The following is a 225,134-nucleotide window of genomic DNA, read 5'->3' as shown; positions in this document are numbered from 1 at the left end:
GCAGGATGCTGAGCGGGGTCTGCAGGACCCAGGTCGCGACGATCATGAGCAGCACCAGGAGCAGGCCCCGCCAGGTGGTCTCGCGGGAGAGCGCCTCGGTCCAGCTCGTGAGGCCCGTGAACTCGATCGCGCCGATCCCGTTCCACGAGGTGAAGGACAGGGCGACGACGCCGAGCAGCGGCAGGATCGCGAAGACGAGGAAGAAGAGCAGCGCCGGGGCGGCGAAGAGCAGGTGCGAGAGCTGCAGGCGCTCGCGGTGCGGGGCGGCGGGGGTCGTCGTCACCTCAGCCCTCCAGGGTCGCGTTCATCGCCTCGGCGAACTGCTCCGGCGTGGCCTTGCCGAGGAACAGCTGCTCGGTGTTGACCAGCAGCTGCTCCGCCGCGGTGGGCTGCAGCGCCTGGTCCCAGGACTGCGTGAAGGAGGGGGCGTCCTGCAGCGAGGTGTAGACCCACTGCAGGTACTCGGCGTCGTCGCTCGCGGCGAGGGCGTCCTCCTGCCCGGTGATGACGGGGGCGGAGCCGGAGGCCACGAAGTCCGCGGCGACGTCGTCCGTCATCATCCCCTCGAGGAAGTAGGCCTTCGCGACGGTCTTCTCCTCCTCGGAGGCGACCGCGGAGAGCGAGACGTAGTTGCACGGGTTGCCCACGAGGTTCGCGAGCTCGCCCTTGCCGCCGTCGATCGTGGGGAAGGGGCCGTAGCCGAGACGGCCGTCCTGGACGAAGCTGCCGCCGCCGGACTTCATGCCGCCGAAGGTCCAGCCGCCGTGGAGCATGAGCGCGGCCTTGTCCGACCACAGCAGCGCCTGGTCGGTGTTGGAGTCCGCGGCCATGGACTCGAAGCCCTCGGCGAAGGCCTTGACCTCGAGCAGCTCGGTGACCTTGTTCCCCATCTCGATGACGGCCGGGTCGAGCCAGGCGTCCTTCTCGCCGGCGGCGATGCGCGCGAAGACCTCGGGGCCGCCGATGCGGTCCAGGAGGTACTCGAGCCACATCATCGACGTCCAGCGGGACTGGCCGGCGAGCGAGATCGGGGCGATCCCCTTCGCGTTCGCCTTGTCGATCACGTCGAGCAGGGCGTCCCAGGTCTCCGGGGCCTCCGCGCCGATCGTCTCGAGCACCGTCTTGTTGTGGAACATGATGATCGGCTGCGTCGCGCCGATGGGGAGGGCGTAGACCTTCTCGTCGACGGTCGCGGCGCCCCACACGGAGTCGATGAAGCGCTTCTGGAAGTCGGCGTTCTCGCCGAGCCAGGGGGTGAGGTCGTCGACCTGCTCCTCCTGGGCGTAGGTGCGCAGGCCGCCGCCGCCCCAGCCGTAGATGATCGTGGGCGCCTCGCCCGCGCCGATGGCGGTGCGGATCTTCTGCTTGTAGGCGTCGTTCTGGAAGAACGTGACTTCGAGGCTGCCCTTGCCGAGCTCGTTGAAGGCGTCGATCGAGTCCTGGTAGATCGTCTCGTTCGGCTGGCCGGAGAGCTGCCAGATCGAGGCGGAGTCGCCGCCGCCCGCGGAGCCGCCGGGGCCGGAGGTGCCGCAGGCCGCGAGGGTCAGGGCGGCGGCGCCGGCGGTGCCGCCGAGGAGGGATCGCCGGGTGAAGGAAAAGTTTCTCATGACCTGCTCCTGGATGTCATCGTTGACGGGTGGTCGAGCGTGAGGGTGCACGCGGGGAACAGCGGTAAGTAAGGGAAAATTACCAACGATCCGCAGCGCCGTCAACCGCGCGGTCGGTGTATCGATACGGGCGTGGCCTGGGGTGATGGCCGGTCGACGTGGATCTCCCCGAGAGCGACAGGCGGGCGAGCGCTTTCCCGCGGTAGTCGGCTGCGGGGCTTGGCGGGCGTGATGGGGGAGAGAGAAACTTTCTCTCGTATGCTTCGGCGAGGACCACGGACGGAGGGGCGATGGGACAGCGCACGGCAGGGACGGAGCCGGCACCGCGGAGGCGCGTGCGGCTCGAGGAGGTCGCGCGGCGCGCGGGGGTGTCCCTCGCGACCGCCTCGAAGGTCATGAACGGGCGCGCCGCGGTGAGCGCCGCGACGCGCGAGGCCGTCGCCGAGGCCGCGCAGGAGCTCGGCTACACGCCGCGCCGCCGCGCCGCGGCGGAGGTGCCGCGATCGGTGGCCGTGCACCTGCAGTCCGTGGACAGCCCCTACGTGATGGGTGTGCTCGCCGGCATCACCCACGCCACGCGGCGGGCCGACGTCGAGCTGCTGCTCAGCAGCTCCGAGGGGGAGGGGCTCGACCGGGCCTGGATGACCGAGGTCGCCGCGCGCGGCGCCGCCGGCCTCATCGCCCTCGTCACCCCGATCGCGCCGCAGCACGCGCGCTGGAGCCGGAGCCTCTCGCTCCCGCTCGTCGCCGTCGACCCGATCGTCGAGGGGGAGCTCGCGCCGGGCGTCGTCTCCGTGACCTCGACGAACTGGGAGGGCGGCGCCTCCGCGGTGCGCCACCTGCTCGAGCTCGGGCACCGCCGGATCGGCATGCTCGCCGGGCCCCGCGACTCGGTCCCCGCCCAGCAGCGGCTCGAGGGCTACGTGAGCGCGCTCGCGAAGGCGGGGCTGCCGGTCTCCGAGGAGCTCATCGTCCACGGCGCCTTCCGGGAGGAGGCGGGGACGCGCGGCACGGCGACGCTGCTGGATCTCGCGGAGCCGCCCACGGCGGTCTTCGGCGCCTCGGACGCGCTCGCCGTCGGCGCGCTGCGCGAGGCCCGCGCGCGCGGGATCGGTGTGCCCGAGGGGCTGAGCGTCGTCGGCTTCGACGACACGATGATCACCGGATGGACGAGCCCGCAGCTCACCGCCGTGCGCCAGCCGCTGTTCGCCATGGGGCAGGTCGCCGTCGAGCGGCTGCTCGCCCTCGCCGCGGATCCGGGCGTGTTCTCGCACCCCTTCAAGCTCGAGACGCAGCTCGTCGCGCGGGAGTCGACGGGTCCGGCGCCGCGGTAGACCGAAAGATTTCGGGGTGGCGTTGTATCGTGACATCGCGCTGGCGCAGGTCGCGGGATGTTGACGGCGGGAAGCGGCGGTCCTAGGGTGAATCGCATCGAAAGTAGTAAGAAAGCTTTCTGCTGGTTCAGATCCGTGCGAAGGAGCACCCCGTGACCGCTGCCCCCTGGAGGGACCCCTCGCTGAGCACCGACGAGCGCGCCGAGGCGCTGCTCGCGGACCTCACCCCGGAGGAGAAGATCGCCCAGCTCGGCAGCTACTGGAAGCGCCCCGAGATCGGCGACGCCGAGGGCTTCGCGCCGATGCAGTCCACCTTCGACGAGGGCCGCGACCCCTTCGAGGCCGCCGCGCAGCACGGGCTCGGCCACCTCACCCGCGCCCTCGGCAGCGCCCCGCTCGACGCGCAGGCCGGGGTCGAGCAGCTCCGCGCGCTCCAGGCCGTCGTCATCGCCGGATCCCGCCAGGGCATCCCCGCGATCGCCCACGAGGAGTGCCTCACCGGGCTCATGGCCCACGGCGCGACCACCTACCCCGCCGCGATCGCCTGGGGCGCGAGCTTCGACCCCGAGCTGATCGGCGAGATGGCCGCGCGCATCGGTGCCGACATGCGCGCCCTCGGCACCCACATGGGCCTCTCCCCGGTGCTCGACGTCGTCCGCGACTACCGCTGGGGCCGCATCGAGGAGACCCTCGGCGAGGACCCCTACCTCGCCGGCATGCTCGCGACCGCCTACGTGCGCGGTCTCCAGGGCGAGGGCGTCGTCGCGACCCTCAAGCACTTCGCCGGCCACGCCGCCTCCCGCGCCGGCCGCAACCACGCCCCCGTCTCCATCGGCCGCCGCGAGCTGCACGAGATCGACCTCGTCCCCTTCGAGATGGCCGTGCGCCTCGGCGGCGCGGGCGCCGTCATGAACTCCTACGCGGACCTCGACGGCGTCGCCCCCGCCGCGAGCCGCTGGCTGCTCACCGACCTGCTCCGCGGCACCTGGGGCTTCGAAGGGACCGTCGTCTCCGACTACTGGGCCGTGAACTTCCTGCAGTCCATGCACCGCGTCGCCGGGACCACCCGCGACGCCGCCGTCGCGACGCTCCGCGCCGGCATGGACGTCGAGCTGCCGGAGACCAGCACCTTCCCCGAGCTGCTCGACGCGATCGCCGCGGGCGAGCTCGAGCAGGAGGTGCTCGACACCGCCGTGCGGCGGGTGCTGCGCCAGAAGATCGCGCTCGGCCTCCTGGACCCGGACCACGACCCGACCACCGCCGGCGAGGCGATCGACCTCGACCCGCCGCAGAGCCGGGCCCTCGCCCGCCGCATGGCCGAGGAGTCCGTCGTGCTGCTGCGCAACGAGGGCGCCCTCCCGCTCGCCCCCGGTGCCCGGATCGCCCTCCTCGGCCCCACCGGCCTCGAGGCGCGCAGCTTCCTCGGCTGCTACAGCTTCACCAACCACGTCCTCTCCCGGCTCGAGGACCACGGCACCTCCGTGCCCGTGCCCACGCTCGCCGAGGCCCTCGCCGCCGAGCTCCCCGGCGCCCAGGTCACCGCCCTGCCCGGCGTCGCGATCAACGACGAGGACACGAGCGGCATCCCGGCCGCCGTCGCCGCGGCGGAGACGGCCGACGTCGCCGTGCTCGCCGTCGGCGACCTCGCCGGCCTCTTCGGCGCCGGCACCTCCGGCGAGGGCTGCGACGTCGCGGACCTCCGCCTGCCCGGTTCGCAGCACGCGCTCGTCGAGGCGGTCCTCGCGACCGGCACCCCCGTGGCCCTCGTGCTCGTCACCGGACGCCCCTACGCGCTCGGCGAGTACGCCGACCGCTGTGCCGCGATCGTGCAGGCCTTCATGCCCGGCGAGGAGGGCGGCGGCGCGATCGCCGGTGTGCTCTCCGGGCGCGTGAACCCCTCCGGCCGGCTCCCCCTCGGGATCCCCCGCGGCATGGGCGGCCAGCCCGGGACCTACCTCGCCCCCGTGCTCGCCTGGGTCAGCGAGGGGATCTCCAACATCGACCCGCAGCCGCTGTACCCCTTCGGCTTCGGCCTCGGCTACACCCGCTTCGCCTACTCTGACCTCACGCTCTCCGCCGAGGAGATCGCGGCCGACGGCGCCGTCGAGATCTCCGCGACGGTCACCAACTCGGGGGACCGCGAGGGCCGCGAGGTCGTCCAGCTCTACCTCTCCGACCCCGTCGCGAGCGTGGTGCGCCCGCTCAAGCGGCTCGTGGGCTTCACGAAGCTCACCCTCGCCGCCGGCGAGAGCGCCCGCGTGACCTTCACGCTCCACGCGGACCGCACGTCCTTCCTCGACGAGGGCTACCGGCGGATCGTCGAGCCCGGGGAGCTGCGCGTGCGCGTGGGTGCCTCGAGCGAGGACGCGACCCTCGAGGGCTCCTTCCGCATCGTCGGCCCCGTGCGCGAGGTGGGCGACGGTCCCCGCGAGCTCGTCACGCCCGTGGCTGTGGAGCGGGTCGTGCCGGCGGGGGCCTGAGGCTCAGGCGACGAAGCGCTCCTCGACGAGCGCCACGACGGGCGCCTCGGAGCGGGAGAGCGCGAGCAGCAGCAGGCTCCCGCACAGGAGCGGCACGAAGGCGCCCACGAGCACCGCCGAGCCGACCGTGAGGATTCCGAGCGAGAGCAGCGCGAGGGTCGCGAGCGGCCGCGCGAGCAGGGTGTGCACCGCGAGGCGCAGCACGTCGACCGTGCGGAAGCGGAACCGCGCGAGGATCGTCAGGCCGCGCGCGAGCAGCAGGGCGAGGACGCCCGCCGCCGCGAGGAGCACCCCGCGCTGCAGGGACGTCGCGGTCGTGGCGACGGTCGTGAGCGCCGCGAGCAGGACCAGGGCGGGGAGGCCGAGGCGGAGGCTGTCCGCCGTGCTCAGGCGGAGGCCGCGCAGGAGGTCGGCGGCGGGGGTGAGGTCCCCGCCGGTGCCGCGCCGGCTCCAGGCGTGGAGGGCGGCGGCGTGCGCGGGCAGCAGCGGCAGCGCGGCGAGGACGAGCAGGGCCGTGCCGAGCGGGCCGGCGGGCAGCAGTGACGAGGCGAGGAGCGCGGGCACGGCGGCGAGGACCAGGAGCGCCTCGATGACGAGCGCCCGGTAGACGCCCTCCGTGATCACGGTGACGGCGGCGAGCGGCCGCCGCGGGCTGGGGGATGCGTCCGGATGCGTCATCGCTGCTCCTGGGTCGGGCCTGCTGGCGGCGACAGTCTGGCACCTGCTGACGAAAAGTTTCGACCTTGGCCCTCGCAATGTTGCGGGATCGTGACATTGCCGGAGGGGTGACTCAGGGGCTCCGCGGCACGTCGGGTCGCTATCGGCGCTGGTCGCGAGCCTGCCCGGCGCATCGACGATCAATGCAGGTCGAGAGGGGTGGGGTCTTGACCGCGCGGTGAGGGCGCATTAGCGTGACGGCAGCGCGAAACTTCTCGAAAGCATGTAGGGCATGACGGGCCACAGCGACGCGGTCCGTCCGGCATCGGGGCACTTCGCGGCAGTGGACCACCATCGGCCGTCACATCCCGTGCGGCTCCGCTCTCGACGAGGAGACACCATGGCAACGGCACATCCCTTCCCCCTCGGTCCCACCCGGCGAGGCTTCGTCGGCCTCACGGCGGCCGGCCTCGGCGCGCTGACCCTCGCCTCCTGCGGCAGCGGCTCCGAGGAGAAGGCCGACGCGAGCACGCAGGACGTGGGCGCCATGGACGACTACGCCGCGGACATGCAGTTCACGGCCACCGAGCCGATCCAGATCAGCATGCTCTGGACCGACTGGCCCGACGTCCCCGTCGAGAAGACCTGGCGGATCTTCGAGCACATCAAGGAGCTCACGAACGTCGAGCTGACCCTCACCCACATCCCCTTCAGCGACGCGATCGAGAAGCGCAGCCTGCTGATCAGCGCGGGCGACGCCCCGACCCTCATCCCGCTCGTCTACACCGGCGAGGAGGCCGCCTTCGTCTCCTCCGGCGCCGTGGTGCCGATGAGCGACTACGTGGACAAGATGCCGAACTTCCAGAAGTACGTGAAGGAGTGGGACCTCGCGGAGATGGTCGAGAAGCTCCGCCAGGCGGACGGCAAGTACTACATGACCCCCGGTCTCCAGGAGGTCTCGGTCCCCGTGTTCAGCCTCGTGCTGCGCAAGGACGTCTTCGAGGAGGTCGCCGGCTCGGTGCCGGAGACCTGGGACGAGGTGCGCGAGGCGCTCGTGCTCATCAAGGAGAAGCACCCCGACTCCGTCCCCCTCGCGGACGGCTTCGAGGGGCAGTCGATGCTCAACTACGCCGCCCACGCCTTCGGCACGAAGGCCGGCTGGGGCTTCGGCGACGGCGCGATCGAGGGTGACGGCGACGACCTCGTCTACGCCGCGACCACCGAGCAGTACCGCCAGCTCGTCGACTTCTTCCGCGGCCTCGTCGCCGACGGCCTGCTCGACAAGGAGTCCTTCACCGCCTCGAACGACGGCAGCGGCGCGGCGAGCGTGAGCGAGAAGTTCGCCGCCGAGACCTGCTTCGCCGCCTCCGGCTCCTCCGGCACCGCGATCGAGTTCGCCCAGGCGCTCGAGGAGACCGTCGGCAAGGGCAACTTCGAGATCACCCTCGTCCCGCCGCCCGGCGGCCCGGCCGGCGACCACGTCGAGCCCCGCAACTTCTGGCACGGCTTCATGCTCAGCTCCGCCGTCACCGAGTCGGAGAACTTCCTCGCGACGCTGCAGTTCGTGGACTGGCTCTACTACAGCCCCCAGGCGCGCGAGATGCTGCGCTGGGGCGAGGAGGGCACCACCTACTCCAAGGCCGGCGACGGCACGATCACGCTCGAGGACGGCTACTCGCTGAACGACTTCGGCATCAACAAGGACGCCGGCGAGGACATCAAGATCGACCTCGGCTACTCGACCTTCCCCGCGGAGTCCACCGAGTCCCGGGCCCTCAAGGAGTCCTACAGCACCCCCGAGTTCGTCCAGTACATCGACGACGTGCTCACCACGCGCACCCCGCGCGATCCGTTCCCGCCCGCCCCGCTCGACGAGGCCGAGCTCGAGCAGGCCTCCCTGCTCGCCACCCCGATCAAGGACGCCGTGGACACCGCGACGCTCCGCTTCATCATGGGGGAGCGGCCGATGGACGAGTGGGACGCCTACGTCGCCGAGCTCGAGGCCGCGGGGCTCCCGCAGTACATGGAGCTGCTCAACGGCGCGCGGGCCCGATTCGTCGAGGCGAACGGATGACCGTCGCCGAGCCGCGCACCGCGGCGCCCCGACGGCGCAGCGGCGCGTGGAGGCGGGCGCTGCGGCGCGACTGGCCGCTCTACACGATGGCGGCGCTCCCGCTGCTGTTCCTGCTGATCTTCCGCTACCTGCCCATGGCCGGGAACGTCATCGCCTTCCGGCGCTTCCGCCCCGGCGGCAGCATCTTCGGCGACGAGTGGGTCGGCATGCGCTACGTCGGCATGTTCATCCAGGACCCCGCCTTCTGGAAGGTCTTCGCGAACACCGCGATCATCGGCGGGACCACCCTCGTGGTCTGCTTCCCGCTGCCCATCATCCTGGCGCTCATGCTCAACGAGGTGCGGCGTCGGCACTTCAAGAAGATCGTGCAGTCGATCAGCTATCTGCCGCACTTCCTCTCCGTCGTCATCGTGGTCGGCATGGTCTACCAGCTGCTCTCGCTGCAGGGCACCGCGAACCAGATCGTCGAGGCCCTCGGCGGGGACCCCATCACCTTCCTGCAGCGCCCCGAGTGGTTCCGCGTGATCTACGTGGTCTCCGAGGCGTGGCAGACGGTGGGCTGGGGGACGATCCTCTACCTCGCGGCCCTCACCGCCGTCGACGACGCCCTCTACGAGGCCGCACGGATCGACGGCGCGAACCGCTGGCAGCAGACCTGGCACGTGACCCTCCCGGGCATCCGGCCGACGATGGTGACGCTGCTGATCCTCAACATCGGCTCCTTCCTCAACGTCGGCTTCGAGAAGGTCCTGCTGCTCTACAACCCCATGACCTACTCGACCGCGGACGTCATCTCCACCTACCTGTACCGGGTGGGCCTGGTGTCCAACAACCTCAGCTATGCGGCGGCCATCGGCCTGTTCCAGGCGATCATCGGCTTCGTCATGGTCATGGCCGCGAACTTCATCTCGAGACGATTGGTGGGGACGAGCCTGTGGTGATCGAGGCGATGGCGCCCGAGGCGGCGCCCACGACGAGCCCGCGCAGCACGACGACCCGGATCCGGGACTCCCGGTCCTACCGGATCTTCAGCACGGTCAACATGATCGCGCTGCTCCTGCTGTGCGCGGTGATGCTCTATCCGTTCGTCATGCTGCTGGCGCAGTCCTTCAGCTCGGCGGGCGCGATCAGCGCGGGCAAGGTGAACCTCCTGCCCGTGGACCCGAACCTGGACACGTACCGCGCGGTCGCGAACAACGACACCTTCTGGCGCAGCTACGGCAACACCGTGCTGTACACGGTGATCGGCACCTCGATCGCGATGGTGCTGACCACGACCTACGCGTACGTGCTCTCCAAGAAGCACCTGCGGGGGCGCGGCCTGCTCATCGGCATCGCGGTGTTCACGATGTTCTTCAACGGCGGCATCGTGCCGAACTACGTGCTCATCTCCTCGCTCGGCATGAAGAACACGATGTGGGCGGTGATCCTGCCGCCGGCGCTCTCGGTGTTCAACCTGCTCGTCATGAAGGCGTTCTTCGAGAACCTGCCCACCGAGCTCGAGGAGGCCGCGCACATCGACGGCCTCGGCTGGTTCGGGATCTTCTTCCGGATCGTGCTGCCGCTGTCGAAGGCGGTCATCGCGACGATGGTGCTCTTCTACTCGGTGCAGTACTGGAACGACTGGTTCGGGGCGTTCCTGTACCTCGACCGGACGGACCTGTTCCCCGTGACGCTCTACCTGAGGAACCTCATCGCGGGCGCCTCCACGGCGGCCTCCGAGGGCGCCGCCGCCTCGGGCTCCGCGGTCGCGGACATCAGCGCGAACATCCAGTCCGTGACGATGATCCTCATCCTCGTGCCGATCCTCTGCGTGTACCCCTTCGTGCAGCGGTACTTCGTCTCGGGCGTCATGCTCGGCTCGGTCAAGGGCTGAGCGACCCCACCACGCAGCACCCCCTCTGCAGCACCCTCATCACCGTCGAAGGAGACACCATGAGACGCCGTCAGATCCTCACCGCCGGAGCCGTCGCCACGACGCTCGCCGCCGCGACCCCCGCCGCGGCGCACGCGGAGCGGAAGCCCACGCCCCCGGGCCTCGCCAAGAAGGACACCCTCGCCTTCGCCGCCGGGGACGTCCTCGAGATCGGCTGCGCCGTCGCCGGCGGAGGCCACCACCTCTCGCAGCCCTACCCCGACCCCTTCACGCACGACGAGCCCTACCGGCAGGTGCTCGCCGCCGAGTTCACCTCGCTCTCGGCGGAGAACCAGATGAAGTGGGACCATCTCCGCCCGGCGGAGGACGTCTACGATTTCACCGACGCGGACGCCATCGCGGACTTCGCCGCCGCGAACGGCCAGGTCATGCGTGGGCACACGCTGCTCTGGCACAACCAGAACCCGGCCTGGCTCGAGCAGGGCGACCACACGCCCGATCAGCTGCGGGAGATCCTCCGGGACCACATCGAGACCGTCGTCGGCCGCTACGCCGGTCGCATGCAGCAGTGGGACGTCGCCAACGAGATCTTCGACGACTCCGCCGCCCTGCGCACCGAGGCCAACATCTGGATCCGCGAGCTGGGGCCGGGGATCATCGCCGACGCCTTCCGCTGGGCCCACGAGGCCGACCCCGAGGCGCAGCTGTTCCTCAACGACTACAACGTCGAGGGGATCAACCCCAAGTCCGACGCGTACCACGCGCTCGTCCAGGAGCTCCTCGCCGACGGCGTCCCCGTGCACGGGTTCTCCACGCAGGGTCACCTCTCGACCCGCTACGGCTTCCCCGACGACCTCGCCGCGAACCTCCGCCGCTTCGCGGACCTCGGCCTGCGGACGGCGATCACCGAGCTCGACGTGCGCATCGACCTGCCCGAGGGCGGCGAGCCGACGGCGGAGCAGCTGGCGACCCAGGCCGAGCACTACCGCCGCGCGACCGAGGCGGCGCTGTCCGTCGAGGGCTGCGGCTCGCTCACCCTGTGGGGCGTCGTGGACAGGTACTCGTGGGTCCCCGTGACCTTCCCGGGGCAGGGGGCCGCGACCGTCCTGCGGGACGACCTCACGCGCAAGCCCGCCTACGACGCCGTCCAGGACGCGCTCGCCGAGGCGAGCGGCCGCTCCGGGCACCCCGCGCTGAGGGACTAGGGCGCCCCGCTTCTCCTAGTAGCCTGAGCCGTCGGTGAGCCACGAGAGGGGAGTGCTGATGGCGCACAGCGCAGCGCGTCAGGACAAGGTGACGCTCAAGGACGTCGCGGAGCGGGCAGGGGTCTCCCTCGCCACCGCCTCCAAGGTGATGAACGGCCGCTCCGACGTGCGCGACTCGACCCGTCAGGAGGTCGCCGCGACCGCCGAGGCCCTCGGCTACCGCCCCCGCCGCCGCGAGGTCGAGCGCCGCCGCGCCGTGATGATCCACTTCGACACGCTCACGAGCCCCTACGCGCTGCAGGTGCTCGAGGGGGCGGAGCAGGCCGCCCGCCGGGCCGAGGTCGACATCATGGTCTCGAGCTCCGACGGCGGCGACGGCGCCGTCCCCGCCGGCCCCACCCGGGCCATGATGGCCGACCTCGCCTCCCGCGGCGTCGAGGGGCTCATCGCCGTGACCTCGCCGATCGGGCCGAAGCACGCCCGCTGGAGCAAGGACCTCTCCCTTCCGCTGATCGCGATCGACCCCGTGACCATCGAGCCGGACACCCGCGGCGTCGTCGCGATCTCGGCGACGAACTGGGAGGGCGGCAGCAGCGCCGTCCAGCACCTCCTCGAGCTCGGCCACCGCCGCATCGGGATCGTCGGCGGGCCGGAGGACTCCGTCCCCGCGCGCCAGCGGGTCCAGGGGTACCTCAGCGCCCTCGCCCAGGCAGGGATCGCCGTGGACCAGGAGCTCATCGAGCACGGCGACTTCGGCTACCGAGCCGGGCAGGACGGCGCCGACAGGCTGCTCGCGCTCGCCGATCCGCCCACCGCGATCTTCGCCGTCGCGGACACCCTCGGCGTCGGCGTCATGCGGGCCGCACGCCAGCGCGGGCTCTCCGTCCCCGAGGACCTCAGCGTCGTCGGCTTCGACGACACGATGATCGCGCAGTGGACGCATCCCCAGCTCACCGCCGTGCGCCAGCCCCTGTTCCAGATGGGGCAGGTCGCGGTGGAGCGTCTGCTCGCGCTCTCCGCGGATCCCGGGCTGTTCGCCCATCCGTTCAAGCTCGAGACCCAGCTGGTCCAGCGGGAGTCGACGGCGCCGGCTCCGTCGCGTGATCGGACTCCTGGGCCATCGCCCGCATGAGGTGAGCCCGGCTGCCGAATCCCGCGCGGCGGGCGGCGGCCGCGGGGGAGGAGCCGCCGCGCAGGCTCTGCGAGGCGAGGCTGAGCAGCCGTCGGCGGCGCCAGCGGCTGAAGGTCATGCCCGTCTGCTGGCGGAAGAGCCGCTGGACGTGGCGGCTGCTGATCCCGTGGCGCTCGCACAGCACCCCGAGGGGCAGCTCGGGCACCGCGCAGGCGTCGAGGCCGATCCGTCGGGCCGCGGGGTGGGTCGGCAGGGGAGCGGGGAAGTCCTCCTGCGCGATCGAGCGGAGGATCGTCTCGAGGGCGTCGGTGAAGAGGTCGCACTGCTCGGGGGTGGAGGGGCCCGCGGCGAGCCGGGCGAGCATGAGGTCGGTGATGGCGGGGACGACGCCGAGCGCCGCGACCGGGCGGTCGGGGGAGACCTCCGGCCCCATGAGGGGGCCCAGGGCGATCGAGTGGTCGGCGAGCTCGAGCGCGTGGGGGACGCCTGCACGGAGCCAGACGGAGCTGCGCGGCTCGAGCACGAGTCGCTGCCCGGGGGCGGTGAGCACGCCGTGCCCCATGACCATGTGCACGAGGTGCGGCACGTCGTGCACATGCTCGTCGTGCCCGAGGAAGCGCATCGCGTTGTGGGGCACGGCATGGGCGAGGGCGGCGTCGAAGCCCATCGGCTCTCCTCTCCGGGGTCCCGTCCCGGGGCATGTCGCATCCGGGTGCGCCCAATGTCGCATTCCGGGACCCCTGCGGGGAAGGGTCCCCTAAGTTAGGTGACACTTACCTCGCTGGGAACGGGCCCGGGGGCGCCGGCACGGTCCGGGACGCCCGACCGGGTCCGCTCCACGACATCCCCCGGGAGAACATCGATGACCGCTCTGCGCCGGCGCACCTTCGCCGCTGCCCTCGCCGCCGCTCCTCTGCTGGGCCTCGCCGCCTGCGCGGACGAGGGGACGGCCTCGTCCTCCTCGTCCGCGGGGTCCGACGCCTCGGACGGCGGCGCCGCCGGCACCCGCACCGTGAGCACCGTGAAGGGCGACGTCGAGGTCCCCGCCGACCCGCAGCGGATCGTCGTGCTCAACTACGCCCTCGCCGGCTACCTGTTCGACCTCGACCTCCCCGTCGCCGCGACGACGACCGAGGCCGCCGAGGTCGACGGCAGCTTCTCCGAGTTCTGGGGCGACGCGCCCACGCAGGCCGGCACGCAGATGCTGTCCTGGAGCTCCGACGGATTCGACCTCGAGGCCGTGCTCGGCATGGAGCCGGACCTCATCGTCGCAGGCGGCTGGGGCTTCCCCTACTTCCAGGCGGACAAGGCCTACGAGGACCTCTCCGCCATCGCGCCCACCGTCCTCGTCGACAAGGCCCTCACCTCCTGGCGGGAGCAGTTCTCCTTCCTCGCCGAGCATGTCTTCGACCGCAAGGAGACCCTCGACGAGCTCGTCGCGGCGTACGAGGACAGGCTCGCCGAGGTGAAGGCGGCGATCACCCTGCCCCCGCAGCCGATCTCCCTCCTCTACGTCACGGGCGAGGGGACCCCGTTCGTCTTCCTCGAGGACTTCGTCCCCGCCGAGTTCGAGGGGCTCGGCTTCGAGATCGACCCGATCGCGAGCACCCACGAGCTCGAGCCCTACACCGCGGGCGGCGACTCCGCGGAGCTCTCCACCGAGAACCTCGGCCAGCTGGTGACCTCGCCGACCGTCTTCGTCTGCGGCTTCAACCAGGACACCTTCACCGTCGAGGAGCTCGGGCGGCGCGCGGTCTGGAAGGACCTCCCCGCCTTCCAGGACGGGCACGCCTACGACCTCCCCTACTGGGCGAGCCGCCACGACTACGACGAGGCCCTCGCCCTCCTGGACCTGCTGCAGGAGACCTTCGCGGGATGAGCCAGCACGAGCTCCTGATCCACCCGCTCGTGCTGCGCACCCTCGAGGTGCTCGAGGTCCGCGAGGTCACCCCGCGCATGCGGCGGGTGCGCCTCGGCGGCCCCGAGCTGAGGCGCTTCCGACGTGACGGGCTGGACCTCGCGGGCTTCACCGCCCCGGGCTTCGACGACCACGTCAAGCTGATCTTCGCCCCCGGGGCCGATCTCGCCGCCGCCCTGCCGCGGCAGCTGGCCGACGGCATCGAGTGGACCGACGCCCCGGAGCGCGAGTGCCGCGACTACACGCCGCGCGCCCTCGACCTCGACGAGGGCTGGATGGACCTCGACGTCGTGCTGCACGGGGACGGCCCCGCGGCGACCTGGGCCGCGCACGCCGCGCCGGGGGAGCAGGTCGCGCTGGTCGGCCCGAAGTCCAGCATGGTGCTGCCTGCGGGGACCACCGGGGTGCTGCTCGTGGGGGACGAGACGGCCCTGCCTGCGATCGGCCGCTACTTCGACGAGCGCCCGCTGCCCGTCCCCGCGCACGCCCTCGTCGTGATCGAGGACCCGGCCGCGCGACAGGAGCTCGCGCTCCGTGAGGGCGACAGCGTGCGCTTCGTGCGGCAGGACCCGGCCGACGGCGAGGCGCTGCTCGACGCCGTCCGCGCCCGGGTCGCGGAGCTCGGCGGGATCGCCGCGCTCGGCGCGCGGCCGTTCGTGTGGGCGGCCGGCGAGTCCCGGGCGCTGCTGCCGCTGCGCCGCTGGGCGACCCGGGAGAACGCCCTGCCGCGCACGCAGCTGGCGATCACCGGCTACTGGACCGTGGGTGCGGACGAGGGGGACGCCGAGGGGACGGGGGCGGCGACGCCCCCGTCCCCGGTGGCGTGGTTCGCCGTGCGCGCCGCCCTCGAGCTGGGGGTGCTCGACGCGCTGCGGGAGCGCCCTGCGCGGGCGGAGGACCTCGCCGCGCAGGTCGGGGCCGACGCCCGGCAGCTGGCCGTGCTGCTCGACGTGCTGCAGGAGCAGGGCCTGGTCGAGGACGGGGCCCTCACGGCCCGAGGTCGCGAGCTCGTCGACGACGAGCACGCCCGAGAGCAGCTCGAGGGCCTCGACGCCGAGCGCCTCGTCGCGCTCGCCGAGCTCCCGCAGGCGCTCCGCGGCGGGGGCACCGCCTGGCGCCGCCGGAACGGCCGCTCCTTCGCGGAGACCCTCCGCGGGACCCCCGCCTGGGAGGAGGAGGTCGCCGAGGAGGCGGGCTCCCTGCGCTACCTCCAGCACGGGCTGCTGCGCGCCCTCGACTCCCTGCCCGGCGCCTCCTCCCCGCAGGGCCGCCTCGCCCTCGTGGGCCGCGGCGCCCCCGTGGTCGCGGACATGCTCGGCGACCGCGCCGCGCTCACGACGGGCCCCGCCGAGGCCGTCGTCTCCGTCCTCGAGCTGCACCTGCTCGAGGACGAGGAGGCCGTCGCTCACCTGCGGGAGCTGCGCGCCGTCGCCCCCGAGGCCCTCGTGGTCGCCGCGGCGCGGCCCGACGCGCTCGGCGGCTCCGCGGCCGCCCGGGCCCTGCTCGACGTCGCCGTGACGGGCGCGGCCCCGCGCGACGGCCGCGCGGTGGAGCTCCTCGCCCGGCGGGCCGGCTGGGGCGGCGTCGGGACGAGCGAGCTCGGCTGGGGGATGTGCGCCTTCCGCCTGCTGCCCGCATGAGCGCCGCGCCCGCCTCGGCCGCCCTGCGGCCCCGCGCCCTCGTCGGCGCGCTCCTGCTGAGCCTGCTCCTGCTCGCGGGCGTCAGCCTCGCGAGCCTGTTCGTCGGCTCCGGCGGGATCGCGCCCGCCGACGTCTGGCACGCCCTCGTCGCCCCCACCGGGACGATCGAGGACAGCACCGTCCGCGAGGTGCGGGTGCCGCGCACCGTGCTCGGCGTCGTGGTCGGCGCGGCGCTCGGGACCGCGGGCGCCCTCGCCCAGGCCGTCACCCGCAACCCCCTCGCGGATCCGGGGATCCTCGGCGTGAACGCGGGGGCAGGCCTCGCGATCGCGCTCGCCGTCGCCGTCCTCCACCTCACGACGATCGACGGCTACCTGTGGTTCGGGCTCGCCGGCGCCCTCGCCACGGCGGTGCTCGTGCACGCCGTCGCCGCCCGCGGACCATCCGGGCCCACCCCGCTGCGGCTGACGATGGTCGGCGTCGCGATCGGCGCCGTCCTCATGGGGATGAGCCGCTCCCTCGCCCTGCTCTCCCCCCACACCTTCGACCGGATGCGCTACTGGGGCGCGGGCTCGCTCGCGGACCGCCCCGCCGGGACCATCACGGCGATCGTCCCCTTCGTCCTCGTGGGCCTCGTGATCGCCCTGGCCTGCGGCCCGGCGCTCAATGCGCTCGCCATGGGGGAGGACCTCGCCCGCAGCCTCGGCGTGCGGGTCCTCCTCGTGCGCACCCTCGCCGTCGCCGCGATCACCCTGCTGTGCGGGGCCGCGACCGCCGCGGCCGGGCCGATCAGCTTCGTGGGCCTCATGGTCCCCCACGCCGTCCGCTTCCTCACCGGGCCGGACCAGCGCCGGCTGCTGGCGCTCTCGCTCGTGCTCGCCCCCGTGCTGCTCGTCGCGGCCGACGTCCTGGGACGGGTCGTCGTCATGCCCGCGGAGCTCCAGGCCGGCGTGATGACCGCCTTCCTCGGCGCGCCCGTGCTGGTGCACCTCGTGCGCCGCTCCTCGCGGGGTGCGCTGTGAGCGCCCCCGCCGGCGCCCGCGTGCTGCGCCTCGGCCCGTTGAGCCGCATCGTCCACCCCCGCCGGCTCGTGCTCTCCCTCGTCCTGCTGCTGCTCGCCCTGGGCCTGCTCGTGCTCGCGCTCTCGCTCGGGGACCGCGTGGTGCCGCCGGGCAGGGTGCTCGCGGCCTTCCTGCCCGACGCGCCCCGCCTGGACCGCATGGTGGTCGTCGAATGGCGCGCCCCGCGGGCCGTCGCCGCCCTCGTGTTCGGCGCCTGCCTGGGCGTGAGCGGGGCGATCTTCCAGTCGCTCACGGACAACCCGCTCGGCAGCCCCGACGTGATCGGCCTGAACACGGGCTCCTTCACCGGGGTGCTCGTGGTCATGGTGCTCGGCGGCGCGGGAGCGGGGGCGCTCGCCGCGGGCGCCGTGGCGGGAGGCCTTCTCACGGCCGCCGTCGTCTACCTGCTCGCCTACCGGGGCGGCCTCCAGGGGTTCCGCCTGGTCGTCGTCGGCATCGCCGTCGGCGCGGTGCTGAGCTCGGCGAACACCTGGTTCTCGGTGAAGGCGAGCCTGGACGTGTCGCTGCGGGCCGCGGTCTGGGGCGCCGGCTCGCTGACCCCTGTGCGCTGGGGCTCCGTCGCCGTGGTCGCCGCGGTCGCGGCCCTGCTGCTCGCCACGGTCCCCCTGCTCGCCCGCTGGATGCGCGCCCTCGAGATCGGGGACGAGGGGGCGACGATGCTGGGCCTGCGCGTCGAGCGCGCGAAGATCCTGCTCGCCGTCGTCGGCGTCGCGCTCACGGCCGTGGTGACCTCGGTCGCCGGGCCGATCGCGTTCATCTCGCTCGCGGCCCCGCAGATCGCGCGTCGGCTGCGCCGCTCGGGCTCCTTCGACCCCGTCGGCTCCGCCCTGACCGGGGCCGTCCTGCTCGCCGCGGCGGATCTGATCGCCGTGCACGTGGTCCCCGGCGCCGTCCTCCCGGTGGGCTCCGTGACCGTCTGCATCGGCGGCCTGTACCTCGTGTGGCTGCTGCTCCGGGAAGGGGGCCGACGATGACCGACGCACGGCTGCGCGGGGAGGGGATCAGCGTCGGCTACGGCGACGGACCCGCCGTGCTCGACCAGGTCACCGTGCGGGTGCGCCGCGGGTCGTTCACCGCGATCATCGGCCCCAACGCCTGCGGCAAGTCGACCCTGCTGCGGACCCTCGCCCGGGTCATGCGGCCCGCCTCCGGGCAGGTCCTCGTCGACGGGGCCGACGTCGCCCGGATGCGGGCGCGGGACCTCGCGACCCGGCTCGGCATGCTGCCCCAGTCGCCCGCCGTCCCGGAGGGCATCACGGTGCTCGACCTCGTCTCCCGCGGCCGCTACCCGCACCAGAGCGTCTTCTCCCAGTGGACCCGGGAGGACGAGCGGGTCGTCGCCGAGGCGATGGAGCGCACGGGCGTGCGCGAGCTCGCGGCCCGCGAGGTGGACACACTCTCCGGCGGGCAGCGTCAGCGGGTCTGGATCGCCATGGCGCTCGCCCAGGACACCGAGCTGCTGCTGCTCGACGAGCCCACGACGTTCCTCGACATCACCCACCAGATCGAGGTGCTGCGCCTGCTCGAGGAGCTCCGGCGCAGCGGCCGCACGATCGTGGCGGTGCTCCACGAGCTCAACCTCGCGGCGCGCTTCGCGACCGACGTCATCGCCCTGCGCGAGGGGAGGGTCGTCGCGACCGGCACCCCCGAGGAGGTCGTCACCCCGGGGACCATGCGCGCGGTGTACGACCTCGACTGCCGCGTGATCCGGGACCCGGGGACGGGCAGCCCCGTCGTCCTGCCGCGCTGATCAGCGGCGGAGGATCGACAGGCTGAGCTCCAGCGGGGAGGTGCTCGTCGCGGGGATGAGGAGAGTCCTTCCGTGCGGCTCGTCCGTGCCGCCCACAAAGGTGAAGCTCTCTCCCGGGTCGTAGAAGGCGGCTCCTCCCAGTGAACCGCGTGCCGAGATCAAGAGCTCCTCGCCACCGTCGCGGGAGCGGAATCGGGCGGTTGCGGACGACTGTCCGTCGATCGGTCGGAGCACTGCCTCACCATCGTCGCCGCCCTCGTCGCGAATGCCTTCGAGAGCGAGCATCAGGCAGAGGGCGGTCGGTGGCCCCTCGACCTCCCATCGAAGATCGACGCCGTCGAGGCGCAGCTGTGCCGTCATCTCGGTGCGGAGGGAGATCAGGTCCGTGCGGCGACGGGAGAAGGCCATCGCTGCTGCGAAGCGCCCGTTGTGTTCCAGCCCGTACTCGCCCGTAGCGGAGAGATCGTCACCGGTCAGGGGCTGGAAGTACTCCGCCTGCAGCTGTTCGGTCAGTGTCCACGAGAGGACTCCGGAGCGCACTGGTGCCGCAGGACGCAGTGGGCCCAGGGAGAAGAAGTCTCGTGAGAGCCGCAGATCAGATACGGCGAGCTGCCGGCCGCTGAGCCGCGCGAAAGTCGGATTCGAAGCGCCGCCGGAGGTCACTCTCCCCAATGCTTGAGTGTCGGTCCCTCCGTGGAGAACGGTCCTTGAGGTGCCGAGATCGACCACCGCCAACCCTGACGTCGCCAGTTCGATGATCTCCGGGTTCTCCGCATCGGGCTCCGCGGCCGGGAGCGGCAGAGCTCCGATGGTGCGCGGGTCTTCCGCGCCCAGCGCGACAAGGGTGAGAGCTGCGTTGCCGTCAGCGCGAGGAAGGACCCGGAGTACAGCCCGTCCGGTGAGCGGGTCCCCGGTCCGCACCGCGTGGGCGTGGAAGAGAGGGAGCATGGCGCCGCCGTCGAAGGGGCGTACCTGGTCCTGCCGGCGAGAGGCGAGCGTCTCGACCGTGCCGTCGGGAGAGGTGAGCTTCGCCTGGACAAGCGTCGCCGTGTCGGCGGCGGTGAGCAGATCCGTGCGATCGAGCTCGCGAGCGAGGATCAACAGGCTCGGGATCGAGACGTGTGCGGCGTAGTTGGCGCTCCGTTCGGAGAACATGCCGTCGGGCTGGAGGTCCACCCCTTCGGCGAGCCACTGCTCGGCTCGGTCGCGGCAGTCCTGCCAGCCGTACAGCGCCGAGAGCCGAGCGAGGGCGGCGCTGATCTCCCATCGATGGTTCGGGGTGTGCACCCCGCCGTGGACGAGCGCGCGTCGGGCAGCGCTGAGGAGGGCGTCGATTCCCGGTTCTCTCTGCAGGGCCTGGGTGAGGGCGAGGTCGTTGACGGTGAACGCCGAATCCGGAGGGGAGTCGACATTGTCCCCGCTGCGGAACGTGCCGCCGGGGGACTGCAGGGACAGCAGGTGGTCGATCGCCGCCTCGCGACCGGCCTCGATCCCCGGCACCGTCATCCCGCACCACTCCAGCAGGGCCGCATCGCGCAGGAACCGTCCGAGCATCCGATGCCGGGTCCCGCGCCCGCGGAGCCCCTCCGCGCGGTCGGGGAGAACTGCTGCCGCCTCGTGGACGAGGTCCTGCAGGGTGGCGGGAAGTGCGGCCAGGGCGCGGGCGCCGGACGTCATCGGATCAGTCCTTCAGGCCGGAGTTGATGTCGGAGTTCATGATCTGCCGGCGGAACACCAGGAACAGCAGCACCATCGGCAGCAGCGAGATCACGGAGGCGCCGAGGAGCACGGACCAGTCGATGTTCTCCGCGCCGACGATCGATCGCAGGGCGAGCTGGAGCGTGTACTTCTTGGGGTCGTTCAGCACGAGCAGCGGCCAGATGTAGTCGTTCCAGCGCCACTGGAACGAGAAGATCGCGAGCACCGCGATGATCGGTCGGGCGATCGGGAGCATGAGGGTGAAGAAGATCCGGAACTCGCCCGCCCCATCGATCCTCGCCGCCTCGAGGAGCTCGTCCGGGACCGTGGAGAAGAACTGCCGGAACATGAAGATCCCGGTCGCGGTGATGATCGACGGGATGATGATGCCTGCGAGGGAGTTGTACAGGCCGAGACCGAGGATGACCGAGAAGGTCGAGGGCATGATGACCTCGGTGGGGAGCATGGTCGTGGCGAGGATGCACAGGAAGAACGCCTGCACCCAGCGATTGCGGTACTTCGCGAGAGCGAAGCCGGTGCAGGCGCTGATGAACACCGTGAAGACCGTCGTCACCACCGCGACGACGGCGGTGTTCACGAAATACTGCTGGAAGTCGTAGCGTTCCCACGCCGTCCGGAACCCGGAGAGGGTCCAGCGCTGGGGCAGGGGGCGCAGCGGCCACGTGAACAGCTCGCTGCCGGGCTTGAACGAGCTCAGGAGGAACCAGAGCACGGGGATCAGGAAGAGCGCGGCGAGGAACCAGACGAGGGTGGTCGGTGCGATCCAGCGCAGGGACTTGGTCATGACAGGTCGCTCCTGTCGAAACGGGTCTGGACCAGGGCGACGATCAGCAGGATCACCATCAGCACCATCGAGGCGGCGCTCGCGAACCCGATCTTGGACTGTTCGAACCCGGTCTTGTAGATGTACTGGACGACGAGCACGTTGCTGGTCCCGGGGCCGCCGCCGTTGAGCGCCTGGATCATGGCGAACTCCTTCATGGCGCCGATCGTGCCCAGCAGGATCACGAGGAACGACGTGGGCCGCAGCAGGGGCCACGTGATCCGGAGGAAGCGGGTCACGGAGCCGGCGCCGTCGAGCGAGGCCGCCTCGAGGTACGACGTCGGGATGTTCCGCATCGCTGCCATGAACAGCAGCATCGAGAAGGCGGTCCCGCCCCAGGAGCCGGCGAGGATCACGACCACGAGGGCGAGGTTCGGGTCCGAGGCCCAGTGCACCGGGGAGACTCCCAGGAGACTCAGCAGGTAGTTGATGAGCCCGAAGTTCTCGCCGAACATCCACCGCCAGATCACACCGGTGACGATGGGCGAGATGAGCCAGGGGAAGAAGAAGATCACCTGGGCGACCGTCGCCCCCTTCGCCTCGCTGCTCACCAGCAGGGCGCTGATGAGCAGCGTGACGAGGTAGCCGAACGGCACCGAGACCGCGGTGTACAGCAGCGTGCGCCAGAGGCTCGAGTAGAAGTCCGTGTCCGTGAACAGCTTCTGATAGTTCTCCAGACCCACGAACTCCGGGGTGCCGTACCCGCGGTAGTCCGTGAACGAGTAGAGCAGGCCGAGGCCGGCCGGACCGAGGAAGAAGAGCACGAAGAGGACGAAGGCGGGGAGCAGGAACGCGGCGGCGACGAGGCCGCGGCGACGACGCTCACGGCGCGCGCTCGTCCGCGGTCTCTTCCGGGCCGGGGCCGAGGGCGGTGCGGCGGTGGCGGCGAGCATGTCAGGACAGGCTCTCGTTGAGCTGCTCGAGGGCGCTGCTGAGCGCCTCGGCGACCGTCGTCTCGCCGTTGATGGCCTTCACGATGCCGTCTCGCAGCGGGTCGCCGTCCACGGGGGCGGCGGTGCCGCTGGCCTGGAGCTTCAGCTCCCGCGCCTTCTGATCCTTGACGAAGGCCGGTGTCGCGGCGATGGCCTCGTTGTACAGGGCGAAGTCCTCCTGCCGGGAGTCGTACTCCACCTCAACGTCCTGGATGGCGGGGAGGAAGCCGGAGATCCGAGAGATCTCGGCGTAGTTCTCCTTGCTGTACAGCCAGCGGACGAAGTCGAGCGCCTTGTCCTCCTGGCCCGTGCCTTCGAAGACCACGACGACCCCGGCGGTGCCGAAGTTCGTGGCCTGCTCGGGCTGCGCAGGCATGGGGACGCTGATCCACTCGAAGTCGGTGATGTTGGCGGCGAAGTCGGCGATCTGCCACGACCCGGAGTAGTAGGCGGCGACCTGGCCGGTCTTGAACATCGCGTTCGGGTCGTCCTCGGAGAGCCAGACGCTGCGGGGCATGAACGTGTCGTCGTTGAGCTTCACGAAGTACTCGAGGGCGGCCTGGGTCTTGTCGTTGGCCGAGTACGAGGTCATGTCCTCGGAGAGCGCGAGGCCTTCGGACCCGAACTGGTAGAGGAACGAGTTGAGCCGATGGGAGCTTCGGTCCATCGCGAGGGAGAACTTCACTCCGCTCTTCTCCCGCACCTGGGTCGCGGCGTCGACGAACTCGTCCCATGTCCAGACCTTGTCGTCGAATGTCGTGGGGTAGGAGACGCCGGCTCCGTCCCAGAGGTCCTTGTTGAGGAACATGCCGACGGCCGTGAGGTCGCTGGGCAGGGAGGGGATCTTCCCGTCGGCGTCGGCTGCGTACATGCCCTCGATGGGCGCGACCTCCTTGACCACGTCCGCGAGGTCGACGGTGCGGTCGAGCCAGGCGGGGTCGAGTGCGGGCATGCGGGCGATAGCGGGGAGGTCGTTCGCCTTGGCGGCGTTGGAGACCTTGGTGGCCAGGTCGTCGTAGGGGACGTCGACGATCTCGATCTCGACCCCGGTCTCCTCCAGGTACTTCTTGACCATGGCGGCATAGCCGCCGCCTTGGTTCGCGTCGCCGGATCCGACGAGCTGGAGGGGGCCGTCCCCGGCGGTGCCGGAGGAGCTCGACCCGCAGGCGGCGAGTCCGGCGGCGGCCGTGGCGGCGGTGCCGGCGGCGAGGAGGGTGCGGCGATTCATGGAGGTCATGGCTGGGGCTCCTGGGATGGGCCTGCGTCATTGGCGTGGCCGTTCCGACCGGGCGGCGTCATCGCGGGCCCGGGCGCTCGGGGGGGGGACCCGAACTGTCTCACATGTTCCCGACATGGAAAGCGCTTTGTCAAGACCTAAGCCCAGGTGGAAGCGTTTGCCGAGGTTGTTCGGGTGCCTTCGTGGCAAGCGCTTGCTGTCGAGCGGCCCGAGCAGAGCCTCAGCCCCGCAGCGTCCCCCGGTCCAGCAGCACGGGCTGGGGGCGGCGCTCGTGGAGCACGCGCAGCGGCTGCTCGACGAGGGCGCTGAGGGCACGGCCCACGGCGGCGCCCGTCGCGCGGGGAGCGGCGCCGAGGGCGGCGAGCGGCGGCTCGTGGAGCTGGCAGGCCATCGAGTCGTCCCAGGAGACGATCGAGAGCGTGCCGGGCACGGCGATGCCGCGCAGCCGCGCCCGCTCGAGCGCGCCGAGGGCCATGGCGTCGTTGTCCGCGAGGAGCACGTCGGGTCCGTCGTCGGCCGCGGTGAGCAGGGCGTCGAGGGCGCGGGCGCCGCTGTCGCCGGTGTAGTCGCCCTCCGCCGTGCGCGGGGTCTCCCCGGCCGCGGCGCACCAGTCGAGGTAGGCGCCGCGACGCAGGGCGGAGTGCACGAGCCCCTGCGGGCCGCCCAGGTGGGCGATCCGCTCGAGGCCGCGGGAGCGCAGGGCGTCGAGCACGCCCCGCATGACGGCGGCGTTGTCCACCGTCACCGAGGGCGCCTCGCCGTCCTGGACCACGTCCCCCTCGAGGACGTGGCCGAGGCCCAGCTCGGCGAGCAGCGCGGGCCGCGGGTCCTCGGGCACGAGGTCCCGCAGCACCACGGCCGCGACCGTGCCGCGCGCCGCCCAGTCGCGGTAGGCGGCCATCTCCTCCTCGCGGGAGGCGACGGCCCGGGTGAGCACCGTGTGGCCCGCTCCGGCGACCGCGTCCTCGATCCCCGCGAGGACCTGGTTGAAGTACTGCTCGGAGCGGGCGGACCAGATGTCCTCGGGGGCGATGAAGCCGAAGGTGCTCATGGGGCCATGGTGGCCCCTGCGAGCGGCTCCGTGCGACGCGAGCGCGCCACGAGCTCGCCCACGTGGCGCACGACGCGCTCGCCGAGCAGCGCCTCGGGGTCCAGTTCCACGCCCTCCGGTGCGCTGACCTGCACGGTCACGGCCTCGCCGGGGAGCAGGTCGATCATCTGGCGATCGGCCACGGCACCCGGGTGCACGCGGTCGGCGACGATCACGACGTCCCGCACGAGGGAGTGGGCGCTGAGGGTCAGGGCGACCCCGTCACCGCGGCGCCGGGCGCTCACCGAGAGGGCGTCCGGGTCGAGCTGGAGGTCCTTGTCCTCCGCGAACCAGTGCAGCGCGCGCAGCACCTCGGCGCCCGGCACCTCGAGCTCGAGGACGAGCGCCTCGAGCGCCGGGTCCCTGGGGGAGACGAGCGCCTCGGACAGCGGGAGCAGGCCCGTGGAGCGCGGGGCGACCTCGGCCTCGAGCGCGGCGGAGGCGAGCACGGTCCCGTCCACGTCGATCCGGCGCAGCCGCAGGGTCCCCGCGAGGGTCCCCTCGGTGTCGTTGCCGATCGCCGCGACCGGCCCGCCCTCGCGCGGCTGCACGGTGAGCAGCACGGGCGCGTACAGGTCCCGCATGGCGTACCAGAGCAGCTTGCGGCGGCCGTCGCCGTCCACCGCGGCCCACGAGGTCACCGGCCAGCAGTCGTTGAGCTGCCAGATGATCGTGCCCCCGCAGTGGGGCCACAGGGCGCGGTAGTGCCCGATCCCCACCCGCAGCGCGCGCGCCTGGTTGAGCGCGGTCGTGAGGTGGAAGTCGACGAAGTCGACCGGGTCGGGGAAGTGCGGCCGGTAGCCGGCGACGAGCTTCCTCTGCCCGTCGATCGCCTTCTGGTGGGCGAGCATCGTGGGGGAGTCGGCGACGAGCGGCCGCTCGCTGATCGCCCGTTCGACGGTCGCCCAGGAGGCGGGGCCCTGGAAGCCGAACTCGGCGGCGAAGCGGGGGGAGGTGTCGCGGTAGTGGGTGTAGTCGTTGTCCTCGTCGCTCGCCCACACGACCCAGTTGTGCACGGTGCCGTGGTCGGGGTCGCGGGGCCGGTCGAGGGCGCCGCGCGAGTAGGGGCTCGAGGGCGTGTAGCTGCGGGTGGGGTCGAGCTCGGCGAGCACGGCCGGCAGGATCTCCGTGTAGTAGGCGTTCCCCCAACCCTTCCCTTCGGGGAGCGTGTCCTTCCAGCCCCAGTGGTGGTAGCCCTCGACGTTCTCGTTCGAGCCGTTCCAGTGCACGAGCGAGGGATGCCAGGCGAGGCGCACGACGTTCTGCCGTGCCTCCGCCTCGATCTCGCCGCGCAGCGGCTGCTCCTCGCTGTAGGCGGCGCAGGCCATGGCGAAGTCCTGCCAGACCAGCACCCCGGCCTCGTCGCACAGGTCGTAGAGGAGGTCCGACTCGTAGAGCCCGCCGCCCCAGATGCGCAGCATGTTCATGCCGGCGTCGAGGGCGTCGGCGAGGCCGCGCGCGTAGTCGTCGCCGGTGAGGCGGGTGGGGAAGCAGTCGTCGGGGATCCAGTTGGCGCCCTTGACGAGCACGGGACGGTCGTTGACGACCATCGTGAAGGAGGTGCCCACCTCGTCGGTGCGCTCGACGAAGCCCGCGGTGCGGAAGGCGACGCGATGCTCCATGCGGTCGAGCTCGGCGCCGGCGGCGTCCTCGAGCACGAGCCGCGCCGTGTACAGGGGCTGCTCGCCGTAGCCGCGCGGCCACCAGCGCTCGACCTCGTCGAGGTGCACGGCGATCGCGGTCTCCTGCGCGTCCGCGTCGACGGCGACCTCCGCGGCGCCGAGCACGGCGCCGTCGGGCCCGGCGACCTCGAGGTGCGCGGTGAGCGCCTCGCCGTCCGCGCTCTCGCGCTCGATCGGCACGGTCAGGGCGACCGTGCCGCCCGGGCCCTCCGCGTCGGGCGTGACCTGCGGGCGCACCTTGTCCAGGCGCGCGCCCGTCCAGCTCTCGAGCCCGATCGGGCCGGCGATCCCGCTCGTGACGAGCACGGGGCCCCAGTCCCAGCCGAGGTTGCAGGCCATCTTCCGGATCGCGTTGTAGGGCAGCAGGTTGCCGATGTACGGCAGGTCCCCCTGCGCGGCCGCGTTCTCGCGGGCCGTGCGCAGCGGGGAGGCGAAGCGGATCTCGAGCACGTTCTCCCCGGCGCGCAGCAGCGGCCCCACGGCCCAGCGCCACGAGCGGTGCTGGTTCTGCACGGTCGCGACCTCGGCGCCGTTCAGCACGACCGTCGCGGCGGTGTCGAGGGAGGCGGCGACGAGGTCCGTGCGGCCCGCGGGCACCTCGTCGAGGGTGAAGGCGGTGCGGTACAGCAGGTCGCACTCGCCGCTCCAGGCGAGCTCCGCCTCGTGGCGGTCCAGGTACGGGTCGGGGATGAGCCCCGCGTCCAGGAGGTCCGTGAGGAAGGTGCCGGGGACGGTCGCGGGCAGGTCCTGCACCGGGAAGGGCGCGGGGCCGTCCACGACGGTCAGGGTCCAGCCGTCGTGGAGATCGGTGCGGGTCATGCGAGGTCCTCCTGGGGGGCGAGGTGGTCGGGCATCGGCACGCCGCGCCGGCGGGCCTCCGCGAGGAAGCGCTGGTTGGTGCCGGGCTCCGGGGCCGCGGCGAGCAGCTGTCGGGTGAACTCCTGCTGCGGGTTCAGGATCACCTCGTCGGCGTCGCCGCGCTCGACGACCTCCCCGCGGTACATCACGAGGATCTCGTCGGAGAAGTGCCGGGCGGTCGCGAGGTCGTGGGTGATGTAGAGCATCGCGAGCTCCTCCTCCCGCTGCAGGCGGGCGAGGAGGTTCAGCACGCCCAGGCGCACGGAGACGTCGAGCATCGAGACGGGCTCGTCGGCCACGAGGACCGTCGGCCCCGGGGCGAGGGCGCGGGCGATCGCGACGCGCTGGCGCTGGCCGCCGGAGAGCTCGTGCGGGCGGCGGGCCATGAAGGCGTCGTCCGCGGGGAGGTTCACGCGGGCCAGCAGCTCCTTCGCCGCCCCGGGCGCGGTGCGGGAGGTCGCCCGGCCGTGCACGATGAGCGGGCGCACGAGGTGGTGGCCGATCGAGTGGTACGGGTTGAGCGAGGCGAAGGGGTCCTGGAAGACCATCTGCACCTGGTGGCGGTAGTCCGCGAGGGCCTTCCCGCGGCGGCCGATCGGCTTCCCGTCCAGCAGCAGGCTGCCGGAGGTGGGCCGCTCGAGCTGCATGAGCAGCTTCGCGATCGTGGACTTGCCGGAGCCGGACTGGCCGACGAGCGCGACCGTGCGGCCGGGGCGCAGCTCGAAGGAGACGCCCTTGACGGCCCGCAGCTGCGAGAAGCGCAGGCCGCTGCGCAGGGTGTAGGTCTTGTCGAGGTCCTGGGCGGTGAGGGTGGTCATCGGGTGCCCTCCGTGGAGTAGCCGGCGCGGAGGAAGTCCCCGGCGTCGCCCGTGAGCGAGGGGAAGGATCCGAGCAGGCGGCGGGTGTAGGGGTGCTGCGGGGCGAAGTAGAGGTTCTCCGCGGTGTCGAGCTCGACGATCCGCCCGGCGCGCATGACGGCGATGCGGTCGGAGATCTCCAGCAGCATCGGCAGGTCGTGGGTGATGAAGACGACCGCGAAGCCGAGCTCGCTGCGCAGGCGCAGGATCTCCTGGAGGATCTCCCGCTGCACGACCACGTCGAGGGCCGTCGTCGGCTCGTCCATGATCATGAGGTCCGGGTCCAGGGCGAGCGCCATGGCGATCATGACGCGCTGGCGCATGCCGCCGGAAAGCTCGTGGGCGAAGGCCGTGATGCGGGAGGGGTCCACGCCCACGAGCCGCAGCAGCTCCTCGCTGCGGGCGCGGCGCGCGGCGGCGTCCATGCCCGGGCGGTGCGTGGTGAAGACGTCCTCGAGCTGCGCCTTGATGCTGATCACGGGGTTCAGGGAGTTCATCGCCCCCTGGAACACCATGGCGATGCGGGACCAGCGGAAGGCGCGCAGGGCCTCGCCCTCGAGGGCGAGCACGTCGACGTCCTCGCCGTCGCGGCCGTGGAAGGTCACGGAGCCGCCGGTGATGCGGGCGGGCGGCCGGTGCAGCTGGTTCAGGCCGTAGGCGAGGGTCGTCTTGCCGCAGCCGGACTCCCCGGCGAGGCCGAGGATCTCGCCGCGGCGCAGCGTGAAGCTCGCGCCCTGGACGGCGTGCACGGGCGTCTCGACCTCGTAGACCACGTCGAGGTCGCGCACGGTGAGCACGGCCTCCTCGGAGACGGGGGAGTCGGCGCCCGCGCGGACCTCCTCGATGTCCGGGGCGATCTCCGCCTCGAGCGGGTTCGCGGGATCGGGGGTGGGGGTGCTCATGCCGCTGCCTCCTCCTTCTTCTCGGCCCGGCGCACGCGCCGCGCGTTGGCGGGCGCGCTGCGCAGCCGGGGGTTGATGATCGCGTCGATGGAGAAGTTGATGAGGGAGAGCCCGCAGCCCAGGGCCGCGATGAGGAAGCCCGGCGGGACGAACCACCACCAGCCGCCCAGGGTGAGCGCCTGCCCGTTCTGCGCGTAGAAGAGCATCGATCCCCAGGTCTGGGTGCCGACGACGCCGAGGCCGATGAAGCTCAGGCCCGCCTCGCCGAGGATCGCGGAGATCAGCGCGAAGACGAATCCGCTGGACATGACCGGCAGCAGGTTCGGCAGGATCTCCACGGAGATGATCCGCCAGGGCTTCTCCCCGGCGATCTTCGCGGCCTGCACGTAGTCGCGGTTGCGGATCGAGAGGGTCTGCGAGCGCAGCACGCGCGCCGAGGCGGCCCATGAGGTGATCGCGAGGACCACGGCGATCAGCAGCAGACCGCGCTGCTCGACGTAGGAGCCGATGACGATCATCAGCGGCAGACCGGGGAGGATCAGCACGACGTTCGTGAAGAGCGAGAAGCCCTCGTCGAGCCAGCCGCCGAGGTAGCCGCCGAGGATCCCGAAGAACGCGGAGAGGAACAGGGCGAGCACGGCGACGAGGACGCCCACGAGGAGCGAGCCGCGGGTCGCGTGGGCGAGCTGGGCGAGCACGTCCTGGCCGGTCTGCGTGGTGCCCAGCAGGTGGGCCGCGCTCGGCGGCTGCATGCCGTCGTTGCCGATCGCGAGCGGGTCCTGGACGAGCAGCGGGCCGATCAGCCCGAAGAGCACGATGACCAGGACGATGCCGACGCCGATGACGAGGGTCGGGGCGGGCCGGCGGCGGGGCGCGCGGGTCGTCGCGATCGCGGCGGTCGTGGTGGGGGGAGCGGCGGTCTCGGTGGTCTCTGTGGTCATGGGGGCCTCCTCAGCCACGGGCCCGGGTGCGGGGGTCGATGATGCCGTACAGGAGGTCCACCGCGAGGTTCGCGGCGAGCACGGACACGGTGATGATGAGGAACAGGCCCTGCATGAGCGAGTAGTCGTTGTTGTTGACGGCCTGCAGCATCGTGTAGCCGATCCCCGGGTAGGAGAAGACGGACTCCACGACGATCGAGCCGGAGACGACGAAGCCGAGCGAGATCGCGAAGCCCGAGACGCTGGGCAGCACCGCGTTGCGGGCCGCATAGGTGAGCATGATCCGGCGCGGGTGCAGGCCCTTGGCCTCCGCGGTGAGGATGTAGTCCTCGCTGAGCGTGGAGACCATCATGTTGCGCATGCCCAGCAGCCAGCCGCCGAGCGAGCTCAGCACGATCGTGAGCGCGGGCAGGAAGGCGTAGTAGATCGCGTTGGAGACGAAGGGGTAGTCCAGCGCGGGCCGCACGAGGGTCACGTCGTAGCCGCCGGAGATCGGGAACAGGTGGAGGTTCACCGAGAGGATGTAGACGAACAGCAGGGCGAGCCAGAAGTAGGGCACCGACTGCATGATCGTGGTCGCGGGGATGAGCGAGTCGAGCCAGGTCCCGCGCTTCCAGCCGGCGATCGTCCCGAGGGCCATGCCGATGAGGAAGGTGATCACGGTCGAGACGCCGACGAGCACGAGGGTCCAGGGGATCGACTGCCCGATCACCTGGCCGACGGGGGTCGGGAAGTAGGTGACGGAGACGCCGAGGTCGCCGCGCAGCAGGTTCCCGAGGTACTGCACGTACTGCTGGGGGAGCGAGCCCTGGGAGTCCGTGCCGAGCATGACCTCGATGGCCTGCCGGGTCTCCGCGGAGACGGGGCCGCGCAGGGCGAGCTTGCCGAGCACGGCGTCCACGGGGCTGCCGGGCAGCGCGCGGGGGATGAAGAAGTTCAGGGTGACGGCGGCCCAGAGGGCGACCAGGTAGAAGCCGAGCTTCCGGAGGATGTGCACCGGGGGTCCTTTCGTCCGCGGTGCCGCCGCCGCCCCGCACGGGGGCGGCGGCAGCGGGCGATCAGGCGGGGGTGACGGTCTTGAGGACCTGGGCGTTGTCCGGGGCGGACCACGACATGGGGTAGCAGTACAGGTCGTCCTGGGTGGGCCAGCCGGTCACCTTGGAGTTGTTGTACTCGGTGAGGCTCGAGCCGATCAGCACGGGGACGTAGGGCATGGCCTCGACGATGATCTTCTGGATCTTCGCGTACTGCTCCTTCTTCACGGCCGGGTCGTCGGTGCCGGCGGCGGCCTCGAGCGCGGCGTCGACGTCGGGATCGGAGAAGCGGGCGGAGTTCTGGTACGGGTTGCCGTTCTCGCCGACCTTCACGGTCGAGTCCGTCGCGTAGAAGGTCTTGTACAGGTAGTACGGGTCCGGGGCGGGGCCCTGGCCGAGGGAGTCGATGACGAGCTGGAACTTCCCGGTGGACTTCGAGTCGTTCCACTCGTTGACGGAGACCTGCTGGGGGACGAGCTCGATGCCGACCTTCTTGTACTGCTCGGCGAGGGTGTCCAGGGCGGTGACGAAGTCGGACCAGCCGGTGGGGCAGCTGATCGTCATCGAGAGCCGCTCGCCGTCCTTCGCGTAGACGCCGTCGGAGCCCTTCTCCCAGCCGGCGTCCTCGAGGACCTTCTGGGCCTTGGCGGTGTCCGCGTTCCAGGGGGCGTCCTCGATCGACGGGTCGATGAAGTCCTTGTCCCGCTCGGGCAGGCCGAAGGAGGGGGAGATCGCGGTGCCCAGGTCGTAGAAGGCGAGCTTGGAGAGCTGCTCGCGGTCCATGCCGTAGTAGAGGGCCTGGCGCACGGCGGGGTCCGTCTGCGGGCCCTCGCTGCCGAGCTCCGGGTTGGACGAGGCGAAGAGGGCGCACTGCGAGGTGGGGGAGTTGGTGTAGCTGAGGTCCGGGTTGGACTTCACGTGCTCGTCGAGGTTCGGCATGGAGGTCGAGGTGTAGTCGATCTCGCCGGCGAGCCACTTGTCGGTCGCGGACTGGTTGCCGGAGAGCGACATGACGCGCACGCCGCCGATCGCGGGCTTGCCCTCCTCCCAGTACGAGCCGTTGGCGCTGAGCAGGTAGGACTCGGGGGTGAAGTCGCCGAGGGTGAAGGGGCCGGTGCCGATCGGCTCCTCGTTCGTGTAGGTGGAGAGGTCCTCGACGTCGGTGAAGAGGTGCTCGGGGATGATCCAGGTGCGGCCCAGGGCCGTCGGCCCCTCGACGAAGGAGGGGATGGCGTAGGTGAGCACGACGGTGGTGTCGTCGCTCGCCTTCGCGGAGGGGGCCGTGCCGGCGGGGTTGAGGGCCTCGGTGTCCTTGATCCGGTTGAAGGTGAAGGCGACGTCCTTCGCGGTGAAGGCGGTGCCGTCGGACCAGGTCACGCCCGCGCGGGTGGTGACGGTGAGCTCGGTGCCGTCCTCGTTCCAGGTGAAGGACTCGGCGAGCTGGGGGACGGGGTCCACGTCGATCGCGGCGAGCGGGTTGTAGTAGAAGAGCGGCTCGAAGATCATGCCCTGGACCATGCTCAGCACGGTCGGGGAGTGGGGGTTGAAGTTCTTCGTGAAGCCGGCGCCGGCCCCGTTGTAGGTCGTGATGATCGGCTTGCTCTCCCCGTCGCCGCTGCCGGTGTCGAGGTTCGACTGGCCGGCGCAGGCGGCGAGGCCGAGCGGCAGGGCGGTGGCGAGGGACAGCTTTCCGAGGGTCCGGCGGCTGAGGTGCATCGTTGCTCTCCTGGGGGACGCGACTGTGCGTGCGGATGGTGCGGCTGCGTGACTTCCCGAGTAACTTCATTGACTAACTTAAGGAAGTACGAGGAAGTATGCGACGATGCTCACGGCTCGTCAAGCGGACACCGCGGCCGCGACCGGTCACGATGACGTCACGACATCCCCGCGCCCTCGAGGAGGCCCGCATGAGCTCGATCCCCGCCCGCAGCGGCGCCCGGACCGACGCCGCGATCCTCGACGCGATCCGCCGCTCCCCGGACACCACCCGCGTCGCGATCGCCCGCGACCTCGGCGTCACCGCCGCGACCGTCACGAACTCCGTCAAGCGCCTCATCGCCGACGGCCTCGTCCTCGAGTCCGGCCGCGCCCGCTCCACGGGCGGCAAGCCCGCCTCCCTGCTCCGCGTCTCGACGACCTCCCGCTGGGCCGTCGGCTGCACCGTCGAGAGCGACCGGCTCTCCCTCGTCGCGATGGGCGTCACCGGGGCGCTGCGCGGCCGCGTCATGCTGCCCCTCGGCGCCCTCGACGAGGCGCGCCTCGCCGAGCCGCTGCGGGCGGCGCTCGCCGAGCTCGGCGCCCTCGACCCCGCTCAGCGTCAGGCCTTCACCGGGATCGGCATCGCGGACCTCCGCGGCCACGGCCTCGGCGTCGAGGAGATCGGCGCCGCGGTCCGGGAGCTCACGGGCGCGCCCGTCGTGATCGGGACCGCCGCCGTCTGCGCGGGGCTCGGCAGCGCCTGGGTGGGCGAGCAGGACCCCGAGCGGCCCTGCCTCACCGTGCACCTCGGGCCCACGATCGGTGTGGCCCTGCTGCGCGACGGCCGCCCCCTGCTGCCCGCGACGGGCTGGCCCGGGGAGCTCGACCACGTCGCCGCGGGCCCCGACGGCACGCCCCTGCACGAGCTCGCCTCCCCCGCGGCGGACGTCCGCCGCGCCCTCGAGCAGGGCCTCGGCGCGGAGCTCGGGCTGGACCCCGCGGGGGAGCGCGTCCTCACCGACCACGCCCGCCTCACCGAGGCCGCCGGCCACGGGGACGAGCGCGCCGCGGGCGTCGTCACGGCGAGCGCGCGGGCGATCGCGGGGGCCGTCGCCGGGATCGCCGGCCCGCTCGGCATCGAGCGCGTCGTGCTCAGCGGCACGAGCGTCTCGATGGCGCCGCGGATCTACCGCGAGGCCTTCGCGGGCGTGCTCCGCTCCCGCACGGGCGCCCTGCCCCCGGCGCTCGAGGTCGCGGTCTCCACCGTCCAGCCGCACCCCTGCTCCGTGGGCGCCGCGGCCCTCGCGCTGACCAGCGCGCTCAGCCCCGAGGCGTGAGCGGCACCGCCTCCGCGAGCCACGCGAGCTGACGCTCCCGCTGCACGGAGCCGCCGCCCTCGTGCCCGTTGTACGGGTAGACCTCGACCTCGGCGAGCGCGCCCGGCTCCCCGTGCAGCCCGCCCCAGTGGTTCGCGGCCGCGAAGACGGTCGACGGCGGCACGATCGTGTCCCGCAGCGCGGCGGAGACCAGCGCCCGGCAGCGGGCCCGCCGCCCCAGGTGCACGCCGTCCACGTAGGAGAGAGTGCGCCAGGCGGCCTCCTCGGCGCCCCGGTTCGCGGCGAGGAAGCGGACGATCTCCTGGTACGGATCCGCGTCCGTGATGTCGATCGCGCGGCGGATGGCGCACAGGAAGGGGACGTCCGGCATTGCCGCGTCGACGTCGGGCACGAGGCCCGCCGCCGCGACGGCGAGGCCGCCGCCCTGGCTGCCGCCCGTGACGACCACGCGGCCGTCGGTCCCCGGCAGCGCCCGCGCGGCGTCGACCGCGCGTGCGGCGTCCGTCTGCAGGCGCACCAGGTAGGAGGTCTCCGGGGAGGTGATGCCGCGGGTCATCGAGCCCGGCGCCGCGGGGCCCGAGCCGACCGGGTCCGGGGTGTCGCCGCCGCTGCCCCAGACCCCGCCCTGGCCGCGCGTGTCCATGACCAGGTGCGCGTAGCCGGCGGCCGCCCAGACGAGATGGTCGATCGGGCGGCCGCGGCCGCCGCCGTAGCCGATGTACTGGACGACGACGGGCAGGGGACCGGTCGCCGCGGCGGGCCGCAGGTACCAGGCGCGCACGGGCGCGCCGTCATGGCCCGCGAAGGTCACGTCGAAGGCGTCGACGAGGTCGAGCCCCGTCTCCACGGGCGTGACGTCCAGGAGCACCTCGTGCTCGCGGGCGCGGGAGAGCGTGCCCTCCCAGAAGGCGTCGAGGTCCGCGGGCTCGTCGAGCTCGGGACGGTGCTCGCGCAGGGCGGGCAGGGGCAGGTCGAACAGGGCCATCAGGGGTCCTCTCAGGGGAGCAGGCGGGCGGCGGTGCCCGGGGGCAGGGAGAGCACGGCGACGCCGCCCGCGGGGACGGCGAGGCCCGGAGCGGCGGACGCGCCGCTCACGAGGTCCGTGCCCTTGGCCTGCACGCGCACCGTACGGTCCCCGTGGTGCAGGAGGAAGAGGTGGTCCACCCCGTGGCCGCGCCGGCGCACCGCCTCGAGGCCGCGCTCCGCTGCGCCGGGCAGGGTCGGGCCGATGCCGAGCTCCTGCGCCGCCGCGCGCAGCCACGTGTCCCGCGACTCCTGGGTCCAGCGGGCGGAGACGTAGGTCGCGGTGCCCGCGCCGCGGCGGGCACGGGTGATCGCGGGCAGCCCCGCGAGGTCCGCGTGCGTGTAGCGGGCGAGCACCTCGGCGTCCGTCGCCGCGAGCAGCTCGGTCCACTCCTCCGCGACGGTGCCGTCGTCGAGGGTGACGACCTCCCGCGCGGGCAGCGGGAGGATCTCCTCGCCGCGCACGCCCAGCAGCTCCCGCAGCCGGCCCGGGTAGCCGCCGGTCGCGACGTGCAGGTGCTCGTCGGCGAGGCCCGAGAGGTAGGTGACCACGAGGTGGCCGCCGCCCTCGACGTACTCCTCGAGCCAGGTGACCTCCGCGTCGGAGAGCGGGTACTGGCAGGTGAGGACCAGCAGGCGGTACCGGGAGACGTCCGCGAGGGGGCGCACGAAGTCCGTCGGGATCCCCGCGCGGTGGAAGGAGCGGTGGGTGGCCCGCTGCTCCTCGCCGTAGCGCAGCTGGGCGCTCGGCAGGTCCGGCGTCTCGAGCGCCCACCAGCCGTCCGCATGCCACAGCAGGCCCACCTCGGCCTCGACGAGGGGGCCCTCCTCGGGCAGCGCGGCCACGGGGGCGAGGGACTCGAGCACCTCGCCGAGCCGCCTCACCCCGCGGAAGGCGCGCGAGTCGCGGCCCGCATGGGGCACGAGCGCGCCGTGCCACTGCTCCGCCCCGCCCGCGCTCTGGCGCCACTGGAAGAACAGGGAGGACTGCGAGCCGCGGGCGATGTAGCCCAGCGAGTGCCGCAGCATCCGCTCGGGGCTCTTCGCGAGGGTGCGGCCGTCGACCTTGATGCCCGTCGCGTTCTGCTCCATGAGCACCCACGGGCCGCCGGACCACGAGCGCGCGAGGTCCGAGCCGTAGGCGACGTGGGCCTCCGCATCGGGGCCCGCCGTGTCGAGGTAGTGGTCCAGGGAGACGACGTCGAGCTCGTCGGCCCAGGACCACTGCTCGAGGTGGTTCCAGGTGGGCAGCATGTAGTTCGTCGTCACCGGCGCCTGCGAGCCCGCGGCCCGGATCTCCTCCCGCTGCTCGCGCAGGGCCGCGCGCATCTCGTCGGAGGAGAAGCGGCGGAAGTCGATCGCCTGGGAGGGATTGGGGAGGTACTGGGTCGCGCGCGGCGGCTCGACCTCCGCGAAGGAGCTGTAGCCCTGGGACCAGAAGGCCGTGCACCAGGCGCGGTTCAGCGCCTCGACCGTGCCGTACCGCGCCCGGAGCCACGCCCGGAAGGCGCGGGCCGCGTGCGGGCCGTGGTCGAGGGTGCCGTACTCGTTGTGCAGGTGCCATCCGCGCAGCCCGGGCCGGTCGCCGTAGCGCTCGCCGAGCAGCCGGGCGATTCGGCGTGACGCCTCCCGGTAGGCGGGGGCGCTCACGGCGTAGGTGTCCCGCGAGCCGTGGGTGAGGCGCACGCCGTCGGGTCGCACGGGCAGGGCGTCGGGATGGGCGAGGGAGAACCAGGGCGGCGGGGAGGCCGTGGGCGTGGACAGGAAGTACCCGATCCCGGCCATGTCGAGGCGGTCCAGGACCTCGTCCAGCCAGGCGGTCTCGAACCGCCCCTCCTCCGGCTCGAGGCTCGACCAGGAGAAGATGCCGAGGCTCACCGTGTTCGCGCGGACCTCACGCAGCAGCTCCACGTCCTCGTCCCAGGTCGCGGGGTCCCACTGCTCGGGGCTCCAGTCCCCGCCCAGGAGCAGCCGGCCCGGGGCGAAGGACCCGCTCATGAGGCACCGCCCACGAGGGCGAGCGGGGCGGAGCCGGCGCGGGCGAACAGGCCCAGCGAGTGCACGTCGTAGGTGCGGCGCAGGAAGCGGCCGCCCGCGCTCGCGTCGACCTCCTCGCCGTCCAGCAGGTGCACCCAGCGGCCCGCGGGCAGGTACACGTCCACGGTCCCGTCCTCCTGCAGGACGGGGGCGACGACGAGGTCCTCGCCGAGCATGTACTGGGCGTCGAGGGTGCGGCAGGCGGGATCCTCGGGGAACTGCATGACCATGGGCCGCATGACCGGGGCGCCGGTGCGGGTCGTCGTCGCGGAGGCCGCGAGCAGGTAGGGCATGAGGGTCTGCTTGAGCTCCGCGAACTCGCGCATGACGTCGACCGCCTCCTCGTCGAACAGCCACGGCACCCGGTAGGAGCTCGAGCCGTGCAGCCGCGAGTGGGAGCTCAGCAGTCCGAAGGCGACCCAGCGCTTGAACAGCGTGGGATCGGGGGTGCCCTCGAAGCCGCCGATGTCGTGGCTCCAGTAGCCGAATCCCGAGGAGACGAGCGAGAGCCCGCCGCGCAGCGACTGCGCCATGGCGACGTAGGTGGACTCGCAGTCCCCGCCCCAGTGGATCGGGAACCGCTGCCCGCCGGCCGTCGCGGAGCGCGCGAAGAGCACGGCCTCGCCCTTCCCGCGGCGCTCCTCGAGCAGGTCGAAGACGACCTGGTTGTACTGCTGGGTGTAGAAGTTGTGCTCGCGCAGGGGGTCGGAGCCGTCCGCCCAGACGACGCCCTCGGTGGGGATCCGCTCGCCGAAGTCCGTCTTGAAGGCGTCCACGCCGTCCTCGAGCAGCGCGTCGAGCTTGCCCGCGAACCACTCCCGCGCGGCGGGGCTCGTCATGTCCACGAGGCCCATGCCCGCCTGCCAGAGGTCCGTCTGCCACACCGAGCCGTCCTCGGTGCGCAGCAGGTGGCCGGCCTCCGCGCCCTCGGCGAACAGCTCCGAGCGCTGGGCGATGTACGGGTTGATCCACACGCAGACCTTGAGGCCACGCTCGTGGAGCTTGGCGATGAGGCCGCGCGGGTCCGGGAAGGTCGCGGGGTCCCAGCGGAAGTCGGACCAGTGGAAGCCGCGCATCCAGAAGCAGTCGAAGTGGAAGACGCTCAGCGGGATGCCGCGCTCCGCCATGCCGTCCACGAAGGAGAGCACCGTCTCCTCGTCGTACTGGGTGGTGAAGGAGGTCGAGAGCCACAGGCCGAAGGACCACTCGGGCAGCGCGGGCGGGCGGCCCGAGCGGGCCGTGTAGCGGTCGATGACCTCGAGCGGGGTGCCGCCGCCCACGACCTCGTAGCGCAGGCGCTCGCCGGGCACGGAGAACTGGGTCGCGGTGACGTTCTCGGAGCCCACCTCGAAGGAGACCGGGCCGGCGTCGTCCACGAGCACGCCGTAGCCGCGCGAGGAGAGGTAGAAGGGCACGTTCTTGTAGGCCTGCTCGGAGGAGGTGCCGCCGTCGGCGTTCCAGATGTCGACGCTCTGGCCGTTCTTCACGAAGGCGCCGAAGCGCTCGCCGAGCCCGTAGATCTGCTCGCCGACGCCGAGCGCGAGCTGCTCGTGCACGAACGGGCCCTTCCCCTCGACCTGCGCGTAGCCGATCGAGCGGGCGGTCGAGGAGGTGAGCAGGACGCCGTCCCACAGGTAGTCCACCTGCCACGGGCCGTGCAGGGCCACGCGCGCCTCGAGCCGGCCGGAGCGGAAGGTCGCCAGCTCCTCGTCCTGGGTGATCACCGGGGTGACGGGGGCGGGGGTGAGGTCGAAGCGGGGCAGGGACTCGCGCCGCCCCGCGAAGTGCTCGATCTGCACGGCGATGACGTCCTCGCGCGGCGCCGTGAAGGTCACCGTGATCGAGGGGGTGTTGAGCGTGTCGCCGCGGCGCTCGATGCGGCGCACGGGCGCGTGGACCCGCAGCGTGTCGCCGAGGTCCTCGACGTCGTGGACCTCGGCAGGGCGCTGCAGGGACACGCCGTCGCGGATCAGCCAGTAGCCGTCGGTGAACTTCATGGGGTGGGTCTCCTGGGGAAGCAGTGGTGGTCAGTCGGTGGTGAGGCGCAGGCCGGTGAGGGCGGCCCGGCCGGTCAGGCGCACGCGGACGGTGCCGGTGGGGCGGTCGCCGTCGGCGACGACGGTGTGGGGGAGCGGGCCCTCGAGCAGCACGGCCTCGCCCTCGCCCTCGGTCCCGACGGCGGCCACGACGGCCCCGGCGGGGAGCACGAAGGCGGCGGTGCCGCCCGCGGCGGTGGCCGCGCGCAGCACGGTCCCCTCGAGCAGGCTCGCGGGGGAGCGGAGCAGGCCGTGCACCTCCTCCGCCCGGTGGGCGGGGACGAGGTCCCCGGTCGCGGCCTCCGGCGGGGCCGACGGCGGCGCCGGGAGCGTGAACGCCTCCGCGGTGCGGGCGGCGGAGCGGGCGATCCGCACGGTGACGGGACCGTCCGGCAGCTCCCACGCCTCGAGGTCCGGGGCGTGGAGGGCGAGGCGCCGCGCGGGGATCCGCAGCGCGACCGTCGCCGCGCCGGAGGCCGGGACCTCCACGGCGGCGCTGCCGACGAGGCGCGTCACGGGCACCTCGTGGCAGCGGCGGGAGAAGGAGGAGGCGGGGACGTCGGCGTAGACCTGGACGACCTCGTGCAGCGGGCCGCCCGTGCGGCGCTCGGCGGGGGCGGTGACCTCGACGTGCACCGCGATCTCGTCCCCGTCCCAGCGGGCGTCGATGCCGTGCCAGTCGCAGGCGTCGAGCGCGAGCCCGTGGCCGAAGCCGAAGCGGGCCTCCTGCCCGTACCGGTAGGTCATGGAGGTGCCGATGGTGTCGTAGTCGAGCACCGAGGGCAGGGGTGCGCTCGTGGGCCAGGTCTGGGCGAGCCGGCCGGAGAAGTCGCGAGCACCGGTGAGGAGGTCCGCGAGCGCCTCGCCCTCCGCCTCACCGGCGTGGGCGGACCACACGACGGCGCCCACCTGCTCCTCGAGCCCCTCGAGGTCGTAGGGATAGGAGGAGGTGATGACGAGGACGGTCGCGACCTCGGCGGGCAGGGCGACGAGGGCGCGCAGGGCCGCGCGGTCCCCCTCGGGCAGGCGCAGGTGCGGGCGGTCCTCCGTCTCGCGGCCGTGGACGTGCGGCTCGTTGCCGAGCACGAGCACCGCGGCGGCCGCGCCGCGCGTCGCCTCCTCCACGGCGGCTCCGCCGCTGCCGAGCACGTTGGCCGTGAGGTGCGCGGCGCCGGCCTCGGTGCCGACGGGAAGGAGCACGAGGTCCCCGGTGTGGTGCTCGATCCCGACGAGGCGGCCGCTGCCGCGATGGCGCAGGCGGTGCTCGCCCTCCGCGCCCGGGAGGGCCTCGCGGGCGAAGGTCTCCTGCACCACCCAGCCGCCCACACGGGCGGAGCGCGGCCGCAGTCGGCCGCGGTCGTCCGGGGCGACGAGCAGCCCGGTGACCTGCGAGCGGAGGGTGAGCACGCCCTCCCCGAGATCCGTGAGCACGAGCCGCTCGGGCTCGGAGGCGGCAGGGCGGTGCGCGGGGCGGTCCACGTGCAGGGAGCCGTCCGCGGCGCGGAGCACGGGCCCGTCCCCGGTGACCTCGAGGGCGACCACGTCGAGGCCGTCGGCGACGCGCACGTCCTCCCGGCGCGCGGCGAGCGCGCGGGAGAGCGGGACGGGGTCGATGAGGTCGCCGCTGTACCAGTCGCCGAGCACCGTCCCGGCCTGCGCGCCGAGCACGGCGAGCGGTCCCGGCGGCAGCGGGAGCGCGCGGGGATCGCGGTGGGCGAGCAGCACGGCGCCGCGGGTCGCGGCCTCCCGGGCGAGGGCACGGCGCCCGGCGCGGTCCGCGGGGACGCCCGGGGCAGGGGCCGCAGGATCCGCGTCCTCCCCGAGGAGGGCGGCGAACTCGCCGGTGCGGGCGCGGGCCACGAGCTGGCGCACCACGGCACGGTCCACATGGGCCTCCTCCACGAGGCCCGCCGCGAGCGCCGCGTGCACGGCCGTGACCGTCTCGGTGGGGTCGGTGTCGTTGTCGGTGAAGGAGTCCACCCCGGCGCGGAGCATCGCGGCGTAGGCGTGGGCGGCGTCCGGGACCACCTTCTGGCTGCGGAAGAGGTTGCCGGGCGCGCCCGCGTCGGAGACCACGAAGAGCAGGTCGGGATCGGGGAGGGCCGCGCGCAGGGCGGAGTCGACGAGGTCGCTGAGGTGCGCGGGGCGGCCGTCCACGAGGTTGTAGGAGAGCATCACGGAGCCGGCCGCGCCCGCCGCGAGCGGGGCCAGGAACCCCGGCAGCTCGAGCTCGTGCAGCACCCGCGGGGGCAGGTCGGAGCTCGTGGCGCAGCGGTCGGTCTCGTTGGAGTAGGCGAGGAAGTGCTTGAGCGTGGGCACGGTGCGCCAGGTGGGACCGTCCCCGCGCAGCCCGCGCGAGAAGGCGGTGCCGAGCTCCGCGTTCAGCAGCGGGTCCTCGGTGTAGGCCTCCTCGGTGCGGCCCCAGAGGGGGTGGCGCAGCAGGTTCACGACCGGCGCCCACACGGTGAGGCTCACGGACGGGTCTCCGGCGCGCAGCTCGCGCACCTCCTCGGCGACCACGGCGGCGGCGCGACGCAGCAGCTCGGGGTCCCAGGTCGCGGCGAGGCCGACGGGCTGCGGGAACTGGGTGGCGGGACCGCGCCAGGCGAGCCCGTGCACGCCCTCGGTGCCGGTGACGAAGGGGCCGATCCCGAGCCGCGGCACGGCCGGGGCGTACTGGTGCAGGAGGGCGACCTTCTCCTCGGTCGTGAGCTCGCCGACGATCCCGCGCGCCCAGTCGAGCCGGCGACGGTCGTGGGGGTCGAGCGGGGCGGGGGCGGCGAGGGGCATGGCGTCCTTCATCGGGGGATCCTCGCGCATCCGTGCGGGAGGGGTGGGGTCAGGAGCAATCGAATCGCTTCGACTCCCGCACGTCAAGTCCTCTGTCGCGCGGCGGTCGCGACGGGTACCCTCGAGGGGCGGGCGCCAGGGTGGTGCCGCAGGACGGAGCGGTCATGGCCATCGACCTCGAGGGGCGCACGGTCCAGGGGATCGGCGCCTTCGCCGTGATGGTCGCACTGAACCTGCTCTACCTCCTCGCCTGCGTGCCGCTCGTGACCGCGGGGGCCGCGACGAGCGCCCTGCTCGAGGTGATGCTGCGCTACGCGGACCACGAGCGCGGCCGGCCGCTCGCCGACTTCCTGCGCGCCCTGCGCGCGAACCTCGTGCGGGCGACCGCGGTGCACCTGGCCCTCGGGCTGCCCGTCCTCGCGCTGCTCTTCGCGGCACGCTTCTGGTTCACCGTCGGAGGAGCGTTGTCCCTGGCAGGGACGCTGGTGGCGGTGCTCCTGGCGCTCTACCTGCTGGGCGCGCTGCTGCATGGGCTGGCCCTCGTCGCCGCCGTCGACGAGCCCGTGCGGGCCACCCTGCGCAACGCCCTGCTGCTGCCCGGCGCGGAGCCGCTGCGCACCGCGGGCCTCGTGCTGATCCCCGTCGGGACGATCGCGCTCGCGCTCGTGGTCCCCGGCGCGGGCTGGCTGCTGCTGACGATCGGGGCGAGCGCGGGCGGCTACCTCGCGGCCCTGCTCCTGCGCGCCTCCTACCGCCGCCTGGGCGCCCTCGTCTGAGCTCCCCCCGACGCTTCGCCGTCTCCCCGGGCCTGGTATCGAAGCGCTTCGGCGATTCTCTTGACGGAGTCCTGTCGAAGCGTTTAGTGTCCGACCCGAACTAACCGACCCACGAGGGAGTGTGGAGTGGACGCAGTGAGCACGAGCCCGGGAGGGGAGCGGTGATGGCCGCCCCCGTGCAGGTCGAGGCCGTCGTCGCCTCCGAGGTCGAGGGACGCCCGCGGCGTCGCGCTCGTCGGGGCGCGCAGCCCTCGCACCGCCGCCAGTCCTTCGGGCTCTTCCTGACGATCGTGCCGTTCCTGGTGCTCGTCTTCCTCTTCAGCTACTTCCCGCTCTACGGCTGGATCTACTCGCTGTACGACTACCGCCCCGCTCGCGGCCTCGGCGGCAGCGAGTTCGTGGGCCTGCAGTGGTTCCGGATGCTCGTGGGCTCGCCCACCCAGGTCCAGCAGATCCTCCAGGTCATGGCCAACACCCTCGCCATGAGCTTCCTCGGGATCGCGGCCTCCGTGCTGCCGCTCGCCTTCGCGGTCTTCCTCAACGAGATCCGCGCGACCTGGTTCAAGAACCTCGTGCAGACCCTCACCACCCTGCCGAACTTCATCTCCTGGGTGCTCGTCTACATGATCGCCTTCTCGATGTTCTCGACGACCGGCATGGTCAACGGGACCCTCGAGAACCTCGGCCTCATCGACGAGCCGCTCAAGTTCCTCGACAGCGACCAGCACATCTGGCTCAAGATGGCGCTCTGGGGGATCTGGAAGACCGTGGGCTGGGGCGCGATCCTCTACCTCGCCGCGATCGCCGGCATCGACCAGTCCCTGTACGAGTCCGCGAAGGTCGACGGCGCCGGCCGCTTCCAGACGATGTGGCACATCACCGTGCCCCAGCTGATGCCCACCTTCTTCGTGCTGCTGATGCTCTCCATCGCGAACATCCTCAACAACGGCATGGAGCAGTTCTACGTCTTCCAGAACGCCTTCAACCGCGAGCACATCCAGGTGCTCGACCTGTACGTCTACAACATCGGCATGACGGGCAACAACCTGTCCCTGGCCACGGCGATCTCCATGCTCAAGAGCGTGATCTCGGTGGTGCTCCTGCTGTCGGTGAACGCCCTGTCCAAGCGCGTGCGCGGGACCTCGCTGGTCTGAGGAGGCCGAGATGACCACTGCATCCCTGACCCGCGAGCGGGGCCATGTCCCCTTCGCGATCGTGAACTGCACGCTCTTCGCGCTGTTCGCCCTCGTCTGCGGCTACCCGTTCTACTACCTGATCATCAACTCGATCAGCGCGAACGACCTCTCCGCGCTCGGCGACATCCGCTGGCTCCCGCGCGGTCTCCACCTCGACAACTACGGCCAGGTGCTCGACCTCCAGGGCCTCCCGCAGGCCGCGCTCGTCTCCTTCGCGCGCACCGTGATCGGCACCGCCGCGACCGTGCTCGCCTCCGCGTACCTCGGCTTCATGTTCACCCAGCCCCGGCTGTGGAAGCGGTCCTTCTGGTACCGCGCCGTCGTCATCACGATGTACTTCAACGCGGGCCTCATCCCCGTCTTCATCATCATGAAGACCCTGGGCCTGACCAACAGCTTCTGGGTCTACATCCTCCCGCTCGTCGTGCAGCCCTTCAACATCATCCTCGTGAAGACCTTCGTGGAGGCCATGCCCCGCGAGCTGCAGGAGGCGGCGGAGATGGACGGCGCCGGGATCCTCTCGGTGTTCTTCCGGATCTACCTGCCCAACATGACCCCGATCCTCGCCACGGTGGCGATCTTCAGCGCGGTCACGCAGTGGAACAGCTTCCAGGACACCCTGCTGTACATCACCGACCAGAGCCTCTACACGCTCCAGTTCCTGCTCTACATGTACATCAACCAGGCGGACTCCCTCGCGCAGGCCGCCCAGCAGTCGGGCGGGGACCTCTCCGGGATCGCCTCCGCCGCCACCTCGCAGACGGCCACCTCGATCCGCACCACCGTCGCGGTCGTCGTCGTGCTCCCCATCCTCTTCGTCTACCCGCTGTTCCAGCGCTACTTCGTCAAGGGCATCATGCTCGGCGCGGTCAAGGGCTGACCCCGCCGCCCCCGTGAAAGGACACGACATGACCGGCTCCACCCTCACCCCGCACCGCCCCTCCCGCCGCTCGCTGATCGGCGGAGGGCTGAGCCTCACGCTGCTGGGCCTGGGCCTCAGCGGCTGCTCGAGCGACGGCGACGCCGCCGCGGACTCCGGCCCCTTCCCCGAGAGCTGGGACGAGGCGCTCACGATCGACGTCTTCGACGGCCTCGCCAACCAGATGGGCGAGCAGCCCGGCTGGTTCGGGCACCTCGTCGAGAAGGACTTCGCGCTCACCCTCAACGTCATCGCCCCGAACGTCGCGGGCGGCGGGGACACGCTCTACAACACGCGCGTCGCCGCCGGCGACCTGGGCGACGTGGTCGTGACCGACGTCGGCCAGAAGCTCGACGAGCTCATCGAGGGCGGCCTGCTCACGGACCTCACCCCGTACTACGAGCACATGACCAGCGCCGCCCGCTTCGACACCGCGATCCAGAAGGTCAACGAGGGCAAGGACGGGATCTACGCGATCCCCACGCAGGTCTCCTCCCTCAAGCCCACCGAGCCCAGCGAGGGCATCGACCCCACCTTCGGCCCCTTCCTGCGCTGGGACGTCTACAAGGAGATCGGCTACCCCGAGATCGGCACCCTCGAGGACCTCACCCCCGTGCTCGAGGAGATGCAGAAGGCGCAGCCCACCACCGAGAACGGCAAGAAGGTCTACGCCCTGTCGCTCTTCAAGGACTGGGACGGCAACTTCATGAACAACGCCAAGCAGCCCTGCTGCTACTACGGCTACGACGAGGTCGGCTTCGTGCTCGCCGCCGCGGACGGCTCCGACTTCCAGTCGATCATCGACCCCGACGGCCTCTACGTGCGCACCCTGCGCTGGTTCTTCGACCTCAACCGGAAGGGCCTCGTCGACCCCGACTCGACGACCCAGAACTACGACACCCTCTACTCGAAGATGCAGTCCGGGAACGTGCTGTTCTCCTTCTGGCCCTGGCAGGGGCAGGCCGCCTTCAACACCGAGGCGCACGTCGCCGAGGGCAAGGGCTTCATGCTCGCCCCGCTCGCGGACCAGAGGATCTTCTCCTACGGCGCCTCGATCTACGGGGCCGAGCAGGTCTTCGCCGTCGGCTCGCAGGGCGATGACCCGCAGCGCTCCGCCGCCTTCATCGACTGGCTCTACTCGCCGGCCGGCGTCTACGCGAACTCGAGCCAGACCATGGGCGCCGCGGGACCGCAGGGGCTCACCTGGGAGCTCAACGGGGACAAGAAGCCCGAGCTCACGGAGCTCGGGCGGAAGGCGCTGCTGGGCGACGGCGCGGACCTCCCCGCCGAATGGGGCGGCGGCGCCTACGCCGACGGCGTCTCCTGGCTGAACACCACCACCGTGCTCGGCAGCGACGAGGACCCCGACACCGGCTACCCCTACAACTACAAGATGTGGGAGACCTACCAGGAGAGCGTCGCGAACCCGCTCACCGAGGACTGGGCGGCCCGCATGGGCGGCGCCGCGACGACCATGGAGTACCTCGTCGCCAACGACCAGCTCGCCGTCGCCCCCGGCGCGAGCTACGTCGCCCCGCAGGACTCCTCGGAGATCGAGACGATCCGCAACCAGGTCAAGGCCGCGATCGTCCAGAGCTCCTGGAAGATGGCCTTCGCCGGCAGCGAGGAGGACTTCGACGCCCTGCTCGAGGACCTCACCTCGACCGCGGAGGGTCTCGGCTACCAGAAGGTGCTCGACGTCGACATGGCGAACGCGAAGGAGCAGGACGCGGCTCGCAAGGACGTCGCGGAGCAGTTCGGCTGACCCCTAGCGGTCCCGGGTGGTCTCCCGGGGCACGAAGGTGGGGCTCAGCAGGCGGGAGTGCGGCGGTGCCGACGGATCCTCGACGAGCTCGAGGGCCATCGTCACCGCCGTGCGGCCGATCGCCGGGATCGGCAGCTCGATCGAGGAGTGGGCCCCGGCGGCGGCGACGTCGTCCGGGGCGATCGCGACGAGCTGCAGCGCCCCGGGCACGTCCACGCCCGCGGCGGCGAGCGCCCGGGTGAGGTGCGGGAGCGCCCGCTCGTGGTGCACCACGAGCGCGTCCACCGCATCGGGCCCGCTCAGGTGCTCGGCCACGAGCGCGGCGATCGCCTCCGGTTCCGCGTCCACCTCGAGGCGCGGCGCCGGCAGGCCCAGCTCCCGGCAGCCCATCTCGAAGCCGAGGCCCGCGCGGCGGGCGTAGGTGGGGACCGGTCCCGCGGGGTCGCGGTGCGGGGTGAGCAGCGCGATCCGGCGTGCGCCGCGCAGGGACAGCTCGCGCACGGCGAGCATCGCCCCGGAGAGGAAGTCGAAGTCCACGCAGGCGATCCCGGCGGGGTCCTGCGGGTAGCCGATGAGCACCACGGGCCGGTGCAGCCTCGCGAGGGCCGGCAGGCGCGGGTCGTCCTCGACGAGGTCCATGACGACGAGGGCGTCGACCTTGCCCTCCTCGACGACCTTGAGGGTGCGGGCGTGGTCCTCCGCGGCGACGAGCAGGACGTCGTCGTCCGCCTCGTGCGCGGCCTCGAGGATCGAGCCCACGAACTCCATGATCACGTGGTCGTCGACGTCCTCGTGGCGGGGCACGGCGACGCCCAGCAGGGAGGTGCGGCCCTTCGCGAGGGCGCGGGCGCTCGCGGCGGGGTGGTACTCGAGCCGCGCGATCGCCGCCTCGATCCGCTCGCGCGTGGAGGCGGAGATCGTGCGCTTGCCGCTCAGCGCGTAGCTCACGGTGCTCAGGGACACCCCGGCCTCGCGGGCGATGTCCGTCATGGTGGCCATGGGCCTCATGGTCCCACGAGGTCGGGCTCGACCGGGGTGCCGTCGGCGGGGAGGTCGACGGTGAGCGTGCGGTCGCCCCAGCTCACCCGGTGCTCGCCCGCGGCGCCCGCGCCGAGCGCGCGCAGCACGAGGCGGGTGGGCTCGCCGCCTGCCCAGTCGAGGTCCACGGCGACGCCGGGCCGGGCGCGCAGCCCGCGCACGGAGCCGTTCGCGAGCAGCGGCGGGACGGCGGGCAGCAGCTCGATCTCGCCGCGGTGGCTCTGCAGCAGGCACTCGGCGACGGCGGCGACGATCCCGAAGTTCGCGTCCATCTGGAAGGGCGGATGGGCGGAGAACAGGTTCGGGTACAGGCCCGAGCGCTCCCCGTCGGCGGTCTCCGCGGGGCGCACGAACAGCGTGAGCAGGTCCTCGACCTTGTCCGGGCGGTGCAGGCGCGCCCACAGGCAGGCCTTCCAGGCGAGGGACCAGCCGGTCGCCTCGTCACCCCGGGCGAGCAGGGAGGCGGTCGCGGCCTCCTCGATGCCCGGGGCGAGCGCCTCGGTGCCGGGGTAGACGGGCGCGAGGTGGGAGACGTGCCGGTGGTGCGGCTCGGGCTCCTCGAGGTCCGTGTGCCACTCCAGGAGGCGGCCGTCGGGGCCGATGCGCGGCCCGTCGACGCGGGGGAGGGCGGCGCGCGCCCGCGCGAGCAGGTCGTCCTCCGCTGCCCCCGTGACCTCGGCGGCCGCGAGCAGGGAGGAGAGCACGCCGCGCACGAGCCAGCGGTCCATGCCGGAGCCCTCGGTGAGCGCGACCTGGACCCCGTCCGGCGTGCGCCACTGGTTCTCCGGGGAGGTCGAGGGCACGGTGACGAGACGGTCGCCGTCGGCGGGGTGCAGCAGGTCCAGGGCGAAGGCGGCGGCCTCGCGCAGGGCAGGGAGGCGCTGCGCGGCGACCTCGGCGGCGGGCAGGCCGGAGAAGCGGGCGAGGTCGTCGAGCTGCAGCTCGAGCCACAGCCCGCCCATCGGCCAGATCGCCCAGCGGGCGTCGCCGTCCACGGGATCGGAGTAGCCCCACGGGTCGCTGTTGTGGTGCACGGCCCAGCCGGCCGCGCCGTAGATCCGGCGCGCGGTGTCGCGGCCGGTGCGCCGCAGCAGGGCCGTGTACTCCTCGAGGGCCGCCGCGGCCGCGGGGACGTGCGCGGTGCCCGCCGCCCAGTGGTTCATCTCGAGGTTGATGTTGGTCGTGTAGTTCGAGGACCAGGGGGCGCGCACCTCGGCGTTCCACAGCCCCTGGAGGTTCGCGGGCGGCAGGCCGGGCCGCGAGCACGCGCCGAGCAGGTAGCGGCCGTAGCCGACGACCTCCTCGAGCAGCGCCGCGCCCGGGAGGCGGAGGGAGAACCCGTCCTCGCCCGGCGTGGAGGCGTGGCGGGCCAGCAGCTCCTCCTCACCCCGCGCGAGGGCGGCCTCCGCCGTGGCCGCGGCCTCGGCGAGCACCTCCGCGGCGGGCCGGTCGGGGCGCTCGCCGAGGCCCCGCCAGCTCGTGGCGATCGCGCACACGAGCAGCGCGCGCTCGCCCTCGCGCCGCCAGCGGACGGCGACGGCGGCCCGGGAGGCGTCCTCGCCCCAGACGAGGGCCGGGGCGCCGGGGGCATGGCCGGGAGGGGCGTCGGAGGGGACGCGCAGGATGACGTCGAGACCGTCCTCCCGCTCGACCCGGTGCTCCTCGTGCTGCGGGGACTCCAGGCGCACCCGCAGCACGTCGCCCGCGGCGAGCGGCACCGCGTGCACGAGCACCTCGTCGGCCGCGCTCACGGCGCTCAGGTGGTCCCCACCCGCGGTGCGCACCCGGTGCAGGCGCGCGTCGAGATCGAGCTCCCGGGGGCCGGGGACCGCGCCCGGGACCTCGACGTGCAGGTCGCCGACGGGCTGGTAGGCCTGGCTCCAGCTCGCGCCGAGGGCGCCGAGGGCCCGCTCCGCGCCGGGCACGTCCCCGGCCTCCCAGAGCCGTCGCGACTCGGCGCGCGCGGCGGCGGCGACGTCGGCCCCGGTGCGGTGCGGCAGGTCCACGCCGGGCGTGCCGGACCACAGGGTCGACTCGTTCAGCCCGAAGCGGGCGGCGGCGGGGTCGCCCCAGGCCATCGCGCCGATCCGGCCGTTGCCGAGGGGGAGCGCCTCGAGCCAGCGGGCGGCGGGTGCGGTGCGGGTGATCATGCGGTCCTCCCGGCGGGGGTCGCGGCGCGGGAGATCCACGCGCCGGGGGCGTCGAAGACGGGCTGGAGGGCGGCCCGCGCGGCGCCGCGCAGGGCGGGGTCGGGGGTCGTGTCGGAGCGCTCGATGGAGATCGGCCCGGCCTCCGCCGCGAGGGCGTGGGCGGTGACGGTCTCGCGCACCACGGGGGTGATCTCCTCCGCGATCGGCGCGAGGTAGCCGGAGAGCACGACGGTCGAGAGGTCCAGGACGTTCAGGGCGTTCGCGATCGCGAGGCCCAGGGAGCGGCCGATCACGCCGATCACCTCGGCGCGGCTCGAGGAGCGGGAGAGCTCGTCGACGAGGTCCTCGATCCGCACCTCGGGGCCCAGGCCGGCCTGCTCGACGAGGGCGTGGTACGAGATGTACGCCTCGAGGCAGCCGCGGCGGCCGCAGCGGCAGGTGAGGCCGCCCGGCTCGACGACGGTGTGGCCGAGCTCGCCGGCCCAGCCGTGCGTGCCCTCGAGCACGGAGCCCTCGAGGACGACGGCGCCGCCCACGCCGGTCGAGCCGCGCACGTAGAGGAAGGACTCGCCGGGCCGACGGTCGATCTCGGTGAGCACGGAGAGGCGGTTGTCGTTGAGGGCGACGATGTCACCGGCCTCGGGTGCGAGGTGCGTGCGCAGTCCCTCGACGAGGGGGACGTCGGCCCAGTCGAGGTTGGGGGCGGAGAGCACGAGGCGACCGTCGGGGGAGATGCGGCCGGGCACGGCGGCGACGACGCCGACGACGGGGAGGTCGGGGGCGTCGGCCCGGACCTCGCGCACGAGCTGCGCGGCGCGCGCGATCGCCTCCTCGGCGGAGGCGGCGCGGCCGTAGGCGGTGCGGCGGGAGAGCTCGCCGCCGGTGAGGTCGACGCCGAGGCAGGAGACGTGGTCCGCGGCGATCTCGAGGCCGATCGCGAGCAGCGTCCCGGACGCGGGTCGCAGCGGGACCATGGGGCGCCCGGCTCCCGCGGAGATCGGGTCGCCCTCGCTGATGAGCCCCGCCCCGATGAGCTCCTCGACGAGCTTGGAGACGGTGGGCTTGGTGAGCCGCGTGAGGGAGGCGAGGCCCGCGCGGGAGGTGGGCTCGCCGGCGGCCTGCAGGGCGCGGAGCACGGCGGAGAGGTTGTGCTCGCGCAGGTGGGTGGACTGCATGCCGGGCCGTCCTGTCCTCGGGTCGGGGTGGGGATCGTGGGGGTCAGCTTGCCATTTCGCGGTTAGTAATGGAAACTTACTAAGCGAACCCGTCACCGCCGACATCACCCCAGGAGCACACCGTGACCGCACCCACCCCCACCCGCGAGGACCGCTTCTCCTTCGGCCTCTGGACCACCGGCTGGGAGGCCCGCGACCAGTTCGGCCTCGCCACCCGCCCCGCCCTCGAGCTCAGCGCCCACATCCGCAAGCTCGCCGATCTCGGCGCCTGGGGCTTCACCTTCCACGACAACGACGTCGTCCCCTTCGACGCCACCCCCGCCGAGCGCCAGAAGATCATCGACCAGCTCAAGTCCGTCACCACGGAGACCGGCCTCGAGATCGAGATGGTCACCACCGACACCTTCGCCCACCCCGTCTTCAAGGACGGCGCCTTCACCTCGAACGACCGCTCCGTGCGCCGCTTCGGCCTGCGCAAGGTCCTCGCGAACGTCGACCTCGCCGCCGAGCTCGGCGCGAGCACCTTCGTCATGTGGGGCGGCCGCGAGGGCGCCGAGTACGACGGCTCCAAGGACCTCTTCGCCGCCCTCGAGCGCTACCGCGAGGGCCTCGACACCGTCGCCGGCTACATCAAGGACAAGGGCTACGACCTGCGCATCGGCCTCGAGCCCAAGCCCAACGAGCCCCGCGGCAACATCTTCCTGCCCACCGTCGGCCACGCCCTCGCCTTCATCGAGCAGCTCGAGCACGGCGACATCGTCGGCATCAACCCCGAGACCGGCCACGAGCAGATGGCCACCCTGAACTACACGCACGGCCTCGCCCAGGCGCTGTGGAGCGAGAAGCTCTTCCACATCGATCTCAACGGCCAGCACGGCCCCATGTACGACCAGGACCTCGTGTTCGGCCACGGCGACCTCATCAGCGCCTTCTTCACCGTCGACCTGCTCGAGAACGGCTTCCCGTCCAAGCCCGGCGCCTACGACGGCGCCCGCCACTTCGACTACAAGCCCTCGCGCACCGAGCACGAGAAGGGCCAGTACGACGCGGCCGCCGCGAACATGGAGATGTACCTGATGCTCAAGGAGCGCGCCCTCGCGTTCCGCCAGGACCCCGAGGTGCAGGAGGCCCTGACCTACTCCGGCATCGACGAGCTCGCGCAGCCCACGATCGCCGAGGGCGAGACCCTCGAGGACCTCCTCGCGGACCGCTCGACCTTCGAGGAGTTCGACGCGGACAAGGCCGGGGAGCGCAACTTCGGCTTCGTGCGCCTCCAGCAGCTCGCCATGCAGCACCTGCTCGGCTTCCGCGCCTGAGCCTCACCACCTCGCCCGCTCCGTGAAAGGCTCCCGCTCATGACGCTCGTGCTCGGCATCGACTCGTCCACCCAGTCCACCAAGGCCCTGCTCGTCGACGCCGCCACCGGCGAGGTCGTCGAGGAGCGCCGCGCCGCCCACCCGGACGGCACCGAGGTGGACCCGCGGGCCTGGCTCGCGGCGGTGGACGAGGCGGCCGGGCCGCTGCTCGAGCGGGCCGAGGCCGTCGCCGTGGGCGGCCAGCAGCACGGCATGGTGCTGCTGGACGGGGCGGGCGAGGTGGTGCGCCCGGCGCTGCTGTGGAACGACACCCGCTCCGCCCCGCAGGCCGCGGCCCTGATCGAGGAGCAGGGCGGGGCGGGGGCGAGCGTCGGCGAGCTCGGCAGCCTGCTCGTCGCCTCCTTCACCTCGAGCAAGCTGCGCTGGGTGCGCGACGAGGAGCCCGAGGCGGCCGAGCGCGCCCGCTCCGTGCTGCTCCCGCACGACTACGTGTCCCTGCACCTCGCGGCGCCGGGCACGGAGCCCTTCACCGACCGCGGCGACGCCTCGGGCACCGGCTACTACTCGACCGCCGCCGAGGCCTGGCGGCCCGAGCTCGCCGAGGCCGCGATCGGGCGCTCCCTCGACCTGCCGCGCCTCCCCGGTGCGCCGCAGGAGGCCATGGCCCGCACCGCCGGCGGCGCGGTCATCGCCGCGGGCACCGGCGACAACATGGGCGCCGCTCTGGGGCTCGGGCAGCAGCCGGGGGACGTGTCGATCTCGATCGGCACCTCCGGCGTGTGCGCGATGGTGAGCGACGTGCGCCCGGACGACCCCTCCGGCACCGTCACCGGCTTCGCCGACGCGACCGGCCGCTTCCTCCCCATGACCACGACGATCAACGCCTCCCGCATCCTCGAGGCGGGCCGCGCGCTGCTCGGCGTCACCCACGAGCAGCTCTCCGCCCTGGCCCTCGCCTCCGTGCCCGGCGCCCACGGCGTGAGCCTCCTGCCCTACCTCGAGGGCGAGCGCACCCCGAACCGCCCCGACGCGCGCGGCACCCTCACCGGCCTCACCACCTCGACCACCCGCGAGGACCTCGCCCGCGCCTACGTCGAGGCGCTCCTGTGCTCCCTGGCCGACGGCGTCGCCGCGCTCGAGCAGGTCACCGGGGTCTCCCCGGCGCGCGTCACCCTCATCGGCGGCGGCGCCCGCAGCCGCGCCGTGCAGGAGCTCGCCCCCGCCGTGCTGGGCCGCCCCGTCACCCTCGCCCCCGACGGCGAGTACGTCGCCCTCGGCGCGGCCCGCCAGGCCGCCTGGGCCCTCGCCGAGACCGACGAGCCGCCCGTCTGGGAGCTCGGCGGCGCGCGCACCCTCGAGGCGGAGGCCACGCCCGAGGTGCTGGACGCCTACCGCGCGCTCAAGGAGCGCACCGAGGGCTGGGGCTGAGCGCGGGCTGCCAGCCCACCCCTCGCCGCAGCCCGCCCGCCACAGCCGCCGCGCCCGCCTACCACGGCCGCCCCCGGCGATGGTCCGATTCCGTTCCAGATCCGAGCCCGGTCTGGAACGGAATCGGACCATCTAGGGATGGGCGCGGGGGGCGGCTTGCGGATGGGGCGCGGTGGGAGGCGGGCGGCTGGGGCGGTCCGTGCTGGAGTGCGGATCGCCCGCGCGCAGGCCTTGGCAAGCGCATTCCGCTGGGGGAGGATGGACCCATGAGCACCGAGCAGCGCGTCACCGCCGACGCCGCCCCCAGCACCGCGCCAGCCCCCGCCCCTGACATCCGCGTCGTCGACGACAACGGTTCGTGGTGCTGGTTCCAGGACGAGCGCTCCCTCGCCGATCCCGCGACCGGCACCGTCGTCATCGGCGCCGTCGCCTCCGCCGGCGGGACGGACGGCGACGCGCGGGGCGGGGACGTCGAGCTGATCGTCGCCCGCGAGGACGGCACCTCCTCACGCATCGTGCTCCACGCGGGCCTCGAGTCCGACGACCACGACGACCCGGCCCTGTGGCGCCGGGCCGACGGCCGCTGGCTCGCGGTCTACTCCCGCCACAAGACCGACGAGCTCACCCGCTGGCGCATCAGCGGGACCGCGGACCCGGCCGGGGAGTGGGGTCCCGAGCAGGTGTACTCGTGGACCCCGCTGTTCGGCGCGACCGAGCCCGCGCCGCCGCACACCCCCGGCCGCGGCGTCACCTACCAGAACGTGCACCCCCTCGACGGCCGCCTGTACTGCTTCGTGCGCGCCGTGAACGACGACCCCTGCTACCTCGTCTCCGACGACGACGGCAGCACCTGGGAGTTCGGCGGGCGCCTGCTCACGCGGCCCAAGATCGGCTACGTCAACGGCTACGCCCGCTACGCGTCCGGCACCCACCACGGCACCGACGACCGCATCGACCTGATCATCACCGAGCACCACCCGCGCGACTACGCGACCTCGATCTGGCACGGCTACCTCGCGGGCGGCTCCCTGCACCGGGCGGACGGCACGGTCGTCTCCGCCCTGGGCCGCGGCATCGAGGACGTGACCCCGCGCGCGGAGGACCTCACGCCCCTGTTCACGAGCGGCAGCACCTGGGGCGGGTCCGTCATGACCCATGCGTGGACCACGGACCTGCGGCGCGGGGCCGACGGCCGCCTCGTCGCCCTGTTCACCGCCCGGGCGGACGACGCCCTCGGCACGGACACCGCCCGCCACGCCTGGGACGCCCCCGCCCACGAGGTCCCCGCGATCGACCACCGGCTCTTCCGCGCCGAGCTCGCGCCCGGGGCGAGCACGTGGGAGGTGCACGAGATCGCCGTCGCCGGGCCGCAGCTCATGCCGCACGAGGAGGACTACACGGGACTCGGCGCGATCGACCCCGATGACCTCGACGCGCTCTGGGCCTCGCTCGAGACGGACCCGCGGGACGGCCGGGCGCTCGGCGTGCACGAGATCTTCCACGGTCGCACGGCCGACGGGGGCGCCACGATCACGTGGAACCCCGTCACCGCGGAGTCCGCGGGGGACAACCTGCGCCCCGTCGCGATCCCCGGGGACCCGGGCCGCGCGACCGTCACCTGGTTCCGCGGCACGATGCGCCGCTCCCAGGACCTCGACACCGAGGTGGTCCTGCTCAGCGGACCGCGCACGCCGCTCGGCTGAGGCGGGAGGGGAGGTGTCGACGTGATCCGGAGCACGTCGGCACCTTTTTTCTGCGCCCTCTCGCGGGAAGAAAACCGCGGCCCTAACGTGGCCCCTGTCCACGACGGGGTCGCCGACGGCGCCCGCCCCCGCGCGGCGCCGACGCACATCCCGTTCGCGCGCAGCCTCGTCGCCGAGGAGCTCAGGGCACCCCTGAGCCCCCTGCCGATCAGGAAGGGCACGATCCCATGACCCGCTCGCCCCGCGCACCCCTCGCCTCCCCTTCGCGTGAGGGGGCGCCCGCCGTCCCCCGCGCCGCACGGCGCCGTGCGCTCGGGGTCGCGCTCGCCGCGTCGATCTCCGGCCTCATGTTCGGCTGGGACGCGATGGCCCTCAACGTGGTCAAGAACGCCCTGGTCTTCCACACCGGCGCGAGCGCCGGGATGCTCGGCTTCGCGATCGCCTTCGGCGTCCTCAGCGCCGTGCTCGGGGCGTTCCTCGCGGGGCGCCTGTCGGACCGGGTGGGCCGGCGCGCGATCATGGTGATCGCCGCGCTGCTGTTCATCGTCTCCTCGGTGGGCACCGCCTTCGTCGGCGGGTCGATCCTGGCGTTCCTGTTCTGGCGGCTCTTCTCCGGGATGGCGATGGGGGCCGCGATGACGATCGCCCCCGCCTACGTCGCCGAGACGTCTCCCGCGTCGATGCGGGGCATGCTCGTCTCCCTGCGCCAGTTCATGCTGATCGTGGGGCTCTTCGTCTGCGGCCTGCTGGGGGACGCGATGCTCGCGGCCGCTCCGGCGCCGGAGGGGGACGCGCCGCTGTCGACCTCCGTCCTCTCCTTCCTGGGGCTCGATCTCGAGGTGTGGCAGTGGGCGTTCCTCTCGGTCGCCCTCGGCGGCCTGATCTACCTCGTCGCCTCGGTCACGACGCCGGAGTCCCCGCGCTTCCTCATCGCGCGCGGTCGCCTCGAGGAGGCCCGTGCGGTCCTCGTGCGGACCGTGGGGGAGGACGGCGTGGACGAGCGCGTCGAGGAGATCGCCCGCTCGCTCGGCGATCAGGGCGGCGGCGGCTTCCGCTCCCTGCTCACCCCCGCCGGGACGAACCTCCAGCGCATCGTCTGGATCGGGATCGGGCTCGCCGCCCTGCAGCAGCTGGTCGGGATCAACGCGGCCTTCTACTACGCGACGACGATCTTCTCGACCCTCGGGTTCGGCGAGGAGGACGCCCTGCAGCAGACGCTCGTGCTCACGGCCGTGAAGATCCTGGCCATCGTCGTCGGCATGCTGCTGGTGGACCGGGTCGGGCGCCGGCCGCTGCTGCTGTGGGGCTCGGTGTCGATGTTCGCCGCGCTCGTGGTCACCGCGATCGTCATGCTCACCGCCCCGCAGGTCGCCCAGGACGGCGGCGGCCTCGCCCCGGACCTCGCCTCGAGCCCCGTCCGCGGGGTGCTGGCGCTCGTGGCGCTGTGCCTGTATGTGTTCGCCTATGCGGGGACCTGGGGGCCGATCATGTGGGTGCTCATCGGCGAGATGTTCCCCAACCGCCTGCGGGGCGCCGCGACCTCGGTGGCGGGAGGGGTCGAGTGGGCGTCGAACTTCGCCGTCACCCTCACCTTCCCCGTGCTCGCCGCGTGGTCGATCGGCGCGACCTACATCCTCTACGCGGTCGTCGCGCTCGTCTCGGTCGGCTTCGTCCTCGTCGCCGTCCCCGAGACCAAGAACGTCGAGCTCGAGCAGATGGACGAGCTGGTCGGGATCAGAACCCGCTGATCGCGTAGGCGTCCTTGAGGATGCGCAGGCTCGCGATGCCCTCCTCGGGGCCGATCCAGAACGGCTCGGCCCCGTCGAGGGTCGCGTAGAAGTCCGCGATGAGCTCCTCGTGGGAGACGCCCCAGTAGGAGCGGCCGCCCGCGGTCGCGACCCGGTCGGAGAAGGTGTCGACGCGGCCGTCGGCCCAGCGCACCGTGAGGCCGCCGCCCGCGCCGGAGCGCAGCTCGAGGTAGGCGTTCTCCGTCGCCACCTCCAGCTCGACGGGCCGGGCGACGGGCGCGGTGAGCGTCGCGAAGAAGGTCGTCGTGGCGCCGCCCTCGTGGTGCAGGAGCAGCTCGGCGGTGTCCTCGACCTCGGTCACGCCCGCGAACTTCCGCTGCGAGACGAGGCCCTCGGTGCGCTCGACGGGACCCAGCAGCCACTGCACGAGGTCGAGGGTGTGGATCGCCTGGTTGATGAGGAGGCCGCCGCCGGAGGTCTCCCGGCGGCCGCGCCACGGCTTCGCGGCGTAGTACTCGGCGGTGCGGGTCCACACGACGGAGGCGTAGGCGCCCTGCACGGCGCCCAGCTCGCCGCTCGTGAGCAGCCGTCGCAGCTCCTGGCTGGCCCGGTTGTAGCGGTTCTGGAAGCAGATCGCGACGTGCGGGGCGCCGGCGCCGCCGTCGGCCCGTGCGGGGGCGGCGGCGAGGCCCGCGACGAGCCGCTCGGCCTCGGCGAGGGTGTGGGCGACGGGCTTCTCCTGGAGCACGTGGACGCCGCGGGCGATCGCCGCGAGGCTCGGGCCCACGTGCTCGTGGTGCGGGGTGGTCACGTGGATCGCGTCGAGCCGCTCGGCGTCGAGCATCGCCTCGACGGAGTCGTGGACGGGCACGCCGAGGGCGGTCGCGGCGCGCTCCCGGGCGGCGGGGTCGGCGTCGGCGACGGCGACGAGCTCGAGGCCGTCGATCGCGGCGATCGCGTCCACGTGGACGACGGAGACGTCGCCGTATCCGACGAGGCCGATGCGGCGGGCGCGCTGGGTCATCTGTGCTGCCTCCTGCCGCGACGGCGCGGCGCGTGGACGGGGGAGTGGGTGGGACATCCTCGCGGGTCCCGGCCCGCGGTGGAAGCGGTTGCCGTGCGGTGCCGGGACGAGGTCTCCGACGAGCCTACGCCGATAGGATCATGCCGGTGACCTCGACTCCCGCCCCGTCCCGGGCCAGCGCCCGCATCACCCTCACCCTCGCGACCCTGGCCATGATCGGGCCCTTCACGATCGACACCGTGTTCCCGGCCTTCGGGCGGATCGGGACGGAGTTCGGCGCGAGCGAGGTGGGGCTCCAGCAGCTGGTCTCCGCCTACCTCGCGGCCTTCGCGGTCATGTCGATCCTGCACGGACCGCTCTCCGACGCCCTGGGTCGCAAGCCGGTGATGATCGGCGGGCTCGTCATCTACCTCATCGGCATGTTCGGCTCGATCCTCGCCCCGGGCCTCGGCGGTCTCGTCGCGCTGCGGGTGCTGCAGGGCATGAGCGCGGGCGCCGCGACGATCGTCTCCCGCGTCGTCATCCGCGACATGTTCGCGGGTCCCGAGGCGCAGCGGCTCATGGCCCGCGTCATGATGATCTTCTCCGTCGCCCCGGCGCTCGCGCCGATCCTCGGCGGCTGGCTGCTGCTGCTCGGCGACTGGCGGTGGGTGTTCGCGGGGGTGGGCCTGTACGGCGTGGTCACGCTCGTGCTGACGGCGCTGCTGCCGGAGACCCTGCCGCGGGACCAGCGCACCCCGCTGCGCCTGCGCTCCCTGCTGGGGTCGCTCGTGCACGTGGGCCGCAGCCCGGTCATGCTGCGGATCGCCTCGGCCTCCGCCCTCGGCTTCGCCGCGCAGTTCCTGTTCATCGCGGGTGCCTCGATCATCGTGGACCGCCTGCTGGGCCTCGGCGAGCAGGACTTCTGGGTGCTCTTCGTGCCGCTGATCATCGGCATGATGAGCGGCTCGTGGGTGGTGGGCCGGGCGGCGGCGGTCGTGCCCCGGCCCCGGCTGATCACGATCGGGTACGTCGCCGCGATCCTCGCGGCGCTCGTGAACCTGCTGCTGGTCGCGGTGTCCCCGGCGCCCGACGGGACGATCTCCCCGGCCCTGATCCCGCTCGTCGCGGGCCCGATGCTGCTCGCCTTCGCCGTCTCGCTCGTCTTCGCGCCGATCCAGCTCGAGGTGCTCGACCTGTTCCCCCACGAGCGCGGGGCGGCCGCCTCGCTCGGCACCTTCTTCTCCCTCGTGCTGAACGCGCTGCTCGCGGGGGTGATCATGCCGATCGTGAGCACGAGCCTGCTCGCGGTGGGCACGGCGTCGCTGCTCTTCGCCGCGGGCGGCACGGCCCTGTGGATCTGGCACCTCGCGGCGACCCGCGGCGGCGCCTCCGCGGTCGCCCCCGCGGGCGCCTGAGCGATCCATCGAAGGGTTGATCCGCCGGGCCGGGCGCACGAGCAGGATCGAGGGCATGACGCGATCCCTGCACACCGCCCTGACCTACCTCGTCCTCGGCCTCGCCTCGGGGCTCTTCTACCGCGAGTTCACGAAGCACACCGACGCCCTGCTCAGCCACACCCCGCTGAACGCCCTGCACACGCACCTGCTGACCCTCGGCATGATCGTGTTCCTGGTGGTCCTCGCGCTCGACGCGGTCCTGGGCCTCTCCGGCCGCCGCTCCTTCACCGTGTTCTGGTGGACCTACAACGTCGGCCTCGTGGTGACGGTCGCGATGCAGGCCGTGCGCGGGCTGCTCACGCTCGGCGGCCACGACCCGGCGACGACGAGCGCCGCGATCCCCGGGATCGCGGGCCTCGGGCACCTGCTGCTGACCGTCGGCCTCGTCTCCCTGTTCGTCGCCCTGCGCGCCGCCGTGCGCGAGCGCGGGGCCCTCGCCGGGGCGGGCGCGTCCCACCAGGTGCCGGCGATTCCTGCGCGCTGACCCCGGCGCCATAGGGTGGCGCCCATGGACACCTCCGCAGCGCCGGGCAGCGGGGTCGGCGTCGCCGTCGACCTCGTCATCCTCACCCTGCACGAGGGGCGGCTCAGCGTCGCGCTCGTGCAGCGCGGGGAGGAGCCCTTCGCGGGCACGTGGGCGCTGCCCGGCGGGCCCGTGGGGGAGCGCGAGGACCTCGACCAGTCCGCCTACCGGGTGCTCGAGAACGAGGCGATGATCGGCGAGGAGTCGGTGCACGTCGAGCAGCTGCGCACCTTCGGCGCCCCGGGCCGCGACCCGCGCGGGCGCGTGGTCTCCGTGGCCTTCATGGCGCTCGGCGCGGATCTCCCCGCCCCGCGCCGCGGGGCCGACGTCGCCGACGCCCGCTGGTGGGCCGTCGAGGAGCTCGCGGGCGTGGAGCTCGGCTTCGACCACCGCGAGGTGCTCGACTGCGCGCTCGAGCGGGCCCGCGCGAAGCTCGAGTACTCGACGCTCGCCGTGACCTTCCTGCCCGCGGAGTTCACCGTCACCCAGCTGCGCGGCGTCTACGAGGCCGTGTGGGGGAGCGGCCTCGACGCCGGGAATTTCCACCGCAAGGCGACCCGCACGCCGGGCTTCGTCGAGGAGCTCGACCGCTTCGCCGCGCCGACGGGCGGCCGGCCCGCGCGCCTGTACCGCGCGGGGAGGGGCACCACGCTGCAGCCGCCGCTGCTGCGCTCGGGGGAGGAGAGCGCATGAGCCTGCCGCTGCTCGAGGGGGACCGCCGCGAGCGGGTCCACGCGCTCGCCCGGGAGCTGCACGCGGATCCCGAGCTCGCCTTCGAGGAGCACCGCTCCGCCCAGCGGGTCGCCGCCCTGCTCGAAGCGGAGGGCTTCGCGGTCGAGCGGGGCGTGGGGGAGCTGCCCACCGCGCTGCGCGCGAGCCGGGGCTCCGGCTCCCTCGTCGCCGCGCTGTGCGTGGAGTACGACGCCCTGCCCGGGATCGGCCACGGCTGCGGCCACCACCTCATCGCGGGCGCCTCCGTGGGGGCGGCCCTGCTGCTCGCGGACGCGCTCGCCGCGGATCCGTCCCTGGACCTCACGGTGCAGGTGATCGGCACCCCGGCGGAGGAGCACGGCGGCGGCAAGCAGCTGCTCATCGAGCGCGGCGTCTTCGCGGGCGTGCATCTCGCCCTCATGACCCATCCGACGCCGCACACCGACACCTACGACCCGGTGGGCTCGACGAGCCAGGCCGTGGGCCGCTGGCGCGCGACCTACACGGGCCGCGGCGCGCACGCCGCCGCGAACCCCTCCGAGGGCGTCAACGCGAACGATGCGGCTGTGATCGCCCAGGTCGCGGCCGGTCTGCTGCGCCAGAGGGTGAAGGACGGCCGGCGCCTGGCTCTCGTGCCGCAGCAGTCCGGGGTCACGAACATCATCCCTGCGACCGCGGTCGTGGACCTCGAGTGCCGGGCGCCGGACCTCGAGGAGTTCCACGCCCTGCACGAGTCCCTGCTGGACTGCCTGCGGGCGGGTGCCCTCGCGACCGGCTGCGCGCTCGAGGTGGAGGCGCTCGAGCCGCTCTACGAGCCGCTGCGGCAGGACGACCTGCTGGGCGGGCTGTGGAACGAGGCGATGGTCGAGCGCGGCCGCCCGCTCGCGGGGTCCACGGGCGTCATGGCCGCCTCGACGGACATGGGCAACGTGTCCCAGCACGTGCCCTCCCTGCATCCCTTCGTGGGCATCACGGGCGTGGACGCGGCGCTGCACACGGCGGGCTTCGCGGCGCAGTCCGCGGGGGCGGAGGGCTACCGGCTGCTCGACGACGCGGCCGCCGCGATGGCGCACGTGGTGCGCCGGGTCGCGGCCGACGGCGACCTGCGGTCGCAGGTGCTCGCGCGGGCGCAGGAGCTCGCGGCCCGCTGAGGGCAGGGCTGTCCGGTGCGGCACACCATCGGGCTTTTGGTTGAACTGTCAACCAAAGCGGGGCATGCTGAGGTCATCGACGCACCGCCCCGGAAGGACCGATCCCCATGACATCCACCCCTGCCACGCCCGTCGATGAGCGGCACCTCTCCGCCGATCTCGCGATGGACGCCGTCACCCTCCGCGTGGGCGACCTCGAGCTCATGAGCTCCTACTACGCGGACGCCCTCGCCCTCGCCCCGATCGAGGAGACCGCCCGCACCGGCGGCGAGATCCACCGTGTGCTCGGACGCGGCGACGTGCCCTTCGTGCGGCTCGTCTCCACCCCCGGCCTGCCCGTGCCCGGCCGCGGCGAGGCCGGTCTGTTCCACACGGCCTTCCTCTTCGAGGACGAGGCCTCCCTCGCGGGCACCCTCCTGCGCGCCGCCCAGGACCCCCGCTCGCGCTTCGCGGGCAGCGGCGACCACCTCGTCTCCGAGGCCTTCTACTTCGCGGACCCCGAGGGCAACGGCATCGAGCTGTACCGCGACCGGCCCCGCGAGGAGTGGACCTGGACGGACGGCCAGGTCGCGATGGACACCCTCTACCTCGACCCGAACGCCTACCTCGAGCAGCACCTCACCGAGGCGACCGTCGGGGAGCCCGGCGCGCTGCCCGGGATCGTGGGCCACGTGCACCTGCAGGTGGGGGACGTGCAGGCCGCGCGGGCCTTCTACATCGACGCGCTCGGCTTCGAGGTCACCGTCGGCTCGCACCCCGGCGCGCTCTTCGCCGCCGCGGGCGGCTACCACCACCACGTCGCCATGAACTCGTGGAACAGCCGCGGCGCCGGCCCGCGCGCCACGAGCCTGGGACTGGCCGACGTCGCCATCACCGTGCCCGGCCGCGAGGACCTCGACGCGCTCGTCGCCCGGGCACGTGCCGCCGCCCTGCCGCTCGCCGACGACGGCCGCGCGGTGCGCCTCACCGACCCCTGGGGCACCCCCGTCACGGTGAGCCTTCCCGGCACGAGCGCCGAGCAGGTCCTCGCCCGCTGAGACCGGTCGCAGAGGGTCAGCCCTCGGTCGAGGCACGCTCCTCGGCCTCCGCCGCGATCTGGCGCAGCGCCTGCCGGAAGGTCTCGGTGGGCAGCGCGCCGGGCGCGGTGTAGCGGTCGTCGAAGAGGAAGAAGGGCACGCCCCGCGCGCCCATCGCGACGGCCTCGCGCACGTCCTCCTCGACCGCGTCGTCATGCGTGGTGCCCGCCCAGGCGGCGCGCGCGTCGGCCTCCTGAAGACCCGCGGCGACCGCACGGGCGACGACGACCTCCTCGTCGAAGGGGTTCACCGTGTCGGTGAAGTGACCGCGCTGGAGCTCGAGGAAGAACTCCGTGGCGACCTCCGCGCCGCGCGCCTCCTGCACGGCCTGCAGGACCCGGTGCACGCCGCGCGTGTTGCCCATGGGGCGCGGGGAGACGTACTCGCGGCCCACCTCGCGGGAGATGTCGCCGATCTGCGCCTCCATCTCCTGCACCTTCTGGACGGGGATGCCCTTGCGCCGGGCGAGGCCCGTGACGTTGTCCTCCGTGGAGCCGGTGGGCGCGGTGGGGTCGAGCTCGAAGGAGTGGGCGCGCAGCGTGACGCGTCCCGTGAGCCCCTCCGCCTCGATCGCCTCGAGCAGGCGCGCCTCGCCCACGTAGCACCAGGGGCACACGACATCGGTCCAGACGTCGATGCCGAACAGCGGCGTGGGGGTGGTGGGGGTGGGGGCTGCTGCGGTCATCGGTCCGTCCGTTCCGTGGGGTGCGGGCGGGGCCCGCGGTCCCCGGGCACAACGCCCGAGGCCCCGCGGATCATCCCGAGGAGGCGGTCAGGCGGCCGCGGGCTCCGCGTCGGCGGTCTCCGGCTCCTCCGGGTCCCCCGCGCCGTCGGCGTCGACCTCGCGGCGCAGCTTCCGCGCGCCCAGGAACCCGAGCACGAGCGCGAGCACGAGCCAGCCGCACAGCCAGGCGATGTCCCCGGCCGGGTCCACCCAGCCGCCGCCGATCGTGCCGCGGAACGCGTCCACCGCGTGGGTCATCGGCAGGAACGGATGGATCGTCTGGAAGAACTGCGGCAGCGTGCCGACGGGGTAGGTGCCTCCGGCCCCCGCCACCTGGAGGGCGATGAGCACGAGCGCCACGAACTTGCCGATCGGCCCGAACAGGGCGCCGAACCCGTGGTTCAGGCCGACGAAGACGATGCTCGTCAGTGCCGCCATGAGGCTGAACTGCACGAGGTGCACCGCGGTGATGTCGATCGCGAGGTGGAGCACCGCGACCGTGATCGCCGTCTGCACGAGCGCGAGGGCGAAGGAGGGCACGAGGCCGCCCACGAGCAGCTTCAGGGCGCCCGCGCCGCGGGCCGCGGCCTCACGGGAGAACGGCGGCATCATGAGGAAGATCGACATGCCGCCCACCCAGAGGCCGATGCCCAGGAACAGCGGGGCGAGACCCTCGCCGAAGCGGTCCAGGCCGTGGTCGCGCACGAACTCCATCTGCACCGGGTCCGAGGCGGCGTCGGTGAGGTCCGAGCGCTCCGTGTCGGTGTACGAGGGGACCTCGTCCTGGGCGTCGACGAGGCCGTCGTGCAGCTCGCCGGAGCCGTCCTGCAGCTGCTGGGCGCCGTCCTCGAGCTTCTCGGAGCCGTCCACGAGCTGGCCCGTGCCGTCCTCGAGCCGGCCGGCGCCGGAGTCGACCTGGTGCGCGGCCGCAGCGAGCTTCTCCGCGCCGGTCTGCCCCTGGGAGAGTCCGTTCGCGAGGGTGCGGGCGCCCGAGTCCGCGGAGTTCAGGCCGCTCACGAGCTGCGCGCTGCCGCTCTCGAGCTTCCCCGTGCCGGCGGCGAGCTGGTCCGCGCCGTCGCCCGCGGTGGAGACGCCGTCGGTGTACTGGCCGATCCCGGAGGAGAGGGTCGCGGCGCCGTCGGCCGCGGTGCGGGTGGACTCGGCGAGGAGGTCCGCGCCGTCGGAGACCTGCTGGGCGCCGTCGTTGAGGCGGTCCACGTCGTCCGCGCCCTGGGAGAGCGTGTCGTAGGCGTCGGGCAGCGCCGCGGCGGCGTCCTTGGCCTGCTGGGCGAGCCGGGAGGCGAGGTCCGCGGTGGAGGTGTCCTCGTCCGAGCCGGTCGCGGCCTCGGCGGCGTCGCGGGCGTCCTGGCGGGCGCTCGTGATGGTGTCCTCGAGGGAGGAGGCGTCCTCGGCGAGGGAGCCGGTCGCGTCGGCGACCTTCGAGGTGCCGTCGGCGACGGTCGAGGTCGTCGTGGCGAGGTCGTCGAGCGTGGTGCCCACCCGGTCCGCGGCCTCGGCCACGGAGTCCGCGGTGTCGGAGACGTCGGTGCCGGCGGAGGCGGCGTCGCCGGCGGCGGTGTCCGCGGCCTCCGCGTCCTCGAGGGCGGTGGAGGAGGCATCGCGGGTGTCGCCGGAGGTGCCCGCGACCTCGGAGAGCTGGGAGCAGAAGGCCTCGTCGGCCCCGGAGTCCTCGCACCGGGCGGCGAGGTCGTCGACGCTGCCGGTGTAGGTCTGCACGGCGTCGTCGGAGGTCGCGGCGCTGTCCTTCGCCGTCGAGGCCGCGTCGGCGGCGCTCGCGGCGGCGTCGGTGAGGGTGCCGATCTCGTCCTGGATGCTCGAGGCGCCGTCGCGGATCGTCGTCGCGTCCTCGGAGCCGTCCGCGGTGTCCTGCGCGAGGGCCTGGGCGGCGTCGTCGGCGGAGGTCGCCGTGTCGTCGAGGGCGGTCGCGGCGTCGGAGAGGGTCGTGGAGTCCGTGGCGGGGGCGTCGAGCGCGGTGCCGGCGTCCTCGACGGCCTGCTGGAGCGCGGTGATGCCGTCCTGCAGGTCCTGGCTCGCCTGGTCGACGGAGTCCTCGGTGATGCCGAGGTCCTTCGCCCTGTCGCGCGCGTCGGTGATCGTCCGGTCGAGCTGCTCGGTGCCGTCGGCCACCTGGGAGGCGCCGTCGGCGAGGGAGCTCGCGCCGTCCGCGATCTGGGAGGTGCCGCTCGCGAGGGAGTCGGCGCCGTCCTGGAGCGTGGTGCTCTTCGAGTCGAGGGTGTCGAGCCCGGCGGAGAGCTGCTGGGCGCCCGCGTCGAGGGTCGCGGTGCCGTCGTGCAGGGTCACGGCGCCCGCGGTGAGCTGGTCGAGGCCCACGACGAGGTCGTAGGAGCCGTCGGCGAGCTGCGCGGTGCCGTCGGCGAGGGTGTCGGCGCCGTCGGCCAGCTGGCCGGTGCCGTCGTGCAGCTCGGTGGCGCCGTCGTCGAGCTCGGTGGCACCGTCGGTGAGGTCGCCCGCGCCGTCGGTCAGCTGGGTCGCGCCGTCCTCGAGGTCGCCGGAGCCGTCGACGGCGTTCCCCAGGCCGTCGTGGATCGAGGTGAAGCCGATGTAGACGTTGTCGAGGTACTCGTCGAGCACGCTCGTGCGCAGCGTGTCGGTGAGGGCTGCGCCCACGGACTTCGAGAAGTTGCCGCCCACGTAGTTGATCGTGTCGTTCGTGGTGACGGTGAGCAGCGCGGGGGCGGCGTCCTCCGCGTCGCCGCCCAGCGAGGCCACGTTCGCCGAGAAGTCCTCCGGGATCACGACGGTCGCGCCGTAGGTGCCGTCCTCGAGCCCGCGCTTCGCCTCCGCCTCGCTCACCTCGACGAAGCGGAAGGAGGTGTTCTTGTCGATGTCGAGCACCTCCTCGGTGAAGTCCTCGCCGACGTGCAGCTGGGTCGTCGTGCCGTCCGTGGAGGTCGAGGTCGCGCCCTCGTCGAGGTCGACGACGGCCGCGGTGATCCCGTCCATCCGGCCCGAGGGGTCGGAGAAGGACCAGGTGAGGTTCCCGGCATAGATGAGCGGCACCAGGGCTAGCCCGGTGACGAAGAGAGCCGCGATGGGCTTCTTCCACTCGGAGGGGAAGAGGTCGACGAATGCGCGCAGCGCGGAGGGGATTCGGTGCACGCGGCCACGATACATTCATGTATCGAGATCGGGAAGCGCCCGGGTCGCACTGTGGCGGGCCGAACTCCGGGGTGCGTCGTCCGAGGTCAGGCGGGCAGGTCCACGACCCACGGCTCCGACGGCAGGCTCCGCAGGTCCCAGCGCTCGAGCACGTCGCGCGCGCTCCGGCAGCCGGGCAGGCCCAGCGACTCCCCGATCCGCTCGACGACCTGCTCCGCGCTCTCGCCGCGCGCGAGGCGGTCCCGGAGGGTCACCGCGCCGTCCCGCTTGGCCAGGCGCTCCCCGCCGGCGCTCACGGCGAGCGGCACGTGCGCGTACTCGGGAACGGGCAGCCCCAGCAGCTGGGCGAGGTGCGCCTGCCGCGGCGCGGAGGAGAGGAGGTCGTCGGCGCGGACGACCTGGTCCACCCCCTGCGCGGCGTCATCGACGACCACCGCGAGGTTGTAGGCGACCACCCCGTCGCCGCGACGCAGCACGAGGTCGTCGACGGCCCCGCTGACCTCCCCGGCGAAGCGGTCCTGCACGCTCCAGGCGCCCACCTCCGCGCGCAGCCGCAGGGCCGGCTCGCGGCGCAGCGCGCGCATGCGCTCCCGTCCCGCCTCCCGCTCGCGCCCGGTGAGGTCCCGGCAGGTCCCGGGGTAGGCGCCGGGCGGGGCGTGCGGGGCGCTCGGCGCCTCGAGGATCTCGCGGCGGGTGCAGTAGCACTCGTAGACGAGACCCCGCGCGGTGAGCTCCGTGATCGCCGCGGCGTGGGCGTCGCCGCGCTCCGACTGCCGCACGATCTCGCCGTCATGGTCCAGGCCCACGGCGGCGAGGTCCTCGAGCTGGCGGGCCTCCGCGCCCTCGCGCACGCGGTCGAGGTCCTCGACGCGCAGGCGGAAGGCGCGGCCCGTCCCGCGGGCGAAGGCCCAGGCGAGGATCGCGGTGCGCAGGTTCCCCAGGTGCAGGTCGCCGCTCGGGGAGGGGGCGTAGCGCCCGGCCGGAGGGAGTGCCGTCATGGCCCCAGTCTCCGTCAGCCGCGGGCCGCGGGGCGATCGAGGACGAGCAGCACGTCCCCCGCCCGGCCGCCCGGCACCGCGCGCCCGGGCGGGCCGGGGCGGAAGCCGAGCCGGCGGGCGAGGGCGAGGGAGGGGGTGTTGCGGGCGGCGGTCACCGCGACCACCTCGGGGTCCCCGGGGCGCAGGGCGCCGAGCACGGCGCGCAGGGCCTCGGTCGCGAGACCCTGCCCCTGCGCCGCGGGGTGCAGCCGCCAGTAGGCGCTCAGCAGCGGGCCGGCGGGGGAGTCGAGCGGGGCGAGGCCCACGATGCCCAGCAGGTCCCCGCCGCCCGCCGGGAGCACGCGGCGGTACCCGGCGGCGCCGCCGGCCTCGGCGTGCGCCACCCACTGCCGCAGCACCCAGGCCATCTGGCCCTTCGCGGTGAGCGGGGCCGTGGAGTCGTGGAGGAAGGCGGCGGGATCGGAGTGCAGGCGCCAGAGCTCCTCGAGGTCCTGCTCGGTGACGAGCGGGAGCCGCAGGCGCGGGGTGCGCAGAACGGCGCGGCCCTCACCGTCCGGGGACGGGGGTGCCGCGCCGTTCATGGCTGCGATCGGGACGCTCAGGCGTCGCCGCGGTGGTTGCCGCGCTTCTCCTCGGCCTCGGTGGAGTCCGCGGACTCGACCTTGACCTCCTTGGGCGTGGTGTCCGCGCCGTGGGAGTCGCCCTTGAGCGAGGAGGCGACGTCACCGGCGTCGGCCGCGCCGACGGTGTCGGAGACGGTCGAGGAGTCGGAGTCGTCCCCGGCGGAGGCGGGGTAGTGCGCGCGGGCGAAGTCCGCCGGCGGGGCCCAGGGGTCCTCGACGGGGCGGGTCTTCTTCCAGGCGATGTAGCCCGCGGCGGCGCCGGCGGCGGCCAGGCCCAGCACGAGCAGCACCTTGCCCGCGCGGTTCTTCTTCACGGGGGCCGGGGCGGTGAGGGCGGCGGCCTTGATGTCGTCCTGGCCGGTGGTGAGCTCCTTGCGGGCCGCGTCCACGGCGGCCTTGAGCACGGTGCCGGTGGTCTCGGCGGTCCGGCGCGCACGGGGGAGGTAGTCCTCCTGCACGTCCTGGACGATCTTGTCCGCACGGGGCCCGAGGTTCTGGGAGAGCTTGTCGCCCTGGGCGCGGAGGCGCTCCTCGACGGCGGGGGCGTACTGCCCGTAGAGCTCGGTCGCGCGGGCGCGCGCCTCGCGGGCCGCCTCGGAGGCGACGGGGCCGGCCTGCGCGGCCAGCTTCTGCAGCTCCTGGACGGCCTGCTCCGCCTTCTGGCCGGTGCCGGACACGGCATCGGCGGCCTTCTGGGCGTGCTTCTCGGCCTTCTTGGCCTCACGCTTGGTGGTCAGCGCCATGGTCGTTCCCCTTTCGGTGTATCCGCCGGGTCGGGCCGACGGTGGTCCCTGGGCCGCGATCCGCCGGGGGATCCGAGGATCTCCCGGGGTGGCGCGGCCCGTGTGCCACAACTCTAACGCGCGGGGGTGACGGGGCTCCCAGGGGATTCCGACCCGTTGGTCGACCCCGCCCCCGGTGCCGTCCGTGTGCGAGGATTGCGCGCATGTTCGCAACTCTGCACACCAACCACGGGGACGTCCGCCTCGAGCTGTTCCCGGACCACGCGCCGAAGACCGTCGAGAACTTCGTGGGCCTCGCCGAGGGCACCAAGGAGTTCACGGACGCCGAGTCCGGCAAGAAGGTGACGCGCCCCTTCTACGACGGCGTCGTCTTCCACCGCATCATCTCCGGCTTCATGATCCAGGGCGGCGACCCCCTGGGCACCGGCACCGGCGGCCCGGGCTACACCTTCGACGACGAGATCTCCGAGAAGAACTTCAACGAGCCCTACGTGCTCGCCATGGCGAACGCCGGCAAGCGCCGCAACGCGATCACCGGCCAGCCCGCGGGCACCAACGGCTCGCAGTTCTTCATCACCGTCGGCCCCACCCCGCACCTGCAGGGCAAGCACACCGTCTTCGGCGTCGTCGCCGACGACGAGTCGAAGAAGGTCGTCGACGAGATCGGCGCCGTGCGCACCGACATGCGCGACCGGCCCCTCGAGGACGTCGTCATCGAGAAGGTCACCGTCGAGAGGTGAGATACTGAGACTGCAGCGGCCCGTCCCTGGGGAAGGGGGCGGGCCGCTGTTCTTTTGTGCTGCAGGTCAGCCGATCGCGACGCCGAGGGCCGCGCCCAGGCCGTAGGTGACGAGCAGGGCGAGCACGCCGCCGATGATCGTGCGGACGGTCGCGCGGCGGGCGTCGGCCTCGCCCAGGCGGGCGCTGACCACGCCGAGGGCGGCGAGCGCGAGCACGACCGCGGCGAGCGTCGCGGGCAGGCGCAGCGCGGGCGGGGTCAGCAGGATCGCCGCGAGCGGCACCACCCCGCCGAGGGTGAAGGAGACGAGCGAGGCGAGCGCCGCGCCGAGGGGCGAGGCGACCGCGTCGTCCTCGACGCCGTGGCGGAAGCGCGTGTGCGCCTCGAGCGCGTCGTGGCGCTCCATCGAGCGGGCCACGGGTTCGACGAAGTCCGACGGGATGCCGGTGTCCTCGAGCGCGGAGACGAGGGCACGGTGCTCGACCTCGGGCTGCGCGGCGAGGTCGCGGCGGGTGCGGGCGATGAGGGCGCGCTCGGTGTCCCGCTGGGTCGAGACCGAGACGTACTCGCCCATCGCCATGGACAGGGCGCCCGCGACGAGCGAGGCGAGACCCGCGACGAGCAGCCAGCGGGTGTCCGTGGTGGCGCCCGCGACGCCCACGGCGAGGCCGGCGACGGAGACGATGCCGTCGTTCGCGCCGAGCACCCCGGCGCGCAGCCGGTTCAGACGACCGGCGCGCCGGGAGCGCTCGTCGGCCTGCGCGGTGGAGGCGGGGGAGGAGGCGCCGGCGGGACGCGCGGCGCCGAGGGGGAGGATGCTGTTGACGAGGCTCATGTGGACAGGGTAGTTATCTGGACTCGGTCCAGACAAGCAAGGTAAGCCTGCCCTGGCCTGCGATGATCCCTCCGGCGGTGCGGAATGCACTCGGCGCTCAGGGCCGCGAGGGCCACCACATCCGATCGCCGACGAGGGCGAACAGGGCCGGCACCAGCACGGTCCTCACGAGCAGGGTGTCCAGCAGCACCCCGAGCCCCACGATCAGCCCCAGCTGACCGAGCACCACGAGCGGCAGCACGCCGAGCGCGGCGAACACCGCGGCGAGCACCACACCCGCGCTCGTGATGACCACGCCCGTCGCGCCGACCGCCCGCACCATGCCCTCCGCCGTGCCGTGCCCGGCGGCCTCGTGCCGGGCGCGGTGGACGAGGAACATCGTGTAGTCCACGCCGAGCGCCACGAGGAACAGGAAGGCGAGCAGCGGGACCGTGACGTCGAGCGCCTCCACGCCGAGCAGCGCGCGCCACACCCCCAGCCCGAGGCCGATCGAGGCCACCGCGCCGAGGAGGTTCACGAGCATGAGCAGCACGGGCGCGACCAGGGCCCGGACCAGCAGCGCGAGGACCATGAGCACCACCAGCAGGATCGCCGGGGCGACCACGGCGAGGTCCCGGAAGGACGCCTCGCGCACGTCGAGCGCCTCGGCGCTCCGCCCGCCCACGAGGGCGTCCGGCGCGACCCCGTGCACCGCGGCGCGCAGCTCCCGCACCTCGGTGAGCGCCGCGGCGGAGCCCGGCGAGGCCGTGCCGACGACGCTGAGCACCGTGCTGTCCTCGGGCGTCGTCCCGGCGGGGGAGACGCTCACGACGCCCGTGGAGCCCTCGGCCGCCGTCGTCACCGCGTCGAGCTCCGCGACGGGCACGACGACCGTGTGCGGGGACCCCTGGCCGTTGCCGTAGTGCGCGGCGAGGGTGTCGAAGCCGGCCTGCGCCTCGGTCGCGGTCGCGAACTGCTCGTCCTGCGCGAGGCCCACCCGCATGCCGATCAGGCCCGTGGCGAGCACGCCGAGCACGAGCAGGCTGCCGAGCACGCTGAGCAGGGGGCGGCGCACCACGCCGCAGGCCACACGGGCGAAGAGCCCGTGCGGGGCGGGGTCGGGGGCCTCGTCGGAGGGGCGGGGGACGAGCGGCCAGAACACCCGGCGGCCGGCCACGGCGAGCAGCGCCGTGAGCGGGAACAGCACCGCGATCAGGGAGATGACCAGGCCGCAGGCGGCGGCGATGCCGATGCCGCGAGCGGCGGGCATGACGGCGAGCAGCAGGCTCAGCAGGGCGATGACGACCGTCGCGTTCGAGGCGAGGATCGCGGGCACGGTGCCGCGCCAGGCGGCCGCGAGGGCCTCCCGGTGGTCCTCGTGCCGGTGCAGCTCCTCGCGGTAGCGGGAGATGAGCAGCAGCGCGTAGTTCGCGCCCGCGCCGAACACGAGCACGCTCACCACGCCCGCGTCGAAGGCGAGGGAGGCGCGCTCACCGAGCACGTCGAGCAGGCCCATGGTGACGCGCTCCGCGAGACCCACCACCGCGAGCGGCAGGATCCACAGCACGGGGGAGCGGTAGGTGAGCAGGAGCAGCACGGCGACCACCGCGATGGTCACGGCCAGCAGCGTGAGGTCCGCCCCGGCGAAGGCGCCGCGCACATCGGCCGCGACGGCCGGGCCGCCCGTGATCTCGACGCGCAGGGACTCCGGGACCGTGGAGCCGGCGAGGGCGCGCAGCGCCTCCACCCGATCATCGGCGGTGTCCGTCGACGCGTCCGAGGGGATCGAGGCGACGAGGAGATCCGCCTTCCCGTCCTCCGACGGCATCGGGCCGAGGGCCTCGGCGCCGGTCTGCTCGGCGAGGGCGGCCCGGAGGGTCTCGACGTCCGCGGCGTCCTCGGCGGTGAGCTCGCCGCCGTCGGCCCGCGAGAGGACCACGAGCAGCTGGTCGCGGCCGTCGGCATCCGCCTCGGCGACGAGCGCCGCCGCGCGGGAGGACTCGAAGGAGTCGGGGACGGCGTCCATGCCCGCGACCGGGCCGGTGCCCTTGAGCAGACCGATCGCCGCGAGGGCGAGCAGCAGGAACAGGCCGACCACCACGGGGGCGGAGCGGCGGCCGGTGAGCAGACGGGACACGAGGGGACCTCCGGGGCGAGCGAGCGGTGAAGCGACCCCTCGAGGCTAGGAACGTGCAGGTCGGAGCGGATCAATCCTTCGATGGATCCGCCCTGTGACGGGGCGCGCGCGAGCCGCCGCGGGTAGCCTCCGGGCATGACCCCGCGCCACCTCGTCGGAGCCCGCCTGCTCGCCCAGGGGCTCCTCGCCCCCGACGGCGCCCCGCCCACCCCCGTCGAGGTCGCGCGCTCCTTCGCCGCCCACCAGGGGCAGGACCTCCCCGGCGCCGTCTCCTCCCTCGCCCTGCGCAGCCGCGAGCCGCGCGCCCGGACCGGGACGGCCGCCGTGCGGCAGGTGCTCGATGCCTTCGACAGCGGCGAGATCGTGCGCGGCTACCCGATGCGCGGCACCGTCTTCGTGGTCGCCGCGGACTCCCTCGCCTGGATCACGGAGCTGTGTGCCGCGGGGCCCCTGCGCGCCCAGGTCGCGCGGCGCCCCGCGCTCGGGCTCGACCAGGAGCAGGTGGACCGCGCCCGGGCGGTGCTCGAGGAGGTCGCGGGGCCGCGCTCCGACCCCGGGACGGGCCGCGGCGTGCCCCGCACGGAGCTCCTCGCGGTATGGGAGGCGGCGGGGCTGGAGCCGGCCAAGGGCCGCGGCTACCACCTGCTCTCCCACCTCGTCGCGCTCGGCGTCGCCGCCTACGGGCCCTGGCGGGACGGGGACACCGCCGTCGTCCTCGCGCGCAGCTGGCTGCCCGCGGGCAGCGACCTCGAGGGCGCCTTCGGCGGGGACCGGGTCGCCGCGGTCGCCGAGCTCGCCCGCCGGTACGTCACGAGCCGCGGCCCCGTGACCGAGCGGGACCTCGCGTGGTGGAGCAAGCTCACCCTCGGCGAGATCCGCGCGGCCTGGCCCGAGGCCACGCGCGAGCTCGAGAGCGGCTACGCGGACTGCGACGGCCGCCTCCACGCCCGCGCCGAGGACGCGCGCGGCGGGGACGGGGAGCGGCGCTGGTTCCGCCCCGGCCTCGTCGAGGAGTACGCCGAGCGGGAGAAGGAGGCGATGGCCGAGCTGCTGCTGCCCGGCTTCGACGAGCTCGTGCTGGGCTACCAGGACCGCGGTGTCCTCGGGGACGAGGCGCGCGTGGAGGCGCTCGTGCCCGGCGGCAACGGGGTGTTCCGTCGGCCGGCGATCCGGCGCGGTGAGATCGTGGGGACCTGGAGGCGGGCGGGCAGCGGCGCCCGGCGGCGGCTCGAGATCGAGGAGCTCACGCCGCTCAGCGCCCCGCAGCGCGCGCGCTTCACGCGGCTCCACGAGCGCTTCCCCGCCGTCGGCGGCTGAGGCCCACTCCGCGTCCAGGCCGCTCGTGGAGAATGACCCCATGGAGCGACCGACCTACGGCTACAGCGCCGACGATGCCTCGCAGCCGCAGGACCAGCCCGTCTGCCCCCGTCACCCCGACCGGGTGAGCTACGTGCGGTGCAAGCGGTGCGACCGTCCCGCCTGCCCCGACTGCCAGCGGCCCACCTCCGTGGGCGTGCTGTGCGTGGACTGCGCCCGCGACGTGGAGCGCCAGCAGGCGCAGACCCGCCCGCGCAACGCCCTCGGCGGCCGGATGGGCCCGCAGACCCCGATCGTCACCTACACGATCATGACGCTGTGCGTGCTCGCCTACGCCGGCCAGGCGCTCTCCGGCGGGCTCGTCGAGCAGTGGGCCATGTTCGCCCCGTTCCGCGCGATCGCCATGCCGTGGACCTTCCTCACCTCCGGCTTCCTCCACGGCGGGATCCTGCACCTCGCCCTGAACATGTGGGCGCTCTACGTGTGCGGTCAGTACCTCGAGCGCACCATGGGCCGCGCCCGCTTCACCGCGGTCTACCTCGTCTCGATCCTCGCGGGCCACACGGCCGTGCTCATGCTGACGGACCCGCTCTCGCAGTCCTGGTACAGCGGCACCGTGGGGGCGAGCGGCGGCGTGTTCGGCCTGTTCGCGGCCATGTTCGTGGTGAACCGCAAGCTCGGCGGGCAGGTCGCGCAGATCCTCGTGCTGATCGGTCTGAACCTCGCCGTCACTTTCCTCAACCCCGGGATCTCGTGGCAGGGGCACCTGGGCGGCCTCGTCATGGGCGGTGCGCTCACCGCGGCGATGTTCGCCCTGCGGCCCAAGCTCAGCCCCGTCGCGGACCGCGCCTCGATCGCGCGGCGCTCCGCCTTCGTGCACGCCGCCGTGATCGGTGCGGGCGTGCTCGTGTGCGTGCTGCTCGTCATCGTGCGCGTCGCGATGGTCAGCGCGATCGCCTGAGCGCAGGCCCTCTCCCGGCCACCTGGGGAATCACAACGGTGTGACTATCCCCAGAGTGTGGACACGATTGTGGACAACTGCGCGAGGTCGGGGGATGACCGGCTGAGAGTGTGGACGAACGGGCCTCCGTTGTGGATGGACGGTGGGGACGAACGGCCCCTCGGGTCGCCCTCACCGCCTCCGATCCGTTCCTCCACAGCGTCACCGATGTGATCCCGCCTGCCTCGGCGCCCCTCGGACCATCAAGCCGCACTTCAGGGTTTGTGCCTGGAATGAGCCCGTGACCTGCCAGGACCGTGTTCTGCGCCCTGTCAAGCCGCTCCCCGTCGGGGTTGTGGACGGAGAACGCACCGTCCCGATCGCGACACGCCCGGCCGTCGTCGTCCCCACCCTCCGCACCTGCGGAACTACAGGTCTGTCATTCGTCCACCACTGTGGAGAAGACTGTGGACAACTGGTGCGGGTGTGGACGATCACCCCTCGACGACCCCTCCTCAGTGGACGGCGCCACCGCTGCGGTCGAGATCCACCGTCGTGGACAGCGCGGTCTCGACCATCGCGACGAGCGCCCTCGCGGCCAGCGGCACGGGGACCACGCGGGCGGCGGGGACGTGGACGAATCCGCCCCGCACCCCGGTCCCCTCGAGCGCCTCGAGGACCCGGTAGAAGACGTCGTTGCACACGAAGGTGCCGGCGGTCTGCGAGACGGAGGCCGGGACCCCGGTCGCGGCGGCCGCGGCGACCATCGCCTTGATCGGCAGCGTCGAGAAGCGGCCGACGGGCCCGCCCGCGACGACCGGCTCGTCCACCGGCGCGGCCCCGGACTCGTCGGCGATGCGCGCGTCACGCACGTTGATCGCGACCCGCTCGGGGGTGATCGCCGCGCGACCGTCGGCGAGCCCGACGGCGATGACGAGCTGCGGCGCGAGCTCCTCGATCGCGGCGGCGAGCAGGTCCCCCGCACGGTCGAAGACCACCGGCAGCTCCCGCGCCTCGACCGCGACGCCGCGCCCGCGCAGCTGCGCGGCCGCCTCCTGCACGGCATCCCAGGAGGGGTTGCTCGCGGCCCCGTCGAAGGGCGCGAAGCCCGTGAGGAGAACAGGGGACTCGGGGGATGCGGGGGAGGAGCTCATGACGGCACCGTAGCCGGGACCGGAATCCGCTCGCCGCCCGGGGGCCGAGGTCCGTAACCTGGCGCGATGACGCAGCCCGACGCCCTCGCCCTCCTCCATCCGCCCTTCGCGCTCACCGTGCGCGCCGGTGACCTCACGCTGCGGGTGCTGCGTGACGCGGACCTCGAGGAGTACACGGCCCTGCTGCGTCGGCCGATCTTCGAGGACCCCCAGTCCGACCAGGTCTTCCCCTGGTACGCGGTGGACCCGGAGACCCGGGTGCGCGAGGCCGTGCGCTTCCAGTGGCGGCTGCGCGCCCAGCTGCGCGCCGAGGACTGGTCGCTGCCGCTCGGCGTGTGGGCCGGTGACGAGATGATCGGCTGCCAGGATCTCGCGGCGACGGACTTCGCCGTGCGCCGCACCGTGAGCTCCGGCTCGTGGCTCACCCTCGACCAGCACGGGAGGGGCTACGGCAAGCTCATGCGGCAGGCGATGCTCGTGCTCGCCTTCGACCACCTGGGCGCGGTGCGCGCGGAGTCCTCCGCGGTGCTCGGCAACGACCGCTCCTTCGGCGTCTCGCGCGCGTGCGGGTACGTCGACAACGGCACCCAGGTGACGGCGGAGGGCGGCCGCGCCCTCACCCAGCAGCGCTTCGTCGTCACACCCGCGACCGTCGTGCGCCCCGCCGTCGAGGTGGAGGTCGAGGGGGTCGGCCCGGAGCTGCGGGCGCTCCTCGGCGCCTGAGGGCGGGCTCGGGCGGCGCGATCGTTCCTCCCCATCGCCTCCTGGTCCACAGTTCCGGGGGCGTGCTCTCCTCCCCGCCCCGCCGGGCGTGGGATGGGGGCATGACCACTCCCGTGCAGCCCGTGACCGAGGTCCTCGTGGACCTCGCCCACACCCTGGGGTCCCGGCTGCCCGACGTCGCCGCGGGGATGGCCTCCGCGGAGGCGGCGCAGCTGCTCGGGGCCTCCGCGCAGGTCCGCGCCCGGCTCGACGCGCTCGACGTGCGCGCCCGCGTGCTCCATGCGGACGCCCTGCGGCGTGAGCGGCTCGCGGAGGCCCGGGAGCGCGCGGCGCAGGACCAGGAGGGGAGCCCGGACCTCGAGTCGGTCGCCGCGGGGGCGGAGCGGGCGGCCGTGCGCGACGCCTCGATGATCCTGCGCAGCTCCCCGGCGCAGGCCGCGCTGTCGCTCGCCGCGGCCCGCCGCCTGGTCGAGGACATGCCGCAGATGCTCCACGCCCTCGGCTCCGGCGCCGTCACCGCCCGCGTGGCCGGGGACGCCGCGACCGTGGCCCGGGTGCTGGAGCCCGAGCGGCGGCGCGACCTCGACGCGGCCCTCGCCGAGCGTGCGCCCTACCTCGACGGGGCCGGGCATCGCCGCTGGCGGCGCGAGATCTCCACGCTCGTGGAGCAGATCGAGCCGCTCGCCGCGGGCCGGCGGCACGCCCGCGCGCTCGACGAGCAGCACGTGCGCGTCACGCCGGGCGAGCACGGGATGGCGACCCTCTCCGCCCGGCTGCCCGGTCTCGAGGCCGCTGCGATCCGCAAGCGCCTCTCCCTCGAGGCGGAGGGTCTGCGCGCTCAGGGAGACCGCCGCGGTCACGGCCGGATCATGGCGCAGTCCCTGGTCTCCACCCTGCTGGGCCGTGAGGACGCCATGGATCCCGTGGTGCTGGACGTCGGCGTGATCATCACCGAGCGGGCGCTGCTCGAGGCGGACCACGGGGAGGCCGCGCACATCGAGGGCTACGGGGCGGTCCCCGCCGACGCTCTCCGGGGACCCCTGCGGAAGGCGCTCGCCGAAGGGACCGAGCGCGGCGCCCTGCTCCGGCGGCTGTTCACCCATCCGGTGACGGGGGAGCTGGTGGCGGGCGAGTCCCGGGCGCGGCTGTTCCCGCGATCGATGCGGCGGTTCCTCCACTGGCGGGACACGACCTGCCGGGCCCCGTTCTGCGACGCCCCCGTGCGGCAGTACGACCACATCCTCCCTGTCGCCGCCGGTGGCCCGACCACCCTCGCCAACGGGGAGGGGCTGTGCGCACGCTGCCAGCGGAAGGAGGAGGATGCGGTGTCGGTCGAGCGTGCATCCGACGAGCGCGGAGTCGTGGACGTCGACGCCGGGCACCAGGTCACGTGGACGAGCACGAGCCTCACCCGACGCACCACCACGCCCACGCGGTTCACGGCGCCCGCACAGGAGGTCGAGCTCAGCCCGCCCCCTCCTCCGCGAGGCGCAGGGCGATCTCCGCGGCCGAGTCCATCTCGCCGGCCTCCTGCACACAGCGGGCGAACGCCCAGTCCCGGGCCCGGTGCGGGTCCAGACCCGTCCTCTGCGCCAGGTCCCTCACCAGTCCCGAGGGGTCCCTGAGCAGACGCTGCTCGTGATTGAGCAGGTACTGGAGCAGGTCGTAGTGCGGATCGCCCACGTAGGGCTTGGGATCGATGAGCACCCAGTCGCCGTCCTCGCCCGTCCCACCGCGCTCGCGCCGCAGGATGTTGTGGGGATGGAGGTCGGTCGCGAGCAGCACCGGCGTGCCGTCCCACTGCCGGGGCAGCTCGCGGAAGAGACGGAGCCCGTGGGCCGCCAGGTGCGCGGGGAGCAGGCCGGCCATGCGGTCCAGGCGCTCCTGCGCCTCGTCCGCCCACCACTCGCACATGTCCGCGAGGGGGCGGAACGGGCCGCCCGTCGGCGCAGGGACATGGAGCCGCGTGACGAGTGCGGCGAACACCTCGTCCTGCACCTCGGGGTCGGGCAGCTCCGCGAGCGGGGTTCCCGGGCGCACCTCCTCCATGAGCAGCAGCGTCGTCGATCCCCGCTGCTCGCTGCGCAGCACCGTCGCGGCGCCGTGCCCCTGCCAGGCGGCCATCCCGGCGGCCTCGTCCCGGGCCTCGTCATGGGACATGGTCACCTTGAGCGTGAGCCGACGGCCCTCGACGTCCCGCACGGGCGCCACCCAGGAGGCGGAGCCGCCGGGGGCGTACGGGACCCCGGCGCTCAGCGACCACTCCTCGAGCACGGCGGGCACGAGGGTGGGCAGGGCCTCACGCCAGGCGGCGACCCCGCTGTGCGTGTTCTCGGCGAGCAGCGGCGGCAGCGGCCTGCCCAGCACGAGCAGCTCGGACGGGCTCATCGGCGTCCCTCCCCAGGTGACCCCTGCTCCGCCACGGGCCGGGTGACGCGCTCCGGCATCGTGAACTCGGCGCTCGGGGTCTGCAGCTGGCCGCTGCGGATCAGGCCGCGGCAGCGGAGGCCGCCGACGCCGCGATCCCCGGTCTCCTGCCCGAGCCGCACGAGGATCGGCTCCGCCCAGGTGCCGTAGCCCGGATCGCCCCAGGTGCGCAGCGCGATCGTGCGCGCACCGGGCTCGTACGGGTCCTCCGCGCCGCCCGCGGTCGCGAGCTCGAGGGCGCCTGCGGCGGGGTCGAAGGCCGCGTCGTCGAGCGCGAAGAGCCGCCCGCCCAGGCGCGCCACCCGGGTGCGGCCCCACAGCGAGTCGTAGGTCCCGGCCGCGAGCTCGGCGACCTCCCCGGCGGTGAGGGACCCGACACCCTCCTGCTCGGCGAGCGGGAGCGGGCGCGTCCGGCCGGAGCCGCCGCCGCCCTGCGCACCGGGAGCCTCGGCGGCGTCGGCCTGCGGGGCGGGCCGGCCCGCGGCGAGGGCGAGCAGCCCCAGCAGCCCGGCCGCGATCTCCGAGGTGGGTGCGTCCACGGCGGTGCCGATCACGGAGACGGCGAGGCGCTCCGAGGGCACTGCCCAGGTGCGGGACAGGCCGGTGGGGAACCCGCCGGAGTGGCCGACGGCCTCGAAGCCGTGCAGGCGTCCCTGCTGCAGGCCCAGCGCGTAGTGGCGCCCCTCGGCGACGGTCCACACGCGTCGCCGCATGGCGCGCCGGGCGTCCTCCCCCAGCAGCGCGTCGGTGGTGAGGGCGCGGCCGGCGACGGTCGCGATCGCGCCGGCCGTCGCCCAGAAACCGGTCGCGGCGGCGAGCGCGCCGGTGGGGACCTGCTCGACGATCCGTCGCGGCCCGTGGAGCAGCGAGGTGTGCCCGGGCGCGAAGCCGTGGGGCGTCTCGGGGCCGGGGGCGTCCGCGGGGAGGTCGGGGCCGATGCCCTCGACGCCGAGCGGGTCGATCACGAGGCGGGTGACGGCCGCGGCGAAGTCCTCCCCGGTCACGGACTCGATGATGAGCCCCACGAGCCCGTAGCCGATGTTCGAGTACTGCAGGTGCGTGCCGGCGGGCGCCGCGAGCGGCTCGGTGCGGGCGATGGCGAGCAGCTGCTCCCGGTCGGGGAAGGGGCGGCCGAGCCGCCACCAGCGGGCGTCGGCGCTGTCCCGGGACAGTCCCGCCGCGTGGGAGAGCAGGTCCCGCAGGGTCGCGGCGGCGACGGGGGAGCCGGCGAGCTCGGGGACGTGTGCGCCGAGCGTGTCGTCCAGGCGCAGCGTGCCCTCCTCGGCGAGCCGGAGCACGGCGAGCGTGGTCATCATCTTGGAGTGCGAGGCGATGCGCAGGCGGTGCGTGGGCAGCAGGTCGATGCCGGCCTCGGCGTCCGCCGGGCCCACGGCGACCTCGGCGACGAGCTCGCCGTCGTGCCAGATCGCCGCCTGGATGCCGGACTGCCGGTGCAGGTGGCGCACGGTCTCCAGCCAGCCGGGGAGGATCGCGGCGACGTCCAGCACGGCATCCCTGCCAAGGGACGGCGCGGTGGTGCTCTCGAGGACGGTGGAGAAGAGCGGAGGGGTGGTCTCCGGCACGGCGGGCTCCTTCGGCGCGGCGGGAGGGTCAGCGGGTGGACGGCGGCGGGGACGGTGCATGCCGCCGTCGGGACTAGCATTCTTCCGTGAAACCGTTCGTGCTGATCTCCACCCGCCCCGAGGACGACGTCGCCGAGCGCGAGCACGAGTCCGTGCTCCGCTTCACCGGTCTCGACGAGCGGGACCTGTGCCGCGTGCGCCTGGAGAAGGAGGAGGCCCCCGTGCTCCGCGCGGACGAGGTCTCCGGCGTCATCCTCGCCGGCAGCCCCTTCACCGTCTCCGAGCCCGCCGAGACGAAGTCCGCGCTCGAGCTCGCGACCGAGCCGAAGCTGTTCTCCGTGCTCGACCAGGTCATGGCGCAGGACCTGCCGTTCCTCGGCGCCTGCTACGGCGTGGGCGCGCTCGGCACGCACCAGGGCGCGCGGATCGACCGCACCTACGGCGAGGAGCTCTCCGCCGTGGAGGTGACGCTCACCGAGGAGGGCCTCGCCGATCCGCTCGTGCGCGCCGCGGGGCTGCCTCCGGTGTTCACCGGGCTCGTCGGCCACAAGGAGGCCGTGCACACCCTGCCCGCGACCGCGACCGTGCTGGCCACGGGTGAGGCGTGCCCCGTGCAGATGTTCCGCATCGGCACCCGCCAGTACGCGACCCAGTTCCACCCCGAGATGGACGTGCCGCTGCTGCTCGAGCGCGCGGCCCGCTACCAGGAGCACGGCTACTTCGACCCGGAGCAGATGGACGAGCTGTTCGGGGCCCTCGGCCAGCAGCATGCGGACGAGGCGCCGCTGCTGCTGCGCGGCTTCGCGGAGCACTTCGCCCGCTGAGCCCGCCCCGTCCTCGCCCACAGGGTCCCCGATCGAGGCCCTGACCTCGGGTAGCGTCGACCCGTGCCCCGGTTCACTCGAGAGCAGGTCCGGCGGCGTCGGCAGATCGCGGCGGCGATCGTGGTCGTCGTCGCCCTGGTCCTCGTCGGCGGATGCACCCGGCTGGTGATCGGCGCGCTGAGCGGCGGCGACGATGAGACGGCCGCGAGCGTCCCCGTCCCCTACACGGCCGACGACGCCGCCATGACCGTCCCCGCGACCGCGCACGACGCCGCCGCCCTCGCGCAGCTCCCCGGTGACCTCGAGCTCGGCGAGGACGAGGTGCTCGGCGTCGACGTCTCCGCGCACCAGGGCGAGATCGACTGGCAGGCCGTCGCCGGGGACGGGATCGGCTTCGCGTACATCAAGGCCACCGAGGGAGCGGGCTTCACCGACTCGCGCTTCGCGGAGAACTGGTCGGGCGCCCGCGCCGCCGGGGTGACGCCCGGCGCGTACCACTACTTCACCCTGTGCTCGCCTGGCGCGGACCAGGCACGGGACTTCCTCGCCGCCGCCCCGCCGGACGACGCCGCGCTCCCGCCCGCCCTGGACCTCGAGTTCGACGGCGCCTGCGAGGAGCGCCCCTCGGCGGAGGACGCCCAGCACGAGATCGACGCCTTCACCGCGGCGATCGAGAAGGCATGGGGGCGGAGGCTCGTCATCTACTCCTCGAGCGACTGGCGCCGCCACTACGGCCTGCCGGTCACGGATGCGCGCCCCGACTGGCTGTTCTCCGACTCCGGCCGCCCCGACCAGGAGGACTGGTCGCTGTGGCAGCTGCGGTTCGACGGGAAGGTCGCCGGCATCGACGGCCGCGTCGACATGGACGTGGCCCGGATCGAGTCGCTGCGCGAGCACGCCGAGATCGCCGACGGAGAGGGGGCGCTCACGCACGCCCCGGCCGCGGAGGGATGAGCGCGGAGGGCTAGCCGCGCAGGTCCTGGCTCGTCCCGCGCTCGGCGCGCAGCTGCACCACGAGCGCGTCGAGCAGCGTCGTCCAGTGCTCGAGCAGCGCCTGCCGCTCCGCCGCGCCCAGCAGCCGCTCCTGGTGGACGGCGAGCACGGTGCCCTCGCCGGCCTCCTGCAGCGTCACCTGGAAGACGGTCTCGTGGTCGAGGGTGCGCGGCGTCCAGCGCACCCGCACCCGTCGACCCACGTGGCAGCCGACGATCCGCCCGTGCAGCGAACCGCCGCTGCGCAGCGGGGCTCCGACCATCTGCGGGACGGAGTCGACGCCCAGCCAGGCGGGGAGCCACTCGGAGAGCAGCCGCCGCCACACCTCGTCGACGTGCGCGGGGACGGTGCGGCGCACCCCGAGCTGCCAGCCGGCGTCGCGGGTGAGGCCGGGGGGCGTGGGCTCGAGCTCGGTCTCCATGCCCCCGACACTAGGGGCGCCCCCGGGGCGCGGCGAGGGGAGACGAGGAGGCGTCGACAGGTGTTCGAGCAGGTGTCGCCGAGGCTTCACCCCCGCGTCGCGATCGGGGCGCGCGCCGGTAGCGTGAGCGCATGAGCACCTGGACCACGCGCCCCGAGGACCCTGCCGATCCCCGTGACGCCGCGGCGATCCGGGAGGTGCTCCTCGCCGCCTTCCCCACCGCGGAGGAGGCGGACCTCGTGGACGCGCTGCGGGCCGACGACGCCGCCTGGATCCCCGGGCTGTCGCTCGTCGCCACCGGCGAGGACGGGTCCGTCGTCGCGCAGGCCCTGCTCACCCGCTGCACCGTGGGCGGCGACCCGGCGCTCGCCCTCGCGCCCTGCGCCGTGGTGCCCGCGCACCAGCGGCAGGGTGCCGGGAGCGCCGCGATCCGGGCGGTGCTCGCCGCGGCGACCCGGCGGGCGGAGCAGAGCGGGGAGAACCTCGTCGTCGTGCTCGGGCACGCCGCGTACTACCCGCGCTTCGGCTTCACCCCAGCGGCCGGCGCCGGGGTGCTCGCCCCCTTCGACGTGCCCGCCGAGGCGTTCCTGACTCTCGCCCTCGACCCGGCGCGCCCGGCGCCGCGGGGCCTCGTCGGCTATCCGGCCGCGTTCGGGATCTGAGCAGGGGCCTCAGGGCTGCAGGCGCTCCCGCGTCCAGCCGCCCTCCCCGAGCGTGTACGCGATCCGGTCGTGGAGGCGCCCCGAGCGGCCCTGCCAGAACTCCACGCGCTCCGCGGTGATCCGGTAGCCGCCCCAGAAGGGCGGGCGCGGCACGTCGGCCCCCTCGAAGCGCGCGGCGGCCTCCGCGAGCTGCGCCTCGAGCTCCGCGCGCGAGGTGATCGGTGCGGACTGCCGGGAGGCCCAGGCGCCGAGCTGCGAGGCGCGCGGGCGGCGCGCGAAGTAGGCGTCCGAGGCGTCGTCGTCGAGCGGCGCGACGGTGCCCTCGATCCGCACCTGCCGCTGCAGGGCGTACCAGGGCAGGAGCAGCGCGGCCCGCGGCACGGCGGCCAGCTCGCGGCCTTTCGCGGAGTCGCGGTTCGTGTACAGCGTCGCGGTGAGCGCGTCGCCGTCCTCGCCGAGGCCCTTCACGAGCACGGTCCGGGAGCGGGGCCGCGGGGAGCCGTCCGCGTCGAGCGCGACGGTGGAGAGCACGGCGGCCGTCGGGTCGGGGAGGTCGCCCACCTGCTCGTGGCGGTCGAGCGCCTCCTGCATCCAGATGCCGAGCAGGGCGGAGGGGCTCTGCGGGGCGTCGTCGGCGAGGGCTCCGGCGAGGTAGTCCGTGCGGGAGTCGGCGAGCGGGTCGGTCATGCCCGGGATATTAGGCGTGCCGGTGGCGGGGCTGCAGCAGCGCACCGAGCGGGCGGGCCCCGCGGCGCCGGACCTCGTCGCCGCGGGAGGTGCTCCGCTCCCGCCGGGGCCGGCGTGCCGGGCGCAGCGCGTCCACGTCGACCTCGACGAGCGAGGGGTCCATGCCCGCGGCCTCGGCGCGGCGACGGGCGCGGCGCACGGCGCGCAGCAGCGCGGCGTCGCCGTAGGACTCGGGCAGCGGACGGTAGGTGATCAGGGCTCCCTGGTCGCGGGTGCCGGTGCGGCTGGTGGCGATGCGTGAGGTTCTCATGGGTCCCACCCTCCGCCGTCGGCCCCGGTCGTCGCGTCCTCCCGGCGGGGCGGCCCGCTCCACCCGGGGTCTGATCCCGGGGCGGCCCGTGTCCCACCCCGTCCCGCTTCGCCCGCATGTCATGAACGGCCATGGGACGTCACGATCCGGAAACAAGGTGCCGCAGGACGCCGCAGCGGTCTCCCGCGCCGCGCTCCGGTGCTAGCGTTCCCCACCACCGATGGCGTGGGACCCACGTCACACGGTCATCTGCCCCGCGTGCGTCATCCCCGCGCCACGGTCCCCTGGAGGAAACCCCATGTTCGATGCCCTCACGCCCCGCCGACGTTCGATGCTGATCGCGATGGGAGGCGTGCCGCTGCTGCTCGCCGCGTGCGCGAAGACCACGGAGTCCGGCGGCAGCGACGGGGGAGGGGCCGGCGGCTCCGCGCTCACCGTGGGCACCACCGACAAGGTCACCGCCCTCGACCCGGCCGCCGCGTACGACAACGGCTCCTCCGTCGTCTGGACCCAGGTCTACGGCTGCCTGCTCAACACCAAGATCGGCTCGACGGACGGCAAGCCCGAGCCGGACCTCGCCGAGTCCGCCGAGTTCACCTCGGACACCGTCTACACCGTGAAGCTCAAGTCCGGCCTCACCTTCGCGAACGGCAACGAGCTCACGAGCGAGGACGTCAAGCACACCTTCGACCGGCAGATCGCGATCGCCGACCCGAACGGCCCCTCGAGCCTGCTCGCGAACCTCGACTCGGTGAACGTGGTCGACGAGCTCACCGTCGAGTTCCACCTCAAGGAGCCCAACGACCAGACCTTCCCGTACATCCTCTCGAGCCCCGCCGGCCCGATCGTCGACTCCGAGGTCTTCCCCGCGGACAAGGTGCTCTCCGACGACGAGATCGTCGCCGCGAAGGCGTTCTGCGGCCCGTACCAGCTGACCTCGTGGAAGCTCAACGAGCTCGCCTCCTTCCAGGCCTTCGACGGCTACCAGGGCCTGTACGGCACGCCCAAGACCTCCGACGTCGCGATCTCCTACTACGCGGACCAGAACAACATGAAGCTCGACGTGCAGCAGGGCAACGTCGACGCCGTCTTCCGCTCGCTCTCCGCGACGGACGTCGAGGACCTCAAGAAGGACGACGCGGTCGCCGTGCACGACGGCCCCGGCGGCGAGATCCGCTACATCGTCTTCAACTTCGACACCCAGCCCTACGGCGCGAAGACGGAGCAGGCCGACGAGAAGAAGGCGCTCGCCGTGCGCCAGGCGGCGGCGGACCTCATCGACCGCCAGGCCATCGCGACCTCCGTCTACAAGGACACCTACACCCCGCTGTACTCGTACATCCCGGAGGGCCTGCCGGGCGCCGGCACCCAGTTCCAGGACCTCTACGGCGACGGCTCCGGCGGGCCGGACGCCGCGAAGGCGAAGAAGCGCCTCGAGGACGCGGGCGTCGAGATCCCCGTGCAGCTGTCCCTGCAGTACAACCCCGACCACTACGGCTCCTCCTCGGGCGACGAGTACGCCGCGGTGAAGGCGCAGCTCGAGGAGGGCGGCCTGTTCGCCGTGGACCTGCAGTCCACCGAGTGGGTGCAGTACTCCGAGGACCGCACCGCCGACGTCTACCCCGCGTACCAGCTGGGCTGGTTCCCGGACTACTCCGACGCCGACAACTACCTCTCCCCGTTCTTCATCAAGGACAACTTCCTGGTCAACCACTACGACAACGCGGAGGTGCAGGACCTCATCGCGAAGCAGCGCGGCATCGCCGACGCCGCCGAGCGGGAGAAGACCTTCGTCGAGATCCAGGACAAGGTCGCCGCGGACGTCTCGACCCTGCCGCTGCTGCAGGGCTCGCAGATCGCGGTGTCCACGAAGGACCTCCAGGGCGTCACCCTCGACTCCTCCTTCAAGTTCCGCCTCGTCCCGCTGTCGAAGTGACCGCGGCCGCCGAGACGCAGCCCGGGCCCGCCGCCTCCGCCCCCTCCCGCTCCTCCCGACGGAGCGGCGGGGGGCTGGGGCGGTACGTGCTGACCCGGTTCCTGCTCATCATCCCGACCGTGCTCATCCTCATGACGGTCGTCTTCTTCCTCATGCGGATCACCGGCGACCCGATCACGGCGGCCCTGGGCGGCCGCCTCACCCCGGACGAGCTCGCCGCCCGTCGTGCCGAGGCCGGCTACGACCGGCCGCTGATCATCCAGTACCTCGACTACCTCGGCGGGGTGCTGCGCGGTGACTTCGGCACCAGCTACACCGACGGCCGGCCGGTCTCCGCGATCCTGCTGCAGTACGGCGGGGCGACGGCGGAGCTCGTGCTCTACGCGATCGTCGTCGCGCTCGTGGTGGGCGTGCCGCTGGGCATGATCGCCGCGCGCAGCCGCGACCGCTGGGGCGACCTGGCCCTGCGGGTCCTCGCGATCCTCGGCTACGCGACCCCGGTGTTCTTCGTGGGCCTGCTGCTCAAGCTCGTGTTCTCCGTGGGCCTCGGCTGGTTCCCCGTCGCGGGCCGCCTCTCCACGGGCGGCGAGCGCACCATGGGCTCGATCCTCAACCCCAGCCCCTTCTACCTGCTGGACGCGCTCCGGCTGGGGGACCCGGCGCTGATCGGCGACGTGCTGCGCCATGCCGCGCTGCCCGCCGTGGCACTGGGCCTGCTCACCGGCGGGATCTTCCTGCGCCTGGTGCGCACGAACATGATCGGCACGCTCGAGATGCCGTACGTGGACTCCGCCCGCTCCCGCGGCGTCGCCGAGTCCCGCCTGACCACCCGGCACGCCCTGCGCCCGGCCCTCATCCCCATCATCACCGTGATGGGCATGCAGGTCGCGATGATGCTGGGCGGCGCCGTGCTCACCGAGACCACCTTCGAATGGCGGGGGCTCGGCTACCAGCTCGCCGAGTACATGGCGGCCCGCGACTACGTGGCCGTGCAGGGCATCGTCATGATGCTCGCCGTCATCGTCGCCGTCTCCAATTTCCTGGTCGACGTGATCGCCGCGCTCATCGACCCCCGCGTGAGGTACTGACATGACGATCCCGAACCCGGCCCCTCCCGGCGCCGACGGCGGCCTCCAGGGCGACGAGTCCGTCGCCGTGCAGGCCGGCGCGGTCGCCGCGACCGCCCACGCCCCCTGGTACCTGCGCCTGCCGATCGTCTCCCACCTGCGCCGCAGCGTCGGCCTGCAGCGGGGGATGCTGATCGCGGGCCTCGTGCTCGTCGCGGGGCTCCTGCTCACGGCGCTGCTCGCCCCGCTGATCGCGCCCTACCCCTTCGCGGCCACGTCGGCGGGCGGGACCGCCTTCGGCACGCAGCAGCCGCCCTCGGCCGCGCACCCGCTCGGCACCACCGTCGCCGGCTACGACGTGCTCTCGCGCGTCGTCTTCGGCACCCGCACCGCGGTCGCCGTCATGGCCTGCGCGGTCGTCGCCTCCCTGTTCCTCGGCGTGCTGCTGGGGCTGATCTCCGGCTACGTGGGCGGCTGGCTCGACCGGATCCTCGTCATGCTCGCGGACGCGATCTACGCCTTCCCGTCCCTGCTGCTCGCGATCGTCATGTCCATCGTCATCTCCGGCGGGCAGTCGAGCGCCTGGGGCGGCATCCTCGCCGCGGCCCTCTCGATCACCGTGGTGTTCGTGCCGCAGTACTTCCGCGTGATCCGCGCGGAGGTGGTGCGGCTGAAGGCGGAGCCCTTCGTCGAGGCCGCGAAGGTCATCGGCACCCCGCACCGGCGGGTCATGGGCACGCACCTGCTGCGCAACGCCACCCGCACGCTGCCGCTGATCTTCACCCTCAACAGCTCCGAGGCGATCCTCACCCTCGCCGCGCTCGGCTTCCTCGGCTTCGGCATCGAGCCGACGAGCGCCGCCGAATGGGGCTACGACCTCAACCGGGCGATGGCGGACGCCACCTCCGGCATCTGGTGGACCGGCCTGTTCCCGGGCCTCGGGATCGTCGCCGCCGTGCTCGGCGTGACCCTCGTGGGCGAGTCCGTCAACGACCTCGACGACCCGCGCCTGCGCTCCCGCCGGCGACGGAAGGGAGCCCGACGATGACCGCCGCCACGCCTCGCGCCGAGGACCGCGCACGGGTCGAGCCGCGGCTCGCGATCCGCGACCTCGACGTGCACTTCGCGACCGACGCCGGGGACGTGCACGCCGTGGACGGCGTGAGCCTCGAGGTTGCCTCCGGGGAGATCCTCGCCGTGGTCGGCGAGTCCGGCTCCGGCAAGTCCGTCACCGCCCGCTCGATCCTCGGCCTGCTCCCGGAGACGGCCGACGCGACCGGGGCCGTGCTCGTCTCCGGGACCGACGTCGTGGGCCTGCGCGGCGCCCGGTTGCGGGCCCTGCGCGGCGAGGACGTCTCCATGGTGTTCCAGGAGCCCTCGAGCGCCATGAACCCCGTCTACCCGATCTGGTGGCAGATCGGCGAGGGGCTCCGCGCGCACCGCCCGAAGCTCACCCGCAGGCAGATCCGCGCCGAGGCCGTCGAGGCGCTCGCCTCCGTGGGCGTCCCCGACCCGGAGGAGCGGATCGACCGCTACCCGCACGAGTTCTCCGGCGGCCAGAAGCAGCGCATCATGATCGCGATGGCGCTCGCCCTCGGGGCGGAGCTCATCGTCGCCGACGAGCCCACCACCGCCCTCGACGTCACCGTGCAGGCGGAGATCCTGGGCCTGCTGCGGGACGTGCGGGACCGCTTCGGCACCTCGATCATCCTCATCACCCACAACATGGGCGTCGTCGCGGACCTCTCCGACTCCGTCGCCGTCATGCGGCACGGGAAGGTGATCGAGCGGGCCGCGACCCGCGAGCTGTTCGCGAGCCCGCAGGAGGACTACACGAAGCAGCTGCTCGCCGCCGTCCCGCACCTGGGACGGAACAGCGCCTGGAGCGCCCTGGACCCCGAGCGGCAGCAGGCGATCGAGCAGGCGGAGCCCGTCGTCACCGCGAAGGACCTCGTCATCGAGTACCCGGGGCGGCTGGGCCGGCCCGCGTTCCGCGCCGTCCACGGCGTGGACCTGCAGATCCGCGCCGGCGAGGTGTACGGCCTGGTGGGGGAGTCCGGCTCCGGCAAGACGACCATCGGCCGCGCGATCGCCGGGCTCGAGCGCACCAGCGGCGGCAGCCTGCAGGTGCTCGGCCACGAGATGAACGGGATCCGCGAGAAGGCGTTCCGGCCCGTGCGCCGGCGCATCGGCTTCGTCTTCCAGGACCCCGCCACCTCGTTCAACCCGCACCTCACGATCGCCGAGTGCATCGCCGAGCCGCTCGTCGTGCACGAGAAGGGCCTCGGCGCCGCGCAGCGCGAGGCGAAGGTGCAGGAGCTGCTGGACGCCGTCGAGCTGCCCGGCGCCTACGCCCGCCGCTACCCGCACGAGCTCTCCGGCGGGCAGCGGCAGCGCGTGTCCCTCGCGCGCGCCCTCGTGCTCGGCCCCGAGCTGCTCATCGCCGACGAGCCGACGAGCGCGCTGGACGTGTCCGTGCAGGCCACGGTGCTCGAGCTGTTCCGCGAGCTGCAGGAACGCCTGGGCTTCGCGGCCCTGTTCATCTCCCACGACCTCGCCGTCGTCGACTCCCTCGCCCACCGCATCGGCGTGCTCCTGCGCGGCGAACTCGTGGAGCAGGGCCACGGCCCGGACGTGCTCCACGACCCGCAGCACCACTACACGCGCCGCCTCATCGCCTCCCTCCCCGTGCCGGACCCGGTCGAGCAGGCGCAGCGGCGGGCGCGCTACGCGGAGGAGTTCGGCGGCACGGCGCGGTGAGACGGGGCGGAACCGATCAGCCCTGACCCAGCGCCGCCCGGATCGCCTGCGCGGGCGTCGTCGGCGCCCGGCCGATGAGCCGGGCGAGATCGTCCGAGGCGGTGTGCAGCTCACCGCGGGCGAGGCCGGCGTCGGCATCGGCGAGCACCTCCGCGAGCTCGGCGGGCAGTCCCGCGTGTGCGAGCGCGGCCGCGTACTCGTCGACCGGGAGATCCCGGTAGGTGACCGGGGTGCCGAGCTGCTCGCTCATCGTCGCGGCGAGCTGGGTGAGGGTGAACGCCTCCCCGCCCAGCTCATAGGTCCTGCCCTCGTGACCGTCGCCGGTCAGCATCGCGGCGGCGGCCTCGGCGAGGTCGCTCCGGGCGGCGGCGCTGACCCTGCCGTCGGCCGCCGCGCCCCACAGCGTCCCCTGCTCGCGGATCGCGGGGAGCTGGCTCGTGTAGTTCTCGAGGTACCAGCCGTTGCGGAGGATCGTGAACGGGACGCCGCTCGCCCGGATGTGCTCCTCCGTGCGGCGGTGCTCGTCGGCGAGGCGCATCCGGGCGGTCTCCGCGTTGACGGTGCTCGTGTAGACGAGGCGCCCCACGCCGCTCGCCCGGGCCGCGTCGATCGCGCGGCGATGGTGGTCGAAGCGCTCGCCCACGGTGGTCGTGGAGACCAGGAGCAGGCGGTCGACGCCGAGGAACGCGGTGCGCAGCAGCTCCTCGTCGGCGAGGTCCAGGGACATGGTCCGCACTCCTCGGGCGGCGAGCGGCTCGAGGCGGGAGACGTCGCGGCCCGTCGCGACGAGGCCGCCCGCGGGGACTCCGGCGGAGAGCAGGCTCTCCACGACGAGGCTGCCCAGCTGGCCGCTTGCTCCGGTGATCATGATCGACATGTGCTGCTCCTTCGTGCGGTGATGGCTGCGTCCGGGCGGCGTCGGAGCACCTGCTCCTGACCGTCTCCCCGGGCGCGGCGCTACGCTAGGACCTGACATCAATGTCAGGGGCAAGAGGGTGATGACCATGCGGATCGGCGAGCTCTCCGCGCGCAGCGGCGCGAGCGTGCGATCGCTGCGCTACTACGAGCAGCAGGGGCTCCTCAGCAGCAGCCGCAGCCCGAGCGGTCAGCGGCACTTCTGCGAGGAGGACGTCGAGCGGGTCCTCTTCCTGCGGCGGCTGTTCGACGCCGGCCTCTCCAGCCGCACCATCCTCGACCTGCTGCCCTGCGTCGACTCCCCGAGCGCGGACAACTCGCGGGCCGCGCTGGACCGCATGGCCGCCGAGCACGAGCGGCTCTCCTCCCTCATCGAGGATCTCGTGACGGCCCAGGGCGCCCTCGACGCGGCGATGGAGCGAGCGCGGGCCGCGCAGCCGAGCTGACCGCGCCCGCCCGCCCGGCGCGCCGACGGCTTGATCGCCGCACGGGCGCCCTAGCATCGGCCCTTCGGGGCGAGCGGAGGGGCGCGGATGACGACGGAGATGACGGAGACGACGGACGCCGGATCCGGGACGGCGCCGCCGCTGGACCGCGACTTCCACCTGCTGTGGTTCGCGCGGGCCGCGTCCGACGCCGGCACCGCGATCGCCATGGGCGCCCTCGCGCTGATCGCCGTGCGCACGCTCGAGGCGACGACCTTCCAGGTCTCCCTGCTCACCGCCGTCGCCGGCCTTGTGGGCGCGGCGCTGGCGCTCCCGATCGGGCCGTTCCTCGAGGCGCGGCGGAAGCGCCCGGTGATGATCACCGCGGACGTGGTCCGAGCACTGCTGTACCTCTCGGTGCCCGTCGCGGCCCTGCTCGGCGTCCTCACGTTCGGGCAGCTGGTCGCCGTCTCCGCGGTGGGGGCGCTCGGCGGGATCGTCTTCGGCGGGGCCTCCGCCGCACACCTGAAGAACCTCGTCCCCAAGGAGCGGCGTACCGAGGCCCTGGGGAAGCTGGAGTCCACGTTCTGGCTGCTGACCTCGCTGGGGCCCATGCTCGGCGGGGCGATCGTGCAGCTGCTGGGCAGCACCGTCACCCTCGGCGTGCAGGCGATCGGGCTGCTCGCCTCGGCGCTCGGGATCAGCCGGATCCGACGCCCGGAGCCGGACCCGCCCGCCCCCGGTGACCGCCGCTTCCTCGCGGAGGCGGGCGCCGGGTTCACCGTCGCCCTCCGGGACCGCACGCTGCGGCCGCTGCTGATCAACGCCTCGCTCTTCGCCGCGTTCATCGCCTGGATCGGACCGCTCGAGCTCGTGCTGCTGCTACGCGGCCTGGACCTGCCGGCCTGGCAGTTCGGGATCGCCCTCGCCCTGCCGAGCCTCGGAGGCCTGCTCGGCTCGTGGCTTGCGCCGCGGGTGAGCGGGCGGCTCGGGGAGCACCGCACCCTCGTCGGCTCCGCCGTCCTGCGCGGCGTGCCCGTCCTCGCCCTGCCGTTCCTGCCGGGCGGCACCGCGGGTCTCGTGGTCTACGTCGTCTCCACCTTCCTCCTGCTGACCTTCGCCGGCGTGTTCCGCCCCGTCTACACGGCGGTCCGGATGGAGGCGACCGACGACGCCGTGATGACCTGGGTGACCACCGCGTTCACGCTCGCCTCCCGCGGCGCCGCCCCGCTGTTCGCCCTGCTCGGGGGACTGGTCGCGACCGGGATCGGGGTGCGCGGCGGTCTGCTCGTGGGCGTCGTCGGCCTGATCCTCTCCGGCCTGTTCCTCCCGTGGCGGGCGGGCCGACGGCAATCCGCTTGACCCCTGCCGCTTGCCCTGGTGGCCTGCTGCGATGATCACCGTCCCCCTCGCCTTCCGCGAGATGCCCCGCTGGTGGCACGACGCCGCCGGCCGGGAGTGGCTGGACCGCCTCCCGTCCCTTGTCGCGGAGCAGTGCCGACGCTGGGACCTGCAGGTCGACGGCGGCCCGCTCCACGGCTCGAACGCCCTCGTGGTGCCCGTGCGGCGCGGCGCCGAGGCGGCCGTGCTGCGCCTGGCCCCGCCCGGGGACGACGTGTCCCGCGAGGCGGAGGCGCTGCGCTGGTGGGACGGGCGGGGGACAGTGCGGCTGCTCGAGGCCGACGTCCCGGCCCGGGCGATGCTCCTGGAGCGGCTCTCCGCCCGCAGCCTGCAGTCCGTGCCGCTGGGGGAGGCCGTGCCGATCATCGCGGACCTCGCCGCGCGGATGGCGGTCCCGGCGCCGCCCGGCGCGACCTCGACCGCCCGGATCGCCGCCGCCCACCTCGAGGAGTTCCCCCGCGACTGGGAGCGGCAGGGCCGCCCGGTGCCCCGGCGCCAGCTGGAGACCGCGCTGGGCCTCGCCGCCGAGCTCGCCGCCCTGCCGCCGGGAGGGGACGCGGTGGACGGGGACCTGCACTGCGAGCAGGTGCTCGCTGGGGAGCGGGAGCCGTGGCTCGTGGTGGACCCGGTCCTCCTGCGCGGCGACCTCGAGCACGACCTCGCCCGGGTGCTCTGGTCCCGGCTCGACGAGGTGGCGGACGACGCCGAGCTGCGCCGCCTCGTGGACGTCTTCGCGCGCCGCGCCGGCGTCCCCGGGGAGCGGGCCCGTGCCTGGATCGTGCTCCGCTCCCTGTCCTACCTGCTGTGGGGCCTTGACCAGGGGCTCACCCGGGACCCGCCGAAGTGCCGCCGCCTGCTCGACCTGTTCGCCTGAGGGACTCGCTCCTCAGACCCCCACGAGGTGCCCGACGTCGCTCACGCCGAGGACGGACCACTCGCCCGTGGGCCGGCGCCGCAGCGCGGTGAGGCTCGCGTTCGCGATCGGCAGCTGCATCCAGGCGGCCGGCGGGGCGCCCAGCGCCCGGGCCACGAAGGAGCCCACCACGAAGGCGTGCGTGACGGCGACCAGGGTGCCCGCCCCGCCCGGGGCGCTCAGCCGCTCCCAGGCGGCGGCGAGGGCCGCGCCGTCCTCGTCGCGCTCCTCGAGGGGAACCTGGCGCAGGAAGTCCTCGCGGTGCGACGGGTAGTCGTCCCGACGGTCGGGGGAGGGGAACGGGGTGCGGTCCTCGAGCAGGGCGGATTCCTCGGGGGTGAGGCCCAGGTGCGGGGCGAGGAGCTCCGCCGTCCGCCGGGCACGACGCCGCGGCCCGTGCAGCAGCCGGGTCGCCCCGGTGCCCGCGAGCCGCTCCCCGAGCAGGCCCGCCTGCCGCATGCCGCGCGGGCCGAGCGGCGGGTCCTCCCCGTCGTGCCCGTCCGCCTCCGCATGCCGCACCAGCAGGATCGTCTCCATCGGGTCAACGTAGCGGAGCCCCGGCCGACGGGCCCGTTGGCGCGATCCGTGCGGTGGGCGTCCGCGCGGCACATGGTGCACGGCGGGGAGCCGTAGTGGGATGGCGTCATGGACCTCGAACGCAGCGCGACGACCCCCGGCCAGCCACTCGACGGCAGCGCCGGGGACGCCGACTACGGCCGGATCGGCCCCGGCTACTCCCGCTACCGCCGCCCCGAGCCGGCCTTCGCCGCCGCGATCCGGGAGGCGCTCGGGCCGGCGCGCACCCTCGTGAACGTCGGCGCCGGCGCCGGGTCCTACGAGCCGGACCATCTCGAGGTCACCGCCGTCGAGCCGAGCGCCGCGATGCGCGCGCAGCGACCCGCGGGCTCCGCCCCGGTGATCGACGCGGTCGCCGAGCAGCTCCCCTTCGAGGACCTCGCCTTCGACGCCGCGCTCGCCTCCTTCACCGTGCACCAGTGGCAGGACCTGCGCGGCGGCCTCGCGGAGCTGCGGCGCGTCACCCGCGGCCCCGTCGTCGTCCTCACCTGCGACCCCGCGGCACTGGACCGCTCGTGGATCACCGAGTACGCCCTGGAGGTGATCGCCACGGAGGCCGGCCGCTATCCCGCGATCGAGGCGCTGTGCGAGGGCCTCGGCGGGAGCGTCGAGGTGCACGCGCTGCCCATCCCGCTCGCCTGCGTCGACGGCTTCTCCGAGGCGTACTACGGGCGCCCGGAGATGCTGCTGGACCCCGGGGCGCGGCGCGCGAACTCCGCGTGGAGCTTCGTCGGCGCGGAGGTCGAGGAGCGCTTCGTGCGCACCCTGCGCGCGGACCTCGATTCCGGGGTCTGGGACGCCCGGCACGGCGACCTGCGCACCCTCCCCGCCTTCCATGGGTCCCTGCGCCTGATCGTCGGCCGCCCGTGAGCGGCGCCGACCACCGGGTGGCGGTGCTCGTCCTCGACGGCGCGAAGGCGCTCGACGTCGGCATCGCCGCGCACGTCTTCGCGAAGCGGCCCGGCATGCCCTACGAGGTGCAGGTCTGCGCGGAACGGGCCGGCACCGTCGAGGGCTGGAACGGCCTCGCCTACGCCGTCGGCCACGGGCTCGACGCCCTCGAGCGGGCCGGGACGATCCTCGTCCCCGGGTTCCGCGACCCCGCCACCGTCACCACCCCGCCCGCCGTGATCGCGGCCCTCCGCGCCGCCCACGAGCGCGGCACCCGCATCGCCGCGATCTCCACCGGAGCCTTCACCCTCGCCGCCGCCGGGCTGCTCGACGGCCGGCGCGCCACCACCCACTGGCACTACACGCACGTCCTCCAGGAGCGGTACCCGCAGGTCGAGGTCGACGCCGACGTGCTCTTCGTCGACGCCGGCCAGGTGCTCACGAGCGCGGGCGCCGCGAGCGGCATCGACCTGTGCCTGCACCTCGTCCGGCGCGACCACGGCGTCGCCCTCGCCAACCAGGTCGCGCGGCGCCTCGTGAGCGCCCCCTACCGCAGCGGCGGGCAGGCCCAGTACGTGCCCCGCAGCATCCCCGAGCCCCTCGGCGACGACTTCGCCCGCACCCGCGCCTGGGCGCTCGAGCACCTCGGCGGGGACCTCACCCTCGCGGCCCTCGCCCGGCGCGCGAACGTCTCCCCGCGCACCTTCTCCCGGCGCTTCACGGCCGACGCCGGCCTCACCCCGCTGCAGTGGGTGCTGCGCGCCCGCATCGACCGCGCCCGCGAGCTCCTCGAGGCCACCGACCTCACCGTCACCCGGATCGCGCAGGCCACGGGCCTGGGCACGGACACGAACCTGCGGCGGCACTTCGGCGTGATCGTCGGGACCTCCCCGACCGCCTACCGCGCGACCTTCCGCGACGGCAGCGAGGCGGGATGAGCCCTCGAAGGTGATGGAGGGAGTGAGGGGACCTCACCGCTGTGCCAGGATGCCGGGGTGGACGACGAGCGGCTCCTGACGATCAGCACGTTCGCCCGCGCGGTGGGGGTGCCCGGGAGCGCGCTGCGCTTCTACGCCGCCGAGGGTGTGCTCGTGCCCGCGGAGGTCGACCCGGTCACGGCCTACCGCTACTACGCCCCGTCGCAGATCGCGGCCGGGGTCCTCGTGGGAAGGATGCGCGCCGCCGGTGTGCCGGTGCCCGTGATGCGGGAGATCCTCGACGCGGCGCCGCCCGAGGCCGTGCGGCTCGTGGACGCGATCATCGCGGGGCACAGCTCCCGGTCGCGGCAGCGCGAGCAGGACCTCGCCGCGCTCCGGGAGAGCGTCCGCCCGGCGCCCCCGTCGCCGCCGTCCGCCCGTGCGGTGCTGCCGGGCCCCGTGCTCGCCTCGGCGATCGAGCAGGTCCTCCCGGCGACGTCCCGCGCGGCCGACGACGTCGCCGGGGTCGTGTGGGACCTGCGGGAGGGCCACCTCGAGCTCCTCGCCACCGACCGCTACCAGCTCGCCTCGCGCACGCTGCACCCCGCCGTCGCGGAGGGCACGGCGCGCGCGATGACCACGGCGGCGGTCGCGGCCGCGGCGGCGGCGACCGTCGCGCGGCATGCGGAGGTCGAGGTCCGGGTCGACGGCCGACGGCTCCGTCTCCTCGATCCGCTGCACGACGTGGTCCTCGTGGAGGCCGCCGCAGTCGAGCGCGACGTCCCCGATCTCAGCCTGCTCGTCTCGACGCAGCCGCCCCTGCGCGCCGTCGCGGGATTCGCCGCGGCCGAGCTCGTCACCCAGCTCCGAGCCCGCGCGGCGGAGCAGGACCGGGCGGAGGGCCCGGGGCACGTCGATCTGCACGTCGGTGCCACCGGGGCGGAGATCCTGGTCGACGACGGCCCTGTCCTGCAGGGGTGGGCGTCCCCGCTGCGCGAGGAGGACGGCCCGCTGCGGCTCCGCCTCCAGGCCGCGCTCCTCGCCCCCGCCGTGTCGATCTGCCAGGGCGCGGTGGTCCTGCTCGGCGTCGTCGACGCGAGCACCCCGGTGCGGGTCCACACCCCGGTCCAGGACGCCATGACCTGCCTCGTGATGCCGATGCGCGCTTGACCTTCGAGTGACCTGAAGGCTCAGGGTGACGCGCATGCCCCCGCGCCCTGCACCCGCCCCCGCCGCCCGTCGGCTCCCCGCCCGCTTCCACCTCTGGTGGACGGTCTCGACCCTCTCCGCGACCGGCGACGCGATGCTCGCCTTCGCCCTCATCTGGATCGCGACGGGCCACGGCCCCCTCGCCGTCGCGCTGGTCAGCACTCTCTCCGTGGTGTCCCGCATCCTCCTCACGCTCCTCGGAGGGGTGCTCGGCGACCGGCACGGCCCGCGCAGGCTCCTCCTGGTCACCACCGTCGTCCGGCTCGTGTGCCTCGCGGCGCTCGCCGGGCTCTCGCTGCTCACGACGGGCATCGCCTTCCTCGCGCTCGCTGCGGGCGTGAACGCGGTGGTGGGGGCGTTCCAGCAGCCCGCCGCGGTCGTGCTGCCTCGGCTGCTGATCGCTCACGAGGGGCAGTTCGCCCGCGCCCTGGCGCGGATCTCGGGCAGCCTCCACGCCGCCCGGATCCTCGGCGTCGGCCTCGGCGGGCTCGCGATCACCGCGCTCCCGCTGGCGGCGATCCTCGGGCTCAACGCCCTGGTCGTCGCCCTGTCGCTGCTGGTGCTCGGCGTGATCCGCCTGCGCGTGGATGCGGGTGCGGCTCCCGCCGCCCCCGCTCCGGGGACTCTCGTCGCGCTCGCCGAGGGGATCCGGTCCGTCCATGCCCTGCGCCTGGGACCGCTGCTCCTCGCGGTGGCGCTCGTGTGCGCGGCGGTGCTCCCCGCCGTCGCCGTCGTCCTGCCGAGCATGGCCCGCTCCCACGGCTGGTCGGCCGGCCAGGCGAGCCTGCTCGAGGCCGGATGGGCGGCGGGCACCCTCGCCGTGACGCTGCTGATCTCGGCCACCGGCACGATCGCCCGACTGGGGATCCCCCTGGTCGGGGGTCCGGCGGTGGTCTGCGCGGCGCTCGCGGCGCTGGCGCTCCCCGTCGGGGCGGGCCCCGCCGTCGCGCTCGCGGTGCTGGTGGGCGCGGGGACCGCCGTCTTCACGACGCATGTCGCGCCGACGCTGCTGCGGCAGGCGCCCCGGGACCGGATGATCCGCTTCCAGTCGCTCATGACCGTGGTCCAGCTGCTGCCGCCCGCGCTCCTGAACGCCCCGCTCGCCGGACTGGTGGGGACGGGGCGGGCCGCTGCGGCGCTGCTCCTGGCCGCCGGCATGGCGGGGGCGGCGTCGCTCGTCGCGGCCCGCGGGCTCGACCGGCTCGGCTCAGCAGGCGCTCACGACCGGGCCGACGCCCCCTCCGCCTCGGAGGCGCGGTGACGGGCCGGGACGCGGTCCCGGTCGTAGGTGATCTCGGTGAAGCCGTGGGGCGCGGGGCGGCCCCGCTCGTCGACGTGCACGAACACCATCTCCTCGATGGTGAGGATGCTCTTCTGCGTGAACAGGTTGCGGGCCTCCGCGCGCATCGTGAGCGAGGAGCGGCCGAAGGCCGTGGCGACGAGGCCGATCTCCACGATGTCGCCCTCGCGGGCGGAGGAGACGAAGACGATCTCGGACATGTACTTCGTGACGACGCGCTGCTGCCCGAGCTGGATGATCGCGTAGACCGCGGCCTCCTCGTCGATCCAGCGCAGGAGGCTGCCGCCGAACAGCGTGCCGTTCGCGTTGAGGTCCTCGGGGCGCACCCACTTGCGGGTGCGGAAGGACATGATGGGTTCGGCGGAGGCGTCGTTCATGGTGCCGGAGCGTAGCGCTGCCGAGGCTGTCGCGGGGCGCCGGTGTTGCGCACGGAACGTGTGGTGACCAGCACGTTCCTCCGTCGGCTCAGGCCGTGGGCGGGGTGACGACGGGGGCGGACTCCTCGATGCGGGCCCGCGCCGACTCCATCACCGCGATGATCCGGGCCTCGTGCTCCGGGGTGAGCCGGTCCAGGGGCACGGAGCAGCTGATCGCGTCCACCACGGGGTCGTCGTAGCGCAGGGCGAAGCCGAAGCAGCGCAGGCCCTCGGTGTTCTCCTGGACGTCCTCGGCGTGGCCGCGCTCGCGGGCCGCGGCGAGGTCCGCCTCGAGGTCCGCGAGGTCGGTGTGCGAATGGCGGGTGAGCGGGGGTGCGAGCTCCGCGGGGACCGCGGCGGGGTTCTCCGCGAGGATCGCCTTGCCGAGTGAGGTGTGCACCGCGGGCAGGCGCCGGCCCACGCGCGGCATGACCCGCGCGTACTCGTGGGACTCGACGGTCGCGAGGTAGACGACCTGGTCGCGGTCCAGGCGGGCGAGGTGCACGGTCTCGCCGAGCTCGGCGCGGACGTCCGCCAGGATCGGGTGGGCGAGGCGCACCTTGGGGTCGCGGTCGATGTAGCTCGTGCCGGCGAGCAGTGCGCGGATGCCGATCGAGTAGTAGGTGCCCGTCGGCTCGGTCTGCACCCACCCCCAGGCCACGAGGGTCTGGAGCAGGGCGTAGGTGGAGGAGCGGGGGGCGCCGAGGGCGTCGGCGACCTCGCGCAGGCGGGTGAGCGTGCCCTGGCGGCCGGCGAGGTACTCGAGCACCTCGAGGGTCCGGGCGGCGGACTTCACCTCGCGCGCGGCGGGCTGCCGACTCGCCGCGGGCTTCTCGTTCTTCCCCATGGGCCGATCGTAGCCGTCGCCCGGTGGGTGATCGGGGCTCCAGGGAGGAATCTTCGCGACACTCTTGTGTCACGCTGTCCACATATGTGAACGTAGAGACATCCATCATCCCCTGCATCGGAGCAGACGCATGAGCAGCCCGCACGGCAGCATCCCCGCCCTCGTCACCCCCCTCGACGAGGACGGCCGCCTCCTCGAGGACGCCCTGCGACGGGTGCTCGACCACGTCATCGACGGCGGCTCCCACGGCGTCTTCGTGCTGGGCAGCAGCGGCGAGATCTACGCCCTGAGCGACGCGCAGAAGCGCCGGGTCGTCGAGGTGACCGTCGAGCACGTCGCCGGCCGCGTCCCCGTCTACGCGGGCGCCAGCGAGATCACCACCCCGGACTGCATCCGCACCGCCCGCATGGTCCAGGAGGTGGGCGGCGTCGACGCGCTCTCCGTGCTGACCCCCTACTTCATGACCCCCACACAGGGTGAGCTCGTCGCGCACTACACCGCGATCGCCGGCAGCACCGACCTGCCCGTCCTCCTCTACAACAACCCCGGCCGCACCCACGTGACGCTCGAGATCGAGACCGTCCTGCGCCTGTCCCGGGTCGAGGGGATCATCGGTCTCAAGGACTCCGCGGGGGACCTCGAGCGCCTCCACCGCATCCTCGCCGAGCGGCCCGAGGGCTTCTGCGTGCTCATGGGCATGGACGCCCGCATCCTCCCCGCGCTGCAGGCCGGGGCCGACGGCGCCATCGCCTCCACGGGCAATATCGCCCCGCACGTCGTCGCCGGGATCTACGACGCCGTCCGTGACGGCGACCTCGACCGGGCCGCCGCCCTCCAGGAGGCCCTGATCCCGCTGCGCGCCCTCGTGGACCGGGCGACGTTCCCGCTCGTGCTCAAGGAGGGGCTCCGTGCGGCCGGCGTCGAGGCCGGCACCTGCGCGGCCCCCGCCCGCGAGGTCGACCCCGCCCTGCGGGCCGAGCTCCAGGAGGTCGTCACGGGCCTGCAGGCCCGCTGACCCCGGCCCGTCCCCCGCAGCGGAAGGAATCCCATGCCCCTGGTCATCGTCGCCCTGGCGGTCGTGCTCCTCGTCGTGCTCATGACGCGGCTCAAGCTCAACGGCTTCGTCGCCCTCCTGCTCGTCTCCGGTCTCGTCGGCCTCTGGGCCGTCATCACCGGGAACCTCACCTACGAGGGGGAGAGCGCGGGCCTCGAGGCGATCCCCGCCCTCATCGAGGACGGGCTGGGCGGTCAGCTCAGCTCGACCCTCATCGTCATCGGCCTCGGCGCGATGATCGGCCGCGTGCTCGGCGACGCCGGCGCCGCCCAGCGCATCGCCCTGTCCCTCACCCGCGCCTTCGGCGAGCGCGGCGTGCAGTGGGCCATGATCGTCACCTCGGTGATCATCGGCGGGACGATGTTCTACGAGGTCGCCTTCATCATCATCGTCCCCGTCGCCTTCACCCTCGTGCGCACCACCGGCAAACGGCTGCTCTGGATCGCCCTGCCGATGTCCATCACGCTCTCCACGATGCACAGCTTCCTGCCGCCGCACCCGGGGCCCACGGCCGTCGCCGGCCTGTACGGCGCCTCGATCGGCACCACGCTGCTTCTCGGCCTCCTGATCGCCCTGCCCGCCGGCGCCCTCATCGCGATGACCTGGCCGCGGCTGCCCTTCGTGCGGAAGCTGGACCCCTCGATCCCCGTCGGCCTCGTCTCGGACAAGGAGTTCGCGGAGGAGGAGATGCCCTCCCTCGGCCTCTCCGTCACGATCGCGATGATCCCGGTCGTCCTCATCGCCGGCGGCGCGGTCTACGAGCTGCTCGCGCCGGGCGAGAGCACCCTCGGCGCGATCGTCACCTTCATCGGCGAGCCCACCGTCGCCCTGCTGCTCTCCCTCGTCCTCGCCACCTGGGCGCTGGGCCCGCGGCTCGGCCACAGCCTGGTCGAGGTGGCGAGCTCGATGGGCGGCGGGGCGAAGGCGATGGCCATGATCATCCTCGTCGTCGGCGCGGGCGGCTCCTTCAAGGAGGTGCTCACCGCGGCCGGGGTGGGGGACTACATCGCCGGGCTCGTGGGCGACTGGTCCGTGAACCCGCTCGTGCTCGCCTGGCTGATCGCGGTGATCCTGCGGATCGCGCTGGGATCCGCGACCGTCGCCGTGTCGACCGCCGCCGGCATCGCCGCCCCGCTCGTCGCCGCCGGCGGCGTCTCGCCCGAGCTCGCCGTGCTCGCCACCGCATGCGGGTCGATCGCCGTCAGCCATGTCAACGACCCCGGCTTCTGGCTCTTCAAGGAGTACTTCAACCTCGACCTCACCGACGCGATCAAGACCCGCACCAGCTACACCACGGTGCTCGCGATCCTCGGGCTGGGCGGCGTGCTGCTGCTGAGCCTCGTCGTCCCCGCCTGAACCGCCACGCGCATCCGCCCGACAGAGAGGAAACCCCGACATGACGACCATCGGCTTCATCGGACTCGGCATCATGGGCCGCCCCATGGCCGCGAACCTGCTGGAGGCGGGCCACGAGCTCGTGGTCCACAATCGCTCGACCCCCGCCATGGAGGCGCTCGCCGAGCAGGGCGCCGCGACCGCCGCGACGCCCCGCGAGGTCGCCGAGCGCGCCGATCTCGTGCTCACGATGCTGCCCGACGGGCCCGACGTCGAGTCGGTCGTCCTCGGTGAGGACGGTGTGCTCGTCGGCGCCCGCGAGGGCACGCTGCTCGTGGACATGAGCTCGATCGCGCCGGCCGTGAGCCGCCGCCTGCAGGAGCGGCTCGCCGAGCGCGGCGTGGCCATGCTCGACGCGCCCGTCTCCGGCGGCGAGCCCGGGGCGATCGAGGGCACCCTCGCCTTCATGGTGGGCGGCGAGGAGGCGGATCTCGAGCGGGCGCGGCCCGTCCTCGAGGTCATGGGCGCCTCCGTCACGCACGTGGGGCCGATCGGCGCCGGCACCATCGCCAAGCTCGCGAACCAGGCGATCGTCGCCGTGAACATCGCCGTGCTCGGGGAGGCCGCCGTGCTCGCCCGCTCCGCCGGCGTGGACCCGGGCGCCGTCGTCGACGCGATCCGCGGCGGGCTCGCCGGATCGACGGTCATGGAGCAGAAGGCCCCGAAGATGCTCGCCGGGGAGTACGCCCCGGGCTTCCGCATCGACCTGCACATCAAGGACCTCGAGAACGCGCTCGACACCGGCCACGGCAGCGGCGCCCCCCTCCCGCTCACCGCCGCGGTCCGCGAGATGATGACGGCGATCTCCGTGGACGGCCACGCGCGGGACGACCACTCCGCGCTCGCCACCTACTACGAGCGCCTCGCCGGGCGCACCCTCCGGGAGGAGACCCGATGACCGCCCCCACGATCGCGCGCATGGAGGTGTTCCCGGTCGCGGGCCGCGACTGCATGGAGCTGAACCTCTCCGGCGCCCACGGCCCCTTCTTCACCCGGAACATCGTGCTGCTCACCGACTCGCGCGGCGAGACCGGCGTGGGCGAGGTCCCCGGCGGCGCGGCCATCACCCGCACCCTCGAGGAGGCCCGCGAGCTCGTCGAGGGAGCGAACCTCGCCGACCGCCGCAATGTGCTGCGCCGCATCGGCGAGGCCTTCGGCGACCGGGACGCGGGCGGGCGCGGTGACCAGACCTTCGACCAGCGCACCACCGTGCACGCCATGACCGCGATCGAGGCGGCGATGCTCGACCTCCTCGGGAAGTGGACCGGGCTGCCCGTCGCGGCGCTCCTCGGCGAGGGTCAGCAGCGCGAGAGCGTGCGGACCCTCGGCTACCTCTTCTATGTGGGCGACCCGGACCGCACCGACCTCGACTACCTGCGCGAGCCCGACGCGGAGGACCCCTGGCACCGGCTGCGACACGAGGAGGCGCTCACCCCGGAGGCGATCGTCCGCCTCGGGGAGGCCGCCTACGAGCGCTACGGCTTCCAGGACTTCAAGCTCAAGGGCGGTGTCCTCGCCGGTGCCGAGGAGATGCGGGCGATCCGCGCGCTCAAGGACCGCTTCCCCGACGCCCGCATCACCCTGGACCCCAACGGCGCCTGGTCCCTTGCCGAGGCGATCGAGCTGTGCCGGGACGCCCAGGGGCTCCTCGCCTACGCCGAGGACCCCTGCGGGGCGGAGGGCGGCTTCTCCGCCCGCGAGGTGCTCGCCGAGTTCCGCCGCGCCACCGGACTGCCCACCGCGACCAACATGGTCGCCACCACCTGGCGGGAGATGGCCCACGCGATCGCCCTGCAGTCCGTCTCGATCCCGCTCGCCGATCCCCACTTCTGGACCATGGAGGGATCGGTGCGCGTCGCCCAGCTGTGCCACGACATGGGGCTCACCTGGGGCTGCCACTCCAACAACCACTTCGACGTGTCCCTCGCGATGGTCGCCCACTGCGGGGCCGCCGCTCCCGGCGAGTACAACGCCCTGGACACGCATTGGATCTGGCAGGAGGGCGTCGAGCAGCTGACGGCGGCGCCGCCGCGGATCAGCGGCGGCGAGATCCGGGTGGACCCCGCCGTCCCCGGCCTCGGCGTCGAGATCGACCGGGAGCGGCTCGAGGCCGCGCACACCCTGTTCCGGGAGCGCATCGCGGGCACCGGCGGCCGCGACGACGCCGCAGGCATGCAGCACCTCGTGCCCGGCTGGACCTTCGACCCCCGGCGCCCGTGCCTCGTGCGCGAGCAGGAGCCCGCCACCGTCGGCGCCACGACCTCCCAGGAGACCCGATGACGACCACGACCCCGGACCGCATCCGCGAAGTGACCCTCTCGAGCGTGGTGCTGCCCCTGCCCACCGCGATCAGCGACGCGAAGGTGCTCACCGGGCGGCAGAAGCCCATGACCGAGGTGGTGCTGCTCTTCGCGGAGATCCGCAGCGAGCAGGGCCACGAGGGCGTCGGCTTCTCCTACTCCAAGCGCGCGGGCGGCCCCGCCCAGTACGCGCATGCGAAGGAGGTCGCCGAGCTGCTGATCGGGGAGGACCCCTCCGCGATCCCGCGGCTCTACGACCGGCTGCTGTGGGCCGGCGCCTCGGTGGGCCGCTCCGGCCTCGCCACCCAGGCGCTCGCCGCGCTCGACGTCGCCCTGTGGGACATGAAGGCGAAGCGGGCCTCGCTGCCGCTCGCCGGGCTGCTGGGTGCGCATCGCGACTCCGTCCGCACCTACAACACCTCCGGCGGCTTCCTCAGCGCCCCGCTCGAGGAGGTGCGGGAGAACGCCGCGCGCTCCCTCGAGGCGGGGATCGGCGGCATCAAGATCAAGGTGGGCCATCCCGACGCCGCCGTCGACCGCGACCGCGTCACCGCCGTGCGCGAGACGATCGGCCAGGACGCCCCGCTCATGGTCGACGCGAACCAGCAGTGGGACCGGCCGACGGCCCTGCGGATGGGCCGCTGGCTCGAGCAGTTCGACCTGGTCTGGATCGAGGAGCCGCTGGACGCGTACGACGTCGAGGGGCATCGGGACCTCGCCCGAGCGCTGGACACCCCGATCGCGACGGGGGAGATGCTCGCCTCCGTCGCCGAGCACGTGCGCCTCATCGACGCGCGCGCCTGCGACATCATCCAGCCGGACGCGCCGCGGGTCGGCGGGATCACCCCGTTCCTGAGGCTCGCCGCGCTCGCGGACCACGCCGGCCTGCAGCTCGCCCCGCACTTCGCGATGGAGATCCACCTGCACCTCGCGGCGGCATACCCGCGTGAGCCGTGGGTCGAGCACTTCGACTGGCTGGACCCGCTGTTCGAGGAGCGCCTCGAGACCCGTGACGGCCGCATGCTCGTCCCGGACCGCCCGGGCCTCGGCATCACCCTGTCCGAGCGCTGCCGCGCCCTGACGGCGGAGACGGTGACTTTCGGCGGTCGGTGAGCGGGAGGGCGGCGAGGCGGGTGCCGCTCAGGAGGCGAGCAGCACCCACTCGCCGTAGAAGAGGCCGAGGCCCGCGGCGACGCACACGGCGCTGATGATCCAGAAGCGCACGGAGACGGTGACCTGGCTCCAGCCGAGCTGCTCGAAGTGGTGGTGGATCGGGGTGATGAGGAACAGCCGCTTCCCCACGCCGCCGTTGCGGCGCTTGGTCGCCTTGAAGACGCTCACCTGCAGGATCACGGTGACGGTCTCGAAGACGAAGAGGCCGCCGAGCACGATGAGCAGCAGCTCGGTGCGGCTGAGGATCGCGAGGCCCGCGAGCGCGCCGCCGAGGCCGAGCGATCCGGTGTCCCCCATGAACAGCGCGGCGGGCGGGGTGTTCCACCACAGGAAGCCGATGCAGGCGGCGCCCACGCAGGCGGCGACGACGGCGAGGTCGAGCGGGTCGCGCACGTCGTAGCAGCCGGCCGTCGCGAGGTTCCCGCAGGACTTCAGCGCCTGCCAGATGCCGATCAGCGTGTAGGCGGCGAGCACCATGGCGGCCGCGCCGGCGGCCTGGCCGTCGAGCCCGTCGGTCAGGTTCACGCCGTTGCTGGTGGCGGTGATCATGAGGACGATCCACACGATGAGCAGGGCGGTGCCGGCGACCGCGCCGAGCACGGCGAGGTCGATCCCGGTGTCCCGCACCAGCGAGATGCGGTGGCTCGCGGGGGTGAGCCCGTCGCGTGCGAAGCGGGTCGCGAGGATGCCGAAGACGATCGCGACGACGGTCTGCCCCACGAGCTTCTGCCCGGAGTTCAGGCCCAGCGAGCGCTCGCGTCGGATCTTCGTCCAGTCGTCGAGGAAGCCGATGACGCCGAGCCCCAGCATGAGGAACAGGACGAGGAGCCCGGAGACCGACGGCGCCGTCCACGTCACGAGGTGCGCCGCGGCGTACCCGGCGAGGGCGGAGCCGAAGATCGCGATGCCGCCCATCTGCGGGGTGCCGCGCTTGGAGTGGTGGCTGGTGGGGCCGTCCGCGCGGACGTACTGGGCCCAGCCCCTGCGCTTCGCGAGCCCGGTGTAGAAGTACGTGCCGATGATGCCGACGACCAGGGCGACCGCGGCGCCCACGAGCACGGGGATCACGCGCGCGCCCCCGGGGTCGTCGCGGGCAGGTCGGTGGGCAGGGGAGTGGTCACGGTCGGGCGTCCTCGGGCTCGTCGGCGGGCAGCGGCGTCGGAGCCGTCGTGTCGTGCCCCTGCGCGCAAGGCTAGGCCACCATCGGTCCGGGGTCGGGCCGCGGCCCCGTCGTCGGCCTCTTGCGGAGTTATCTAGAACCGCTAGTATCGGGTACATTCGCGGTGCCCGACGGGCCCCGCGCCCATCCAGACACCGTCGTCGAAGGAGACCCTCGTGCCCGAGGCCGTCATCGTGTCCGCCGCCCGCTCCCCGATCGGCCGGGCCCGCAAGGGCTCCCTCAAGGACGTCCGCCCGGACGACCTCGCCGGTCAGATGATCCGGGCGGCCCTCGACCAGGTCCCCGCGCTGGACCCCGCCACCATCGACGACCTCCAGCTCGGCTGCGCGATCCCCGAGGGCTACCAGGGCGGCAACCTCGCCCGCACCGTCGCGATCCGCCTGGGTCTGGACACCGTCCCCGGCGCGACCGTCACCCGCTTCTGCGCCTCCTCGATCCAGACCACCCGCGCCGCCTTCCACGCGATCCGCGCCGGCGAGGCGCACACCGTGATCTCCGCGGGCGTCGAGTCGATCTCCACGAGCACCGGCAAGCTCATGGAGGAGGACGCCCGCGACCCGCTGTTCCAGGAGGCCTGGGAGCGCACCGACGCCCGCGCCTCCCGCGCGATCCCCGCCCCCTGGCACGACCCGCGCGAGGACGGCCAGCTGCCCGATCCGTACATCCTCATGGGGCAGACCGCCGAGAACGTCGCCGAGCTGCGCGGCGTCTCCCGGAAGGAGCAGGACGAGTACGCCGTCCGCTCCCAGAACCGCGCCGAGGCCGCCCGCGCCGCCGGGTTCTTCGACCGCGACATCACCCCCGTCACCCTCGCCGACGGCACCGTCGTCTCCGCCGACGACTCCCCGCGCGCGGGCGTCACCTACGACGCCGTCGCCGGGCTCGACCCTGTCTTCCGCGAGGGCGGCACGGTCACCGCCGGCAACTGCTGTCCCCTGAACGACGGCGCCGCCGCCCTCGTCATCATGTCCGACGTCCGCGCGAAGGAGCTGGGCCTCACCCCGCTCGCCCGCATCGTCTCCACCGGCGTCTCCGGCCTCAGCCCCGAGATCATGGGCCTCGGCCCCGTGGAGTCCACCCGCCGCGCCCTCGAGCTCGCCGGCATGAGCATCGGCGACATCGACCTCGTCGAGCTCAACGAGGCCTTCGCCGCCCAGGTCATCCCCTCCGCGGAGGACCTCGGCATCGACCACGACAAGCTCAACGTGCACGGCGGAGCGATCGCCCTCGGCCACCCCTGGGGCTCCACCGGCGCCCGCATGACCACCACCCTGATCCACGGCCTCCAGGAGCGCGACGCCTCCCTGGGCCTGGCCACCCTCTGCGTGGGCGGCGGCCAGGGCATGGCCCTCATCGTCGAGAGGATGTCCTGATGACCAGCACCGAGCAGAGCACGAGCATCGGCTCCGCCCCCGTCGTGAGCGCGCCGGACCCGGCCGCCGCGACCCCCGCCGAGCTGCTCCCGCCGCCCGCGGACCACGTCGCCCTCTTCCAGCAGGTCGATGGTGAGGACCTCGAGGCGTGGGCCGACGCCCGCTCCTTCGCCGTGCACCTCGACCGCCTGAACCAGGCGTGGGAGGACTACGAGTACCCCACCGAGCTGCTCGCGGCGCTCGGCGAGAAGGACCTCTTCACCGACGGCCTCGAGCTCCCCGGCCACCGGCACCTGAGCCCGCTCGCCACCGGCCTGGTCAACATGGAGCTCTCCCGGATCGACGGCTCGCTCGGCACCATGGTCGGCGTCCAGGGCGGCCTCGCCCTCCGCTCGATCGCGCTGCTCGGCTCCGACGAGCAGAAGGCCCGCTGGGTGGACCCCCTCGCCGCCGGCACCGAGCTCGGCGCCTTCGCCCTCACCGAGCCCACCCACGGCTCCGACTCCGTCTCGCTCGAGACCATGGCCCGCCGCGACGGCGACCAGTGGGTGCTCAGCGGCGAGAAGCGCTGGATCGGCAACGGCGCGGGCGGCCACGTCTCCGTCGTCTGGGCCCGCGTCCAGGACCCGTCGGACCCGGCCCTCGACGGCCAGGTCTCCGGCTTCCTCGTGGACCAGTCCCTGCCCGGCTACGACGCGGAGATCATCCGCGGCAAGGTCGCCCTGCGCGCCATCCACCAGGCGCACATCCGCCTGACCGACGTGCGCCTCCCGCTGGACGCGCGCCTGCCCGGCGCCCGCTCCTTCAAGGACACCTCGCGCGTGCTCTTCGCGACCCGCGCCGGCGTCGCCTGGGGCGCCCTGGGCCACGCGACCGCCTGCTACGAGGCCGCCCTCGAGCACGCGACCACCCGCGTGCAGTTCGGCCGCCCGCTCGCGAAGGCCCAGCACGTGCAGGTGCGCCTCGCGGACATGCTGCAGACCCTCACCTCGATGCAGCTGTACTGCGTGCGCCTCGCCGAGCTCGAGGCGGCCGGGACCCTGCTGCCCGAGCAGGCGTCCCTGGCCAAGGTGCACAACACCCGCGCCGCCCGCGAGATCGCCGCCGACGCCCGCGACCTCCTCGGCGGCTCCGGGATCCTGCTCGAGAACCGCGTGGTGCGCCACCGCAGCGACCTCGAGGCCCTGCACACCTACGAGGGCACCGACACCATGCAGTCGCTCATCGTGGGCCGCCGCATCACCGGGGTCAGCGCGTTCGTGTGATCCCGCAGCGGGCGGACGGGAGGAGGGCGGTCCGGAGCACGGACCGCCCTCCTCTCCCGCGCCGCGCCCTCCTCGTCGCCGCGATCGCCGCGACGACCGGCTGCGGCCGCCGGTCCCGGTCCGGCGGGGAGGCGACGGCGAGCCCCGTCGAGCTGACCTCGGGGAGCGAGATCGACGACGTGATCGGCGAGCTGTGGGAGGACGGCGGTGTACGCGCCCTCGCCGACGTCACCGACGTCGACTTCGACGAGCTGCTCGTCTTCCCCGAGGGGCGACGGCGGAGCGGGTGAACGAGGCCGCCGGGGGCGAGCTCCTCAACGGCGAGTACTACCTGTCCTCCACCCAGCTGTTCCTCTTCCGGAACGGGGGAGCGGCCGTGCTCGCGGCGATGATCTCCTCGGACGTGTTCGAGCACGAGATCCAGAACGCGACCTTCGGGCCCGGGGTGCGGATCGTCGCCCCCGGCGGGAAGACGCTGATCACCCTCGAAGACTGACCGCCCTCAGGCGGCCCCGCGCTGGGCGACGAGCCTGCTGTTCTCCTGTCGCATCATGACGAGCATGACCGCGCCGAGGAGCAGCCCGACGCCGGCCGCTCCGAGCGTCGAGGTGTGCGCGGCGAGCCAGGAGATGAACCCGGCGGCGAGCCCGATGCACATCGCGCAGGAGAGGCGCAGGGCGAGTCCCGCCCTGCGCGGCGATCAGCGTCGGGGGTCCGGGTCCTCGACGACGGTCACGTTCTGGAACCGATCGCGGTACTCCTGCTCCGTGAGGACGAGCGTGCCCGGCTTGCGGACGCTGTCGTCCTCCTGGTAGCCGCCGCTCGGACCCCACGGGTTCTGCAGCACGATCTTCCCGTCGTCCCTCACCTCCGTGACCACGTACTGATGGGTCGAGACGGTGTCGCGGGGGACAGGGCCGTCCTTGTCGTCCCAGGAGTCGCTGTCAAGGAAGCCCCCTTCGCCGTCCCGGGGGCCGGTGTCGGCGACGACCACGTTCCCGGCGTCGAGCTGGGTCCGGAGCTCGCTGAGGGACGGCTCGTCATCGGTCGTGGTCGGCTCCTTCCCGGTGATCGTCAGCAGCGCGTCCTGGGCGAACCCCCCGTCCTCGATGTCGTCGTAGCCCCCGCGGTGCTGGGCGTAGGCCGTCTCGAAGACGGACATCGTCGAGATGCTTCCGTCGGATCGTCGGACCCCGTGCTCTGCCACCTGGGGATCCACGTCGACGACCGTCTCGTGGACGTTGCCGAAGAAGTCCTTCTCGTAGAAGCGCACGTGGTACTTGCCGTCGCTGAACCAGACGTTGTCCTCGATGAACTCCGGGTTCGTGCGCGCGACCGCGGCGAGCGACGCCAGGAAGTAGCAGTCGCCCATGCCTCCCTGTGTGATGCCCTCGGCGTCGCGCCGGATCGCCGCCGGGTCGTCGACGTCTGCTTGGACGCTCTCGGGGACGGCGACAGGCTTGCCGCTCCCCTCGGTCTGGCCCGGGGAGGACCGGTCACCGGAATCCCTCGAGGACGTCCCCGCTCCATCGCCCCCAGCGCTGCTCGCGGCATCCTGTTCCTGAGCCTCTGCCGCGGCTCGGCGCCCCCGGTCGCTCAGATCGTCCACGGCGGCGAGCCATGGACCGCGGACCTCCGCGTCGAACCGGCTCATCCAGGCGTCCCGATCGGGTCCCTTCCAGTCGGCGGCGAGCACCGCGGCCTGCAAGGAGGACAGGAGGTCCGTCAGCTGCGGCGCCGCGCGTCCTGTGTGCTCCGCCCACGCTGACAGCGCCGTCGTCTCCGCGCCGAGGAATGTCATCGGGTCCCCTGTCCATCCGTCGATGGCGATGACCCTATTCGCGGGATCCGCCGGCGTCGATGGGGACGACTCCCCATCGGGTCCGCTTGCGACCTCGACGCTCGCTGATGACACTGGGGACACGCCGGCCGCCGTGGACGGCCGGACCGGAGGAACGATGAGCGAGCCTGACCGCAGCACCCCCGGGCGGCGGTCCGCCCTCCTGCTCGGCGCGGCGCTGCTCTCCACGATGACGGCGGCATGCACCGAGGACGAGCACCCGCAGGAGGAGAGCACGATGGCCACGAGCACGAGAGAGCCCCGGGCGGCGGTCGACGAGGCGGTCGCCCTCCTCGATGGCGCACAGCAGGCGCTGGACGATGCCTTTCCCGGGCTGAGCTGGACCGATGCTGCTCCCGCCGGGTCCTCGCCCCAGGACGGCGGATGCCGCTGGTCCTCGCCGACGCGGCGCTGCGCCGCGTATCTGGCGGAGGACGCCGATGACCACGAGCGGATCGCGGAGGCGCTGAGCACCGCGCTCGAGGCCCATGGCCTCCCCGCCGCCTCCACCCCCACGGGAGGGACGGGCGGCTGGGTCACCACCACGAGCACGGGGGACGGGATGACCCTCGAGCTGCGCTCGAAGGGCTACACCGAGCTCACGGTGACCGTGGACGTGACCGGGGACTGCTCCGGCCTGGAGGACGGCGCCGCGAGCGATGCCGGCTGAGGGTCGAGCTCAGGCGGGCACGAGCGGCAGCGCCTCCTCGAGCCGCGCCCGCCACGGGGCGAGGTCCCAGCCCTGCGCGGCGACCCAGTCGTCGTCGAAGTAGGTGCCCGCGTAGCGGTCGCCGCTGTCGCACAGCAGGGTCAGCACGGAGCCCTGCTCGCCCCGCTCCCGCAGCTCGGTGACCAGGCGCGCGACGGCGACGAGGTTCGTCCCCGTCGAGGCGCCGACGCGGCGGCCCAGGCGCTCGGAGAGGTGGCGCGCGGCGGCCACGGAGGCCGCGTCCGGTACGCGGATCATCCGGTCCACGACGCCCGGCTCGAAGCTCGGCTCCACCCGCGGCCGGCCGATGCCCTCGATCCGCGAGCCGGTCCCCGTGGTCGCCGTGCGGTCGCCGTCCCGCCAGCCGGGGTAGAACGCGGAGCCCTCGACGTCGGCGACGCAGAGGCCCGTGGGCAGGCGCCGGTAGCGCAGGTACCGGCCGAAGGTCGCGCTCGTGCCGCCGGTCCCCGCGCCCACCACGATCCAGCGCGGCACCGGGTGCGGCTCGAGGCTCATCTGCTCCATCGCGGAGACGGCGATCGAGTTGTTGCCGCGCCAGTCGGTGGCCCGCTCGGCGTGCGTGAACTGGTCGAGGAACAGGCCGCCGCGCTCGGCGGCGAGATCGCGGGCGGCGTCGCTCATCTGCTCGGCGTGGTCCACGTAGTGGCAGCTGCCGCCGGCCGCCTCGATGAGCGCGACCTTGCGGGCGCTCGTGCTGCGCGGGACGACGGCCACGAAGGGCACCTCGAGCATCCGCGCCACGTGCGCCTCGCTCACCGCGGTGGAGCCCGAGCTCGCCTCGATCACCGGCATCCCGGGCCGCAGCCACCCGTTGACCAGCGCGTACGTGAACAGCGAGCGGGCGAGGCGGTGCTTGAGGCTGCCGGAGACGTGGGTGGACTCGTCCTTGAGATACAGGTCCACGCCCCACTCGGCGGGCAGGGCGAGCCGCAGCAGGTGGGTGTCCGCGGAGCGGCGGTCGTCCGCGTCGAGGCGTCGCACCCGCTCCGCGACCCAGTCCCGCAGTGCGGGATCGCTGCGGTCCGTGTCCTCGAGCGTCGCGAGCGGATCCGGGGCGGGGGAGGGGGAGGCCATGGCGCGAACCTATCGCGGGCCGTGGGGCCGACGTTGTGGACGGCGCCGCGCCGTGCCCGTCGGCTCCTAGGATCGGGAGCGCTCGCCGATCGTCGCCGGGCGCCGGCAGAGGAGCCCCCATGGCACGCAGACCCGCAGGGCCACATCGGTCGTCAGCGTCCCCGGTCCGTGCCCGTGCCCGTGCCCGTGCTGGGCTCGCGCTCGTGGCGGCCGCCTCGCTCGCCCTGCTCACCGGCTGCACCGGCGGCGCCGAGCCGCTGCCGGCGGGCGAGGCCGTCGGCCACTACGAGGACGTCGCCGCCGGCGTCTCCGGCGCCCTCGCATCGAGTGGGCGAGAGTTCAGCTATCTCGCGCCCTCGGAGTCCGTGACGGAGGACGGCGGCACCTGTCTGTACCGGGCCGGCCAATGGGAGTCGGGGCAGCCGTTCGACGGGGACCTCACCGAGCGCGCGGCCTGGGACGAGTACGCGGAACCCGTCGAGGAGGTGCTCGCCGAGCAGGGCTTCTCCGAGCTCGGGGCAGTGCAGCGACGTGGCGCGATGCACTATCTCCTCGCCACAGATGCGCACGGGGCGCGGTTCGAGCTCGATGAGCAGGGACGCTTCTCGATCGCGGACGCCCGCGTCGACGCCGATCCGTGCACCCCGGAGACGCTCGGCATCGGCTGAGAGCGGGAGCGGCGCCGGGTGCCTGCTATGCTCCCCGGCGAACTCTTCGTTCACAGGATTGTCATCCACCGTGATGGTGGAGCAAGACCTGGGTCGCCCCTGTGCGATCCGGGTCTTTTTTTGTGCCCTGGGCACGGTCGGCGCTGTCGCCGGGCCGGGCCCCTCACCCGGGAAGGATGCGAGGACGCATCATGAACACCCCCACCTCGACCACGTCGGTCGCCGAGGACATCGTCCGCGGCGTCGGCGGGCCGGAGAACATCGAGAGCCTGACCCACTGCGCGACCCGACTGCGCTTCCAGCTCCACGACGGCGAGCAGGTGGACCGCGCCGCGCTCGACGCCCTGCCCGGCGTCATGGGCACCGTGCCGCAGTCCGGCGACCGCTTCCAGGTCGTCATCGGCGGCGCCGTCGCGGGCGTCTACTCCACGATCATGAACCTGCCCGCGATGGGCGCCGGCGGCACGCCCCGCCCGCAGAGCGACGCCGAGGTCAAGGCCGCGATCCGCGCCAAGGGCCGCGGCCGCTTCGCCTGGCTCGACAACGTCTTCGAGTACCTCTCCGACTCGTTCCGCCCGCTCATGGGCGTGCTGCTGGGCGCCTCGCTGATCATCGCGATCGCCTCGGTGCTCGACGCCCTCGGCGTGGTCGACTTCCGTGCCGAGGACAAGTCCGCCACCTGGGTGTTCGTCGACGCGATGTGGCGCTCGGTGCTGTACTTCCTGCCGCTCATGGTCGCCTACAACGCCGCCAAGAAGCTCCAGATCGACCCATGGGTGGGCGCCGCCGTCATGGCCGCCGTCATGACCCCGAACTTCACCGGCATGCTCTCCGGCGCCGGCACCATCCCCGGCGTCACCTGCACCACCAACGCGACCCTCGGCACCGAGCAGTGCACGGCGACCGTGTTCGGCCTGCCCATGCAGCTGAACGACTACGGCGGCCAGGTGTTCGTGCCGCTGCTGATGGTCGCCCTGCTCGCCCTCGTCTACAAGGGCCTGGCGAAGATCTTCCCCGCGAACGTGCAGCTCGTCTTCGTGCCGTTCTTCTCGATGCTCATCATGATCCCGGTGACCGCCTTCCTCATCGGCCCCCTCGGCATCTGGGCCGGCAACGGGATCGGCGCGGGCCTCGCCTGGCTCAACGGCAACGCCCCGATCGTCTTCGCGATCCTCATCCCGCTGCTGTACCCGTTCCTGGTGCCGCTGGGCCTGCACTGGCCGCTGAACGCGCTCATGCTGCAGAACATCAACGCCCTGGGCTTCGACTTCATCCAGGGCCCCATGGGTGCCTGGAACTTCGCCTGCTTCGGCGCGACCGCGGGCGTGCTCCTGCTGTCCCTGCGCCACCGCGAGCCGGAGATGCGGCAGACGGCCACCGGCGCGCTCGCCGCGGGCCTGTTCGGCGGCATCTCCGAGCCGTCCCTGTACGGTATCCACCTGCGCTTCAAGCGCATCTACCCGCGCATGCTCGTGGGCTGCCTCGTGGGCGGCCTGATCGTGGGCCTGCTGGGCGGTGTGGACACGAGCGCCTTCGCCTTCACCTCGCTGCTGACGATCCCCGTCTTCGACCCGATCCCCGTGTACGTCATCGCGATCACGGCGGCCTTCGTCACCGCGATGGTGCTCGTCTTCGTCTCCGACTACATGCCGCGCGAGCAGCGTGCGGCGGCGAACGCCGAGCGTGATCTCCGTGAGGCCGACGAGCGCGCCGCGGCGACCGCCGCGCCTGTGGCCTCCGGATCCGCGACGAGCACGACCTCCGCGACATCGACCGCCCCGGCGGCCGGCGCCGCCGCGATCGCCGGAGCTGACGGCGCCGCCGCGATCGCCGGAGCTGACGGCGCCGACGCCGCCGCCGGGACCGCGGGCGGTGCGGCCCCCACCGCGACGCTGCTCGCCGAGGCCGATCTCGAGATCGTCTCCCCGGTCGAGGGGCGCGTGCTGGACCTCGACGACGCCGGCGACCCGGTCTTCGCCTCCCGCGCCCTCGGCGAGGGCGTGGGCGTCGAGCCGGCCGACGGCACCGTCCTCGCGCCGCTCGACGGCGAGCTGATCACCGTCGCCGGCACCGGGCACGCCTTCGGGATCCGCGGCGCGGGCGGCGTCGAGGTGCTCGTGCACGTCGGCATCGACACGGTGCAGATGAACGGCGAGGGCTTCGACGTGCGCGTCGCGGCAGGCCAGCAGGTGCGCGCCGGGGACCTCCTCGCCGAGGTGGACCTCGGGGCGATCCGCGCGGCCGGGCACCCCGCCCTCACCCTGGTCACCGTCATCAACACCGCGAGCCTCGCCGAGGTGCGCCCGCTCGCCGTGGGCGAGCAGGTCGCCGCGGGCGCCCCGGTGGTGGCCGTCCGCCGCTGAGCGGTCGGGCCGGGCGCGCACCGCTCCCCTCGGGGGTCGGTGCGCGCCCGCGCCCGTGCTGGGAGGATGTGTCCCGAGCGCGAAGGAGGTGAGCGGACATGAAGGTGCTGAGGGTCCTCAACAACAACGTCGTCATCTCCCGTGACGGCCAGGGCCAGGAGGTCATCCTCACCGGCCGCGGGATCGGCTTCCGCGCCCGCCCCGGCCAGGAGGTGGACCCGGCGCTGATCGTGCGGGTGTTCGTCCCCTCCGACGGCCGCGACCCCGATCATCTCGCCGAGGTCTTCGCGATGATCGACCAGGACGTTCTGCGCGGCGTCGTCATCGCCCTGCGCGCCGCGGGGATCGAGGGCCGCGAGTCCACCCGCCCCACCCTCGCGATCGCCGTCGCGGACCATGTCGCGGGCGCCCTCGAGCGGGCCCGGAAGGGGCAGGAGATCGAGTACCCGCTGCGCGCGGAGGTGCAGACCCTCTACGGCGCCGAGTACGCGCAGGCGGAGCGGCTGCTCGAGGAGATCAACCTCCACGTGGACCCGCCGCTCGCCGCAGGGGAGGCCACGGCGCTCACGCTGCACCTGGTCAACGCGGGCTTCGCCTCCGGTGACCTGTCCTTCACGTACACGATGACCGGGGTCATCCAGCAGCTGCTCGCGGTGATCGGCGAGCGCTACGGCGTGGACGTCTCCCGCAGCTCGATGACCGCCGCCCGCTTCATCACGCACGTGCGCTACATGTTCGTGCGCATCCACCAGCACCGGCAGCTCGACGGTCAGGAGTCGACCATCGGCCGCTCGATCCGGGAGAGCTACCCGGAGGCCGTGCGCACGGCGGAGCAGCTCGCGACGATCGTCCAGCTGCGCCTCGGCGACCGCCTCACCCCGGACGAGGTCGCCTACCTCGCCCTCCACGTCGCGCGGATGACGATGGACCGGGCCCCGGAGGTCCCCTAGCTCAGGCGAAGGGCTGCGAGGCCTCGTCCAGCGCGGTGACCTCCGCGGCGTCCAGCTCGAGCGTCGCGCCGGAGATCAGTGCGGCGACCTGCTCGGGGCGTGAGGCGGAGGCGATCGGGGCGGTGACGCCCTTCGCGCGCAGCCACGCGAGGGACACCGAGGTCGCCTCGACCCCGTGCGCCCCGGCGACCGCGTGCAGCGCCTCGAGCACCGCGGGGGTCCCGGGCCGGCCCAGCAGCTCCGTCGCGGCGCCGCCGCGCGGGGCGCCCTCGGCGTCCGCCGCCGTGCGGTACTTGCCCGTGAGCACGCCGGAGGCGAGGGCGTAGTAGGGGAAGGTCGCGAGCTCGAACTCCGCGGCGATCGGCGCGAACTCCTGCTCGAACTGTGCGCGGTGCAGCAGGTTGTACTGCGGCTGGTGGGCGACGGGCGGCGTCACGCCCTGGTCGCGGGCGGTCTCGAGGAAGGCACGCAGGCGCTCGGGGGAGTAGTTCGACAGCGCCAGGTGACGCGCCTTCCCGGAGTCGAGCACCTCGCGCGCGGTCGCGACCTGGTCCTCGATCGCGACGCTCTCGTCGTCGACGTGGAAGTAGTAGAGATCGACGTGGTCGGTGCGCAGGCGCTGCAGCGACTCGTCGAGCGCGGCGAGCACGTTCTCCCGGGAGAGGCCCTGGCGGTCCGGCTTCGAGGCGACCTTGGTCGCGAGGACCACCTGGTCACGGTTGCCGCGGGCCTCCATCCAGGCGCCGAGGATCGTCTCGGACTCGCCGCCGGCGTTGCCGGGGACCCACGCGGAGTAGCCGTCGGCTGTGTCGATCGCGGTGCCGCCCGCCGTATTCCGCCTGCTCGGGCACCGGTCGTGGCCGCGCCGCCGTAGGCTGGCACGGTGACCCCCGCCGCTCGCCGCCCCACCTCCGCCGATGTCGCCGAGCGCGCCGGCGTCTCCCGGGCGACGGTCTCGATGGTGCTGAACGGCCGCACCGAGGGCACCGTCTCGACGGCGAACCAGGAGAAGGTGCTCGCGGCCGCCGCGGAGCTCGGCTACACGCGATCCGCGGTCGCCATGTCCCTGCGCGAGCGGCGCACCCGCACGATCGGCCTGATCAGCGACGAGATCGCGACCTCGCCGTGGGCGGGGCGGATGGTCCGTGAGGCGTCGATGGCCGCGGCCGAGCGCGGGTACATGGTGCTCACCGCGGATCTCTCCCTGCGCGAGGCGACCGTGGAGGGCGCCGTGCGGATGCTCGCGGAGCGCCAGGTCGACGGCCTGGTCTACGCGGCGATGGGCCGCACCCGCATCATGGCGCCCACCCCGCCGCCGGGCATCCCGCTCGTGCTCCTGAACTGCGACGCCCTGCCCCAGGAGGAGGCGGAAGCCCCCGTCGCCGTGGTCCCGGACGACCTCCGGGGCGCGCGCCGTGCGGCGCGGCGCCTGCTCGAGGTGGGGCACCGTCGGATCGTCATGCTCTCCGGGGACGACGACTCCGTCGCCACGCGCGAGCGCCAGCAGGGCTTCACCGAGGTGCTCGAGGAGGCCGGGCTCGCCCCGCGGATCGTGCGCGCGGGCTGGCAGATGGACGACGGCTTCTGCGCCGCCACGGAGCTGCTCGCCGAGCCGGTCCCGCCCACTGCGCTGTTCTGCATCCGCGACCGGGTGGCCGCCGGCGCGATCCATGCGGCGGCCGTCGCCGGGGTCGCGGTGCCGCGGGAGCTCTCGGTGATCGGCTTCGACGACGAGGACTTCTTCGCCGAGGTGCTCACCCCGCCGCTCACGACGATCGCCCTGCCGCACGCGGAGATGGGCCGCACCGCGATGACCGCCCTGCTCGACCTCGTCGACGCGGAGGACCAGGCCGCCGACGCGGCCGGGACGGTCGTCGTCGCGTGCCCGCTCGTCGAGCGCTCCTCGGTGGCGCGCCCGCCGGCCGGCTGAGCCCCGCCCTCCCCGCCGCCGCGGAGCGATCCCGACGGGCGCCCGTCGGCCGGCCTTGACACGTGTGTAGGCGACGCTCCATACTCGTCCCACCTCACTTCGACACGTGAAGAAGTGAGAGTTCGGATCACCCCCTGTGCCGCTGCTCGACGAAGAGGACCGCATGGCCACTGGATCACCCCTCACCCGCCGCGCGCTGCTCGGCGCCGCCGGTCTCGCCGGCGTCGCCGGCACCGCCGCCGCGTGGCCCCGGCTCACCGGGAGCGACATCCCCGGCCGCGGCGACGACGCCCTCACCGTGCTCATCCTCGGCACCGCCCAGGACGCCGCCGGCCGCCAGCAGATCGCCGACGCCTTCATGGAGGAGCACCCGGACATCCCCGTGCGCATCCAGTCCGTGCAGGCCACCGACTGGGGCGACTTCTTCGCGAAGATCCTCACCATGGTCGCCTCCGGCACCCAGCCGGACGTCGTCTACACCGCCACCGAGGGCGCCCAGCTCTTCGCCGAGCGCCTCGCCCTGCCGCTGGACGACTACCTGCTGCGCGATGCCGACGCGATGCGCGACTACTTCGAGGACGTCCACCCCAGCCTCATCGAGGCGTTCATGTACCAGGGCTCGCTCTACCAGCTGCCCCTCGACTTCAACGCCGCGAACATGTACCTCAACCTCGACGTCCTCGAGCGCAACGGGCTGGAGATGCCGGGCGAGGACTGGACCCGCGACGACTTCACCGAGCTGCTGCGCGGCATGCAGGGCGACGCGACCCCCTACTACTGGACCAACCGCCTCTTCGGCGGGATCGTCCCCTGGCTCTACGTCAACGACACCTCCTTCCTCACCGAGGAGAGGGCGCAGGGCGGCGAGCAGCTGTGGTCCACCTTCTACCCCGGCGAGGAGCGCTCCGGCGGCTACCTCTGGACCGGCTCCAACGCGACCCACGAACGGGTCCACGAGAGCGTCGAGTACCTCCGCACCCTCGTCCAGGACGGCCTCGCCGTGCGCCCCGAGGAGGGCGGCGGCAACACGCTCGTGGGGCTCTTCGCCTCCGGCCGCATCGGCTCCACCCCCGCCGGCGGCTACTGGGTCCAGGGGCTCGCCGAGGGCGGCATGACCCCCGAGCAGTACGACGTGCAGTTCTTCCCCCGCTGGCGCACCCAGCGCCACCAGTTCGGCGCCGCCGGCTACGCGGTCATGAAGACGACGGAGAAGGCCGACCAGGCCTGGGAGTGGATCAAGTTCACCGCCTCCAAGCAGGCCATGCAGCTCGCCTTCCCGACCCCGTCGACTACGCCCACCCGGCGCTCCATGGTCACCGACTCGCTCTACACGGGCGTCGGCCCCGAGCACTGGTCCCGCTTCTACGACACCCTCGACCGCTTCCCGACCTCCGGCCCGATCCCCGCGCCGCCCCAGCAGGCCGCCGTCGAGACCGCCCTCATCCGCAACATCTCCACCGCGCTCTCCGGCGGGGCCGACGGCGTGGCCCGCTCCCTCGCCGCGCTGGACCGCGACCTGCGCGCCGTCTTCACCGAGGAGGACGCATGACCACCGACTCCCGCAGCACCCTGCTGCGCTGGATCTTCCTGGCCCCCACGATGCTCGGGGTGGGCCTGTTCGTCCTCGTGCCGATCGTCGGCTCCCTCGTCCTGGCCTTCTTCCGCTGGGACATCATCACCTCGCCGCGGTTCGTGGGCCTGGACAACTTCACCGACCTCGCCGCGGACTCCACCGTCGCCGTCTCCTTCCTCAACACCGCCGTGTTCGTGGTCGTCGCGGTCGCCGCGCAGCTCGCGATCGCCATGCTGCTCGCGGTGCTCGTGCAGACGCGGATGCCGGCCTGGCTGCGGGTGTTCTTCCGCTCCACCTTCTTCTTCCCGCTCGTGCTCTCCGCGGCGAGCGTCTCGATCCTCATGAAGTACCTCTTCAACGAGAGCTACGGCGTCATCAACTGGGCGCTGTCCCTCGTCGGGATCCCCGCTGTGCCCTGGCTGACCAGCCCGCAGTGGGCGATGGTCGTCGTCATCGCGGTGTACGTCTGGCAGAACTTCGGGTTCTCGTTCCTGCTGTTCATCGGCGGCCTCGCCGCGGTGCCGCAGGAGATCTACGAGGCCGGGGCGATCGACGGCGCGACCGGGTGGCGGCGCTTCCGCCACCTCACGCTGCCGCTCGTGAGCCCCACGGTGCTCGTCGCCTCGGTGATGGCGATCATCTCCGCGCTGCAGGTCTTCGACCAGCCCTACGTGCTCACCCGCGGCGGCCCCGGCGACTCGACCCGCACCGTCGTCATGGTCATCTACGAGAGCGCCTTCCGGGAGCTCGAGTTCGGCCGCGCGAGCGCGATCGGCCTCGTGCTCATGGTGCTGATCATGCTGGTCACCGCCGCCCAGTTCCGCCTCGCCCGCCGCTTCGTCTTCTACCAGTGAGGAGCGTCCCTCCCATGACCCCTCACTCCTCTCCGTCCGGAGGCGTCCGATGACCCGCAAGCTCCCCTCCCTCGCCCGCTACGCCGCGCTCGCCGTCGCAGCGGTGCTCACCCTGGGCCCCGTCTGGTGGACCTTCACCACCTCGCTGCGGCCGGCCGCGGAGTCCTTCTCCCTGCCGCCGAGCTTCTTCCCGCTGAGCCCCGACTTCTCGAGCTACGCCGCCGTCTTCGAGCAGATCGGCGTGCCGCTGCTCGTGCTCAACAGCGCCCTGGTCACCGGGGTCATCGCCGTGGGCCAGATGATCACGGCCGCGATGGCCGGCTACGTCTTCGCCCGCATGGAGTTCCGCGGGAAGAACGCCCTCTTCGCGATCGTGCTCTCCACGATGATGGTGCCCGCGCAGGTGACGATCGTCCCCGTGTTTATGCTGATCCGCGGCATGGGTCTCTCCGACACGCTGCTCGCGCTGATCCTCCCGGCGATCCCCACGGCCTTCGGCACCTTCCTCATGCGCCAGTACTTCCTGGGCCTGCCGCTCGAGCTCGGCGAGGCCGCCGCGATCGACGGCGCGAGCCCTTGGCGCACCTTCTCCTCGATCTACGCGCCGCTGGCCCTGCCGGGCATGGCGATCGTGGGGGTGCTCGCCTTCAACTTCCACTGGAACGAGTTCTTCCGCCCGCTGATCTTCATGATCTCCGAGCAGAACTACACGCTGCCCCTGGGGCTGGTCACGCTCCAGGGCAACCTGGGCACGGGGTCGATCTCCGTGGTCCTCGCCGGGGTGGTGCTGTCGATGGTCCCCGCGGTCGTCGTGTTCCTCTTCGGTCAGCGCTACCTCCGCGAGGGCCTCACCGCCGGCGCCTCGAAGTGACCTCTGCCCACGCCGATCCCCATCCGCCCCGCGAGAGAGACGAGACCCCCATGACCGCCCTGCACTTCCCGGCCCTGCACCGCGTCCACCCCCGCGGCTGGCTCAACGACCCCAACGGGATCCTCCACCACGACGGGCGCTGGCAAGTCTACTTCCAGCACCACCCCGAGGAGCCCCGCCACCGCGACATCCTCTGGGGCCACATGTCCTCCCCGGACCTCGTGCGCTGGCGCGAGGAGCCCCACGGCCCCGTGCCCCGTCCCGGCGAGGCGGACCGCGGCGGCTGCTGGAGCGGCGTGGGCCTCGTGGATACCGCGGAGGACGGCACGGCGCTGCCCACCCTCGTCTACTCGGGCGTGGACGGCGTGCGCAATGACCTCTCCCAGGTCGTCGTCGCCCGCACCGACGCGCAGCTGCAGGGCGTCACCCGCTCCGTCGTCGCCGCCCCCGTGCCCGAGGAGCTCGACCTCGAGGGCGTGCGGGACCCGTTCGTGCTCACGCTCGACGGCCGCCGCTGGGCGATCCAGGGCGCCGGGATCCGCGAGGGCGAGGCCGTGGTCCCCGCGATCCTGCTCTACGACGCGACGGACCTCGAGCACTGGGAGTACCGCGGCACCCTGCTCACCGGGCACGACCCCGTCGCTGCGGAGCACGTCCCCGCGGAGATCTGGGAGTGCCCGCAGCTCGTGCGCCTCGGCGACGAGTGGGCCCTGCTCGTCGCGCTCTGGTACCGCTCCGAGCGCGTCCCCGGCTCGATCACCGAGTCCGCCTACCTGCTGGGCTCGCTGACCACAGGCGAGGACGGCCTGCCCCGCTTCGCGCCCCGCACCGGCGGCTCCGTGGACACGGGCCCGGACTTCTACGCGCCGCAGGCCGTCGTCGATGCGGAGGGGGATCGGGTGCTGCTGTGGGGCTGGTCCTGGGAGCATGCCGGCCGCACGCAGGAGCAGACCGACGCCCAGGGATGGGCCGGCTGCCTCACCTTCCCGCGCGAGCTGGGCCTCGACGGCGACCTGCTCGTCTCCTCCGCGCCCGCCGAGCTCACCGCCCTGCGCGGGGCGGAGCTGACCGCGCAGGAGGGCGCGCTCGAGGTCGCCGCGCCGCTGCGGGCGGAGGTCCGCACGGCCGGCCCCGTCGCCGTCACGCTGCACCGGGCGGGCGGCGCCGAGGAGACCCTGCTCGAGCACACGGGCGGCCCCGCGACGCTCCTGCTCGACGCGGGCATCCTCGAGCTGCTGCCCACCTCCGGCACCCCGTCGACCGTGCGCCTCTACCCCGAGGAGGGGGACGCGGTGCGCTTCCACGGGGAGATCGAGCAGGCCTGGGAGCTGCGCCTGCCCTGAGCGGAGAGCGGGGCAGCGGCGGGGCTCAGGGCGTGCGCACGCCGCCGAAGACGAGCGTGCGCCGCAGCGCGAAGCCGAGCTTCTCGTAGGCGGCGATCGCCCCGGTGTTGGAGGCGCTCGCGTGCAGCAGCGCCCGGTCGCCGCGCTGCTGGACGGCGTGGGCGACGTCGAGCACGAGCGCGGAGGCGAGGCCCTGCCGGCGCTGGGAGGGGTCCACGCACACGGCGCTGATCTCGGTCCAGCCGTCGGGGTGGAGGCGCTCGCCGGCCATCGCGACGAGGCGGCCCTCGCGGCGCACGCCCACGTAGCGGCCCATCTCCACGGTGCGGGGGAGGAAGGGACCGGGCTTGGTGCGCTCGACGAGGGCGATCATCTCCTCGGCGTCCGCGGGGCCCAGCTCCTCCGCCTCGGCGAAGGGGCGCGGGGCGAGGGTGTCGGTCTGCACGAGCTGCACGCCGGGCGCGCGGTACTCCCAGGTCCAGCCCTCGGGGATGACGGGATCGGCGTGGGAGACGCCGACGACGGCGTCGTGCCCGAAGACGTCGAGGATCGCGTCCCAGACGCCCGGGTCCTCCCAGTCGCGGACCCCGACGAAGGGGGAGACGTCCGCGGGGTAGTGCTTGACGAGTTCGTTGCCGATCGCGAGGTGCGCATGGGCGCCGGTGAGCGCGGACCAGGCGGGGCGGTCCAGCACGCTCTCCCCGGCGTACGGGGCGCCGCCCGGCGACGGGTCCTGCTGCTGCGGCTGCTGCGCGATGTTCTCGATCGTGGCCACGGATCGCCCTCTCTGCGCGGTGGTGCGAGGAGCTCACCGTAGGCCCGTCCCGCGCATGCGGTCACGCGCGCGGGGCGGGATGTGACGAACCCTGACCGCAGGTGTCCGGGGATGGCGACGGGCGGGGGCCCGGGAGCCGTCGGCCCCGGGTCCCCGCTCGTCGGGTGGCGCTCAGGCGACGAGCGCGTCGATCTGGTCGATCGCGGAGCGCGAGCCCTCCTCGACGCCCATGTCCAGGACCGTCTGCAGGCCCTCGCGGTCCGCGTAGGTCGTGACGAAGACGGCCTCGGTGCCGCCGTCCACCGCGGTGAGGGTGGTCGTGGAGTCGGAGACGGGGAGCTCGGTGCTCGGGGTGAAGTCCTCGTCGGCGAAGCCGTCGCGATAGCGGAAGTACCGGGGCTCCTCGACCTCGAGCACCTCCCAGTAGCCGTAGAACTTCTCGCCCTCGGGGCCGGTCATGAAGTAGGTGACGCGGCCGCCGGGGGTGAGGGAGTGGTCGACGACGGTCGCGGGGTACTCGGGCGGGCCCCACACCTTCTCGAGCTGGCGCGGGTCGGCGTAGACCTGCCAGACGCGCTCGACGGGGGCGGCGAAGCGCGCGGTGAAGGTGAGGGTGAAGGTGTCGAGGTCGTGGCTGATGTCGGTGACGGGCATGGCGGTCAGTCCTCCTGGAGGGGTCCGGGCTGCGAGTCGACTGTCGCGGAGGCGCGGCGGGGGGCGGGATCGGCGGCCAGGAGCGCGTCGATCCGGTCCACCCGCTCGCGCCAGTGCTGCTCGAGCTCGGTGATCAGCTGGGCGGCCGATCTCAGCTCCTCGGCGTCGGCGCGGGCGAGGGTCTCCCTGCCGCGGCGGCGTCGGGTGATGAGGCCGGCCCGTTCGAGCACGCCGACGTGCTTCTGCACGGCGGTGGTGCTCATGGCGTAGTTCCGGGCGAGCGCCGAGACCGACTGCTCGCCGTCCATGACCCGGCGCAGGATGTCGCGGCGGGTGCGGTCGGCGAGGGCATGGAACCACGCGTCGGCGCGGTCCGGGCTGGTCTCGAGCATGCCCCGAAAGCTACAACCATGTGGTTGTCGATGGGAAGGGTGCGGGTCGAGGAGATCTGCTCGGTGACGGGTCGGCAGCGCTGCGCGAGCCGGATGGTGTCAGAGAAAGTGCCGCATGACCTGTACTGATGGACGCGCGTCAGAGATGTGACGATCTTGTAAAGAGACTGGCAAAGATGTTCAAGACTTCGTAAAGTTCTTTCGTGCCCGCCGCTCGGCGGGCGCACCGCGGGTCCCGGCCGTCGGCCACGGATCCCGATCCAGGGGGAACAGCCATGCATCACACCATCAGCCGCAGAGCAGGCGGTCGCCGCACCAGGATCCTCGCCCTCGCCGCCGTCGGCATCCTCGCCGCCGGGGGCGGGACGGCCGCCGGGCTCGCCGGCGGGGTCGGCGCCGCGGCCGCTCCCGCCGACGTCACCGCCGGGACGGGGGACGTCGCCGGGGGCACGGGCGACGCCGCCGCTCCCGCCGTGGACGTCCCCGACTCGTGGGACGGCACGATCTCCGCGAGCGAGATCGGCAGCTCCTACTCCTACGTCGCCGTGAACTACCTCTACGGCGCGAGCCGCGGGGCGAGCACGATGAGCGCCTCGAGGATCGCCGGCCAGGAGTTCTTCGCCGGCTCCGACGCCGTGTGCTCCGGGAAGGCCGTGCTCGACGGCCGCGCCTCCCGCTGCACCTTCACCGACCACGACTCGGGCGAGCCGCTCCGGGCGACCGTTCGGCTCGTGGCGACGCCCTTCGCCGGCCGCGCCCTGATCGTCGCCGCCGACGACCAGGACGCCCCCCGGGCGACGGTGCCCGAGGACGTGCAGATCGGGTACTGGGGCGCCGACGCCCCCTCGACCGCGGAGGTCACCGCCTCCGACCTCGAGAACACCGTCATCAACGCCGTGATGATGGGCTCGAACTCCGACGGCGACCTGCCGGAGGATCTCGCCGCAGGCTGCACCGTCCTGGACGGCGGCGCCCACGGCACCTGCACGATCACCGGCTCCGGCGGCGGCGACGGCACCTACTACCTCACCCAGCAGACCGCGATCGACGGCGGGCCGGGCTACGTGGTCACCGCGCTCGACGCGGACGGCTCCGGCGTCACGCTCCCCTCGAGCTGGGCCGGCACCGTCTCCATGAGCCGGGTGGGGAACGAGGGCGGCGGCGTCGGCCTCGAGCACCTCTACCAGGACCGCGCCGTGACCTCGGTCAGTGCGAGGTCCATCGCCGGCGGTGAGTACTTCGGCGGCTATGACGCCGTCTGCACCGGGAAGGCCGTGCTCGACGGCCGCGCCTCCCACTGCACGTCCACGAACCCGGACACGGGGGAGAAGGACAAGTCCACGGTGCGCCTCGTGCGGACCCCCTTCGGTCGGGCGCTGCTCGTCCTCGAGGACCCGGACGCGGCGCAGAAGCTCCCGGTCGCCAAGGGCGCCGAGATCTCGCTGTCCTGGGCCGACGCGCCCTCCGCCTCGGAGGCCACCGCGGAGGACCTCGAGGACGCCTCGATCAACGCGGTGATGCTCAGCCAGGCCGCCGACGGCGACCTGCCCGCGGGCATCACGAGCGAGTGCACCGTGCTCGACGAGGGCCACCACGCGGTGTGCACCCTCGACGGGACCGACGGCGCGGACGGCACCTACTACGCCACCTCGCAGGTCAACGAGGACCTCACCTACGTCTTCACGGCGCTGCCGGAGGACTGACACGGCCGTCGGCCCACGGGCCGGCGGAGCGGGCTCCGTCCGTACCGGGTGCGGGACGGGAGCGGAAGGGGACGGATCAGGGGGCGCGGTCGGGGGACCGCGGGATCCGGCCCCGGCCGGCGCCGACGACGAGTCGGCGCCGGCCGTGCGTCCGGGCCTAGGATCGAGACCATGTCCGAGCGTCCCGCGCCGACCGACGCCGATCCCCTCGGGGTCCCGTCGCCGTCGGACGAGCCCGCAGGGCAGGACGGGACCGCGCTGCCCGACTACGCGGCACGCGACGCGCACGCCCCGCCCGCGCCGACGCCCGGCCCGGAGCGCGACGAGGCGGAGGTGGGGGACCGGCCCTTCCCGCCCTGGGCGATCGTCAGCGTCGTCGCCCTCCTGGTGGTCGGGCTGCTCGCAGGCCTCGTGATCGTCGCCGGCGCGCTCGACACCGCCGAGCGTCTCCGCACGGCGCCCACCACGGCCGCGACCCCCACGGACCCCGGCCCGCGCTCGACGCCCGCGACCGGCGACCCGTCGCTGCGTCCCGGCAGCGTCGACCGGGCGGGCGGCGCCGCCGCCCCCGACGGCAGCTTCTCCGATCCCGCGACCGTCGGCGAGGACACACTGAGCTGGCCCACCTGGGACGGCGGCACCGTGCACGTGCGCGCCACCGAGGTGGACCCGGACGCCGAGCTCCCGCACGCACCGGGCACCGACGTCGTCGAGGACGGCCACCAGCTCGTGCTCGTCACCCTCGAGATCTCCTACGAGGGCCCCGGGCAGTTCCAGCCGCTCTCCGAGATGTGGTTCTCCGCGCAGACCGACCTCGGCTATGCGACGGACGTCCTGCCCGGCATGGCGCCGGACGCGATCGACACCGTCGGTGCGCTCCGGGACGGCGAGCACGCGAGCGCCCGCTGCGCCTTCGTGCTCGTCTCCACCCAGATGGACGGCGCGCGGATCGTGCTCCAGCCCTACGACGGGGAGCCGCTGCACTACGCGCTGGGCTGATCCGGACCGCCCCTCGCAGGACCCTCGCAGAACCCCCTCTGACCTGCGGGCACAGTGACCGAACCGTGACTTGTGGACGGGTGTGCGCACCCCTAGCATCCGGATCATGAGCCTGCCGTCCTTCCGTGCCCCGCATGAGGGCGCCCCGCCCCTCGCGCCTGCCGTGCCGTCGGCCCCCGGAGCCGTCACCCCGCCCTCGGCGCCCCGCGGAGGCCGGCCCGGATGGGTGCTCCCGGTGATCACCGCGACCGTCGTCGTGGGCCTGCTGCTCGCCCTCGGCATCGTCGCCGGCACCGTGCTCGTCGCGCTGCGGCTGAGCCAGGGTGACGACCTCGCCCTGGACACGTACTCCGGGAGCGACGAGGTGGGCGGTGTCGTCACCGACTCCTCGGGCGCCGTGGTCGACGACGGCACGGGCGGCTACGACCACCCCGGGACCGTCGGCGAGCACACGGTCGCCTGGGGCACCTGGGACGGCGGCACCATGAGCGTGGGCATCGACAGCGCGGAGGTCGGCGGCACGATCCCCGGCCACGAGGACCTGCCGCGCCCCGGCTTCACGCTCGTGAGCGTCGAGGGGACGGTCGGCTACGAGGGGCCCGGCAGCCTCGTGCTCACCGACGAGCTCTGGCTGGGCGCCGAGACCGATCTCGTCTACGTGGACGACATGTCCCCCGGGGTGGTGCCGGGCTCGATCGGCGAGCTGCCGCCGCTGGAGGACGGCGGGACGGTCGCCTTCACGGCCGTGTTCGTCGTCCCGGCGGGAGAGGAGGACGGCGTGATCATCGATGCGTCGAGCGGCGAGGGGGACTTCTCCTGGGAGCTGCCCTGAGGCCACGGAGGGGCTGAGCCGCGGCCGCGGTGGACAAGCGGCCCGGCCGCGCGGCATGATCTATGTGAAACCCGCGGTACTACACATCCGTGGCGCACGACCTCGACGACGAGTCCGCGAAAGGCACCCCCTGATGAGCAGCTACACCGAGCACGTCACCCGCGTCCTGACGGAGGACCTCGACCACCCCGCCCTCGGCACCGTCGCCGTCCTCACGCTCGCCCCGCCGGAGGGCGAGGAGCGTCGCCCCGCGACCCTCGGCCCGCAGTCCATCGAGGCCGTGACCGGCGCGATCGACACGGCGCTCGACCGCGCGGAGGCCGGGGAGATCGGCGCGATCGCCCTCACCGGCACCGGCCGCGTCTTCCTCGCCGGCGCCGACCTCTCGATGTTCGCCGACGCGCAGGCCGCCGGCAGCGTCCCCGCCATGACCGAGCGCGCCCACGCCCTCCAGGTCCGCGTGCGCACCAGCCCCGTCCCCGTGCTCGCCCACCTCAACGGGGCCGCCCTCGGCGGCGGCCTCGAGGTCGCCCTCATGGCCGACGTCCGCACCGCCGTCCCCGGCGCCCGCGGCATCGGCCTCCCGGAGACCGGCCTCGGCATCCTCCCCGGTTGGGGCGGCACCACCCTCCTCCAGAGCGTCGTCGGCCCCGAGACCGCCGTGCGGATGGTGCTCGAGGACCCCGCCCGCGACAAGCAGCTCTCCGCCGCGCAGGCCCTCGAGATCGGGCTCGTCGACGAGCTCGCCGAGGACCTCCCCGCCGCGCTCGACACCTTCGCCGCGATCGTCGCCGCACACGACGACGAGGAGACCGAGGACGGCGCCGACGCCGGGAGCACGACCGCCTGGGCCGGCCGCACCGCCCCGCTGCCCGCCGCCGGGAGCCCCGAGGCGGAGGAGCTCGCCGACGCCCTCGACGCCCCGCACACCTCGGCGGAGACCCGCCGCCAGTGGGCCGCCCGCCTCGAGACCCAGGGCGCGCCGTCCGTCTCCCGCGCCCTCGACCTGCTCCAGCAGCTGCCCGGCTCGACCCTCGAGGACGCCCTCGCCCGCGAGGCGACCGCCCTCGCCGAGCTCGCCGCGACCCCCGGCGCCGCCGGCGCGATCCACGCCGCGGAGCTCCTGCGCCACGGCAAGCCCGGCCGCCGCCCCGTCGAGGGCGCGCGCGAGATCCGCTCCGTGGGCGTCGCCGGCGCCGGCCTCATGGCCTCCCAGATCGCCGCGCAGCTCGCCCTGGGCCTGCAGGTCCCCGTCATCATGCGCGACCTCGACGCCGCCATCGCGGAGAAGGGCCTCGCCCACGCCCGCGAGGTCGTCGCCGAGGCCGCCTCCCGCGGCCTGCTCGACGAGAGCGCCGCGAGCGCCGTCGCCGCCGGGCTCTCCGTCACGACCGACGTCGCCGACCTCGCCGGCTGCGACCTCGTCCTCGAGGCCGTCCCCGAGGTCCTGGCGATCAAGCGCTCCGTGTTCCAGGAGCTCGAGGGCGTGCTCTCCCCGGAGGCGCTGCTCGTCTCCAACACCTCCTCCCTCTCCGTCGCCGCCATGGCGGAGGGCCTCGCGCACCCCGAGCGCGTGGTGGGGCTGCACTTCTTCAACCCCGTCGCGAAGATGCCGCTCGTCGAGGTGATCCACACCGAGCAGACGGACGACACCACCCTCGCCACCGGCCTCGAGGTGGTGCGCCGCCTGCGGAAGTTCGGCGTGCGCAGCGCCGACGCCCCCGGGTTCATCGTCAACCGGCTCCTGTTCCGCGTGCTCGGCGCCGTGCTCGCCTCCCTCGACGCGGGCGCCGATCCCGCCGAGGTCGACGCCTCCCTGGACCCGCTGGGCCTGCCCATGCGTCCCTTCACCCTGCTCGATCTCGTGGGCCTCAAGGTCGCCGACCACGTGGGGGAGGTGCTGCGCGGTGAGCTCGGCGAGCGGTTCCATGCCTCCCCGGGCCTGCACGAGATGGCCGAGCGCGGTGGCCGCTTCACCGACCGGGTCAAGGGCGCCGTGCACGCACCGGTCTCCGCGGCCGTCGGCGAGGTCTTCGGCACCGGTGGGGCGAGCGGCGACGCGCCCGTGGGCGACGCCCTGCTCGAGGCCGTCCAGCACGGCCTCGCCGAGGAGATCGGCCTCATGCTCGACGAGCACGTCGTCGAGAGCCCCGACCAGATCGACCTCGGGATGATCCTCGGCGCCGGCTTCCCCCGCCATCGCGGCGGCATCACGCCGTACCTCGATCAGGTGGGCGCCTCCGGGCGCGCCGCCGGCCGCCGCTTCCACGGGGACCGCTTCGCCCGCTCCTGAGGTACCGGAGCAGGAGCGGCACGGCCGCCGGGGCCCGCGGGTCCCGGCGGCCGTTGTCATGTCGTGACCGTGCGGGCGCGGCCCGACGGGGTGAGGGAGGACTCCTGCCCGTACGATGTGGCGATCGGGCGACGCCCGACGTCCAGGCATGACACGAGGAAGGGGACGGCGCCGAGGCCTCGGCGCCGGCAGGAGCATGTCGCAGCCACCGCAGAACCCTTGGGGGCAGCCGCCGTCGAACGACGGCTTCGGCGGGCAGGACCCCGCAGGCCAGCAGGGCAGCTGGCAGCAGGATCCGGCCGCCGGTCAGGGGGACTTCGCCCAGCAGCCCGGCCAGTACGACGCCGCCGGCCAGTACGGCCAGGCGGGCGGGTACGGGCAGCCGTCCGCGAACGGCTACGGCCAGCCGTCGGCGAACGGGGCCGGCCAGCCCGCCTTCGGGCAGGGCACCCCGGCGCCCGGCTTCGGCGACCCGCAGAACCCCTCCTTCACCCCGGCCTTCGGCGGTGCGCCCCAGGGCGGCGAGCCGCCCAAGAAGGGCAACGGCGGCAGGATCGCGCTGTTCGTGTGCATCGGCTGCGCCGTGCTCGCGCTGCTCCTCGTCCTCGTGGGCGGCGGGATCTTCCTGTTCTCGAACAGCGGCGGCGGCGACGATCCGACGGATCCGCCCAGCACCACCACCTCCGCGCCGGAGACCACGGACCCGACCACCGAGCCCGAGACCACCGATCCCACCACGGAGGATCCCACCACCGAGGCGCCGACCACCCAGGCCGCCGGCGATGGCAAGGGCACCGAGGACCAGCCCTACGCGATCGGTGACACCTTCACCCTCGACGACGGCGCCGGCGGCACCGTGGACATCTCCTTCGGCGAGGTGAACTGGGACAACACCCAGGCGGTGCTCGACTCGTACTCCGGCAACGAGAAGCCCGCCGAGGGCAGCGTCTACGTGACCGTCCCGGTGACCGTCACCTACCACGGCGACTCATCGATCATCGGCGGCCTCGCCATGTACCCGACCTTCGTGGACTCCGACGGCAACGAGCTGCCCTCGTCCAGCGCGCTGGGCCCGAACTCCGACGGGTACATCCAGGAGCTCAAGGACGGCGACTCCGGGACCTTCGACCAGGTCTTCGAGGTGCCGAAGGACAAGACCGGCTCCGGCATGGTCGCGGTGATGTCCTTCGCGGACTTCTCCGCCGACCCGGTGTACGTCAAGCTCGGCTGAGCCCGCCTCGGATCTCGCCGAGCGCGACGGCCCGCCCTCCCCTCGGGGACGGCGGGCCGTCGCGCGTCCGGCGCCCGGGCTCAGCGGCGCGGTGCCGCCCAGGCGTCGAGCCGCTCGAGGGCCTGCTCGATCGTCGGCACGTCCTTGCAGAACGCGAGCCGCAGGGAGGAGCGGGCGTCCCCGCCGGGCGCCTGCGCGGCCGCGCCCTCGCGGTAGAAGGCGCTGAGCGGGATCCCCACCACCCCGGCCTCCGCCGGGAGCCGCTCCGCGAGGGCCGCGGCGTCGGCCTCGCCGAGCGGGGCGGCGTCGGCCACGACGAAATAGCCCGAGGCCGGGACGGCGACGCGGAAGCCGATCTCGCGCAGGCCGCCCACGAGCAGGTCACGGCGCGCACGGAGGTCCTCCGCGATCGCGGTGAAGGCCTCGTCGGGCAGGCGCAGGCCCTCCGCGACCGCCCCCTGGAAGGGCGCCCCGGAGGTGTACGTGAGCCATTGCTTCGCGCCGGTGATCGCCGTGAGCAGCGCCGGCCGCGCCGTCACCCAGCCGATCTTCCAGCCGGTCACCGAGAAGGTCTTGCCGGCGGAGGAGATCGAGACCGTGCGGTCCTGCGCGCCCGGCAGCGCGGCGAGCGGGGTGTGCACGGCGCCGTCGTAGGTGAGGTGCTCGTAGACCTCGTCGGTCACGAGCACGGCGTCGACCGCCGCGGCCTCGTCCACGAGCCGCTGCAGCACCGGGGAGGGGAGCATGAGCCCCGTCGGGTTGTGCGGGGTGTTCACGAGCACGAGCCGCGTGCGCGCGGAGAACGCGGCGGCGACCGCGGCCTCCTCGACCTCGAGCACGAGGTCGCCGCGCTCGTCCGTGCGGGAGGAGACGGGGATCGTGCGGTGCACGCCGCCCGCGAGCGCGATCACCGCCGCGTACTGGTCGTAGAACGGCTCGAGCGTCACGACCTCGTCGCCGGGCCGGACCAGCGCGAGCAGGGTCGCGGCGAGCGCCTCGGTGGCCCCCGTCGTCACGAGCACCTCGCTCGCGGGATCCCAGGTGAGGCCGTGGAAGCGCTGCTGGTGCTCGGCGACGGCCTCCCGCAGCACGGCCTCGCCCGCCCCGGGCGGGTACTGGTTGCGCCCGGCGCGGATCGCGGCGACCGCGGCCTCCGCGACGACCTCCGGCGGGTCTGTGTCCGGGAAGCCCTGGCCCAGGTTCGCGGCGCCCGTGCGGGCGGCGAGCGCGGACATCCGCGCGAAGACGGTGGGGCGGGCCTGCCCGTCCACGAGCAGTCCGGCGGCCTGCGAGGCCCGGGTCCAGGGTCCGTTCACGTCCATGCCCGGCAGTGTTCCAGAGCCGCCGCGCGGCGGGCCTCAGCGCTCGCGGGGGAAGACGAACCGGCCGTAGGTGACGTAGCGGAACGACGTCGAGACGACCTGGCCGATGAGCGTTCCGGAGATGTTGTCCGCGAGCGGGGAGTCGAGCCCCAGCACGTAGCGGGAGAAGCCGAGGCACGTGAGCTGCAGGCCCGCGGCGATGACGTTGACGATCACGAAGGCGAGGATCGAGCGGGTCGTGTGCGGTGGGGGCCGGTCGCCGAAGGTCCACAGCCGGTTGCCGAGGTACGTGAAGCACGAGGCGACGGCGATCGTGAGGATCTTCGCGGGGATCGGGTGCGCGTGCAGCACGCCCTCGCCCCAGCCGCCGCCGGGCGTCCAGAACACGAGCAGGTTGTACATCGCGGCGTCGAGCAGGAAGACGATCCCGCCCACGGTGAGGAACGCGAGGGACGGCCGCAGGTGGGAGAGCAGGAACGCCCGGAGCCGTGCGGTGCGGGAGGAGGGTGGGACCGGGGCCGACGGGGCCGCGGCCGGGGCGCTCTGGCTGCTCCCGGCCGGCGCGCTCTGGCGGGTCCCGGGCTTCGACACGCACGGCACTGTACCGGAGGGCGGGCGCTACCCTGGGAGTCCTGCCGCTGCGACGGGACCGGAACGGACGTCCCTGGGAGCGCGCGGCGGATCCGCAGCGACGGGACCCCGTCCTGCCGGCGCCGGTCACGACCGCACGCCCGGCGGGCACGCGGCTCCCTGGGAGCGCGCGGACACCCGGACCAGGGGCCCCGTCACGGCCCCGGGAGGCCGGGGACCACCTCTTCACGGAAGGCCACCATGACCCACGTCGCCCTCGCCATCGCCGGATCCGAGGCCACCGGAGGCGCCGGCGCGCAGACGGACCTCAAGACGTTCCACCAGCTCGGCACCTTCGGCACCGCGGCGCTCACCTGCATCGTCTCCTTCGATCCGAAGAACGACTGGGGCCACCGCTTCGTCCCCGTCGAGCCGCAGGTCATCCGCGACCAGATCGAGGCGACCACCGCGGTGCACGACATCGACACGGTGAAGATCGGCATGCTCGGCACGCCCGCCACGATCGACGCGGTCGCCGCCTCCCTCGCGGAGCGCGACTTCACGAACGTCGTCCTGGACCCGGTGCTCATCTGCAAGGGCCAGGAGCCCGGTGCCGCGCTGGACACGGACAACGCGCTCAAGGAGAAGATCCTGCCGCTCGCCACGTTCGTCACCCCGAACCACTTCGAGACGCTCTCCCTCTCCGGTATGGAGTCGATCGAGACCGTCGAGGACCTCACCGAGGCCGCGAAGCGCATCCACGACACCTACGACGTCACCGTCCTCGCCAAGGGCGGCGTGGTCCTCCCCGGCGTCGACGCGGTGGACGTGTTCTACGACGGCGAGCAGATCGTCCAGCTGGCGAGCCCCAAGATCGGCGAGGAGCGGGTCTCCGGCGCCGGCTGCACCCTCGCCGCCGCCGTCACCGCGGAGCTCGCGAAGGGCGCGAGCGAGCTCGAGGCCGCGCGCGCCGCGAAGGCCGTGGTCACGAGCTCGATCGAGAACCGCCAGGGCGGCCACGCCCCCTTCGAGGCCGTCTACCAGGGCGCCTACCGGGCCTGACCCGCCCGGCCCGCCCCGGCGGCGGCCCGGCCCGCCGCCGGGCCCACGGGACGTCTTCGTACGGGTCCCCTCGAGAACGGGGGTGACCCGTACGAAGAGGTCCCGTGCTCGTCCGGGCGCCCCCGCCGCCCCGCCGCCGCACCGTCCCGGCGAGGTCACGGAAGCGTCCCGGATCCCGGCCATCCGGTCATGGAAGTGGACAACTGCCCGTGATCTGCACAGGATCGGGACATGGATCACTCCCGACCCACCCCCGATCCGACGCCCGATCCGGCCGTCGAGGCGTCCGCGCAGGCCGCGGAGCCAACCGCGCCGGCCGCCGATCAGCCGCCGTTGATCTCCGTGCGCGGCGTGAGCAAGCACTTCGGGGACTTCATCGCGCTGAACGACGTGGACCTCGACGTGCGCCGCGGCGAGGTCGTCGCGGTGATCGGCGCCTCGGGCTCGGGCAAGTCGACCCTGTGCCGCTGCATCAACCGCCTGGAGACGATCACCTCCGGCGAGATCCGCATCGACGGCGAGCTGCTGCCGGAGGAGGGCCGCGAGCTCACCCGGCTCCGCTCCGACGTCGGCATGGTGTTCCAGTCCTTCAACCTCTTCCCGCACCTGCGCGCGATCGACAACATCACGCTCGGCCCGCGCAAGGTGCGCGGCGCCTCGAAGGCGGAGGCCGAGCAGCGGGCGCGCGAGCTGCTCGAGCGGGTGGGTCTCGCGGACAAGGCGCACAGCCTCCCCGCGGAGCTCTCCGGCGGGCAGCAGCAGCGCGTCGCGATCGCCCGGGCGCTCGCCATGGACCCCAAGGCGCTGCTCTTCGACGAGCCGACGTCGGCCCTGGACCCCGAGGTGATCAACGAGGTCCTCGACGTCATGGGCTCCCTCGCCGAGCGCGGCATGACGATGCTCGTGGTCACGCACGAGATGGGCTTCGCCCGCCACGTGTGCGACCGCGTCGTGTTCATGGACCGCGGCGAGATCGTCGAGGAGGGCGAGCCCGAGCAGTTCTTCACCGCCCCGCGCACGAAGCGGGCCCGGGACTTCCTCTCCACGATCCTCCCGCACTGACCCCATCCCGTTCCCTCGACCCCAGGAGCTCCTCATGACCCGCCAGATCCGTCCCGGCCGCCGTTCCCTGCTCGCCGCCGCGGCCGCCGTGCCCGCGGTCGCCGCCCTCGCCGCCTGCTCCTCCGACTCGTCCGACGCCCCGTCCCTCGACGGCTCGGCGGCGAGCGACGGCGGCGCGGCGAGCGGCGAGTACGACGCCGTCATCGCCGGCGGCCCCGTCGCGGAGGACTCCGCGATCTCCGGCAGCGCCTGGGCGAGCGCGATCAAGGAGAAGGGCAAGCTCGTGCGCGGCGGCACCACCGCCAACCAGGTCTTCTCGATCATCGACCCGTCGACCGACAAGGTCACCGGCTTCGACGCCGGCATCACCCAGCTGCTCGCGCGCTACATCCTCGGCGAGGGCGGCGAGGAGAAGGTCGAGTACATCGACACGACCGTCGAGACCCGCGAGACGATGGTCCAGAACGACACCGTGGACTGCGTCATCGCGACCTACTCGATCACCGCCGAGCGCCTCGAGAAGATCGACTTCGCGGGCCCGTACTACCTCTCCGGCACCTCCATCCAGGTGCGCACCGAGGACAAGGACTCGATCACCGGCCCCGCGGACCTCACCGGCAGGAAGCTCGTCACCCAGTCCAACTCGACCGGCATCCAGGCGATCGAGGACAACGTGACGGACCCGGGCGACGTCGAGACCCTCGCGGACAACGAGTCCTGCGTCGCCGCGCTCAAGCAGAAGCGCGTGGACGCCTACGTGCTCGACCAGGGCGTGCTGCTCGGCAACTCGAAGGCCGACCCGGACGTCACCGTGGTGGGGGAGCCCTTCACCGAGGACCCCTACGGGATCGGGCTGAACAAGGAGCACGCGGACGCCCTCGAGCTCGTCAACGCCTTCCTCGAGGCGATCGAGTCCGACGGCACCTGGAAGAAGCTCTACGAGGCGACCATCGGCCAGGTCATCGAGGGCGACGCCCCCGAGCCGCCCACCGTCGGCGACCTCCCCGCCTGAGGCGACCCGGATGCAGATCCTCGTCGAGAACTGGCCCCTGCTGCTGCAGGGCATCGGCACCACGATCGCCCTGACGCTGCTCGGCTACGCCTTCGCGCTGGTCCTGGGCACCGTGGTCGCGGTGTGCCGGGTCAGCCCGATCCCGCCGCTGCGCTGGGCGGGGACGGTGTACGTCGAGATCTTCCGGAACATCCCGCTGCTGAGCCTGCTGATCCTGCTCGCCTTCGGGCTGCCGGACGCGGGCCTCGTGCTGCCGTACTTCTGGTGCGGCGTGCTGGGCCTGACCCTCTCGAGCGCCGCGTTCGTGGGGGAGAACATCCGCTCGGGCATCAACACGGTGCCCGTGGGCCATGCGGAGGCGGCCCGCTCGATCGGCCTGGGCTTCTTCGGGGTGCTGCGCTTCGTGGTGCTGCCGCAGGCGTTCCGCACGATGGTCCAGCCGCTCGTGAACGTCTTCATCGGCACGCTGATCGGCTCCTCGCTGTGCGCGGCGATCTCCGTCGGCGAGACCACGTACGTCACGCAGCAGCTGAACATCCGCTCGGCGGAGGCGGTGCTGCTGTTCCTCGTGGCGGGCGTCGTCTACCTCGCGCTGTCGCTGCTCGCGGCCTACGGCGGGCGCCGCCTCGAGGCGCGCCTCGCGCCGGGCGGCTCGGGCCGGCTGCGACCGTCCGTGCGGCTCCAGGGGGCGGCGCAGGCATGAGCACCCGCAGCGCGAGCGCCACCCAGGTGCTCTTCGACGCGCCCGGCCCTCGCGGCCGGGCCCGGATCCGTCTCCTCTCCGTCCTCTCGGTGCTGGCCATCGCCGCCGTGCTGGGGCTGGGGCTGTGGCAGTTCGGCCGCAACGGCCAGCTCGCGGCCGACAAGTGGCTGCCGTACCTGCGCCGCGACTACCTCGCCTTCCTCGGCGAGGGGCTGCTGGGCACCCTGCGGGCGACGGCGGTCGCGGCCGTGGTCGCCTTCCCCTTCGGCCTGCTGCTCGCGCTGGGCCGGCTGTCCCGGCTGCGCGTGCTGAGCGCGGTCGCCGCGGCGTGGATCGAGTTCTTCCGCGGCATCCCGATGCTGCTCGTGGTCTACGCGTTCCTGCTGGCCCTGCCCGCCTACGGGGTGACCTTCCCGCGCTTCTGGATGCTCGTGATCCCGATGATCCTCGTGAGCTCCGCGACGACGGCGGAGGTGTTCCGGGCGGGGATCCGGGCGGTGGACCGCGGCCAGCACGAGGCGGGGGCGGCGATCGGCCTCACCTCGGGGCAGACCATGAGCGCGGTGATCCTGCCGCAGGCGGTGCGGCTCGTGCTGCCGAGCCTCGTGCTCGCGCTCGTGAGCCTGCTGAAGGACTCGACGCTCGGGTACGTGGTGAGCGTGAACGAGCTGCAGTTCCAGGGCAAGACGATGGTCTCGATCACCCGCTACCTGGTGCAGACCTATCTCGTGGTCTCCGGGATCTACATCGTGCTGAACATCCTGCTCACGCGCGCCGCGCACCTGCTCGACGCCCGCATGCGGCGCCGTGCCGCGACGGGCTGAGACCTCCCCGGAAGGGCCCCTCCATGTGCCGACTCCTCGGCGTCGTCAGCTCCACCCCGCGCCCGCTCGAGCGGATCGTGCCGGCGGAGCTGCCCCTGTTCACCGCGCTCTCGGAGCGGCACAAGGACGGCTGGGGCGTGGCCTGGTACCCGGATCCGCACCGCTCCCGCACGCCGGAGCTGCGCAAGGGCACGGACACGGCGCTCGCCTCGAACGCCTACGGGGACGCGATCGCGGAGGCCCGCGGCGAGGTGATCGCGGTGCACCTGCGCCGGGCGAGCGTGGGCCTCGCCCTCGAGCTCACGAACACGCACCCCTTCGTGGAGGGGGAGGTGACCTTCAGCCACAACGGCCAGTTCGACCTCTCCCCGGAGCTGCGGGAGCGGATCCTCGCGCGCGGCGGGCGCCGCCCCGAGGGCACGACGGACTCGGAGCTGTTCCTCTCGCTGATCACCGCGCATGCGCGGGAGGCGGGGGCCGACGGTCCGACGCCGCAGGACTGGGCGCTCGCCGTGCAGCGCGCCGCGGCGGAGCTCACCGCCTGGCTCGAGGAGATCGCGGGCCGGCCGCCGGAGTCCTTGAACTGCCTGCTCACCACGCCGGACGCGCTCATCGCCTATGCCCGGCACGATCCGGCGCAGGCCCCCGCGGATCAGCCCCGCGAGGTCTACGACCTGCGCTGGCGCCAGGACACCGAGGGGGTGCTCGTGAGCTCCACCGGCTACGAGCAGGCGGACTTCGCGACCCTGCCGCAGGGCGGGGCGCTGAGCATCGGCCGCACCACGCTCGCCGTCACCGAGCACCCGCCGCTCTGAGCAGGGCCCCGCGGCACGGCGCCGAGCGGCAGGCGGCTCAGCGGCCGCGGGCGAGGCGGAACACGGCGGAGTCGTCCTGCCGGCCGAGCCCCGCCTGCTTCCCGCGCTGGTAGATCTGCTCCGCGGCGGCGGCGAGCGGGATGGGCTGCCCGGCGGTGCGGGCCGCGTCGGTCACGAGGGCCATGTCCTTGACGAAGATGTCGAGGGCGGAGCGCACCTCGGGCTCCTCCTCGGCGATCATGCGCGCGCCGCGGTCGGAGAACATGAAGGAGGCGGCGGCGCCCGCGCCGAGCACCTCGTGCACCTGCGCGAGGTCGAGGCCCATCGCGTCGGCGAGGGCGAGGGCCTCGCCGGCGGCGGCGATGTGCACGCCGCACAGCAGCTGGTTGACGGCCTTGAAGCGCTGGCCGTCGCCCACACGTCCGCCCACGACGGGTGCGGTCGCGGCGAGCAGGTCCAGGAGGGGCCGCACGGCGGCGACGGGGGCGTCGGCCCCGCCCACCATGATGAGCAGCTCGCCGGTGCCGGCGCGCGCGGTGCCGCCGGAGACGGGGGCGTCGACCACCCCGGCGATGCGCCCTTCGAGGCCCGCGGCGGCGGCCTCGACGGCGGCGGGGCCGACGGTCGAGAGGACGAGCAGCACGGCATCCGGATCGAGGGCGCCCGCGATGCCGCCCTCGCCGTGGAGCAGCTCCTCGAGCTGGGTGGGGGTCGCGACCATGACGGCGACGACGCCTGCCCCGGCCACGGCCTCGCGGGCGCTCGCGGCGGCGGTGACGGCGGGGGCGAGGGCGGGTGCCGCCTGGGGGTTCACGTCGAAGGCGGTGACGGGCACGCCGGACTCGCCGAGCCGGCGGGCCATCGGCGCGCCCATGGCGCCGAGCCCGATCCAGGCGACGCGCGGGAGGGCGGGGGAGTGATCGGGGTGCTCAGGCATGGCGTGCTCCGTCGGTCGTGGTGCTGGTGGGGGTGGAGGAGGCGGGCGTCGCGGCGCGCAGGCGCTCGACGACCTCCGCGAGGGCGTCGTCCCCGCCCACGTTCCCGGGGAAGACGACGTAGGGCATGCCGAGCACCTCGGGCGGCGCCTCGCGCGGCGTGAACAGGGAGATCTGGCCGGGGAAGAACTGCCCGGCGACCACCGCGCGGCGGATCCCGAGCCCCGAGGCGGCGACCTCGTGGGAGGTGATGCCGCCCTTGGCGATCACCCAGGAGGGGCGGTCGCCGCGCAGCGCGGCGACGAGCTCGACGACGGCGTCGGAGACGCTGCGGGCGATCGCGAGGGAATCCGCGCCGTCCTCGCCGCGCACGAGGTCGCGGCTCGTGGAGAGCACGACGTCCTGCTCGCGGAGCGCCGCGCGCACCGCCTCGAGGGCCTCGCGCAGGTGCGTGCCGCGGGTCAGCGGGTCCAGCAGCGCGGGCACCGAGAGCTCGACCTCCGCGTGCCCGCCCCGCTCCTGCAGCACGCCCAGCTGCCGGGTCGTGAGGCCCACGTGCGAGCCGACGACGACGAGGCCGTGGCCGGCGCGGTCCGCGGGCACCTCGAGGTCCTCCGCGGTGAGCACGCGGGCGCCGCGCTGCCCGGCGAGGGGCCGCACGAAGCTCGGGGCGCAGCGGGTGAGCAGGGTGCGGCCGCTCGCCTCGAGACGGGTCACGGCCTCGGCGACGACCTCGAGGTCGGCGTACTCCTCGGCGTCGACCGCGATCCATCGGCCCCCGCGCGCCGCGCCGAGGATCTCCTCGACGCGGTCCGCGCCGCCGCCGCGGATGTCCTCGAGGTCCACGCGCAGCACCTCCGGGGCGGGGACGGTCCCGCCGGAGCGCTCCTCGAGGAAGCCGGGGAGGTCCGAGCGGGTGTAGCCGAAGGTCGCGTCGCGGGCGAAGTCGGTCTCCGCGACGGGGAGCCGCTCGCCCTGGACGAGGGCGTGGTGCGTGCCGTGGGTGGTGGTGCGGCCGGCCTCGATCATCGCGGGGACCAGCAGGATCCCGTCGACCTCCCGCCCGTGGTGGGCGAGGGCGGCGGCGATCGCGGCGGGCTCGGCGATGACGTGCCCGCGCAGGGTCGAGTCGGAGCGGGAGACGACGTGCAGGCTCGCAGGGTCCACGCCCGCGGCGATCACGCCGTCCACGAGCTCCGCGGCGAGCCCGGCGGCTTCGGCCTCCTCGAGCGCGCGGCTGTTGGTGAGCACGAAGCAGGTCGAGCCGGGCTCGGCGAGGGCCGCGGCGGCGAGCGCGGCGTCCGGGCCGAGCACGACGTCCACCCCGGCCACGCACTGGGAGCCGGTCGGGTCGTCGTCGAGGACGAGCAGGCGGCGGTCGGTGGTCATGAGGGGTGTCCTTCCGGAGGGTGCGGTGTGAGCGGGGCGGGCGCGGTCAGAGCAGGGCGACGACCGGCCACAGGGCCGCCACGATGCCGAGCCCCACGATCGAGGTGGCGGTCGTCGCGACGGTGTAGGAGCGCAGCGCCGCGCCGGTGGGGACCTGGAAGTAGCGGCTCCACACCCAGAACAGCGAGTCGTTGACGTGGGAGAGCGCCATCGACCCCACGCCGATCGTCACGGCGACGAGCGCGATCTGCGGGGCGTCGAGGCCGGCGGAGACGGTCATCGGCGCGATGAGCGGGGCGGTCGTGAGGGTCGAGACGGTCGCGGAGCCCTGGGCGGCGCGGATGAACGCGGCGAGCAGCCAGGCGAGCAGCAGGATCGGCAGGCCCGTGCCCACGAGCACGTCGGAGACGGCGCCCGCCACACCGGTGCTCGCGAGCACGTGGCCGAAGGTGCCGCCCGCGCCGGTGATGAGGATGACGGCGGCGGTCGCGGGCAGCGCGGCGGCGAGCACGTCCTCCACGCGGCTGGCGCCCCAGCCGCGGCGCAGGCCCAGGGTCCAGATCGCGAGCAGCACGCCGAGGAGGAGCGCCATGGGGGAGGCACCGACGAGGCCCAGCACGTCCCGCAGCAGGTTCCCCTCGGGCAGGACGAGCGCGGAGACCGTGCCGGCCATGATGAGCAGCAGCGGCACGAGGATGACGGTGAGCACGAGGCCCACGCCGGGGGCGCCCGCATGCCCCTCGCCGTCGTGTCCCTCGCCGTCGTGCGCCGCGCCCTCGTCGTTCCCGGTGCCGGCGGCGAGCGTGCCCTCCGCGGGCACGGCGGAGTGGATGCGCCCGGCGAGGAACCCGCTGAGCACCTGCGCGAACAGCCACATGAGCACGGCGGGGACGAGGCCGATGAGCAGGACGAGGCCGACGTCGGCCCCCATCAGCTCGGCGCCGCCCACGATCCCCGGGTGCGGCGGCAGCACGACGTGCACCGTCAGCAGGGCCATGACGGTGGGCAGGGCGTAGGTGAGCATGTTGACGCGGCCGGGGAGGCGGCGCGCGACGGCGAGCACGATCGGCACGAGCACGATCGTGGCGACGTCGACGAAGACGGGGATGCCGAAGAGGAAGGACGCGGCGCCGAGGGCCCAGGGGGCGCGGCGCTCGCCGAAGGCGCGCAGCAGGGCTCGGGCGAGGACCTCGGCGCCGCCGGAGAGCTCGACGATCTTGCCGAGCATGGCGCCGAGCGTGACGATCAGGGCGACCGAGCCGAGGGTCTTGCCCATGCCCTCCTGGAGCAGCGGGACCACGTCGCCGAGCGGGACGCCCGCGACGAGCGCGAGCGCCACGGAGACCAGCAGCAGGGCGATGAACGGGTGGGCGCGCGCCCTGATGATCAGGACCAGGATCGCGGCGACGGAGGCGAGGCCCAGCAGGACCAGCACGGTGGGTGACATGACATCCTCATCGACATCGGGGGCAGGCCGCTTCCCGCGGACCTGTCAGATATCAGATAAGTTAGGGGTGAGCCGGGATGCTGTCAACGCGACCGGCCCGGACGAGCACGGCGATCGAGCGGACCCACGGGGAGGAGCGGCGATGAAGGCACCGGACCGCGCCCGGGGCGAGATCCTCGAGGCCATCGCCGCGGGAGAGCTCGTCGTCGGCGACCCGCTGCCCTCCGAGGCGCACCTCGCCGAGCGCTGCGGCGTCTCCCGCCTCACCGTGCGCGAGGCCGTGAGCACCCTCGCCGCCGCAGGCGTGCTCGACGTGCAGCAGGGCCGGCGCGGCCGCATCGCCCCGCCCGAGCGCTGGTCCGTGCTCGACCCCGCCGTGCTCGCCGTCCGCGCCCGCCTCACGGGGGACACCGCGGCCGTCGTCGCCGAGCTCATGGACGCGCGCCGCGTGCTCGAGGTCGGCATCGCGCGCCTCGCCGCGCCCCGCATCACCGAGGCGCACCTCGAGAGCCTGCGCCGCCAGATCGAGATCATGGAGGCGGAGGTCGACGGCGACGCCGAGCGCACCGCCCGGGCCGACGTCGCCTTCCACGAGGTGATCGTCGACGCCGCCGCGAACCCCTATCTCACCGGCGCCTTCGCCCCGCTGCAGGAGGTCCTGCTGAGCGTGCGCGTGCGCACCTCGACGCCCCGGCCCGTGCGGGTCGCGGCGATCGGCTGGCACCGCACCCTGCTCGACGCCCTCGCCGCCCGGGACGCCGACGCCGCCGAGCGCGCCATGTCCGGCCACATGGAGCAGACGGCCGCCGCGACCGACGGCGTCTCCCTCGACTGACCCGCCCAGCACCGACCGCACACCCGAACCGACCGCACCGTCCGAAGGAGCACCATGCGCATCGTCGTCACCGGAGGAGCCGGATTCCTCGGCACCCTCGTCACCGAGGCCCTGCTGGCCGGAGGGACCGCCCGCGAGGTGGTCTCCCTCGACCTCGCCCCCTCCCGCGTGCAGGACCCGCGGGTGCGCTCGGTCGTCGGCGACCTCACCGACCCCGCGGTCCTCGAGGACGCCCTGCCCGAGGGGACCGACGCCGTGCTCCACCTCGCCGCGGTGCTCTCCGGCGGCTCCGCGCAGGACTTCGACCTCTCCGAGCGCGTCAACCTCGACGGCACCCGCGCCCTGCTGGGCCGCGTGCGCGCGCTCTCCGCGCTCCGGGAGCAGCCGCTGCGCCTGGTGTTCACGAGCTCCCTCGCCGTGTTCGGCGGGGAGGTGCCGGAGATCGTCCCCGCCACCTGGGCCGCCCGTCCCGCCTCCACCTACGGCGCCTTCAAGGCGATCGGTGAGCTGCTCGTCGCCGAGCACACCCGCAAGGGCTTCGCCGACGGCCGCGTGTGCCGCCTGCCCACGATCGCCGTGCGCCCCGGCGCGCCGAACTCCGCCGCGAGCTCCTTCGCGAGCGGCATCATCCGCGAGCCGCTCCAGGGCGTGCCCTCGACCTGCCCCGTCCCGCACTCGACGCGGCTGTGGCTCGCGGGCCCGCGCACCGTCGTCGCGAACCTCGTCCACGCGCTCACCCTGCCGCCCGGCGCCCTCGGCGACTGGCCCGTGCTCGACCTGCCCGGTCTCACCGTCACGGTGGGGGAGATGCTCGCGTCCCTCGAGCGCGCGGGCGGCGCGGAGGCGCGGGCCCTCGTGACCGACGAGCCGGACCCGGCGGTCGAGGAGATCGTCGGCTCCTGGCCCGGCGCCTTCGACGTCGAGCGCGCCCTCGCCCTCGGCTTCGGGCAGGACGCGTCCTTCGACGACCTCGTCGCCGAGTTCGTGGAGGACCACCTGCGCTGATCCGGCCCGGCCCGGCGGGTCAGGGCAGCAGCACCATCTTCCCGAGCGCCTCGCCGGACTCCATGAGCGCATGCGCGCGCGGCGCCTCCTCGAGCGGGAACGCCCGCCACAGCGGCAGCGCGGCCCGGCCCGCGGCGACGTCGTCCACGTAGTCCTGGAGCACGCTCGCGGGGAGGTCGGAGGCCTCGCCGCCGTAGGCGCTCAGGCGCACCCCGCGCGGCAGGAAGCCGATCGGGTAGAAGTCCTCGAGGATCCACCGGTTCGAGAGCATGCCCGTGAAGCAGCCGGTCCCGCGCTCGCGCACGCACTCGAGGGTGTCGCGCAGGGTCGGGGCGCCCACGAGCTCGAGCGCGGAGTCCACGCCGCGGGGGACGAGCTCCCGCAAGCGCCCGGCGATATGGCCGTCGTCCACGACGACCTCGTCGACCCCGACCGCGCGCAGGGCCTCCGCCCGCTCGGCGCTGCGGGTCGTGGCGAGCACCCGGCTCGCGCCGAGACGCCGCGCGACGACCGCCGCGGCGAGCCCGACGGCGGAGGTCCCGCCGCGGATCAGCACCGTGTCCCCGGGGCCGACGTCCATGCCGAGGGTGAGCGCGCCGTACGCCGTCTGCAGCATCTCGGGGATCGCGCCGAGCTGCTCCCACGGCAGCGTGCTGCGCACCGGGATCACCTGCTCGCGGGGTACGCAGGCGAACTCGGCGTAGCCGCCGTCGAACGTGCGGCCCATCCCGCCCATCATCGTCACGACCGTCGTCCCCGGGGCCAGCTCGCCCGCGGGGTCGAGGTCGACCTCGCCGGTCGCCTCGATGCCGAGCACCCGGGGGAGCGTGACGCCCTCGGCGAGTCCGATCCGGGTGTGGAGCTCGGAGCGGTTCATGCCGGCGGCCCGCACCCGGATCCGCACCTGACCGGGACCGGGGGAGGGGACGGGCAGGGTGCGCAGGCGCAGCGCCTCGGGCGGTCCCGGGGCGTCCAGGACGATCGCGCGCATGATGGTCATGTCGTCTCCTCGGTGGGGGCGTCCTCGATCTGCTCGCGCAGCCAGGCGACCTCGGTGGCGCGCACGTCCCGGGCGATGCGGAGCATGCCGCGGCGGTAGGGGTCCTCGAGCTGGGCGGAGCGCAGGGGGCGGTCCTCGGCGTCGACGAAGAAGCTCCTGCCGCCCTCGAGGAAGGCGAGCCGGCGGCGCAGCACGGCCGTGCGCCCGTCGGGGTCGGGGAGGTGGGAGAGGAAGGCGAGGACGACGAAGAAGCGGGACTGGTCGCTCACGAGGGCGCCGTCGGCCCCGCGCAGGATCTCCTCGAGGCGCTCGCGGCCGGCGTCGGTGAGGGCGAGGGTGCGGCGCTCGGCCGCGGCGATGCGGGGCCGCTCGTCGACGGTCTCCGTGATCGCGCCGGCCTCGCGGAGCCGGCGGAGCGCGGGGTAGAGCGCGCCGTCGCTCACGGCGCGGGCGTGGCCGTGCAGCTGCTCCATGCGGCGGCGCAGCGCGTAGCCGTGCAGGGGGCCGTCGGCCAGGAGGCCGAGGATCATCAGCTCGATCACGAGAGGACCGTACCGCAGATACCTCGTTGCGAGGTACATCGTTTCGATGTATTTTTCTCGAGGCCGGGAAGAACCGCCGGCCACGTCCTGCCACGAGGGCGGTGATGCAGTAGTGTCGGCCGCGCACGTCCCTCGAACACCTGTACGACGCCCTGACTGACGCACCCCGCACGGGAGGCCCCGTTGATCGCCTTCGAGAACGTCGGCAAGACCTATCCCGACGGGACCATCGCCGTCGAGGACTTCAGCCTCGAGATCGCCTCCCACGAGGCCGTCGTGCTCGTGGGCACCTCCGGCTCCGGCAAGACCACCCTGCTGCGCATGATCAACCGCATGGTCGATCCCAGCAGCGGCCGCGTCGCGATCGACGGCGAGGACGTCGCCGGCCTCGACCCCGTGCGCCTGCGCCGGTCGATCGGCTACGTCATGCAGGCCTCCGGGCTGCTCCCGCACCGCAGCGTGCTCGACAACGTCACCACCGTCCCCGTGCTGCGCGGCACCTCCCGGCGCGAGGCCCGCTCCCGCGCCCTCGAGCTGCTCGAGACGGTGGGCCTGGACCCGGCCCTCGCCCGCCGCTACCCCTCCCAGCTCTCGGGCGGCCAGCAGCAGCGCGTGGGCGTCGCCCGCGCGCTCGCCGCGGATCCGAACATCCTGCTCATGGACGAGCCCTTCGGCGCGGTGGACCCGATCGTCCGCGCGGACCTCCAGCAGGAGATGCTGCGGATCCAGAAGGAGCTGCACAAGACGATCGTCTTCGTCACCCACGACATCGACGAGGCCTTCCTGCTCGGCGACCGCGTCGTGCTGCTGCGCCCCGGCGGCGTCGTCGCCCAGCAGGGCACCCCGCAGGAGATCCTCGCCGCCCCGGCGGACGACTTCGTGCGCAGCTTCGTCGGCGCGGACCGCGGCACCCGCACCCTCCACGTCGAGGAGGTCGGCGGCCGCCGCGTCGTCGTCGACGCCGACGGCCGCGCCGCGGGCGTCCTCGAGGCCCCCGCCGGCGGGGCGGCCCGCGCATGACCTGGGTCCTCGAGAACCTCGACCTGCTCGGCTCCCGCCTGCTCGCCCACGTCCTCCAGGCGATCCCGCCGATCCTGCTCGCCTTCGTCCTCTCCCTGCCGATCGCGAAGCTCATCGCCGCGCGCGGCTGGCTGCGCACCTCCCTCACCGCGGGCGCCGGGCTGCTCTACGCGATCCCCTCGCTGCCCCTGTTCATCGTGCTGCCGCTGTTCCTCGGCACCTCGATCCGCAGCCCCCTGAACATCGTCGTCGCGCTCACGATCTACGGCCTCGCCCTCATGGTGCCGAGCGCCTCGGAGGCCCTGCGCGCCGTCAGCGGGGACACGCTGCGCGCCGCGACCGCCCAGGGATACGCCCCCCTCCAGCGGTTCTGGCAGGTCGAGCTGCCGCTCGCGGGGCCCGCCCTCGTCGCCGGGCTGCGCGTCCTCGCCGTCTCCACCGTGTCCCTCGTGACCGTGGGCGGCGTGCTCGGCGTGCCGAGCCTCGGCATGCTCTTCATCGACGGCTTCCAGCGTGACCTGCTCGAGGAGATCCTCTCCGGGATCGTGCTCACCGTGGCCCTCGCCCTGCTGCTGGACCTGCTGATCGTCCTCGGCGCCCGGATCGCCCTGCCCTGGGCGCGCACCCCGCGTCGGAAGGGGGCGCGATCATGACGCAGCTCCTCGAGGCCCTCGCCTGGCTCGCCGACCCCACCCGCTGGTCCGGCCCCGGCTCGATCCCCGTGCGCCTGCTCGAGCACCTCTGGTACACGCTGCTGGGCGTCGGCATCGCCGCGCTCGTCGCGATCCCGGTGGGACTGCTCGTCGGGCACACCCGCCGCGGCCGCGGCCCCGTCGTCGCGCTCAGCGGCGCCGCCCGCGCCCTGCCCACCCTGGGCCTCGTGACCCTCTTCGGGCTGTGGCTCGGGATCGGCCTCACCGCGCCCGTGCTCGCCTTCGTGATCCTCGCGATCCCCTCGCTGCTCGCGGGCGCCTACTCCGCGTGCGAGGCCGTGGACCCGCGCACCGTGGACGCCGCCCGCGCCCAGGGCATGACCGAATGGCAGATCCTCACCCGGGTCGAGGTCCCGCTCGGCCTGCCGCTGCTGATCGGCGGGGTGCGGCTCGCTGCCGTGCAGGTCGTCGCGACGGTCATGCTCGCGAGCTACATCGGCAACGGCGGCCTGGGGCGCTTCATCTTCCTGGGCCTGAACCTCTCCGACTACCCGCAGATGCTCGGCGGGTCGATCCTCGTGGTCGCCCTCGCGCTCGTCATCGACCTCGCCCTGCGCCTCGTGGAGCGGCTCACCGCCCCGCGCGGCGCCGCCCGCACCTGACCCGGCTCCACCCGCCCCTCACCCGATCCGCCCCGCCCGCGTCCAGGAGGACACCATGACCGCATCCCGCACCCCCCGTCCCTCGCGCGGCCCCGCCCTGGGCCGGCGCTCCTTCGCCGCGCTCGCGGGCACCGGCCTCGTCGCCGCCGGCGCCGCGGCCTGCTCGAACGAGGACCCCCTCGCGAAGGAGTCCGGCTCCGGCTCCGGCGGGTCGTCCGACGGCGGCGGCCCCGCGACCGGTGCCCTCGTCATCGGCTCGCAGCAGTACTACTCCAACGAGATCATCGCCGAGCTGTTCGCGCAGGTCCTCGAGGACTCCGGCGCGAGCGTCGAGCGGCAGTACCAGATCGGTCAGCGGGACGTGTACATGCCGGAGCTCGAGTCCGGGGCGATCGACCTTCTCCCCGAGTACCTCGGGAACCTCCTGCAGTACCTCGACGAGTCCGCCGCGACCGGCACGGCCGACGATCTCGCGACCGCCCTCGGCGAGGCCCTCCCGGACGGCCTGCGCGTGCTGCCCCACGCGGAGGCCACCGACCAGGACTCCTACACGACGACCAAGGACTTCGCCTCCCAGAACCAGCTCGCCGCGATCGGCGACCTCGCCGGGGTGGAGGACCTCAAGATCGCCGCGAACCCCGAGTTCGAGGAGCGCCCCTACGGCCCCCAGGGCGCGAAGAGCGTCTACGACGCCGACATCACCGTCGTCCCCGTCTCCGACTCCGGCGGCCCCCTCACCCTGCAGGCGCTGCTCGACGGCACCACGCAGCTCGCGGACATCTACACCGCGGATCCCTCGATCGCGGAGAACGACCTCGTCACCCTCGAGGACCCGGAGTCGATGATCCTGCCGCAGAACGTCGCCCCGCTCGTCTCGAAGCGGATCGACGAGGACGCCGCCGCCGCGATCAAGACGGTCACCGACGTCCTCACCACCGAGGAGCTCATCGCGCTGAACACGAAGAGCGTCACCGACAAGCAGGACTCCGCGACGATCGCGAAGGCGTGGCTCACCGAGAAGGGTCTGCTGGGCTCATGAGCACGCCGGGCGTCCCCGGGACGGACGACGGCGTGGCCGACGAGGCGGTCGCCGGGACGGTCGACGGCGCCGCGGCGCCGGTCCACGCGCGGATCGCCGTCACCGGCGCGAGCGGTCAGCTCGGCGGTCGGGTCGCGGCGCTCCTCGCGCAGACCGGGCTGGGCGCCGACCTGCGGCTCGTGGTCCGCTCCGCCGAGCGCGCCCCGCGGATCGACGGGGCCGAGGTCGCCGTCGCGACCTACGGGGACCTCGAGGCCTGCACCGCCGCCTTCGCCGGGGTGGAGACGCTGCTGCTCGTCTCCGCCGGGGAGAGCGCGGACAGGGTGGACCAGCACCGCACCGCGGTCACGGCCGCCGCGGCGGCGGGTGTGCGCCACCTCGTCTACACCTCGTTCACGGGCGCGTCCTCGGACGCCGAGTTCACCCTCGCCCGGGACCACGGCGCCACCGAGGACGCGATCCGCGAGGCGGCGGAGGCCACCGGTCTGCTCTGGACCCTGCTGCGGGACTGCTTCTACCTCGACGTGCTGCAGCCCTGGGCGGGGGAGGACCGCACGCTCCGCGGCCCCGCCGGCGAGGGGCGCTGCGCCTTCGTCGCGCGGGAGGACGTCGCCCAGGTCGCCGCGCGGATCCTCGCGGCCCCGTCGGCCTTCGCGGGGAGGGTCCTCGAGCTCACGGGCGCGGAGGCGCCCACGCTGAGGGAGGTCGCCCGGCGGCTCACGGCCGCGACCGGGCTCGAGCACCGCTACGTCGACGAGACGATGGAGGAGGCGCGGGCCTCGCGCGCGCCCTACGGGGCGCCGGACTGGGAGGTCGACGCCTGGATCAGCACGTACACCGCGATCGCCTCCGGTGCGCTCGCCGCGGTGAGCGGGCACGTGGCGGAGGTGCTGGGCCGCGAGCCGCTGCGCCTCGAGGACGTCGTCCGGGCCTGAGCCGACGACCCGCCGCTGACCAGCAGGAACGACCTGATGGTCGGGAGACGTGTGACAGCGGCGGGGGGGGCTGCGGCAGGGTGGGGCCATGACGACCTCCGATACGAACGTGACCGTCTCCCGCATCATCGACGCCCCCGCGAAGGACATCTTCGCGCTGCTCACGCTGCCGGCGAAGCACCCGTCCTTCGACGGCTCCGGCAACGTCCGCTCCGCCGAGGACACCGAGCGCATCACGAAGTCCGGCGAGAAGTTCGTGATGAACATGCACCGCGAGGACCAGGGCGGCGACTACCGCATCCACAACCACGTCACCGCCTTCGACGAGAACAAGATGGTGGGCTGGCAGCCCGCGAACGACGACGCCCCGGACGCCCCGAAGGGCTGGGAGTGGCTCTACGAGCTGCGCGCCCAGGACGCCTCGACCACCGAGGTCGTGCTCACCTACTCCTGGGACAAGGTGACGGACAAGAAGGTGCTCGAGAAGGTGGGCTTCCCGCTCATCACGGAGGCCGAGCTCGAGCAGTCGCTGAACCTGCTCGCGGCCGCCGTCAGCGAGGCCTGAGCGCCCGAGGACGCCCGTAGTGCAACTGAAGGGTTGCACTGCGGGCTCCGTCATGCCAGGCTGAGGTCACGCGGGACAGGCCCCGCCCGACCGAGGAGCCCCTCATGACCGGATGCACCGCCGCCCCTGACCCCACCGCCCTCACCGCCGAGGACGTCCCCGACGAGATCGTCCGCTCGATCACCATCACCGCCCCCGCCGAGCCCGTCTTCACCCTCGTCAGCGAGCCCGGATGGTTCATCAACGACGGCAGCTGCCGCGAGCACGAGCTCACCGACCTCGGCGGCGGCCGCACCCGGGTCCTCGATCCCGTGCACGGCGCCTTCGTCATCGAGACCGTGGCCCTGGAGGCGCCGCACCGCGCCGTCTTCCGCTGGCTCGACGGCGACGGCGAGAGCGGGGGAGACGCGGGAGCCGCCGAGCCGGCGAGCACCACCGTCGAGTTCACGATCGCCCCGCACGGCGACGGCGTGGAGCTCACCGTCCGCGAGAGCGGCTTCGCGAGCCTCCCCGGGGACGCGGCCGCCCGTCGGCACCGGTTCGAGGAGAACACCGACGGCTGGATCGAGGAGCTCGGCGTCGCCCGCACCGTGTGCGAGGCGGCGCAGTGAGCGCCCCGTCGGCCGCGCTCACGCTCCTCGACCCCGCGGCGGACCTCCTGCTCCCCGCGCTCGCGGACCGCACCCGCCGCCGGATCCTCGTGCGCCTCGCCGAGCGGCCGGACGACGCCGGCGCCGTCGCCCGCGACCTCGAGCTCACCCGCCAGGGCGTCGCCAAGCACCTCACGGTCCTCGAGCAGGCCGGGCTCGTGCGCGCCGAGCGCAGCGCCCGTCGGCGCGTGCACACCGTGACCCCGGAGCGGGTGCGCGAGGTCTCCGACCTCCTGGGTCTCGTCGCCGTCGGCTGGGAGGACCGCCTCGCCGGGCTCAAGGCGGCCGCGGAGCAGCCCGCGGAGCGGCCCACGGGCCCGGGGCCGACGTCCCCCTGACGCTCCCGCCGCGACTACCCTCGAGGGATGGGCAGGGTCACCGACACCGCGCGCGTGCGCACCGTGCGCGTCCGCGACGGGAAGCTGTACGCGGGCCGCAAGGGCGACCACGTCGCCGTCGAGGAGCCGCTGGACATCCGCCTGAACGGGCAGCGGCTCTCGCTCACGATGCGCACCCCGGGCCACGACGTCGAGCTGATCCACGGCTTCCTCCACGGCGAGGGGCTCATCGAGCGTCGCGAGGACGTCGCCGAGGCCCGCTACTGCGACGGCGCCGTCGTCGAGGACGAGACCGGCCTGCCCCGCAACACCTACAACGTCATGGAGTTCACGACCGCGCGGCCGCAGCTGCTGCCCGTCGCCTCCCGCGCCTTCACCACCTCCTCCGCGTGCGGCGTGTGCGGGGCGGAGAGCATCGAGGCGGTCCGACGGCGCGGCCGCTTCACCCTCGGGGCCGACTGGCGGGTCGACCCGCGCCTGGTGCTGCAGGCGGCGCGTGAGCTGGGGGAGCGCCAGCCCGTCTTCGCCCGCACCGGCGGCGTCCACGCGGCCGCGCTCGTGGGCCTCGACGGCGAGATCCTCGTGGTCCGGGAGGACGTGGGCCGCCACAACGCGGTGGACAAGGTCATCGGCTGGGCGCTGCTCGAGGACCGCCTGCCGCTCGCCGACTGCTTCCTGCTCGTCTCCTCCCGCGCGAGCTTCGAGATCGCGCAGAAGGCGGCGCTCGCCGGCGTGCCGCTGCTGGCCTGCGTCTCCGCCGCGAGCTCCCTCGCCGTGGACACCGCCGAGGCCTTCGGCATGACGCTCCTGGGCTTCGCCCGGGCGGCCGACGACGGCGACGGCCGCCTCAACGTCTACGCCGGCGAGGACCGCCTCGACCTCTCCGCCGTCGAGGGCTGAGCGCGCCCCTTCTTTCTCCCCCGCCGGATGGTCCGATTCCGTTCCACTTCTGGCGCCGATCTGGAACGGAATCGGACCATCGCGGGTGCGGCGTGCAGCGCGCCTCTCCTCCCCACAGCGTCCTTCTCCACAGCCGCAGCCCGGCTTGCGACGAGCTCCGATCCCACTCGTAGCGTCGGCCCATGCCCCCTGCCCTGAGCCGCTTCGCCGGCGTCCTGGAGCACCGCTCCGTCTGGATCTCGGTCGGCATGCACCCGCGCGATCTCGCCTCGGACTCCTTCACGACCGTCTTCCCCGGCTACCTCACGCCCACCGCGTTCCCGTGCTCGCTGAACGCGATGGCCTGGGTGCTGCAGAACAGGGCGCTGCCGGGGAGCGTGCCGAGCCACACGACGGCCGCGCTGCTGTGGGGGCTGCCGCTCCCGGCTCGGATCGAGGGTGGGATCGGGATGCTCCCGGTGGCGGAGCAGCGGGACGACGGGACCCTCGTGGTCCCCGCCGTGCCGACCGGCACCGCCCTCGGTGACGATGCGACGCTTCCCGTGCTGCACTGCCTCCTCCCTCGGGGCGGGCGCACTCGGATCGGGCGCGGGGCGGTGGTCCATCGTGGCGGCCCGGTGGCGACGTCCCAGGTCGGCAGGCTTCACCTCCCGGTCCAGGGTGAGGTGCTCCGCCAGCTCGGGACGGTGCTGCGCCCGTGGGACCTCGTCGCCGTGGTCGTGGCGATGATCGGACCGCAGTCCCGCTTTCCGGGGCAGAGCGTCGACACGCTGCATGCGGTGCTCGCGTCGAATCCTGGTCGAGCGGGGACGCCGGCGGCGCGCCGTGCGCTCGGGAGGGCGCTGCCGGAGGTCCGCTCCCCGGGCGAGACGGTGATGCGCCTGGTGATCGAGGCCGTCGGACTCCCTCGGCCGGTGCCGAACCTGCGTGTCTCCGACCCCCGCGACCGGAGCGTGCGCTACATCGACCTGGCCTGGGAGGACGTCCGGCTCGGGCTCGAGTACGACGGCGACGGGCATCGGACCACGAAGGGGCAGTGGCGCCGTGACGAGGAGCGGCGGGACCAGCTGGCGGGGCTGGGGTGGACGCTCGTCCGCGCGAACGGCGATGACCTCCGGCGGCCGCTGCGGATTCTGCTGCGGATCCGGGACGCCCTGGCTCGCCACGGCGCGGTGGTGCCCGACGCCGCACGGATCCGACGCCGGCTCGCCGCGGTCGTCGCGACGCGCCCCTCGGCGCGCATGGATCGGTGAGGCCGCGCGGCCCGGTGCCCGCTCGGGGCCCGGTCCCGACGTGCGGCCCGGCACCCGCGCCCGATGGTCCGATTCCGTTCCAGATCTGAGCTCGCAATGGAACGGAATCGGACCATCTCGGGGGCCTAGGATCGCGGGGTGACCTCCGACGACGCTGCTCCCGCCTCCGCCTCCGCCACCGGCCCTGCCGCCCCCGACGCTGCCGCCACCGGCCCTGCCGCCCCCGCCGACGCCACTGACGCCGCTGCATCGGACGCCGCCGTCCGCAGCTTCTGGGCCGAGGCCCGTGCCGCCCACCCCGAGCTGCCGGCCGATCCGCCCGAGGCCTGGGCCTTCGGCGCGACGCCCGAGCACGCCGACGGCCTGCTGGCCCTCGTGCTCGACGGGACGAAGACCGCCACCGCGAGCTCTCTCGCGGACTACGACGAGCCGGACAGCGAGCCGATGCCCGTCGTCGGCCTCCTCTCCGTGATCCTCGACGGTGCGGGAGCGCCGCGCGCGGTGCTCGAGGTGACCGGCGTCGACGTGGTGCCCTTCGACGAGGTGACGGCCGAGCATGCGCACGCCGAGGGGGAGGGGGACCGCAGTCTCGCCGCCTGGCGCGAGATCCACGAGCGCTTCTGGCGCGACTACTCGGCCGCGGGGTTCGCGCCGGACATGCCCGTGGTCTGCGAGCGCTTCCGCGTCGTGCATCCCGCCCGTCCGGAGAGCTGAGCGCCGTCACGTCGCGGCTCGCGCATCCTGCCTATCCGGCGCTGCTCGCCGGGCTCACGGCCTGATCGCTTCCGTCGCGCTCACGGATGGTCCGATTCCGTTCCAGATCGGCGCCCCGGATGGAACGGAATCGGACCATCCCTGCACCCGCCCCCCGCCCGCTCACCCCAGGGCGAGGAGGCTCTGGGCGGTGACCTCGTCGACGACGAGGTCGGTGGCGACGCCGGCGCGGAGGGCAGCGCGCAGCGGCACGGCCTTGCGGCTGCCGGCGGCGAGGAGAAGGCGGCGGGGGATGCGGGCGAGCTGGGCGGGGCTCGGGCCGGTGCTGCGGTTGTTCATGCCGATGCCCTTCCAGGTGCCGTCCGCGCGGAGGAAGACGGTGCACACGTCGCCGACGGCGCCGTCGGCGCGGAGGGAGCGGCGGTCCTCCGGGGTGAGGTAGTTGTTCGTGTAGACGTGGCTGGGGACCTCGGCGTCGAAGGCGCCCACGCTGAAGACGGCGAGGGTGCACTGGCGCTGCACGTGGAGGACGCGCTGCACGGAGCGCTCCTGCCACATGGCCTGGCGGGTGGAGGCGTGGTCGAAGAAGGCGGGGACGGGGAAGTGGTGCACGGTCGCGTCCCAGAGCCCGGCGGCCTTCGCGAGCACGGCGGACACGTAGGTCATGCCGGAGCCCTCGGTGTTGATGGCGCCGTTGAGCTGGACGATGCGCAGGCCGGGGGTGGGGGTGGGGCGCAGGCGGGAGACGAGGTTCGAGGTGGTGGTGCCCCAGGCGAGGCCGATGGTCATGTCCGGCTCGAGCATCTCCTCGAGCAGCGCGGCGCCGGCCTGGGCGACGGCGGCGAGGCGTTCGCGCTCGCCGGGCTCGGGGGCGGCGACGACGTGGGCGCGGACGCCGTAGCGCTCGGCGAGGCGGTGGCGGAGCTCGTCGGCCCGGTAGGCGCCGGGTGGGTGGAGGGAGATGGTGACGAGGCCTTCGTCGCGGGCGTCGCGCAGGAGGCGGGAGACGGTGGAGCGGGAGACGGCGAGGGACTGGGCGATGGTCTCCATCGTCTGGCCCTCGTCGTAGTACATCCGTGCAGCCGCGAAGGCGTGCTCGAGGCGGTTCCCGGCGCTCATGGGGCCAGTCTTGCACGTTCGTGCACCGCGCTTGCGAATGCTGCACGGCAGTTCCACGATGGTCGGCGAACACGGCAACAGCGAAGGAGCTCCTCGAATGTCCGCACTGCAGCGGTCCGCCCTCACCCCCGAGAACCGTGCCGAGCACCTGGCCCGGCTCCGCGCCGCCACCTCCGAGTCGCCGCTGGACGTCCTCGTCGTGGGCGGCGGCGTCAACGGCGCTGGCGCCGCGTTCGACGCCTCGACGCGCGGGCTCTCCGTCGGCCTCGTCGAGCGCCACGACTGGGCCTCCGGCACCTCGTCCCGCTCCTCGAAGCTCATGCACGGCGGCCTGCGCTACCTGCAGATGCTCGACTTCAAGCTCGTCGCCGAGGCGCTGCGCGAGCGTGACCTGCTGCTCGAGACGACGGCCCCCCACCTGGTGCGGCCCATCAAGTTCGTCTTCCCGTTCTTCCGCAAGGTCATCGACCGCACGTACATCGGCGCGGGCGTGACCCTCTACGACGCGATGCAGTCCGTGGGTCGCAAGCGCGCGGTGCCCTTCCACCGCCACCTCATGCACGAGAAGATGCTCGAGGTGTTCCCGGGCTTGGACGGTGAGAAGGTCGTCGGCGCCCTCGAGTACTTCGACGCGCAGATGGACGACGCCCGCTTCGTGATGATGCTCGTGCGCTCCGCCGCCCAGCACGACGCCGCGGTCGCGAACTACACCTCCGTCGTCTCCTACCTCCACGAGGGCGAGCGCGTCGTCGGCGTGCGCGTGCGCGACGAGGAGACCGGGGACGAGTTCGACGTCCACGCCCGCGAGGTCATCCTCGCCGGCGGCGTCTGGACCCAGGACCAGCAGGAGCTCGCCGGGGCCGACGCCGGCCTCGAGGTCCTCGCCTCCAAGGGCATCCACATCACCGTCGCCCGCGACGCCATCCGCGCGGTGCCGGACACCGGCATCATCACGCAGACCGAGAAGTCCGTCCTCTTCATCATCCCGTGGGACGAGTACTGGGTCATCGGCACCACGGACACCCCGTGGAAGGAGGACCCGACGGCCGTCGGCGCGACCTCCGACGACATCGACTACGTCCTCGAGCACGCGAACGCGGTGCTCTCCGACGACCTCACCCGCGAGGACGTCATCGGCGTCTACACGGGACTGCGCCCGCTGCTGCAGCCGGTGAAGAAGGGCTCGGACAGCTCGAAGTCCACGAAGGTCTCCCGCGAGCACACCGTCATGGAGGTCGAGCCGGGCCTCTCCGCGATCGCGGGCGGCAAGTTCACGACCTACCGCGTCATGGCGGAGGACGTCGTCGACTTCGCGACCCGCACGAGCTTCCCGGGCCGCCCGAGCCTCACCCGCACGGTCCCCGTGATCGGTGCGCAGGGCCTCGCCGAGCTGAAGCGGGACAAGGGCGCGATCGCCGTGCAGCACGGCTGGGAGGAGATCCGGATCGACCGCCTGATCTTCCGCTACGGCACCCTGCTGCGGGACGTCCTCACGCTGATCGACGAGGACCCCTCGCTCGCGACCCCGCTCGAGCACGCCCCCCGCTACGTGCGCGCCGAGGCCGTCTACGCGGTGCGCGCCGAGGGCGCCCGGCACCTGGCCGACGTCCTCCAGCGCCGCACCCGCCTGGACTACGAGACCCGTGACCGCGGCGTCGCCGCGGCCGAGGAGATCGCCGCCCTCATCGCCCCCGAGCTCGGCTGGGACGAGGCCACCGCCCAGCGCGAGGTCGAGACCTACCGCGCCTACATCGACGCGCGCCTCGCCGGCGAGGCGACCCATACCGACGCGGAGGTCGCCGCGGCGATCGCCGCGGTCCCGGAGGTGCCCGCCAGGGCCTGATCCGGTCGGCGCCGGGGCTCACCCTCCCCGGCGCCCCGAGGGCGGGCACGGAGCCCGCCCTCGCACCGCCCCCGCGCCACCGTGCGCACCCCGCCCCGGCACCACCGGGGCACCCGGCCCGCCACCCGCGGGACGGCTCTCGACGAGGAGAACCCATGGGAACCATCGGAACGATCCTGCTCTCGGAGATCGCGGGCACCGCGATGCTCATCCTGCTGGGCGTCGGCGTGGTCGCGAACCACGCCCTGAACAAGACGGGCGGCCATGGCGGCGGCCCGCTCATGATCCACTGGGGCTGGGGCCTCGGTGTGTTCGCCGGCGTCTGGGTCGCCTACAAGACCGGCGCCCACCTCAACCCTGCCGTCACCGTGGGCCTGCTGGTCAGCGGCGCCTCCGAGTACGGCCCCGGCATCCCGGTCACCTTCGGCACCACGATCGCCTACTTCGTGGCGGAGCTGATCGGCGCGATCCTCGGCGCGGTCCTCGTGTACCTCGCCTACAAGCAGCACTACGACGCGACGCCCGACGGCCCCACCAAGCTCGGCACCTTCTCCACCGCCCCCGGCATCCGCTCCTACGGCTGGAACCTGGTCACCGAGATCATCGCGACCTTCGTGCTCGTCTTCGTGATCATCCAGTTCGGCAACACCCCGAACGAGCTCGGCCCGCTCGCCGTGGCCCTGCTGGTCGTCGCGATCGGCGCGTCCCTCGGCGGCCCCACCGGGTACGCCATCAACCCCGCCCGTGACCTCGGCCCCCGCATCGCGCACGCGCTGCTGCCGATCAAGGACAAGGGCTCCTCGGACTGGGGCTACTCGTGGGTGCCGGTCGTCGGCCCCCTGATCGGCGGCGTGCTCGCCGGCGTGGCCTCGATCCTGTTCTTCTGATCCGCAGCACCTGAGCTCCACCCCGTGAGCCGCGCGGCGGGGGCGATCCGTCCGATCCGTCCCCGCCGCCGCTCCCACCCCGTACCGTGAAACCATCCGACGAAGGAGTCACCATGTCCGACGCACCGCAGTACATCCTCGCGATCGACCAGGGCACCACCTCGACCCGTGCGATCGTCTTCGACCACGGCGGCCAGATCGTCGCCTCCGGTCAGAAGGAGCACGAGCAGATCTTCCCCAAGGCCGGCTGGGTCGAGCACGATCCCGCCGAGATCTGGAAGAACACCCGCGACGTCGTGGGCCAGGCGCTCGTCAACGCCGACATCAACCGTCATCAGCTCGCCGCCGTCGGCATCACCAACCAGCGCGAGACCGCGGTGGTGTGGGACAAGACGACGGGCGAGGCGGTCTACAACGCGATCGTCTGGCAGGACACCCGCACGCAGCGCATCTGCGACGAGCTGGGCGGCGACGAGGGCGCGGACAAGTACAAGGAGCGCGTGGGCCTCCCGCTCGCCACCTACTTCTCCGGCCCCAAGGTGAAGTGGATCCTCGACAACGTCGACGGCGCCCGCGAGAAGGCGGAGAAGGGCGACCTGCTCTTCGGCAACACCGACTCGTGGCTCGTGTGGAACCTGACCGGCGGCGTCAACGGCGGCGTGCACGTCACCGACGTCACCAACGCCTCGCGCACGATGCTCATGAACATCGACACCCTCGACTGGAACGAGGACATCGCGAAGGACATGGGCATCCCGCTGTCCATGCTCCCCGAGATCAAGTCCTCCTCCGAGGTGTACGGCAAGGGTCGCAAGAACGACCTGCTCATCGACACCCCGATCGCCGGCATCCTCGGCGACCAGCAGGCCGCGACCTTCGGCCAGGCCTGCTTCGAGGTGGGCCAGGCCAAGAACACCTACGGCACCGGCAACTTCATGCTCATCAACACCGGCGAGGAGCTGGTGCGCAGCGAGAACGGCCTGCTCACCACCGTCGCCTACAAGATCGGTGACAGCAAGCCGGTCTACGCGCTCGAGGGCTCGGTCGCCGTGACCGGCTCGCTCGTGCAGTGGGTGCGCGACAACCTGGGCCTGATCACGACCGCCCCGGAGATCGAGGACCTCGCCAAGCAGGTCGACGACAACGGCGGCTGCTACGTCGTCCCGGCGTTCTCGGGCCTCTTCGCCCCGTACTGGAAGGCCGACGCGCGCGGCGCGATCGTGGGCCTGACCCGCTACATCACCAAGAACCACATCGCGCGGGCCACCCTGGAGGCGACCGCCTACCAGTCCGCCGAGCTGCTCGAGGCGATGAACGCGGACTCCGGCGTGGACCTCACCGAGCTCAAGGTCGACGGCGGCATGGTCATGAACGAGACGCTCATGCAGTTCCAGGCCGACATCCTCGGCGTGCCCGTGGTGCGCCCGAAGGTCATCGAGACCACCGCCCTCGGCGCCGCCTACGCGGCCGGCATCGCGGTGGGCTTCTGGTCCGGCGAGCAGGACGTCATCGACAACTGGGACGAGGACAAGCGCTGGGAGCCGGACATGGACCCGGAGACCCGCGAGCGCAGCCTCCGCCTCTGGAAGAAGGCCGTGGAGCGGACCTTCGACTGGGTGGACGACGACGTCGAGGCGCTGAACGGCTGATCGACGTGCTGCGAGGGACGAGCGGTAGGAGATCAGCCATCCAGTACGGCTGAACGGCTGAACGGCTGACGCCGACGTCCGACGACAGGGGCCGGCGGTCACCTCCTGAGGGAGGTGACCGCCGGCCCTCGTCGTGCCCGCCTCAGGCCTCCCGCTGCCGCCGGGCGAGGGCGTGGGCGACGTCCCGGGTCGCGGGGTAGAGGTCGCGGTACAGGCCGTAGAGCTCGTCGTACGTCTCCCGCAGGGCGGGGTCGGGGTGCACCTCGTGGTCCGTGCCCTGCCAGGGGGAGGTGTCGATGCCGTGGGCGAGCTCCGCGGCGAGCATCGCCCCGCCGTAGCAGGCGCCGATCGTGCAGCGGGGGATGCGCTGGGGGAGCCCGGTGACGTCGGAGACGATCTGCGGCCACAGGTCCGTGCGGGCGCCGCCTCCCACGGCGACGACCCGGTCGATGCGGGCGCCGGCGGCGGTCATCGCCTCGAGGTGGTGGCGCACGCCGAGGGCGGCGGCCTCGAGGGCGGCGCGGTAGAGGTCGCCGCGCGTGTGGGAGAGGGTGAGCCCGGCGATCACTCCGCGGGCGTCGGGGTCGTGCAGCGGGGAGCGCTCCCCGGCCACGTAGGGGAGCATGAGCAGGCCGCGCGCGCCGGGCCCGCTCGCGGCGGCCTCGCCCACGAGGTCGCCGTAGTCGTCCCCGCCGGTGAGCTCGCGCAGCCAGCCGGTGATCGCACCGGAGGCCGCCATGCCGCCGGAGAGGGTCCAGCCGCCGGGCGCGGTGCCGGCGGTCGCCCAGAGCTCGCGGCCGGGGAGCAGCTCCGCGGTGCGGGCGACGAGGAAGGTCGTGGTGCCGTACATGAGCATCATGTCGCCGGGGTGCTCGGTGCCGGCGCCGCGGGCCTCGGCCCAGGCGTCGATGGTGCCGGTGATGACGGGGGTGCCCGCGGCGATCCCGGGGAGCGCCGCGGCGGCCTGCGGGGTGACGGTCCCGGCGGCCTCCCCGGCCCAGCGCAGCTCGGGCAGCTCGATGCCGGGGGCGACGCGCGCGGCCCACTCCTCGTGCCAGCGCCCGGCCCGCAGGTCGTAGAGCGGCGCGGCCTGGCTCGCGGAGGCGTGGTCGAGCACGTACTGCCCGGTGAGGCGGAAGGCGAGGTGGCTCGCGGTCATGAAGAGCCGACGGGCGTGCGCGTAGGTCCCGGGCTCCTCCTCGGCGACCCAGGCGATCTTGGGTCCGGCGGCCTGGGCGGTGAGCACGCAGCCGCAGCGCTCGAGGATCGCGTCGTCGCCGAGCTCGGCGCGCAGGCGGTCGATCTGCAGGCCGGCGCGGGTGTCCACGCCGTAGAGGATCGCGGGGCGCACGGGGGTGCCGTCGGCCCCGGCGAGGAGCACGCAGGGGCCCATGCCGGAGAGCCCGATCCCGGTGACCTCGACGCCGTCGCCGGCGGGGCCGGTGAGCAGCTCGGCGGTCATGGAGACGAGCTCGTCCCACCAGATCCCGCCGTCCATCTCGACGTGCCCGGGGCGGGGTCGGTCCACGGCGTGCTCGCGCACGGCGGTCGCGAGGACGGTGCCGTCGAGGGTCACGAGGATCGCCTTGCTCGCGGAGGTGCCGACGTCGACCCCCAGCACGGCGGGGGTGACCCCGCTCGGTGCGTCCGTGCGCGGTGCCCGCGTCACGCCTGCTCGCATGCCCTGTCCTCCGTCTCGGGACGGCATCGGGCAGGACGGCCTCGACGCCGCCCCTATCCTGTCACCGTCGGGGTGACGCCCCGTGACCCCGCTGCGGAGGAGAGCCCGTGCTCGAGACGACGATGGACGTGCAGCTGCTGCACCGCGCCGCCTCGGCGTACTACCTCGACGATCTGCGCCAGGCGGAGATCGCGGAGCTGCTGCACGTCTCGCGGCCCACGGTCTCCAAGCTCATCGCGGAGGCGCGGCGCATCGGCATGGTGCGCTTCGAGGTGCTCGACCCGAGCACGGGGGATCTCGCGGACCTCGAGCTGCGGCTGCGGGAGCGCCTGGGCGCGGCCCGGGTGCGGATCGCGGCGGGTGACCAGGTGCAGCGGGGCTTCCGGGGGATCGGCGACCTGCTGGGGGAGGAGCTGCGGGGGCTGGGCCTGCGGCGCGGGGACGTGCTGCTGCTGTCCTCGGGGAAGACGACCTACGCGGTGAGCGGCATGGCGGGGCTGCCGGAGCTGCCGGGCGTGATCGTGGCGCCCACGGTGGGCGGGCAGCAGGAGCCCGATCCGTCGTTCCAGACGAACGAGATCGTGCGGCGCTTCGCGGATCGCACGCATGCGGAGCCGCGGTTCATGTTCGCCCCGGCGCAGCCCTCGCCGAGCCTGTGGGACTCGCTGCAGGCGGATCCGAGCTTCCTCGCGATCACGGACCTGTGGCGGCGGGCGCGCGCCGTGGTGGTGGGCGTCGGCGAGCCGTACCGGGGCCGTGAGTCGCTGACCTCCGTCGTGCCGCGGGACGAGCCGCTGCTCGAGCCGGCGGTGGGGGACATCAACCTCCACTTCTACGACGCCGCGGGCGAGGCGGTCGCCTTCCCGGGCTCGGACCGCCTGGTGCGGCCCTCCCGGGAGCTGATGCGGGACATCCCGGACGCGATCGCGCTCGCGGCGGACGTCCGCAAGGCGCCGTCGATCCTCGCGGGCGCGCGGGCGGGTCTGTTCTCGACGCTGATCACCGACGAGCCGACGGCGCTCGCGGTGCTTGCGCACCCCGACCCCGCGGTCTGACCCTCCTGATCCCTCCTCTGACCTGCGGCGCCATCAATCGGAACATTTGTGCTTGACGAATGTTCGCGGGCGTGCCTAGTCTCGACACGTCCGCGCCGCCGGGCCGGAACGTATCGAAGGAGATGTGTCCCCCATGAGCCAGTCCCCCCAGATCCCCAGCACGATGCAGGCCGTCGTCATGCACGCGCCGGAGGACTACCGCCTCGAGGAGATCGACGTCCCGCGCCCCGCCGCGGACGAGCTCCTGCTGCGCGTGGAGGCCGTGGGCGTCTGCGCGAGCGACCTGAAGTGCTACCACGGCGCCGCGAAGTTCTGGGGCGACGAGAACCGCGACCGCTGGGTCGAGCCCGGCATCACCCCCGGCCACGAGCTCGTCGGCGAGGTCGTCGCCGGTTCGGAGGAGGCCCTCGCCCACCACGGCGTGCAGATCGGCGACCGCATCGCCTGCGAGCAGATCGTCCCCTGCGGCGAGTGCATGTACTGCCAGCGCGGCTGGTACTGGATGTGCGGCCCCCACGACATGTTCGGCTTCAAGCACTACAGCGGCGCCATGGCGGAGTACATGATCGTCCCGTCGCTCGCCCGCGCCCACCAGGTCAGCAAGGACCTCCCGCCCCACCACGCGGCCTTCTCCGAGCCGCTCTCCTGCTCCCTCCACGCCGTCGAGCGCGCGCAGCTCACCTTCGACGACGTCGTCGTGGTCGCCGGCTGCGGCCCGATCGGCCTCGGCGCGATCATCGGCGCGAGCCACAAGACCCCCAAGCAGGTCATCGCCCTCGACTTCGACGACGACAAGCTCGCCCTCGCCGCGAAGTGCGGCGCGGACCTCACCCTGAACCCCTCGATGGTCGACGTCGTCGCCGAGATCAAGGCGCTCACCGGCGGCTACGGCGCCGATGTCTACATCGAGTGCACGGGACACCCGAGCGCCGTCTCCCAGGGCCTGAACCTGCTGCGCAAGCTCGGCCGCTTCGTCGAGTACTCGGTCTTCAAGGACGACGTCACCGTCGACTGGTCGATCATCTCCGACGACAAGGAGCTCGACGTGCTCGGCGCCCACCTGGGCCCGAACTGCTGGCCCGCCGCGATCGGGATCATCGAGTCCGGCGTGCTGCCCATGGACGAGATCTGCACCCACCAGTTCGGCCTCGGCGACGTCCAGAAGGCCCTCGACACCGTCGGCGACTCCTCCGGCGCCTCCGTGAAGGTCTCGATCGTCCCCGGCCTCTGAGCCGCCCCGTCCCTCTCCCCCCGTGCACGAAGGAGTGCAGACATGACGTTCCCCTCGACCACCTCGTCCCCGGCGGGCACCGCCCCCGGGGCCGGGCGCGAGACCTTCCTGGACCGGCTCGGCATCCCGCACCCGCTGCGCTGGGGCTTCCTCGGCGTGCTGCTGTTCATGACCGGCAACGGCGTGGAGTCGAACATCGTCGCCCCGCACATCGCCGTGGCCTTCGGCGGCGGTGACGACAAGATCAACCTCGCCGCCACGATCATCACGGCCTACTCGCTCGCCGTGCTCGTGGGCTCCTATCTCGCCGGCGCGCTCTCCGACCTCTGGGGCCCGCGCCGCGTGATGGCCCTCGGCTTCGGGGTGTGGGTCGTCTTCGAGCTCGCCTTCCTCGGCTCCCTCGAGCTCGAGTCGGTGCCGCTCGTCGCCGCGAGCTACTTCCTGCGCGGCTTCGGCTTCCCGCTGTTCGCCTTCGCCTTCCTCGTGTGGATCAACCACGTCGTGGACAAGGAGCGCAACGGCGCGGGCGTCGGCTGGTTCTACGTCATGTTCACGGGCGGTCTGCCCACCCTCGGCTCGCTCGTCGCGGTGTTCCTCATCCCGACCTTCGGCGGCGGGCACGGCGGCGAGACCCTCGCGATGCTCGCCTCGAGCGTCATCGTGCTCGCGGGCTTCCTCGTCGCCTGGCTCGGCGTCCACGAGGAGCACGGCTCGCGCCGACTCGCCCCCGCGGACGAGTCCTCCCTCGCGGTGCTCGGCTCCGGCGTGCGCCTGACCTTCACGAACAAGCGCATCGCGATGGGCTTCCTCACCCGCCTCATCAACACCGCGCCCGAGTTCGGCATGTTCATCATCCTGCCCAACGTCATCGCGGGCTCCGTGGCCGACGGTGGACTGGGCTGGAGCCAGTCCCAGTGGCTCGTCATGACGACGATCGTCTACGCCGGCAACATCCTGTTCAACGCGGCCTTCGGCGCCCTCGGCGACCGCGTCGGCTGGGTGACGACGGTGCGCTGGTTCGGCATCCTCGGCTCCGCGATCGGCCTGCTGCTGTGGTGGTACGTGCCGCACATGGTGCCGGCCGGCTCCGACTGGGGCTTCGCGCTCTCCGTCGCGGCGGGCACCGTCTTCGGCATCATGCTCGCCGGCTTCGTGCCGCTCGGCGCGATCATGCCGGCGATCGCCCCGAAGCACACGGGCGCCGCGATGGCCATGTACACGACCGCCGCGGGCGGGGCGACCTTCCTGGGCAGCGCCGTCGTCGCGATCGTGCGGCCGCTCGGCGGGAACGTCGCCGTGGTCTGGGCGTTCGTCCTGCTCTACGCATGCGCCTTCGCCATGACCTTCTTCCTCAAGGTCCACCAGCCGCGGCTGCACGGCCCCGTCCTCGAGGCGGCCGACGAGGCCGCCTGATCTGATCCCGCGCCCGGCGCCGTCCCCCCTCTCCGCAGCACCTCACGAAGGAGCACCTCATGAGCACCACCACCCCCGACACCCCGCTGTTCGACCTCACCGGCCGCACCGCCCTCGTCACCGGCGGCGCGAAGGGCCTGGGCCTCGCCATGGCCCGCGGCCTCGCCCAGCACGGCGCCCCGATCGTCCTCGCGGACATCGACGACGCGACCGGCGAGCAGGCCGCCCGCGACCTCGCCGCCGAGACCGGCGTGCGCGTGGACTACCGCCACCTCGACGTCACCGACCAGGCGGAGGTCGAGCAGACCGTCGCCGCGATCGACGACGAGGTGGGCGGCATCGAGATCCTGCTGAACAACGCGGGCCGCACGATCCACCACCCCCTCGAGGACGGCGACGCCGAGAAGTGGCGCGCGGTGATGACGCTCAACCTCGACGGCGTGTACCACGTGCTCTCCGCCGTCGGCCGGAGGATGCTCGAGCGCGGCCACGGCAGCATCATCAACACCGGCTCGATGAGCGGGATCATCGCGAACGTCCCGCAGACCCAGGCGTCCTACAACGCCTCGAAGGCCGCGGTCCACAACCTCACCCGCTCCGCGGCCCTCGAGTGGGCCGAGCGCGGCGTGCGCGTGAACGCGATCGCCCCGGGGTACATGCGCACCGAGCTGACCCGCGGCTTCTACGAGGCCGGCGGCCCGCAGATCGACCAGTGGAACCTCATGACGCCGATGAAGCGCCCGGGGGAGCCGCACGAGCTCGCGGGCGCCGCCGTGTACCTCGCCTCCGACGCGAGCTCCTTCGTCACCGGCTCGATCCTCTCGATCGACGGCGGCTACACGGCCGCCTGACGGCCCCGCCTCCTCTCCCCGCACCCCTGACCTGGAGACGCTCCCATGACCTACCTGTTCGACGATCCCCTGTCCTTCCCCTCCGACGCCGTCGAGGGCCTCGTCGCCGCGCACCCGGAGGAGCTGCTGCGCGTGCACGGCGGCGTGGTCCGCGCCGCGGCCACCCCGGCGGGACAGCCCGCGCTCGTGGTGGGCGGCGGCTCGGGGCACTACCCGGCCTTCGCGGGCTGGGTGGGGCCGGGCTTCGCGCACGGCGCGCCCTGCGGGAACGTGTTCTCCTCGCCGTCCTCGGACCAGGTCCACGCGGTCGCGCGGAACGCGGAGAACGGCGGCGGCGTGCTCCTCGGCTTCGGCCACTACGCCGGGGACGTGCTGCACTTCGGCGTCGCGGCGGAGAAGCTGCGCGCCGAGGGGATCGACGTGCGCATCGTCGCGGTGAGCGACGACATCGCCTCGGGGCAGGGCGGGGACCATCGCGACCGCCGCGGCATCGCCGGCGACCTCACCGTCTTCAAGGTCACGGGCGCCGCGATCCAGGAGGGTGCGGACCTCGACGAGGCGGAGCGCCTCGCGTGGAAGGCGAACGACGCGACCCGCTCGCTCGGCGTCGCCTTCGACGGCTGCACCCTGCCCGGCGCCGAGGACGCCCTCTTCCACGTCCCCGAGGGGCGGATGGCGATCGGCCTGGGCATCCACGGCGAGCCGGGCATCGACGAGGTGGACATGCCGAGCGCCGCGGAGCTCGCCCGCGTGCTCGTGGACGGCGTGCTCGAGGAGACCCCGGAGCTCGACTCGGACCGCGTCGCCGTGGTCCTCAACGGCCTCGGCACCGTGAAGCACGAGGAGATGTTCGTGGTGTGGAAGCACGTCGCGGGCCTCCTCGCCGAGCGCGGCCTCACCGTGGTGCGCCCCGAGGTGGGGGAGCACGTGACGAGCCTGGACATGGCGGGCCTCTCGCTCACCGTGATGCGCCTGGACGAGGAGCTCGAGCGGTTGTGGCTCGCCGCGGCGGACGCCCCGGCCTTCCGCCGCGGCGCCGTCGTGGAGGGTCCGCTCGGCGAGGAGCGCGGGGAGGTCTACGCCCCGGGCGAGGACCCGATCCCGGAGGCCTCGGCGGCGTCGCAGGAGGGCGCCGCGCGCGTGCTCGAGGTGCTCGGCGCGGTGGAGGAGCTGCTCACGGGGCTCGAGCCGGAGCTGGGGCGCATGGACCAGGTCGCCGGGGACGGCGACCACGGCCAGGGCATGCTGCTCGGCATCCGCGCCGCGCGCGCGGCCGCGCAGCGCAGCGTCGAGGGCGGTGCGGGCGCCCGCACGGTCCTCGTGCAGGCCGGGGCGGCGTGGTCCGCGGAGGCCGGCGGCACCTCCGGTGCGCTGTGGGGCGCGGCGCTCACGAGCCTCGGCCGGGCGCTCGCCGACGACGCCGCCGTCACGGGCGACGCCCTGCTCACGGGGCTGATCCAGGCGGTCGAGGCGATCGAGCGCCTCGGCGGCGCGCAGGTGGGGGACAAGACGATGGTCGACGCGGCCGTCCCGTTCCGCGAGTCCCTCGCCGCGACGGATGCGAGCGGCTCCGCCGGTGCCGCGATCACCGAGGCCGCGGCGAAGGCCACGGCGGCCGCCGAGGGCACCGCCGAGATCGCGGCGACCAAGGGCCGTGCCCGCAACCACGGGGACAAGTCCGTGGGCACGCCGGATCCGGGCGCGATCTCCTTCTCCCGCATCGTCACGCTGCTCGGCGAGCAGCTCTCCTGACCCCGAACACCCACCCTCACCTGGAAGGTCCTCCCATGGCTCTGCGCATCGTCACCGGATCCGACAACGCCGGCTACGGCCACAAGTCCGCCCTGAAGGAGCTGCTCGAGAACGACCCGCGCGTCGCGTCCGTGACCGACGTCGGCGTGGGAGGCCGCGAGGACGGCGAGCTGTACCCGAACGTGGCCGTCGCCGCGGCGGAGAAGGTCGCCGCCGGCGAGGCGGACCGCGCCCTGCTGATCTGCGGGACCGGCCTCGGCGTCGCGATCGCCGCGAACAAGGTGAGCGGGATCCGCGCCGTCACCGCGCATGACCTGTACTCGGTGCAGCGCTCGGTGCTCTCGAACAATGCGCAGGTCCTGTGCATGGGCGAGCGGGTCATCGGTCTCGAGCTCGCGAAGGAGCTCGTGAAGGTGTGGCTCGACCTCGAGTTCGACCCGACCTCCTCCTCCGCGGAGAAGGTCGACGCGATCTGCGCCTACGACGGCTCCCTCGAGAAGGGCTGAGCCCGGCGGCTTGGTAGGTTCGCACGATGGACCTCGTCGCCCCGGACCCCGCCCTGTTCCCCTCCTTCCGCACCTCGATGCGCGAATGGGACGGCGCCCACCAGGACGGCGCGGGCATCCGCGACGCCGCCTCGCTGCTCGAGCAGGAGGGCTTCGAGACCTGGGTGGCGCAGCTGCTCGCCGAGGAGGCGGAGCCCGCCGGACCGGGCTTCGTCACCTGCACCTACCGCTGGCTGGTGGAGGCCGGCGAGTACCTCGGCAGCGTCGCCCTGCGGCACGAGCTGAACGACTTTCTTGCGCGGTTCGGCGGCCACGTCGGCTACGGGGTGCGACCGTCGGCCCGGGGCCGCGGCCTCGCGACGCGGGCCCTGCAGGGGATCCTCCCCTTCGCCCGCCGCCGCGGCATCGACGAGGTGCTCGTGATCTGCGACGAGCTGAACCCCGCCTCGCGCGCGGTGATCGAGCGCAGCGGCGGCCGCTTCGAGGACGCGGTGCAGGACGACGACGGCCGCACCCTGCGGCGCTACTGGATCGGGACCAGCCCCAGCGCCTGAGCGATCGGCACGGCGCTCGCGGCCGCCCACGCCTGGGGCCGGCAGGAGGCGGGGTAGGGGAGCGGCGGCTCGACCTCGGCGGCCGGATGCCCGCCGAAGAGCTCGGGTAAGCGGTCCCCGAACCCCTCCGCCGCGCGCAGCAGGCCGCGGGCGAGGATGCGCGCCTCCTCCTCGTGCCCGGTGCGCAGCAGACCCCGCAGCACGTACCCCGTGTCATGGGTCCACACGCTGCCGCCGTGGTAGCGCAGCGGACCGTGGCCCCCGTTCGTCGTGTCGAGCGTGCGGATCCCGTAGCCGGAGAACAGCGTGGGGTGCATCAGCCGCGCCACGACGACCTCCTCCTGCGCGGGATCGAGGATCCCCGTGCCCAGCAGGTGCCCCATGTTCGAGGCGACGCCGTCCACCGGCCGCTTCGCCCCGTCGAGCGCGAGGGCCGGGTAGGGGCCTAGCTCGTCCTCGCACCAGAACGCCTTCTGGAACCGCTCGCGCAGCCGCGCCGCCCAGCTCCGGAGCCGCTCCACCAGATCGCCTGTGCCCAGCAGCTCCGCCGCGTGGAGCGCCGCCGCGTGCGCGTAGCCCTGCACCTCGGCGAGGGCGATCGCGCCGGTCGCGAGGGAGCCGTCCGCGAAGCGGATCGAGTCCCCGGAGTCCTTCCATCCCTGGTTGGCGAGGCCGTGGCCGGACTCGTCGAGGTACTCGAGCAGACCGTCGCCGTCCGCGTCGGCGTGCTCGAGGAGCCAGGTCGCGGCGGCCTCGAGGTTCCCCCGCAGCTCGGTGAGCAGGGCCGGGTCCGCGCCGGCGGTGAGGGCGTCGTGCAGCAGCTCGATCCACAGCGGCGTCGCGTCGATCGTGCCGTAGTAGACGGGCGGGAGGTGGGTCTCTCCCATCTCCATGCCCTGGGCGCGCACCTCGTGGAGGATCGTGCCGGGCTGCTCGGCGGTCCCCGGGTCCACCCGCGTGCCCTGGCTCGCGGCGAGGATGCGCAGGGTCCCGGCCGCGAGCTCGGTGTCCACGGGGAGCAGCAGGGAGGCGGCGATGAGGGAGTCGCGGCCGAACAGCGTGAGGAACCACGGGGCGCCCGCGGCGAGGAAGCGGTGCTCGGGCCGGCCGGGCCGCTCGAGGCGCAGCGCGTCGAGGTCGGAGAGGGAGCGGGAGAGCAGGCGGGTGACGGCCCGCCGCTCGGGGTCCTCGTGGTGGGGGCCGACGGAGCCGCCGGGAGCCGGCGATCCCGCGGGCAGCCACGGCGCGCTCGCGGCGACGAAGGGCACGGACGGGTCGGTGAGGTCGAGCCGCCAGCTCGCCCGGGCCTCCCCGCCCGCGGGCGCCTCGAGCGTGATCTCCCAGGTCACGAGCGGTCCCTCGGCGTGGATCGGGGCACCGGCGGTCCGGAGGACTGCGCTCCCGTCGGCCCCGATCGGCCATCGGGCGGAGTCCCCGTCGGCGACCGCCGCGGGCCGGTCCGCCGCGGTGGCGTCGAGCATGCGCGGGTCCTTCACCTGGGACATGCTCGCGCCGTCGGTGAGCAGGGCGAGGCGCAGGGCGAGGGAGCGAGGCACCTCGTCGTCGTTGCGCAGCACGAGCGTCTCCGCCACGCCGTCGGCGCTCGCGGTGCGCACCCGCTCGAGGACGAGCAGCGGGTCGGTGCGCCGCGCGGGATCGGAGACGAGGGCGCGCAGCACGACCTCCCCGGCCGAGCGCACCTGCACCCCGAGCGGGGAGAGCGTCGGGGCTGCGGAGGCCTCCGGGGCGTGCGGCTCCAGGCGCAGGTCGGAGACCACACGGGTGTCGCCGAGGTACACGCCGTCGGCCCCCTCGCCGCGCAGCGCGCCGTCCGGGGCGGACCACATCTGCAGCGGCGCGCGGAGCACGAGCAGCCGGTCGTGCACGAAGGGCTGGTGGCCCTGGTGAGGGCGCGCGGGATCGATCCGCAGGGCGGTGGCGGGCATGGGTGCTCCGATCGGACGACGGCGTCCCCGGCATCGTCGCACGGCACGGCGCCGGACCCGCGGCCGGCCCGGGCGCGCCGCCCCCTACGATGGGGCCCATGGCCCGCGTCAGGACCGCCCCCGGCACCGCTGCACGGCCGGCGCGGCGACGCCGGACGGTCCGCACGCGCGTGCTCGCGACGATGCTCGCGATGATGGCCGGCGGCCTGGTCCTCACCGGCGTCCTCGCCCACCTGGTGCAGCTGCGCTCCCTCGAGGAGCGGGTCGAGGCGGAGCTCTGGCAGGAGTACCGCGAGCTCGAGCTCGTCGCGACCTCCACCGAGGAGGGGGAGCCCGCGCACAGCGACCTCGACGAGCTGCTGCGCACGGTGACCGTCAACGCCGCGCCCTCGGACCACGAGTCGGTACTCGCGATCGTGGACGGCGAGCCGCGCTACAAGCCGCTCGCCCAGGACTTCGAGATGGACACGGCCGCGACGGTCGAGCACGTGCTCGCGGTGCACGAGCCCGGCCGCACGGTCCTCACCTCGACCTCGGTGGGCGGCCGCGAGGTGCGCATGCTCGTCGCCTCCGTCGAGGTGCGGGGCGACGACTCGGAGGGCGTCTTCGTGGTCGCGAGCGACGTCGGCTCCCCGCGGCGGGCGATCTGGACCTCCGCGGCGACCTTCGCGGGGCTCTCGGCGGCGACGATCGTGCTCGCCGGTCTCGTGGGGGCGCTCGTGACGGGCCGGCTGCTGCGGCCGCTCGAGGACCTGCGCCGGGCGACGGAGGAGGTCACGGTCGCCGATCTCGAGCACCGGGTGCCGGTGCCGTCGGCCCGCGACGACGTCGCCGCGCTCGCCACGAACTTCAACCGCATGCTCGAGCGGATCCAGGAGGGGTTCGGCGAGCAGCGCCGCTTCATGAGCGACGTGGGTCATGAGCTGCGCACCCCGCTCACGATCGTGCAGGGCACCCTCGAGACGACGGATCCGGAGGATCCCGAGGACGTTCGCGAGGGGCACCGCATCGCAGCCGACGAGCTGGACCGGATGGGCCGCGTCGTCGGCGACCTCTCGGAGCTCGCCGCCTCCGCGCGGCCCGACTACGTGCGCCCCGCCCTCATGGACCTCGGCGCCTTCACCCGCAGCGTCTTCGCCCGGATCCAGCGGATCGACGCGGACCGCGACTGGCGGCTCGAGACCCTCGCCGAGGGGGAGGTCCTCGCGGACGAGCAGCGGCTCGCGCAGGCGCTCGTGCAGCTCGCCGCGAACGCCGTGCGCTACAGCGCCCCGGGCTCGCGGATCACCCTGGGCAGCCTGCTCGTGGACGGCCCGGAGGGGCTCGAGCTGCACCTGCGCCTGCGCGACGAGGGGGTGGGCATCGCCCCCGAGGACCAGGAGCGGATCTTCGAGCGCTTCACCCGGGTGGACCCGAGCCGCGACGGCTCCGGCCTGGGCCTGCCGATCGTGCTCGCGATCGCGCGCGGCCACGGCGGCACGGTGCGTCTGCGCTCCCGCCCCGGCGACGGCTCGACCTTCACCCTCGTCCTGCCCCGACCCGACCCCGACCACCCCTGGAGCACCGCATGAGGATCCTCGTCGCCGAGGACGAACCCCGCATCGCCCGATTCGTCGAGCGCGGCCTGAAGGCGAACGGCTACGCCTGCACGGTCGTCGAGGACGGCATCGCCGCCCTCGATCTCGCCTCCGGCGGGGAGTTCGACCTGCTCGTGCTGGACGTGGGTCTGCCGCGCATGGACGGCTTCCAGGTGCTGCGGGCGCTGCGAGGGATGGGCGTGGGCCTCCCGATCCTCATGGTCACCGCCCGCACCGGCGTCGAGGACACGGTGCAGGGGCTCGAGGAGGGCGCGAACGACTACATCGCGAAGCCCTTCCGCTTCGAGGAGCTGCTCGCGCGGGTGAAGCTGCGTGCCCGGGAGGCGCAGGCGGGGACCGCGGCGGCCGCCTCGGGCGGGGACGTGCTCACCCTCGGCGACCTGTCCCTGGACCTGCGCACGCGCATCGCGACGACGCCGGGGGAGGACGGGACCCCGCGCGGGGTGGAGCTGTCCTCCCGCGAGTTCACGATGGCGCGCGTGTTCCTCGAGAGTCCCCGCCAGGTGCTCACGCGGGACCTGCTGCTGAGCAGGGTGTGGGGCTACGACTACGAGGGCGCCTCGAACGTGGTGGACGTGTACGTGGGCTACCTGCGCGGGAAGATCGGCGCGGAGCGGGTCGTGACGGTGCGCGGCGCCGGCTACAAGCTCGTGGACCCCGCCGCCTCGGCGTGACCCCCTGACCCGCACCTCCGTTCATGAGAGCTCTCTCATGAGCGGCTCACGGCCTGCTCACGGGCCCCGGGCAGGGTGGGGGCATGGCCAGCAGAGGTGCGCGCGTCCGGATGATCGGCACGATCGGGGTCCTCGCGGCGGCGTCGGTCGCCGCGGTGGGCCTCGCCGTGCTGCCCGAGCAGGGTCCCGGCCGGGAGAGCATGCCGGGGGTCGTCATCGGCGCGACGGAGCCCGCCGGCGACCCTGCCGCCGGGGACCCCGCGGCGACGGGTCCGGCCTCGGGCTCCGGGCACCAGGCCACGGTCCCGCTCCCCGGCGTCGACCCCGGCGCACCCCCGCACGCGGCGCCCGAGGGCGACCTGGGCGCCCTGCAGGGCGAGCCCTCCCCGGAGCCCACGACGGCCCCGGCCCCGCGGCCGTCCTCCGCGCCCGAGCGCCCGGCCTCCGCCGCGCCCGCGCCGTCGGAGCCGACCCGTGACCCCGCCCCGCGCCCCGCGGAGCCCTCCGCGCGCCCCGCGCCGCCGGCCGGCGTCTGCGAGTGGGACGACGACGGCTGGGAGTGCGACGACGACGGGGACGACGACGGCGATGACGATGATGCGGACGACGACTCCGACGACTCCGACGACGACTGACCCCTCACGTCGGACCGCCCGCCGGTCACCACCGGCCGCGCCGCCCCTCAGCGTCCGAGCTGCGGTCCCACCGGGAGCATCGGCAGGGAGGAGATCCCGGAGAGGTTGTAGGTGAAGCGGATGCCCATGATCACGCGGATCCCCGCGTGCATGCCCCAGGAGCCGGCCGCGAAGGCCCGGCCGAGGCGCGGGTCCAGGAGGGCCAGGGGCGCCCCGAGCTCGACGACGAGCGAGGTCAGCGCGAGCAGCCCGAAGGGCCCGCGGCCCCGGCGGAGCAGCGCGGCGGCCCGCGGCGGGGCGGTGCCGAAGAGCTCCTTGCGCACGGCGTCGGCCGCGATCTGGTCCCGGAGCACGCCGCCCGTCGCCCAGCGCAGGCCGAGCGGCCCTCGCACCTTCGCGACCCCGGAGATGACGTAGACGGAGACGGTGACGATCGCCGCGGCGGTGCTCGTCGCGCCGTAGCGGCGGTCGAAACGGCCCGGCAGGACCTGCCCGCGCAGCAGTGCGTCGAGCGAGAGGGCGTCGGCGCTCGGGCCGAGGCCCAGCACGATCTGATGGCCCACCATCTGGTTGTCGTGGTGGAAGATCATCCCCCACGAGTTGCGGTAGGTCAGGGTCCACAGCTGCAGGGCGCCGGCGGCGGGACCCGTCACCCGGTGCGCCACGCCGAGCGCGGCGAGACCGCTCGCGACGAGGGCGGCGTCGGCGAGGGCGTCGGCGACTCGGGGCGGCAGCGGACGGCGCAGCACGCGGGCCACGCCCACGGGGCGGAAGCGCTCGGCCTCCTGACGGTGGAGGGCGCGCAGCATGGGCCGTCGGCGCAGGCCGACGTGGACCGCGAAGGAGCCCACCCCGATCCGGGGGACGGCGGGCCGCACGGCCTGGGCGGCGGGGGCGAGGCGGTCCGCCGCCCGCTGCAGGAGGGCGCTGACCGGGGCGGGCAGGGATCTCATCGGGCGGCGTCCTCGTCGTGGCGGGGCAGGCGGGCGGTGCCGTGGGCGACGGCCGTGCCGCCCACGGGGCATTCGGCGGCGAGCGCCTCGCTGTGGGGCTCGAGGCTGCCGGGCGCGTAGCGGTCGAAGAGGAAGCGGGAGCGCACCACGCGGACCTGCGTGATCGCCCGCTCACCGGGGGAGCGCTCGGCGCGGCCGGCGGCGCGGTCGGCGGCGAGGGAGTCGGCGTAGCGCTGGGCGACGGCGCCCGCGCGTCCCTGGCGGACGGCGCGTGCGAGCTGGCGCCGCACCTGGTTCAGCCCGCCCGCGCCGAAGTGCCGGTGGTGCGGGGCCACGCGTCGGCCGTCGGCGGTGATGCCGATGACGTGGGGGACGACGATCCGCCCGCGGCGGTCGTCGGAGAACATCGGGAAGGTCGAGAGCGGGAAGGAGTCGCGACGGTGCTTCTCCTTCGCGACCTGCGCGGGCGGGCCCAGGTAGTGGCGCAGCGGGGAGAGGGTCAGCGCGGCGAGGCCGGCGAGGGCGGCGAGCGTGAGCACGTCCTCCCCGGTGACCCGCGGCGACGGGGACAGCTCAGTCATCGTCGTCATCCTGGTGGTCGGCGGCGGTGCGGGGGCGGGCAGGTCCCACGGGCCCGTCGGACGTCCCCGGCAGGCGGTGCTCACGGGCGCCGATGCGCGCGGCGAGGGAGGCGCCGCCCACGAGGAGCACCACACCGGGGTAGCGGCGCAGCAGCTCCGCGAGGCGCTCCCGGCCGGCGTCGTCGAGGTCGCCCTCGAGACCGTCGACGAGGAGCAGCGGCGGGGTCCCGTAGAGCGCACGGGCGAGGGCGAGGCGGGCCCGGTCCGCGCGGCCCAGCGGGTCGCCGCCGCCGCGCAGGCGCGTGCGGGTCCCGCGCGGCAGGGCGTCCGCATCGAGGCCCACCGCGCGGAGGACCTCCTGGTCATGGGCGCCGTCGAGGTCCGGGCGGCGGTAGTGGAGGGCGCGGGCGAGGCTGCCGCGCTCGAAGACGGTGCCGGCCGCGGCGAGCCCGACGAGCTCCCGCACACGGCGCGGGGCGAGGGCGCGGAGGTTCTCCCCGTCGACCCAGACCGCGTCGGGTCGGTGCTCGCCCTCGACCGTCGTCCCCGGCGCGAGGAGGCGCCGCAGCAGGGCCGACGGCGCCGCGGGATCGCTCGAGGTGAGGTGCACGCGCTCGCCGGGCAGCGCCCGCAGCGGGCGGCCGTCGGCGGTGATCCCGGGGAGCTCCACGTGCACGCCGCGGGCGGGCAGCCCCGCCGGGGGCCGGGCCCGGGCGGAGTCCTCCCGGGCCCGCTCGGCCGTGCGCCGTCGCTCGTCGGCGGCGTCGAGGGCGGGGCCGAGCACCATCCGCGCGGCCCGCTGGTTCTGGCGGTACTCGACGATGCGGCCCATCTCGAGCACAGGGGTCGAGGTCATCCCGGCCACCGCCATCGCGGCGACCGTGATGCCGGGCCCCAGGGCGAGGGCGGTCCCGGCGGCGGCGACGAGCAGGGTCAGCAGCGTCGCGGCGACGATCCCGGCGGCGCGGAGGGCGCCCACGGCCTCGGCGCGGTGCACGGCGCGGGAGACGACGGCGTCGGAGGACTCGCGCAGCCCGCGCAGCTCCCGGTCGCCGCCGCCCGCGGCGCGGATCGCCTCCGCCGCCGTGACGGTCTCCGCGATGCGGGCCGCCATCCGCCCGCGGCTGCGGCGCAGGGCCCGCGTCGAGACGAGCGCCCGCCGCGCCACGAGCCCCAGGAGCAGGGCGAACAGGGCGAGCACGACCGCGGCGGTCGCGGCGAGCAGGGGATGGAGCACGCCGAGGGTGAGGATCCCGCCGGCGATGAGCGGCAGGCCCACGGCGAGCGGGGCGATGCCCTGGCTCACCCAGGAGCGCACGGCCGTGAGGTCGTTCGTGGTGCGCGCGACGGTCACGCCGAGACCGGTCCGGTGGCCGGGGGCGAGGGCGTCGGCGACGAGCCGCAGCCGCAGCTCGTGCACGTAGTCCTGGCCGAGGCGCTCGGCGAGCACCCGCTGCTGGACGGTGAGCCCGCCCACCGCGAACGCCGCGAGGACGAGTACGAGCAGGGCCCGCAGCAGCACCGGGCCGAGCCCGGCCGGCGCGGCCTGGAGCTGCACGAGCGCCCAGGCGGAGAGCCCCGCGAGCCCCGCCTGGAGCACGCCGAGGCCGATCAGCGCGGCCATCCAGCGCCGTCGTGCGCCCCGCAGCAGCGGCGGCAGCGGCGGCGGGTCGAGGAGCAGCCCGTCCTCGGCGGCGCGGGCGGCCCGCTCCGTGCGCCGCGCCTCGCGGACACCCACCTCAGGAGGCACGCCCGGCCTCCTCCCGCTCACCCTCCGCGAGCAGCTCGGCGACGAGCGGGAGGGCGATCTCGGGACGGCCCAGGTCGAGGGTCGGCACGACGGGCACCTCGATCGCGCGGCGGGCCTCCGCGGTGGCGAGCGGGGACGCGGTGAGCAGGCCGGAGACGAGGGTCGGCACGTGCCCGAGGTCCTGCAGCGCCGCGACCCCGCCCACGGCGCCGAGCGCGTCGGAGGCCGCGAAGGCGACCGCGTCGACGACCTCGGTGAAGGCGGGATGGCGCAGCAGCTCGGCGGTCTCGCCCTGGAAGAGGCCGTCGGCGATCTCGACGAGCACGACGTCGGGCCGCCGGGCACCGCCGGCGAGCTCGTCGACCATCGAGAGGAACAGGTCGCGCGTCGACGCGGCGTCGAGGCGGAACGTCGAGGGGTGGCCGAAGTCGGTGAAGTCGAGGACCCGCTGGGCGCCGGCGTCGACGAACAGGCCGTGGTCGTTGCCGGCCCCGGTCCCGGTCGCCTTCCCGGCCGCGACCTCGAGCCCCGCGGCGACGAGGCCGTGGGCGAGCTGGGCGAGCAGGGTCGTCTTCCCGGAGTTCATGGAGGTGCCGAGCACGGCGATCACGGGCACGCGGTGGCCGGGGCGCCCCGCGCGCTCGCCGATCCCCGGCAGCACCCGGTGCGCGGAGGTGCGCTCGAGGGAGATCGGCCCGTGCTCGTCGGCGAGCACGCCGATCGGGGTGATCGCGGTGGGCTCGTCGATCGCCGCATGGCGGTCCACGACGAGGGAGGCGAGGCCGCCGGCCGCGGCGAGGTGGCAGGGGCGGAGGTCCGTGGGCAGCACCGCGAGGAACTGGTCCGCCGCGTAGCGGGAGCCGTAGGCGACGACGATCTCGTCCCCGGGGAACAGGGTGCGGCGCCGCGAGGCGGGGCTCTCGATGCGCTTGTGCTGGCCGATCTCGTCGATCCGAGCGAGGACCACCTGGCCGGCCTGCGGCGTGTGGTCCCCGGTGAGCAGGCGCAGCTGCTCGGCCCGGCGCAGGTGGGCGGGCACGGTGCGGGTGGAGTAGGCGAACTTGGCCCGCTCGAGCCGGGTGCGCAGCGGCGTGGGCGCCTGGTCGACGCCGACGGGCGCGGGGAGGGGCTGAGCGGTGCGGGCGGGGGCGGGGGCGGCGGACCGGTCGATCGTGGTCATGGGGGACTCCTCGGGCGGGGCGCGGGGCCGGACGCTGCCGGCTGCTGACCCGAGAAGTGGACCGCGGAGGGGTGAGGCCGCGATGAGCGGCCGATGAGAGCTCTCTCAGACGGCGGAGCGCCTGGTCAGGCCACCAGACCGAGGCGTGCGAAGGCTCCGCGGAAGATCGTCAGCCCCTCGAGGCCGGGCATCTTCTGGACGCGCTTGTCGAGCTTGTCGAGCTCGTCGAAGTGCCCCTCGAAGAGGTGGCCCATGACGTGCTTGACCTCGGAGTCGTCCATGACGCCGGAGCCGACGGGCCGCCACACCTTCGCGAGGATCATGCGGGTGAGCTTCTGCGCGGCGGTCGAGGCCTCGAGCCGCTCGCGGCCCTGCGTCGTGTAGAAGGCGACGTGCCGGGTCTCCTGCTGGGCGATGCGCTGCAGGAGCGGGGAGAGCACGGGGTGCTCGACCATCGCGGCGAGGCGGCGGTAGGCGGCGACGGCGGAGAGCTCGTTCGCGGCGCCCCAGGTCATGTGGACGGCGACGAAGTCGGTGCCCGCGAGGTTCGTCAGCGCGGACTGCTTGAAGGCGGCGAGGGAGCTGTACCAGCCGAGCTTCACGCGCTTGGCCTTCACCTCGTCGTAGTCCACGACGATGCCGTGACGGGCGAGGACGTCCGCGAGGGCCTTGCCGTGCCAGAACTCCTCGCGGTTCCACATGGTCATGAAGCCGCCGGCGTCCTCCTCGTGGTGGGAGGGGGTGACGAGCATGTCCCGCAGGTAGCAGCTGGTGTGGAACTCGACGTCGCACATGTAGCGCAGGTCCCGCAGCGTCGCCTCGTCCAGCGGCTGGCTCTCGAAGAGGGAGAAGTCGAGGTCGTCGTACTGGAGCGGCTCGGAGGTCGTCGTGAACTTGTCGAGGTCGAAGGCCATCTCAGGCTCCTGTTCCGGAGGCGCGAGCGGTGAGCGAGGGCAGGGCGGCGCGGGTGCGCGCGCTCACGCGGGAGGAGGGGCCCAGGGGGAGGTCCGCCCCGGGCAGGAGGCGCGTCAGGTCGTGGCGCGCGCGGTCGAGGGCGGCGAGGGCGGCGGGATCGGCGCCGAGCTCGGCGAGGGCGGCGGGCAGGTCCGGGTCGGGGACGCCGCCGCCGTGCAGGGGATCGTCGAGGGTGAGCACGAGCCGTGCGGCGATCGCCTCGCGGCGCGAGCGGGTGACGCGGGCGGTCGCCTCCGCGCGGAGGAACTCGATCGCGTCGTCGTGGCGGCCGGCGACCTCGAGGGCGACCCGTCGGGCCTCCCCGTCGAGCCGTCCCGCGAGGAGCGTGAGGGCCTCGCGCAGCCAGGTCTCCTGGATGGCGAGGCGCATCATGTGGCCGGCGGTGACGGCCTCGCCGGCGAGCACGGTCCACAGCGGGGAGAGCAGGGGCTGCACGCGGGCCACGTGGATCCGGCGCAGCGTCGTGGCCGGGCCGGCGGCGGCGAGCGGGCGGGGGCGCTCGACGGGGTCGTCGAGGGTGAGCACGTCGCGCAGGGCCCGGGCCTGCCAGTAGCGCTCCACGAGCCAGGTCGCGAGGAACGCGGTCACGCGGGCCTCGTTGCCGGTCCAGGTGGCGAGCATGGCGCGGGACTCCGCGAGCGCGGATCCCTCGAGCCGCTGGATCACGCCGAGCGTGCGCGCGACGGCCGGGTCGAGGGGCTGGGCGGCCACGGCGGCCGTGTCCACGGGGAGCCGACGGTGGGGTGTCTCGAGGTAGCCGTCGAGGTCGACGTCGGTCACGACCACGCGGTCGATGCTGTCGTCGAGGTGGAGGTGCCCGTCGCGGAGCCCGCGTGCGGGGTCCGTGACAGGTCGGATCGTCGCGCCCGCGCTGATCGTCACGAAAGGGGCTCCTCACCATGCCTGCCGACGGTGACCGGACGAGTCCCGGGGGACCCTGGGCACCGCGTCCATCCTACGGCTCCGGAGGTTCGGCGTCGCGCCCGGTGAGGGGCGTTCCGGGGTGGCCCCGGTCTCCCCAAGATGTCCGAAGGGTTCGTTGGTAGGTTCGTCGCGTGATCGTCCCCGGTGCCTCCTCCCTCCCGGAGACCGGCGGCCGCGACGACCAGGTCGGCCTCCCCGATCCCGAGGAGCTGCGGGTCGCGCTGCGGCCACCGGAGCTCCCGCTGCCCGCCCCGCGCACGCCGCTCGAGCTCGCCCAGCGTGTGAGCGATCTCACGCATGCGGAGCGCTATCGCGAGGCGGTGGCCCTCGCCGCGACGCCGCTCCCGGACGGCGGCTCGTCCTCACCTGCGGCGGACCATGCCGTGCTCGCCTCGGCCCGTCTCGCGGCGCTCGCGCGCGTGGGCACGGACGAGGAGGTCGCCGCAGCCGTCGGCGACCTGCTGCGCGCGCAGCGCCGTGCGGGATACGCGGCCCAGGCCGCGGCGACCGCACAGGTCCTCCTCGAGCGGGGTGTGCTGCGGGAGCCGGCCGACGGCGGCGCACGGTCCGGGGGTTCCCTGTCCGACGGCTCCCGCGCCGGCCGGCGTCGCGCCGCCCCGGCGACCGTCACCCCGGAGCTGCTCGCCGTGGTCCGCGAGCTCGACGTCCCGCATCGCCGTGCCCGCGGCGCCGTCGGCCCCGCGTCCGCGGATCTCGCGGGCCCCGCGGGCCCCGCCGCGACCGCGACGGACCCCCGTCGGCGGATCCGCGTCCTCCGCGCGGCCCTCGACGCCCTGCCCGCCGCGCGCGCGGACCTGCTCGGCGCGCCGGAGCCGCTGCTGCGCCTGCGGCTCGCCCAGGCGCTCGAGGCCGCGGGTCTCACGGATTCCGCGACGACGGCGGCGCTCGACGCCCTCGAGCTGCTCGAGGAGGTGGACGCCGACCCCGAGGCGGAGGCCTCGCGCCGGGCCGATCCGCACCGGGTGCGCATCGCCGCCCATGCCGTCCTCGCCCGCACCCTGCGCGCCTCGCACCCGCTCGCCGCGGTGCGCCATGCCCTCGATGCGCTCGGCGTCATGCGCCGCGTCGAGGACGCCCCGCTGCGCGTGGGCCTCGTGACGGACCTGCTCGAGGCGCTCACCGCGGCCGGCCTCGAGCGGGACGCCTCCTTCGCGGCGGGCCGCCTGGCCTCCCTCCAGCGCTCGCTCCGGCGGGACGAGCTGCGCACGGGCCCGCTGCTCGCGGTCGCCGGCCAGCGGATCCGGGTGGGCCGGGCCGACGAGGCCCGCGAGGCGCTCGAGGAGGTGCGTCGGATCGCGCGCGAGCATCGCGACCGGTCGACCGATCTCGAGGCCGCGCGCCTGCTCGCGACGCTGTACGAGCGCGAGGGTGACCTGCGCGGCTCCCTGCTCCAGCTGCGCCGGGTCGCGGCGGACGCCCGCTGGCTGAGCGACGACCTCGCGACCCCCGCCCCGCGGCGCGGGCCGTTCCTGCGGATCGAGCTCGAGGCGCTCGCGCTCGTGCTGCGCCGCGCGATGGACCTCGGCGAGACCCCGACCGCCCGTGCCGCCGCCCGCGCGATCGAGCGCCGCACCCGGCCCGACGGCGGACGCCTCCTGCTGCCCTCGGCTCTGCTGTGGGACCACCGGGTCGATGCGCGGGTGGGGGAGCTCGTGGCGGTCGCCGCGGCCGAGCCCGATGCCGAGGAGCTGCCTGAGCTGCTCGACGGCGCCCGCGAGGTGATCGGCCTCGCCCCGGGCGGTCATGAGGAGCGGGCGCTGTACTGGCGCGCCTACCTCGACGAGCAGCATGCGCTGCTGCTCGAGCGTCGCGGGGAGCGGGAGGCGGCGCTCGCCGCCGCGCTGCAGGCCCAGGCGCAGTGGCGCAACCAGGACGCCGAGGCCGACGACCTCGAGCGGATCGACGCCCTCGTCGCCCGGCTCTCCGCGGAGGCCTGAGTCCCGCCGTCGCCCGGCTCGCCGCAGGGCGCCGCCTCCCTCTGTCGCCCCCTCCTCCTGCCGCCACCCAGCTCCCTGCGGGATCCCGCGGCCCGCGGCCCGTGCCCGCCGCCTTTCCTCCTCAGTCGAAGTTATCCACAATTTTGATCGATTTCCGCGAGGTGCTCGCTTTCGTCGATCAGGAGTTCTAAAATGAGGGGAGCGGCGTGAAGGGGATTCACGGGGATCTCCGGCCGCGATGAGCGCGGGGAGGTGTGCGATGTCGGCTCCGGTCCAGGCTGTCTCCGAGCAGGCCCCTGCTCCCGTTCCCGCATCGCATCCCGTCGCCCTGGACGCTCGCTCCCTCCCACGCCGTCTGCGGGGCTCCGTGCGAGGGCGCAGCGGTGTCACGGAGGAGAACCTCGATGCCCGTGCGGAGGTCGAGGAGGGCTCGCCCGAGTCGGCGGCGCTGCAGCGGATCCTGCGCCGGCGCCGCGAGGTCCAGGCGGCCGCCTACGTCGCGGAGCTGACGGACCTCGCCGAGCTCTGGGTGGAGGACGCCGGGGACGACGGCGACCTGAACGCCGTCGCGGTCGGAGTGGTGCTGCGCGCCAAGCTCGGCCGCGCCGCCGGCCGGCTCCGTGATGCGCGCATGGCCGTCGCCGAGCTCCCGCGCTGCCTCGCCCGGGTCGGGTCCGGCGCCCTGCCCCCGGAATGGTGCGACCATCTGCTCCGCTCCGTCCGCGGTCTCACCGCTGCTCAGCGCACCTTCGTCGACGAGCAGGTCTCCTCCTGGCAGCTCGAGACGCTGCCGGCGGACAGGTTCTGGACCCTGCTGCGTCAGCTCGTCGCCTGGATCGACACGGCCGCCGCGGCGGGCGGCACCGCCGAGTCCAAGCGGGACGTCGAGCTCGTCCTCCCCGGGCAGGACGACGGCACCGCGCAGCTGACCGTGACCGGTCCGGCCCCGGAGATCCTCGACCTCGCCAAGCGCCTCGACCGCGCCGCGCACTCCGTCCAGGATGCGCAGCGCCACGCGCTCGCCCGCATCGGAGCCGGCGAGGCGGGGGCGCCGATCCCCTGGGACGTCCACGGCGACGTCGCCCGCACCGGGGCCCCGATGCACCTCGGCGCGATCCGCTACGTCCTCCTGACCCGCTCCGAGATCGGGACCGACGGCGTGCCCGTCCCCGCCGCCGCGGTGCGGATGAATCTCGTCGTCCCGGTCCTGTCCCTCCTCGGGGTGACGGACGCACCGGGGATGCTGGACGGGACGGTGCCGATCCCGCCGGCCATGGCCCGCGACCTCGCCGCGAACGCGACCGCCTGGCATCGCGTGCTGACGGACCCGGTCACCGGGGAATTCCTCCCCGTCGCGGCGACGACGTACCGACCGTCCACGGCGATGGTGGAATATCTCAAGATCGTCGACCCGATATGTGCGACCCCCGGCTGTTCGCGACAGGTCGTGGATATCGGGGAAACGGACCATATCCAGGAATTCGACCACCTTCGTCCGGACAGGGGCGGGCCCACGAGTCCGGAGAACCTGCATCGGCTGTGCCGCACCCATCACCGGTTGAAGACCAGCAGGGCGCTCGACCCGGAGCGCACCGACACCGGCAGCACGAGGTGGACGGTGGGGGAGCTGACCTCCACGGAGGTCGAGGCGCAGCGTGACCTCGTGACGCAGGTCCTCGCCGCGGACTTCCGCACGGCCTGGGACCGCTACCAGGCGGGGCTCCAGGCGAAGCGGGACGCCGCCCTCGAGCGGGAGCTCGAGGCGGCAGGGTTCTTCGCCAGGTCCGTGGAGGACGAGCTCCACGAGGAGTACCTGCTCCGGCGCAGCGCCCAGCTCGTCGAGTACTACGAGGACTGGCAGGGGCCCGCCGGGATCGACCCGCCGCCCCCGCCACCGCTTCCCCCGCTGCCACCGCCGCCGCCCGATCCCTTCGACGTCCCGCCGCCGTTCTGACTCTGCCGCCGTTCCGACCCCGCTCCGCCCTGCCATGGCGCGCCGAACTGCCGTAGCGTAGGGAGCCCGGCCCGAGGAGACGGCCATGACCGCCGAGGCAGACACCTCCTACGACCCCGACAACCGGCCCACCACCGAGCGCCCGCCGCCCGGCCCGCCCGGTCGCGTGCAGGTGCGGGACAACACCCGGGCACGCCGCTTCGAGGCGGTGCGCGACGGCGAGGTCGTCGGCATCACCACCTACGAGCGGCGGCGCGGCCGCATCGAGCTGCTCCACACCGTCACCGACCCCGCCCAGCGCGGCGGGGGAGTGGCGTCCGTGCTCGCCCGCACTGCCCTTCGCGAGTCCCGCTCCGCCGGCCTCCGGATCATCATCGTGTGCCCCTTCATCGAGAGCTGGCTCCAGCGCCACCCCGAGGAGTCCGCCGGCGTCATCGCCCCCGACTGACCCCGACCGGGTCGAACCTGGCCGCCCGACGGTCCCACCCGCGGAGTAGCGTCGTCATCATGACGCGCAGCTCCGGAACCCTCGCCCGCCGCATCCTGCTCGACCTCGCCTCCCGCCCCCGTGACGCCGCCGAGGCGCTGCGCGGGCAGCTCGACCCCGCCGTGCTCAACGCCCACCCCGCCGGCCACCCGAACTCCCTCGCCTGGCTGCTCTGGCACACCGGCCGCGAGATCGACGTGCAGCTCGCCCACCTCTCGGGGCAGCCCGAGGTCTGGACCGCCCAGGGCTTCGGCGAGAAGCTCGGCCTCGGGGAGGCCGGCCGCGCCGTCGGCTACGGGCACAGCGAGGGGGAGGCCCGCGCGATCGTCGTCGAGGACGGCGACGTCCTCGTCGACTACGTGCTCGCCACCGCCGACGCGCTCCACGGGTACCTCGGCACGCTCGCCGACGCCGACCTCGACGAGGCGATCGGCGAGTACGACGGCGCCCCCATCACCCGGGCGGTGCGCCTGGTCAGCATCATCGACGACGCCGCCCAGCACCTCGGCCAGGCCGCCTACGTGCTCGGCACCACCGACCGCGGCTGAGACCGTCCCGCCGGCGCCTCCCTTCCGCGCGGAAGGTCCTCTTCTCCGCCCGACGGGCCGCGAGTAGCGTTCGCGGCGACGACCCGCGCCCACCGGGGCGCAGCTGACCCATCGAGGAGCAGTCATGTCCGAGCAGAGCCCGACGTCCCCGCAGGACACCACGACAGCGCAGGACCTCACGACAGCGCAGGACCCCGCGACGCCGCAGAACCCCGCCGCCACCGACTCCCGCCCCGCGCCGCGCGCCGGGACGCCCTGCTGGATCGACCTCTTCACCCACGACATCGAGGGGGCGAAGAGCTTCTACGGCGAGCTCTTCGGCTGGGACCTCACGGACACCGGCGAGGAGTTCGGGCACTACACGATGGCGACCCGCGACGGGCATCCCGTCGGCGGGCTCATGGCCGCGATGAACCCGGACGGCAGCGTCCCCGACCCCGCCGAGCAGCCCACCGCCTGGACCGTCTACCTCGCGACCGACGACGCCGCCGCGACCGCGGAGGCGATCCCCGCCGCGGGCGGCACCGTGCTCTTCCCGCCGATGGAGGTGCCGGGCCTGGGCCACATGTCCGTCGCGCAGGACCCCTCGGGCGCCGCCGTCGGCTTCTGGCAGGCGGCCCCCTTCGCCGGCTTCGACACGCCCGGCACCCCGGGCACTCCCACCTGGTTCGAGCTCATGACCAAGGACTTCGACGCCGCCGAGCCGTTCTACCGCAGCGTCTTCGGCTGGGACGCGGTGCGCATGCCCTCGGACGACGACTCCTTCCGCTACGCGACGGACCAGGGCGGCGAGGGCGCGACCGCCGGGCTCTGCGACGCCTCGCCGTGGCTGCCCGAGCAGGTGCCCAGCTACTGGCGCCCCTACATCGCCGTCGAGGACTGCGACCGGGCCGCCGAGCAGGTCGCGGCCCTGGGCGGCAGCGTGCTCGACGGCCCGATGGACAGTCCCTTCGGCCGCCTGGCGACGATCGCGGACCCGCAGGGCGGATCGCTGCAGATCATCGACTCCTCCCGCGCCCAGCAGGGCTGACAGGAGGGCGGGCCGCGCCCGAGGGGACGGCCCGCCCTGTGCCGTGGAGGGAGAGCACTGATCAGCCCTGCGGCCCGCCGCCCATGCCGCCCCCGCCGCCCCCGCCGCCCCCGCCGCCGGAGCTGAGATCGTCCGCGGAGGTGATCTGTGTGCCGTTCGCGGTGAGGGTCGCGCCGTCGAAGGTGATGTCGCCGTTCGCGTCGACGGGGGAGTCGCCGCCGTTGTCGGCGCTCGTGATGTCGAGGGTGCCGCCGGTCAGCGAGATCGAGCCGTTGGAGTCGAGGCCGTCGAAGTCCGCGTCGATCGTGAGGGTGCCGCCGGAGACCGACAGCCACGAGCCGTCGTCCTCCTCGCCGCCACCGCCGCCGCCGGGGCCGCCGGTCTCGCCGGAGTCCGCGGTGGTGTCGTCGGTCGAGTCGGCGGTGTTCGCGGCGGTCGCGTTCACGCCGTCGTCGGAGGCGGTGATCGAGGTGGTGCCGCCCACGAGCATGATGTCCTGCGCCTCGATGCCCTCGACGGACTGCTCGATGGCGAGCGTGCCGTCGAGGACCTCGACCGCCTGCTCCGCGTCGATGCCGTCGTCGCCGGAGTCGATCGTGATGTCGCCGGCGCTGATGAGCACCCAGCCGCGGTCCTCGTCCTCATAGTTGTCGGACTTGATGGCGTCGCCGCCGCTCGTGAGGTCGAGGGTGCCGTCGAGGATCGAGACGTAGTCCTTGCCGCGCACGGCGTCGTCCGCCGCGTCCACGGTGACGGTGCCGCTCGCGATGACGAGGCCGTCCTTGGTGGAGATGCCGTCGTTCGTGTTGCCCGTGACGGTGAGCGAGCCGCTGCCGGCGATCGTGAGGTCGGAGGCGGAGGCGATCGCCGCGACGGGCGTGGAGTCGTCGGAGACCTCGTAGCCGGAGCCGTCCTCGACGGAGTTCTCGGTGCCCTCCTCGAGGGACAGGGTGACCTCGTCGGCGCTGGTCACGGCGATGCCGGTGCCGGAGCTGTTCGTGATCGAGACGCCGTCCATGATGATCGTGACGGTCTCGTCGTCCGGGGCGGCGACGACGAGCTGGCCGTCGGAGAGCGTCCCGGAGACCCGGTACACGCCGCCCTCGGTGATCGTGACGGTCGAGCCGTCCACGGTGACGCCGTCGGAGTCCGAGGTGGAGCCCGAGTCGGAGAGCGTGATCGTCTGCTCCTCGGAGGAGTCCCAGGTGAGGTCGTCCTCGTCGTAGTGGGTGTCGAGGCTGGTGAGGTCGAGGCTCGAGAGCAGGTCGTTGGTGCGGCCCTCGTCCGAGGCCGTGGTCGCGACGGCGGACGAGCTGCTGCTCGTGGAGGTGGTCGAGTCGCTCGAGGAGTCCGCGCCGGTGATGGCGGTCGCGGCGCCGCAGGCGGCGAGGGCGAGGGTCGCGGCGCCGGCGACGGCGGCGGTGGTGAGGCGGCGGAGGAGGCCGCGGCGGCGAGGGGTCGTGGAGGTCATGGCGGGGTCCTTCCGGGAGTGATGGGGTCAGGCGGCGGTGTCGAGCCGCGACACCGTGCGGTGCCAGCGGTTGGCGGGGAGCTCGGGGTCCAGCAGGGCCAGTCCCGTCGCGTACTTCGAGAGGCGCTGCGGGCGGTGGCCGGCCCGCCACAGCGCCCGGTCGACGCTGCTGGGGCGGGGGCCGGCCTTCGTCTCGACGACGACCTGGTCCGCGAGCCGGCGGGCGTCGCCGCCGGGGCCGGTCCAGACGAGCGCGTCGTCGAGGGTGAGCCGGGCGTCCTCCTCCGCGAGCAGCACGGTGGAGCGGTCGTAGGTGGTGGCGAGCACCGGGACGAGCGGGCCCTCCGGGGCGGCGCAGCCGGCCTCCGCGAGGGTCTCGAGCACGAAGTCGAGCGCGGGCCCCGTGAGCGGATCGGTGAGCGGGTCCGATGCGGCGGCCCCGGCAGTGGCTCCGTCCGGCTCCGCCGGGAGGGCGATCCGGAGCTTCGAGGACTCGCCGCGGCCGGTGCGGGTCTTCACCTCGAGGAACGAGGCGCCCGAGTCCACGTACACCCGGCGGCGCACCTTCCAGCGGCGACGTCGGCCCGTGGCCGCCGCCCGGTAGGCGGCGAGATCCTCGGTGTCGTAGTAGAGGGAGAGGTAGGCCTGCCGGCGTCGGCCGTCGATCTCGAGGGCCCGCAGCTCGGCGGGGGAGCCGGCGAGCAGGTCGTCGACCTCCTCGCGCGGGACGAGGTACTTGCGGTCCACGCGGGTCATGAGGGCGGCGCGCTCGGTGATCTCCTCGAGGCCCACCGCGGGCAGGGTGTCCAGGGCGGTCATCGCGCCATCACCGGGGCCTCGGCGGTGCGGGCGGCGAGCGCGGTCTCCTCGGCGGGGGCGGCGATCCGCTCGGCCGACGGGGCGAGCTGCCCGGCGGAGCGGCGGCCCGGGCGCACCCGGTAGCGGACGTCCACGAGGGTCGTGTCGGCCACGGTGTCGAGGCGCTGCACGGTGAGGGCGGTGACGTCGGCCCCGAGCATCTCCTCGAGGTGGGCGCGAAGGGTGGGCTCGTCGGCGATCGCGCGGTCCACCATGATCAGCTGGCGGCGGTGGCTGCCGAGCAGCGCCGGGTGGTCCACGATCGCCATCGTCGCGACGATGAGCACCATGAACACGACCGCGAGGACCGAGGGCGTGGTCGAGAGCCCGGCGACGAGGCCCAGGGCGAGCACCGCGAAGTAGTAGGCGATCTCGTGCTGGGCGAGCTCGTCGGAGCGCAGGCGGATGATCGAGAGGACGCCGAACAGGCCCAGGCCCAGGCCCGCGGAGACCGCGGATCCGGCGAGCAGCGCGGCGACGGCGAGCACGCCCACGTTGATCCCGAGGAAGGCGACGACGAGATCGCGGCGGCGGTGGCGCGGCCAGTACACGCCGAAGGTCAGCGTCAGCACGGCCGCGAGGTCGAGTGCGTACAGGAGGTAGGCGGACATCGGGTGCTCCTCGGGGTCGGGGGGTGATGGGAGCAACCCTCCGGGGCCCGCCTATGGATCTCCTATGACCGCCCTGTCGTCCCTGTATGAGAGATGAACAGCGGGTGACGTCGACCTACTCCGAGGCGCTGACCTGCGGGAACACGCGGCGGGCGCCGGCGCCGCCGGCAGCGAGCTCGTCACCGGGGTTGTAGATCGCGCACTGCCGCATGGACAGGCAGCCGCATCCCACGCACATCGAGAGGCCGTCCCGCACCTGCTCGAGCTCGCGGATCCGCGCGTCGAGCCGGGGCCGCCACTCACGGGCGAGTCGCGCCCAGTCCCGCTTGGTGGGGGCGTGGTCCGGAGGGAAGCGGGAGAACGCCTCGCCGATCTCCGCGAGGGAGAGGCCCACGTGCTGGGCGGCGCGGATCACGGCGACGCGGCGCAGCACGGTGCGGGCGTAGCGGCGCTGTTTGCCGCCCGTGCGCTCGCTCGTGAGGAGCCCGAGGGACTCGTAGTGGCGGAGCGCGGAGGGGGCGACGCCCGCGCGGGCGGCGACCTCCCCGATGGTCAGGAGGTCCTCGGGCATGACGGGAGTCTCCGTCACCGCGGGCTTGACCTCAAGTGCGCTGGAGGTTTCAGACTGCCGCCAGAGCAACGTCGACCCCTGAGGAGACCCCATGGACCAGGCCCCCACCCCCGAGCGCATCCAGTGCGCGACCTGCGGCGTCGAGCACGACCCGCAGTCCCTCCCCGCGCTCTGCGCGATCTGCGCCGACGAGCGCCAGTACCTCCCCGTCGACGGCGTGCAGCGCTGGCACGACCCCGCCGCCGCGGCAGGGGAGGAGCGGATCGAGGTCGCCGAGCTCGAGCCGGGCCTCCACGCCCTGCGCGTCCACGGCGGCGTCGGCATCGGCCAGGAGGCGAAGCTGATCGTCACCGCGCACGGCACCGTCATGGTGGACGTCCCCGCCGCGATCACCGCCGCGGCCGTCGCGGAGGTGCGCGCCCTCGGCCCGCTGCGCGCGATCGTCCCGAGCCACCCCCACATGTTCGGCCTGCAGTCCGCATGGTCCGCGGCCCTCGACGACGCCCCCGTCTGGGTGCACCGGGCCGACGAGCACTGGCTGGGACGGCGCCCCGCGCAGCTGCGGCTCTGGGAGGGGGAGCACGAGATCCTTCCCGGCGTGCGCCTCCTCGCGCCCGGCGGCCACTTCCCCGGCAGTGCGCTCGTCCGATGGACGGGGGCCGACGGCGCCGGCGTGCTCCTCAGCGGCGACACGATCGCCCCGAACCCCGACGGTCGCACCGCCGCCTTCATGCGCTCCTACCCCAACCGCATCCCGCTCTCCGGGGCGGTCGCCCTGCGCGTCGCCCGCGCTGCGGCCGCCGAGCCCTTCGACCGCATGTACGGCAACTTCGCCGGCGCCCTCCTCCACGACGCCCGCGCGGCCGTGCTCGACTCCGCCGAGCGCCACGCCGCCTGGGCCGGCGGGGAGCACGACGACCTGACATGACCTGAGCCCGGCCGGCCCGGAGGCGCGCACAGGGACGGCACAGCCTCCGCGGGCATCACCGCATAGGCACGCGGCGGAGTCTTCAGGGCATGAGAACCCCACCGGATCCCGCCAGCCCTCCCACAGACGCCACGACCCGCACCCGTCGCCGCACCGTCACCCGCCGCGCCCTGATCGGCGGCGGCGTGGCGGTGCTCGCCGGCACCGGCGGCTCCGCCGCCTGGGCCTACGACCGCTTCCTGCGGGAGAAGGTCGAGGTCTCGAGCGTCTCCGCCGCGGAGGAGGCCGCCGGCACCTCCGCGACCACGGCCGCCCTCGCGACCGACGGCGCGTTCACCGAGACGGGCTACACCTCCTCGACCACGACGATCACGCTGACCTCCACCGCGACCGGCACCGGCTCCGAGGCCCTCGCCTGGTACGCGGCGGAGATCGAGGTGGACGACGCGAGCATCATCCGCTCCGCCTTCGCGCAGGACGAGTTCGGTCAGAACATCACCGACGAGCCGAGCACCATGGCCTCGGACCACGACGCCGTCCTCGCGATCAACGGCGACTACTACGGCTTCCGCGACACCGGCATCGAGATCCGCAACGGCGTCATCCACCGCGACGAGCCGGCCCGCGACGGCCTCGCCTTCTACGCCGACGGCCGCGTCGAGGTCTACGACGAGACCGCCACGAGCGCCCAGGAGCTGCTCGACGCGGGCGTCTGGCAGACCCTCAGCTTCGGCCCGGCCGTCCTCGTCGACGGCGCCGTGCCGGACGGCGTCGAGGACGTCGAGATCGACACCAACGTCGGCAACCACTCGATCCAGGGCGAGCAGCCGCGCACCGCGATCGGCGTGATCGGCGACAACCACCTGGTGTTCCTCGTGGTCGACGGCCGCAGCGAGGGCTACTCGCGCGGCGTGGGCCTGCCGGAGCTCGGCGAGATCCTCGCCGACCTCGGCTGCACCACCGGCTACAACCTCGACGGAGGCGGCTCGAGCGTCATGATCTTCGACGGCGAGATCGTCAATCAGCCCAGCAACGGTGGCGAGCGCGCCACCAGCGACATCCTCTACGTGGCGGGGTGACGACATGACCATCCAGTTCCAGAAGCGACCCACCGAGACCTCCCGCACGGCCCCCGCGCCGGCCCCGTTCCGCCCCGACGCGCCGACGACGCCCTCCGCGGTCGTCGTCATCCCGGCGCTCGAGCCCGGCCCGGAGCTCGTCGAGCTCGTCGCCGCGCTCGCCGCCCACGGCGTCGAGTCCGTGGTCGTGGACGACGGCTCCGGCCCCGACCATGCCGTCACCTTCGACGTGTGCGAGGTGCTCGGCGCCCGCGTCCTGCACCTGCCCGTGAACCGCGGCAAGGGCGCGGCCCTCCGCGCCGCCTTCACCCTCGTGCAGTCCGAGCTGCCCGGCCGCGGTGTCGTCACCGCGGACGCCGACGGCCAGCACACCCTCGCCGACGTGCTCCGCGTGATCGAGGCGCTCGACGCCCCGCGCACGGCCGCCGGCCCCGGGGAGATCGTGCTCGGCGTGCGCTCCTTCGCCCGCGGCGAGGTGCCGCTGCGCTCGTGGTTCGGCAACGCCGTGAGCGCTCGCCTGTTCGAGGCCGTCTCCGGGGTGCGCCTCGGCGACACCCAGACGGGCCTGCGCGGCATCCCCGCGACCCTGCTCGACTGGGCCGGGACCGTGCCGGGGGACCGCTACGAGTACGAGTACACGATGCTCGTCGCCGCCGCCCGCCAGGGGATCACCCTGCGGCAGCTGCCGATCGCGACCGTGTACGTCGACGAGAACGCGACGAGCCACTTCCGCCCGCTGCGGGACTCGCTGCGCGTGCTCGCCCCGGTCCTCGCCTTCGCCGGCAGCGGCCTCGCCGCCTTCGCGATCGACACCGGCCTCCTGCTCGGCGCCGTCGCGCTCGGGGCGCCCGTCTGGCTCGGCATGACCCTCGCCCGGGTGGTCAGCGGCGGCGCGAACTTCGCGATCAACCGCCACCTCGTGTTCCGCTCCGGCCGCCGCACCCCGCTGCGCCGGGCGCTCTCCGGCTACGTCGCGCTCGCCGCGGTCGTGCTCGCGGGCGGCGTCGCGATCGTCGGCGCCCTCACCGCGCTCGGCATGCCGCTCGTGGCCGCGAAGATCACCTCCGACCTGCTGCTGTTCGTGCTGAGCTATGTGGTCCAGAAGCTGATCGTGTTCCGGCGGCGGGAGCGCGATTGAGCGGGGGAGGAGGGGCCGACGGGTCCTCCCCGTGGCGAGTCCGCCCACAGCGGGCCCGGCGCGGGGCACGCCGCCGGGCCGGGGTTCCTACACTGGTCCGGTGACGACAGCAGAAGCCTTCGAAGCCGGTCCCGATCGCGGCCTGGAGCGCACCCCGCCCCAGGACCTCAACGCCGAGCGCGGCGTGCTGGGCGGCATGATGCTGTCCAAGGACGCGATCGCCGACGTCGTCGAGACGGTGCGCGGCAACGACTTCTACCGCCCCGCGCACGAGCTGATCTTCGAGGCGATCATCGACCTCTACGGCCGCGGCGAGCCGGCGGACCTCGTCACCGTCTCCGATGAGCTCTCCAAGCGCGGCGAGCTGCAGCGCGTGGGCGGCGGCGCCTACCTCGCGGACCTCATCGACATGGTCCCCACCGCGGCGAACGCCGGCTACTACGCCGAGATCGTCGTCGAGCGGGCCACCCTGCGCCGCCTCGTCGAGGCCGGCACCCGCATCGTCCAGCTCGGATACGCGACCGACGGCGGCGAGGTCGAGGAGGTCATCAACGAGGCGCAGGCGCAGGTCTACGCCGTCACCGAGCGCGGCCAGAGCGAGGACTTCGTGCCGCTCGGCGAGGTCATCGACGAGACCCTCAACCAGATCGAGGCGACCCAGAACCGCGGCGGCCAGGTCACCGGCGTGCCCACCGGCTTCGCCGAGTTCGACGACCTCACCCAGGGCCTCCACGGCGGCCAGCTGATCATCTTCGCCGGCCGCCCCGCGATGGGCAAGACGACGCTCGGCATGGACGTGCTGCGCTCCGCCTCGATCCACAACGGCAAGTCCAGCGTCATCTTCTCCCTCGAGATGGACAAGACCGAGATCACGATGCGTCTGCTCTCCGCCGAGGCGCAGGTGCCGATGAACCGCATGCGCGACGGCTCCATGGACGACCGCGACTGGCAGGCCATGGCCCGCGCCATGAGCCGCATCGCCGACGCCCCGCTGTTCATGGACGACTCCGCGAACATGTCGCTCATGGAGATCCGCGCGAAGTGCCGGCGCCTGAAGCAGAAGCACGACCTCTCCCTCGTCGTCATCGACTACCTGCAGCTCATGAGCTCCGGCAAGAAGGTCGAGTCCCGCCAGCAGGAGGTCTCGGAGTTCTCCCGTGCGCTCAAGCTGCTCGCGAAGGAGATCGAGGTCCCCGTCATCGCGATCTCGCAGCTGAACCGAGGCAGCGAGCAGCGCCAGGACAAGAAGCCGATGATGAGCGACCTGCGCGAGTCCGGCTCGATCGAGCAGGACGCGGACCTCATCCTCCTCATCCACCGCGAGGACTACTACGAGAAGGAGTCCTCCCGCGCGGGCGAGGCGGACCTCATCGTCGCCAAGCACCGCAACGGCGCGACCGCGACCATCCCGGTCGCCTTCGAGGGCCACTACTCGCGCTTCAAGGACATGCCCGGCGGCGGGGGCGGCTTCAGCGGCTGATCCGGCCTGACAGGGCTGTCGATCCGGAGGAGGCTGTGCGACGACAGGGTGAGAGCCGGCGAGAGGCGCCGGACCGAGGGAAGGATCCCGCCATGCCCCGCTACACCGTCTTCATGTACCACCCGGAGGATCAGCGCACCCCGGACGAGGCGCAGCTCGCCGCCGAGCTCGCCGAGCACGACGCCTACGCCCAGGAGATGGCCGCCGAGGGCGTCATGACCTTCGGCAGCCCGCTCGCGGAGCACACCGCCACCACCTCCATCCGCGCCGGCGGCCTCGTCGACGGCCCCTACCTCGAGGCGAAGGAGACGGTCGTCGGCTTCTACGTGCTCGATGTCCCGGACCTCGACGCGGCGATCGCCGTGGCGCGCCGCAACCCGATCCTCCACCAGGGCGGCGGCGTCGAGGTGCGGCCCATGACCGCATGAGGGGGCCGACGGGCGTCCCGGCCGATCGGGCCGCCGTCGCCGCGGCGCACCGCGACCACTGGGCCGCGGTGCTCGCGGCGACGGCCGGCGCCGTGCGGGACCTCGACCTCGCCGAGGACGCCACCGCGGAGGCCTTCGCCCAGGCCCTCGAGCAGTGGGCGCGGGACGGGGTGCCCGAGCGGCCCGGCGCCTGGCTCACCGTCACCGCCCGGCGCCGCGCGCTCGACGCCCGCCGCCGCGAGCAGACCCTCCGGCGCAAGCTCCCGCTGCTGCTCTGGGACACCGGGGGAGGGGCCGACGGCGGCGCGGCCGATGGGGCCACGTCCGACGGTGACCCCCGTGTGGTCGACGAGTCCGAGGTCGTGGTCCGCGACGAGCGGCTGCGCCTGCTGTTCCTGTGCGCGCACCCCGCCCTCGCCCCCGAGTCCCGCGTGGCGCTCGTGCTGCGGCTCGTGCTGGGCCTGAGCACCGAGGAGATCGCTGCGGTGTTCCTGGTGCCCGCGCCGACGATGGCCGCCCGACTCACCCGGGCGAAACGGCGCATCGCGCTCAGCGGCATCCCCTGCCGCGTCCCCGAGCCGGAGGAGCTGCCCGGCCGCCTCACCGCGGTCCTCGACGCGATCTCCCTCGTGCTCGCCGCCGGTCACACCGCCCCCGCCGGGGAGCGGCACGACCGCCCGGACCTCGTGGGGGAGGCCGTGCGGCTGCTCGAGCTGCTGAAGCACCTCCTGCCCGGGCAGGGCGAGGTGCACGGACTCCTCGCCCAGGCGCTGCTCGTGCAGGCCCGCGCGGGGACCCGCGCCGACGCCGCGGGCCTGCCCGTCCCGCTCGACGCGCAGGACCGCACGCGCTGGGACCGCTCTGCCGTGGACCGGGCGGACGAGCTCGTCCTCGACGCCCTGCGCGGCGGGCACCGCGGCCCCTACCTGCTGCAGGGCGCGATCGCGGCCGCCCGCTGCGTGCCCGATCGCGCGGAGGACGTCGACTGGGACGAGGTCGTCGAGCTCTACGACCACCTGCTGCGGCACTGGCCGGGGCCGATGGTGCAGCTGAACCGCCTCGTCGCCCGCGCCCGCCGCGGCGACGAGCCCGCCCTGCTCCTCGCGGAGCTCGACCCGGTCGCGGAGACCCTCGCGGACTACCGCCCCTTCCACGTGGCCCGCGCCGACCTGCTGCGGGCGGCGGGGCGCGAGCAGGAGGCCGCCGCCGCGACGCAGGAGGCGCTGCGCTGCCCGGGCAACGCGGCGGAGGACGCGCTGCTCAGGCGAGGGGCAGGCCCGAGTCCGCTCCCGTGAGGCGGTCGTGGAGGGTGAGCACCCGCCGCTCCTCCGCGGTCGACGGCTCCACCCCGTTCCACGACATGCGCCGGCACACGGCGTGCCCCGTCGTCGCCGCGGAGTAGCGCTCGACCCACTGCCTCCGACGCCGGGACGGCGCAGGACGGTCCGACGGCCCCTCCGGCCACGAGCCCCCGAGCGCGCGCATGCCCACCCGCCAGGGCTTCGGGCTGAGCCGCGCCCGGAAGCTGCGCTGCGCCCGGCACAGGCGCACGTACAGCGGGTCGGAGCCGAGCTCCTCGAGCAGCGCGATCGCGGCCGGGTCCTCCGGCACGAGGCCGCTGCCCGAGACGAGCACCCGGTAGCCGCCGAAGGTGCGGTGCACGTGGATCCCGAGATCGCCGCGGGCGCCGAGGACGGCGTCGATCCGGGAGCGGGCGGCCGCATCGGCCTCGGCGAGGAGCGCGGGCGGCGCCGCGGGATCGGCCCCGTCGGCGGGATCGGCCCCGTCGGCGGCCCTGCCGCGGCCGAGCAGGCGACCCAGCAGACCGGGACGCCGTCGCTCGGCGAGCGGCACGTCGACGTCGGCGATGAGCAGCGTGTCGGTGCTGAGCACGGTCGCGCCGTAGCGGTTGCGGGTGAGGACGGCGAGCAGATCGTCGGCATGCCGGTCCTCCTGTGCCCCGTCCCGGGGCAGCTCCTCGAGGATCTCCTCGCGGACGGGCCGCGCGGGGTAGTACTCGGCGGGGGAGCGGCCGCCGGGCAGGCCACGCCGGGTCAGCTCGGCCGCGCGGTCACGGGCCACCGCGGCGGCGTCGGCGAGGGAGACGGCGGACCATCCCCACAGCGGGACGGGGACCGGACCGCGGCCCGGCTTCTCCACCCGCGCCTCGACGCGGAACCAGTGACGGGGGATCGGCTGCATGGCGTCACCCTAGGCGGGCGCTCGCCGGTGGGGGGCGCTCCCGGCCCGCCGGGCTCAGAGCCGCAGCTGCAGGTGCACCAGGTCCCACCAGCGGTCGAACTTCCAGCCCGCCTCGACGAGCCGCCCCGCCTCGACGAAGCCGAAGTGCTCGTGCAGCCGGATCGAGGCGGTGTTGCCCGCCTCGACGAGCGCGACCACGGAGTGCATGCCGTGCTCGCGGCACAGGTCCAGCAGCGCCCCGAGCAGGGCCGTGCCCAGCCCGCGGCCCTGGGCCTCGGGCCGCAGGTACACGGAGTTCTCCGCGGTGAAGCGGTAGCCGTTCTTCGGCACGAGCGGGCCGTAGGAGGCGTAGCCGAGCACGATCTCCTCCGCGTCCGCTCCCTCCGCCCCGTCGGCCGCCGTTCCCACCGCGACGAGCATCGCCCCGCGCTCGAGGTGCTCGCGGAACCACGCCTCGAGCTGCTCGGGGGTGGGCAGCTCGTCCGTCCACAGCCCGGTCGAGGTGCGGATCGCGTGCTCGCGGATCGCACCGACGCCCGCGAGGTCCTCCGCGCGCGCGGCACGGATCAGGGGGCGCGGGGCGGCGGTCGCGCCGGGGTCGGTGCTGGTCATCGGGGGTCCTTCGGGGGCGGGGGAGAGGAGCAGGCTAGCCCGCGGGCGTCCCCGGGCGCCGCCGTGGTCCACACCCTCCCGCGTGACCGGCATCACGCCTGCTAGGTTCGGTGCCGCCCGAGGACTCCTCACCTCGGACCCGCGCAGAACGAAGGAGTTGTGCCCGCGATGACGTCATCGACGCCCGTGCCGCCCCCCGGCCCGGCCCCCGAACCCTCCCCCGAGCGCTACCGGGAGGTGCAGGACTCCGCGGACTTCCGCGAGCTGCGCACCTCCTTCCGCAGCTTCGCCTTCCCCATGACCGCCGCCTTCCTGGTCTGGTACCTCGCCTACGTGCTGCTGTCCACGTACGCGGAGGGGCTCATGGCGATCCCCGTGATCGGCCAGGTGAACCTCGGCATCCTGCTCGGCATCAGCCAGTTCGTCATGACCTTCCTCATCACCTGGCTGTACATCCGCCACGCGAACCGGAAGCTCGACCCGCTCGCGGAGCGGCTGCGCGTCGAGATCGAGGGGGAGGACTGACATGGACTTCGGCAACCCCGTTCTCAACATCTCGATCTTCCTCGCGTTCGTCGTGGTCACCCTCGTGGTGGTCATCCGGGTCTCCCGCCAGAACACGAGCGCGGCGGACTTCTACCACGGCGGCCGCAGCTTCTCCGGGCGCCAGAACGGCATCGCCATCGCCGGCGACTACCTCTCCGCCGCGTCCTTCCTCGGGATCGTCGGCTCCGTCGCCCTCTACGGCTACGACGGCCTGCTCTACTCCGTCGGCTTCCTCGTCGCCTGGCTCGTCGCGCTGCTGCTCGTCGCCGAGCCGCTGCGCAACACCGGCAAGTTCACGATGGCCGACGTCCTGTCCTTCCGCATGCGCCAGCGGCCCGTGCGCACCGCCGCGGCGAGCTCGACCCTCGCCGTGACCTTCTTCTACCTGCTCGCGCAGATGGCCGGCGCGGGTGCCCTCGTCTCCCTGCTGCTCGGCATCGACGGCCGGGTGGGGCAGAGCGCCGTGATCGTCGTCGTGGGCGTCGTGATGATCGCCTACGTGCTGATCGGCGGGATGAAGGGCACCACCTGGGTGCAGATCATCAAGGCCGTGCTGCTCATCTGCGCGGTGGGCGTGACCACCGTCTGGATCCTCGCGCTGAACGGCTTCAACTTCTCGACCGTGCTCGAGCGGGCCGTCGAGGCCCACCCGGACGGCACGAAGATCCTCGACCCGATGCTCCAGTACGGCGAGACCGGATCGAGCAAGCTCGGCTTCGTCTCCCTCGCGATCGCGCTCGTGTTCGGCGCCGCAGGGCTCCCGCACGTGCTCATGCGCTTCTACACGGTGCCCACCGCGAAGGAGGCGCGCCGCTCCGTGACCTGGGCGATCGCCCTCATCGGCTTCTTCTACCTGTGCACCCTCGTGCTCGGCTTCGCGGCCGCCTCGATGGTGGGCGTGGACGTCATCGGCTCGCTGCCCGGCGGCTCGAACTCGGCGGCCCCCGCCCTCGCCTACGCCCTCGGCGGCTCGGTGCTGCTCGCGATCATCTCCGCGGTCGCCTTCGCGACGATCCTCGCGGTGGTCGCGGGCCTCACGATCACCGCCTCCGCCTCCTTCGCGCACGACATCTACAACGGCGTGCTCAAGCGCGGCGAGGCGGATCCGGCGCGCGAGGTGAAGGTCGCGCGCACCGCGGCGGTCGTCATCGCGGCGATCTCGATCGTGGGCGGCGTGCTCGCCGCGGAGCAGAACGTCGCCTTCCTCGTCTCCCTCGCCTTCGCGGTCGCGGCGAGCGCGAACCTGCCCTCGATCCTGTACTCCCTTTACTGGAAGGGGTTCACGACCCGCGGCTCGCTGTGGAGCATCTACGGCGGCCTCATCAGCGCGGTCGTGCTGATCCTCTTCTCCCCGGTGGTCTCCGGGGCGGAGAAGGCGATGTTCCCGGGCGTGGACTTCGCCTGGTTCCCGCTGACGAACCCGGCGATCGTCTCGGTCCCGCTCGGCTTCCTCCTCGGCTGGCTCGGCTCGATCACCTCCCCGCCCGGCGACGAGCTGAAGCAGGCGGAGATGGAGGTCCGCTCGCTCACCGGCGCCGGCTCCGAGAAGGCCGCCGTCGACCACTGAGCGGCCCGATCGCCCCGATCCACCGGCCCACCCCGCGGCGCCCCGGGCGGCGCGAGATCGTCGATCTCGCGTCGCCCGGTGTTCATGGGAGCGCTACCACGCCCTCCTAGCCTCGTCGCGTCCCGCCCCCAGGGGCGTCCTCCCGCGCCGCCCCCGCACCCGATCCCGGACCACGCCGTCCCCTCTGGAGCCCCCATGCCGGCCACCGCCGCCGCGTCCCCCGTCAGCCGTCGTCGCCTGCTGCAGCTCAGCGGCGCCTCCGCCGCCGTCATCGCCCTCGGCATCGACGCGCCCGAGGCCCTCGCCGCCCCCTCCCACGGCCACGGCCACGGCCACGACGACGAGGAGCTGTTCTCCCTCGGCGTCGCGAGCGGCGCCCCGCGCCCCGACGGCGCCGTGCTGTGGACCCGCCTCGCCCCCGAGCCGCTCGCCGAGGACGGCCACGGCGGCATGGAGCTGCGCCCCGTGCCCGTGCGCTGGCAGGTCGCGGAGGACGAGGACTTCTCGCGGATCGTCGCCCGAGGTCAGGCGCTCGCCCAGCCCGAGCTCGCCCACGCCGTGCACCCCCGCGTCGAGGGCCTCGCCCCGGTCACCGAATACTTCTACCGCTTCGTGGTGGGCCGTCGGACGAGCCCCGTCGGCCGCTTTCGCACCCTCCCCGCCGCCGGGGCGGAGGCCGAGTCCTTCTCCTTCGGCCTCGTCTCCTGCCAGGCCTGGTACCACGGGCACTTCACCGCCCACCGCCACCTCGCCGAGGAGGAGGACCTCGACCTCGTCGTCTTCGTGGGCGACTACATCTACGAGTACGGGATCACCGCGGCGAACCTCTGGCGGCAGGGCGCGGAGGTGGGCCCCGCGCACACCGTCGAGATCGAGACCCTCGAGCAGTACCGCCTGCGCTACGCCCTGTTCAAGAGCGACCCGCACCTCCAGCGCTTGCACGCCCGCGTGCCCGCCGTCGCCGTCTGGGACGACCACGAGGTGCAGAACGACTACGCGGGGGACGGCTCGAGCACCGGCATCCCCACCGAGCTGTTCGACCACCGGATCGCCGTCGCCTACCGCGCCTTCTACGAGAACATGCCGCTGGACCTCGGCGCCCTGCCCGACGGGCCCGGCGCGGACATCACCGCCGGCTTCGACGTCGGCACCCTCGCCCGCTTCTCCCTGCTGGACACGCGGCAGTTCCGCGACCCCGCGCCCGCGGACGCCGCCGAGCAGCAGCGGCCCGAGCGCACGATGCTCGGCGAGGAGCAGGAGGCGTGGGTGCAGGAGCGCCTCGAGAGCTCCGGCGCCACCTGGGACGTGCTCGCCAACGGCGTGGTCGTCACCGCGATCACCGAGGACCGCGTGGACATGTGGGACGGCTACCCGGCGGCCCGCGAGCGGCTGCTGCGCGCCCTCGGCGGGGTGCGCAACCCGGTGGTGCTCACGGGCGACATCCACAAGCACGTCGCCGCGGAGCTCCGCGAGGACTTCTCCGACCCCGATTCCCGCACGATCGGCGTGGAGCTCGTGTGCACCTCGGTCGCCTCCGACGGCGACGGCGCCCCGACCGACGCGTACACCCCGGACTGGACGCAGCACGACTACGTGAAGCTCTACGACGGGCGCCGCGGCTACGTGCACGTGCGGCTCACCCCGCAGGAGATGGTCTCGAGCTTCGTGGTCGTCGACTGGATCGAGGCCGACGACACCGCCCCTCGCCAGCTGCGCGCGCAGTTCACGACCCCCGCCGGCGACCCCCGGCTGATCCCGGCCTGAGCCGGGAGGACAGGAGCCCCGCATGAGCCCCCGCCCGAAGACCGTCACCGGCGCCGCCGCCGAGGGGGCGCTCGCGCGCATCCTCCTGACCTGGGAGCCGCTGCCCTGGGAGCCGCTCGTCGACCACTTCCGCGTCTACGGCGCCCCCGGCGAGGACGCGCCCGACGTCGACGACGAGGAGCAGCTCGTCGGCAGGACCGTCTACCCGCGCTTCGAGCACCGCGACCTCGACCTCGCGGGGGAGACCTGGACCTACCGCGTGCTCGCGGTCTCCGACGCCGGCCGGCGCGGCCGCGCGGGCGATCCCGTCACCGCCGCCTCGACCCCCTCGGTGACGACGACGGGGGAGGCCGTCGCGACGATCGGCGAGGTCGACGGGCGCACGCTCGAGCACCACCTCGCGCCGGGCTCCTACGCGCGGATCCCCGAGGCGCACCCGGACGCGCTCATCGAGTACGTCGACGGGGAGGACACCCCGGGCGAGGCATGGCCCTACCTGTTGCCGGGACCGCTGGACGCCTGGGCCGGCAGCCGCTCCTACCGGGCGCGGTGGACCCTGACGCTCGAGGCGGCACCGACGGAGGACCATGACCTCGCCCTGTGGTTCGTGGACACGACGCGCAAGGGCGGGACGCTGCAGGTGACGGTTAACGACGCGCACCTCGAGGACCTCGAGCTCGCGATCGGCGCGACCCGCGGCTCGCGGGAGGGCGACGCGACGGCGGAGGGCTCGCCGCTCGTGCGCTCCTTCCACGAGCTCCCCGTCCCGGCCGCGATGCTGCGTGCGGGGGAGAACGTGATCGGGCTCGAGATCACCGCGGGCGCCTGGGCCGCCTGGGACGCGCTCGGGCTCTACGCCCGGCGCTGAGGCGGCCCGGGCGGTCGGCGGCTCAGGCCTCCGCGGTCGCGGAGGAGCGGACCGCGGAGCGCCGACGGCGGGAGCCGCCGCCCAGCGCGTCGAGGGCGAAGCGGCCGGGGCCGGCCGCGGCGAGGGCGATCGCCCCGGCGCCGAGCGCGCCCACGAGCTCCCAGCCGCCCGCGTCGACGAACACGCCGTTCTGTGCGTGGACGAGCACGACGGCGCCCACCATGTCGATCGCGAGCAGCACGCCGGCCACCCGCGTGAGCAGGCCCAGGATCAGCAGGGCGCCGCCCACGAGCTCGAGCACGGCGACGACGGGGCCGGTGATCTCCGGCATCGGCGCGCCCATGCCGGCGAAGCTCTCGGTGACGGCGGGGAAGCCCCACTGGACCACCTTCTGGTAGCCGTGGAGCAGGAAGATGACGCCCAGCACGAGGCGGGCGATCAGGAGACCCAGGTGGGAGGTCGTGGAACGGGCGGCGTGCGAAGACATGGTCGTCCTTCCGGAGGGGGAGTGCGGAGCGGCCACGATAGATGAAAAGGCAACCAATCCCGGGGGAGTCGCCCGCACGGCGCGGCGCGGATCACAGCGAGGACCGGACGCACCCCCGTGAAGCGGACGCGTGCACCACGGCGCGCCCACGGGGTGTAGAAGGGACGGGTGACCCCCTCCTCCCGCCGCGCCGTCGGCCCCCTGCTGGCCGTGATCGCCGTCGGGCTCCTCGCCCTGAACCTCCGCCCCGGGGCGACCTCCGTGGGGCCGCTCATGTCGGAGATCGTCGCGGACTACGGCCAGGGCGCCGTCGCCTCCGGGCTGCTCACGGCCCTGCCCTGCCTCACCTTCGGCATCGTCGGCACGCTCGCCGTGCCGATCGCGCGCGTGCTCGGCCTCACCGGCTCCGTGCTCGCCTCCTTCGTGCTCGTCGCCCTCGGGCTGCTGCTGCGCCCGACGGTCGACGGCTTCGGCCTGTTCGTCCTGCTCTCCGTGGTCGCGCTGCTGGGCCCCGCGCTCGGCAACGTGCTGCTGCCCGCCTGGATCAAGCAGCACGGCGGCACCCGGGTGGTGGGGCTCATGACGCTCTACTCCGTCGTCCTCGCGAGCGGCGCCACGGCCGCCGCGATGCTCGCCGTGCCGCTCGCGGGCGGCGAGGCCGACGGCTGGCGCCACTCCCTCCCGCTGTGGGGCCTCATCGGGGTCGCCCCCGTGCTGGTCTGGGCCGTCGTCCTCACCCGCACCGGCCACGACTTCCCGCCTCCCCCGCCGGAGGGGCAGGTGAAGGGGCGGATCCTGAGCTCGCCGCGCGCGATCGCGCTCACCGTCATGTTCGGCATGCAGTCGCTCAACGCCTACTGCCAGTTCGGCCTGCTCCCGCAGATCCTCACCTCGGAGGGCACCTCGCCCGCGACCGCCGGGGTCGTCGTCGGCGTGCTGAGCGCCTTCGGCATCGTGGGCGGCCTGATCGTCCCGACCCTCGTCTCCCGCTCCCGCCGCCTGCCCTGGATCTGCGCGGGCTACGGCGTGCTCACCGCCGCCGGCTACGGGGGTCTCATGCTGTTCCCGCAGGTGAGCCCCTTCGTGTGGGCGACCGTGCTCGGCATCGCCGGCCTCGCCTTCCCGACCGCGATCGCGCTCATCCCCGCGCGCACCCGCGCCGTCGCCGTGACCGCCCGGCTCTCGGGGATCGCGCAGCCGCTCGGCTACGTCCTCGCGGCCGTCGGCCCGCTGGTCGCCGGCGGCCTGCTCGACGCGACCGGCTCGATCCCCGCGGTGCTCTCCTTCCTCGCCCTGACCGGCGTGGTGCTCGGCGTCGCCGGGTTCGTCGCTGCGCGGCCCGGCACCGTGGACGACGACCTCGCCCTCCGCGCGACCCCGGCCGACGGCGCCTGACGGTGGTCCCTGCCCTCCGGGAGGGTCTCGTGCGAGGATTCCTCCCATGAGCATCGGCACGCTTGGCGCCCTGAGGATCCTCGCCACCCAGTCCCCGACGACGCCCCCGCGGTCGGTCGCGACCCGCGACCGCGTGCGCCGGCGCCGTCACGGGCACGTCCCCGTGACCTGGATCGACGAGCAGAAGGCGGCGCGCGGCGTGATCGTGCACCTCCACGGCGGGAGCTACCTGCGCGGCGAGCGCGCCGATCACTGGACCTGGCTCGAGGAGGTCGCCCGGCGGGCCGACGTCGCCGCCGCGATGATCCACTACTCCCTCGCCCCGCGGCACCCCTTCCCGCGGGCGGACGAGGACGTGCTCCACGCCCTCCACGCCCTGGACCGCGCCGCGCTGCTCCCCGCGGGGCGCTGGGTGCTCTCGGGCGACGAGGCCGGCGCCGGCCTCGCCCTCGGCGTGCAGGCCCAGCTCGCGACGCTCGGCGTGACCGAGCCGTCCCTGCTGCTGCTCTCCGCCCCCTGGGCGGACCTCACCGCGGACCACCGCCTCGACGACGAGCACCGGCAGGCCGCGCGGATGTACGCCGACGGCGCCGACCGCGAGGACCCGCGGATCAGCCCGCTGCGCGGCGACCTCGAGGGGCTCCCGCCCGTGCACCTCGCCGTGGGCGGGGACGACCTCCTCGCCCCGGACTCCCGCGCGCTCGTCGAGCGGATCGCCGCCGCGGGCGGCGAGGCCGTGCTCCACGAGGAGCCCGGCCTCGGCGACGGCTTCCCGATCGTGCGACCGGGCGTCGCCGCGCAGCGCGCCTGGCGCTCCCAGATCGCGGCCGTGCGCGCCGCCGTGGGCGCGCGCCCCGCGACCGCGGACGCGCACTGAGATCGGTCCGACCGCTCGGTAGGATGGGGCCGTGGCCAGCACCTCCCCACCTGATCCGGATGAGATCGACGCCCCGGACGAGGCCTCCGCAGCGGAGGCGGCCGTCGACCCCCGCGAGATCGGCACCACCGTCCCCTGGGACGGCAGGTCACCCGCGACGGCCGCGCTCGCCGCGCTCCTCGGCACCGTCGCGCCGGAGGGCACCCTCCGCCTCGTGATCCAGCGCCTCGCGCTGCACGAGCACGGGGAGCACCGCGGCACCCATCATGTGGCGGACGCGATCACCGATGTCGGCGGCAACCTCGTGGTCATCCCGCTGCGCGAGCGGGTGCTCGCGGAGCCGGACCTCGCCGAGCGCCTCACCGCGGCGATGGACCGCCTGCAGGCCGACGTCGACGCGGAGCTCCGCCTGCCCGGCGGTGCGGGGGCCGACTCCCTCGAGGTCGTCCTCGACGCCGACGGCGAGCGGCGCGTGACGCTGGGCCTCGGCATCGAGGTCACGCCGCAGGAGGCCGACGCCTTCCCGCCGCATCCCGCGGTCCACGACGGCGCCCACCACATCGCCTACGACGCGCCGGCCCTCGACGAGCTCCGCGACCGCCTGCGCCCGCCGGAGCCCGGACTGCTCTCCCGCCTCTGGGCCCGGCTGCGCGAGCGTTGAGCCCTCAGGCCGGCGCGGGGGAGCGCAGCGCCCGGCCCGTCGCGGCGGGCAGCGGGAGGTCGAGCGCCGCGGCGAGGGTCGCCCCGAGATCCGCCCAGCTCCCCTCGACGGGCGAGGTGGGCAGGCCCGGCCCCGCGAGCAGCGCCGTCGAGACCGCGGAGGGGTCCGTCACCGCGCGCGGCCCCGCGTAGTACGGGTCGTCCCCGTCCACGAGCGGTCGGTTCGTGGGGGACAGGCCCACGACGGTCCCCGGCGCCCCCTCGAGCACCGCGATGACGTCGGTCTGCCCCGTGGCGCCCACCCCGTCGTCGACCTCGCGCAGCGTGAGGTGATGGTGCTCGGCGAGCTCGCCGAGCACGTCGAGGGCCAGGCGGCGCACCGCCTCCCCCTCCTCGCGCCGCACGTGCAGCGCCCCGCGCGGGCCGTCGGGCCAGACGAGGGCGCGGAAGGACGCGAGCCGCGGGCCGTCCGTGCGGATCAGGCCGCGCGCGGCGAGCGCCGTGTTCGGGTGCACGAGCAGCACCGTCGGCACGAGCGGGCGTCCGGGGACCAGGACCGTGCGGTCCGCGGGACCCGCCCCGAAGGCCGCGGCGATCTGGGAGACGGCGTCGAGCAGGTCCGCGAGGGCGCGGCGCACGGCGGGGGAGCCGACCCCGTCCTCCCGGCGCGCCCGGGCGAGTCCCGTGAGCCGCACGGCCGCGAGACCGACGGGGGAGCGGGTGAGCACCTCCGCCGCGATCTCGGCGACGAGGGCGTCCGGCGGGACCTGCGAGAGCTGCACCCCGGCCTCACGGCGCGGGGCGAGGTGCTCGGCGACCATGCGCGGGGAGCTCGTGGACTCCGCCATCTCCCAGCGGTTGCGGTAGTGGCGGACGTCCTCGACGAGCGGGAGGCACAGGGACACGCCGGCGCCGGCCGTCGCGGGCCACTGCAGGGCGGCGGTCACGGCGCCCTCGCCCTCGGCGGCGTCGAGCAGGGTGGGGGCCGTGAGCGCGGAGGCGTACCAGGCGGAGACGGCTCCCGGGGCACCCGGGAGGAACGGCATCTCCGAGGCGACATGGGTGCGGGCGACCGTCGTCCCCGTGAGCACGGAGGCGAGCGCGGGGGCCGGCTCGGAGGGTCCGCCGGGGCGGACGGTCAGCTCACCGGCCGTGGCCGGCACACGGGCGGCCTCGCGCAGCGGTGCGGCGTCCTGCCCGTCGAGCCCGTCCACCGCGAGGAGGAGGGTGCGTCCTGCCCTCATCGCCATCCCTCCCCCGTCCGCCGGCGTCTGTGCCGAGCACGCTAGGGAGCGGGGATTTCCGCGGTGCGAGGACCGGATGAGCAGGGAGGGGCGCGGGGGTGAACACGAGGTGCGGAGCGGGCGGATGCCCTCACCCCAGGCGTCGGGCGACGGGCCTCAGCGCAGCTCGGGCGCCGTGGTGTCCGTGCGGCCGGCGTCCGCGTCGAGGCGGCGGCGCAGCAGCGCGGCGGCCTCCCGGTCCCGGCGCACGGCGTCGTCCACGAGCGGGGTCGTGTCGAGCTCGGGCTCGTCGGGCTGCAGCAGCATCCAGATCGCGGAGCCGATCGTCAGCACGAGGGTCCCCAGCAGCAGGAGCAGCAGGATCATCCAGGAGAAGCCCACGGGGTCCAGGAATCCTGCGAGGCCGTCGCCGCCCATCGGATCCCCTCCTCCTGCGTCCACACCGGAGCGGCCAGGATAACGCCGGAGCCGCGTCGCCGATATGCTGGCCCCCTTATGGCAGACGTGATCGTGGGGCGGTTCGCGCTCATCGACCTGATCGCCACCGGCGGTTCCGGGTCGGTGTGGCGCGCCTGGGACGCCAAGGCGCAGGCGGTGTGTGCCGCGAAGGTGCTGCGACAGCGCGACTCCGCGGATCTCATGCGCTTCGTGCGCGAGAAGGGCGTCAGCTTCGACCACCCGCACCTGCTCACCCCCTACGGCTGGGGCGCGGAGGACGAGCACGTCGTCATCGCCATGCCGCTCGTGAGCGGCGGGACCCTCGAATCGGTCGTCAAGCGCCGCGGGAAGCTCTCCGAGCCCGCCGTCGTCGTCATCCTCGACCAGCTCCTGGACGGCCTCGCGCACGTGCACCGCGAGGGCTGGATCCACCGCGACGTGAAGCCCGCGAACATCATGTTCGAGGCCCGCGGCGCCGCCCGGCCCCATGCCCGGCTCGCGGACTTCGGCATCGCCGTGCACGAGTCCGACGTCCGCTTCACGCACGTCGGCATGGTCAACGGCACCCCCGGCTACATGGCGCCCGAGCTGTTCTCGATGGCCGAGCCCACCCCCTCCCACGACCTCTACGCCGCCGGGGTGGTCGCGCTCGTCGCGCTCAACGGGCCGCTCAAGCTGCACGACGGCGCCTTCCGCCCGGAGGAGCTCGACCAGCACCTGCGCGGCGTGACCCCCAAGCTCTCCGCCGTGATCCGCGGGCTGCTCGCCGCGCAGCCGGACCAGCGCTACCAGGACGCCGAGGCCGTGCGCCGTGACCTGCCGCGCGTGCCCGCGGGCTATCCGCTCGCCCTGGCCGACGGCACCCCGCTGCGCTTCGACGACACCCTCGCACCGATGCCGGAGAACGCCCCGGGCGTCGCCCGCCCGGAGCGGCCCGCGCAGTCCGCCGCCGCGCCGTCCCTCGAGGCGATCCGCGCGGGCCAGGTGCAGCAGGGGTACGTGCCGACGACGGCCTCCGCCGCGCCCGCTCCGCAGGGCCGGGCCCAGCACTCCCCGGGGGTGCCGTCGCCGGGCGTCGGCTCCCCGCAGACCGGCCAGCAGTGGGCCGGCACCGGCGGCGCAGGCGGCTACACGGGCGCCACCGGCACGGGGACCGGCCAGCGGCCCGCGGACCGCACCGGCACCTACATGGCGATCGGGATCGGCGGCGGCTCCGCCCTCGTGCTCGGCGCGATCGTCGCCGCGGTGCTGCTCTCGGTGTTCTGAGCCCTGTCCTCTGACGCCCCTCAGCGCGCGACGGCGGTGACGTCGAGCGCCTGCAGCAGCGCCTCCCGCCGCGGGTCCAGCAGCAGGTCGACCTGCACATCCATGGGGGCCGACGACCCCGAGGCGCCCTCCCCGCGGCCCGCGAGGCGCCAGCGCAGATGGGCGCGGCTCAGCGCCCGCGCCGACCCCGGGGTCAGCGTCTCGAGATCCGCGGCCGTGAGCCCGGCCGCGGCGAGGGCGGCGTCGAGCCGGCGTCGGCGCTCGACGAGCGGCACATCCAGCAGCATCGAGTCCGCGAACCACGCCTCCACGAGGGCCGGGTCGTCGGTGCGCAGCCACTCCAGGGCGCCGGCCGCCGCCTCGAGGGCGCGCGGGGCGGCCTGCGGGGCGCGGCGCGCGAGCAGGGCGGGGCTGTGGCGGCGCAGGATCCGCAGCGCCTCCATCGACAGCGGGGTCGCGGGGGCGTACTTGCTGTTCGCGAGGGCCACCATGCCGACGCCGCTGTCGCGGTGCCACACCATGAACGAGCCGTAGCCGGGGTAGCCGCCCGAATGGGAGATGACGTCGCCGAGGTCCGGGAAGGTCTCGACGACGAGGCCCATGCCGTAGGCGCGCACCCGGTCGAAACCGGGGGAGCGGCCGTCCTCCCCGGCGGGCAGGGCGGCCCACGGCTGGAGCCGGTGGCCCTGCTGCATCTCCCGGCGGGAGGCGATCGAGAGCAGCCCCGCGCGCTCGCCCGCCGCGGGGGCCGCTGCGGGGGCGTCGGCCGCGGCGAGGAAGCGCGCCCACACGGCGACGTCGTCCACGGTGGAGAACAGACCGGCCATCGCGCCGTACACGCCGGGGGAGTCGAGCGGCACCTGCTCGAAGCGGGTGGCGTCGGTGCGGTCCGCGAGACGGTGCCCGGTGGCGAGGCGGTCGGCGTCGACCTCCGCGGCGGACCACCCCGTCGCGTCGAGGCCGAGCGGACCGAGGAAGCGGCGCCGGATCTCCTCGGCGTAGGGGGTCCCGGTGACCTCGTCGATCACGCGGCCCAGCAGGGCGTACCCGGTGTTGGAGTACTCGAAGCCGGTGCCCGCCGCGTGCACGTGGCCGAGGCCCCCGCCCAGCACCTCCGCGAAGCGCTCCCGGGTCATCGCCTCCTGCCGGTCGCCCCAGGGGTTGTCCGTGACCAGGCCCGCGCTCATCGTCAGCAGGTGGCGCAGGGTGACCTCGGGGTCGCCCGACTCCTGCTCGAAGGCGCCCGCCGCCTCGGGGACGTGCGCGGTCACCGGGTCGTCCAGGCGCAGGAGGCCCTCGTCGCGCAGGGCGAGCACGGTCGCCGCGGTGAAGGACTTCGTCATCGAGGCGATGCGGGAGACCGTCGCGCGGTCCATCGGGGAGGAGCCCGCGGCGGGGAGGCCTCCCTCGAGCGCCCGGTGCCCCGCGGCCCCGTGGGCGAGGACGGCCTCGGCGTGCGCGTGGCCGCCGATCACGGCCCAGGTGATCCCCGCCGTGCGGTGCGCCGCGACGGCCTCCTCGAAGAGCGCGGTGATCTCGCGGAGCGCCTCCTCGGGGACGGTGCTTCCTGCGGCGGAGGGGTCGGGGGCGACGTTCGGTGAGGTCATGGCTCCACTGTAGGGGGATCCGGAGGGGTGCCCTCGGGCTCGTCGTCCTCGAGCTCGGCGGCCGCGAAGAAGCTCGCGAGCAGCGCCGCCGGGTGCTCGCCGATCACGGCGGCGAGCGGCGCCGGGTCCAGGCGCCGCGGATCCACGGCGCCCTGTCCTGCGGGGCCCGGTGCGTCCGGCCCCGCGTCCTGTGCGTCCCCCGGGCCGTCGGTCCCCTCGTCGTCTCCCGCCGGAGCCGCGTCCCGCGGCGCGATCAGGTCGCCGAGGGACAGGCCGCGCAGGGTCAGCAGGCCCGTCGGGTCCTCGTCCACGGACTCGACCAGCACGTAGACGAGCGCCGCGACGTGCCGGCACGGGCCCGGCCAGTCGAGGCACGAGCAGTCGTGGGAGAGCTCGGAGGCGCCGCGCGGCAGCAGCGAGACCTCCTCGTGCGCGAGCTCCCGCTCGATCTCCTCGGGGTAGGCGCCGCTCGCGAGCCGCGCCGGCAGCTCCGGGTGCGCGCGGGCGATGCGCAGCACCACGGCGCGGTCCGGCCCGGCCAGCGGCGCGAGGTCGAGCTGCGCCTCGTGGACCTCGCCGTCGGCGCCGAGCACCGCACCGCGGGCCCGGCCGGGGGACAGGTCCAGCCACTGCACGCGGCCCGCGCGGGCGTCGGCCCGGCCGCCGCTCGCCCGGCCCGGGCCCAGCAGCAGCTCCGCGGCGGAGCGGAGGGCGACGGCGTGCCAGCCCTTCCCGATCGCGCCGCGCCGTGATCGCAGCTGGATGCTCATCCGTCGCCCTCCCAGGAGTCGGCCGCGTCGAGGCTCAGCAGGTCGCGCAGGGCCGCGTCGTCGAGGGAGGCGATCCAGTCCTCCCCGGGGGCGATCGTGAGATCCGCGAGCTGCTGCTTGTCCGCGAGGACCCCGTCGATCCGCTCCTCGACGGTCCCCGCGGAGACGAGCTTGTGCACCGTGACGTCGCGGCGCTGCCCGATCCGGAAGGCGCGGTCCGTCGCCTGGTTCTCGACCGCCGGGTTCCACCAGCGATCCAGGTGCACGACGTGGTTCGCGGCCGTGAGGGTGAGCCCCGTGCCGCCCGCGCGCAGGCTCAGCAGCATGAGCCCCGGCTCGTCCGTGCGCTCCTGGAAGCGCGCGACCATCGCGTCCCGGTCCGGCTTGGCGACGCCGCCGTGGAGGAAGGGCACGTCGATCCCGTAGCCCGCGAAGCGCTCCTCCCAGTACGGGGCGAGCAGGTGCCCGAACTGCGTGAACTGCGTGAACAGCAGCACCTTCTCCCCGTCCGCGAAGGCGTTCTCGAGCAGGTCGTCGACGAGCTCGAGCTTCCCCGAGCGGTGCGCGCCGCCGCGCACGAGCGCGGAGCCGTCGCCCAGGTAGTGCGCGGGATGGTTGCAGACCTGCTTGAGGCGGGTGAGCGTCGAGACCACGAGCGCGCGGCGCTGGTTCTCGGCGGCGCCGTCGACCGAGGCCATGAGCTCCTCGACGATCGCCTCGTAGAGGCCGGCCTGCTCGGGGGTCAGGTTCACGACCCGGGTGAGCTCGGTCTTCTCCGGGAGGTCCTTGATGATCGAGCGGTCCGTCTTGACCCGTCGCAGCACGAAGGGCGAGGTGACGAACTTCAGCCGCGCGAGCGCCCCCTCGTCCCCCTCCTCCTCGATCGGGTCGGCGATGCGCTCGGCGAACTGCGCGGCGCTGCCCAGCAGGCGCGGGTTCACGACCTCCATGAGCGAGTGCAGGTCCCCGAGGCGGTTCTCGACCGGTGTGCCCGTCATCGCGAGCCGGTGCGGGGCCTGCAGGCTGCGCGCGGCGCGGGTGACCTGCGTGCCCGGGTTCTTCACGTGCTGCGCCTCGTCCAGCACGATCCGGTGCCAGGGCACGGAGCGCAGCAGCTCGAGGTCCCGGGCGAGCAGCGAGTAGGTCGTGAGGACCACGTCGTGCCGCCTCGCGAGCTGCGCGAAGCCGGCATCGCGCAGCCGCGCGCCACCGTGGTGGACGTGCACGCGCAGCTGCGGGGCGAAGCGCGCGGCCTCCCGCTGCCAGGCGCCGACGACGGACATGGGGCACACGAGCAGCGTCGGCCCCGGCGCCGGTGAGTCGTCACCCTGCTCGCGCTCGCGGCACAGCAGCGAGAGCACCTGCATCGTCTTGCCGAGGCCCATGTCGTCGGCGAGGATCCCGCCGAGGCCCAGGCGGTCCAGCGCCCACATCCAGTCCAGGCCGTCCTGCTGGTACGGTCGCAGCGTCGCCTGCAGGGTGGTGGGGGAGGGCAGCGTCTCGGGCCCGCGGCCGCCGGGGAGGAGCCGCGCGAGGCCCTCGCCGCCCGTCGACGTCATCGCGTCGTAGGCGAAGCCCATGTCCGCGGCGTCGGGGGAGAGCAGCAGGGAGAAGATCTCCGCCCAGGTCGTGTCACCGGTGAACTCGGCGGGGGTGAGCCGCGGCTCCGGCTCGGGCGTGCCGGGTCCTCCCGCGTCGCCCTGCCGCCGGGCGTCCTGCGCGCGCCGCCACTGCTCACGGCGACGCTCCGCGGCGGCCTGCTCCTCGGGGGTGCGCGGCCGGCGCGGCTGACCCGTGCGGGCGGCGAAGGCGTCGAGGAAGCGCTCCGCGGCGCGCAGGGTCGTCGTGTCCAGCCGGACCCACTGCCCGCGCAGGTGGACGATCTCCGACTGCGCCTCGCGGATCTCCTCCATCTCCTCCTCGGTGAGCTCCGTGTCCCCGACGGCGACCCGCCAGCGGAAGCTCGCCATCGCCCCAATCCCCACGCCGGAGCCCTTCTTCCGGGCGTCCTCGGGCTCGTCCGCCTGCTCGGCGCGCACGGTCGTGCGCTGGGCGGTCCAGCCGCGGGGGAGGAGCACGGTCACGGCGGCCCGCTCGAGGGCGGCGGCGTCCTCCGCGAGCAGGGCGGAGACCTCGGGCGTCGTGAGGACCCAGTCCAGCCCCGTCGTGTCCACGCGGGCGCCCCGCACCACGGGGGAGCGCTGCATGATCGCGGCGGCCGCCTCCGCGGCGCCCGCGGGCGTGAGGTCGCCGACGGCGCGCAGGGCGTCCACCGGGTGCACGGTGCCGTCCTCCTGGCGCAGGCAGGTCTGCAGCAGCCAGTCGGTGCTGCCGGGCTCCGGCTCGAACAGGCGCACCACGAGCTCGTCGTCCGTCGAGGCGAGCACGACGGCGCGGCCCGAGTCCCGGAACGCCTCGAGGGCGGCAGCGACGGCCCGCTGCGCCGGCAGGTCCCCGCCGAGCTCGCCGTCGGCCGTGAGCGCGGGCAGCACGCCGAGCGGGTCCTGCTCGTCCCGGTTCCTGTCCCCGGCGGCGGTGCCGGCGTTCCCCAAGTGCGCGGCGAAGGCGGCACGGGCGCGGGCGTCGACGAGCGCGTCGAGCAGCGGGGGCCGGTCCGGGTCCGGTCCCCGCCAGACGAGGCCCGCGCGGCCGTGCCGCTCCGTGCCGAGGATCCGCAGGTCACGGCGGGAGACGAGCCGGGCGGCCTCGACGTCGAGCACGGTCGCCGCCTGGAGATCGGGCATGGCGGCGACGTCCTCGCCGAGCAGCACCGGCGTGCCCTGCGCGATGAGGGCGCTCACCTTCTCGAGGGCGTCCTCGCCGAACCGCGCCTCGAGCAGGGCGCGCACCGCCTCCACGAGCCCCACGAGCTCGGGGCCGGTGAGCGCGGCGGCCGGCACACGGCGGTCCGGTGCCCCTGCGCGGCCGCGCAGCCGCACCCGGTGGCGCAGGCGATCGGGCAGCACCGCGAGCGCCGCCGCGAGCGGCTCGGGGACCGACTCCTGCAGCGCGCCGAGGTCCTCGGCGGCGCGGGCGCGGCCCGGTGCCGTCTGCTCCCGCACCCACAGGGCGGGGCCCAGGTCGTCGTCGACGACGAGGTGCAGGTGACGGGAGGGCATCTCGGCAGTGTGGCCGTCGGGTCCGACGGACGGGCTCAGAGGCCGTCGATGATGAGCGCGGTCGCGTCGAGCCAGGCGTCCTTGGTGCGCGGGTGGATCCGCGACCAGTCCAGGTGAGAGCCGTCCACGAACTGCTTCTCGAAGGGCACCTCGACGACCGCGCGGGTGTGCGCGCCGAAGTGCGCGAGCAGGCGCTTGCGCAGGGTCGGGTCGAACTTCCCGGCGGAGCCGTGGGACAGGATCGTCACGGCGTGGTCGACCTGGCCGGCGAGCCCCGTGGCGCGCAGCTCGTCGATCATCCAGGCGGCCGCGTTGAAGGTGTCCTCGCGGGCGGTCGAGACGATGACCAGCTGGTCCGCGTTCTCGACGGCGGCGAGCCAGTTCGAGGCGCGCACGTTGTTGCCGGTGTCGATGACCTTGATCCGGTAGAAGCGGGAGAGCGAGTCGTTGAGCTCGCTGAACGCCTCCGCGTCGATCGAGGCCATCGAGCCCGGGTCCTCGTCCGAGGCGAGGATGTCGAAGCGCATGCCGCCCTGGGGGCGCACGTAGGGGTCGAGATCCGCGGCGCTCGCGTGCGGGCCCTGCATCCTCTCGATGTCGTGGAGCAGGTCGACGACCGTGCGGTGGTGGTCCGTGGGCACGCCGCGCCAGCCGAGCGTCCCGCGGGTCTCGTTGTTGTCCCAGGCCAGCACGTTGCCGCCGCGGGTCACGCCGAGCGTCGCCGCGATCATGAGCGAGGAGGTGGTCTTGTGGGCGCCGCCCTTGAGGTTCACCACCGCGATGTTGCGGGGACCCTCGAGGGGGCGGCGGATGCGCTCGAGGCGCTCGTGCTCGAGGCGCTCCTTGCGACCGGGGCGCGGGGAGATCCGGCCGCCCGTGAGCTTGGTGAGCGTGCCCTGCCATCCCTGCGTGGCCTTGACGTGCACGCCCTTCGCGGTCGAGGACTGGAGGTCCTGCAGCGTGGGTCGCGAGGCGGCGGCGGCCGTGACGGAGGGGAGCGGGCGCGCGGCGGGAGCGGAAGGGCGCGACGGCGCGGGCGACGCGGAGCTCGCCGACGCAGCGAATCGCGCCGACGCCGCGGATGCCGCGGAACCCGCCGATGCGGCCGAACGAGCCGACGCCGCGGATCCCGCTGTCCCTGCCGGCGCCGCGGAGCGCGCCGCGGCGGGGGCCCACGGCGAGGGGGCGTCGGCCGCGGAGGCGGTGGTGTGCTCGCCGTCCTGGTCCCCCGCGGGCGGGAGCGCGGCGGCGCGGCGACGGTGGGCGCGGGTGGGGCGCACGCTCCCGTCCTCGTCCAGGGCGGGGTGCTCGTCGGTCGCGGGGGAGCCGATCGCGGCGTGCTGCCCCGTGGTCTCCGCGGCGGAGGGGGCCTCGAGCGGGGTGTCGGCGGAGGGGCCGTAGAAGGGGCGGTCGTCCGCCTCGCGGCCGGTGATCCGGCCCGAGGGCTCGACCCGCAGGTGATGGTGCACGCCCGGCTCGACGATGACGACGTCGACGGGGGCCTCGGCCTCCTGGGCGGCGGTGATGAAGACCTGCTTGACCCGTGAGCGGATCTCCACCAGGTCCTCACCGTCGAGCTCGACCGTCCCCGCGGGGAGATGCACGGTGGCAGAGGTGTCGGAGGTGATCCGCGCCTGCGCGATCATCGATGGTCCCTTCCCAGGTCCGGACGGCCGGCGCCCGGACGGCGCGACACGCGTACCGCACCACTGTACGGGCGCCCGGCCCCCGCGCGCCCGCCCGTGGCGTCGATGGTGGACGGCGCCACTCCCGTGGCCGTCGGCTAGCGTGACGCCATGCGCGCCCGCCTCCTGACCCGAGCCGCCGCCCCCGAGGACCCGGAGCGTCCGAACGAGGACGTGGCCGGGGTGCTCGGCGCCGCGGCCGTGCTGATCGACGGGGCCGGGATGCCGGCCCGGTTCCGCGCCGGCTGCTCCCACTCGGTGGCCTGGTACGCCCGCACGCTGACCGCCCGCCTCCTCCTCGCCCTCCAGGACGAGGGCGCGGAACTGCAGGGCGGCCTCGCCCTCGCGATCGGCGAGGTCGCCGCGCTGCACGCGGGCACGTGCGATCTGGACCGCGGCGGCCCCTCCGCGACGGTGCTCGCCGTGCGTGTGCGCGAGGGTCTCCTCGAGCATCTCGTCCTCGCGGACTCCTCCGTCCTGCTCGAGCGCGCCGACGGCACGATCGAGCGGATCAGCGACGAGCGGGTCGAGGAGACGGTCCGCGCGCACCGGGATCCGGAGGTGGTCGAGTCGCTGCGCAACGCCCCGGGCGGCTTCTGGGTCGCGCGGCACGAGGTGGAGGCGGCGGGGGAGGCTCTCGTGGGCGCCGTCCCGCTCGCGGACCTGCGCCGCGTGCACCTCGTCTCCGACGGGGTCACGCGCGCGGTGGACCTGCTGGGACTCGTGGACGACGACGGCCTCGCCGCCGCGCTGCGCACCGATCCCGAGGGTCTGCTCGACCGGATCCGCGAGGCGGAGCTCGCGCTCGATCCCGCGCGCCGCCAGTGGAAGATCCACGACGACGCGACGCTCCTGGTGCTCGAGGGCCTCGACGAGGCCTGAGCGATCGCGGCCCGCCGGGCGCACGCTCTGTGGCGAAGGGCACGCCGCGCCCGCGGGCGTCCCGGGCGGCGGCGGGCGACCGGCCCCGCCGAGGGCTCGACGGAGCGGGAGGAGTCCAGGCCGGGCGTCGTTTCTGACGACTGCCCACGAGTCCGGCGCGCTGCTCACTTTTTCAACGTTTTCTCAGTTACTGGGTGCTACCTGCGAAAACACGCCGGCGTCATGCGTTGTCACGAGGCGCGGAGGGGCATAGACTCGCTACCGAGCGGACGGCCCGGAGGGGTCTTCGGGGTAGGCCCCGGAGGATCCGGGACGAACTGCTCGAGGGGGCTCCTCCGCGGTGCCCCCGGTGATAACTTCATAGATGTGCCGCTTCTCAGGACCCCCCTCATGGGGAGCGGCCGGACGGGCTCTATGCCAGGTTCCCCCACCTTTGGCTGCCCGTCCTGCCTGTTCGCCCGCACCCACCCCTGACGGACGACAGGCCTGATGAGCGGTCCGTGAGCCCCCGCCTCGTGCGGTTGAGCGCTCCGGGCCGCTCATCTCTTTCTTCTCCACCCCGTCGCGCACGCGCGCGAGCCACGACGGCGGCCGTCCCGGGACCCGGTCCCGGAGCGGCCGCCGTCGTCCTGCGCTCAGGCGCCGAGGATGCTCACGTCGCTGCCGGGATCCAGGCGGTAGCCCGCCCCGCGCACCGTCGAGATGAGCTTGCGGTAGCGACCGAGCTTGGTGCGCACACGACGCACGTGCACGTCCACCGTGCGCTCGCCGGTCTCCTCGGGCGCACCGGCCCAGACCGTCTCCATGAGCTCCTCGCGGGAGACGGTGCGTCGCGCGTTGCGCGCGAGGTGGGCCAGCAGCTCGAACTCCTTGTAGGTGAGGTCGACGTCCGTGCCGTCGATCCGCACGCGGCGGCCGTAGAGGTCCGCGACGAGCGAGTCGTCCGGGGCGGAGGAGGCGCTCGACGGGCTCACGGCCGTGGCCTGCAGGGCTCGGCGGCGTGCGGCCTCCGCGTCCCGGCGGGCCGGGGAGTTGGGGGAGACGACCCCGCCGCGGCGGGGACGCAGCGGGCTGATCGCCGCCTCGCCGGTGCGGCGCGGCGGGAGCGACCGCACGGCGCCGGTGGCGCGGAAGGTGTGCGGGCTGTTCACCGAGACCGACGTGCGGCCCTGGCGGGTCGCGGTCTGGCGCTGGGCGTGGCTGCGGAGCTCGTCGGCGATGAGCGCCGCCTCCACGTCGCCGGTGCCGGCGGGCAGGGTGAGGGTCAGGGTGATGGTGACGCCGTCCTCCACGGGGGCGGCGGCCCGCTGCAGCGGACGGCCGGCGACCGGGCGGGCGGGCGTGCGGTCGAGGGCGGCGGGGCGATCGAGGGCGATGGTCATGATGCGGATCTCCAGGGTGCGGCGCGGTGCGCGGCGGGTGGTGGATCCGGGATCCCTGCGTGATCCTGCCGGTGGCGGATCGAAGGGGCTGTACTCCCGGGGGCACCTGGAGCCCGCGCCTTCCGGCCGGCTCCTGTCAGCCGACCCCGTGGGTGTCTCGAGCGATCAGAGGCTCGGCTGACGGCGCATCATGCGCATCATCATGCACATCATCATCATCGAGCACATCATGGCGCGGGCAGCCCGGAGGGCGGCCGGCGCGGTGCGCACTGCGGTGCGCGTGCTGATCGATGACATGCCAGGAAGCATGCCGGGAAGCCGTCCCGGGAGCAAGGGGCTGTTCACATTCCGGGACCGCGAGAGGGCCGAGGGTGCTCTGACCAGCGCGTTTCGCGGCGCCTGATGTGTCACGCAGGCCCGGACGCACAGCGCCCGCCGTCCCCAGGATGAGGATGGCGGGCGTGTCGGGGGGAGATGCGGGGGCGCGGCAGGGGGGGCGGGGGCCTCGCTCAGCGCTTCTCGTAGGAGAGGCAGTCCGCGGCGTCGGCGCCGGCGCCCACGCGCACGGACTCCGCCGTGCATTCGAGGTCCTGGTTATGGATGCAGTCCGCCTTCTGGCAGGCACCGACCTGGGTGACGACCTTGCTGAGGCCGCCCTTGACGTCCAGCGGGATGAAGGTCGCGCAGGAGGTGTCCCGGCTGACGGTCACGGCGAAGGCACCGCATGCGTGCTCGTGGTTGTAGGAGCATCCCGAGACGGTGCACTCGGAGACGCGGGGCATGTCGACGGCGGTCATGGGTCCTCCTGGGGGCGGCGGTGCTGCGGATCGCGCCAAGGGCGCTGGCGCCAGTGTGGACCCACTTCGCCGGGAATTCCAGGAAGGAATGCATTGCCTGCGTCCATTCGGGAACATCCACCGAATAGAAAACGGTGACCTTTTTGAAAAGCCTGATCTTGCGGGAATCCGTGCCGGCGGCACCGGCCCAGGGGCCGGTGGCCCGAGAGCTCAGCGCCGGCGCAGGACGATGAGCGCATCGAGCAGCGCCGCGGGGGAGCCGTCGGGCGCGGTCACGGCCCGTGAGCGGTCCTCCGCGACTTCGACCTCCCACTCCTCCTCGTCGGGGGCGAGCAGCTCGAGCTCCTCGGCCGCGCCGAGCATCCGCGGGCCGTGGCCCTCGTGCAGGGCGGCGGACCACGGCGGCGGCGCCGCATGGGACAGGATCGCCAGGCGCCCGCCCGCGGCGACGGCGCCGCCCGCGCGGCGCAGGATGCCCGTGCGGTCCAGCGCGACGTCGGAGTGCAGGAAGGACGCCGTCACGAGATCCGCGCTCTCCGGCGCCGGCTCCCAGGCGGAGAGGTCCTGCGCCTCGAAGCGGGCGCGACCGGTGATCGCGGCGCCGCGGCGGGCGGCCTCCTCGCGCGCACGGCCGATCGCCGTGGGGGAGAGGTCCAGGCCCAGGGCGTCCCAGCCGTGCTCGGCGAGCCAGAGGACGTCCCCGCCCTCCCCGCAGCCCAGGTCGATCGAGCGGCCCGGGGTCCACGCGGCGGCGACGTCGGCCAGGGTCGCGTTGACCTTCCCCGACCAGATCGGGGCGGAGCCGTAGCGCTCCTCCCAGTGCTCGAGCGGGGAGCGGTCCGGGTGCGGGGACGGGTGCGACATCAGTCGACGACGCCGAAGAGGCGGTCGCCCGCGTCGCCGAGGCCCGGGACGATGTAGCCCTTCTCGTTGAGCTTCTCGTCGATCGAGGCGGTGACGATCGTCAGGTCGATCGTCGGGTCGATCTGCGTCTCCATCGCGGCGAGGCCCTCGGGCGCCGCGAGCAGGGTCACGCAGGTGATGTCCCGGGCGCCGCGCTCGTGGAGGTAGTCGACGGCCGCGATGAGCGTGTGTCCGGTCGCGAGCATCGGGTCCAGCACGAAGCACTGGCGGCCGGAGAGGTCGTCCGGGAGGCGGTTCGCGTAGGTCGTGACCTCGAGGGTCTCGTCGTTGCGGACCATGCCGAGGAAGCCGACCTCCGCGGTGGGCAGCAGTCGGGTGAGGCCGTCGAGCATGCCGAGGCCGGCGCGCAGGATCGGCACCACCATCGGCTTGGGGTTCGCGAGCTTCGTGCCGGTCATCGGGGTCACCGGCGTCTCGAGCTCGACGGGGGCCACGGCGACGTTGCGGGTCGCCTCGTAGGCCAGGAGCGTCACGAGCTCGTCGGCCAGCTGGCGGAACACCGAGGAGTGGGTCTCCTTGTTCCTCAGCACCGTGAGCTTGTGGGCGACGAGGGGATGGTCGATCTCGAGCGTGCGCATGGGGGCGAATCTACCGGAGGCTCCCGGACGTCGGGCATCGGTCGGATACTCGTCACCATGACCCGCTACCGCTTCTTCACGGCCGTCACCCTCGACGGGTTCCTCGCGGACGAGCACGACAGCCTCGACTGGCTGCTGTCCCAGCCCACCGGGGAGGAGAGCATCCTGCCCTACGACGCGTTCGTCGCCGACGTGGGCGCGATCGTCACCGGGCGCTCCACCTACGACTGGGTGCGGGAGCACGAGGGTGCCGTCGAGGGCGCCTGGGTCTACACCCAGCCCACCTTCCTGTTCACACATCGTGCGCCCGCGGAGGTCCCGGAGGGGATCACGGTCGTCTCCGGTCCGCCCGCCGAGCACCGCGCCGCGATCGAGGGGGCCGCCGGTGGGAAGGACGTCTGGATCGTCGGCGGCGGGGACCTCGCGGCAGCCTTCGCCCGGGCCGGGATGCTCGATGAGCTCTTCGTCTCGATCGCCCCGGTCACGCTCGGCGCCGGGAAGCCGCTGCTGGGCGGACGGTTCGACCTCGAGCTGCTCGAGCACGGGACCAACGGGGCTCTCCTCGAGGCGCGGTACCGGGTGGTGCGGTCGCGCTCCTGACACGGGGGAGGATGGCCCCATGACCGACGACGAGCTGATGGGCCTCGCCCTGGACCAGGCGCGCGCCGCCGCGGACCGCGACCCGGCGGACGTCCCCATCGGCGCCGTCGTCGTCGGCCCCGGCGGCGAGGTGCTCGCCGTGGCCGGCAACCGCCGTGAGGCCGACGAGGACCCGACCGCCCACGCCGAGGTGCTCGCCCTGCGCGAGGCCGCCCGTGTGCAGGGCCGCTGGAACCTCACCGGCTGCACGCTCGTCGTCACGCTCGAGCCGTGCACCATGTGCGCCGGGGCGATCGTGCTCTCGCGCGTGGAGCGGGTCGTCGTGGGGGCGATGGACCCCAAGGCCGGCGCCGCCGGCTCTCTCTACGACCTCGTGCGCGAGCCGCGGCTGAACCACCGGGTCGAGCTCACCACGGGCGTGCGCGGGCAGGAGTGCGGGGACCTGCTGCGGGAGTTCTTCCGCGCGCGCCGCCGGCGCTGAGGTCCCGCCCGCGGGACGCCTCCGGGACGCCTCCGGGGCGCCCGCCGACCGTGTCGTACGATCCTGGCCTGTGATCCAGCTCACCGGCGGGCTCGAGGTCCCGCCGCCGAGGACAGGGGACCCGCCGTGGCCGCACCGACCATCCGCGAGATCCGCTCCGACGACCTGGGCCGCCTGGTCGCCCTCTGGGACGCGACCCGCGCCGCGGACGTCAGCGAGCGGGAGCCCGTCTACGGCCTCTCCGAGGTCCTCGCCTCGGCGCAGGCCGACGTCGCCGTCGTCGCCCTCGCCGACGAGGACGGCCCGCTGCTCGGCGCCGCCGTCGGCCGCGCCGCCCACGAGCAGGGCTGGATCGTCTACCTCGGCGTCCACCCGGACCACCGGGACGGCGACCTGGGCCGCACGCTCCTGGACGCCCTCGAGCGGCGCCTCGCCCTGAGCGGCATCGCGACCCTGTGCAGCCTCGTCCCCGCGGACGACCCGCTCGCGCGGGACGTGCTCGCGGGCGCCGGCTTCACGCTCGAGCACGAGCTGCGCTACGCCGAGCGCCGCATCCCCGTCCAGGCGCGGGACCTCGCCCTGCTGCGCGAGCTCGGCGGCCGGATCCTGCCCCGCGGCGCCTGGGACGCCGTGGGCGGCATGACCGCGGAGAAGGAGCTGCTCGAGCGCCGGCTCGTCATGCCGCTCTCGCAGCCCGAGGTCGCCGAGCGCTTCGGCGTGGTGCCGCCGCGGGCCGTGGTGCTCTTCGGCCCGCCGGGGACCGGCAAGACCACCTTCGCGAAGGCCGTCGCCTCCCGCCTGCAGTGGCCCTTCGTCGAGGTGTTCCCCTCGCGGCTCGGCGGCGACCCGGCCGGTCTCGCCTCCGCCCTGCGCGAGACCTTCTCGCGGATCTCCGAGCTCGAGAAGGCCGTCGTCTTCATCGACGAGGTCGAGGAGATCGCCTCCCACCGCAAGGGCGACCCGCCCTCGCCCACGCAGGGGGTGACCAACGAGCTGCTGAAGATCATCCCCGCCGTGCGCGACCAGGACGACCGCCTGCTGATCTGCGCCACGAACTTCATCCGCTCCCTGGACAGCGCCCTGCTGCGCCACGGCCGCTTCGACTACGTGCTGCCCATCGGCCTGCCCGACGCCGCCGCCCGCCACGCGATCTGGGGCCGCTACGTGCCGCCCGCGGTCGCCGCCGAGGTGGACCTCGAGGCGCTCGTCGCGGCGAGCGAGGGCCTCACCCCCGCGGACATCGAGCACGGCGCCCGCCGTGCCGCCCAGCGTGCTTTCGAGCGGGCCGTCGAGGCGCCGTCCGACGGCGAGCAGGGGTCCGGCCCGTCGACCGCGGACTACCTCGAGGCGCTCTCCGGCCTCCGCCCGACCGTGAGCGCGGAGGTCGTCTCCGACTTCTTCGAGGACATCGAGGCGCTCGGGCGGCTGTAGCGCCGCCGGCCTCAGATCCAGCCGTGGCGGCGGGCGATCGCGGCGGCCTCGTGCCGGTTCGCGGCCTGCAGCTTCGCCTGCGCGCTCGAGAGGTAGTTGCGCACCGTCCCCTCGGCGAGGTGCGCGCGGCGGGCGATCTGGTCGACCGGGGCGCCGTCGGCCGCG

205 protein-coding genes (2 of these 205 running past the window's edge) are annotated in these 225,134 nt (G+C 73.9%); 123 read left to right on the top strand and 82 right to left on the bottom strand.

Features of this window, described 5'->3' with window-relative positions:
- Window positions 1-283 carry the 5' portion of a carbohydrate ABC transporter permease gene (locus tag NLU66_RS02300; protein WP_416232174.1) on the bottom strand. It extends 620 nt beyond the left edge of the window, so the window shows 283 of its 903 coding nt (coding positions 1-283); it begins with the start codon at window positions 281-283; its stop codon lies beyond the left edge, outside the window.
- Window position 284: 1 nt separating this feature from the next.
- Complete coding sequence (locus NLU66_RS02295; RefSeq protein WP_259361341.1) at window positions 285-1,607, bottom strand: extracellular solute-binding protein; 1,323 nt, start codon at window positions 1,605-1,607, stop codon at window positions 285-287.
- A 290-nt stretch (window positions 1,608-1,897) separates the two neighbouring features.
- On the opposite strand from NLU66_RS02295, the gene NLU66_RS02290 reads away from it, so the two are divergent.
- Together NLU66_RS02290 and NLU66_RS02285 are read left to right on the top strand one after the other, a co-directional pair.
- The gene (locus NLU66_RS02290; protein WP_259361340.1) at window positions 1,898-2,941 is read left to right on the top strand and encodes a LacI family DNA-binding transcriptional regulator; all 1,044 of its coding nucleotides are present in this window, start codon (window positions 1,898-1,900) and stop codon (window positions 2,939-2,941) included.
- Between the two features lie 152 nt (window positions 2,942-3,093).
- Window positions 3,094-5,421 (top strand): beta-glucosidase family protein, encoded by a 2,328-nt coding sequence (locus NLU66_RS02285; RefSeq protein ID WP_259361339.1) that lies wholly within the window; start codon window positions 3,094-3,096, stop codon window positions 5,419-5,421.
- A 3-nt stretch (window positions 5,422-5,424) separates the two neighbouring features.
- On the opposite strand, the gene NLU66_RS02280 is transcribed toward NLU66_RS02285, so the two are convergent.
- Window positions 5,425-6,099, bottom strand: a complete 675-nt coding sequence (locus tag NLU66_RS02280) for a hypothetical protein (RefSeq protein ID WP_259361338.1) — start codon at window positions 6,097-6,099, stop codon at window positions 5,425-5,427.
- A 379-nt stretch (window positions 6,100-6,478) separates the two neighbouring features.
- Between NLU66_RS02280 and NLU66_RS02275 the strand changes: the two genes are divergently transcribed.
- The 5 genes from NLU66_RS02275 to NLU66_RS02255 are packed head-to-tail and all read left to right on the top strand — an operon-like array spanning window position 6,479 to window position 12,365.
- Entirely contained in the window at window positions 6,479-8,152 is a 1,674-nt protein-coding gene (locus tag NLU66_RS02275) for an extracellular solute-binding protein (RefSeq protein WP_259361337.1), read from the top strand.
- Window positions 8,149-9,093, top strand: coding sequence for an ABC transporter permease (locus tag NLU66_RS02270; protein ID WP_259361336.1), 945 nt, complete (start codon window positions 8,149-8,151; stop codon window positions 9,091-9,093). The genes NLU66_RS02275 and NLU66_RS02270 overlap by 4 nt, the downstream gene beginning before the upstream one ends.
- An 8-nt stretch (window positions 9,094-9,101) precedes the next feature.
- Window positions 9,102-10,028, top strand: a complete 927-nt coding sequence (locus NLU66_RS02265) for a carbohydrate ABC transporter permease (RefSeq protein WP_259362524.1) — start codon at window positions 9,102-9,104, stop codon at window positions 10,026-10,028.
- Window positions 10,029-10,087: 59 nt separating this feature from the next.
- On the top strand, window positions 10,088-11,233 hold the full coding sequence (locus tag NLU66_RS02260; protein ID WP_259361335.1) for an endo-1,4-beta-xylanase: 1,146 nt from the start codon (window positions 10,088-10,090) through the stop codon (window positions 11,231-11,233).
- 58 nt (window positions 11,234-11,291) lie between these two features.
- The gene (locus tag NLU66_RS02255; RefSeq protein ID WP_259361334.1) at window positions 11,292-12,365 is read left to right on the top strand and encodes a LacI family DNA-binding transcriptional regulator; all 1,074 of its coding nucleotides are present in this window, start codon (window positions 11,292-11,294) and stop codon (window positions 12,363-12,365) included.
- On the opposite strand, the gene NLU66_RS02250 is transcribed toward NLU66_RS02255, so the two are convergent.
- On the bottom strand, window positions 12,280-13,032 hold the full coding sequence (locus NLU66_RS02250; protein ID WP_259361333.1) for a helix-turn-helix domain-containing protein: 753 nt from the start codon (window positions 13,030-13,032) through the stop codon (window positions 12,280-12,282). The genes NLU66_RS02255 and NLU66_RS02250 overlap by 86 nt on opposite strands.
- A 195-nt stretch (window positions 13,033-13,227) precedes the next feature.
- Between NLU66_RS02250 and NLU66_RS02245 the strand changes: the two genes are divergently transcribed.
- The 5 genes from NLU66_RS02245 to NLU66_RS02225 are packed head-to-tail and all read left to right on the top strand — an operon-like array spanning window position 13,228 to window position 18,755.
- Window positions 13,228-14,244, top strand: a complete 1,017-nt coding sequence (locus tag NLU66_RS02245) for an ABC transporter substrate-binding protein (RefSeq protein WP_259361332.1) — start codon at window positions 13,228-13,230, stop codon at window positions 14,242-14,244.
- On the top strand, window positions 14,241-15,923 hold the full coding sequence (locus tag NLU66_RS02240; RefSeq protein WP_259361331.1) for a siderophore-interacting protein: 1,683 nt from the start codon (window positions 14,241-14,243) through the stop codon (window positions 15,921-15,923). The genes NLU66_RS02245 and NLU66_RS02240 overlap by 4 nt, the downstream gene beginning before the upstream one ends.
- Complete coding sequence (locus NLU66_RS02235) at window positions 15,920-16,945, top strand: FecCD family ABC transporter permease (protein WP_259361330.1); 1,026 nt, start codon at window positions 15,920-15,922, stop codon at window positions 16,943-16,945. The genes NLU66_RS02240 and NLU66_RS02235 overlap by 4 nt, the downstream gene beginning before the upstream one ends.
- A complete protein-coding gene (locus NLU66_RS02230) occupies window positions 16,942-17,979 on the top strand; it encodes a FecCD family ABC transporter permease (RefSeq protein ID WP_259361329.1) in 1,038 nt (345 codons plus the stop codon). Before NLU66_RS02235 ends, NLU66_RS02230 begins: the two co-directional genes overlap by 4 nt.
- A complete protein-coding gene (locus NLU66_RS02225; protein ID WP_259361328.1) occupies window positions 17,976-18,755 on the top strand; it encodes an ABC transporter ATP-binding protein in 780 nt (259 codons plus the stop codon). Before NLU66_RS02230 ends, NLU66_RS02225 begins: the two co-directional genes overlap by 4 nt.
- On the opposite strand, the gene NLU66_RS02220 is transcribed toward NLU66_RS02225, so the two are convergent.
- The 11 genes from NLU66_RS02220 to NLU66_RS02170 all read right to left on the bottom strand — a co-directional run bounded on the left by NLU66_RS02220 (window position 18,756) and on the right by NLU66_RS02170 (window position 32,546).
- Complete coding sequence (locus NLU66_RS02220) at window positions 18,756-20,432, bottom strand: hypothetical protein (protein WP_259361327.1); 1,677 nt, start codon at window positions 20,430-20,432, stop codon at window positions 18,756-18,758.
- Between the two features lie 4 nt (window positions 20,433-20,436).
- The gene (locus NLU66_RS02215; protein WP_259361326.1) at window positions 20,437-21,258 is read right to left on the bottom strand and encodes a carbohydrate ABC transporter permease; all 822 of its coding nucleotides are present in this window, start codon (window positions 21,256-21,258) and stop codon (window positions 20,437-20,439) included.
- Window positions 21,255-22,190, bottom strand: coding sequence for a carbohydrate ABC transporter permease (locus NLU66_RS02210; RefSeq protein ID WP_259361325.1), 936 nt, complete (start codon window positions 22,188-22,190; stop codon window positions 21,255-21,257). The genes NLU66_RS02215 and NLU66_RS02210 overlap by 4 nt, the downstream gene beginning before the upstream one ends.
- Before the next feature lies 1 nt (window position 22,191).
- Window positions 22,192-23,466, bottom strand: coding sequence for an ABC transporter substrate-binding protein (locus tag NLU66_RS02205; protein ID WP_259361324.1), 1,275 nt, complete (start codon window positions 23,464-23,466; stop codon window positions 22,192-22,194).
- A 220-nt stretch (window positions 23,467-23,686) separates the two neighbouring features.
- Window positions 23,687-24,517, bottom strand: coding sequence for a LacI family DNA-binding transcriptional regulator (locus NLU66_RS02200; protein WP_259361323.1), 831 nt, complete (start codon window positions 24,515-24,517; stop codon window positions 23,687-23,689).
- A complete protein-coding gene (locus NLU66_RS02195) occupies window positions 24,514-27,057 on the bottom strand; it encodes a glycoside hydrolase family 2 protein (protein WP_259361322.1) in 2,544 nt (847 codons plus the stop codon). The genes NLU66_RS02200 and NLU66_RS02195 overlap by 4 nt, the downstream gene beginning before the upstream one ends.
- On the bottom strand, window positions 27,054-27,914 hold the full coding sequence (locus NLU66_RS02190) for an ABC transporter ATP-binding protein (protein WP_259361321.1): 861 nt from the start codon (window positions 27,912-27,914) through the stop codon (window positions 27,054-27,056). Before NLU66_RS02190 ends, NLU66_RS02195 begins: the two co-directional genes overlap by 4 nt.
- Window positions 27,911-28,855, bottom strand: a complete 945-nt coding sequence (locus tag NLU66_RS02185; protein WP_259361320.1) for an ABC transporter ATP-binding protein — start codon at window positions 28,853-28,855, stop codon at window positions 27,911-27,913. Before NLU66_RS02185 ends, NLU66_RS02190 begins: the two co-directional genes overlap by 4 nt.
- Complete coding sequence (locus tag NLU66_RS02180) at window positions 28,852-29,796, bottom strand: ABC transporter permease (RefSeq protein ID WP_259361319.1); 945 nt, start codon at window positions 29,794-29,796, stop codon at window positions 28,852-28,854. The genes NLU66_RS02185 and NLU66_RS02180 overlap by 4 nt, the downstream gene beginning before the upstream one ends.
- A gap of 10 nt (window positions 29,797-29,806) precedes the next feature.
- Entirely contained in the window at window positions 29,807-30,793 is a 987-nt protein-coding gene (locus NLU66_RS02175) for an ABC transporter permease (protein WP_259361318.1), read from the bottom strand.
- Between the two features lie 61 nt (window positions 30,794-30,854).
- Window positions 30,855-32,546: an ABC transporter substrate-binding protein gene (locus tag NLU66_RS02170; RefSeq protein WP_259361317.1), complete on the bottom strand. Its 1,692-nt coding sequence runs from the start codon at window positions 32,544-32,546 to the stop codon at window positions 30,855-30,857.
- Between the two features lie 191 nt (window positions 32,547-32,737).
- Between NLU66_RS02170 and NLU66_RS02165 the strand changes: the two genes are divergently transcribed.
- Window positions 32,738-33,865, top strand: coding sequence for an ROK family transcriptional regulator (locus tag NLU66_RS02165; RefSeq protein ID WP_259361316.1), 1,128 nt, complete (start codon window positions 32,738-32,740; stop codon window positions 33,863-33,865).
- On the opposite strand, the gene NLU66_RS02160 is transcribed toward NLU66_RS02165, so the two are convergent.
- Genes NLU66_RS02160 through NLU66_RS02145 form a run of 4 tightly spaced genes read right to left on the bottom strand, consistent with a single transcriptional unit; the run spans window position 33,849 to window position 41,763 of the window.
- Complete coding sequence (locus NLU66_RS02160) at window positions 33,849-34,850, bottom strand: acetylxylan esterase (RefSeq protein WP_259361315.1); 1,002 nt, start codon at window positions 34,848-34,850, stop codon at window positions 33,849-33,851. The genes NLU66_RS02165 and NLU66_RS02160 overlap by 17 nt on opposite strands.
- Before the next feature lie 11 nt (window positions 34,851-34,861).
- Complete coding sequence (locus NLU66_RS02155) at window positions 34,862-36,886, bottom strand: beta-galactosidase (RefSeq protein ID WP_259361314.1); 2,025 nt, start codon at window positions 36,884-36,886, stop codon at window positions 34,862-34,864.
- The gene (gene yicI / locus NLU66_RS02150; protein ID WP_259361313.1) at window positions 36,883-38,922 is read right to left on the bottom strand and encodes an alpha-xylosidase; all 2,040 of its coding nucleotides are present in this window, start codon (window positions 38,920-38,922) and stop codon (window positions 36,883-36,885) included. The genes NLU66_RS02155 and yicI overlap by 4 nt, the downstream gene beginning before the upstream one ends.
- A gap of 30 nt (window positions 38,923-38,952) precedes the next feature.
- Window positions 38,953-41,763, bottom strand: a complete 2,811-nt coding sequence (locus NLU66_RS02145; RefSeq protein WP_259361312.1) for a glycoside hydrolase family 3 N-terminal domain-containing protein — start codon at window positions 41,761-41,763, stop codon at window positions 38,953-38,955.
- Between the two features lie 152 nt (window positions 41,764-41,915).
- Between NLU66_RS02145 and NLU66_RS02140 the strand changes: the two genes are divergently transcribed.
- From NLU66_RS02140 to NLU66_RS02125, 4 genes are all read left to right on the top strand, one after another.
- Complete coding sequence (locus NLU66_RS02140) at window positions 41,916-42,527, top strand: YesL family protein (protein ID WP_259361311.1); 612 nt, start codon at window positions 41,916-41,918, stop codon at window positions 42,525-42,527.
- 164 nt (window positions 42,528-42,691) lie between these two features.
- Complete coding sequence (locus NLU66_RS02135; RefSeq protein WP_259361310.1) at window positions 42,692-43,681, top strand: ABC transporter permease; 990 nt, start codon at window positions 42,692-42,694, stop codon at window positions 43,679-43,681.
- Between the two features lie 10 nt (window positions 43,682-43,691).
- Window positions 43,692-44,603 (top strand): carbohydrate ABC transporter permease, encoded by a 912-nt coding sequence (locus NLU66_RS02130; protein WP_259361309.1) that lies wholly within the window; start codon window positions 43,692-43,694, stop codon window positions 44,601-44,603.
- Between the two features lie 28 nt (window positions 44,604-44,631).
- Complete coding sequence (locus tag NLU66_RS02125; protein ID WP_259361308.1) at window positions 44,632-46,407, top strand: ABC transporter substrate-binding protein; 1,776 nt, start codon at window positions 44,632-44,634, stop codon at window positions 46,405-46,407.
- A gap of 3 nt (window positions 46,408-46,410) precedes the next feature.
- Here the strand turns inward: NLU66_RS02125 and NLU66_RS02120 are convergent, their stop codons facing one another.
- From NLU66_RS02120 to NLU66_RS02110, 3 genes are read right to left on the bottom strand one after another with little or no spacing between them, the layout of a single operon-like run.
- Complete coding sequence (locus NLU66_RS02120) at window positions 46,411-47,406, bottom strand: LacI family DNA-binding transcriptional regulator (protein ID WP_259361307.1); 996 nt, start codon at window positions 47,404-47,406, stop codon at window positions 46,411-46,413.
- A 5-nt stretch (window positions 47,407-47,411) separates the two neighbouring features.
- Window positions 47,412-49,595: a glycoside hydrolase family 95 protein gene (locus NLU66_RS02115; protein WP_259361306.1), complete on the bottom strand. Its 2,184-nt coding sequence runs from the start codon at window positions 49,593-49,595 to the stop codon at window positions 47,412-47,414.
- Window positions 49,592-50,770, bottom strand: a complete 1,179-nt coding sequence (locus NLU66_RS02110; protein WP_259361305.1) for an ROK family transcriptional regulator — start codon at window positions 50,768-50,770, stop codon at window positions 49,592-49,594. Before NLU66_RS02110 ends, NLU66_RS02115 begins: the two co-directional genes overlap by 4 nt.
- 122 nt (window positions 50,771-50,892) lie before the next feature.
- Between NLU66_RS02110 and xylA the strand changes: the two genes are divergently transcribed.
- From xylA to NLU66_RS02090, 4 genes are all read left to right on the top strand, one after another.
- On the top strand, window positions 50,893-52,086 hold the full coding sequence (xylA, locus tag NLU66_RS02105) for a xylose isomerase (protein ID WP_259361304.1): 1,194 nt from the start codon (window positions 50,893-50,895) through the stop codon (window positions 52,084-52,086).
- A gap of 39 nt (window positions 52,087-52,125) precedes the next feature.
- On the top strand, window positions 52,126-53,514 hold the full coding sequence (gene xylB / locus NLU66_RS02100; protein WP_259361303.1) for a xylulokinase: 1,389 nt from the start codon (window positions 52,126-52,128) through the stop codon (window positions 53,512-53,514).
- A gap of 266 nt (window positions 53,515-53,780) precedes the next feature.
- Window positions 53,781-55,217: a hypothetical protein gene (locus NLU66_RS02095; protein ID WP_259361302.1), complete on the top strand. Its 1,437-nt coding sequence runs from the start codon at window positions 53,781-53,783 to the stop codon at window positions 55,215-55,217.
- 227 nt (window positions 55,218-55,444) lie between these two features.
- Window positions 55,445-56,965: a sugar porter family MFS transporter gene (locus NLU66_RS02090; RefSeq protein ID WP_259361301.1), complete on the top strand. Its 1,521-nt coding sequence runs from the start codon at window positions 55,445-55,447 to the stop codon at window positions 56,963-56,965.
- Here the strand turns inward: NLU66_RS02090 and NLU66_RS02085 are convergent.
- Window positions 56,952-57,989 (bottom strand): Gfo/Idh/MocA family protein, encoded by a 1,038-nt coding sequence (locus NLU66_RS02085; protein ID WP_259361300.1) that lies wholly within the window; start codon window positions 57,987-57,989, stop codon window positions 56,952-56,954. The two genes, NLU66_RS02090 and NLU66_RS02085, sit on opposite strands and share 14 nt — an antisense overlap.
- 140 nt (window positions 57,990-58,129) lie before the next feature.
- On the opposite strand from NLU66_RS02085, the gene NLU66_RS02080 reads away from it, so the two are divergent.
- The 5 genes from NLU66_RS02080 (at window position 58,130) to NLU66_RS02060 (ending at window position 62,850) form a co-directional block, all read left to right on the top strand.
- A complete protein-coding gene (locus NLU66_RS02080) occupies window positions 58,130-59,386 on the top strand; it encodes an MFS transporter (protein WP_416232173.1) in 1,257 nt (418 codons plus the stop codon).
- A gap of 55 nt (window positions 59,387-59,441) precedes the next feature.
- Window positions 59,442-59,912, top strand: a complete 471-nt coding sequence (locus NLU66_RS02075; RefSeq protein WP_259361298.1) for a DUF2871 domain-containing protein — start codon at window positions 59,442-59,444, stop codon at window positions 59,910-59,912.
- A 24-nt stretch (window positions 59,913-59,936) separates the two neighbouring features.
- Entirely contained in the window at window positions 59,937-60,644 is a 708-nt protein-coding gene (locus NLU66_RS02070) for an NUDIX hydrolase (protein ID WP_259361297.1), read from the top strand.
- Window positions 60,641-61,813 carry a M20 family metallopeptidase gene (locus NLU66_RS02065; RefSeq protein ID WP_259361296.1) on the top strand — a complete coding sequence of 391 codons (1,173 nt, stop codon included), beginning with the start codon at window positions 60,641-60,643 and terminating at the stop codon, window positions 61,811-61,813. Before NLU66_RS02070 ends, NLU66_RS02065 begins: the two co-directional genes overlap by 4 nt.
- Before the next feature lie 107 nt (window positions 61,814-61,920).
- On the top strand, window positions 61,921-62,850 hold the full coding sequence (locus NLU66_RS02060; RefSeq protein WP_259361295.1) for a VOC family protein: 930 nt from the start codon (window positions 61,921-61,923) through the stop codon (window positions 62,848-62,850).
- 16 nt (window positions 62,851-62,866) lie between these two features.
- Here NLU66_RS02060 and NLU66_RS02055 read toward each other — a convergent pair whose 3' ends face one another.
- From NLU66_RS02055 to NLU66_RS02035, 5 genes are all read right to left on the bottom strand, one after another.
- Window positions 62,867-63,574, bottom strand: coding sequence for a DsbA family oxidoreductase (locus NLU66_RS02055; RefSeq protein ID WP_259361294.1), 708 nt, complete (start codon window positions 63,572-63,574; stop codon window positions 62,867-62,869).
- 87 nt (window positions 63,575-63,661) lie between these two features.
- Window positions 63,662-66,754: a YhgE/Pip domain-containing protein gene (locus NLU66_RS02050; protein WP_259361293.1), complete on the bottom strand. Its 3,093-nt coding sequence runs from the start codon at window positions 66,752-66,754 to the stop codon at window positions 63,662-63,664.
- 86 nt (window positions 66,755-66,840) lie between these two features.
- A complete protein-coding gene (gene gluQRS / locus NLU66_RS02045) occupies window positions 66,841-67,752 on the bottom strand; it encodes a tRNA glutamyl-Q(34) synthetase GluQRS (RefSeq protein ID WP_259361292.1) in 912 nt (303 codons plus the stop codon).
- 14 nt (window positions 67,753-67,766) lie between these two features.
- Entirely contained in the window at window positions 67,767-68,333 is a 567-nt protein-coding gene (locus NLU66_RS02040; protein WP_259361291.1) for a GNAT family N-acetyltransferase, read from the bottom strand.
- Between the two features lie 17 nt (window positions 68,334-68,350).
- Window positions 68,351-69,118 carry a hypothetical protein gene (locus tag NLU66_RS02035; RefSeq protein ID WP_259361290.1) on the bottom strand — a complete coding sequence of 256 codons (768 nt, stop codon included), beginning with the start codon at window positions 69,116-69,118 and terminating at the stop codon, window positions 68,351-68,353.
- Between the two features lie 203 nt (window positions 69,119-69,321).
- On the opposite strand from NLU66_RS02035, the gene NLU66_RS02030 reads away from it, so the two are divergent.
- Window positions 69,322-69,858, top strand: a complete 537-nt coding sequence (locus NLU66_RS02030; protein ID WP_259361289.1) for a peptidylprolyl isomerase — start codon at window positions 69,322-69,324, stop codon at window positions 69,856-69,858.
- A 66-nt stretch (window positions 69,859-69,924) separates the two neighbouring features.
- Here the strand turns inward: NLU66_RS02030 and NLU66_RS02025 are convergent, their stop codons facing one another.
- Window positions 69,925-70,692, bottom strand: a complete 768-nt coding sequence (locus NLU66_RS02025; RefSeq protein ID WP_259361288.1) for a VIT1/CCC1 transporter family protein — start codon at window positions 70,690-70,692, stop codon at window positions 69,925-69,927.
- A gap of 97 nt (window positions 70,693-70,789) precedes the next feature.
- Window positions 70,790-72,808, bottom strand: a complete 2,019-nt coding sequence (locus tag NLU66_RS02020; protein ID WP_259361287.1) for an MMPL family transporter — start codon at window positions 72,806-72,808, stop codon at window positions 70,790-70,792.
- A gap of 135 nt (window positions 72,809-72,943) precedes the next feature.
- Between NLU66_RS02020 and NLU66_RS02015 the strand changes: the two genes are divergently transcribed.
- On the top strand, window positions 72,944-74,125 hold the full coding sequence (locus tag NLU66_RS02015) for a winged helix DNA-binding domain-containing protein (protein ID WP_259361286.1): 1,182 nt from the start codon (window positions 72,944-72,946) through the stop codon (window positions 74,123-74,125).
- A 40-nt stretch (window positions 74,126-74,165) separates the two neighbouring features.
- Window positions 74,166-75,086, top strand: coding sequence for a rhomboid family intramembrane serine protease (locus NLU66_RS02010; RefSeq protein WP_259361285.1), 921 nt, complete (start codon window positions 74,166-74,168; stop codon window positions 75,084-75,086).
- Window positions 75,087-75,580: 494 nt separating this feature from the next.
- On the opposite strand, the gene pcp is transcribed toward NLU66_RS02010, so the two are convergent.
- Window positions 75,581-76,219, bottom strand: coding sequence for a pyroglutamyl-peptidase I (gene pcp / locus NLU66_RS02005; RefSeq protein WP_259361284.1), 639 nt, complete (start codon window positions 76,217-76,219; stop codon window positions 75,581-75,583).
- A gap of 66 nt (window positions 76,220-76,285) precedes the next feature.
- Here pcp and NLU66_RS02000 point away from each other — a divergent pair, with 66 nt between their 5' ends.
- Window positions 76,286-76,942 carry a GNAT family N-acetyltransferase gene (locus tag NLU66_RS02000; RefSeq protein ID WP_259361283.1) on the top strand — a complete coding sequence of 219 codons (657 nt, stop codon included), beginning with the start codon at window positions 76,286-76,288 and terminating at the stop codon, window positions 76,940-76,942.
- 1,464 nt (window positions 76,943-78,406) lie between these two features.
- On the opposite strand, the gene NLU66_RS01990 is transcribed toward NLU66_RS02000, so the two are convergent.
- Window positions 78,407-79,330 carry an aminoglycoside phosphotransferase family protein gene (locus NLU66_RS01990; RefSeq protein WP_259361282.1) on the bottom strand — a complete coding sequence of 308 codons (924 nt, stop codon included), beginning with the start codon at window positions 79,328-79,330 and terminating at the stop codon, window positions 78,407-78,409.
- A complete protein-coding gene (locus NLU66_RS01985; protein WP_259361281.1) occupies window positions 79,327-80,952 on the bottom strand; it encodes a serine hydrolase domain-containing protein in 1,626 nt (541 codons plus the stop codon). The genes NLU66_RS01990 and NLU66_RS01985 overlap by 4 nt, the downstream gene beginning before the upstream one ends.
- Window positions 80,953-81,038: 86 nt before the next feature.
- Here NLU66_RS01985 and NLU66_RS01980 point away from each other — a divergent pair, with 86 nt between their 5' ends.
- Together NLU66_RS01980 and NLU66_RS01975 are read left to right on the top strand one after the other, a co-directional pair.
- Window positions 81,039-81,776: a glutamine amidotransferase gene (locus NLU66_RS01980; RefSeq protein ID WP_259361280.1), complete on the top strand. Its 738-nt coding sequence runs from the start codon at window positions 81,039-81,041 to the stop codon at window positions 81,774-81,776.
- 63 nt (window positions 81,777-81,839) lie between these two features.
- The gene (locus tag NLU66_RS01975; RefSeq protein ID WP_259361279.1) at window positions 81,840-82,730 is read left to right on the top strand and encodes a GH25 family lysozyme; all 891 of its coding nucleotides are present in this window, start codon (window positions 81,840-81,842) and stop codon (window positions 82,728-82,730) included.
- Window positions 82,731-82,740: 10 nt separating this feature from the next.
- On the opposite strand, the gene NLU66_RS01970 is transcribed toward NLU66_RS01975, so the two are convergent.
- A complete protein-coding gene (locus NLU66_RS01970; protein ID WP_259361278.1) occupies window positions 82,741-83,190 on the bottom strand; it encodes an SRPBCC family protein in 450 nt (149 codons plus the stop codon).
- Between the two features lie 131 nt (window positions 83,191-83,321).
- Here NLU66_RS01970 and NLU66_RS01965 point away from each other — a divergent pair, with 131 nt between their 5' ends.
- Complete coding sequence (locus NLU66_RS01965) at window positions 83,322-83,852, top strand: GNAT family N-acetyltransferase (RefSeq protein WP_259361277.1); 531 nt, start codon at window positions 83,322-83,324, stop codon at window positions 83,850-83,852.
- 9 nt (window positions 83,853-83,861) lie between these two features.
- On the opposite strand, the gene pdxH is transcribed toward NLU66_RS01965, so the two are convergent.
- Window positions 83,862-84,539, bottom strand: a complete 678-nt coding sequence (pdxH, locus tag NLU66_RS01960) for a pyridoxamine 5'-phosphate oxidase (RefSeq protein WP_259361276.1) — start codon at window positions 84,537-84,539, stop codon at window positions 83,862-83,864.
- Between the two features lie 10 nt (window positions 84,540-84,549).
- Window positions 84,550-84,849 carry a hypothetical protein gene (locus NLU66_RS01955; protein WP_259361275.1) on the bottom strand — a complete coding sequence of 100 codons (300 nt, stop codon included), beginning with the start codon at window positions 84,847-84,849 and terminating at the stop codon, window positions 84,550-84,552.
- A gap of 298 nt (window positions 84,850-85,147) precedes the next feature.
- On the opposite strand from NLU66_RS01955, the gene NLU66_RS01950 reads away from it, so the two are divergent.
- From NLU66_RS01950 to NLU66_RS01935, 4 genes are read left to right on the top strand one after another with little or no spacing between them, the layout of a single operon-like run.
- On the top strand, window positions 85,148-86,785 hold the full coding sequence (locus NLU66_RS01950; protein WP_259361274.1) for an ABC transporter substrate-binding protein: 1,638 nt from the start codon (window positions 85,148-85,150) through the stop codon (window positions 86,783-86,785).
- Window positions 86,782-87,873, top strand: a complete 1,092-nt coding sequence (locus NLU66_RS01945; RefSeq protein WP_259361273.1) for an ABC transporter permease — start codon at window positions 86,782-86,784, stop codon at window positions 87,871-87,873. Before NLU66_RS01950 ends, NLU66_RS01945 begins: the two co-directional genes overlap by 4 nt.
- 1 nt (window position 87,874) lies before the next feature.
- Window positions 87,875-88,900 carry an ABC transporter permease gene (locus NLU66_RS01940; RefSeq protein WP_259361272.1) on the top strand — a complete coding sequence of 342 codons (1,026 nt, stop codon included), beginning with the start codon at window positions 87,875-87,877 and terminating at the stop codon, window positions 88,898-88,900.
- Entirely contained in the window at window positions 88,897-90,612 is a 1,716-nt protein-coding gene (locus NLU66_RS01935) for an ABC transporter ATP-binding protein (protein WP_259361271.1), read from the top strand. Before NLU66_RS01940 ends, NLU66_RS01935 begins: the two co-directional genes overlap by 4 nt.
- A gap of 16 nt (window positions 90,613-90,628) precedes the next feature.
- On the opposite strand, the gene NLU66_RS01930 is transcribed toward NLU66_RS01935, so the two are convergent.
- Window positions 90,629-91,489 carry an SDR family oxidoreductase gene (locus tag NLU66_RS01930; protein ID WP_259361270.1) on the bottom strand — a complete coding sequence of 287 codons (861 nt, stop codon included), beginning with the start codon at window positions 91,487-91,489 and terminating at the stop codon, window positions 90,629-90,631.
- A gap of 121 nt (window positions 91,490-91,610) precedes the next feature.
- Between NLU66_RS01930 and NLU66_RS01925 the strand changes: the two genes are divergently transcribed.
- From NLU66_RS01925 to NLU66_RS01915, 3 genes are all read left to right on the top strand, one after another.
- Window positions 91,611-91,973, top strand: a complete 363-nt coding sequence (locus NLU66_RS01925; RefSeq protein WP_259361269.1) for a MerR family transcriptional regulator — start codon at window positions 91,611-91,613, stop codon at window positions 91,971-91,973.
- 99 nt (window positions 91,974-92,072) lie between these two features.
- A complete protein-coding gene (locus NLU66_RS01920) occupies window positions 92,073-93,314 on the top strand; it encodes an MFS transporter (protein WP_259361268.1) in 1,242 nt (413 codons plus the stop codon).
- A 31-nt stretch (window positions 93,315-93,345) separates the two neighbouring features.
- Window positions 93,346-94,227, top strand: a complete 882-nt coding sequence (locus tag NLU66_RS01915) for an aminoglycoside phosphotransferase family protein (RefSeq protein ID WP_259361267.1) — start codon at window positions 93,346-93,348, stop codon at window positions 94,225-94,227.
- Between the two features lie 12 nt (window positions 94,228-94,239).
- Here the strand turns inward: NLU66_RS01915 and NLU66_RS01910 are convergent, their stop codons facing one another.
- Window positions 94,240-94,803, bottom strand: a complete 564-nt coding sequence (locus tag NLU66_RS01910; protein ID WP_259361266.1) for a histidine phosphatase family protein — start codon at window positions 94,801-94,803, stop codon at window positions 94,240-94,242.
- A 108-nt stretch (window positions 94,804-94,911) separates the two neighbouring features.
- Here NLU66_RS01910 and NLU66_RS01905 point away from each other — a divergent pair, with 108 nt between their 5' ends.
- Genes NLU66_RS01905 through NLU66_RS01890 form a run of 4 tightly spaced genes read left to right on the top strand, consistent with a single transcriptional unit; the run spans window position 94,912 to window position 99,120 of the window.
- Window positions 94,912-95,712 carry a class I SAM-dependent methyltransferase gene (locus tag NLU66_RS01905; protein ID WP_259361265.1) on the top strand — a complete coding sequence of 267 codons (801 nt, stop codon included), beginning with the start codon at window positions 94,912-94,914 and terminating at the stop codon, window positions 95,710-95,712.
- Window positions 95,709-96,671 carry a DJ-1/PfpI family protein gene (locus tag NLU66_RS01900; RefSeq protein ID WP_259361264.1) on the top strand — a complete coding sequence of 321 codons (963 nt, stop codon included), beginning with the start codon at window positions 95,709-95,711 and terminating at the stop codon, window positions 96,669-96,671. Before NLU66_RS01905 ends, NLU66_RS01900 begins: the two co-directional genes overlap by 4 nt.
- Window positions 96,672-96,728: 57 nt before the next feature.
- Complete coding sequence (locus NLU66_RS01895; RefSeq protein WP_259361263.1) at window positions 96,729-97,820, top strand: MerR family transcriptional regulator; 1,092 nt, start codon at window positions 96,729-96,731, stop codon at window positions 97,818-97,820.
- Between the two features lie 34 nt (window positions 97,821-97,854).
- A complete protein-coding gene (locus NLU66_RS01890; RefSeq protein WP_259361262.1) occupies window positions 97,855-99,120 on the top strand; it encodes an MFS transporter in 1,266 nt (421 codons plus the stop codon).
- Here the strand turns inward: NLU66_RS01890 and NLU66_RS01885 are convergent.
- Window positions 99,078-99,536, bottom strand: coding sequence for an acyl-CoA thioesterase (locus tag NLU66_RS01885; RefSeq protein WP_259361261.1), 459 nt, complete (start codon window positions 99,534-99,536; stop codon window positions 99,078-99,080). The two genes, NLU66_RS01890 and NLU66_RS01885, sit on opposite strands and share 43 nt — an antisense overlap.
- A gap of 88 nt (window positions 99,537-99,624) precedes the next feature.
- Window positions 99,625-100,422, bottom strand: coding sequence for an IclR family transcriptional regulator (locus tag NLU66_RS01880; RefSeq protein ID WP_259361260.1), 798 nt, complete (start codon window positions 100,420-100,422; stop codon window positions 99,625-99,627).
- A gap of 130 nt (window positions 100,423-100,552) precedes the next feature.
- Between NLU66_RS01880 and NLU66_RS01875 the strand changes: the two genes are divergently transcribed.
- Genes NLU66_RS01875 through NLU66_RS01855 form a run of 5 tightly spaced genes read left to right on the top strand, consistent with a single transcriptional unit; the run spans window position 100,553 to window position 106,284 of the window.
- Window positions 100,553-101,437: a dihydrodipicolinate synthase family protein gene (locus NLU66_RS01875; RefSeq protein ID WP_259361259.1), complete on the top strand. Its 885-nt coding sequence runs from the start codon at window positions 100,553-100,555 to the stop codon at window positions 101,435-101,437.
- A 33-nt stretch (window positions 101,438-101,470) separates the two neighbouring features.
- Window positions 101,471-102,832 (top strand): gluconate:H+ symporter, encoded by a 1,362-nt coding sequence (locus NLU66_RS01870; protein WP_259361258.1) that lies wholly within the window; start codon window positions 101,471-101,473, stop codon window positions 102,830-102,832.
- A gap of 40 nt (window positions 102,833-102,872) precedes the next feature.
- Window positions 102,873-103,769: a 2-hydroxy-3-oxopropionate reductase gene (garR, locus tag NLU66_RS01865; protein WP_259361257.1), complete on the top strand. Its 897-nt coding sequence runs from the start codon at window positions 102,873-102,875 to the stop codon at window positions 103,767-103,769.
- Entirely contained in the window at window positions 103,766-105,151 is a 1,386-nt protein-coding gene (locus tag NLU66_RS01860; RefSeq protein WP_259361256.1) for a glucarate dehydratase family protein, read from the top strand. Before garR ends, NLU66_RS01860 begins: the two co-directional genes overlap by 4 nt.
- A complete protein-coding gene (locus NLU66_RS01855) occupies window positions 105,148-106,284 on the top strand; it encodes an L-talarate/galactarate dehydratase (RefSeq protein WP_259361255.1) in 1,137 nt (378 codons plus the stop codon). The genes NLU66_RS01860 and NLU66_RS01855 overlap by 4 nt, the downstream gene beginning before the upstream one ends.
- Before the next feature lie 27 nt (window positions 106,285-106,311).
- Here NLU66_RS01855 and mraY read toward each other — a convergent pair whose 3' ends face one another.
- The gene (mraY, locus tag NLU66_RS01850; RefSeq protein ID WP_259361254.1) at window positions 106,312-107,412 is read right to left on the bottom strand and encodes a phospho-N-acetylmuramoyl-pentapeptide-transferase; all 1,101 of its coding nucleotides are present in this window, start codon (window positions 107,410-107,412) and stop codon (window positions 106,312-106,314) included.
- A gap of 267 nt (window positions 107,413-107,679) precedes the next feature.
- Between mraY and NLU66_RS01845 the strand changes: the two genes are divergently transcribed.
- Genes NLU66_RS01845 through NLU66_RS01830 form a run of 4 tightly spaced genes read left to right on the top strand, consistent with a single transcriptional unit; the run spans window position 107,680 to window position 110,658 of the window.
- The gene (locus NLU66_RS01845) at window positions 107,680-108,897 is read left to right on the top strand and encodes an acetyl-CoA C-acetyltransferase (protein ID WP_259361253.1); all 1,218 of its coding nucleotides are present in this window, start codon (window positions 107,680-107,682) and stop codon (window positions 108,895-108,897) included.
- Window positions 108,897-110,162 carry an acyl-CoA dehydrogenase family protein gene (locus NLU66_RS01840; RefSeq protein WP_259361252.1) on the top strand — a complete coding sequence of 422 codons (1,266 nt, stop codon included), beginning with the start codon at window positions 108,897-108,899 and terminating at the stop codon, window positions 110,160-110,162. The genes NLU66_RS01845 and NLU66_RS01840 overlap by 1 nt, the downstream gene beginning before the upstream one ends.
- Window positions 110,159-110,452, top strand: coding sequence for a hypothetical protein (locus NLU66_RS01835; protein WP_259361251.1), 294 nt, complete (start codon window positions 110,159-110,161; stop codon window positions 110,450-110,452). Before NLU66_RS01840 ends, NLU66_RS01835 begins: the two co-directional genes overlap by 4 nt.
- Window positions 110,449-110,658 (top strand): hypothetical protein, encoded by a 210-nt coding sequence (locus NLU66_RS01830; RefSeq protein ID WP_259361250.1) that lies wholly within the window; start codon window positions 110,449-110,451, stop codon window positions 110,656-110,658. The genes NLU66_RS01835 and NLU66_RS01830 overlap by 4 nt, the downstream gene beginning before the upstream one ends.
- A gap of 6 nt (window positions 110,659-110,664) precedes the next feature.
- Here the strand turns inward: NLU66_RS01830 and NLU66_RS01825 are convergent, their stop codons facing one another.
- A complete protein-coding gene (locus NLU66_RS01825; protein ID WP_259361249.1) occupies window positions 110,665-110,820 on the bottom strand; it encodes a hypothetical protein in 156 nt (51 codons plus the stop codon).
- Window positions 110,821-110,862: 42 nt separating this feature from the next.
- Window positions 110,863-111,858, bottom strand: coding sequence for a C2 family cysteine protease (locus tag NLU66_RS01820; protein WP_259361248.1), 996 nt, complete (start codon window positions 111,856-111,858; stop codon window positions 110,863-110,865).
- Window positions 111,859-112,120: 262 nt separating this feature from the next.
- On the opposite strand from NLU66_RS01820, the gene NLU66_RS01815 reads away from it, so the two are divergent.
- On the top strand, window positions 112,121-112,672 hold the full coding sequence (locus NLU66_RS01815) for a hypothetical protein (protein ID WP_259361247.1): 552 nt from the start codon (window positions 112,121-112,123) through the stop codon (window positions 112,670-112,672).
- Window positions 112,673-112,681: 9 nt separating this feature from the next.
- On the opposite strand, the gene NLU66_RS01810 is transcribed toward NLU66_RS01815, so the two are convergent.
- The gene (locus tag NLU66_RS01810) at window positions 112,682-113,806 is read right to left on the bottom strand and encodes a PLP-dependent cysteine synthase family protein (RefSeq protein WP_259361246.1); all 1,125 of its coding nucleotides are present in this window, start codon (window positions 113,804-113,806) and stop codon (window positions 112,682-112,684) included.
- Between the two features lie 203 nt (window positions 113,807-114,009).
- Here NLU66_RS01810 and NLU66_RS01805 point away from each other — a divergent pair, with 203 nt between their 5' ends.
- The 3 genes from NLU66_RS01805 (at window position 114,010) to NLU66_RS01795 (ending at window position 117,787) form a co-directional block, all read left to right on the top strand.
- A complete protein-coding gene (locus NLU66_RS01805; protein ID WP_259361245.1) occupies window positions 114,010-114,474 on the top strand; it encodes a hypothetical protein in 465 nt (154 codons plus the stop codon).
- A gap of 191 nt (window positions 114,475-114,665) precedes the next feature.
- A complete protein-coding gene (locus tag NLU66_RS01800) occupies window positions 114,666-116,837 on the top strand; it encodes a glucose PTS transporter subunit IIA (protein WP_259361244.1) in 2,172 nt (723 codons plus the stop codon).
- Window positions 116,838-116,935: 98 nt separating this feature from the next.
- On the top strand, window positions 116,936-117,787 hold the full coding sequence (locus tag NLU66_RS01795; protein WP_259361243.1) for a PRD domain-containing protein: 852 nt from the start codon (window positions 116,936-116,938) through the stop codon (window positions 117,785-117,787).
- A 1-nt stretch (window position 117,788) separates the two neighbouring features.
- On the opposite strand, the gene NLU66_RS01790 is transcribed toward NLU66_RS01795, so the two are convergent.
- Complete coding sequence (locus NLU66_RS01790; protein WP_259362523.1) at window positions 117,789-118,706, bottom strand: aldo/keto reductase; 918 nt, start codon at window positions 118,704-118,706, stop codon at window positions 117,789-117,791.
- Here NLU66_RS01790 and NLU66_RS01785 point away from each other — a divergent pair.
- The 5 genes from NLU66_RS01785 (at window position 118,671) to NLU66_RS01765 (ending at window position 124,358) form a co-directional block, all read left to right on the top strand.
- Window positions 118,671-119,717 (top strand): LacI family DNA-binding transcriptional regulator, encoded by a 1,047-nt coding sequence (locus tag NLU66_RS01785; protein WP_259361242.1) that lies wholly within the window; start codon window positions 118,671-118,673, stop codon window positions 119,715-119,717. The two genes, NLU66_RS01790 and NLU66_RS01785, sit on opposite strands and share 36 nt — an antisense overlap.
- Before the next feature lie 163 nt (window positions 119,718-119,880).
- On the top strand, window positions 119,881-121,266 hold the full coding sequence (locus NLU66_RS01780; protein ID WP_259361241.1) for an extracellular solute-binding protein: 1,386 nt from the start codon (window positions 119,881-119,883) through the stop codon (window positions 121,264-121,266).
- Window positions 121,263-122,144, top strand: coding sequence for a carbohydrate ABC transporter permease (locus NLU66_RS01775; RefSeq protein ID WP_259361240.1), 882 nt, complete (start codon window positions 121,263-121,265; stop codon window positions 122,142-122,144). Before NLU66_RS01780 ends, NLU66_RS01775 begins: the two co-directional genes overlap by 4 nt.
- Window positions 122,145-122,193: 49 nt before the next feature.
- The gene (locus NLU66_RS01770) at window positions 122,194-123,015 is read left to right on the top strand and encodes a carbohydrate ABC transporter permease (RefSeq protein WP_137769219.1); all 822 of its coding nucleotides are present in this window, start codon (window positions 122,194-122,196) and stop codon (window positions 123,013-123,015) included.
- 50 nt (window positions 123,016-123,065) lie between these two features.
- Window positions 123,066-124,358, top strand: a complete 1,293-nt coding sequence (locus NLU66_RS01765; RefSeq protein ID WP_259361239.1) for a glycoside hydrolase family 32 protein — start codon at window positions 123,066-123,068, stop codon at window positions 124,356-124,358.
- Between the two features lie 25 nt (window positions 124,359-124,383).
- Here NLU66_RS01765 and NLU66_RS01760 read toward each other — a convergent pair whose 3' ends face one another.
- From NLU66_RS01760 to NLU66_RS01750, 3 genes are all read right to left on the bottom strand, one after another.
- Window positions 124,384-125,115, bottom strand: coding sequence for a GNAT family N-acetyltransferase (locus NLU66_RS01760; protein WP_416232190.1), 732 nt, complete (start codon window positions 125,113-125,115; stop codon window positions 124,384-124,386).
- A 189-nt stretch (window positions 125,116-125,304) separates the two neighbouring features.
- The gene (locus NLU66_RS01755) at window positions 125,305-125,787 is read right to left on the bottom strand and encodes an SRPBCC family protein (RefSeq protein WP_259361238.1); all 483 of its coding nucleotides are present in this window, start codon (window positions 125,785-125,787) and stop codon (window positions 125,305-125,307) included.
- A 5-nt stretch (window positions 125,788-125,792) separates the two neighbouring features.
- On the bottom strand, window positions 125,793-126,179 hold the full coding sequence (locus NLU66_RS01750; protein WP_259361237.1) for an ArsR/SmtB family transcription factor: 387 nt from the start codon (window positions 126,177-126,179) through the stop codon (window positions 125,793-125,795).
- Window positions 126,180-126,454: 275 nt separating this feature from the next.
- On the opposite strand from NLU66_RS01750, the gene NLU66_RS01745 reads away from it, so the two are divergent.
- From NLU66_RS01745 to NLU66_RS01725, 5 genes are all read left to right on the top strand, one after another.
- The gene (locus NLU66_RS01745) at window positions 126,455-127,882 is read left to right on the top strand and encodes a hypothetical protein (RefSeq protein ID WP_259361236.1); all 1,428 of its coding nucleotides are present in this window, start codon (window positions 126,455-126,457) and stop codon (window positions 127,880-127,882) included.
- Between the two features lie 171 nt (window positions 127,883-128,053).
- Complete coding sequence (locus NLU66_RS01740; protein ID WP_259361235.1) at window positions 128,054-128,881, top strand: hypothetical protein; 828 nt, start codon at window positions 128,054-128,056, stop codon at window positions 128,879-128,881.
- A gap of 106 nt (window positions 128,882-128,987) precedes the next feature.
- Window positions 128,988-129,713, top strand: coding sequence for a hypothetical protein (locus NLU66_RS01735; protein WP_259361234.1), 726 nt, complete (start codon window positions 128,988-128,990; stop codon window positions 129,711-129,713).
- Between the two features lie 133 nt (window positions 129,714-129,846).
- On the top strand, window positions 129,847-132,006 hold the full coding sequence (locus tag NLU66_RS01730) for a 3-hydroxyacyl-CoA dehydrogenase NAD-binding domain-containing protein (RefSeq protein ID WP_259361233.1): 2,160 nt from the start codon (window positions 129,847-129,849) through the stop codon (window positions 132,004-132,006).
- Window positions 132,007-132,202: 196 nt separating this feature from the next.
- Window positions 132,203-133,237, top strand: a complete 1,035-nt coding sequence (locus NLU66_RS01725; protein ID WP_259361232.1) for a hypothetical protein — start codon at window positions 132,203-132,205, stop codon at window positions 133,235-133,237.
- Between the two features lie 80 nt (window positions 133,238-133,317).
- Here the strand turns inward: NLU66_RS01725 and NLU66_RS01720 are convergent, their stop codons facing one another.
- Window positions 133,318-134,559, bottom strand: coding sequence for an aminotransferase class I/II-fold pyridoxal phosphate-dependent enzyme (locus NLU66_RS01720; protein WP_259361231.1), 1,242 nt, complete (start codon window positions 134,557-134,559; stop codon window positions 133,318-133,320).
- A gap of 36 nt (window positions 134,560-134,595) precedes the next feature.
- The gene (locus tag NLU66_RS01715; protein ID WP_259361230.1) at window positions 134,596-135,150 is read right to left on the bottom strand and encodes a GtrA family protein; all 555 of its coding nucleotides are present in this window, start codon (window positions 135,148-135,150) and stop codon (window positions 134,596-134,598) included.
- A gap of 240 nt (window positions 135,151-135,390) precedes the next feature.
- On the opposite strand from NLU66_RS01715, the gene NLU66_RS01710 reads away from it, so the two are divergent.
- The 6 genes from NLU66_RS01710 (at window position 135,391) to NLU66_RS01685 (ending at window position 140,607) form a co-directional block, all read left to right on the top strand.
- A complete protein-coding gene (locus NLU66_RS01710; RefSeq protein WP_259361229.1) occupies window positions 135,391-136,191 on the top strand; it encodes a hydroxymethylpyrimidine/phosphomethylpyrimidine kinase in 801 nt (266 codons plus the stop codon).
- A gap of 231 nt (window positions 136,192-136,422) precedes the next feature.
- Window positions 136,423-137,253: an amino acid ABC transporter ATP-binding protein gene (locus NLU66_RS01705; protein WP_323374436.1), complete on the top strand. Its 831-nt coding sequence runs from the start codon at window positions 136,423-136,425 to the stop codon at window positions 137,251-137,253.
- A 34-nt stretch (window positions 137,254-137,287) separates the two neighbouring features.
- Window positions 137,288-138,265, top strand: a complete 978-nt coding sequence (locus NLU66_RS01700; protein ID WP_259361228.1) for a glutamate ABC transporter substrate-binding protein — start codon at window positions 137,288-137,290, stop codon at window positions 138,263-138,265.
- Between the two features lie 10 nt (window positions 138,266-138,275).
- A complete protein-coding gene (locus tag NLU66_RS01695; protein WP_137769207.1) occupies window positions 138,276-138,968 on the top strand; it encodes an amino acid ABC transporter permease in 693 nt (230 codons plus the stop codon).
- Window positions 138,965-139,792 (top strand): amino acid ABC transporter permease, encoded by an 828-nt coding sequence (locus NLU66_RS01690; RefSeq protein WP_137769206.1) that lies wholly within the window; start codon window positions 138,965-138,967, stop codon window positions 139,790-139,792. Before NLU66_RS01695 ends, NLU66_RS01690 begins: the two co-directional genes overlap by 4 nt.
- 23 nt (window positions 139,793-139,815) lie before the next feature.
- Complete coding sequence (locus NLU66_RS01685; RefSeq protein ID WP_259361227.1) at window positions 139,816-140,607, top strand: class II glutamine amidotransferase; 792 nt, start codon at window positions 139,816-139,818, stop codon at window positions 140,605-140,607.
- 37 nt (window positions 140,608-140,644) lie between these two features.
- Here NLU66_RS01685 and NLU66_RS01680 read toward each other — a convergent pair whose 3' ends face one another.
- Genes NLU66_RS01680 through NLU66_RS01670 form a run of 3 tightly spaced genes read right to left on the bottom strand, consistent with a single transcriptional unit; the run spans window position 140,645 to window position 144,378 of the window.
- Window positions 140,645-141,544: an NAD(P)-dependent oxidoreductase gene (locus tag NLU66_RS01680; protein ID WP_259361226.1), complete on the bottom strand. Its 900-nt coding sequence runs from the start codon at window positions 141,542-141,544 to the stop codon at window positions 140,645-140,647.
- A complete protein-coding gene (locus NLU66_RS01675; protein WP_259361225.1) occupies window positions 141,537-142,931 on the bottom strand; it encodes a four-carbon acid sugar kinase family protein in 1,395 nt (464 codons plus the stop codon). The genes NLU66_RS01680 and NLU66_RS01675 overlap by 8 nt, the downstream gene beginning before the upstream one ends.
- A gap of 46 nt (window positions 142,932-142,977) precedes the next feature.
- Window positions 142,978-144,378 carry a gluconate:H+ symporter gene (locus NLU66_RS01670; protein ID WP_259361224.1) on the bottom strand — a complete coding sequence of 467 codons (1,401 nt, stop codon included), beginning with the start codon at window positions 144,376-144,378 and terminating at the stop codon, window positions 142,978-142,980.
- Window positions 144,379-144,520: 142 nt separating this feature from the next.
- On the opposite strand from NLU66_RS01670, the gene NLU66_RS01665 reads away from it, so the two are divergent.
- A complete protein-coding gene (locus NLU66_RS01665) occupies window positions 144,521-145,213 on the top strand; it encodes a FadR/GntR family transcriptional regulator (RefSeq protein ID WP_259361223.1) in 693 nt (230 codons plus the stop codon).
- A gap of 54 nt (window positions 145,214-145,267) precedes the next feature.
- Window positions 145,268-146,218 carry a D-erythronate dehydrogenase gene (denD, locus tag NLU66_RS01660; RefSeq protein WP_259361222.1) on the top strand — a complete coding sequence of 317 codons (951 nt, stop codon included), beginning with the start codon at window positions 145,268-145,270 and terminating at the stop codon, window positions 146,216-146,218.
- Between the two features lie 19 nt (window positions 146,219-146,237).
- On the opposite strand, the gene NLU66_RS01655 is transcribed toward denD, so the two are convergent.
- Together NLU66_RS01655 and NLU66_RS01650 are read right to left on the bottom strand one after the other, a co-directional pair.
- Window positions 146,238-147,218, bottom strand: coding sequence for a zinc-binding dehydrogenase (locus tag NLU66_RS01655; protein ID WP_259361221.1), 981 nt, complete (start codon window positions 147,216-147,218; stop codon window positions 146,238-146,240).
- Window positions 147,215-147,760 (bottom strand): PadR family transcriptional regulator, encoded by a 546-nt coding sequence (locus NLU66_RS01650; RefSeq protein WP_259361220.1) that lies wholly within the window; start codon window positions 147,758-147,760, stop codon window positions 147,215-147,217. Before NLU66_RS01650 ends, NLU66_RS01655 begins: the two co-directional genes overlap by 4 nt.
- 183 nt (window positions 147,761-147,943) lie before the next feature.
- Here NLU66_RS01650 and NLU66_RS01645 point away from each other — a divergent pair, with 183 nt between their 5' ends.
- The 11 genes from NLU66_RS01645 (at window position 147,944) to NLU66_RS01595 (ending at window position 156,489) form a co-directional block, all read left to right on the top strand.
- A complete protein-coding gene (locus tag NLU66_RS01645) occupies window positions 147,944-148,780 on the top strand; it encodes an ABC transporter ATP-binding protein (protein WP_259361219.1) in 837 nt (278 codons plus the stop codon).
- Window positions 148,777-149,433 (top strand): ABC transporter permease, encoded by a 657-nt coding sequence (locus NLU66_RS01640; RefSeq protein WP_259361218.1) that lies wholly within the window; start codon window positions 148,777-148,779, stop codon window positions 149,431-149,433. The genes NLU66_RS01645 and NLU66_RS01640 overlap by 4 nt, the downstream gene beginning before the upstream one ends.
- A complete protein-coding gene (locus NLU66_RS01635; protein ID WP_259361217.1) occupies window positions 149,430-150,095 on the top strand; it encodes an ABC transporter permease in 666 nt (221 codons plus the stop codon). Before NLU66_RS01640 ends, NLU66_RS01635 begins: the two co-directional genes overlap by 4 nt.
- 55 nt (window positions 150,096-150,150) lie before the next feature.
- A complete protein-coding gene (locus tag NLU66_RS01630; RefSeq protein ID WP_259361216.1) occupies window positions 150,151-151,134 on the top strand; it encodes an ABC transporter substrate-binding protein in 984 nt (327 codons plus the stop codon).
- Complete coding sequence (locus NLU66_RS01625) at window positions 151,131-152,069, top strand: NAD(P)H-binding protein (protein ID WP_259361215.1); 939 nt, start codon at window positions 151,131-151,133, stop codon at window positions 152,067-152,069. The genes NLU66_RS01630 and NLU66_RS01625 overlap by 4 nt, the downstream gene beginning before the upstream one ends.
- An 88-nt stretch (window positions 152,070-152,157) precedes the next feature.
- Window positions 152,158-152,634 (top strand): SRPBCC family protein, encoded by a 477-nt coding sequence (locus NLU66_RS01620; protein WP_259361214.1) that lies wholly within the window; start codon window positions 152,158-152,160, stop codon window positions 152,632-152,634.
- Window positions 152,635-152,738: 104 nt separating this feature from the next.
- The gene (locus NLU66_RS01615) at window positions 152,739-153,245 is read left to right on the top strand and encodes an SRPBCC domain-containing protein (RefSeq protein WP_259361213.1); all 507 of its coding nucleotides are present in this window, start codon (window positions 152,739-152,741) and stop codon (window positions 153,243-153,245) included.
- Window positions 153,242-153,622, top strand: a complete 381-nt coding sequence (locus tag NLU66_RS01610) for an ArsR/SmtB family transcription factor (protein WP_259361212.1) — start codon at window positions 153,242-153,244, stop codon at window positions 153,620-153,622. Before NLU66_RS01615 ends, NLU66_RS01610 begins: the two co-directional genes overlap by 4 nt.
- 27 nt (window positions 153,623-153,649) lie before the next feature.
- Entirely contained in the window at window positions 153,650-154,522 is an 873-nt protein-coding gene (fdhD, locus tag NLU66_RS01605) for a formate dehydrogenase accessory sulfurtransferase FdhD (RefSeq protein WP_259361211.1), read from the top strand.
- A gap of 182 nt (window positions 154,523-154,704) precedes the next feature.
- Window positions 154,705-155,775, top strand: coding sequence for a hypothetical protein (locus NLU66_RS01600; protein ID WP_259361210.1), 1,071 nt, complete (start codon window positions 154,705-154,707; stop codon window positions 155,773-155,775).
- Between the two features lie 303 nt (window positions 155,776-156,078).
- Entirely contained in the window at window positions 156,079-156,489 is a 411-nt protein-coding gene (locus NLU66_RS01595) for an ASCH domain-containing protein (RefSeq protein WP_259362520.1), read from the top strand.
- Window positions 156,490-156,651: 162 nt separating this feature from the next.
- Here NLU66_RS01595 and NLU66_RS01590 read toward each other — a convergent pair whose 3' ends face one another.
- Window positions 156,652-157,608 (bottom strand): sugar-binding transcriptional regulator, encoded by a 957-nt coding sequence (locus NLU66_RS01590; protein WP_259361209.1) that lies wholly within the window; start codon window positions 157,606-157,608, stop codon window positions 156,652-156,654.
- Between the two features lie 97 nt (window positions 157,609-157,705).
- Here NLU66_RS01590 and NLU66_RS01585 point away from each other — a divergent pair, with 97 nt between their 5' ends.
- The 3 genes from NLU66_RS01585 to glpK all read left to right on the top strand — a co-directional run bounded on the left by NLU66_RS01585 (window position 157,706) and on the right by glpK (window position 161,987).
- Window positions 157,706-159,451, top strand: coding sequence for a glycerol-3-phosphate dehydrogenase/oxidase (locus NLU66_RS01585; protein WP_259361208.1), 1,746 nt, complete (start codon window positions 157,706-157,708; stop codon window positions 159,449-159,451).
- 164 nt (window positions 159,452-159,615) lie between these two features.
- A complete protein-coding gene (locus NLU66_RS01580) occupies window positions 159,616-160,338 on the top strand; it encodes an MIP/aquaporin family protein (RefSeq protein ID WP_259362518.1) in 723 nt (240 codons plus the stop codon).
- Between the two features lie 113 nt (window positions 160,339-160,451).
- Window positions 160,452-161,987, top strand: coding sequence for a glycerol kinase GlpK (gene glpK / locus NLU66_RS01575; protein ID WP_259361207.1), 1,536 nt, complete (start codon window positions 160,452-160,454; stop codon window positions 161,985-161,987).
- Between the two features lie 142 nt (window positions 161,988-162,129).
- On the opposite strand, the gene NLU66_RS01570 is transcribed toward glpK, so the two are convergent.
- A complete protein-coding gene (locus tag NLU66_RS01570; RefSeq protein WP_259361206.1) occupies window positions 162,130-163,668 on the bottom strand; it encodes an FGGY-family carbohydrate kinase in 1,539 nt (512 codons plus the stop codon).
- A gap of 107 nt (window positions 163,669-163,775) precedes the next feature.
- Here NLU66_RS01570 and NLU66_RS01565 point away from each other — a divergent pair, with 107 nt between their 5' ends.
- The 7 genes from NLU66_RS01565 to NLU66_RS01535 all read left to right on the top strand — a co-directional run bounded on the left by NLU66_RS01565 (window position 163,776) and on the right by NLU66_RS01535 (window position 171,030).
- Entirely contained in the window at window positions 163,776-164,723 is a 948-nt protein-coding gene (locus tag NLU66_RS01565) for a sugar-binding transcriptional regulator (RefSeq protein WP_259361205.1), read from the top strand.
- A gap of 133 nt (window positions 164,724-164,856) precedes the next feature.
- Window positions 164,857-165,954: a zinc-binding dehydrogenase gene (locus NLU66_RS01560; RefSeq protein ID WP_259361204.1), complete on the top strand. Its 1,098-nt coding sequence runs from the start codon at window positions 164,857-164,859 to the stop codon at window positions 165,952-165,954.
- A gap of 42 nt (window positions 165,955-165,996) precedes the next feature.
- Complete coding sequence (locus NLU66_RS01555; RefSeq protein WP_259361203.1) at window positions 165,997-167,367, top strand: RbtT/DalT/CsbX family MFS transporter; 1,371 nt, start codon at window positions 165,997-165,999, stop codon at window positions 167,365-167,367.
- A gap of 59 nt (window positions 167,368-167,426) precedes the next feature.
- Window positions 167,427-168,218, top strand: a complete 792-nt coding sequence (locus tag NLU66_RS01550; protein WP_259361202.1) for an SDR family oxidoreductase — start codon at window positions 167,427-167,429, stop codon at window positions 168,216-168,218.
- A 45-nt stretch (window positions 168,219-168,263) separates the two neighbouring features.
- Window positions 168,264-169,970 carry a dihydroxyacetone kinase family protein gene (locus NLU66_RS01545; RefSeq protein ID WP_259361201.1) on the top strand — a complete coding sequence of 569 codons (1,707 nt, stop codon included), beginning with the start codon at window positions 168,264-168,266 and terminating at the stop codon, window positions 169,968-169,970.
- 35 nt (window positions 169,971-170,005) lie between these two features.
- Window positions 170,006-170,476 (top strand): ribose-5-phosphate isomerase, encoded by a 471-nt coding sequence (locus NLU66_RS01540; RefSeq protein WP_259361200.1) that lies wholly within the window; start codon window positions 170,006-170,008, stop codon window positions 170,474-170,476.
- Between the two features lie 26 nt (window positions 170,477-170,502).
- Entirely contained in the window at window positions 170,503-171,030 is a 528-nt protein-coding gene (locus NLU66_RS01535) for a GNAT family N-acetyltransferase (protein ID WP_259361199.1), read from the top strand.
- Here NLU66_RS01535 and NLU66_RS01530 read toward each other — a convergent pair.
- Window positions 171,000-172,976, bottom strand: coding sequence for an MGH1-like glycoside hydrolase domain-containing protein (locus NLU66_RS01530; RefSeq protein WP_259361198.1), 1,977 nt, complete (start codon window positions 172,974-172,976; stop codon window positions 171,000-171,002). The genes NLU66_RS01535 and NLU66_RS01530 overlap by 31 nt on opposite strands.
- Before the next feature lie 98 nt (window positions 172,977-173,074).
- Here NLU66_RS01530 and NLU66_RS01525 point away from each other — a divergent pair, with 98 nt between their 5' ends.
- The 3 genes from NLU66_RS01525 (at window position 173,075) to NLU66_RS01515 (ending at window position 175,883) form a co-directional block, all read left to right on the top strand.
- Window positions 173,075-174,547 carry a sensor histidine kinase gene (locus NLU66_RS01525; RefSeq protein WP_259361197.1) on the top strand — a complete coding sequence of 491 codons (1,473 nt, stop codon included), beginning with the start codon at window positions 173,075-173,077 and terminating at the stop codon, window positions 174,545-174,547.
- The gene (locus NLU66_RS01520; RefSeq protein WP_259361196.1) at window positions 174,544-175,248 is read left to right on the top strand and encodes a response regulator transcription factor; all 705 of its coding nucleotides are present in this window, start codon (window positions 174,544-174,546) and stop codon (window positions 175,246-175,248) included. The genes NLU66_RS01525 and NLU66_RS01520 overlap by 4 nt, the downstream gene beginning before the upstream one ends.
- Window positions 175,249-175,331: 83 nt before the next feature.
- Window positions 175,332-175,883 (top strand): hypothetical protein, encoded by a 552-nt coding sequence (locus NLU66_RS01515; protein ID WP_259362620.1) that lies wholly within the window; start codon window positions 175,332-175,334, stop codon window positions 175,881-175,883.
- 47 nt (window positions 175,884-175,930) lie between these two features.
- Here the strand turns inward: NLU66_RS01515 and NLU66_RS01510 are convergent, their stop codons facing one another.
- The 6 genes from NLU66_RS01510 to NLU66_RS01485 form a co-directional block, all read right to left on the bottom strand.
- Window positions 175,931-176,836: a hypothetical protein gene (locus tag NLU66_RS01510; RefSeq protein ID WP_259361195.1), complete on the bottom strand. Its 906-nt coding sequence runs from the start codon at window positions 176,834-176,836 to the stop codon at window positions 175,931-175,933.
- Entirely contained in the window at window positions 176,833-177,417 is a 585-nt protein-coding gene (locus NLU66_RS01505) for a hypothetical protein (protein WP_259361194.1), read from the bottom strand. Before NLU66_RS01505 ends, NLU66_RS01510 begins: the two co-directional genes overlap by 4 nt.
- Window positions 177,410-179,167: an ABC transporter transmembrane domain-containing protein gene (locus tag NLU66_RS01500; RefSeq protein ID WP_259361193.1), complete on the bottom strand. Its 1,758-nt coding sequence runs from the start codon at window positions 179,165-179,167 to the stop codon at window positions 177,410-177,412. Before NLU66_RS01500 ends, NLU66_RS01505 begins: the two co-directional genes overlap by 8 nt.
- Entirely contained in the window at window positions 179,157-180,347 is a 1,191-nt protein-coding gene (locus NLU66_RS01495; RefSeq protein WP_259361192.1) for a DUF1611 domain-containing protein, read from the bottom strand. The genes NLU66_RS01500 and NLU66_RS01495 overlap by 11 nt, the downstream gene beginning before the upstream one ends.
- 125 nt (window positions 180,348-180,472) lie before the next feature.
- Window positions 180,473-181,261 (bottom strand): ferritin-like domain-containing protein, encoded by a 789-nt coding sequence (locus NLU66_RS01490; RefSeq protein WP_259361191.1) that lies wholly within the window; start codon window positions 181,259-181,261, stop codon window positions 180,473-180,475.
- 1 nt (window position 181,262) lies between these two features.
- Window positions 181,263-182,204 carry a hypothetical protein gene (locus NLU66_RS01485; protein WP_259361190.1) on the bottom strand — a complete coding sequence of 314 codons (942 nt, stop codon included), beginning with the start codon at window positions 182,202-182,204 and terminating at the stop codon, window positions 181,263-181,265.
- Between the two features lie 173 nt (window positions 182,205-182,377).
- Between NLU66_RS01485 and NLU66_RS01480 the strand changes: the two genes are divergently transcribed.
- From NLU66_RS01480 to NLU66_RS01460, 5 genes are all read left to right on the top strand, one after another.
- Window positions 182,378-184,204 (top strand): hypothetical protein, encoded by a 1,827-nt coding sequence (locus NLU66_RS01480; RefSeq protein WP_259361189.1) that lies wholly within the window; start codon window positions 182,378-182,380, stop codon window positions 184,202-184,204.
- Between the two features lie 367 nt (window positions 184,205-184,571).
- Complete coding sequence (locus NLU66_RS01475; protein WP_259361188.1) at window positions 184,572-186,158, top strand: HNH endonuclease signature motif containing protein; 1,587 nt, start codon at window positions 184,572-184,574, stop codon at window positions 186,156-186,158.
- 85 nt (window positions 186,159-186,243) lie between these two features.
- Window positions 186,244-186,606 (top strand): GNAT family N-acetyltransferase, encoded by a 363-nt coding sequence (locus NLU66_RS01470; RefSeq protein WP_259361187.1) that lies wholly within the window; start codon window positions 186,244-186,246, stop codon window positions 186,604-186,606.
- Window positions 186,607-186,665: 59 nt separating this feature from the next.
- Window positions 186,666-187,193, top strand: a complete 528-nt coding sequence (locus NLU66_RS01465; RefSeq protein WP_259361186.1) for a DinB family protein — start codon at window positions 186,666-186,668, stop codon at window positions 187,191-187,193.
- Window positions 187,194-187,317: 124 nt separating this feature from the next.
- Window positions 187,318-188,223, top strand: coding sequence for a VOC family protein (locus NLU66_RS01460; protein ID WP_259361185.1), 906 nt, complete (start codon window positions 187,318-187,320; stop codon window positions 188,221-188,223).
- Between the two features lie 61 nt (window positions 188,224-188,284).
- On the opposite strand, the gene NLU66_RS01455 is transcribed toward NLU66_RS01460, so the two are convergent.
- From NLU66_RS01455 to soxR, 4 genes are all read right to left on the bottom strand, one after another.
- Window positions 188,285-189,694, bottom strand: a complete 1,410-nt coding sequence (locus tag NLU66_RS01455) for a carbohydrate-binding domain-containing protein (protein ID WP_259361184.1) — start codon at window positions 189,692-189,694, stop codon at window positions 188,285-188,287.
- 27 nt (window positions 189,695-189,721) lie between these two features.
- The gene (locus NLU66_RS01450; RefSeq protein WP_259361183.1) at window positions 189,722-190,513 is read right to left on the bottom strand and encodes a VTC domain-containing protein; all 792 of its coding nucleotides are present in this window, start codon (window positions 190,511-190,513) and stop codon (window positions 189,722-189,724) included.
- Complete coding sequence (locus NLU66_RS01445; RefSeq protein WP_259361182.1) at window positions 190,510-191,163, bottom strand: DUF4956 domain-containing protein; 654 nt, start codon at window positions 191,161-191,163, stop codon at window positions 190,510-190,512. Before NLU66_RS01445 ends, NLU66_RS01450 begins: the two co-directional genes overlap by 4 nt.
- Before the next feature lie 115 nt (window positions 191,164-191,278).
- Complete coding sequence (soxR, locus tag NLU66_RS01440) at window positions 191,279-191,734, bottom strand: redox-sensitive transcriptional activator SoxR (RefSeq protein WP_259361181.1); 456 nt, start codon at window positions 191,732-191,734, stop codon at window positions 191,279-191,281.
- A 91-nt stretch (window positions 191,735-191,825) separates the two neighbouring features.
- Here soxR and NLU66_RS01435 point away from each other — a divergent pair, with 91 nt between their 5' ends.
- The 6 genes from NLU66_RS01435 (at window position 191,826) to NLU66_RS01410 (ending at window position 198,082) form a co-directional block, all read left to right on the top strand.
- Window positions 191,826-192,662, top strand: coding sequence for an MBL fold metallo-hydrolase (locus NLU66_RS01435; protein WP_259361180.1), 837 nt, complete (start codon window positions 191,826-191,828; stop codon window positions 192,660-192,662).
- 89 nt (window positions 192,663-192,751) lie between these two features.
- Window positions 192,752-193,741, top strand: a complete 990-nt coding sequence (locus NLU66_RS01430; RefSeq protein WP_259361179.1) for a phosphodiester glycosidase family protein — start codon at window positions 192,752-192,754, stop codon at window positions 193,739-193,741.
- A 4-nt stretch (window positions 193,742-193,745) separates the two neighbouring features.
- Entirely contained in the window at window positions 193,746-194,879 is a 1,134-nt protein-coding gene (locus tag NLU66_RS01425) for a bifunctional glycosyltransferase family 2/GtrA family protein (RefSeq protein ID WP_259361178.1), read from the top strand.
- 100 nt (window positions 194,880-194,979) lie between these two features.
- Complete coding sequence (gene dnaB, locus NLU66_RS01420) at window positions 194,980-196,359, top strand: replicative DNA helicase (protein ID WP_168197987.1); 1,380 nt, start codon at window positions 194,980-194,982, stop codon at window positions 196,357-196,359.
- Between the two features lie 92 nt (window positions 196,360-196,451).
- Window positions 196,452-196,787 (top strand): YciI family protein, encoded by a 336-nt coding sequence (locus NLU66_RS01415; RefSeq protein ID WP_259361177.1) that lies wholly within the window; start codon window positions 196,452-196,454, stop codon window positions 196,785-196,787.
- On the top strand, window positions 196,784-198,082 hold the full coding sequence (locus NLU66_RS01410) for an RNA polymerase sigma factor (RefSeq protein WP_259361176.1): 1,299 nt from the start codon (window positions 196,784-196,786) through the stop codon (window positions 198,080-198,082). The genes NLU66_RS01415 and NLU66_RS01410 overlap by 4 nt, the downstream gene beginning before the upstream one ends.
- On the opposite strand, the gene NLU66_RS01405 is transcribed toward NLU66_RS01410, so the two are convergent.
- Window positions 198,048-198,989, bottom strand: coding sequence for a hypothetical protein (locus NLU66_RS01405; RefSeq protein ID WP_259361175.1), 942 nt, complete (start codon window positions 198,987-198,989; stop codon window positions 198,048-198,050). The two genes, NLU66_RS01410 and NLU66_RS01405, sit on opposite strands and share 35 nt — an antisense overlap.
- Window positions 198,990-199,043: 54 nt before the next feature.
- Window positions 199,044-199,601 (bottom strand): GNAT family N-acetyltransferase, encoded by a 558-nt coding sequence (locus NLU66_RS01400; protein ID WP_259361174.1) that lies wholly within the window; start codon window positions 199,599-199,601, stop codon window positions 199,044-199,046.
- 168 nt (window positions 199,602-199,769) lie between these two features.
- Between NLU66_RS01400 and NLU66_RS01395 the strand changes: the two genes are divergently transcribed.
- From NLU66_RS01395 to NLU66_RS01380, 4 genes are all read left to right on the top strand, one after another.
- Entirely contained in the window at window positions 199,770-200,126 is a 357-nt protein-coding gene (locus NLU66_RS01395) for a DUF485 domain-containing protein (protein WP_259361173.1), read from the top strand.
- A 1-nt stretch (window position 200,127) separates the two neighbouring features.
- Window positions 200,128-201,714, top strand: a complete 1,587-nt coding sequence (locus NLU66_RS01390; RefSeq protein WP_259361172.1) for a cation acetate symporter — start codon at window positions 200,128-200,130, stop codon at window positions 201,712-201,714.
- Between the two features lie 195 nt (window positions 201,715-201,909).
- Window positions 201,910-203,478, top strand: coding sequence for an alkaline phosphatase D family protein (locus NLU66_RS01385; protein WP_259361171.1), 1,569 nt, complete (start codon window positions 201,910-201,912; stop codon window positions 203,476-203,478).
- A gap of 22 nt (window positions 203,479-203,500) precedes the next feature.
- On the top strand, window positions 203,501-204,346 hold the full coding sequence (locus tag NLU66_RS01380; protein WP_259361170.1) for a polysaccharide lyase family protein: 846 nt from the start codon (window positions 203,501-203,503) through the stop codon (window positions 204,344-204,346).
- A 22-nt stretch (window positions 204,347-204,368) separates the two neighbouring features.
- Here the strand turns inward: NLU66_RS01380 and NLU66_RS01375 are convergent, their stop codons facing one another.
- On the bottom strand, window positions 204,369-204,833 hold the full coding sequence (locus NLU66_RS01375; RefSeq protein ID WP_259361169.1) for a DoxX family protein: 465 nt from the start codon (window positions 204,831-204,833) through the stop codon (window positions 204,369-204,371).
- 168 nt (window positions 204,834-205,001) lie between these two features.
- On the opposite strand from NLU66_RS01375, the gene NLU66_RS01370 reads away from it, so the two are divergent.
- The 3 genes from NLU66_RS01370 to NLU66_RS01360 are packed head-to-tail and all read left to right on the top strand — an operon-like array spanning window position 205,002 to window position 207,766.
- The gene (locus tag NLU66_RS01370) at window positions 205,002-206,228 is read left to right on the top strand and encodes an MFS transporter (protein WP_259361168.1); all 1,227 of its coding nucleotides are present in this window, start codon (window positions 205,002-205,004) and stop codon (window positions 206,226-206,228) included.
- Between the two features lie 46 nt (window positions 206,229-206,274).
- A complete protein-coding gene (locus tag NLU66_RS01365; protein ID WP_259361167.1) occupies window positions 206,275-207,105 on the top strand; it encodes an alpha/beta hydrolase in 831 nt (276 codons plus the stop codon).
- A gap of 31 nt (window positions 207,106-207,136) precedes the next feature.
- Window positions 207,137-207,766, top strand: coding sequence for a hypothetical protein (locus NLU66_RS01360; RefSeq protein WP_259361166.1), 630 nt, complete (start codon window positions 207,137-207,139; stop codon window positions 207,764-207,766).
- A 4-nt stretch (window positions 207,767-207,770) separates the two neighbouring features.
- On the opposite strand, the gene NLU66_RS01355 is transcribed toward NLU66_RS01360, so the two are convergent.
- On the bottom strand, window positions 207,771-209,009 hold the full coding sequence (locus NLU66_RS01355) for a phosphodiesterase (protein WP_259361165.1): 1,239 nt from the start codon (window positions 209,007-209,009) through the stop codon (window positions 207,771-207,773).
- 156 nt (window positions 209,010-209,165) lie between these two features.
- The gene (locus tag NLU66_RS01350; RefSeq protein WP_259361164.1) at window positions 209,166-209,426 is read right to left on the bottom strand and encodes a hypothetical protein; all 261 of its coding nucleotides are present in this window, start codon (window positions 209,424-209,426) and stop codon (window positions 209,166-209,168) included.
- A gap of 78 nt (window positions 209,427-209,504) precedes the next feature.
- On the opposite strand from NLU66_RS01350, the gene NLU66_RS01345 reads away from it, so the two are divergent.
- Complete coding sequence (locus NLU66_RS01345) at window positions 209,505-210,713, top strand: serine/threonine-protein kinase (protein ID WP_259361163.1); 1,209 nt, start codon at window positions 209,505-209,507, stop codon at window positions 210,711-210,713.
- A gap of 20 nt (window positions 210,714-210,733) precedes the next feature.
- Here NLU66_RS01345 and NLU66_RS01340 read toward each other — a convergent pair whose 3' ends face one another.
- Genes NLU66_RS01340 through NLU66_RS01325 form a run of 4 tightly spaced genes read right to left on the bottom strand, consistent with a single transcriptional unit; the run spans window position 210,734 to window position 217,855 of the window.
- Complete coding sequence (locus NLU66_RS01340) at window positions 210,734-212,320, bottom strand: serine hydrolase domain-containing protein (protein ID WP_259361162.1); 1,587 nt, start codon at window positions 212,318-212,320, stop codon at window positions 210,734-210,736.
- Window positions 212,317-213,090 (bottom strand): SWIM zinc finger family protein, encoded by a 774-nt coding sequence (locus NLU66_RS01335; RefSeq protein WP_259361161.1) that lies wholly within the window; start codon window positions 213,088-213,090, stop codon window positions 212,317-212,319. The genes NLU66_RS01340 and NLU66_RS01335 overlap by 4 nt, the downstream gene beginning before the upstream one ends.
- On the bottom strand, window positions 213,087-216,209 hold the full coding sequence (locus tag NLU66_RS01330; protein ID WP_259361160.1) for a DEAD/DEAH box helicase: 3,123 nt from the start codon (window positions 216,207-216,209) through the stop codon (window positions 213,087-213,089). The genes NLU66_RS01335 and NLU66_RS01330 overlap by 4 nt, the downstream gene beginning before the upstream one ends.
- A gap of 35 nt (window positions 216,210-216,244) precedes the next feature.
- Window positions 216,245-217,855 carry a chromosome partitioning protein gene (locus NLU66_RS01325; protein ID WP_259361159.1) on the bottom strand — a complete coding sequence of 537 codons (1,611 nt, stop codon included), beginning with the start codon at window positions 217,853-217,855 and terminating at the stop codon, window positions 216,245-216,247.
- Between the two features lie 150 nt (window positions 217,856-218,005).
- On the opposite strand from NLU66_RS01325, the gene NLU66_RS01320 reads away from it, so the two are divergent.
- Window positions 218,006-218,776 carry a serine/threonine-protein phosphatase gene (locus tag NLU66_RS01320; protein ID WP_259361158.1) on the top strand — a complete coding sequence of 257 codons (771 nt, stop codon included), beginning with the start codon at window positions 218,006-218,008 and terminating at the stop codon, window positions 218,774-218,776.
- Window positions 218,777-219,411: 635 nt separating this feature from the next.
- Here NLU66_RS01320 and NLU66_RS01315 read toward each other — a convergent pair.
- Window positions 219,412-220,158, bottom strand: coding sequence for a winged helix-turn-helix domain-containing protein (locus tag NLU66_RS01315; protein WP_259361157.1), 747 nt, complete (start codon window positions 220,156-220,158; stop codon window positions 219,412-219,414).
- Between the two features lie 190 nt (window positions 220,159-220,348).
- Here NLU66_RS01315 and NLU66_RS01310 point away from each other — a divergent pair, with 190 nt between their 5' ends.
- On the top strand, window positions 220,349-220,561 hold the full coding sequence (locus NLU66_RS01310) for a hypothetical protein (RefSeq protein ID WP_259361156.1): 213 nt from the start codon (window positions 220,349-220,351) through the stop codon (window positions 220,559-220,561).
- 106 nt (window positions 220,562-220,667) lie between these two features.
- Here NLU66_RS01310 and NLU66_RS01305 read toward each other — a convergent pair whose 3' ends face one another.
- The 3 genes from NLU66_RS01305 to upp all read right to left on the bottom strand — a co-directional run bounded on the left by NLU66_RS01305 (window position 220,668) and on the right by upp (window position 222,457).
- The gene (locus NLU66_RS01305; protein WP_259361155.1) at window positions 220,668-220,955 is read right to left on the bottom strand and encodes a DUF1540 domain-containing protein; all 288 of its coding nucleotides are present in this window, start codon (window positions 220,953-220,955) and stop codon (window positions 220,668-220,670) included.
- 210 nt (window positions 220,956-221,165) lie between these two features.
- A complete protein-coding gene (locus tag NLU66_RS01300) occupies window positions 221,166-221,819 on the bottom strand; it encodes a class I SAM-dependent methyltransferase (protein ID WP_259361154.1) in 654 nt (217 codons plus the stop codon).
- Window positions 221,819-222,457 (bottom strand): uracil phosphoribosyltransferase, encoded by a 639-nt coding sequence (upp, locus tag NLU66_RS01295; RefSeq protein WP_259361153.1) that lies wholly within the window; start codon window positions 222,455-222,457, stop codon window positions 221,819-221,821. The genes NLU66_RS01300 and upp overlap by 1 nt, the downstream gene beginning before the upstream one ends.
- A 57-nt stretch (window positions 222,458-222,514) precedes the next feature.
- Here upp and NLU66_RS01290 point away from each other — a divergent pair, with 57 nt between their 5' ends.
- From NLU66_RS01290 to NLU66_RS01280, 3 genes are all read left to right on the top strand, one after another.
- A complete protein-coding gene (locus NLU66_RS01290) occupies window positions 222,515-223,057 on the top strand; it encodes a dihydrofolate reductase family protein (RefSeq protein ID WP_259361152.1) in 543 nt (180 codons plus the stop codon).
- A gap of 19 nt (window positions 223,058-223,076) precedes the next feature.
- Window positions 223,077-223,538: a tRNA adenosine(34) deaminase TadA gene (gene tadA, locus NLU66_RS01285; RefSeq protein WP_259361151.1), complete on the top strand. Its 462-nt coding sequence runs from the start codon at window positions 223,077-223,079 to the stop codon at window positions 223,536-223,538.
- A 126-nt stretch (window positions 223,539-223,664) separates the two neighbouring features.
- The gene (locus NLU66_RS01280) at window positions 223,665-224,969 is read left to right on the top strand and encodes an ATP-binding protein (RefSeq protein ID WP_259361150.1); all 1,305 of its coding nucleotides are present in this window, start codon (window positions 223,665-223,667) and stop codon (window positions 224,967-224,969) included.
- An 11-nt stretch (window positions 224,970-224,980) separates the two neighbouring features.
- Here the strand turns inward: NLU66_RS01280 and NLU66_RS01275 are convergent, their stop codons facing one another.
- Window positions 224,981-225,134: the final stretch of a response regulator transcription factor gene (locus tag NLU66_RS01275; RefSeq protein WP_259361149.1), read on the bottom strand. It continues 461 nt past the right edge of the window; only the last 154 of its 615 coding nucleotides appear in the window; its start codon lies beyond the right edge, outside the window — the gene reads right to left on this strand; its stop codon occupies window positions 224,981-224,983.

This window comes from Brachybacterium sp. NBEC-018 (assembly GCF_024860185.1).
Classification (GTDB): domain Bacteria; phylum Actinomycetota; class Actinomycetes; order Actinomycetales; family Dermabacteraceae; genus Brachybacterium; species Brachybacterium rhamnosum.
This window is presented reverse-complemented; position numbering and strand designations above follow the sequence as displayed.

Coding starts and splice junctions, on each gene's coding strand:
- NLU66_RS01700 (WP_259361228.1), top strand. CDS start 137,288: ATGACCCGCCAGATCCGTCCCGGCCGCCGTTCCCTGCTCGCCGCCGCG.
- NLU66_RS02030 (WP_259361289.1), top strand. CDS start 69,322: ATGTTCGCAACTCTGCACACCAACCACGGGGACGTCCGCCTCGAGCTG.
- NLU66_RS01685 (WP_259361227.1), top strand. CDS start 139,816: ATGTGCCGACTCCTCGGCGTCGTCAGCTCCACCCCGCGCCCGCTCGAG.
- NLU66_RS01460 (WP_259361185.1), top strand. CDS start 187,318: ATGTCCGAGCAGAGCCCGACGTCCCCGCAGGACACCACGACAGCGCAG.
- NLU66_RS01375 (WP_259361169.1), bottom strand. CDS start 204,833: ATGTCTTCGCACGCCGCCCGTTCCACGACCTCCCACCTGGGTCTCCTG.
- NLU66_RS02120 (WP_259361307.1), bottom strand. CDS start 47,406: ATGGCCACCATGACGGACATCGCCCGCGAGGCCGGGGTGTCCCTGAGC.
- NLU66_RS02095 (WP_259361302.1), top strand. CDS start 53,781: ATGAGCACCGAGCAGCGCGTCACCGCCGACGCCGCCCCCAGCACCGCG.
- NLU66_RS01740 (WP_259361235.1), top strand. CDS start 128,054: ATGTCCGAGCGTCCCGCGCCGACCGACGCCGATCCCCTCGGGGTCCCG.
- NLU66_RS01340 (WP_259361162.1), bottom strand. CDS start 212,320: ATGACCTCACCGAACGTCGCCCCCGACCCCTCCGCCGCAGGAAGCACC.
- NLU66_RS02265 (WP_259362524.1), top strand. CDS start 9,102: ATGGCGCCCGAGGCGGCGCCCACGACGAGCCCGCGCAGCACGACGACC.
- NLU66_RS01445 (WP_259361182.1), bottom strand. CDS start 191,163: ATGTCCGCCTACCTCCTGTACGCACTCGACCTCGCGGCCGTGCTGACG.
- pcp (WP_259361284.1), bottom strand. CDS start 76,219: ATGAGCTCCTCCCCCGCATCCCCCGAGTCCCCTGTTCTCCTCACGGGC.
- NLU66_RS02200 (WP_259361323.1), bottom strand. CDS start 24,517: ATGAGCACCTTCGGCTTCATCGCCCCCGAGGACATCTGGTCCGCCCGC.
- NLU66_RS02070 (WP_259361297.1), top strand. CDS start 59,937: ATGGACACCTCCGCAGCGCCGGGCAGCGGGGTCGGCGTCGCCGTCGAC.
- NLU66_RS02220 (WP_259361327.1), bottom strand. CDS start 20,432: ATGACGTCCGGCGCCCGCGCCCTGGCCGCACTTCCCGCCACCCTGCAG.
- NLU66_RS01725 (WP_259361232.1), top strand. CDS start 132,203: ATGTCGCAGCCACCGCAGAACCCTTGGGGGCAGCCGCCGTCGAACGAC.
- NLU66_RS01515 (WP_259362620.1), top strand. CDS start 175,332: ATGGCCAGCAGAGGTGCGCGCGTCCGGATGATCGGCACGATCGGGGTC.
- NLU66_RS01290 (WP_259361152.1), top strand. CDS start 222,515: ATGACCCGCTACCGCTTCTTCACGGCCGTCACCCTCGACGGGTTCCTC.
- NLU66_RS01320 (WP_259361158.1), top strand. CDS start 218,006: ATGCGCGCCCGCCTCCTGACCCGAGCCGCCGCCCCCGAGGACCCGGAG.
- NLU66_RS01940 (WP_259361272.1), top strand. CDS start 87,875: ATGACGATCCCGAACCCGGCCCCTCCCGGCGCCGACGGCGGCCTCCAG.
- NLU66_RS01590 (WP_259361209.1), bottom strand. CDS start 157,608: ATGAGCGCCGGGAACCGCCTCGAGCACGCCTTCGCGGCTGCACGGATG.
- NLU66_RS01540 (WP_259361200.1), top strand. CDS start 170,006: ATGGCTCTGCGCATCGTCACCGGATCCGACAACGCCGGCTACGGCCAC.
- upp (WP_259361153.1), bottom strand. CDS start 222,457: ATGCGCACGCTCGAGATCGACCATCCCCTCGTCGCCCACAAGCTCACG.
- NLU66_RS01550 (WP_259361202.1), top strand. CDS start 167,427: ATGAGCACCACCACCCCCGACACCCCGCTGTTCGACCTCACCGGCCGC.
- NLU66_RS01630 (WP_259361216.1), top strand. CDS start 150,151: ATGACCGCATCCCGCACCCCCCGTCCCTCGCGCGGCCCCGCCCTGGGC.
- NLU66_RS01355 (WP_259361165.1), bottom strand. CDS start 209,009: ATGAGGGCAGGACGCACCCTCCTCCTCGCGGTGGACGGGCTCGACGGG.
- NLU66_RS02055 (WP_259361294.1), bottom strand. CDS start 63,574: ATGACCGCAGCAGCCCCCACCCCCACCACCCCCACGCCGCTGTTCGGC.
- NLU66_RS01435 (WP_259361180.1), top strand. CDS start 191,826: ATGGACCAGGCCCCCACCCCCGAGCGCATCCAGTGCGCGACCTGCGGC.
- NLU66_RS01525 (WP_259361197.1), top strand. CDS start 173,075: ATGGCCCGCGTCAGGACCGCCCCCGGCACCGCTGCACGGCCGGCGCGG.
- NLU66_RS02060 (WP_259361295.1), top strand. CDS start 61,921: ATGACATCCACCCCTGCCACGCCCGTCGATGAGCGGCACCTCTCCGCC.
- NLU66_RS02190 (WP_259361321.1), bottom strand. CDS start 27,914: ATGACCACCCTCACCGCCCAGGACCTCGACAAGACCTACACCCTGCGC.
- NLU66_RS01405 (WP_259361175.1), bottom strand. CDS start 198,989: ATGCAGCCGATCCCCCGTCACTGGTTCCGCGTCGAGGCGCGGGTGGAG.
- NLU66_RS01675 (WP_259361225.1), bottom strand. CDS start 142,931: ATGACCACCGACCGCCGCCTGCTCGTCCTCGACGACGACCCGACCGGC.
- NLU66_RS02085 (WP_259361300.1), bottom strand. CDS start 57,989: ATGACCCAGCGCGCCCGCCGCATCGGCCTCGTCGGATACGGCGACGTC.
- garR (WP_259361257.1), top strand. CDS start 102,873: ATGACGACCATCGGCTTCATCGGACTCGGCATCATGGGCCGCCCCATG.
- NLU66_RS01600 (WP_259361210.1), top strand. CDS start 154,705: ATGCCCCCTGCCCTGAGCCGCTTCGCCGGCGTCCTGGAGCACCGCTCC.
- NLU66_RS02280 (WP_259361338.1), bottom strand. CDS start 6,099: ATGACGCATCCGGACGCATCCCCCAGCCCGCGGCGGCCGCTCGCCGCC.
- gluQRS (WP_259361292.1), bottom strand. CDS start 67,752: ATGACGGCACTCCCTCCGGCCGGGCGCTACGCCCCCTCCCCGAGCGGC.
- NLU66_RS01640 (WP_259361218.1), top strand. CDS start 148,777: ATGACCTGGGTCCTCGAGAACCTCGACCTGCTCGGCTCCCGCCTGCTC.
- NLU66_RS01795 (WP_259361243.1), top strand. CDS start 116,936: ATGAAGGTGCTGAGGGTCCTCAACAACAACGTCGTCATCTCCCGTGAC.
- NLU66_RS02110 (WP_259361305.1), bottom strand. CDS start 50,770: ATGCAGTCCACCCACCTGCGCGAGCACAACCTCTCCGCCGTGCTCCGC.
- NLU66_RS01720 (WP_259361231.1), bottom strand. CDS start 134,559: ATGGACGTGAACGGACCCTGGACCCGGGCCTCGCAGGCCGCCGGACTG.
- NLU66_RS02145 (WP_259361312.1), bottom strand. CDS start 41,763: ATGAAGGACGCCATGCCCCTCGCCGCCCCCGCCCCGCTCGACCCCCAC.
- NLU66_RS01955 (WP_259361275.1), bottom strand. CDS start 84,849: ATGAGAACCTCACGCATCGCCACCAGCCGCACCGGCACCCGCGACCAG.
- NLU66_RS01470 (WP_259361187.1), top strand. CDS start 186,244: ATGACCGCCGAGGCAGACACCTCCTACGACCCCGACAACCGGCCCACC.
- NLU66_RS01425 (WP_259361178.1), top strand. CDS start 193,746: ATGACCATCCAGTTCCAGAAGCGACCCACCGAGACCTCCCGCACGGCC.
- NLU66_RS02135 (WP_259361310.1), top strand. CDS start 42,692: ATGGCCGCCCCCGTGCAGGTCGAGGCCGTCGTCGCCTCCGAGGTCGAG.
- NLU66_RS01730 (WP_259361233.1), top strand. CDS start 129,847: ATGAGCAGCTACACCGAGCACGTCACCCGCGTCCTGACGGAGGACCTC.
- NLU66_RS01535 (WP_259361199.1), top strand. CDS start 170,503: ATGGACCTCGTCGCCCCGGACCCCGCCCTGTTCCCCTCCTTCCGCACC.
- NLU66_RS01505 (WP_259361194.1), bottom strand. CDS start 177,417: ATGACTGAGCTGTCCCCGTCGCCGCGGGTCACCGGGGAGGACGTGCTC.
- fdhD (WP_259361211.1), top strand. CDS start 153,650: ATGGGCAGGGTCACCGACACCGCGCGCGTGCGCACCGTGCGCGTCCGC.
- NLU66_RS01545 (WP_259361201.1), top strand. CDS start 168,264: ATGACCTACCTGTTCGACGATCCCCTGTCCTTCCCCTCCGACGCCGTC.
- NLU66_RS02130 (WP_259361309.1), top strand. CDS start 43,692: ATGACCACTGCATCCCTGACCCGCGAGCGGGGCCATGTCCCCTTCGCG.
- NLU66_RS01970 (WP_259361278.1), bottom strand. CDS start 83,190: ATGGAGACCGAGCTCGAGCCCACGCCCCCCGGCCTCACCCGCGACGCC.
- NLU66_RS01885 (WP_259361261.1), bottom strand. CDS start 99,536: ATGAACGACGCCTCCGCCGAACCCATCATGTCCTTCCGCACCCGCAAG.
- NLU66_RS02245 (WP_259361332.1), top strand. CDS start 13,228: ATGACCGCTCTGCGCCGGCGCACCTTCGCCGCTGCCCTCGCCGCCGCT.
- NLU66_RS02080 (WP_416232173.1), top strand. CDS start 58,130: ATGCCGGTGACCTCGACTCCCGCCCCGTCCCGGGCCAGCGCCCGCATC.
- NLU66_RS01950 (WP_259361274.1), top strand. CDS start 85,148: ATGTTCGATGCCCTCACGCCCCGCCGACGTTCGATGCTGATCGCGATG.
- NLU66_RS02065 (WP_259361296.1), top strand. CDS start 60,641: ATGAGCCTGCCGCTGCTCGAGGGGGACCGCCGCGAGCGGGTCCACGCG.
- NLU66_RS01705 (WP_323374436.1), top strand. CDS start 136,423: ATGGATCACTCCCGACCCACCCCCGATCCGACGCCCGATCCGGCCGTC.
- NLU66_RS01800 (WP_259361244.1), top strand. CDS start 114,666: ATGAACACCCCCACCTCGACCACGTCGGTCGCCGAGGACATCGTCCGC.
- NLU66_RS01620 (WP_259361214.1), top strand. CDS start 152,158: ATGACGACCTCCGATACGAACGTGACCGTCTCCCGCATCATCGACGCC.
- NLU66_RS02210 (WP_259361325.1), bottom strand. CDS start 22,190: ATGCTCGCCGCCACCGCCGCACCGCCCTCGGCCCCGGCCCGGAAGAGA.
- NLU66_RS02115 (WP_259361306.1), bottom strand. CDS start 49,595: ATGATCACCCGCACCGCACCCGCCGCCCGCTGGCTCGAGGCGCTCCCC.
- NLU66_RS02155 (WP_259361314.1), bottom strand. CDS start 36,886: ATGAGCGGGTCCTTCGCCCCGGGCCGGCTGCTCCTGGGCGGGGACTGG.
- NLU66_RS02160 (WP_259361315.1), bottom strand. CDS start 34,850: ATGGCCCTGTTCGACCTGCCCCTGCCCGCCCTGCGCGAGCACCGTCCC.
- NLU66_RS01325 (WP_259361159.1), bottom strand. CDS start 217,855: ATGATCGCGCAGGCGCGGATCACCTCCGACACCTCTGCCACCGTGCAT.
- NLU66_RS02125 (WP_259361308.1), top strand. CDS start 44,632: ATGACCGGCTCCACCCTCACCCCGCACCGCCCCTCCCGCCGCTCGCTG.
- NLU66_RS01920 (WP_259361268.1), top strand. CDS start 92,073: ATGACGGAGACGACGGACGCCGGATCCGGGACGGCGCCGCCGCTGGAC.
- NLU66_RS01860 (WP_259361256.1), top strand. CDS start 103,766: ATGACCGCCCCCACGATCGCGCGCATGGAGGTGTTCCCGGTCGCGGGC.
- NLU66_RS02015 (WP_259361286.1), top strand. CDS start 72,944: ATGACCCCGCGCCACCTCGTCGGAGCCCGCCTGCTCGCCCAGGGGCTC.
- NLU66_RS02075 (WP_259361298.1), top strand. CDS start 59,442: ATGACGCGATCCCTGCACACCGCCCTGACCTACCTCGTCCTCGGCCTC.
- soxR (WP_259361181.1), bottom strand. CDS start 191,734: ATGCCCGAGGACCTCCTGACCATCGGGGAGGTCGCCGCCCGCGCGGGC.
- NLU66_RS01670 (WP_259361224.1), bottom strand. CDS start 144,378: ATGTCACCCACCGTGCTGGTCCTGCTGGGCCTCGCCTCCGTCGCCGCG.
- NLU66_RS02035 (WP_259361290.1), bottom strand. CDS start 69,118: ATGGCGCTGACCACCAAGCGTGAGGCCAAGAAGGCCGAGAAGCACGCC.
- NLU66_RS02275 (WP_259361337.1), top strand. CDS start 6,479: ATGGCAACGGCACATCCCTTCCCCCTCGGTCCCACCCGGCGAGGCTTC.
- glpK (WP_259361207.1), top strand. CDS start 160,452: ATGTCCGACGCACCGCAGTACATCCTCGCGATCGACCAGGGCACCACC.
- NLU66_RS01905 (WP_259361265.1), top strand. CDS start 94,912: ATGGACCTCGAACGCAGCGCGACGACCCCCGGCCAGCCACTCGACGGC.
- NLU66_RS01300 (WP_259361154.1), bottom strand. CDS start 221,819: ATGTCGCACCCGTCCCCGCACCCGGACCGCTCCCCGCTCGAGCACTGG.
- NLU66_RS01935 (WP_259361271.1), top strand. CDS start 88,897: ATGACCGCCGCCACGCCTCGCGCCGAGGACCGCGCACGGGTCGAGCCG.
- NLU66_RS01755 (WP_259361238.1), bottom strand. CDS start 125,787: ATGCCCGTCACCGACATCAGCCACGACCTCGACACCTTCACCCTCACC.
- NLU66_RS01710 (WP_259361229.1), top strand. CDS start 135,391: ATGACCCACGTCGCCCTCGCCATCGCCGGATCCGAGGCCACCGGAGGC.
- NLU66_RS01775 (WP_259361240.1), top strand. CDS start 121,263: ATGACCACCGACTCCCGCAGCACCCTGCTGCGCTGGATCTTCCTGGCC.
- NLU66_RS02180 (WP_259361319.1), bottom strand. CDS start 29,796: ATGACCACAGAGACCACCGAGACCGCCGCTCCCCCCACCACGACCGCC.
- NLU66_RS02205 (WP_259361324.1), bottom strand. CDS start 23,466: ATGACCTCCATGAATCGCCGCACCCTCCTCGCCGCCGGCACCGCCGCC.
- denD (WP_259361222.1), top strand. CDS start 145,268: ATGCGCATCGTCGTCACCGGAGGAGCCGGATTCCTCGGCACCCTCGTC.
- NLU66_RS02000 (WP_259361283.1), top strand. CDS start 76,286: ATGACGCAGCCCGACGCCCTCGCCCTCCTCCATCCGCCCTTCGCGCTC.
- NLU66_RS01410 (WP_259361176.1), top strand. CDS start 196,784: ATGAGGGGGCCGACGGGCGTCCCGGCCGATCGGGCCGCCGTCGCCGCG.
- NLU66_RS01770 (WP_137769219.1), top strand. CDS start 122,194: ATGACCCGCAAGCTCCCCTCCCTCGCCCGCTACGCCGCGCTCGCCGTC.
- NLU66_RS01735 (WP_259361234.1), top strand. CDS start 128,988: ATGAGCCTGCCGTCCTTCCGTGCCCCGCATGAGGGCGCCCCGCCCCTC.
- NLU66_RS01330 (WP_259361160.1), bottom strand. CDS start 216,209: ATGCCCTCCCGTCACCTGCACCTCGTCGTCGACGACGACCTGGGCCCC.
- NLU66_RS01415 (WP_259361177.1), top strand. CDS start 196,452: ATGCCCCGCTACACCGTCTTCATGTACCACCCGGAGGATCAGCGCACC.
- NLU66_RS01655 (WP_259361221.1), bottom strand. CDS start 147,218: ATGACCATCATGCGCGCGATCGTCCTGGACGCCCCGGGACCGCCCGAG.
- NLU66_RS01625 (WP_259361215.1), top strand. CDS start 151,131: ATGAGCACGCCGGGCGTCCCCGGGACGGACGACGGCGTGGCCGACGAG.
- NLU66_RS01695 (WP_137769207.1), top strand. CDS start 138,276: ATGCAGATCCTCGTCGAGAACTGGCCCCTGCTGCTGCAGGGCATCGGC.
- NLU66_RS02250 (WP_259361333.1), bottom strand. CDS start 13,032: ATGGGCTTCGACGCCGCCCTCGCCCATGCCGTGCCCCACAACGCGATG.
- NLU66_RS01890 (WP_259361262.1), top strand. CDS start 97,855: ATGCCCCCGCGCCCTGCACCCGCCCCCGCCGCCCGTCGGCTCCCCGCC.
- NLU66_RS02255 (WP_259361334.1), top strand. CDS start 11,292: ATGGCGCACAGCGCAGCGCGTCAGGACAAGGTGACGCTCAAGGACGTC.
- NLU66_RS01315 (WP_259361157.1), bottom strand. CDS start 220,158: ATGACCATCGCCCTCGATCGCCCCGCCGCCCTCGACCGCACGCCCGCC.
- NLU66_RS01570 (WP_259361206.1), bottom strand. CDS start 163,668: ATGCGAGCAGGCGTGACGCGGGCACCGCGCACGGACGCACCGAGCGGG.
- NLU66_RS01490 (WP_259361191.1), bottom strand. CDS start 181,261: ATGGCCTTCGACCTCGACAAGTTCACGACGACCTCCGAGCCGCTCCAG.
- NLU66_RS02295 (WP_259361341.1), bottom strand. CDS start 1,607: ATGAGAAACTTTTCCTTCACCCGGCGATCCCTCCTCGGCGGCACCGCC.
- NLU66_RS02090 (WP_259361301.1), top strand. CDS start 55,445: ATGACCCGCTCGCCCCGCGCACCCCTCGCCTCCCCTTCGCGTGAGGGG.
- NLU66_RS01385 (WP_259361171.1), top strand. CDS start 201,910: ATGCCGGCCACCGCCGCCGCGTCCCCCGTCAGCCGTCGTCGCCTGCTG.
- NLU66_RS02240 (WP_259361331.1), top strand. CDS start 14,241: ATGAGCCAGCACGAGCTCCTGATCCACCCGCTCGTGCTGCGCACCCTC.
- NLU66_RS02215 (WP_259361326.1), bottom strand. CDS start 21,258: ATGACCAAGTCCCTGCGCTGGATCGCACCGACCACCCTCGTCTGGTTC.
- NLU66_RS01345 (WP_259361163.1), top strand. CDS start 209,505: ATGGCAGACGTGATCGTGGGGCGGTTCGCGCTCATCGACCTGATCGCC.
- NLU66_RS01560 (WP_259361204.1), top strand. CDS start 164,857: ATGAGCCAGTCCCCCCAGATCCCCAGCACGATGCAGGCCGTCGTCATG.
- NLU66_RS01510 (WP_259361195.1), bottom strand. CDS start 176,836: ATGAGATCCCTGCCCGCCCCGGTCAGCGCCCTCCTGCAGCGGGCGGCG.
- NLU66_RS02195 (WP_259361322.1), bottom strand. CDS start 27,057: ATGACCCGCACCGATCTCCACGACGGCTGGACCCTGACCGTCGTGGAC.
- NLU66_RS01495 (WP_259361192.1), bottom strand. CDS start 180,347: ATGACCACGATCGACCGGTCCGCCGCCCCCGCCCCCGCCCGCACCGCT.
- NLU66_RS01520 (WP_259361196.1), top strand. CDS start 174,544: ATGAGGATCCTCGTCGCCGAGGACGAACCCCGCATCGCCCGATTCGTC.
- pdxH (WP_259361276.1), bottom strand. CDS start 84,539: ATGACCGACCCGCTCGCCGACTCCCGCACGGACTACCTCGCCGGAGCC.
- NLU66_RS02260 (WP_259361335.1), top strand. CDS start 10,088: ATGAGACGCCGTCAGATCCTCACCGCCGGAGCCGTCGCCACGACGCTC.
- NLU66_RS01395 (WP_259361173.1), top strand. CDS start 199,770: ATGACGTCATCGACGCCCGTGCCGCCCCCCGGCCCGGCCCCCGAACCC.
- NLU66_RS01690 (WP_137769206.1), top strand. CDS start 138,965: ATGAGCACCCGCAGCGCGAGCGCCACCCAGGTGCTCTTCGACGCGCCC.
- NLU66_RS02225 (WP_259361328.1), top strand. CDS start 17,976: ATGACCGACGCACGGCTGCGCGGGGAGGGGATCAGCGTCGGCTACGGC.
- NLU66_RS01910 (WP_259361266.1), bottom strand. CDS start 94,803: ATGGAGACGATCCTGCTGGTGCGGCATGCGGAGGCGGACGGGCACGAC.
- NLU66_RS01855 (WP_259361255.1), top strand. CDS start 105,148: ATGACGACCACGACCCCGGACCGCATCCGCGAAGTGACCCTCTCGAGC.
- xylB (WP_259361303.1), top strand. CDS start 52,126: ATGACGCTCGTGCTCGGCATCGACTCGTCCACCCAGTCCACCAAGGCC.
- NLU66_RS02025 (WP_259361288.1), bottom strand. CDS start 70,692: ATGAGCCTCGTCAACAGCATCCTCCCCCTCGGCGCCGCGCGTCCCGCC.
- NLU66_RS01400 (WP_259361174.1), bottom strand. CDS start 199,601: ATGACCAGCACCGACCCCGGCGCGACCGCCGCCCCGCGCCCCCTGATC.
- NLU66_RS02170 (WP_259361317.1), bottom strand. CDS start 32,546: ATGCACCTCAGCCGCCGGACCCTCGGAAAGCTGTCCCTCGCCACCGCC.
- NLU66_RS01555 (WP_259361203.1), top strand. CDS start 165,997: ATGACGTTCCCCTCGACCACCTCGTCCCCGGCGGGCACCGCCCCCGGG.
- NLU66_RS01615 (WP_259361213.1), top strand. CDS start 152,739: ATGACCGGATGCACCGCCGCCCCTGACCCCACCGCCCTCACCGCCGAG.
- NLU66_RS01930 (WP_259361270.1), bottom strand. CDS start 91,489: ATGTCGATCATGATCACCGGAGCAAGCGGCCAGCTGGGCAGCCTCGTC.
- NLU66_RS02185 (WP_259361320.1), bottom strand. CDS start 28,855: ATGAGCACCCCCACCCCCGATCCCGCGAACCCGCTCGAGGCGGAGATC.
- NLU66_RS01915 (WP_259361267.1), top strand. CDS start 93,346: ATGATCACCGTCCCCCTCGCCTTCCGCGAGATGCCCCGCTGGTGGCAC.
- yicI (WP_259361313.1), bottom strand. CDS start 38,922: ATGAAGTTCACCGACGGCTACTGGCTGATCCGCGACGGCGTGTCCCTG.
- NLU66_RS02140 (WP_259361311.1), top strand. CDS start 41,916: ATGGCCATCGACCTCGAGGGGCGCACGGTCCAGGGGATCGGCGCCTTC.
- NLU66_RS01680 (WP_259361226.1), bottom strand. CDS start 141,544: ATGCCTGAGCACCCCGATCACTCCCCCGCCCTCCCGCGCGTCGCCTGG.
- NLU66_RS01465 (WP_259361186.1), top strand. CDS start 186,666: ATGACGCGCAGCTCCGGAACCCTCGCCCGCCGCATCCTGCTCGACCTC.
- NLU66_RS01875 (WP_259361259.1), top strand. CDS start 100,553: ATGAGCAGCCCGCACGGCAGCATCCCCGCCCTCGTCACCCCCCTCGAC.
- NLU66_RS02290 (WP_259361340.1), top strand. CDS start 1,898: ATGGGACAGCGCACGGCAGGGACGGAGCCGGCACCGCGGAGGCGCGTG.
- NLU66_RS01925 (WP_259361269.1), top strand. CDS start 91,611: ATGACCATGCGGATCGGCGAGCTCTCCGCGCGCAGCGGCGCGAGCGTG.
- NLU66_RS02270 (WP_259361336.1), top strand. CDS start 8,149: ATGACCGTCGCCGAGCCGCGCACCGCGGCGCCCCGACGGCGCAGCGGC.
- NLU66_RS01780 (WP_259361241.1), top strand. CDS start 119,881: ATGGCCACTGGATCACCCCTCACCCGCCGCGCGCTGCTCGGCGCCGCC.
- NLU66_RS01750 (WP_259361237.1), bottom strand. CDS start 126,179: ATGCTCGAGACCAGCCCGGACCGCGCCGACGCGTGGTTCCATGCCCTC.
- NLU66_RS01665 (WP_259361223.1), top strand. CDS start 144,521: ATGAAGGCACCGGACCGCGCCCGGGGCGAGATCCTCGAGGCCATCGCC.
- NLU66_RS01450 (WP_259361183.1), bottom strand. CDS start 190,513: ATGACCGCCCTGGACACCCTGCCCGCGGTGGGCCTCGAGGAGATCACC.
- NLU66_RS02235 (WP_259361330.1), top strand. CDS start 15,920: ATGAGCGCCGCGCCCGCCTCGGCCGCCCTGCGGCCCCGCGCCCTCGTC.
- NLU66_RS01990 (WP_259361282.1), bottom strand. CDS start 79,330: ATGAGCCCGTCCGAGCTGCTCGTGCTGGGCAGGCCGCTGCCGCCGCTG.
- NLU66_RS01825 (WP_259361249.1), bottom strand. CDS start 110,820: ATGTGCATCGGGCTCGCCGCCGGGTTCATCTCCTGGCTCGCCGCGCAC.
- NLU66_RS01335 (WP_259361161.1), bottom strand. CDS start 213,090: ATGAGCATCCAGCTGCGATCACGGCGCGGCGCGATCGGGAAGGGCTGG.
- NLU66_RS01810 (WP_259361246.1), bottom strand. CDS start 113,806: ATGGCCTCCCCCTCCCCCGCCCCGGATCCGCTCGCGACGCTCGAGGAC.
- NLU66_RS01430 (WP_259361179.1), top strand. CDS start 192,752: ATGAGAACCCCACCGGATCCCGCCAGCCCTCCCACAGACGCCACGACC.
- NLU66_RS01305 (WP_259361155.1), bottom strand. CDS start 220,955: ATGACCGCCGTCGACATGCCCCGCGTCTCCGAGTGCACCGTCTCGGGA.
- NLU66_RS01745 (WP_259361236.1), top strand. CDS start 126,455: ATGCATCACACCATCAGCCGCAGAGCAGGCGGTCGCCGCACCAGGATC.
- NLU66_RS01310 (WP_259361156.1), top strand. CDS start 220,349: ATGCGCATCATCATGCACATCATCATCATCGAGCACATCATGGCGCGG.
- NLU66_RS01765 (WP_259361239.1), top strand. CDS start 123,066: ATGACCGCCCTGCACTTCCCGGCCCTGCACCGCGTCCACCCCCGCGGC.
- NLU66_RS02165 (WP_259361316.1), top strand. CDS start 32,738: ATGAGCTCGATCCCCGCCCGCAGCGGCGCCCGGACCGACGCCGCGATC.
- NLU66_RS01530 (WP_259361198.1), bottom strand. CDS start 172,976: ATGCCCGCCACCGCCCTGCGGATCGATCCCGCGCGCCCTCACCAGGGC.
- NLU66_RS01840 (WP_259361252.1), top strand. CDS start 108,897: ATGACCAGCACCGAGCAGAGCACGAGCATCGGCTCCGCCCCCGTCGTG.
- tadA (WP_259361151.1), top strand. CDS start 223,077: ATGACCGACGACGAGCTGATGGGCCTCGCCCTGGACCAGGCGCGCGCC.
- NLU66_RS01870 (WP_259361258.1), top strand. CDS start 101,471: ATGCCCCTGGTCATCGTCGCCCTGGCGGTCGTGCTCCTCGTCGTGCTC.
- NLU66_RS01585 (WP_259361208.1), top strand. CDS start 157,706: ATGTCCGCACTGCAGCGGTCCGCCCTCACCCCCGAGAACCGTGCCGAG.
- NLU66_RS01635 (WP_259361217.1), top strand. CDS start 149,430: ATGACGCAGCTCCTCGAGGCCCTCGCCTGGCTCGCCGACCCCACCCGC.
- NLU66_RS01815 (WP_259361247.1), top strand. CDS start 112,121: ATGAGCGAGCCTGACCGCAGCACCCCCGGGCGGCGGTCCGCCCTCCTG.
- NLU66_RS01390 (WP_259361172.1), top strand. CDS start 200,128: ATGGACTTCGGCAACCCCGTTCTCAACATCTCGATCTTCCTCGCGTTC.
- NLU66_RS01455 (WP_259361184.1), bottom strand. CDS start 189,694: ATGACCTCCACGACCCCTCGCCGCCGCGGCCTCCTCCGCCGCCTCACC.
- NLU66_RS01880 (WP_259361260.1), bottom strand. CDS start 100,422: ATGGGGAAGAACGAGAAGCCCGCGGCGAGTCGGCAGCCCGCCGCGCGC.
- NLU66_RS02040 (WP_259361291.1), bottom strand. CDS start 68,333: ATGAACGGCGCGGCACCCCCGTCCCCGGACGGTGAGGGCCGCGCCGTT.
- NLU66_RS01380 (WP_259361170.1), top strand. CDS start 203,501: ATGAGCCCCCGCCCGAAGACCGTCACCGGCGCCGCCGCCGAGGGGGCG.
- NLU66_RS01350 (WP_259361164.1), bottom strand. CDS start 209,426: ATGGGCGGCGACGGCCTCGCAGGATTCCTGGACCCCGTGGGCTTCTCC.
- NLU66_RS01965 (WP_259361277.1), top strand. CDS start 83,322: ATGAGCACCTGGACCACGCGCCCCGAGGACCCTGCCGATCCCCGTGAC.
- NLU66_RS02010 (WP_259361285.1), top strand. CDS start 74,166: ATGGAGCGACCGACCTACGGCTACAGCGCCGACGATGCCTCGCAGCCG.
- NLU66_RS01365 (WP_259361167.1), top strand. CDS start 206,275: ATGAGCATCGGCACGCTTGGCGCCCTGAGGATCCTCGCCACCCAGTCC.